229 protein-coding genes, 2 tRNA genes, 1 pseudogene and 1 riboswitch (1 of these 233 cut by a window edge) are annotated in these 219,505 nt (G+C 65.3%); of the genes and pseudogenes, 100 read left to right on the top strand and 132 right to left on the bottom strand.

All coding sequences use genetic code 11. The annotated features are described in order from the left end of the window. The coding region (locus tag J5M67_RS09225; protein WP_207885003.1) for a DMT family transporter at positions 1–455 on the bottom strand (455 nt) is incomplete at its 3' end. 82 nt (positions 456–537) lie between these two features. Here J5M67_RS09225 and J5M67_RS09230 point away from each other — a divergent pair. Further along, positions 538–1,452: a LysR substrate-binding domain-containing protein gene (locus J5M67_RS09230; protein ID WP_207885004.1), complete on the top strand. Its 915-nt coding sequence runs from the start codon at positions 538–540 to the stop codon at positions 1,450–1,452. A gap of 4 nt (positions 1,453–1,456) precedes the next feature. Here J5M67_RS09230 and J5M67_RS09235 read toward each other — a convergent pair whose 3' ends face one another. Further along, complete coding sequence (locus J5M67_RS09235; protein WP_368735927.1) at positions 1,457–2,155, bottom strand: MerR family transcriptional regulator; 699 nt, start codon at positions 2,153–2,155, stop codon at positions 1,457–1,459. A 392-nt stretch (positions 2,156–2,547) separates the two neighbouring features. Here J5M67_RS09235 and J5M67_RS09240 point away from each other — a divergent pair, with 392 nt between their 5' ends. From J5M67_RS09240 to J5M67_RS09255, 4 genes are all read left to right on the top strand, one after another. Further along, a complete protein-coding gene (locus tag J5M67_RS09240) occupies positions 2,548–3,432 on the top strand; it encodes a M24 family metallopeptidase (protein WP_207885005.1) in 885 nt (294 codons plus the stop codon). Next, positions 3,429–5,201: an SDR family oxidoreductase gene (locus tag J5M67_RS09245; protein WP_207885006.1), complete on the top strand. Its 1,773-nt coding sequence runs from the start codon at positions 3,429–3,431 to the stop codon at positions 5,199–5,201. Before J5M67_RS09240 ends, J5M67_RS09245 begins: the two co-directional genes overlap by 4 nt. A 9-nt stretch (positions 5,202–5,210) precedes the next feature. Then, positions 5,211–6,101 carry a metal-dependent hydrolase gene (locus J5M67_RS09250; RefSeq protein WP_207885007.1) on the top strand — a complete coding sequence of 297 codons (891 nt, stop codon included), beginning with the start codon at positions 5,211–5,213 and terminating at the stop codon, positions 6,099–6,101. 91 nt (positions 6,102–6,192) lie between these two features. After that, a complete protein-coding gene (locus J5M67_RS09255; protein ID WP_207885008.1) occupies positions 6,193–7,539 on the top strand; it encodes an FAD-binding oxidoreductase in 1,347 nt (448 codons plus the stop codon). A gap of 142 nt (positions 7,540–7,681) precedes the next feature. Here J5M67_RS09255 and rmuC read toward each other — a convergent pair whose 3' ends face one another. From rmuC to J5M67_RS09275, 4 genes are all read right to left on the bottom strand, one after another. Next, complete coding sequence (rmuC, locus tag J5M67_RS09260; RefSeq protein ID WP_207885275.1) at positions 7,682–9,046, bottom strand: DNA recombination protein RmuC; 1,365 nt, start codon at positions 9,044–9,046, stop codon at positions 7,682–7,684. Between the two features lie 589 nt (positions 9,047–9,635). Then, positions 9,636–9,845 carry a hypothetical protein gene (locus J5M67_RS09265; protein WP_207885009.1) on the bottom strand — a complete coding sequence of 70 codons (210 nt, stop codon included), beginning with the start codon at positions 9,843–9,845 and terminating at the stop codon, positions 9,636–9,638. Between the two features lie 76 nt (positions 9,846–9,921). Beyond that, a complete protein-coding gene (locus J5M67_RS09270; protein ID WP_207885010.1) occupies positions 9,922–10,692 on the bottom strand; it encodes an RES family NAD+ phosphorylase in 771 nt (256 codons plus the stop codon). Beyond that, on the bottom strand, positions 10,693–11,061 hold the full coding sequence (locus J5M67_RS09275; RefSeq protein WP_207885011.1) for an antitoxin Xre/MbcA/ParS toxin-binding domain-containing protein: 369 nt from the start codon (positions 11,059–11,061) through the stop codon (positions 10,693–10,695). It lies immediately after the preceding gene. A 140-nt stretch (positions 11,062–11,201) separates the two neighbouring features. Between J5M67_RS09275 and J5M67_RS09280 the strand changes: the two genes are divergently transcribed. The 3 genes from J5M67_RS09280 to J5M67_RS09290 all read left to right on the top strand — a co-directional run bounded on the left by J5M67_RS09280 (position 11,202) and on the right by J5M67_RS09290 (position 12,640). Next, the gene (locus J5M67_RS09280) at positions 11,202–11,684 is read left to right on the top strand and encodes a transcription elongation factor GreAB (protein WP_207885012.1); all 483 of its coding nucleotides are present in this window, start codon (positions 11,202–11,204) and stop codon (positions 11,682–11,684) included. 136 nt (positions 11,685–11,820) lie between these two features. Next, complete coding sequence (locus J5M67_RS09285) at positions 11,821–12,165, top strand: carboxymuconolactone decarboxylase family protein (protein ID WP_207885013.1); 345 nt, start codon at positions 11,821–11,823, stop codon at positions 12,163–12,165. A 100-nt stretch (positions 12,166–12,265) separates the two neighbouring features. Then, entirely contained in the window at positions 12,266–12,640 is a 375-nt protein-coding gene (locus J5M67_RS09290) for a hypothetical protein (protein ID WP_207885014.1), read from the top strand. 86 nt (positions 12,641–12,726) lie between these two features. On the opposite strand, the gene J5M67_RS09295 is transcribed toward J5M67_RS09290, so the two are convergent. The 5 genes from J5M67_RS09295 to dapA all read right to left on the bottom strand — a co-directional run bounded on the left by J5M67_RS09295 (position 12,727) and on the right by dapA (position 16,433). Further along, positions 12,727–12,816, bottom strand: a tRNA-Ser gene (locus J5M67_RS09295). A 93-nt stretch (positions 12,817–12,909) separates the two neighbouring features. After that, positions 12,910–13,620, bottom strand: a complete 711-nt coding sequence (gene purC, locus J5M67_RS09300; protein WP_038803299.1) for a phosphoribosylaminoimidazolesuccinocarboxamide synthase — start codon at positions 13,618–13,620, stop codon at positions 12,910–12,912. A 30-nt stretch (positions 13,621–13,650) separates the two neighbouring features. Beyond that, complete coding sequence (locus tag J5M67_RS09305) at positions 13,651–14,409, bottom strand: MBL fold metallo-hydrolase (RefSeq protein ID WP_207885015.1); 759 nt, start codon at positions 14,407–14,409, stop codon at positions 13,651–13,653. After that, complete coding sequence (bamC, locus tag J5M67_RS09310) at positions 14,348–15,541, bottom strand: outer membrane protein assembly factor BamC (RefSeq protein ID WP_207885016.1); 1,194 nt, start codon at positions 15,539–15,541, stop codon at positions 14,348–14,350. The genes J5M67_RS09305 and bamC overlap by 62 nt, the downstream gene beginning before the upstream one ends. Before the next feature lie 13 nt (positions 15,542–15,554). Further along, on the bottom strand, positions 15,555–16,433 hold the full coding sequence (gene dapA, locus J5M67_RS09315) for a 4-hydroxy-tetrahydrodipicolinate synthase (protein WP_207885017.1): 879 nt from the start codon (positions 16,431–16,433) through the stop codon (positions 15,555–15,557). Positions 16,434–16,605: 172 nt separating this feature from the next. Between dapA and J5M67_RS09320 the strand changes: the two genes are divergently transcribed. Both J5M67_RS09320 and J5M67_RS09325 read left to right on the top strand, forming a co-directional pair. Beyond that, positions 16,606–17,163, top strand: coding sequence for a glycine cleavage system protein R (locus J5M67_RS09320; RefSeq protein ID WP_207885018.1), 558 nt, complete (start codon positions 16,606–16,608; stop codon positions 17,161–17,163). Positions 17,164–17,175: 12 nt separating this feature from the next. Beyond that, entirely contained in the window at positions 17,176–17,649 is a 474-nt protein-coding gene (locus tag J5M67_RS09325) for a peroxiredoxin (protein WP_207885019.1), read from the top strand. A 53-nt stretch (positions 17,650–17,702) separates the two neighbouring features. On the opposite strand, the gene J5M67_RS09330 is transcribed toward J5M67_RS09325, so the two are convergent. Next, the gene (locus tag J5M67_RS09330; protein ID WP_207885020.1) at positions 17,703–18,782 is read right to left on the bottom strand and encodes an AI-2E family transporter; all 1,080 of its coding nucleotides are present in this window, start codon (positions 18,780–18,782) and stop codon (positions 17,703–17,705) included. Positions 18,783–18,835: 53 nt separating this feature from the next. Next, positions 18,836–19,087 carry a sulfurtransferase TusA family protein gene (locus tag J5M67_RS09335; RefSeq protein WP_207885021.1) on the bottom strand — a complete coding sequence of 84 codons (252 nt, stop codon included), beginning with the start codon at positions 19,085–19,087 and terminating at the stop codon, positions 18,836–18,838. 226 nt (positions 19,088–19,313) lie between these two features. Here J5M67_RS09335 and J5M67_RS09340 point away from each other — a divergent pair, with 226 nt between their 5' ends. Next, positions 19,314–20,750, top strand: coding sequence for a M48 family metalloprotease (locus J5M67_RS09340; protein ID WP_207885022.1), 1,437 nt, complete (start codon positions 19,314–19,316; stop codon positions 20,748–20,750). Positions 20,751–20,901: 151 nt separating this feature from the next. Here the strand turns inward: J5M67_RS09340 and nadA are convergent, their stop codons facing one another. From nadA to J5M67_RS09425, 17 genes are all read right to left on the bottom strand, one after another. Beyond that, positions 20,902–21,960 carry a quinolinate synthase NadA gene (gene nadA / locus J5M67_RS09345; RefSeq protein ID WP_207885023.1) on the bottom strand — a complete coding sequence of 353 codons (1,059 nt, stop codon included), beginning with the start codon at positions 21,958–21,960 and terminating at the stop codon, positions 20,902–20,904. 158 nt (positions 21,961–22,118) lie between these two features. Next, a tRNA-Lys gene (locus J5M67_RS09350) sits at positions 22,119–22,194 on the bottom strand. 59 nt (positions 22,195–22,253) lie between these two features. Then, positions 22,254–22,928, bottom strand: coding sequence for a 7-cyano-7-deazaguanine synthase QueC (queC, locus tag J5M67_RS09355; protein WP_207885276.1), 675 nt, complete (start codon positions 22,926–22,928; stop codon positions 22,254–22,256). Between the two features lie 37 nt (positions 22,929–22,965). Continuing rightward, positions 22,966–23,613, bottom strand: a complete 648-nt coding sequence (queE, locus tag J5M67_RS09360) for a 7-carboxy-7-deazaguanine synthase QueE (RefSeq protein WP_207885024.1) — start codon at positions 23,611–23,613, stop codon at positions 22,966–22,968. A 198-nt stretch (positions 23,614–23,811) separates the two neighbouring features. Continuing rightward, positions 23,812–24,666, bottom strand: coding sequence for a tol-pal system protein YbgF (gene ybgF, locus J5M67_RS09365; RefSeq protein ID WP_207885025.1), 855 nt, complete (start codon positions 24,664–24,666; stop codon positions 23,812–23,814). Positions 24,667–24,672: 6 nt separating this feature from the next. Next, entirely contained in the window at positions 24,673–25,179 is a 507-nt protein-coding gene (gene pal / locus J5M67_RS09370; RefSeq protein WP_017522099.1) for a peptidoglycan-associated lipoprotein Pal, read from the bottom strand. Between the two features lie 52 nt (positions 25,180–25,231). Then, positions 25,232–26,530 (bottom strand): Tol-Pal system beta propeller repeat protein TolB, encoded by a 1,299-nt coding sequence (tolB, locus tag J5M67_RS09375; RefSeq protein ID WP_207885026.1) that lies wholly within the window; start codon positions 26,528–26,530, stop codon positions 25,232–25,234. Continuing rightward, positions 26,527–27,594 carry a cell envelope integrity protein TolA gene (gene tolA / locus J5M67_RS09380; protein WP_207885027.1) on the bottom strand — a complete coding sequence of 356 codons (1,068 nt, stop codon included), beginning with the start codon at positions 27,592–27,594 and terminating at the stop codon, positions 26,527–26,529. Before tolA ends, tolB begins: the two co-directional genes overlap by 4 nt. Beyond that, entirely contained in the window at positions 27,591–28,055 is a 465-nt protein-coding gene (tolR, locus tag J5M67_RS09385; protein WP_207885028.1) for a protein TolR, read from the bottom strand. Before tolR ends, tolA begins: the two co-directional genes overlap by 4 nt. Positions 28,056–28,079: 24 nt before the next feature. Continuing rightward, entirely contained in the window at positions 28,080–28,775 is a 696-nt protein-coding gene (gene tolQ / locus J5M67_RS09390) for a protein TolQ (protein ID WP_207885029.1), read from the bottom strand. Position 28,776: 1 nt separating this feature from the next. Then, positions 28,777–29,223 carry a tol-pal system-associated acyl-CoA thioesterase gene (ybgC, locus tag J5M67_RS09395; RefSeq protein WP_152221570.1) on the bottom strand — a complete coding sequence of 149 codons (447 nt, stop codon included), beginning with the start codon at positions 29,221–29,223 and terminating at the stop codon, positions 28,777–28,779. Positions 29,224–29,275: 52 nt separating this feature from the next. Further along, positions 29,276–30,334, bottom strand: coding sequence for a Holliday junction branch migration DNA helicase RuvB (gene ruvB, locus J5M67_RS09400; protein ID WP_207885030.1), 1,059 nt, complete (start codon positions 30,332–30,334; stop codon positions 29,276–29,278). A 10-nt stretch (positions 30,335–30,344) separates the two neighbouring features. Beyond that, the gene (ruvA, locus tag J5M67_RS09405; RefSeq protein ID WP_184589721.1) at positions 30,345–30,950 is read right to left on the bottom strand and encodes a Holliday junction branch migration protein RuvA; all 606 of its coding nucleotides are present in this window, start codon (positions 30,948–30,950) and stop codon (positions 30,345–30,347) included. Between the two features lie 31 nt (positions 30,951–30,981). Continuing rightward, positions 30,982–31,506: a crossover junction endodeoxyribonuclease RuvC gene (gene ruvC, locus J5M67_RS09410; RefSeq protein ID WP_207885031.1), complete on the bottom strand. Its 525-nt coding sequence runs from the start codon at positions 31,504–31,506 to the stop codon at positions 30,982–30,984. A 114-nt stretch (positions 31,507–31,620) separates the two neighbouring features. After that, positions 31,621–32,367 carry a YebC/PmpR family DNA-binding transcriptional regulator gene (locus J5M67_RS09415; RefSeq protein WP_207885032.1) on the bottom strand — a complete coding sequence of 249 codons (747 nt, stop codon included), beginning with the start codon at positions 32,365–32,367 and terminating at the stop codon, positions 31,621–31,623. Between the two features lie 73 nt (positions 32,368–32,440). After that, positions 32,441–34,219 carry an aspartate--tRNA ligase gene (gene aspS, locus J5M67_RS09420; protein WP_207885033.1) on the bottom strand — a complete coding sequence of 593 codons (1,779 nt, stop codon included), beginning with the start codon at positions 34,217–34,219 and terminating at the stop codon, positions 32,441–32,443. A 43-nt stretch (positions 34,220–34,262) separates the two neighbouring features. Beyond that, positions 34,263–34,532: an FmdB family zinc ribbon protein gene (locus tag J5M67_RS09425; RefSeq protein WP_207885034.1), complete on the bottom strand. Its 270-nt coding sequence runs from the start codon at positions 34,530–34,532 to the stop codon at positions 34,263–34,265. A 545-nt stretch (positions 34,533–35,077) separates the two neighbouring features. Between J5M67_RS09425 and J5M67_RS29745 the strand changes: the two are divergent. Further along, a pseudogene (locus J5M67_RS29745) lies at positions 35,078–35,389 on the top strand (cold shock domain-containing protein membrane protein); the annotation flags it as partial. A 54-nt stretch (positions 35,390–35,443) separates the two neighbouring features. Then, positions 35,444–35,674 (top strand): cold-shock protein, encoded by a 231-nt coding sequence (locus J5M67_RS09430; RefSeq protein WP_207885277.1) that lies wholly within the window; start codon positions 35,444–35,446, stop codon positions 35,672–35,674. 79 nt (positions 35,675–35,753) lie between these two features. Here the strand turns inward: J5M67_RS09430 and J5M67_RS09435 are convergent, their stop codons facing one another. Continuing rightward, positions 35,754–35,960, bottom strand: a complete 207-nt coding sequence (locus J5M67_RS09435) for a SlyX family protein (protein WP_207885035.1) — start codon at positions 35,958–35,960, stop codon at positions 35,754–35,756. A 5-nt stretch (positions 35,961–35,965) separates the two neighbouring features. Further along, the gene (locus tag J5M67_RS09440) at positions 35,966–36,391 is read right to left on the bottom strand and encodes an HIT domain-containing protein (protein ID WP_207885036.1); all 426 of its coding nucleotides are present in this window, start codon (positions 36,389–36,391) and stop codon (positions 35,966–35,968) included. Positions 36,392–37,113: 722 nt separating this feature from the next. Here J5M67_RS09440 and J5M67_RS09445 point away from each other — a divergent pair. Then, positions 37,114–38,439: an OprD family porin gene (locus J5M67_RS09445; RefSeq protein WP_207885037.1), complete on the top strand. Its 1,326-nt coding sequence runs from the start codon at positions 37,114–37,116 to the stop codon at positions 38,437–38,439. Between the two features lie 83 nt (positions 38,440–38,522). Here the strand turns inward: J5M67_RS09445 and J5M67_RS09450 are convergent, their stop codons facing one another. Further along, entirely contained in the window at positions 38,523–38,885 is a 363-nt protein-coding gene (locus tag J5M67_RS09450) for a PaaI family thioesterase (protein ID WP_207885278.1), read from the bottom strand. A 156-nt stretch (positions 38,886–39,041) separates the two neighbouring features. On the opposite strand from J5M67_RS09450, the gene J5M67_RS09455 reads away from it, so the two are divergent. Both J5M67_RS09455 and J5M67_RS09460 read left to right on the top strand, forming a co-directional pair. Further along, complete coding sequence (locus tag J5M67_RS09455; RefSeq protein ID WP_207885039.1) at positions 39,042–40,757, top strand: proline--tRNA ligase; 1,716 nt, start codon at positions 39,042–39,044, stop codon at positions 40,755–40,757. A gap of 8 nt (positions 40,758–40,765) precedes the next feature. Continuing rightward, positions 40,766–41,725, top strand: a complete 960-nt coding sequence (locus tag J5M67_RS09460; protein WP_207885040.1) for a hypothetical protein — start codon at positions 40,766–40,768, stop codon at positions 41,723–41,725. A gap of 249 nt (positions 41,726–41,974) precedes the next feature. On the opposite strand, the gene J5M67_RS09465 is transcribed toward J5M67_RS09460, so the two are convergent. Together J5M67_RS09465 and J5M67_RS09470 are read right to left on the bottom strand one after the other, a co-directional pair. Then, positions 41,975–42,250 carry an acylphosphatase gene (locus tag J5M67_RS09465; protein WP_207885042.1) on the bottom strand — a complete coding sequence of 92 codons (276 nt, stop codon included), beginning with the start codon at positions 42,248–42,250 and terminating at the stop codon, positions 41,975–41,977. Beyond that, entirely contained in the window at positions 42,250–42,720 is a 471-nt protein-coding gene (locus J5M67_RS09470) for a TlpA disulfide reductase family protein (protein WP_207885043.1), read from the bottom strand. The genes J5M67_RS09465 and J5M67_RS09470 overlap by 1 nt, the downstream gene beginning before the upstream one ends. A gap of 30 nt (positions 42,721–42,750) precedes the next feature. Between J5M67_RS09470 and J5M67_RS09475 the strand changes: the two genes are divergently transcribed. Both J5M67_RS09475 and J5M67_RS09480 read left to right on the top strand, forming a co-directional pair. Next, positions 42,751–44,160 (top strand): PilZ domain-containing protein, encoded by a 1,410-nt coding sequence (locus J5M67_RS09475; protein ID WP_207885044.1) that lies wholly within the window; start codon positions 42,751–42,753, stop codon positions 44,158–44,160. 184 nt (positions 44,161–44,344) lie between these two features. Next, positions 44,345–44,740: a hypothetical protein gene (locus J5M67_RS09480; RefSeq protein ID WP_207885045.1), complete on the top strand. Its 396-nt coding sequence runs from the start codon at positions 44,345–44,347 to the stop codon at positions 44,738–44,740. Here the strand turns inward: J5M67_RS09480 and J5M67_RS09485 are convergent, their stop codons facing one another. Together J5M67_RS09485 and J5M67_RS09490 are read right to left on the bottom strand one after the other, a co-directional pair. Beyond that, positions 44,741–44,944 carry a hypothetical protein gene (locus J5M67_RS09485; protein WP_243434607.1) on the bottom strand — a complete coding sequence of 68 codons (204 nt, stop codon included), beginning with the start codon at positions 44,942–44,944 and terminating at the stop codon, positions 44,741–44,743. 157 nt (positions 44,945–45,101) lie between these two features. Then, complete coding sequence (locus J5M67_RS09490; RefSeq protein WP_207885050.1) at positions 45,102–46,331, bottom strand: YihY family inner membrane protein; 1,230 nt, start codon at positions 46,329–46,331, stop codon at positions 45,102–45,104. Positions 46,332–46,455: 124 nt separating this feature from the next. Here J5M67_RS09490 and arsC point away from each other — a divergent pair, with 124 nt between their 5' ends. The 3 genes from arsC to J5M67_RS09505 are packed head-to-tail and all read left to right on the top strand — an operon-like array spanning position 46,456 to position 47,852. After that, positions 46,456–46,809, top strand: a complete 354-nt coding sequence (gene arsC, locus J5M67_RS09495) for an arsenate reductase (glutaredoxin) (RefSeq protein ID WP_207885051.1) — start codon at positions 46,456–46,458, stop codon at positions 46,807–46,809. Next, positions 46,806–47,402 (top strand): NAD(P)H:quinone oxidoreductase, encoded by a 597-nt coding sequence (wrbA, locus tag J5M67_RS09500; protein ID WP_207885052.1) that lies wholly within the window; start codon positions 46,806–46,808, stop codon positions 47,400–47,402. Before arsC ends, wrbA begins: the two co-directional genes overlap by 4 nt. Beyond that, a complete protein-coding gene (locus J5M67_RS09505; RefSeq protein WP_207885053.1) occupies positions 47,403–47,852 on the top strand; it encodes a DUF2069 domain-containing protein in 450 nt (149 codons plus the stop codon). 24 nt (positions 47,853–47,876) lie between these two features. Here the strand turns inward: J5M67_RS09505 and hda are convergent, their stop codons facing one another. Together hda and J5M67_RS09515 are read right to left on the bottom strand one after the other, a co-directional pair. Next, positions 47,877–48,581: a DnaA regulatory inactivator Hda gene (hda, locus tag J5M67_RS09510; protein WP_152221526.1), complete on the bottom strand. Its 705-nt coding sequence runs from the start codon at positions 48,579–48,581 to the stop codon at positions 47,877–47,879. 156 nt (positions 48,582–48,737) lie between these two features. Continuing rightward, a complete protein-coding gene (locus tag J5M67_RS09515) occupies positions 48,738–49,778 on the bottom strand; it encodes a DUF2066 domain-containing protein (protein ID WP_207885054.1) in 1,041 nt (346 codons plus the stop codon). Positions 49,779–49,987: 209 nt separating this feature from the next. Here J5M67_RS09515 and purM point away from each other — a divergent pair, with 209 nt between their 5' ends. From purM to J5M67_RS09530, 3 genes are read left to right on the top strand one after another with little or no spacing between them, the layout of a single operon-like run. Continuing rightward, positions 49,988–51,049 carry a phosphoribosylformylglycinamidine cyclo-ligase gene (purM, locus tag J5M67_RS09520; RefSeq protein WP_207885055.1) on the top strand — a complete coding sequence of 354 codons (1,062 nt, stop codon included), beginning with the start codon at positions 49,988–49,990 and terminating at the stop codon, positions 51,047–51,049. After that, positions 51,049–51,699 (top strand): phosphoribosylglycinamide formyltransferase, encoded by a 651-nt coding sequence (gene purN, locus J5M67_RS09525; protein WP_207885056.1) that lies wholly within the window; start codon positions 51,049–51,051, stop codon positions 51,697–51,699. The genes purM and purN overlap by 1 nt, the downstream gene beginning before the upstream one ends. A 10-nt stretch (positions 51,700–51,709) precedes the next feature. Then, the gene (locus tag J5M67_RS09530) at positions 51,710–52,426 is read left to right on the top strand and encodes a DUF3108 domain-containing protein (RefSeq protein ID WP_207885057.1); all 717 of its coding nucleotides are present in this window, start codon (positions 51,710–51,712) and stop codon (positions 52,424–52,426) included. 199 nt (positions 52,427–52,625) lie between these two features. Here J5M67_RS09530 and J5M67_RS09535 read toward each other — a convergent pair whose 3' ends face one another. The 5 genes from J5M67_RS09535 to J5M67_RS09550 all read right to left on the bottom strand — a co-directional run bounded on the left by J5M67_RS09535 (position 52,626) and on the right by J5M67_RS09550 (position 56,131). Then, positions 52,626–53,558: a DUF2167 domain-containing protein gene (locus J5M67_RS09535; RefSeq protein WP_207885058.1), complete on the bottom strand. Its 933-nt coding sequence runs from the start codon at positions 53,556–53,558 to the stop codon at positions 52,626–52,628. A gap of 163 nt (positions 53,559–53,721) precedes the next feature. Further along, positions 53,722–54,279, bottom strand: a complete 558-nt coding sequence (locus tag J5M67_RS09540; protein ID WP_207885059.1) for a glutathione peroxidase — start codon at positions 54,277–54,279, stop codon at positions 53,722–53,724. Between the two features lie 48 nt (positions 54,280–54,327). Next, entirely contained in the window at positions 54,328–54,450 is a 123-nt protein-coding gene (locus tag J5M67_RS29750; protein ID WP_279381561.1) for a hypothetical protein, read from the bottom strand. Next, positions 54,447–55,649: an MFS transporter gene (locus J5M67_RS09545; protein ID WP_207885060.1), complete on the bottom strand. Its 1,203-nt coding sequence runs from the start codon at positions 55,647–55,649 to the stop codon at positions 54,447–54,449. The genes J5M67_RS29750 and J5M67_RS09545 overlap by 4 nt, the downstream gene beginning before the upstream one ends. Positions 55,650–55,714: 65 nt before the next feature. Further along, a complete protein-coding gene (locus J5M67_RS09550; protein ID WP_207885061.1) occupies positions 55,715–56,131 on the bottom strand; it encodes a MarR family winged helix-turn-helix transcriptional regulator in 417 nt (138 codons plus the stop codon). 175 nt (positions 56,132–56,306) lie between these two features. On the opposite strand from J5M67_RS09550, the gene J5M67_RS09555 reads away from it, so the two are divergent. After that, positions 56,307–58,127 carry an acyl-CoA dehydrogenase C-terminal domain-containing protein gene (locus J5M67_RS09555; protein WP_207885062.1) on the top strand — a complete coding sequence of 607 codons (1,821 nt, stop codon included), beginning with the start codon at positions 56,307–56,309 and terminating at the stop codon, positions 58,125–58,127. Between the two features lie 129 nt (positions 58,128–58,256). On the opposite strand, the gene J5M67_RS09560 is transcribed toward J5M67_RS09555, so the two are convergent. From J5M67_RS09560 to btuB, 11 genes are all read right to left on the bottom strand, one after another. Then, positions 58,257–59,066: an adenosylcobinamide-GDP ribazoletransferase gene (locus tag J5M67_RS09560; RefSeq protein ID WP_207885063.1), complete on the bottom strand. Its 810-nt coding sequence runs from the start codon at positions 59,064–59,066 to the stop codon at positions 58,257–58,259. Then, positions 59,063–59,653, bottom strand: a complete 591-nt coding sequence (gene cobC / locus J5M67_RS09565) for an alpha-ribazole phosphatase family protein (RefSeq protein ID WP_207885064.1) — start codon at positions 59,651–59,653, stop codon at positions 59,063–59,065. The genes J5M67_RS09560 and cobC overlap by 4 nt, the downstream gene beginning before the upstream one ends. After that, positions 59,650–60,705 carry a nicotinate-nucleotide--dimethylbenzimidazole phosphoribosyltransferase gene (cobT, locus tag J5M67_RS09570; RefSeq protein ID WP_207885065.1) on the bottom strand — a complete coding sequence of 352 codons (1,056 nt, stop codon included), beginning with the start codon at positions 60,703–60,705 and terminating at the stop codon, positions 59,650–59,652. The genes cobC and cobT overlap by 4 nt, the downstream gene beginning before the upstream one ends. Further along, a complete protein-coding gene (cobU, locus tag J5M67_RS09575; RefSeq protein ID WP_207885066.1) occupies positions 60,702–61,223 on the bottom strand; it encodes a bifunctional adenosylcobinamide kinase/adenosylcobinamide-phosphate guanylyltransferase in 522 nt (173 codons plus the stop codon). The genes cobT and cobU overlap by 4 nt, the downstream gene beginning before the upstream one ends. A 187-nt stretch (positions 61,224–61,410) precedes the next feature. Next, positions 61,411–62,862 (bottom strand): cobyric acid synthase, encoded by a 1,452-nt coding sequence (locus J5M67_RS09580; RefSeq protein WP_207885067.1) that lies wholly within the window; start codon positions 62,860–62,862, stop codon positions 61,411–61,413. Next, positions 62,859–63,860: a threonine-phosphate decarboxylase CobD gene (cobD, locus tag J5M67_RS09585; protein ID WP_207885068.1), complete on the bottom strand. Its 1,002-nt coding sequence runs from the start codon at positions 63,858–63,860 to the stop codon at positions 62,859–62,861. The genes J5M67_RS09580 and cobD overlap by 4 nt, the downstream gene beginning before the upstream one ends. Continuing rightward, entirely contained in the window at positions 63,861–64,790 is a 930-nt protein-coding gene (cbiB, locus tag J5M67_RS09590; protein WP_207885069.1) for an adenosylcobinamide-phosphate synthase CbiB, read from the bottom strand. It abuts the gene before it with no gap. After that, positions 64,787–65,437: a 5,6-dimethylbenzimidazole synthase gene (gene bluB, locus J5M67_RS09595; protein ID WP_207885070.1), complete on the bottom strand. Its 651-nt coding sequence runs from the start codon at positions 65,435–65,437 to the stop codon at positions 64,787–64,789. Before bluB ends, cbiB begins: the two co-directional genes overlap by 4 nt. Next, positions 65,434–66,726, bottom strand: a complete 1,293-nt coding sequence (locus J5M67_RS09600; protein ID WP_207885071.1) for a cobyrinate a,c-diamide synthase — start codon at positions 66,724–66,726, stop codon at positions 65,434–65,436. The genes bluB and J5M67_RS09600 overlap by 4 nt, the downstream gene beginning before the upstream one ends. 274 nt (positions 66,727–67,000) lie before the next feature. Next, the gene (cobO, locus tag J5M67_RS09605; RefSeq protein WP_207885072.1) at positions 67,001–67,612 is read right to left on the bottom strand and encodes a cob(I)yrinic acid a,c-diamide adenosyltransferase; all 612 of its coding nucleotides are present in this window, start codon (positions 67,610–67,612) and stop codon (positions 67,001–67,003) included. A gap of 14 nt (positions 67,613–67,626) precedes the next feature. Then, positions 67,627–69,471, bottom strand: a complete 1,845-nt coding sequence (gene btuB / locus J5M67_RS09610) for a TonB-dependent vitamin B12 receptor (RefSeq protein ID WP_207885073.1) — start codon at positions 69,469–69,471, stop codon at positions 67,627–67,629. A gap of 113 nt (positions 69,472–69,584) precedes the next feature. Next, positions 69,585–69,811: riboswitch (cobalamin riboswitch) on the bottom strand. 130 nt (positions 69,812–69,941) lie between these two features. On the opposite strand from btuB, the gene J5M67_RS09615 reads away from it, so the two are divergent. Genes J5M67_RS09615 through J5M67_RS09630 form a run of 4 tightly spaced genes read left to right on the top strand, consistent with a single transcriptional unit; the run spans position 69,942 to position 73,443 of the window. After that, complete coding sequence (locus J5M67_RS09615) at positions 69,942–71,087, top strand: MlaE family lipid ABC transporter permease subunit (protein WP_207885074.1); 1,146 nt, start codon at positions 69,942–69,944, stop codon at positions 71,085–71,087. After that, entirely contained in the window at positions 71,081–71,869 is a 789-nt protein-coding gene (locus tag J5M67_RS09620) for an ABC transporter ATP-binding protein (RefSeq protein ID WP_207885279.1), read from the top strand. Before J5M67_RS09615 ends, J5M67_RS09620 begins: the two co-directional genes overlap by 7 nt. After that, positions 71,870–72,808, top strand: coding sequence for an MlaD family protein (locus tag J5M67_RS09625; RefSeq protein WP_207885075.1), 939 nt, complete (start codon positions 71,870–71,872; stop codon positions 72,806–72,808). Continuing rightward, entirely contained in the window at positions 72,805–73,443 is a 639-nt protein-coding gene (locus J5M67_RS09630) for an ABC-type transport auxiliary lipoprotein family protein (RefSeq protein WP_207885076.1), read from the top strand. The genes J5M67_RS09625 and J5M67_RS09630 overlap by 4 nt, the downstream gene beginning before the upstream one ends. A gap of 62 nt (positions 73,444–73,505) precedes the next feature. Here the strand turns inward: J5M67_RS09630 and J5M67_RS09635 are convergent, their stop codons facing one another. The 7 genes from J5M67_RS09635 to hflK (J5M67_RS09665) all read right to left on the bottom strand — a co-directional run bounded on the left by J5M67_RS09635 (position 73,506) and on the right by hflK (J5M67_RS09665) (position 80,840). Then, positions 73,506–73,760 (bottom strand): hypothetical protein, encoded by a 255-nt coding sequence (locus J5M67_RS09635; RefSeq protein WP_207885077.1) that lies wholly within the window; start codon positions 73,758–73,760, stop codon positions 73,506–73,508. Between the two features lie 189 nt (positions 73,761–73,949). Further along, complete coding sequence (locus J5M67_RS09640) at positions 73,950–74,156, bottom strand: hypothetical protein (protein WP_207885078.1); 207 nt, start codon at positions 74,154–74,156, stop codon at positions 73,950–73,952. 64 nt (positions 74,157–74,220) lie between these two features. Further along, the gene (locus J5M67_RS09645) at positions 74,221–76,185 is read right to left on the bottom strand and encodes a heavy metal translocating P-type ATPase (RefSeq protein WP_207885079.1); all 1,965 of its coding nucleotides are present in this window, start codon (positions 76,183–76,185) and stop codon (positions 74,221–74,223) included. 21 nt (positions 76,186–76,206) lie between these two features. After that, positions 76,207–76,659: a hypothetical protein gene (locus J5M67_RS09650; protein ID WP_243434599.1), complete on the bottom strand. Its 453-nt coding sequence runs from the start codon at positions 76,657–76,659 to the stop codon at positions 76,207–76,209. 133 nt (positions 76,660–76,792) lie between these two features. Next, on the bottom strand, positions 76,793–77,833 hold the full coding sequence (gene hflK, locus J5M67_RS09655) for a protease modulator HflK (RefSeq protein ID WP_207885080.1): 1,041 nt from the start codon (positions 77,831–77,833) through the stop codon (positions 76,793–76,795). Beyond that, complete coding sequence (gene hflC, locus J5M67_RS09660; RefSeq protein ID WP_207885081.1) at positions 77,830–78,882, bottom strand: protease modulator HflC; 1,053 nt, start codon at positions 78,880–78,882, stop codon at positions 77,830–77,832. The genes hflK (J5M67_RS09655) and hflC overlap by 4 nt, the downstream gene beginning before the upstream one ends. Continuing rightward, positions 78,879–80,840: a protease modulator HflK gene (gene hflK, locus J5M67_RS09665; RefSeq protein WP_207885082.1), complete on the bottom strand. Its 1,962-nt coding sequence runs from the start codon at positions 80,838–80,840 to the stop codon at positions 78,879–78,881. The genes hflC and hflK (J5M67_RS09665) overlap by 4 nt, the downstream gene beginning before the upstream one ends. Positions 80,841–81,081: 241 nt before the next feature. Here hflK (J5M67_RS09665) and J5M67_RS09670 point away from each other — a divergent pair, with 241 nt between their 5' ends. The 5 genes from J5M67_RS09670 to J5M67_RS09690 all read left to right on the top strand — a co-directional run bounded on the left by J5M67_RS09670 (position 81,082) and on the right by J5M67_RS09690 (position 85,265). Next, positions 81,082–82,083, top strand: a complete 1,002-nt coding sequence (locus J5M67_RS09670) for a D-cysteine desulfhydrase (protein ID WP_207885083.1) — start codon at positions 81,082–81,084, stop codon at positions 82,081–82,083. Between the two features lie 117 nt (positions 82,084–82,200). Continuing rightward, entirely contained in the window at positions 82,201–83,001 is an 801-nt protein-coding gene (tcyJ, locus tag J5M67_RS09675) for a cystine ABC transporter substrate-binding protein (protein WP_207885084.1), read from the top strand. Beyond that, positions 83,001–83,675 carry a cystine ABC transporter permease gene (tcyL, locus tag J5M67_RS09680; RefSeq protein WP_207885281.1) on the top strand — a complete coding sequence of 225 codons (675 nt, stop codon included), beginning with the start codon at positions 83,001–83,003 and terminating at the stop codon, positions 83,673–83,675. The genes tcyJ and tcyL overlap by 1 nt, the downstream gene beginning before the upstream one ends. After that, positions 83,672–84,427: an L-cystine ABC transporter ATP-binding protein TcyN gene (gene tcyN / locus J5M67_RS09685; RefSeq protein WP_207885085.1), complete on the top strand. Its 756-nt coding sequence runs from the start codon at positions 83,672–83,674 to the stop codon at positions 84,425–84,427. The genes tcyL and tcyN overlap by 4 nt, the downstream gene beginning before the upstream one ends. A gap of 139 nt (positions 84,428–84,566) precedes the next feature. Further along, positions 84,567–85,265: a pirin family protein gene (locus J5M67_RS09690; RefSeq protein ID WP_207885086.1), complete on the top strand. Its 699-nt coding sequence runs from the start codon at positions 84,567–84,569 to the stop codon at positions 85,263–85,265. A gap of 63 nt (positions 85,266–85,328) precedes the next feature. On the opposite strand, the gene J5M67_RS09695 is transcribed toward J5M67_RS09690, so the two are convergent. Together J5M67_RS09695 and J5M67_RS09700 are read right to left on the bottom strand one after the other, a co-directional pair. Next, entirely contained in the window at positions 85,329–85,748 is a 420-nt protein-coding gene (locus J5M67_RS09695; protein WP_207885087.1) for a divergent PAP2 family protein, read from the bottom strand. After that, positions 85,745–86,632, bottom strand: coding sequence for a decaprenyl-phosphate phosphoribosyltransferase (locus J5M67_RS09700; protein ID WP_207885088.1), 888 nt, complete (start codon positions 86,630–86,632; stop codon positions 85,745–85,747). Before J5M67_RS09700 ends, J5M67_RS09695 begins: the two co-directional genes overlap by 4 nt. A 35-nt stretch (positions 86,633–86,667) precedes the next feature. Here J5M67_RS09700 and J5M67_RS09705 point away from each other — a divergent pair, with 35 nt between their 5' ends. The 3 genes from J5M67_RS09705 to J5M67_RS09715 are packed head-to-tail and all read left to right on the top strand — an operon-like array spanning position 86,668 to position 89,118. Beyond that, positions 86,668–87,069 carry a GtrA family protein gene (locus tag J5M67_RS09705; protein ID WP_207885089.1) on the top strand — a complete coding sequence of 134 codons (402 nt, stop codon included), beginning with the start codon at positions 86,668–86,670 and terminating at the stop codon, positions 87,067–87,069. Then, complete coding sequence (locus J5M67_RS09710) at positions 87,066–88,367, top strand: FAD-binding oxidoreductase (RefSeq protein ID WP_207885090.1); 1,302 nt, start codon at positions 87,066–87,068, stop codon at positions 88,365–88,367. The genes J5M67_RS09705 and J5M67_RS09710 overlap by 4 nt, the downstream gene beginning before the upstream one ends. 1 nt (position 88,368) lies before the next feature. Then, positions 88,369–89,118, top strand: coding sequence for an SDR family NAD(P)-dependent oxidoreductase (locus tag J5M67_RS09715; RefSeq protein ID WP_207885091.1), 750 nt, complete (start codon positions 88,369–88,371; stop codon positions 89,116–89,118). A 39-nt stretch (positions 89,119–89,157) separates the two neighbouring features. Here J5M67_RS09715 and J5M67_RS09720 read toward each other — a convergent pair whose 3' ends face one another. The 6 genes from J5M67_RS09720 to ttcA form a co-directional block, all read right to left on the bottom strand. Beyond that, complete coding sequence (locus J5M67_RS09720; protein WP_207885092.1) at positions 89,158–89,820, bottom strand: class I SAM-dependent methyltransferase; 663 nt, start codon at positions 89,818–89,820, stop codon at positions 89,158–89,160. An 18-nt stretch (positions 89,821–89,838) separates the two neighbouring features. Then, positions 89,839–90,369, bottom strand: a complete 531-nt coding sequence (locus tag J5M67_RS09725) for a C40 family peptidase (RefSeq protein WP_207885093.1) — start codon at positions 90,367–90,369, stop codon at positions 89,839–89,841. Positions 90,370–90,450: 81 nt separating this feature from the next. Beyond that, positions 90,451–91,080: a C40 family peptidase gene (locus tag J5M67_RS09730; protein ID WP_207885094.1), complete on the bottom strand. Its 630-nt coding sequence runs from the start codon at positions 91,078–91,080 to the stop codon at positions 90,451–90,453. Between the two features lie 69 nt (positions 91,081–91,149). Beyond that, entirely contained in the window at positions 91,150–91,914 is a 765-nt protein-coding gene (locus J5M67_RS09735) for an NAD-dependent deacylase (protein WP_207885095.1), read from the bottom strand. 28 nt (positions 91,915–91,942) lie between these two features. Next, entirely contained in the window at positions 91,943–92,614 is a 672-nt protein-coding gene (locus tag J5M67_RS09740; RefSeq protein WP_207885096.1) for a DNA-3-methyladenine glycosylase I, read from the bottom strand. A gap of 20 nt (positions 92,615–92,634) precedes the next feature. Then, on the bottom strand, positions 92,635–93,462 hold the full coding sequence (gene ttcA / locus J5M67_RS09745) for a tRNA 2-thiocytidine(32) synthetase TtcA (RefSeq protein WP_017522174.1): 828 nt from the start codon (positions 93,460–93,462) through the stop codon (positions 92,635–92,637). Positions 93,463–93,563: 101 nt separating this feature from the next. On the opposite strand from ttcA, the gene J5M67_RS09750 reads away from it, so the two are divergent. The 3 genes from J5M67_RS09750 to J5M67_RS09760 all read left to right on the top strand — a co-directional run bounded on the left by J5M67_RS09750 (position 93,564) and on the right by J5M67_RS09760 (position 95,584). Continuing rightward, complete coding sequence (locus J5M67_RS09750) at positions 93,564–94,160, top strand: DNA-J related domain-containing protein (protein WP_207885097.1); 597 nt, start codon at positions 93,564–93,566, stop codon at positions 94,158–94,160. 160 nt (positions 94,161–94,320) lie between these two features. Next, positions 94,321–94,917 carry a Yip1 family protein gene (locus J5M67_RS09755; protein WP_207885098.1) on the top strand — a complete coding sequence of 199 codons (597 nt, stop codon included), beginning with the start codon at positions 94,321–94,323 and terminating at the stop codon, positions 94,915–94,917. Positions 94,918–95,086: 169 nt separating this feature from the next. Continuing rightward, positions 95,087–95,584: a SprT family zinc-dependent metalloprotease gene (locus J5M67_RS09760; RefSeq protein ID WP_207885099.1), complete on the top strand. Its 498-nt coding sequence runs from the start codon at positions 95,087–95,089 to the stop codon at positions 95,582–95,584. A gap of 6 nt (positions 95,585–95,590) precedes the next feature. Here J5M67_RS09760 and J5M67_RS09765 read toward each other — a convergent pair whose 3' ends face one another. Both J5M67_RS09765 and J5M67_RS09770 read right to left on the bottom strand, forming a co-directional pair. Further along, on the bottom strand, positions 95,591–96,772 hold the full coding sequence (locus J5M67_RS09765; RefSeq protein ID WP_207885100.1) for a CaiB/BaiF CoA-transferase family protein: 1,182 nt from the start codon (positions 96,770–96,772) through the stop codon (positions 95,591–95,593). A 42-nt stretch (positions 96,773–96,814) separates the two neighbouring features. Beyond that, entirely contained in the window at positions 96,815–97,954 is a 1,140-nt protein-coding gene (locus J5M67_RS09770; RefSeq protein ID WP_207885101.1) for an acyl-CoA dehydrogenase family protein, read from the bottom strand. Positions 97,955–98,099: 145 nt separating this feature from the next. Between J5M67_RS09770 and J5M67_RS09775 the strand changes: the two genes are divergently transcribed. After that, complete coding sequence (locus J5M67_RS09775) at positions 98,100–98,564, top strand: GNAT family N-acetyltransferase (protein ID WP_207885102.1); 465 nt, start codon at positions 98,100–98,102, stop codon at positions 98,562–98,564. Positions 98,565–98,758: 194 nt separating this feature from the next. Here J5M67_RS09775 and J5M67_RS09780 read toward each other — a convergent pair whose 3' ends face one another. Next, entirely contained in the window at positions 98,759–100,075 is a 1,317-nt protein-coding gene (locus tag J5M67_RS09780; protein ID WP_207885103.1) for an OprO/OprP family phosphate-selective porin, read from the bottom strand. 298 nt (positions 100,076–100,373) lie between these two features. Here J5M67_RS09780 and J5M67_RS09785 point away from each other — a divergent pair, with 298 nt between their 5' ends. Then, positions 100,374–101,288, top strand: a complete 915-nt coding sequence (locus J5M67_RS09785; protein ID WP_207885104.1) for a VTT domain-containing protein — start codon at positions 100,374–100,376, stop codon at positions 101,286–101,288. Between the two features lie 209 nt (positions 101,289–101,497). Here the strand turns inward: J5M67_RS09785 and J5M67_RS09790 are convergent, their stop codons facing one another. Genes J5M67_RS09790 through J5M67_RS09800 form a run of 3 tightly spaced genes read right to left on the bottom strand, consistent with a single transcriptional unit; the run spans position 101,498 to position 103,463 of the window. Then, positions 101,498–101,737: a zf-HC2 domain-containing protein gene (locus tag J5M67_RS09790; RefSeq protein ID WP_207885105.1), complete on the bottom strand. Its 240-nt coding sequence runs from the start codon at positions 101,735–101,737 to the stop codon at positions 101,498–101,500. After that, positions 101,731–102,345, bottom strand: coding sequence for an RNA polymerase sigma factor (locus J5M67_RS09795; RefSeq protein ID WP_207885282.1), 615 nt, complete (start codon positions 102,343–102,345; stop codon positions 101,731–101,733). Before J5M67_RS09795 ends, J5M67_RS09790 begins: the two co-directional genes overlap by 7 nt. Then, positions 102,342–103,463 (bottom strand): beta-ketoacyl-ACP synthase III, encoded by a 1,122-nt coding sequence (locus J5M67_RS09800; protein WP_207885106.1) that lies wholly within the window; start codon positions 103,461–103,463, stop codon positions 102,342–102,344. The genes J5M67_RS09795 and J5M67_RS09800 overlap by 4 nt, the downstream gene beginning before the upstream one ends. 399 nt (positions 103,464–103,862) lie before the next feature. Here J5M67_RS09800 and J5M67_RS09805 point away from each other — a divergent pair, with 399 nt between their 5' ends. Then, entirely contained in the window at positions 103,863–104,375 is a 513-nt protein-coding gene (locus J5M67_RS09805) for an ankyrin repeat domain-containing protein (protein WP_207885107.1), read from the top strand. A 5-nt stretch (positions 104,376–104,380) separates the two neighbouring features. On the opposite strand, the gene J5M67_RS09810 is transcribed toward J5M67_RS09805, so the two are convergent. After that, complete coding sequence (locus J5M67_RS09810; protein ID WP_207885108.1) at positions 104,381–105,445, bottom strand: GGDEF domain-containing protein; 1,065 nt, start codon at positions 105,443–105,445, stop codon at positions 104,381–104,383. 169 nt (positions 105,446–105,614) lie between these two features. On the opposite strand from J5M67_RS09810, the gene J5M67_RS09815 reads away from it, so the two are divergent. Next, the gene (locus J5M67_RS09815; protein ID WP_207885109.1) at positions 105,615–106,034 is read left to right on the top strand and encodes a 3-isopropylmalate dehydratase; all 420 of its coding nucleotides are present in this window, start codon (positions 105,615–105,617) and stop codon (positions 106,032–106,034) included. Positions 106,035–106,055: 21 nt separating this feature from the next. Here the strand turns inward: J5M67_RS09815 and J5M67_RS09820 are convergent, their stop codons facing one another. Beyond that, positions 106,056–106,493 carry an HIT family protein gene (locus tag J5M67_RS09820; RefSeq protein WP_207885110.1) on the bottom strand — a complete coding sequence of 146 codons (438 nt, stop codon included), beginning with the start codon at positions 106,491–106,493 and terminating at the stop codon, positions 106,056–106,058. Positions 106,494–106,613: 120 nt separating this feature from the next. Here J5M67_RS09820 and J5M67_RS09825 point away from each other — a divergent pair, with 120 nt between their 5' ends. Further along, positions 106,614–107,318, top strand: coding sequence for a glutathione binding-like protein (locus J5M67_RS09825; RefSeq protein WP_207885111.1), 705 nt, complete (start codon positions 106,614–106,616; stop codon positions 107,316–107,318). 105 nt (positions 107,319–107,423) lie between these two features. On the opposite strand, the gene hrpA is transcribed toward J5M67_RS09825, so the two are convergent. Both hrpA and fadD1 read right to left on the bottom strand, forming a co-directional pair. Then, complete coding sequence (gene hrpA / locus J5M67_RS09830; RefSeq protein WP_207885112.1) at positions 107,424–111,440, bottom strand: ATP-dependent RNA helicase HrpA; 4,017 nt, start codon at positions 111,438–111,440, stop codon at positions 107,424–107,426. A gap of 197 nt (positions 111,441–111,637) precedes the next feature. After that, the gene (gene fadD1 / locus J5M67_RS09835) at positions 111,638–113,323 is read right to left on the bottom strand and encodes a long-chain-fatty-acid--CoA ligase FadD1 (RefSeq protein ID WP_207885113.1); all 1,686 of its coding nucleotides are present in this window, start codon (positions 113,321–113,323) and stop codon (positions 111,638–111,640) included. Positions 113,324–113,781: 458 nt separating this feature from the next. On the opposite strand from fadD1, the gene J5M67_RS09840 reads away from it, so the two are divergent. Next, a complete protein-coding gene (locus J5M67_RS09840; RefSeq protein ID WP_207885114.1) occupies positions 113,782–114,018 on the top strand; it encodes a YdcH family protein in 237 nt (78 codons plus the stop codon). A 76-nt stretch (positions 114,019–114,094) separates the two neighbouring features. Here J5M67_RS09840 and fadD2 read toward each other — a convergent pair whose 3' ends face one another. Beyond that, positions 114,095–115,783 carry a long-chain-fatty-acid--CoA ligase FadD2 gene (gene fadD2 / locus J5M67_RS09845; RefSeq protein WP_207885115.1) on the bottom strand — a complete coding sequence of 563 codons (1,689 nt, stop codon included), beginning with the start codon at positions 115,781–115,783 and terminating at the stop codon, positions 114,095–114,097. 336 nt (positions 115,784–116,119) lie between these two features. Here fadD2 and J5M67_RS09850 point away from each other — a divergent pair, with 336 nt between their 5' ends. The 3 genes from J5M67_RS09850 (at position 116,120) to J5M67_RS09860 (ending at position 118,925) form a co-directional block, all read left to right on the top strand. Further along, entirely contained in the window at positions 116,120–117,073 is a 954-nt protein-coding gene (locus tag J5M67_RS09850; protein WP_207885116.1) for an alpha/beta hydrolase, read from the top strand. Further along, entirely contained in the window at positions 117,070–117,540 is a 471-nt protein-coding gene (locus tag J5M67_RS09855) for a MaoC family dehydratase (RefSeq protein ID WP_207885117.1), read from the top strand. The genes J5M67_RS09850 and J5M67_RS09855 overlap by 4 nt, the downstream gene beginning before the upstream one ends. A 209-nt stretch (positions 117,541–117,749) precedes the next feature. Further along, the gene (locus tag J5M67_RS09860; protein WP_207885118.1) at positions 117,750–118,925 is read left to right on the top strand and encodes an MFS transporter; all 1,176 of its coding nucleotides are present in this window, start codon (positions 117,750–117,752) and stop codon (positions 118,923–118,925) included. Here J5M67_RS09860 and J5M67_RS09865 read toward each other — a convergent pair. The 7 genes from J5M67_RS09865 to J5M67_RS09890 form a co-directional block, all read right to left on the bottom strand. Continuing rightward, a complete protein-coding gene (locus tag J5M67_RS09865) occupies positions 118,909–119,763 on the bottom strand; it encodes an HlyD family secretion protein (protein WP_207885119.1) in 855 nt (284 codons plus the stop codon). The two genes, J5M67_RS09860 and J5M67_RS09865, sit on opposite strands and share 17 nt — an antisense overlap. A 13-nt stretch (positions 119,764–119,776) precedes the next feature. Continuing rightward, a complete protein-coding gene (locus J5M67_RS09870; RefSeq protein WP_207885120.1) occupies positions 119,777–119,986 on the bottom strand; it encodes a DUF1656 domain-containing protein in 210 nt (69 codons plus the stop codon). Next, entirely contained in the window at positions 119,973–121,961 is a 1,989-nt protein-coding gene (locus tag J5M67_RS09875; protein WP_207885121.1) for an FUSC family protein, read from the bottom strand. Before J5M67_RS09875 ends, J5M67_RS09870 begins: the two co-directional genes overlap by 14 nt. Positions 121,962–122,143: 182 nt before the next feature. Further along, entirely contained in the window at positions 122,144–122,254 is a 111-nt protein-coding gene (gene ccoM / locus J5M67_RS29755) for a cytochrome c oxidase subunit CcoM (RefSeq protein ID WP_279381559.1), read from the bottom strand. Positions 122,255–122,470: 216 nt separating this feature from the next. Next, positions 122,471–122,632, bottom strand: coding sequence for a hypothetical protein (locus J5M67_RS09880; RefSeq protein WP_207885122.1), 162 nt, complete (start codon positions 122,630–122,632; stop codon positions 122,471–122,473). Then, on the bottom strand, positions 122,629–123,228 hold the full coding sequence (locus J5M67_RS09885) for an alpha-ketoglutarate-dependent dioxygenase AlkB (RefSeq protein WP_207885123.1): 600 nt from the start codon (positions 123,226–123,228) through the stop codon (positions 122,629–122,631). Before J5M67_RS09885 ends, J5M67_RS09880 begins: the two co-directional genes overlap by 4 nt. A gap of 50 nt (positions 123,229–123,278) precedes the next feature. Next, on the bottom strand, positions 123,279–123,581 hold the full coding sequence (locus J5M67_RS09890; RefSeq protein WP_207885124.1) for an aspartate-semialdehyde dehydrogenase: 303 nt from the start codon (positions 123,579–123,581) through the stop codon (positions 123,279–123,281). 222 nt (positions 123,582–123,803) lie between these two features. Here J5M67_RS09890 and rapA point away from each other — a divergent pair, with 222 nt between their 5' ends. Further along, entirely contained in the window at positions 123,804–126,656 is a 2,853-nt protein-coding gene (gene rapA / locus J5M67_RS09895) for an RNA polymerase-associated protein RapA (protein ID WP_207885125.1), read from the top strand. 327 nt (positions 126,657–126,983) lie between these two features. Beyond that, complete coding sequence (locus tag J5M67_RS09900) at positions 126,984–127,436, top strand: universal stress protein (RefSeq protein ID WP_207885126.1); 453 nt, start codon at positions 126,984–126,986, stop codon at positions 127,434–127,436. A 69-nt stretch (positions 127,437–127,505) separates the two neighbouring features. Here the strand turns inward: J5M67_RS09900 and J5M67_RS09905 are convergent, their stop codons facing one another. Next, complete coding sequence (locus tag J5M67_RS09905; protein ID WP_207885127.1) at positions 127,506–129,164, bottom strand: phosphoethanolamine transferase; 1,659 nt, start codon at positions 129,162–129,164, stop codon at positions 127,506–127,508. Positions 129,165–129,461: 297 nt separating this feature from the next. Between J5M67_RS09905 and J5M67_RS09910 the strand changes: the two genes are divergently transcribed. Beyond that, positions 129,462–131,624: a bifunctional diguanylate cyclase/phosphodiesterase gene (locus J5M67_RS09910; RefSeq protein WP_207885128.1), complete on the top strand. Its 2,163-nt coding sequence runs from the start codon at positions 129,462–129,464 to the stop codon at positions 131,622–131,624. Here J5M67_RS09910 and J5M67_RS09915 read toward each other — a convergent pair. Further along, positions 131,607–132,395 carry a hydroxypyruvate isomerase family protein gene (locus J5M67_RS09915; protein WP_207885129.1) on the bottom strand — a complete coding sequence of 263 codons (789 nt, stop codon included), beginning with the start codon at positions 132,393–132,395 and terminating at the stop codon, positions 131,607–131,609. The genes J5M67_RS09910 and J5M67_RS09915 overlap by 18 nt on opposite strands. Continuing rightward, positions 132,392–133,288 (bottom strand): NAD(P)-dependent oxidoreductase, encoded by an 897-nt coding sequence (locus J5M67_RS09920; protein ID WP_207885130.1) that lies wholly within the window; start codon positions 133,286–133,288, stop codon positions 132,392–132,394. The genes J5M67_RS09915 and J5M67_RS09920 overlap by 4 nt, the downstream gene beginning before the upstream one ends. Before the next feature lie 301 nt (positions 133,289–133,589). On the opposite strand from J5M67_RS09920, the gene J5M67_RS09925 reads away from it, so the two are divergent. Genes J5M67_RS09925 through phnE form a run of 4 tightly spaced genes read left to right on the top strand, consistent with a single transcriptional unit; the run spans position 133,590 to position 136,853 of the window. Then, a complete protein-coding gene (locus J5M67_RS09925; protein WP_207885131.1) occupies positions 133,590–134,447 on the top strand; it encodes a putative selenate ABC transporter substrate-binding protein in 858 nt (285 codons plus the stop codon). Beyond that, complete coding sequence (locus J5M67_RS09930) at positions 134,444–135,250, top strand: phosphonate ABC transporter ATP-binding protein (RefSeq protein WP_207885132.1); 807 nt, start codon at positions 134,444–134,446, stop codon at positions 135,248–135,250. The genes J5M67_RS09925 and J5M67_RS09930 overlap by 4 nt, the downstream gene beginning before the upstream one ends. Continuing rightward, a complete protein-coding gene (locus tag J5M67_RS09935; protein ID WP_207885133.1) occupies positions 135,244–136,086 on the top strand; it encodes an ABC transporter permease in 843 nt (280 codons plus the stop codon). The genes J5M67_RS09930 and J5M67_RS09935 overlap by 7 nt, the downstream gene beginning before the upstream one ends. Next, complete coding sequence (gene phnE / locus J5M67_RS09940) at positions 136,083–136,853, top strand: phosphonate ABC transporter, permease protein PhnE (RefSeq protein ID WP_207885134.1); 771 nt, start codon at positions 136,083–136,085, stop codon at positions 136,851–136,853. The genes J5M67_RS09935 and phnE overlap by 4 nt, the downstream gene beginning before the upstream one ends. A gap of 164 nt (positions 136,854–137,017) precedes the next feature. Here the strand turns inward: phnE and J5M67_RS09945 are convergent, their stop codons facing one another. Then, entirely contained in the window at positions 137,018–137,389 is a 372-nt protein-coding gene (locus J5M67_RS09945) for a DUF5064 family protein (RefSeq protein ID WP_207885135.1), read from the bottom strand. A 66-nt stretch (positions 137,390–137,455) separates the two neighbouring features. Beyond that, entirely contained in the window at positions 137,456–137,773 is a 318-nt protein-coding gene (locus J5M67_RS09950; RefSeq protein ID WP_207885136.1) for a DUF2288 domain-containing protein, read from the bottom strand. Between the two features lie 307 nt (positions 137,774–138,080). Here J5M67_RS09950 and J5M67_RS09955 point away from each other — a divergent pair, with 307 nt between their 5' ends. From J5M67_RS09955 to J5M67_RS09975, 5 genes are all read left to right on the top strand, one after another. Then, on the top strand, positions 138,081–139,202 hold the full coding sequence (locus tag J5M67_RS09955) for a branched-chain amino acid ABC transporter substrate-binding protein (RefSeq protein ID WP_207885137.1): 1,122 nt from the start codon (positions 138,081–138,083) through the stop codon (positions 139,200–139,202). A 116-nt stretch (positions 139,203–139,318) separates the two neighbouring features. Next, positions 139,319–140,242, top strand: coding sequence for a high-affinity branched-chain amino acid ABC transporter permease LivH (livH, locus tag J5M67_RS09960; RefSeq protein ID WP_207885138.1), 924 nt, complete (start codon positions 139,319–139,321; stop codon positions 140,240–140,242). After that, a complete protein-coding gene (locus J5M67_RS09965; RefSeq protein WP_207885139.1) occupies positions 140,239–141,495 on the top strand; it encodes a high-affinity branched-chain amino acid ABC transporter permease LivM in 1,257 nt (418 codons plus the stop codon). The genes livH and J5M67_RS09965 overlap by 4 nt, the downstream gene beginning before the upstream one ends. Further along, a complete protein-coding gene (livG, locus tag J5M67_RS09970) occupies positions 141,492–142,259 on the top strand; it encodes a high-affinity branched-chain amino acid ABC transporter ATP-binding protein LivG (RefSeq protein WP_207885140.1) in 768 nt (255 codons plus the stop codon). The genes J5M67_RS09965 and livG overlap by 4 nt, the downstream gene beginning before the upstream one ends. A gap of 3 nt (positions 142,260–142,262) precedes the next feature. Then, positions 142,263–142,964, top strand: coding sequence for an ATP-binding cassette domain-containing protein (locus J5M67_RS09975; RefSeq protein WP_207885141.1), 702 nt, complete (start codon positions 142,263–142,265; stop codon positions 142,962–142,964). A 142-nt stretch (positions 142,965–143,106) separates the two neighbouring features. Here the strand turns inward: J5M67_RS09975 and J5M67_RS09980 are convergent, their stop codons facing one another. Together J5M67_RS09980 and J5M67_RS09985 are read right to left on the bottom strand one after the other, a co-directional pair. Then, positions 143,107–143,781: a GntR family transcriptional regulator gene (locus tag J5M67_RS09980; RefSeq protein WP_207885142.1), complete on the bottom strand. Its 675-nt coding sequence runs from the start codon at positions 143,779–143,781 to the stop codon at positions 143,107–143,109. A gap of 82 nt (positions 143,782–143,863) precedes the next feature. Then, a complete protein-coding gene (locus J5M67_RS09985) occupies positions 143,864–144,598 on the bottom strand; it encodes an SDR family NAD(P)-dependent oxidoreductase (protein ID WP_207885143.1) in 735 nt (244 codons plus the stop codon). Positions 144,599–144,902: 304 nt separating this feature from the next. On the opposite strand from J5M67_RS09985, the gene J5M67_RS09990 reads away from it, so the two are divergent. The 3 genes from J5M67_RS09990 (at position 144,903) to J5M67_RS10000 (ending at position 148,431) form a co-directional block, all read left to right on the top strand. Then, positions 144,903–145,934: an ABC transporter substrate-binding protein gene (locus J5M67_RS09990; RefSeq protein WP_207885144.1), complete on the top strand. Its 1,032-nt coding sequence runs from the start codon at positions 144,903–144,905 to the stop codon at positions 145,932–145,934. A 95-nt stretch (positions 145,935–146,029) separates the two neighbouring features. Then, positions 146,030–147,112 (top strand): phosphotransferase, encoded by a 1,083-nt coding sequence (locus tag J5M67_RS09995; RefSeq protein WP_207885145.1) that lies wholly within the window; start codon positions 146,030–146,032, stop codon positions 147,110–147,112. Next, positions 147,109–148,431, top strand: a complete 1,323-nt coding sequence (locus tag J5M67_RS10000; protein ID WP_207885146.1) for an aspartate aminotransferase family protein — start codon at positions 147,109–147,111, stop codon at positions 148,429–148,431. Before J5M67_RS09995 ends, J5M67_RS10000 begins: the two co-directional genes overlap by 4 nt. 80 nt (positions 148,432–148,511) lie before the next feature. Here the strand turns inward: J5M67_RS10000 and J5M67_RS10005 are convergent, their stop codons facing one another. The 3 genes from J5M67_RS10005 to J5M67_RS10015 form a co-directional block, all read right to left on the bottom strand. Continuing rightward, entirely contained in the window at positions 148,512–148,970 is a 459-nt protein-coding gene (locus tag J5M67_RS10005; RefSeq protein WP_207885147.1) for a sn-glycerol-3-phosphate transporter, read from the bottom strand. Between the two features lie 14 nt (positions 148,971–148,984). Continuing rightward, positions 148,985–149,452 carry a glycine zipper 2TM domain-containing protein gene (locus J5M67_RS10010; protein ID WP_207885148.1) on the bottom strand — a complete coding sequence of 156 codons (468 nt, stop codon included), beginning with the start codon at positions 149,450–149,452 and terminating at the stop codon, positions 148,985–148,987. 125 nt (positions 149,453–149,577) lie between these two features. Beyond that, positions 149,578–150,507 carry a LysR family transcriptional regulator gene (locus J5M67_RS10015; RefSeq protein ID WP_207885149.1) on the bottom strand — a complete coding sequence of 310 codons (930 nt, stop codon included), beginning with the start codon at positions 150,505–150,507 and terminating at the stop codon, positions 149,578–149,580. A gap of 93 nt (positions 150,508–150,600) precedes the next feature. Here J5M67_RS10015 and J5M67_RS10020 point away from each other — a divergent pair, with 93 nt between their 5' ends. Next, entirely contained in the window at positions 150,601–151,200 is a 600-nt protein-coding gene (locus J5M67_RS10020; protein ID WP_207885150.1) for a short chain dehydrogenase, read from the top strand. A 172-nt stretch (positions 151,201–151,372) separates the two neighbouring features. Here J5M67_RS10020 and J5M67_RS10025 read toward each other — a convergent pair whose 3' ends face one another. Next, complete coding sequence (locus J5M67_RS10025) at positions 151,373–151,771, bottom strand: DUF488 domain-containing protein (protein ID WP_207885151.1); 399 nt, start codon at positions 151,769–151,771, stop codon at positions 151,373–151,375. Positions 151,772–151,857: 86 nt separating this feature from the next. Here J5M67_RS10025 and J5M67_RS10030 point away from each other — a divergent pair, with 86 nt between their 5' ends. After that, a complete protein-coding gene (locus J5M67_RS10030) occupies positions 151,858–152,526 on the top strand; it encodes a COG3650 family protein (protein WP_207885152.1) in 669 nt (222 codons plus the stop codon). A gap of 149 nt (positions 152,527–152,675) precedes the next feature. On the opposite strand, the gene J5M67_RS10035 is transcribed toward J5M67_RS10030, so the two are convergent. The 10 genes from J5M67_RS10035 to J5M67_RS10080 all read right to left on the bottom strand — a co-directional run bounded on the left by J5M67_RS10035 (position 152,676) and on the right by J5M67_RS10080 (position 162,332). Next, positions 152,676–153,365, bottom strand: coding sequence for an aspartate/glutamate racemase family protein (locus J5M67_RS10035; RefSeq protein WP_207885153.1), 690 nt, complete (start codon positions 153,363–153,365; stop codon positions 152,676–152,678). A gap of 4 nt (positions 153,366–153,369) precedes the next feature. Continuing rightward, a complete protein-coding gene (locus J5M67_RS10040) occupies positions 153,370–154,470 on the bottom strand; it encodes a PLP-dependent cysteine synthase family protein (RefSeq protein WP_207885154.1) in 1,101 nt (366 codons plus the stop codon). A 27-nt stretch (positions 154,471–154,497) separates the two neighbouring features. Then, entirely contained in the window at positions 154,498–155,403 is a 906-nt protein-coding gene (locus J5M67_RS10045; protein ID WP_207885155.1) for a DMT family transporter, read from the bottom strand. Positions 155,404–155,892: 489 nt separating this feature from the next. Next, complete coding sequence (locus J5M67_RS10050; RefSeq protein WP_207885156.1) at positions 155,893–156,222, bottom strand: Na+/H+ antiporter subunit G; 330 nt, start codon at positions 156,220–156,222, stop codon at positions 155,893–155,895. After that, positions 156,219–156,488, bottom strand: coding sequence for a K+/H+ antiporter subunit F (locus tag J5M67_RS10055; RefSeq protein WP_207885157.1), 270 nt, complete (start codon positions 156,486–156,488; stop codon positions 156,219–156,221). The genes J5M67_RS10050 and J5M67_RS10055 overlap by 4 nt, the downstream gene beginning before the upstream one ends. After that, on the bottom strand, positions 156,473–156,973 hold the full coding sequence (locus J5M67_RS10060) for a Na+/H+ antiporter subunit E (protein WP_207885158.1): 501 nt from the start codon (positions 156,971–156,973) through the stop codon (positions 156,473–156,475). Before J5M67_RS10060 ends, J5M67_RS10055 begins: the two co-directional genes overlap by 16 nt. Next, entirely contained in the window at positions 156,970–158,466 is a 1,497-nt protein-coding gene (locus J5M67_RS10065; protein ID WP_207885159.1) for a monovalent cation/H+ antiporter subunit D, read from the bottom strand. Before J5M67_RS10065 ends, J5M67_RS10060 begins: the two co-directional genes overlap by 4 nt. Further along, entirely contained in the window at positions 158,463–158,795 is a 333-nt protein-coding gene (locus J5M67_RS10070) for a Na+/H+ antiporter subunit C (RefSeq protein WP_207885160.1), read from the bottom strand. Before J5M67_RS10070 ends, J5M67_RS10065 begins: the two co-directional genes overlap by 4 nt. Next, positions 158,795–161,611, bottom strand: coding sequence for a monovalent cation/H+ antiporter subunit A (locus tag J5M67_RS10075; RefSeq protein ID WP_207885161.1), 2,817 nt, complete (start codon positions 161,609–161,611; stop codon positions 158,795–158,797). The genes J5M67_RS10070 and J5M67_RS10075 overlap by 1 nt, the downstream gene beginning before the upstream one ends. A 256-nt stretch (positions 161,612–161,867) precedes the next feature. Then, complete coding sequence (locus J5M67_RS10080; protein WP_207885162.1) at positions 161,868–162,332, bottom strand: glycine zipper 2TM domain-containing protein; 465 nt, start codon at positions 162,330–162,332, stop codon at positions 161,868–161,870. Between the two features lie 194 nt (positions 162,333–162,526). Between J5M67_RS10080 and J5M67_RS10085 the strand changes: the two genes are divergently transcribed. Beyond that, on the top strand, positions 162,527–162,763 hold the full coding sequence (locus J5M67_RS10085; protein ID WP_207885163.1) for a hypothetical protein: 237 nt from the start codon (positions 162,527–162,529) through the stop codon (positions 162,761–162,763). Here J5M67_RS10085 and J5M67_RS10090 read toward each other — a convergent pair. From J5M67_RS10090 to dinG, 6 genes are all read right to left on the bottom strand, one after another. Continuing rightward, on the bottom strand, positions 162,748–163,887 hold the full coding sequence (locus J5M67_RS10090) for a glycerate kinase (RefSeq protein WP_207885164.1): 1,140 nt from the start codon (positions 163,885–163,887) through the stop codon (positions 162,748–162,750). The two genes, J5M67_RS10085 and J5M67_RS10090, sit on opposite strands and share 16 nt — an antisense overlap. Positions 163,888–164,007: 120 nt before the next feature. After that, a complete protein-coding gene (gene pdxH, locus J5M67_RS10095) occupies positions 164,008–164,655 on the bottom strand; it encodes a pyridoxamine 5'-phosphate oxidase (RefSeq protein ID WP_207885165.1) in 648 nt (215 codons plus the stop codon). Between the two features lie 108 nt (positions 164,656–164,763). Further along, positions 164,764–165,534 carry an OmpA family protein gene (locus tag J5M67_RS10100; protein ID WP_207885166.1) on the bottom strand — a complete coding sequence of 257 codons (771 nt, stop codon included), beginning with the start codon at positions 165,532–165,534 and terminating at the stop codon, positions 164,764–164,766. 229 nt (positions 165,535–165,763) lie between these two features. Further along, positions 165,764–166,909, bottom strand: a complete 1,146-nt coding sequence (locus tag J5M67_RS10105; RefSeq protein ID WP_207885167.1) for a serine hydrolase domain-containing protein — start codon at positions 166,907–166,909, stop codon at positions 165,764–165,766. Between the two features lie 112 nt (positions 166,910–167,021). Then, positions 167,022–169,298, bottom strand: a complete 2,277-nt coding sequence (locus tag J5M67_RS10110) for a beta-galactosidase (protein WP_207885168.1) — start codon at positions 169,296–169,298, stop codon at positions 167,022–167,024. A gap of 82 nt (positions 169,299–169,380) precedes the next feature. Further along, positions 169,381–171,525 (bottom strand): ATP-dependent DNA helicase DinG, encoded by a 2,145-nt coding sequence (gene dinG, locus J5M67_RS10115; RefSeq protein ID WP_207885169.1) that lies wholly within the window; start codon positions 171,523–171,525, stop codon positions 169,381–169,383. 122 nt (positions 171,526–171,647) lie between these two features. Between dinG and J5M67_RS10120 the strand changes: the two genes are divergently transcribed. Beyond that, a complete protein-coding gene (locus tag J5M67_RS10120) occupies positions 171,648–172,112 on the top strand; it encodes a CopD family protein (RefSeq protein WP_045209867.1) in 465 nt (154 codons plus the stop codon). Between the two features lie 68 nt (positions 172,113–172,180). Here the strand turns inward: J5M67_RS10120 and J5M67_RS10125 are convergent, their stop codons facing one another. The 3 genes from J5M67_RS10125 to J5M67_RS10135 form a co-directional block, all read right to left on the bottom strand. After that, the gene (locus J5M67_RS10125; protein ID WP_207885170.1) at positions 172,181–172,945 is read right to left on the bottom strand and encodes a collagen-like protein; all 765 of its coding nucleotides are present in this window, start codon (positions 172,943–172,945) and stop codon (positions 172,181–172,183) included. After that, positions 172,938–173,225 carry a DUF1145 domain-containing protein gene (locus J5M67_RS10130; RefSeq protein ID WP_207885171.1) on the bottom strand — a complete coding sequence of 96 codons (288 nt, stop codon included), beginning with the start codon at positions 173,223–173,225 and terminating at the stop codon, positions 172,938–172,940. The genes J5M67_RS10125 and J5M67_RS10130 overlap by 8 nt, the downstream gene beginning before the upstream one ends. A gap of 120 nt (positions 173,226–173,345) precedes the next feature. Then, complete coding sequence (locus tag J5M67_RS10135; RefSeq protein ID WP_207885172.1) at positions 173,346–173,978, bottom strand: OmpA family protein; 633 nt, start codon at positions 173,976–173,978, stop codon at positions 173,346–173,348. Positions 173,979–174,119: 141 nt separating this feature from the next. Between J5M67_RS10135 and J5M67_RS10140 the strand changes: the two genes are divergently transcribed. From J5M67_RS10140 to J5M67_RS10160, 5 genes are all read left to right on the top strand, one after another. Then, on the top strand, positions 174,120–174,608 hold the full coding sequence (locus J5M67_RS10140) for a DUF6231 family protein (protein ID WP_207885173.1): 489 nt from the start codon (positions 174,120–174,122) through the stop codon (positions 174,606–174,608). A gap of 618 nt (positions 174,609–175,226) precedes the next feature. Then, entirely contained in the window at positions 175,227–176,723 is a 1,497-nt protein-coding gene (locus tag J5M67_RS10145) for an amino acid permease (protein ID WP_207885174.1), read from the top strand. Between the two features lie 180 nt (positions 176,724–176,903). Beyond that, a complete protein-coding gene (locus tag J5M67_RS10150) occupies positions 176,904–177,365 on the top strand; it encodes an Lrp/AsnC family transcriptional regulator (protein ID WP_207885175.1) in 462 nt (153 codons plus the stop codon). A 339-nt stretch (positions 177,366–177,704) separates the two neighbouring features. Beyond that, positions 177,705–178,178 carry a YchJ family protein gene (locus J5M67_RS10155; RefSeq protein WP_207885176.1) on the top strand — a complete coding sequence of 158 codons (474 nt, stop codon included), beginning with the start codon at positions 177,705–177,707 and terminating at the stop codon, positions 178,176–178,178. A 166-nt stretch (positions 178,179–178,344) separates the two neighbouring features. Further along, positions 178,345–178,971: a trimeric intracellular cation channel family protein gene (locus J5M67_RS10160; RefSeq protein WP_152221280.1), complete on the top strand. Its 627-nt coding sequence runs from the start codon at positions 178,345–178,347 to the stop codon at positions 178,969–178,971. On the opposite strand, the gene J5M67_RS10165 is transcribed toward J5M67_RS10160, so the two are convergent. Continuing rightward, on the bottom strand, positions 178,972–179,520 hold the full coding sequence (locus tag J5M67_RS10165) for a hypothetical protein (RefSeq protein WP_207885177.1): 549 nt from the start codon (positions 179,518–179,520) through the stop codon (positions 178,972–178,974). It lies immediately after the preceding gene. A 123-nt stretch (positions 179,521–179,643) separates the two neighbouring features. On the opposite strand from J5M67_RS10165, the gene J5M67_RS10170 reads away from it, so the two are divergent. The 7 genes from J5M67_RS10170 to J5M67_RS10200 all read left to right on the top strand — a co-directional run bounded on the left by J5M67_RS10170 (position 179,644) and on the right by J5M67_RS10200 (position 186,477). Continuing rightward, positions 179,644–180,129 (top strand): LEA type 2 family protein, encoded by a 486-nt coding sequence (locus J5M67_RS10170; RefSeq protein WP_207885178.1) that lies wholly within the window; start codon positions 179,644–179,646, stop codon positions 180,127–180,129. 8 nt (positions 180,130–180,137) lie between these two features. Next, positions 180,138–180,338: an SEC-C metal-binding domain-containing protein gene (locus tag J5M67_RS10175; protein ID WP_207885179.1), complete on the top strand. Its 201-nt coding sequence runs from the start codon at positions 180,138–180,140 to the stop codon at positions 180,336–180,338. Between the two features lie 168 nt (positions 180,339–180,506). Further along, positions 180,507–183,047 (top strand): penicillin acylase family protein, encoded by a 2,541-nt coding sequence (locus tag J5M67_RS10180; protein WP_207885180.1) that lies wholly within the window; start codon positions 180,507–180,509, stop codon positions 183,045–183,047. Positions 183,048–183,382: 335 nt separating this feature from the next. Next, positions 183,383–184,162, top strand: coding sequence for an ABC transporter substrate-binding protein (locus tag J5M67_RS10185; protein ID WP_207885181.1), 780 nt, complete (start codon positions 183,383–183,385; stop codon positions 184,160–184,162). 79 nt (positions 184,163–184,241) lie between these two features. Next, positions 184,242–184,955 carry an ABC transporter permease gene (locus J5M67_RS10190; protein ID WP_207885182.1) on the top strand — a complete coding sequence of 238 codons (714 nt, stop codon included), beginning with the start codon at positions 184,242–184,244 and terminating at the stop codon, positions 184,953–184,955. Continuing rightward, positions 184,952–185,665, top strand: coding sequence for an ABC transporter permease (locus J5M67_RS10195; RefSeq protein ID WP_207885183.1), 714 nt, complete (start codon positions 184,952–184,954; stop codon positions 185,663–185,665). The genes J5M67_RS10190 and J5M67_RS10195 overlap by 4 nt, the downstream gene beginning before the upstream one ends. A gap of 47 nt (positions 185,666–185,712) precedes the next feature. After that, entirely contained in the window at positions 185,713–186,477 is a 765-nt protein-coding gene (locus J5M67_RS10200; RefSeq protein ID WP_207885184.1) for an ABC transporter ATP-binding protein, read from the top strand. A 386-nt stretch (positions 186,478–186,863) separates the two neighbouring features. Here the strand turns inward: J5M67_RS10200 and dcd are convergent, their stop codons facing one another. Together dcd and apbC are read right to left on the bottom strand one after the other, a co-directional pair. Beyond that, positions 186,864–187,430, bottom strand: a complete 567-nt coding sequence (dcd, locus tag J5M67_RS10205; protein ID WP_207885185.1) for a dCTP deaminase — start codon at positions 187,428–187,430, stop codon at positions 186,864–186,866. Positions 187,431–187,539: 109 nt separating this feature from the next. Further along, positions 187,540–188,634 carry an iron-sulfur cluster carrier protein ApbC gene (apbC, locus tag J5M67_RS10210; protein ID WP_207885186.1) on the bottom strand — a complete coding sequence of 365 codons (1,095 nt, stop codon included), beginning with the start codon at positions 188,632–188,634 and terminating at the stop codon, positions 187,540–187,542. 185 nt (positions 188,635–188,819) lie between these two features. Between apbC and metG the strand changes: the two genes are divergently transcribed. After that, positions 188,820–190,853: a methionine--tRNA ligase gene (gene metG / locus J5M67_RS10215; protein ID WP_207885187.1), complete on the top strand. Its 2,034-nt coding sequence runs from the start codon at positions 188,820–188,822 to the stop codon at positions 190,851–190,853. 90 nt (positions 190,854–190,943) lie between these two features. Here the strand turns inward: metG and J5M67_RS10220 are convergent, their stop codons facing one another. Further along, positions 190,944–191,462: a hypothetical protein gene (locus J5M67_RS10220; RefSeq protein WP_207885188.1), complete on the bottom strand. Its 519-nt coding sequence runs from the start codon at positions 191,460–191,462 to the stop codon at positions 190,944–190,946. A gap of 148 nt (positions 191,463–191,610) precedes the next feature. Between J5M67_RS10220 and J5M67_RS10225 the strand changes: the two genes are divergently transcribed. The 10 genes from J5M67_RS10225 to J5M67_RS10270 all read left to right on the top strand — a co-directional run bounded on the left by J5M67_RS10225 (position 191,611) and on the right by J5M67_RS10270 (position 198,982). After that, on the top strand, positions 191,611–191,856 hold the full coding sequence (locus J5M67_RS10225; protein ID WP_207885189.1) for a type II toxin-antitoxin system CcdA family antitoxin: 246 nt from the start codon (positions 191,611–191,613) through the stop codon (positions 191,854–191,856). After that, complete coding sequence (locus tag J5M67_RS10230) at positions 191,856–192,167, top strand: CcdB family protein (RefSeq protein ID WP_207885190.1); 312 nt, start codon at positions 191,856–191,858, stop codon at positions 192,165–192,167. The genes J5M67_RS10225 and J5M67_RS10230 overlap by 1 nt, the downstream gene beginning before the upstream one ends. A 43-nt stretch (positions 192,168–192,210) precedes the next feature. After that, entirely contained in the window at positions 192,211–192,795 is a 585-nt protein-coding gene (gene rsxA / locus J5M67_RS10235; protein WP_207885191.1) for an electron transport complex subunit RsxA, read from the top strand. After that, positions 192,792–193,358, top strand: a complete 567-nt coding sequence (gene rsxB / locus J5M67_RS10240; RefSeq protein WP_207885192.1) for an electron transport complex subunit RsxB — start codon at positions 192,792–192,794, stop codon at positions 193,356–193,358. The genes rsxA and rsxB overlap by 4 nt, the downstream gene beginning before the upstream one ends. Further along, on the top strand, positions 193,355–195,670 hold the full coding sequence (gene rsxC, locus J5M67_RS10245; RefSeq protein WP_207885193.1) for an electron transport complex subunit RsxC: 2,316 nt from the start codon (positions 193,355–193,357) through the stop codon (positions 195,668–195,670). Before rsxB ends, rsxC begins: the two co-directional genes overlap by 4 nt. Next, positions 195,667–196,704 carry an RnfABCDGE type electron transport complex subunit D gene (locus J5M67_RS10250; protein ID WP_207885194.1) on the top strand — a complete coding sequence of 346 codons (1,038 nt, stop codon included), beginning with the start codon at positions 195,667–195,669 and terminating at the stop codon, positions 196,702–196,704. The genes rsxC and J5M67_RS10250 overlap by 4 nt, the downstream gene beginning before the upstream one ends. Further along, a complete protein-coding gene (gene rsxG / locus J5M67_RS10255) occupies positions 196,704–197,348 on the top strand; it encodes an electron transport complex subunit RsxG (protein ID WP_207885195.1) in 645 nt (214 codons plus the stop codon). Before J5M67_RS10250 ends, rsxG begins: the two co-directional genes overlap by 1 nt. Further along, a complete protein-coding gene (locus tag J5M67_RS10260) occupies positions 197,341–198,057 on the top strand; it encodes an electron transport complex subunit E (protein ID WP_207885196.1) in 717 nt (238 codons plus the stop codon). Before rsxG ends, J5M67_RS10260 begins: the two co-directional genes overlap by 8 nt. Beyond that, complete coding sequence (nth, locus tag J5M67_RS10265; RefSeq protein ID WP_207885197.1) at positions 198,054–198,692, top strand: endonuclease III; 639 nt, start codon at positions 198,054–198,056, stop codon at positions 198,690–198,692. Before J5M67_RS10260 ends, nth begins: the two co-directional genes overlap by 4 nt. A gap of 107 nt (positions 198,693–198,799) precedes the next feature. Beyond that, the gene (locus tag J5M67_RS10270) at positions 198,800–198,982 is read left to right on the top strand and encodes a PA3496 family putative envelope integrity protein (RefSeq protein ID WP_207885198.1); all 183 of its coding nucleotides are present in this window, start codon (positions 198,800–198,802) and stop codon (positions 198,980–198,982) included. A 109-nt stretch (positions 198,983–199,091) separates the two neighbouring features. On the opposite strand, the gene ppnN is transcribed toward J5M67_RS10270, so the two are convergent. The 4 genes from ppnN to J5M67_RS10290 form a co-directional block, all read right to left on the bottom strand. Continuing rightward, complete coding sequence (gene ppnN, locus J5M67_RS10275; RefSeq protein WP_207885199.1) at positions 199,092–200,483, bottom strand: nucleotide 5'-monophosphate nucleosidase PpnN; 1,392 nt, start codon at positions 200,481–200,483, stop codon at positions 199,092–199,094. 296 nt (positions 200,484–200,779) lie between these two features. Then, on the bottom strand, positions 200,780–201,172 hold the full coding sequence (gene gloA / locus J5M67_RS10280) for a lactoylglutathione lyase (RefSeq protein ID WP_207885200.1): 393 nt from the start codon (positions 201,170–201,172) through the stop codon (positions 200,780–200,782). A gap of 94 nt (positions 201,173–201,266) precedes the next feature. Next, positions 201,267–202,484, bottom strand: coding sequence for an argininosuccinate synthase (locus tag J5M67_RS10285; protein WP_207885283.1), 1,218 nt, complete (start codon positions 202,482–202,484; stop codon positions 201,267–201,269). 133 nt (positions 202,485–202,617) lie between these two features. After that, the gene (locus tag J5M67_RS10290; RefSeq protein ID WP_207885201.1) at positions 202,618–203,625 is read right to left on the bottom strand and encodes an OmpA family protein; all 1,008 of its coding nucleotides are present in this window, start codon (positions 203,623–203,625) and stop codon (positions 202,618–202,620) included. 139 nt (positions 203,626–203,764) lie between these two features. On the opposite strand from J5M67_RS10290, the gene pyrC reads away from it, so the two are divergent. Together pyrC and rnt are read left to right on the top strand one after the other, a co-directional pair. Then, positions 203,765–204,811, top strand: a complete 1,047-nt coding sequence (gene pyrC, locus J5M67_RS10295; protein ID WP_207885202.1) for a dihydroorotase — start codon at positions 203,765–203,767, stop codon at positions 204,809–204,811. Beyond that, positions 204,808–205,488 carry a ribonuclease T gene (rnt, locus tag J5M67_RS10300; protein ID WP_207885203.1) on the top strand — a complete coding sequence of 227 codons (681 nt, stop codon included), beginning with the start codon at positions 204,808–204,810 and terminating at the stop codon, positions 205,486–205,488. The genes pyrC and rnt overlap by 4 nt, the downstream gene beginning before the upstream one ends. A gap of 443 nt (positions 205,489–205,931) precedes the next feature. Here rnt and J5M67_RS10305 read toward each other — a convergent pair whose 3' ends face one another. Beyond that, complete coding sequence (locus J5M67_RS10305) at positions 205,932–206,534, bottom strand: peroxiredoxin (protein WP_207885204.1); 603 nt, start codon at positions 206,532–206,534, stop codon at positions 205,932–205,934. A 278-nt stretch (positions 206,535–206,812) separates the two neighbouring features. Between J5M67_RS10305 and J5M67_RS10310 the strand changes: the two genes are divergently transcribed. Together J5M67_RS10310 and bfrB are read left to right on the top strand one after the other, a co-directional pair. Continuing rightward, the gene (locus J5M67_RS10310; RefSeq protein ID WP_207885205.1) at positions 206,813–207,028 is read left to right on the top strand and encodes a bacterioferritin-associated ferredoxin; all 216 of its coding nucleotides are present in this window, start codon (positions 206,813–206,815) and stop codon (positions 207,026–207,028) included. A gap of 220 nt (positions 207,029–207,248) precedes the next feature. After that, on the top strand, positions 207,249–207,725 hold the full coding sequence (gene bfrB / locus J5M67_RS10315) for a bacterioferritin BfrB (RefSeq protein WP_207885206.1): 477 nt from the start codon (positions 207,249–207,251) through the stop codon (positions 207,723–207,725). A gap of 48 nt (positions 207,726–207,773) precedes the next feature. Here the strand turns inward: bfrB and J5M67_RS10320 are convergent, their stop codons facing one another. The 3 genes from J5M67_RS10320 to J5M67_RS10330 form a co-directional block, all read right to left on the bottom strand. Next, the gene (locus J5M67_RS10320; RefSeq protein ID WP_207885207.1) at positions 207,774–208,937 is read right to left on the bottom strand and encodes an MFS transporter; all 1,164 of its coding nucleotides are present in this window, start codon (positions 208,935–208,937) and stop codon (positions 207,774–207,776) included. A 60-nt stretch (positions 208,938–208,997) separates the two neighbouring features. Further along, positions 208,998–209,324 (bottom strand): Grx4 family monothiol glutaredoxin, encoded by a 327-nt coding sequence (gene grxD, locus J5M67_RS10325; protein ID WP_207885208.1) that lies wholly within the window; start codon positions 209,322–209,324, stop codon positions 208,998–209,000. Between the two features lie 131 nt (positions 209,325–209,455). Then, complete coding sequence (locus J5M67_RS10330) at positions 209,456–211,549, bottom strand: molybdopterin oxidoreductase family protein (RefSeq protein ID WP_207885209.1); 2,094 nt, start codon at positions 211,547–211,549, stop codon at positions 209,456–209,458. A gap of 315 nt (positions 211,550–211,864) precedes the next feature. Between J5M67_RS10330 and argF the strand changes: the two genes are divergently transcribed. Beyond that, positions 211,865–212,782, top strand: coding sequence for an ornithine carbamoyltransferase (gene argF / locus J5M67_RS10335; RefSeq protein WP_207885210.1), 918 nt, complete (start codon positions 211,865–211,867; stop codon positions 212,780–212,782). Positions 212,783–212,913: 131 nt separating this feature from the next. Continuing rightward, the gene (locus tag J5M67_RS10340; RefSeq protein ID WP_207885211.1) at positions 212,914–213,999 is read left to right on the top strand and encodes an ABC transporter ATP-binding protein; all 1,086 of its coding nucleotides are present in this window, start codon (positions 212,914–212,916) and stop codon (positions 213,997–213,999) included. Positions 214,000–214,002: 3 nt separating this feature from the next. Here J5M67_RS10340 and J5M67_RS10345 read toward each other — a convergent pair whose 3' ends face one another. Both J5M67_RS10345 and ybaK read right to left on the bottom strand, forming a co-directional pair. Further along, positions 214,003–214,785: a PhzF family phenazine biosynthesis protein gene (locus tag J5M67_RS10345; RefSeq protein WP_207885212.1), complete on the bottom strand. Its 783-nt coding sequence runs from the start codon at positions 214,783–214,785 to the stop codon at positions 214,003–214,005. Positions 214,786–214,893: 108 nt separating this feature from the next. Further along, positions 214,894–215,364 carry a Cys-tRNA(Pro) deacylase gene (gene ybaK, locus J5M67_RS10350; protein ID WP_207885213.1) on the bottom strand — a complete coding sequence of 157 codons (471 nt, stop codon included), beginning with the start codon at positions 215,362–215,364 and terminating at the stop codon, positions 214,894–214,896. Between the two features lie 172 nt (positions 215,365–215,536). Between ybaK and glpK the strand changes: the two genes are divergently transcribed. The 3 genes from glpK to glpD form a co-directional block, all read left to right on the top strand. After that, a complete protein-coding gene (gene glpK, locus J5M67_RS10355; RefSeq protein ID WP_207885214.1) occupies positions 215,537–217,051 on the top strand; it encodes a glycerol kinase GlpK in 1,515 nt (504 codons plus the stop codon). Positions 217,052–217,275: 224 nt separating this feature from the next. Further along, positions 217,276–218,031, top strand: coding sequence for a DeoR/GlpR family transcriptional regulator (locus tag J5M67_RS10360; protein WP_152221201.1), 756 nt, complete (start codon positions 217,276–217,278; stop codon positions 218,029–218,031). Between the two features lie 150 nt (positions 218,032–218,181). Beyond that, positions 218,182–219,505, top strand: partial view of a glycerol-3-phosphate dehydrogenase gene (gene glpD / locus J5M67_RS10365; protein WP_207885215.1) — the 5' portion only. 218 nt of this gene lie beyond the right edge of the window; only the first 1,324 of its 1,542 coding nucleotides appear in the window; the start codon lies at positions 218,182–218,184; the stop codon falls past the right edge of the window.

The following is a 219,505-nucleotide window of genomic DNA, read 5'->3' on the forward strand; positions in this document are numbered from 1 at the left end:
GCCACCCGCCCCCGCCACTGCAACAACACCACCCCGGCAATGATCAGCCCGACGGCCAGCAGGCCCTCGGGCGACAGCCGCCGCACCGGGAAACCGGCCCAGCCGAACTGGTCGCACAGCGCCGACATCAGCATCTGCCCCGCCACCACGCAGGCCAGGAAGGTCGCCGCGCCCAACTGCGGCGCCAGCATCACCGCCACCGTCAGGTAAGCCGCCCCGAAGATGCCGCCCAGCCAGCCCCACCAGGGCGTGGCGGCAATGCCGGTGGCCGCAGGTAGCGGCACGCGGAAAACCAGCAGCGCGACGATCACCGCCGCGAGACTTACGCCCAGCGACGTCAGGCTGGCACTCAACGGATGCCCCAGTTGGCGGCCGAGCAGCGAGTTGCTGCCAGCCTGCAGGGCGACCAGCGCGCCTACACCGATGGCAGGCAGTAGAAGCAGCAGTTTCGACATCGACTTTCCTCCGTTTCTTGTCGACGCCTGCAGCTTCTGCTATCCATCCGGCGCATGGAAATGAATGATCGGTACACGGGAAATGCATCCAGTTCATGACTTGCGCCGCATCGACCTCAATCTGCTGGTGATCCTCGACGCCCTGCTGGACGAGCGTCACGTCTCCCGCGCGGCCGAGCGGCTGGCCATGACCCAGCCGGCGGTGAGCCACGCGCTGGGCCGCCTGCGTGACCTGCTGGACGACCCGCTGCTGGTGCGCGCCGGCAACCAGATGCAACTGACCCGCCGCGCCTTCGAACTGGCAGGACCGCTGCGGGAAATCCTCGGCGGCGTACGTCGGCTGGTACTGGGCGATGACTTCGACCCGGCCAGCGCCGAGCTGGAGCTGCGCCTGGGCATGTCCGACTACGGCGCGTGGGTGGTGTTGCCGGCGCTGTTGCCGATCCTGCGCCGCGAGGCACCGGGCCTTCACCTGGACGTGCGCCAGGCCTCGCGCCTGGGCATGGCCGAACAGGTGGCCCGCGGCGAGCTGGACGGCGCCCTCGGTGTCTTCCCGATGCTGCCCGAGGGGCTGCGCGTGCAGCGCTTGTTCGAGGAGCGCTTCGTCTGCCTCTGCGCCATCGAGACCCTCGCAGGGCGCCAACGGATGGAGCTGGACGATTACCTCGCTGCGCCGCACCTGCGCGTCGCGCTGCAGCAGAGCCCGGCGGAAGAGATCGACAGCCATCTGGAAAAGCTCGGTCGCCGCCGTCGGGTAGCCGCCACCGTGCCGCACTTCAGCGTTGCGCCGGGGCTGCTGGCGGGCACCGACATGGTCCTCACCATCGCCGAGCGCATGCTGCCGGACGACCTTGCGGCCCATGGGCTGGCGAGCTTCGACCCGCCGATGCAACTGGCGCGCTTCGACTTTGTGCAGATCTGGTCCGAAACCAGCGAGGAAGAACCCGCGCGGCGCTGGCTGCGCGGCAAGCTGGCCCAGGCGACGGGCAGGACCTGAGCCGTTACTCCGGCGTTTCCAGCCGCCGCAGGATTTCCCCGACGCGCTCGCCGAGCATCTCATTGGCCGAACGCTTCAGGCCGCGTGCCAACTCCACCAGCACCACCTGCTCGGCCACCGGGCGCAGGCGCTGGAAGACTTCGGCGAGGCGCTCCAGATCGGCCGCGCCGGGCAGCAGGTCGGCGCCGGGCTTGTCCACCAGATGGGTGACCACCAGCCGCACGATGCCGGCGGCCAGGTGTTCGGTGTCGGTCCGCAGCACCGCCAGATGATCCAGCAGCGCGGCCAGCGGAATGCCGGCGCGGTACAGCTCGACGCCGGCGTTGAACAGGCGCGGGCTGGGAATGCTGATCCGTTCGCCGTCGAAGGCCAGCAGGCCCTGTTCCAGCGCCTGGTCGATCACGGCGTCATTCAGCTCGTCGCCGAACAACGCCTGCAGGTCGCTGAACTCGATGTTGCCGGCTGTCTCCAGGTTCCACGGCCCGACGATGGCTTCGTCGAGGCCGAGTACGTGGTCCAGGTCGTGGCCATGCTCCCAGCTCTCCAGCAGTTCCTTGATGTTGGCGATGTTGTAGCCGCGCTCCAGCAGGCGATTGATCAGCCGCAGGCGGCGCAGGTGGCTGGCGAAGTACACCCCGGCGCGGCCGCGACGCTCGGGCGGCGGCAGCAGGCCGCGGTCCTGGTAGGCGCGCAGGTTGCGCACGGTGCTGCCGGCCTCGCGGGCCAGTTCGTCCACCGTGTACTCGCGCTCGTCGTCCGGCGCCGAGGGGGCATCGTCCGGACGCTGGAGCAGGCGCTGCAGCAGGTTCAGGGGTGTGCTCATGGGCCGGATGATAGCCAGCGACGCGCCCCAGGAACAATCCAAAGGACTAATCCCCAAGTGATACGCCGTACAGCCCGGCGGCCCAACCAAAGACGGGAAGTGCAACCCCGCGTTTTCCCCCTCCCATCCACAACCCGCGCCGCCAGCGGCTCCGTGCCCCGGTAACACTCAGGGCCCGTCGCGCACGGCATGGCGCAACGCCCGCCGATGGGTCAGCATCGATCGTGACATCGACCGATGTAAAGATAACAACAACCAGCCTGGAGAAAGTCATGTCCCAAGGCGCCTGGGTGCCCACTCCCGAAGACCTGCGGCATTTCCGCGAGATTCAGCAACTGGCCTACCGCTGCTGCGAAACCATTGCCGGCGAACTGCGCCCGGGCATCAGCGAGCGCGAGACCGCCGCCCTGATGAAGACCTGGCTGCTCGATCATGGCGTGCGCGACTGGTTCCACCAGCCCTTCGCCTGGTTCGGCCCGCGCACCGCGTTCAAGGGCTTCGACGGCCTGCGCCACCTGGGCGGCTTCAACCTGGCCTTCTACCCCGGCAAGCAGCGCCTGGAAGAAGGCATGCCCTTCATCCTCGATTGCGCGCCGACCCTGGGCGCCTACACCGCCGACGTCGGCTACTCCGGCGCGCTGGGCCACAACCTGCTGGTGGAGCGCCTGATGGACGACCTGCTGGCGCACCGCAACCTGATCGTCGAGCAGGTACGCCAGCGTCTGCCGCTGGCCGAGGTCAGCCAGTCCGTGGACCGGCTCTGCCAGCGCCAGGGCACCTTGCCCCGGCACAAGGCCTACCCCTTCGAAGTGCTGGCCCACCGCGTTGAAAAACTCGGCGCACGCAACAGTGGCCCGTCGGTGGCCCGCTTCGGCGTGCGCAACATCGCCACGCTGATGAAGAACGCCCTGATCACCGGCCGCCGCGAAGGCTGGTCGCCGCTGTGGTCGAGCAACGACCGCTCGCAGCATGCGCCGACACCCGGCCTCTGGGCGGTCGAGCCGCACCTGGGGCTGCGTGGTGTGGGCGCCAAGTTCGAGGAATTGCTGGTGGTCACCGAGGACGATGCCTACTGGCTGGACGACGACCTGCCCCACGTGCGCCGCTGGATCGCCCGCGGCCTGATCAGCGCCCCGGCGCGGCGGGAGGTGGCATGAACGCGATGCTGGAGAACCCGCTGCCGACGCCCGAACGCCTGGAGGTGCAGTCCGGCAACGTGCGCCTGGCGGTCTGGCGCTGGGGCGAGGCGCACCTGCCGATGGTGCTGTTCGTCCACGGCTACCCGGACAACCACGAAGTCTGGCTGCCGCTGATCCGCCGCCTGGCCGGACGCTTCCAGCTGGTGGCCTACGATGTGCGCGGCGCGGGCGAATCGGACAAGCCGCGCAAGACCCGCGACTATCGCCTGGAGCTGCTCAGCCAGGACCTCAAGGCCGTACTCGATGCGGTCAGCCCGCAACGCGCGGTGCATCTGGTGGCCCATGACTGGGGCTCGATCCAGACCTGGGAGAGCGTCACCGATCCGCAACTGCGCGCGCGCATCGCCTCCTACACCAGCGTCTCCGGCCCGTGCCTGGACCACGTCGGCTTCTGGATGCGCGACCGCCTGCGCCGCAGGACGCCGCGCGCGCTGCTGCAGATGCTCAGCCAGTTGCTGCACTCCTGGTACATCTACTACTTCCACCTGCCGCTGCTGCCGTCGCTGTCCTGGCGCTTCGGCGCGGCGAAGCTGTGGCCGCAGTACCTGCGCAAGGTCGAGGGTATCCGCAACCCGGCGCGCAACCCGCACCAGGCCAGCGACGGCGAGCACGGCGTAAAGCTCTACCGGGCCAATTTCATCACCTCGATCTTCAAGCCGCGCAAGCGCCACACCGAGGTGCCGGTGCAACTCATCGTGCCGACCCGCGACCGCTACGTCGGCCAGCAACTGTTCCAGCAACTCTCACTGTGGGCGCCGCGCCTGTGGCGCCGCGACGTCACCGCCGGGCACTGGCAACTGCTGGCTGAACCGACGCAGCTGGGTAACTGGATCAGCGAATTCGTCAGCCACATCGAGGGCGGCGAAGCCACACCGGAACTGCAGCGCGCCGCGCTGAAACCCGGCGCCGGCCCCTTCGCCGGCAAGCTGGTGGTGGTCACCGGCGCGGGCGGCGGCATCGGCCGCTCGACCCTGCTGAGCTTCGCCGAACGCGGCGCCAGTGTGTTGGCCGCGGACATCGACCCGGCCGCCGCCGAACGCAGTGCCGAACTGGCCCGTGCGGTCGGCGCCAGCGCCTACAGCTACTGCGTGGACGTGGGCGACAGCGCGGCCATGGAACGCTTCGCCCTCTGGGTGAAGAGCAGCCTCGGGGTGCCCGACGTGGTGATCAGCAATGCCGGCATCGGCCTGGCCGGGCCGATGCTCAAGACCACCCCGCAGGAGTGGGAGCGCCTGCTGCGCATCAACCTGTGGAGCGTGATCGACGGCTGCCGGCTGTTCGGCAGGCAGATGGTGGAGAGCGGCAAACCGGGGCACCTGCTCAACGTCGCCTCCGGTGTGGCCTTCGCGCCCTCGCGCAATTACCCGGCCTACGCCACCAGCAAGGCGGCGGTGCTGATGCTCAGCGAATGCCTGCGCGCCGAACTAGCGGGCAATGGCATCGGCGTCAGCGCGGCGTGTCCGGGCTTCGTCGATACCGGCATCGTCCAGTCCACCCGCTTCGCCGGACTCGATGACGAACAACAGGCGAAACATCGCGCCAGGGTGCAGCGCTTCTACCGTCGGCGCCGGCTCAGCCCGGACACCGTCGGCGAGCGCATCGCCCGCGCGGTGGAACGCAACCAGCCGGTGGTGAAGGTCGGCAGCGAAGTACACCTGGGCGCCCTGCAATGGCGCTTCATGCCCTGGCTGTCACGCCTGTTCGCCCGCCTCAACCTGACTGCCTGAGGGATTTCCATGAACGACCATCACCACAAGCTGGTGCAACGCAAGGTGCAGTTCGACTACAGCGACTCGCCGCTGCACTGGATTCCCGGCGAGCCCGAGGCATCGCACGTGGTCAACGTCATCCACATGATGCTGCCGGCCGGCGAGCTGTGGTTCTGCCGGCTGTACAACAAGGCGCTGCCCTTCGTGAAGGAAGGCAACCTGCGCGACGACGTGCAAGGCTTCATCCGCCAGGAAGCGATGCACGCCCGCGCCCACAGCGGTGCGCTGGAGCGCTACCTGAGCCACCACGGCATCGACTCGACGCGCTACCTGAAGGTCATGGACTACCTGTTCGAACAGTTGCTCAGCGACACGCCGCTGGGCCTCACCCTGTTCAACCGTACCACCTGGCTCAGGCGCTGGTGGATCGGCCAACGCTGCGCAATCGTCGCGGCGGTGGAGCATTTCACCTGCGTGCTCGGCAAATGGATTCTCGAAGCGGACGCGCTGGACCGCGCCAAGGCCGACCCGGTGCTGCTGGACCTGTTCCGCTGGCACGGCGCCGAAGAGGTGGAGCACCGCAACGTCGCCCACGACCTGCACGTGCACCTGGGCGGCAGCTTCGTCAGCCGCCAGTTATGGATGTTCGTGGTGTGGCCGCTGATCATCTACCTGTTCGCCTTCGGCACCCGCACCCTGTCGCGGCAGGACCCGAGCATCGCCAAGCCACGCTCCTTCGCCGCCATCTGGCGCGATGGTTCGCGCAACGGCGTGCTGCCGAAGATCAGCTCGGTGGCCACCAGCTTCCTGCGCTACTTCAAGCCCTGGTACCACCCGGACCACGAGGCCAACACCCAGGAGGCGCTGGACTACCTGGCCCGCTCGCCGGCCGCCAGCCGGGCCGCGCGCGCCTCGTAAGAGCTCCTGCCCGCGTGCCCGCGCAGTGGTCGCGCGGCGCACGCCAATCGCATACTGCGGCATCCGTCACTCGATACAGGGATGCCGCCGTATGCCGATGGGAACCTACCCGCTTCACCCCGCCCTCTCCTCCCGCGTGGAGCACCTGCCGGAACAGGTCGACGTGGTCATCGCCGGCAGCGGCATCATGGGTTGCGCCACCGCCTGGTACCTCGCCGGCCAGGGCATGAGCGTGCTGGTGCTGGACAAGGCCGGCATCGCCAGCCAGCAATCCACCCGCGCCTGGGGCTTCGTCCGCCAGCAGGCGCGCGATCCGGCGGAAGTGCCGCTGATGATGGAGGCCATCCCGCTGTGGGAGCGTCTGGAAGCCGAGCTGCAACTGCCGCTGGAATGGCGCCAGGGCGGCTGCCTGTATCTCGCCGAGACTCCGGAACAACAGCACAAGTACGAGGACTGGCTGAAGGTAGCCGCCAACTTCGGCCTCGGCACCCGCCTGCTCAGTCGCACCGAAGTCGCCAGGTTGATGCCATCGCTGGCCGATCCCGCGCTCGGCGCCCTGTACACCGCCAACGACGGCCAGGCCGAGCCACGCCGGGTCGCGCCCGGCTATGCGCTACGCGCCATCGAACGCGGCGCGCTGTTCGTCGAAGGCTGCGGCGTCACCGGCATCGACCGCGCCGCTGGCGCCGTCTGCGGCGTGCAGACCGAGCGCGGTTACGTGAAGACCAAACACCTGCTTATCTCGGCAGGTGCCAGCAGTTGGCGTCTGGTGCAAAGCCTCGGCCTGGAGCTGCCGCAACAGGCCGTACGCTGCACCGTCTCGCGCACCAGCCCCGGCCCGGACGTTGGCGCACAGAGTTTTATCGGCCACGGGATAGGCTTCCGCCAACGCCCTGACGGCAGCCTCAACCTGGCCGACGAAACCCAGGCCGATATCGACCTAAGCCTCGACTACCTGCGCGGCGCCAGGCATTACCTGCCGCATCTGCCGGCCAACCGTGCAAGCTTCTCCTTCAAGCTCAACGGTGCCCTTTTCCACGACCTGCGCCAGCGCTTGCCCGGTTCGGAGCGCAGCGTGAACGGTCCGGTACTCGGTGAGCGCGATCCGCAGGTGAAGGTGAACACCTCCCGCGTGTTCGCTGCACAGAAAAATCTGGCCAAGGCTTTCCCGGCCCTGCGCGACGTGAAGGTGGTGGAGAGCTGGGCAGGTCTGATCGACGTACTGCCCGACGGCATCCCGGTGCTCGACGCCCCGGCGGAAGTACCTGGGCTGTTGGTCGCCACCGGGTTCTGCGGGCATGGCTTTGCGATGGGCCCCATCGTCGGCCGGCTGATGAGCGAATGGATTCTGAAGGGGGAGCCGGGGATGGATCTGCATGCCTTCCGGCTACGGCGCTTTGCCGACGGGACGGCGGGCAAGCCCTACTCGTTATTCTGAAGGATTGTTCTTTGTAGGAACGAGGGGGACGCCTAGTTCTTGCTCGCGAACCGCAACCGCTCCGAAACTCACCGTAGGAGCGCGCCATGCGCGCGATCGCGGGCATGGCCCGCTCCTACAGGGGGATGGGTGTTCAGCCGCGCTACTCGCCCTCTTCTACCACCGGCGAATCATCGCTCAATGCCCGCTCCAGCCAATCCGTCGGCAGGCTCTTGCTCGCCCGCGCGCCGAGCAACTTCACCTGCTCCGCCCGGCTGATCAGGTTGCCGCGCCCCTCGCTGAGCTTGTTGCGCGCCGCGGCATAGGCCTTGTCCAGCTGCTGCAGGCGGGTGCCCATCTCGTCCAGGTCCTGCACGAAGAGCACGAACTTGTCGTACAGCGCACCGGCGCGCTCGGCAATCTCGCGGGCGTTCTGGTTCTGCCGCTCCTGGCGCCACAGGCTGTCGATCACCCTCAAGGTCGCCAGCAGGGTGGTCGGGCTGACGATCACGATATTGCGCTCGAAGGCCTCCTGAAACAGGTTCGGCTCGGCCTGCAGTGCCGCCGAGAAGGCCGCTTCGATCGGCATGAACAGCAATACGAAGTCGAGGCTGTGAAGGCCTTCCAGGCGGCGGTAATCCTTATCGGAAAGCCCTTTCACATGGTTGCGCAGGGACAACACGTGCGCCTTCAGCGCCTGCTGGCGGATCACCTCGTCCTCGGCGGCAATGAACTGCTGGTAGGCGGTCAGGCTGACCTTGGCGTCCACCACCACCTGCTTGTCGCCGGGCAGGCGGATCAGCACGTCGGGCTGGAAGCGCTCGCCGTCCGGCGCACGCAGGCTGACCTGGGTCTCGTACTCGCGGCCCTTCTCCAGGCCGGCGTGTTCCAGCACCCGTTCCAGCACCAGCTCGCCCCAATTGCCCTGGGTCTTCTGGCCCTTCAGCGCGCGGGTCAGGTTGGTGGCTTCCTCGCCCAGGCGCAGGTTGAGCTGCTGCAGGCGCTCCAGTTCCTTGGTCAGCGAGAAGCGCTCGCGGGCCTCGGCCTGGTAGCTCTCCTCGACGCGTTTCTCGAACGACTGGATGCGCTCCTTCAGCGGGTCGAGCAACTGCCCCAGGCGCTGCTGGCTGGACTCGGCGAAGCGCTGTTCGCGCTCGTCGAAGATCTTCCCGGCCAACTCGGCGAACTGCGCACGCAGCTCATCCCGCGCCGATTGCAGGTCGCCCAGGCGCTGCTGGTGGTTCTCCTGCTGCTCGCGAAGCTCGGCGGACAAAGCCGCGTGCTCGGCGGACAGACGCCGCAGCTCGGCTTCCTTGTCCGCGCGCTCGGCCTGCCAGTCCTGCTCGGCAGCGCCCAGGCGCTCACGCTCCTGCTTGCCCAGCTCGACCTCGCGGCGCAATGCGGCGGATTCGGCGGACAATTCGCCATGCCTGCTGCTCAGGCGCTGGAAGGCCTCGCGATCCGCCTCGGCCTGGGCCGACAAGCCGTCCTGCGCGAGCTGCGCATTGGCCAGGCGCTCGCGCAGCAGGGTCGCCTCCTGCTCCGCTGCGACACGCTGCGACTGCAGGCGCCAGGCCAGCGCCGCCAGGGGCAACAGGCCGGCGAGCGCACCCAGCAACAAGGCGGAGAGATCGAGGGGCATGCGGGACTCCGGGTGTGACAAACAATCGCGCAATACTAACAGCGGCCACCCGGAGACGCCCCGTCACCTGTAAAGGCCCTGGAACAAGGGCTCCTGAGCAAGCGCTCGGGACAATCCACAGAAGCTGTGGATAACTTGGTGGAAAACGTGATGAAAAAGGGCCCCACCCCCAGTCAGACGTGGGCGCGTGACAGATTGGCGATTTTTTCACCAACTGAAATTTTCCTTATTTTTCAATAAGTTAAAAAACGCAAGAGAAACAAGCAAGTGGCTAAATGCAATATTGCAGGGGCTTGACAGCGCGCATCGGCGTTGTGCACAAGTGCGCACCAGGGTGCAGCCGACCGCCCCGTTCGAGGGCAGCGGAAAGGAGGGGGTGGAGCGGAAAGCGAACGGCAATCGAATCAGCCAGGCGATGCCCGTGCCGACATCCGGATCGTCCGGAGAGAGTTTGCTGGGTTGAGGATCAGCCGTCTCATGCCCACTCCACGCGCCGGGCACGCCGCCGCTCGGAACGCACGACAGTGGGCGGATTGGGCAACGGAGCCAGCTGCCGCTCGGCAGCGCAGGCCCGCGCGAACGCACGCTCTGCCGCACCGCGGCTATCGCAATCGAGGAAGAACTGATTCAGGTAGACCCGCCAGCGACGACTGTCGCTGGGGTGGATGGCTATCCGTATATCCATGGTGAGGCACTCCCTGCGTGACCATCCCGCACCTTACACCGATGCCCGCGACCTCATGCCGCGGCACGACAAACGGTCAGGCCGGATACGGCAGGTGCCCATCCACCAGAAACTGCGTGCGCGGGAACAGGCGCGGCGTGTCCGGCACCTGGGCGTGCTTGAAGGCCACGTACTCCGCCGTCGTTTCGCACAGCCAGGGCATCAGGTTGCGCGGACGCTTCTCGGCGAAGGCCGACGGCGCGAACAGCGCCACGTTCACCCCACCGTGCGGGCAGCGTGCAGAGCGGTACTCGAACGCCTCGACCCCGGCCTCGCGCATCGCACTGCCCAGGCCCTGGGCAACGCGGTAGTCCGACGGATCGCGCAGCGCCGCTTCGTACTCGCGGAACGGCGGCAACTGCAGGCGCACGCCGCGCTGCACCTGGAAACGCGCCTCGAAGGACGAGTGCTCGGAAAGAATCCGCCCACTCGGTGGCGGCGTGGCCATCCCCTCCCACAGCACGAAGCGGTAGAAGGCCGACTCCGCCATGGCCGTGTCGAGCTTCAAGGCCGCATAGAACAGGCTCGGCTCATGCCGCCGACCGAAACGCGAGCCCCAGCGCAACGGTGGATAACGGAACGGCGTCTTCAATAGATAGTGCAGATGCTCGGCGGGCGGCGGCACGCGCGGCTTGCTGGTTTCCAGTAGCTCCTCCAGCAGCGCCTGCTCGGCCAGGGTGTCCACCAATTGCAACGTGGCCACCTGGCCCTGACTCTCCACCAGACGCACCAGGCGCCCGTGGATGGGGCTGACGACCGACTCGGCCTCATGTTCGGCCCAGATGCGGGCGCCCGTCTTGAAGGACATTCAGACCTTGCCCCGGATGGCGTCCAGGTACTCGACCACCGCCACCAGCCCCTGCACCTGCTCCATCAGCTGCAGCGGCACACCGCTCAGGTGACGGTTCTCGGTACGCAGGAAGTGGCGCATATCTTCGAGATTGCCGCCGAACAGGGCGAACAGGGCGCGATAAACCCGCACCAGCAGCAGCGCCAGCTCGCCGGTCTTGCTGTCCACCCGCAGGCCGCCTTGCTTCCAGCGGCTGACGGCGCTACGTTCCACCCCGACGATCGCCGCCAGCTCCTGCTGGGTCATCGCCAGATGTTCGCGAGCCGTGAGTACCGCCTTGGCCAGTACGGCATCGGCTGCTGGGCTTTCGCGTAACAGGGCGCTCATGGCGATCTCCTCATCGTGAACTTTCAGCAAATATACCACTGAATGCTGATAAAACACGAACCAGACGATTCCTCTCAGCCCCTGTCGCCCCACGGCGGCAAAGCCCGCAGAATACACAGCCCGACCGACGACACCCCGTGATGAACAAGCAGCAGGTCTACCAACAGATTCTCGCCAGGCTCGCGCAAGACCTGGAAATCGCCGTACGCGCCGCCAGGACAGCTCACGAAACGGCTACCCACGAAGAAAACATTGCTGAAAACAAATACGACACCCTCGGCCTCGAAGCGGCCTACCTCGCCGCCGGCCAGTCGCGCCGTGTCGAGGAGATCCGCCAAGCGCTGTCACTGTTCGAGAACCTGCAGCTGCGCGACTTCGACGAGCAATCCGGCATCCAGACCAGCGCCCTGGTGGAACTGGTCAACGACAGAGGCCAGCAGCGCTGGGTCTTCCTCGGCCCCGATGCCGCCGGCCTGAAGGTGCAGCACGAGGGCCGCGAGATCCTCGTCATCACCAGCCGCGCACCGCTGGGCAGCGCCCTGCTCCACCGCGTGCCCGGCGACGAACTGGAGATCGGCCAGGGCAATGCCCGCCAGCGCTACGAAATCCTCGACGCCTATTGAGCAAACGTCCTGCCCGGCTGCGGTCGAGCGCATCGATTAAAAATCCGAGCGGAACAGACAATACCCAGCCGACCGGCTGACGCAGACTAAGCTTCAAGGCCAACCCCATCCCTCCCTGGCCTCAAGGAGAAGCACCATGCTGTTCAACTGGTCCGAATACGTCCCCGCCGTGAAAAAAGCCTTCGGCGCCCTGGGCAAGAAACACCCGAAAATGATCGCAGCCTACCAGGCCCTCGACGCGGCGGCCGCCGACGGTGACGCCCTGGATGCCAAGACCCGCGAGCTGATCTCCATGGCCGTGGCCATCACCACCCGCTGCGACGGCTGCATCGGCGTCCACGCCGAGGCCGCACGCCGGGCCGGCGCCACCGAAGCCGAAGTCGCCCAGGCCCTGGCCACCGCCATTGCCATGAACGCCGGCGCCGCCTACGTCTACTCCCTGCGCGCCATGGAAGCCTTCGAGTCTTCCGCGCAGAAATAAGCTCGCGCCCGCGACGCTGCCATGGCGTCGCGGGCTCGCCTCTTTCCTGATCGGCAGCGATGGAGTATCAGTGGGTTCCGCCCACCCACCGCCAGCCCCCATGCCCCATACACCCACTCACCTCAGCGCCTGGAAACTCATCCTCAGCATCGCCGCCGGCATGTGGCTCGGCTGCATGGCCGTGGCCGCCACCGGCTGGCTGATCTATCGCGCGTATCCTCCCCTCCTGGCCAGCCATCCCGCCCCACCACCAGCGACACCTTCCGCGACTGCTCCCACTCCACGCAGCAGTGAAGAGATGTTCCAGCAGTACCAGCAACGCCAGCAGGCCGTGCAGGAACAGCAGAATCGCGAGGTCGAGAAAGCCGAACAGGACAAGCGCTTCAACAGCGCGCCGTGCCAGTTCTGGCGGCAGCAGTATCAGGCGGAGCCTACAGAGCGGAATCGGGAGAAGATGGATGGGTATTGCGGGTGATTGAGGAGACAGGCGAGGAATATCGATGCCAGAAAAGACAAAACCCCTGAAACGCTAGGCATTTCAGGGGTTCTGGCCATATGTAATGGCGGAGAGATAGGGATTTGAACCCTAGGAGCCATTGCTGACTCAACGGATTTCGAATCCGTCCCGTTCGACCACTCCGGCATCTCTCCGTGCGGCGCGCATGATACCAGCTTGAAGTCCGAAGGCGAAGCCCTGTTTTGGATTTTTTTGCGTGGTATCAGGCGCTTGCGTGAATTCGCCTATTAGAGCGGTACGCCAAGACGGTGAGCGACTTCCTCGTAGGCCTCGATCACATCGCCAAGGCCCTGGCGGAAGCGGTCCTTGTCCATCTTCTTGCGGGTCTCCTTGTCCCACAGGCGGCAGCCGTCCGGGCTGAATTCGTCGCCCAGGACGATCTTGCCGTGGAACAGGCCGAACTCGAGCTTGAAGTCCACCAGCAGCAGGCCGGCGTCGTCGAACAGCTTGCTCAGCACTTCGTTGACCTTGAAGGAGTAAGCCTTCATTTCGGCCAGCTGCTCCAGGGTCGCCCAGCCGAAGGCCTGGACGTGGGATTCGTTGATGAAGGGGTCGCCCAGGGCGTCGTTCTTCAGGAACAGTTCGAAGGTCGGCGGGGTGAGCTGCAGGCCCTCTTCCACGCCCAGGCGGCGCACCAGGCTGCCGGCGGCATAGTTACGCACGACGCACTCGACCGGGATCATGGCGAGCTTCTTGACCAGCACTTCGTTGTCCGACAGCAGGGCGTCGAACTGGGTCGGAATGCCGGCAGCTTCGAGCTTCTGCATGATGAAGGCGTTGAACTTGTTGTTCACCATGCCTTTGCGGTCGAGCTGTTCGATGCGCTTGCCGTCGAACGCCGAGGTGTCGTTGCGGAACAGCAGGACGAGGCGGTCGGCGTCATCGGTGGTGTAAACCGACTTGGCCTTGCCGCGATACAGTTCTTCGCGTTTTTCCATGATGGGCTCCGCTTGCTTGAATGGGTGGGCTCAGGCGATGGTGCGCCAGTCGAGTCCCGAATGCTGATCGGCCACCTGCAGCCAGTCCGGGTCGCACCCTAAGGTGTCGACGAAGCTTTGCCGGGCCAGCTGCGGCGAGTTGTTCTTTTCGCTGAGATGCGCCAGCACCAGGTGCTGCAGGCTTTCCCAGCCCAGCTGGGCCACGAGTTCCGCGGCCTGCCGGTTGTTCAAATGTCCCCACTGGCCGCCAACGCGGGCTTTGAGTGGGTAGGGATACGGACCGCGGGCCAGCATGTCGGTATCGTGGTTTGCCTCGATGATCAACGCATCGAGCCCACGATAGCACTCCAGCACCTGCGCCGTGGCGGCCCCCAGATCGGTGAGCTGGCCAAAGCGCTTCCGGCCATCGGAAAACACGTACTGCAGGGGCTCCCGCGCATCGTGGGAGACGCTCACCGCAGTGACTTCCAGGTCTTTCAGTACCAGGCGGTCGCCGCCCTTGAGCAGCCCCGCCGGTGTCACCGGCTTGCGCATTCCCTGCAGGGTGCCGGCGCTGAGGTACACGGGTATTCGATGGTGCCGGGCCAGCAGTTCGACGCCGTTTATGTGATCGGAGTGCTCGTGCGTGACAAGGACCGCATCCAGCTGCCCGGGCTCTACGCCCAGGCGCGCCAGACGGCGGATGGTTTCACGCAGCGGGAAGCCGCAATCGATCAGTATCCGGGTGTCAGAACTGCTCACCAAGGCCGAATTGCCCCGGCTTCCGCTCCCCAGGACCGCGAAGTGCATTCCGCATACTCTCCTGGAGTTTTTCCAGCACGCCCTGCGCCACGTCAGCCGGCGCGGAGGTGTTGATGTCTTTGTCGACGGTGATCTGCACCGTGTTGTTCACGCTGGTCAGGCGAAGCTGGTAGCGCTGCGCCTTGGCGTCTTCCTCTTCCTTGGTCTTCTCGCCGCCGCCGAACAGGCTGCGGAAGAAGCCAGGCTTGTCTTCGTCCTTCTTCTTCGCGCCTTCGGCGATGTTGACGTAGTACACGCCCAGGCTGCGGTTGAGGTCGTCGACGCGGATATCGGCGCGATCCAGCGCGCGGCCGACGCTGACCCAGGCGCGGTCGAAGTCGGAGCTCACGGTGAGTACCGGGTTGCCGCTGCCGTCCTTGCTCAGCTCGGCAGTACCGGGCGTGTCGTATTCGGAGTGCGCGGCGAGCAGGGAAACGGAGCCGCCCTTCTCGGCGCTGGTGGCCATGCTGGCGAGCATTTCGTCGAGCAGCGCGGCGTCCAGGCTCGGCACCATCGGCTTGGCCGGCCAGTCGGCGCTGGCGGTGCTGCCGGCCGGGCGGGTTTCGCTCAGTACGTAGACTTCACTGGTGTTGGTTTCCACGCCCGGCTCGATGCGCACACGCACACGCGCCTCGCTGTCGGGCTCGACGCCGGAGACACGGCTGCTCAGGCGGCGCGCCAGGGGCGCGGAGAGCTGCGAGAGCGGCTGCCAGTTGGTGCTGAACTCGCCGGTCTGCGGACGCTCGTTGGCGATGGAGAAGCCGTTGTCCTGGAAGAACTGGTGGGCGACCGGCCAGACTTCGGCCGGCGGACGCTGGGCGATCAGCCAGCGCGAGTCGCCGCTCTTCTGCAGGCTGAAGTCGCTGACTTCTGCGCCGGCACCGGCCAGGGGCTGCGGACGCGGCACCTCGAACTCACCTTCCTTCTCGGTGCTGGTGGCGACGTTCATCGGAATCGGCAGCAGCGGGTCGAGCGGCTTGCTCTGCAGGCCTTCGGGCACTTTCATCGGCGCGGTTTCGCGGGCGTTGAGGTAATCATCGCCACGGTCGCGGAAGTAGCCATCCGGGCCCCACAGCCAGCCGCAGCCGGAGGTGTTGCCGATGACCAGGGCGAGCGCAGTCAGTCCTGCCAGTCGCTTCATGCGGGAAAGCTCCTTAAGCCAGCACGCCGGTCTGGCGCATGGCCTGACGCAGCGGTTCGTGGCAACGCGGGCTGAGCCAGGTCAGGGGCAGGCGGATACCTTCGGGGATCAGACCCATTTCGTGCAGGGCGAACTTCACCGGAATCGGGTTGGACTCGATGAACAGGGCCTTGTGCAGCGGCATCAGGCGGTCGTTGATGGCACGGGCGGCGGCGGCATCGCCACGCATGGCGGCGGCGCACAGGTCGCTCATGGCGCGCGGAGCGACGTTGGCGGTCACCGAGATGTTGCCCTTGCCGCCCATCAGCATCAGTTCGACGGCGGTGGCGTCGTCACCGGAGTAGACGAGGAAGTCCTTGCCGACGCGATCCAGCACTTCCTTGCCGCGCTGCAGGTCACCGGTGGCTTCCTTGATACCGACGATGTTCGGCACCTTGGCCAGGCGCTCGACGGTCTCCGGCAGCATGTCGCAGGCGGTACGGCCCGGCACGTTGTAGAGGATCTGCGGGATGGCCACGGCTTCGGCGATGTGGCGGAAGTGCTGGTACAGGCCTTCCTGGGTCGGCTTGTTGTAGTACGGGGTCACCAGCAGGCAAGCGTCGGCGCCGCCGCTCTTGGCGGCCTCGGTCAGCTCGACCGCTTCGCGGGTGGAGTTGGCGCCGGTACCGGCGATCACCGGAATGCGGCCATTGACCTGGTCGACCACGCGACGGATCACGTCCAGGTGTTCGCTCACGTCGAGCGTGGCGGACTCACCCGTGGTGCCGACCGCAACGATGGCGTTGGTGCCTTCCTGCAGGTGGAAGTCCACCAGCTTCGCGAGGCTGTCCCAATCCAGTCGACCCTGAGCATCGAAGGGGGTGACCAGCGCCACCATACTGCCCGCAATCATGCAACCGCTCCTGCCGGAAAAAGAAAGCCGTAATGGTACTGTCGCCACTGGCCATGCACAAGGTGACAGCAGTGTCCCGCGTGCGCTCAGACATTCCCCTCATCGGCTCTTTTCGCTACCCTTTCCCCTTTGTCGATGCGGCCCGCTTGGCCGCCATTCCCAGGAAAGCTGCATGTCCACCTCTCACCCTCGTGAACAATTTCTCCTGATCAGTGCGCTGGGCCCGAACCCGATGGAGCTGACCAGCGTGCTGTGCCGCACCTGCGTCGATAACCGTTGCTCGGTGATCAGCAGCCGCCTGACCCGCCACGGCGAGTTCAGCGCGCTGGTCCTGCAGGTCGCCGGCAGCTGGGACGCGCTGGCCCGCCTGGAAGGCGGCCTGCCGGCGCTGGCCAAGCGCCACGGCTTCACCCTCAGCGTCACCCGCAGCAATGTCCACGTTACCCGCGCCCAGGCCCTGCCCTACGTGGCCTATGTCAGCGCCGTGTACCGTCCGGACATCCTCAATGAGCTGTGCCAGTTCTTCATCGATCACAACATCGAGCTGGAGAACCTCACCTGCGACACCTACCAGGCGCCGCACACCAACACCAGCATGCTCAATGCCACCATTACCGTGACCCTGCCGGCCGGCACCCAGATCAGCTGGCTGCGCGACCAGTTCCTGGACTTCGCCGACGCCCTGAACCTGGACGCGCTGATCGAGCCCTGGCGCCCGCAGCACCCCTAAGGAGAGAGGCCCATGGCCGTTGAACTGAACAAAGCCGTCGCCGACTTCCAGGCGCCCGCCACCAGCGGTGTCGAATTCCGCCTGTCGGAACTCAAGGGCAAGCAGGTCGTCCTGTACTTCTACCCCAAGGACAGCACCCCCGGCTGCACCACCGAGGGCCAGGGCTTCCGTGACAAGATCGATGACTTCGCCAAGGCCAACACGCTGGTCTTCGGCGTATCCCGCGATGGCATCAAGTCCCACGAGAACTTCAAGGCCAAGCAGTGCTTCCCCTTCGAGCTGATCAGCGACAAGGACGAAGCCGTTTGCCAGTTGTTCGACGTGATCAAGCTGAAGAAGCTCTATGGCAAGGAATACATGGGTGTGGACCGCAGCACCTTCCTGATCGACGCCAAGGGCGTACTGCGCCAGGAATGGCGCGGCGTGAAGGTGCCCGGTCACGTCGACGCGGTGCTCGAAGCCGCCCAGGCGCTGAACAAGGCCTGAGTTGCCGAGCGCATCATGAAAAAGGCCGCTGTTTCAGCGGCCTTTTTTGTTCGTCACATCAGCGGGCTGACTTGCCGCTCCGGCTCCGGCTGCTTCGGCCAGGCATCCAGCACCGCCTTCACTAGGGTTGCCAGCGGAATGGCAAAGAACACGCCCCAGAAACCCCACAATCCGCCGAACAGCAGCACCGCACAGATGATCGCCACCGGGTGCAGGTTGACCGCTTCGGAGAACAGCAGCGGCACCAGCACGTTGCCATCCAGCGCCTGGATGATCGCGTGGGCGACCATCAGGTAGATGAACTGGTCGCTCCAGCCCCACTGGAACAGCGCGATCAGCGCCACCGGCACGGTCACCACCACCGCGCCGATGTAGGGCACCACCACCGACAGGCCGACCAGCAGGGCGAGCAACGCCGCATAGTTCAGCCCCAGCACCGCGAAGGCGATGTAGGTCGCCACACCGGTGATGAAGATCTCGATCACCTTGCCACGGATGTAGTTGGCGATCTGCTGGTTCATCTCGTTCCACACCTGCTTCATCAACCCCCGCTCGCGCGGCAGGTAGCGGCGGAACCAGAGGTAGAAGCGGCGGCGGTCCTTGAGGAAGAAGAATACCAGGATCGGTACCAGCACCAGGTAGATCATGACGTTGACCAGCACCGGCAACCCGGATAGCGAGAAGGTCAGCGCCCACTGACCCAGTTGGCCAAGTTCGCTGCGCGCCGCCTCGACAGTGCGCAACACCTGCTCCTCGGTGATCATGTCGGGGTAGCGTTCGGGCAGCATCAGCAACGTGGCCTGCCATTCGCCAAGCATCCGCGGCAGTTCGTTGAGCAGGGTGAACAGCTGCTTCCAGACCAGCGGAACCAGCACCAGCAGGAACACCGCGAGCAGCCCGAGGAACAGCGAATAGACCAGCCAGACGGCGAACAGGTGCGGCAATCGGACGCGCTCCAGCACGCCCACCAGGCCCTGGATCAGGAAGGCGATCACCATCGCCGCCAGCACCGGCGCGAGCATGCCGCCAAAGGCCAGGATGACGCTGAAGCCCAGTACCAGAATGACCGCCAGCACTATCGCCTCCTCGTCGGAGAAATAGCGCTGCATCCAGTCCTGCAAAACCTTGAGCATGAACAGACCTGCGAAACGAAAGGGGTAACGCCCCGGCTATCCGGAAACGATGGCTACTTCTTGCGCAGCCAGTAGCGATAGACGCCTGCTTCGACCTCTTCATGCAGCAAGGAGTGCCCGGCGAGGTCGGCAAAAGCGCGGAAGTCCCGCTGCGACCCGGCGTCGGTGGCAATCACCTTGAGCACCGCTCCGCTGGGAAGGCGATTCAGCTCGAGCTTGGCCTTGAGCAGGGGCAACGGACAATTGAGACCGCTGGCATCCAGCTCCGCGTCACAGTCGGGGATGGGCGGTGTGGAATCAGACATCGAAACGAACTCCGGCAATGGCGCTCAAGAATACCGAAAGCATTGGAAAAGTAACCAGGCCGGCGACACCGGTCGCCCCGCCTGGAGCTGTCAGCCTCGCGGCTGCGCGCGCGGACAGTGCGGAAAACCCCGAGTTCGATTTGCGCAGCAGTCGCGCCTGGGAACCTAGGCATTGGCAACAGCGTGCGGCTAAAGTAGAGCCTTTCTCGGAACGAGCCTCTTGTACATGAAAGTACTGCGCCCTGCCCTGCTCACCATCGCCTGTGCTCTCGCAGCACCCGCGATGTCGGACGATCTGCCATCCCTGGGCGACGCCAGCTCGTCCATCGTATCCCCGGAGCAGGAGTTCCAGCTCGGCCGCGCCTGGCTGAGCATGCTGCGCAGCCAGGTCGATACGCTCAACGACCCGCAACTCAAGGACTACGTCGAATCCACCGTGTACCGCCTGGCCGAATCCAGCGAACTGCAGGATCACCGCCTGGCATTCATCCTCATCCGCGACAAGCAGATCAACGCCTTCGCCGCCCCCGGCGGTGTCGTGGGCGTCAACGGCGGCCTGTTCCTCTATGCCCAGAGCGAAGGTGAGTACATCGCTGTACTGGCCCACGAACTGGGTCACCTGAGTCAACGCCACTTCGCCCGCGGCATCGAGGCCCAGCAACGCATGCAGTTGCCGGTGATGGCGGCCATGCTGGCCGGTATCGTCGCGGCCGCGGCCGGTGCCGGCGATGCCGGTATCGCCGCCATCGCCTCGACCCAGGCAGCGGCGATCCAGAACCAGCTGCGCTTCTCCCGGCAGAACGAACAGGAAGCCGACCGGGTCGGCGTGACCACCATGGTCCGTGCCGGCTATGACCCGCGCTCCATGCCCAACATGTTCGAGCGCCTCGCCCGTCAGTATCGCTACGAGGGCAAGCCGCCAGAATTCCTGCTGACCCACCCGGTCACCGACTCGCGTATCGCCGACACTCGCAACCGTGCCGAGCAATACCCCAAGGGCGGCAAGGAAGACACCCTGCGCTACGAACTGATGCGCGCCCGTGTCCAGCAGATGTTCGAGGACACTCCGGGCATGGCCAGCAAGCAGTTCCGCGCGGAGCTCGATGAAGACCCGAAGAACGATGCCGCGCGCTATGGCCTGGCCCTTTCGCAGACCCGGATCGGCCAGCTCAACGAAGCACGCAGCGGCCTCCAGCAACTGCTGGCCAAGGCGCCCAACGACATCAGCTACAACCTGGCGATGGTCGACGTGGACATCACCGCCAACAAGCTGCCTGACGCCCAGGCCCGGGTTCAGAAGATGCTCGGCCAATACCCGGACAGCTACCCGCTGATCCAGGCCCAGGCTGACCTGATGATGAAGACCAACCGCGCCGCCGACGCTGAGAAGGTCCTGTTCAAGCTGTCGCAGAAGCGGCCGCTGGACCCGGATGTCTGGAGCCGACTGGCCGATGCCTGCACCCTCAGCGGCAACGCGATCGGTGTGTACCAGGCTCGCGCGGAGTTCTACGCGCTGACCGGCGACTACAAGCACGCGATCGAGCAACTGGACTTCGCCAAGCGCCGCGCGGGGGGCAACTTCACCCTGGCCGCGCGCCTGGATGCCCGCCAGCAGGAGTTCCGCGATCAGGAGCAGCTGCTGAAGCAGATGATGGGCCGATAAATTTTTAGGAGCGAGCTTGCTCGCGAACGGCTCACCGGCAGCGCAGGAGCTGGGCAGGTTCTCGAGCAAGCTCGCTCCTACGAAAATCACATCGGTAGAAACGAAAAAGGCCCGGCATCAAGCCGGGCCTTTTCCATTTCAGCGCACTGGATCAGGCGTTGCCCGCCACCTTCAGCCTGGCGGCCTGGGTGAAATCGAGCATGCGCTTGAGCGGCTTGATGGCCTTGGGGATCAGCGCCGGGTCGACGAAGATTTCGCCACTGCCCTCCTTCAGGCAGGCCAGAGTGCGCTCCAGGGTGTTCATGGCCATCCACGGGCAATGCGCACAGCTGCGGCACGCCGCGCCGTTACCGGCGGTAGGGGCTTCGATGAATTCCTTGTCCGGGCACAGCTGCTGCATCTTGTAGAAGATGCCGCGGTCGGTGGCGACGATGAAGCGCTTGTTCGGCATCGTCTGCGCCGCCTTGATCAGCTGGCTGGTGGAGCCCACCGCATCGGCCAGTTCGACCACGGCTTCCGGCGACTCCGGGTGCACCAGGATCGCGGCGTCCGGATAGACCGCCTTGAGATCTTCCAGCTGCTTGGCTTTGAACTCTTCGTGGACGATGCACGCGCCGTCCCAGAGCAGCATGTCCGCACCGGTTTCGCGCTGGATGTAGCGCCCCAGGTGCTGGTCCGGCGCCCAGAGGATCGGCTCGCCGTTGTCCATCAGGTGCTCGACGATTTCCACCGCGCAGCTGGAGGTCACCACCCAGTCCGCACGCGCCTTTACCGCCGCCGAGGTGTTCGCATAGACCACCACGGTGCGTTCCGGATGCTGGTCGCAGAACGCCGAGAACTCATCCACCGGACAACCCAGGTCCAGCGAGCAGGTCGCTTCCAGTGTGGGCATCAGCACGCGCTTTTCCGGGTTGAGGATCTTCGCGGTTTCACCCATGAAACGAACACCGGCCACCACCACGGTCTGCGCCGGATGCTGGTTGCCGAAGCGGGCCATTTCCAGCGAATCGGACACACAGCCGCCGGTTTCCTCGGCCAGCGCCTGGATCACCGGGTCGCAATAGTAATGCGCGACCAGCACGGCGTTCTGAGCTTTCAGCTCGGCAGCGATGGCCGCACGGTACTCGGCCTCTTCCTGCGCGCTCAGCACCCGCGGCTGCTTGGCAGCGAGGTGTGCCTGAACCAGCAGGCGTTCGGAAATCTGGGACATCGTGTGGAAACCTCTACAGGCGCGGTTCTGATTATGCCGACGATTTTATCACCACCGCCCTGCGGACGACGCGCTGTCGGCGGCCGCACGGCGGACTTTTTCCGGCGCATAGCAAAAGCCCCGTGACCTTTCGATCACGGGGCTTTTGCAGGATATGCTGGTGGGTCGTGTAGGATTCGAACCTACGACCAATTGGTTAAAAGCCAACTGCTCTACCGACTGAGCTAACGACCCGGCGTGGTGCGTATAATACTGATTTCTAACGTAAAAACAACACCCCGAGAAAACTTTTTTCAGAAATATCGCGTCGGGTCGGAAATCCCGGCCGCGCGGAAGCCGTCAGCACGCAGCCTACAGCTGTCGCACTTGCCGCACGCGCGCCCGTCATCGTCCGCCTGATAGCAGGAAACGGTCAGGCTGTAGTCCACGCCCTGGGCCATGCCCGCCTGGACGATCTGCGCCTTGGAAAGGAACTGCAGCGGCGCCTGGATGTGGAATCCTTCGCCCTCCACACCGGCCTTGGTGGCGAGGTTGGCCATGCGCTCGAACGCCTCGACGAACTCCGGCCGGCAATCCGGGTAGCCGGAGTAATCCACGGCGTTCACGCCGATGAAGATGTCCCGCGCACCCAGCACCTCTGCCCAGCCCAGGGCCAGCGAGAGGAACACGGTATTGCGCGCTGGCACGTAGGTCACCGGGATACCTTCGCTAGGCGCTTCCGGCACATCGATGCTGCTGTCGGTCAGGGCCGAACCGCCAATGCCGTTCAGGTTCAGGCCGATCACCTTGTGCTCGATGACGCCCAGTTGGCGCGCCACACGCTCGGCCGCCTGAAGTTCGGCGCGATGGCGCTGGCCATAGTCGAAGCTCATGGTGTAGCAGTCGTAGCCTTCTGCCTTGGCCAGTGCGACCACGGTGGCGGAGTCCAGGCCACCGGAGAGCAGGATCACGGCTTTCTTGTCGCTCATGGTTTTCTCAACGCTCATAAATCAGGTCCCTCCGCGCTCAGTGGCCCGGCTCGTCGTTCCAGAGAATCTTGTGCAGCTGCAGTTGTAGGCGCACCGGCAGGTTGTCGCTGACGATCCAGTCGGCCAGCGCCCGCGCTTCTACCTGACGATGACTGGGCGAGAACAGCACCTCGCCGGCGCGCTCTTCCAGGCGGTACTCGATCAGCTTGGAGACCGCCCAGTCGTAATCCTCGCGGGAACAGATGACGAACTTGACCTGGTCGTTGGGCGTCAGCTCCCCGATATTCTCGTAGCGGTTGCGCGCCACTTCACCTGAGCCCGGAGTCTTCAGGTCCAGCACACGACTGACGCGGCGATCGGCGGCAGAGATATCCAGCGCGCCGCTGGTTTCCAGCGACACGTCGTAGCCGGCGTCACAGAGACGCTGCAGCAGCGGGATGCAGTTGGGCTGGGCCAAAGGTTCGCCACCGGTGACGCAGACATAGCGAGGCATGTAGGCGGCGACGCGTTCGAGGATGGCGTCGAGGGACTGGACTTCGCCGCCGCTGAAAGCGTAGGCGGTATCGCAGTACTGGCAGCGCAGGGGACAGCCGGTCAGGCGTACGAACACTGTCGGCAAGCCGGCGGTGCGCGTTTCCCCCTGCAACGAGTAGAAAATCTCGGTGATTCGCAGAGTCTGTTGCATATCAGCCACGGGCGTGACGGCGATACAGGCCATCCGCCTCCGTTGCGTTGGAGTCAGGAGCGCGACGAGCACGCTCGGCATAAACGGGGCACCGTAGACATCAGCCGAGCTGAAACCACTGGCATTTCCCGAGGGGTGGGAATTCTAACGAAAAAGCCCGCGACAAGCGCGGGCTTTTCGGAAGCTTCAGACAGAACCTTACTTGAGGTTCTTCAGGTCACGCTGGGCCAGTTGTGCAGCGGAGCTACCCGGGTATTGGGCAATCACCTGTTGCAGGATGCCACGAGCCTTGTCGGCGTTGCCCAGGCGGCGCTCTACGTCGGCGAGCTTGTACAGCGAATCGGGCACCTTGGCACTGCTCGGGTAGGCCTGGCTGACGCGGGCGAAGGCCTGGCCGGCGCCCTGCAGGTCGCCCTTAGCGAGGTTCACTTCACCCAGCCAGTATTGCGCGTTGCCAGCGTACTGGCTGTTCGGGTATTTGCGCAGGAAGGCGCCGAAGGCCTGGCTGGCCTTGTCGAAGTCCTTGGCCTTGATCAGGTCGAAGGCGGCGTCGTAGTAAAGCTTTTCTTTTGCCGGGTCACCCGGCTCGTTGCTGGCAGCGGCAGCAGGCGGCTGCTGTTGTGCAGCAGCGGCTGCGCCGGCACCTGCGGCAGCGCCGGCACCGACGCCGGCAGCGGAGGAATTCTGTTGAGCAGCACCGGCAGCACCGGCACCCGCGCCGCTGGAGATGCGGCTGTCGAGGTCCTGGTAACGCTCCAGGTTTTCCTGCTTCATCTGTTGGATCTGGTTCTGCTGCTCTTCGAGCATGCCGCGCAGACGGGACATTTCGTCCTGCATCTGCTGCAGCTGCATGAACAGCTGAGCCTGTCCGGAGACGGGCTGACTAGTCATCCCGCCTCCGGCATAGGCGCCCTCAGCGCCTGCGGTGCCATACCCCGAGGGCGGCTGGCTGGCGTAACCGCCACCATTGCCGTCCTGTACCGGAACCGCGGCCGCCGCCATCAGGGGCAGGCCGCATACGATCAAGGTCAGAAAACGCAGGCGCATCGGCATCACGTCTTACTTCTTCAGCTCAACGCGACGGTTCTGGGCCCAGGACTGCTCGTCGTGGCCAGTGGCAACCGGACGCTCTTTACCGTAGGAAACCAGTTCCAGCTGAGCCGGGGAAACGCCCTGCAGTACCAGGTAGCGCTGAACGGCCTTGGCACGACGCTCGCCCAGGGCCATGTTGTATTCGCGGGTACCGCGCTCGTCAGTGTGGCCTTCCAGGACTACGCGCTGGCCGGAACCTTTCAGGTCCTTGGCGTGTACGTCCAGGGCACGCATGGCTTCCGGCTTCAGGTCGGAGCTGTCGTACTCGAAGTAGAAGGTGGTGATAGCGCGCAGAGCGGCTTCGTCGCTCAGGGAGCCGTCAACGGCACCGCTGTTGGCGCCGTAGCCAGCGTTCGGGTCAACGCCGCCATTGGCGCCTTCACCAGTAGCATCGCCTTTCTTGGACGAACAGCCGACGGCAACAGCCATGGCGAGGGCGATAACGGCAAACTTGCCGAATTTCAGCATTTCCATCATGTAACTCCTAATGAACCCCAGTGTATAAGTTTGAAACAGTTGGCAACCGTCAGTTCAGGTAAGGGGACCAGGAAGGCTCGCGCACATCGCCTTGAGCGGTGGGAATTGGCAACCGAACGCGTCCATTGATGCTGACGAGCATCAGCACGCCCCGGTCCTGCTGGCGGGTGGCGTATATTAGCATCGTGCCATTGGGCGCAACAGTGGGCGAGTCGTCCAGCGTGGTGTTGGAGAGCACGCGCAGATTGCCGCGCTGAAGGTCCTGGGCCGCGATCTGGAAGTTGGTGAAACCGTCCTGGCGGTGAACCATTACCAGGGTTTTCTCATCCGCGGAAAGTTTCGGGTTGGCGTTGTAGTTGCCAATGAAAGTCACACGGTCGGTGGCGCCGGAGTTCACGTTCATCTTGTAGATCTGCGGCTTGCCGCCACGGTCCGACGTGAAGTACAGGGTCGAGCCATCGGCACCCCAGAAGGGTTCGGTGTCGATCGCCTGGTTGTTGGTCAGGCGACGCAGCTGGCGGCTGCCCAGGTCCATCACGTAGATCTCCGGGTTGCCATCGCGCGACAGCACGAAGGCCAGGCGGTTGCCGTCCGGCGAGAAGGCCGGGGCACCGTTGAGGCCCTCGAAGTTGGAGATCTGCTCGCGGCGACCGGTGTCGACGTACTGCATGAAGATGCGCGGACGCTTCTGCTCGAAGGAGACATAGGCGATACGGCGGCCATCGGGCGAGAAACGCGGCGACAGGATCGGCTCGCGGGACTGCAGCAGGGTCACCGGGCGTGCGCCGTCATAGTCGGAACGCTGCAGGGTGTAGCGGGTGTTGTCCACGGAGAAGCGCTCGGCAGTCACGTAGAGCAGCTTGGTGGAGAACGCGCCCTTGATGCCGGTGAGCTTCTCGAAGGACTGGTCGGCAATGTAGTGCGACATGTCGCGCAGCTGGTCAGTGGTGCCGCCCACGCTGCCGGTCAGGACCTGCTGCTGGGTGGCCACGTTGAGCAGGGCATACTGGATCTGCAGACGACCGCCGGCCGGCACGATGCTGCCGACCAGGACGTACTGCGCGCCAAGGGCCTGCCAGTCGCGGTAGATCACTTCGCTGGCCTGGGCCGGCTGGCTGATCATGTTCTGGCGCGGGATCGGCTCGAAGTAACCGGAGTTGCGCAGGTCGTTGCCGATGATGCTGGACATGTCCTCGGGCAGGACGTTGCCGCCTTGCCAGCCGAACGGAACCACGGCAATCGGGACGGCCGAATCGCGACCGCTGGAAATCACCAGCGGGTCGGCGGCCTGCGCCGCGCCAGCCACCAGGGCCAGGGCGAACAGCGCGAAGCGAATCAGGGTACTCACAGACTTAAATCCTCCGGTTTGAAGACCATACGACGCTGACGATACAGGCTATCGAAAGTGGCACGATCCAATTTTTGCAGATCGGGAACTCGCCCTACATTTCGGACCGCGGCCACGGCCGAGTCATCGAAAGGTTTGTCACCGCTGGAGCGGGTCACGCTCACATTGGTGATGGTCCCGTCCGGCAGCATCTGAATCAGCACTTCTACGCTCATTCCGTTACGAGCCGAAGGTGGGCGGTTCCACTGCTGACTGACCAGGCTCACGATCAGGTCATCGTAGTTGCCCGCCACCTCGTTACCTTGCTCGTCAGCCAAGGCCTGTTGTCGCTGCGTATCGTCCGACAGCAACTCGGCCAGCGCCTGGGCCTTCTTGTCTTCCTGCGCCTTGCGGGCCGCAGCCGCAGCCGCCTTCTTCCTGGCCTCCGCCACCGCGGCGGCCTTCTTCTTGGCCTCTTCGGCAGCGGCCTTCTTCTTCGCGTCCTCGGCAGCCTTTTTCTTGGCCTCTTCCGCCGCTTTCTTCTTGGCCTCGTCAGCCGCCTGTTTCTTGGCTTCTTCCTCGGCCTTCTTCTTGGCGATATCAGCCTGCTGCTTCTCGGCAGCCGCCTTCGCCTCAGCCTCTTTCTTGGCCGCGGCGGCATCGGCGGCCTTCTTGGCCTCCTCCGCCTTCTTGGCTTCGGCCTCTTTCTTGGCCTCTGCCTCTTTGGCTTCTTTCTTCGCCTCAGCCGCCTTTTGAGCTACCTCGGCCTTCTTTTGTTCCTCGGCCTTGGCTTCGGCGATGGCCTGCTGCTCGGCTTTCTTCTGCTCGAGCTGCTCCTGCTCGTACTGCTTCGCCGAAGTCTTCTTGGCTTCGCCGGCAATCTTCTGGTTGGTCTGCTGGGTCGCCTGGCTCTTGGATTTCAGCTGGTACAGGGTGGCCTGAACGATCGGCCGCGAAGGCGGCAGTTCAGGCGTCATGGCCCAGCTGACGAAGAGCATGGCGAAGATCAGGACGTGCAGAGCTACGGCCAGAACGATCGGCCAGAAGTAGCTTTCCGAAGGAGAGCGCTCGAGCTGGTGCATCAAGTCCCCGGCGCCTCGGTAATCAGACCGACGTTGCCAACCCCGGCTTTCTGCAGGCCGCCCATGACGGCCATGACCGAACCATAGTCGACTGCCTTGTCGCCGCGGACGAAGACCTGGACTTTCTTACCCTGGCGACCATTCTCGGCCAGGATGCCGGTGGCGGCACTAACCAGTTGGTCGAGGGAGACGGCAGTCTGGCTGCCCTTGCCCTGGTCCGGATTGACCTCGGAACCCATGTTCCAGTAGTAGGTCTTGTCGGCCTTGATGGAGATAGTGAGGACACGCGAATCGTTGTCCTGCGGCAGCGCCTCACTGGAAACCTTGGGCAGGTCGACCTTGACCCCCTGGTTGAGCATCGGCGCGGTCACCATGAAAATGACAAGCAGCACCAACATCACGTCGATGTAGGGCACCACGTTCATTTCGGCGACCGGCTTGCGCTTGTGACGAACCCTTGCCATATCGGCTTACCTCTTACGTCGTCTTCAGTCGTCGCTGGTGTGCACTTTGCGGTGCAGGATGGCCTGGAACTCGTCGGCGAAGGTGTAGTAGCGGCCAATGAGCATTTCCGAGCGAGCGGAGAAGCGGTTGTAGGCGATGACCGCGGGGATGGCCGCGAACAGGCCGATGGCGGTGGCGATCAGCGCTTCGGCGATACCCGGCGCCACGGTGGCGAGGGTAGCCTGCTGTACGGCGGCGAGGCCACGGAAGGAGTTCATGATGCCCCACACGGTGCCGAACAGACCGATGTACGGGCTGGTGGAACCGACGGTGGCGAGGAACGGAAGACTGGTTTCCAGCTTCTCTTCCTCACGGGAAATGGCGACGCGCATGGCGCGGGCGACACCTTCCATCACCGCATCCGGATCGACGCCGGCCTGCTGACGCAGACGGGAGAATTCCTTGAAACCGGCACGGAAGATCTGCTCGACGCCCGAATCCGGGTCGGGGTTGCTGCCAGCCTGGCGGTAGAGCTTGGACAGGTCGATGCCCGACCAGAAGCGCTCTTCGAAGGTTTCCAGTGCCTTCTTGGCCGAGCGCATCATGTTGCTACGCTGGAAAATCATGATCCACGAAGTGACCGAGGCGGCCACCAGGGTCAGCATGACCAGCTGCACCACGATGCTGGCGTTACTGATCAAGCTCCACATCGAGGTATGATCGACGACGTTCGGTTCCACGTTAATCTCCTGCTGAAAGGGTGTCCGGACTGCCGGCAAATGCCGCGCGCAACACATCTGGGATAGCGCGGGGCTTCAGGTTGTCCGCCCGCACGCACGCCACCAGGAATCGCCCCTCGCAGAGCAAGGTCGAATCCGACGCCCGCCGAACCTGTTGACGAAACTTCAGGCTCGCGCGGTTCAACTCCTCGACCTCGGCGCTGACGAGCAGCTCGTCATCCAGGCGGGCCGGCGCGTGATAGCGCGCTTCTGCCGAATGAACGACGAAAAGCAGGTTCTCTCCCGCCAGCTGCGACTGGGCAAAGCCCAGGTCACGCAGCCGCTCGGTACGAGCCCGCTCCATGAACTTGAGGTAGTTGACGTAGTAGACGATGCCGCCGGCATCGGTGTCTTCGTAATAGACCCGAAACCGCTGCTGGAACGGCTGATCCCCGTGTTGCGCGCGCATACTTTAGAACCAAGTAGAGGCTTTGCCAATCGGCAATCGCCCGCAAATGCTATTAATTACCATCTTCAGGGGCGAACAGATCCGGTGTCGCCCCCTCCCCCATCCGCTTCGGCACATTCAGGCCGAAATGCAGGTATGCATGCCGGGTCACTACACGTCCCCGGGGTGTGCGCATGATATAGCCTTGCTGGATCAGATAGGGCTCCAGCACGTCTTCAATCGTGTGTCTTTCTTCGCTGATCGCCGCCGCCAGGTTGTCGATGCCCACCGGACCACCGTCGAACTTGTCGATCATGGTCAACAGCAGGCGGCGATCCTGATGATCGAAGCCACGCTCGTCAACATCCAGCAGGTTCAGCGCCTTGTCGGCGATGTCGCTGCTGATGTGCCCGGTGCCACGCACCTCGGCGAAGTCCCGCACCCGGCGCAGCAGGCGGTTGGCGATCCGCGGCGTACCGCGTGCGCGACGGGCGATCTCATAGGCACCCGCAGGCTCGATCTCGAGACCGAGAATCCCTGCCGAGCGTGCGACGATGCTGGACAGGTCGTCCACACCGTAGAACTCGAGGCGTTGGACGATGCCGAAGCGGTCGCGCAACGGGTTGGTCAACATGCCGGCGCGAGTGGTCGCACCGACCAGGGTGAACGGCGGCAGGTCGAGCTTGATGGAACGCGCCGCCGGGCCTTCGCCGATCATGATGTCCAGCTGGAAGTCTTCCATGGCCGGGTACAGCACTTCTTCGACGATGGGCGACAGGCGATGGATCTCGTCGACGAACAGCACGTCGTTGGGCTCGAGATTGGTGAGAATTGCCGCCAGGTCGCCGGGGCGCTCCAGCACCGGGCCGGAAGTGCTCTTGATCGAAACCCCCATCTCCTGGGCGATGATGTTCGCCAGGGTAGTCTTGCCCAGGCCGGGCGGGCCGAAGATCAGCGTGTGATCGAGGGCTTCCTGACGCCCGCGGGCCGCCTGGATGAACAGCTCCATCTGCTCGCGCACCACCGGCTGGCCGACATAGTCCGCCAGCTTGAGCGGGCGGATAGCACGGTCGAACTGCTCTTCGCGGTCGCGACTGGAAGCTGAGGAAATCAGGCGATCGGCTTCGATCATCAATGTCTACCTAGACCATGCCTTTCAATGAGCGGCGGATGAGTTCTTCGCTGGACAAACCTTCTTCCTGTACGGCGGCCACGGCGCGGCTCGCTTCCTGAGGCTTGAAGCCCAGGGCAATCAGCGCGCTGACGGCATCGGATTCGGCGCTTGAGACTGCGGCGACCAACTTGGGTTCCACCACCAGCGGTGCGATCGAGGGAATATTTTCCCAGGCCTTGAAACGATCCTTGAGCTCGACCAGCAGGCGCTCGGCGGTCTTCTTGCCCACTCCCGGAATCTTCACCAGGGTGGAAGTATCCTGCGCCTGGACGCAGCGTACCAGTTCGTCGACTTCCAGACCCGACATCAGTGCAAGGGCAAGTTTCGGCCCCACCCCGTTGAGGCGAATCAGCTCGCGGAACAGCTCACGCTCGCGCTTCTCGGCGAAGCCGTAGAGCAGATGAGCATCCTCACGCACCACCAGGTGCGTATGCAGCGTCACCGGCTCGCCCAGGCTCGGCAGGCGATACAGCGTGGTCATCGGCACTTCGAGTTCGTAGCCCACCCCGTTCACGTCGACGATCAGGTGCGGCGGCTGTTTCTCCGCCAGGGTACCGCGCAGGCGTCCAATCACAGATAAGTGTCCTTAATCTCTAGCTTCAGAATCACAGGCGCAGACGGCCGCCACGACGACGGGCGCCTACCAGGCCATGCGGTACCAGGCTCTGCCGGGTGTGCGCATGGCACAGGGCGATGGCCAGGGCGTCGGAGGCGTCGATCTGCGGTTTCTGCGTAAGCTTCAGCAGATGCATGACCATCATCTGGACCTGCTGCTTGTCCGCGCCGCCAGTACCGGCAATGGCCTGCTTGACCTGGCTGGCGGTGTACTCGGCGATCTGCAGCCCCTCTTCCGCCGCCGCAACGATGGCTGCGCCGCGCGCCTGCCCCAGCTTCAGCGCCGAGTCGGCGTTGCGCGCCATGAACACCTGCTCGATGCCCATCATGGTCGGCTGGTAGGTCTGGATGACCTCGCGCACTCCGCGAAAGACGATCTGCAGGCGCTCGAACAGCTCGCCGTTGCCGGTACGGATGCAGCCCGACGCCACGTATTCGCAGCCGCGGCCGGTGTCGCGCACCACGCCGAAGCCGGTAATCCGTGAGCCTGGGTCGATGCCGAGAATCAGGGTCATGTCCGTCCGATCAAACCTTGTCCGTAACGCGGACTTCAAAACAAAAACCGGAAGCGGGAGGCGCCGCTGACGACCACTCCCGCTTCCGGCTTCAGAACATCGCCGGCGGTGGGATCAGCCCAGCTGGGCCATCACCTCGTCCGGAATGTCCGCATTGGAGTAGACGTTCTGCACGTCATCCAGGTCTTCGAGCATGTCGATCAGCTTGAGGACCTTCTGCGCGGTCTCCAGGTCCAGGGTCGCAGTGGTCGACGGGATCATGGTGATCTCGGCTTCCTCGCCCTTGAAGCCGGCTTCGGTCAGCGCTTCGTTGACCGAGATGAAGTCGGCGAAGGTGGTGAAGACGTCGATGGAACCATCGTCGTTGACCACCACGTCGTCGGCACCGGCTTCCAGCGCGGCATCCATCAGGGCTTCTTCGTTCACGCCCGGCGCATAGCTGATCTGGCCCTTGCGCTCGAACATGTAGGCCACCGAACCATCGGTACCCAGGTTGCCGCCGCACTTGCTGAAGGCATGGCGCACTTCAGCCGCGGTGCGGTTGCGGTTGTCGGTCATGGCTTCAACGATGATCGCCACGCCGCTGGGCGCGTAACCTTCGTAGGTCAGCTCGGCCATGTTGTCCGCTTCGCTGGAACCCACGCCGCGCTGAATGGCGCGATCGATGGTGTCACGGGTCATGTTCGCGGTCAGCGCCTTGTCCACGGCCAGGCGCAGACGCGGGTTGTCCGCCGGCACCCCGCCTCCCTGCTTGGCGGCAACGGTCAGCTCACGAATGAGCTTGGTGAATATCTTGCCCTTCTTGGCGTCCTGACGTTCCTTGCGGTGCTTGATGTTGGCCCATTTGGAATGACCAGCCATAACTCACTCCGTATCGCATGTTTGCTTCGCAGGCGGCGCCCGGTTGACGGGCGCCGCTGCAATCTGAATCGACTTACTCAGCGGCCTTCTGCTGCTCGCGCAGGCGGATGTGCAGCTCGCGCAGCGCCTTACCGTCCACGGTGCCCGGAGCCTGGGTCATGACGTCGCCGGCGCTCTGGGTTTTCGGGAAGGCGATGACTTCGCGGATCGAAGCCGCGCCGGTCATCAGCATGACCAGACGGTCCAGGCCGAAGGCCAGGCCACCGTGCGGCGGTGCGCCGTACTTGAGGGCATCGAGGAGGAAGCCGAACTTCTCTTCCTGCTCCGCATCATCGATGCCCAGCACGCGGAAGACCGCCTGCTGCATGGCCTTGTCGTGGATACGGATGGAACCGCCGCCCAGCTCGGTGCCGTTGAGCACCATGTCGTAGGCACGGGACAGTTTGCCGGCCGGGTTAGCCTCCAGCTCTTCCGGGGTGCACTTGGGCGCGGTGAACGGGTGGTGCAGCGAGGTCAGGCTGCCGTCATCGTTCTCTTCGAACATCGGGAAGTCCACGACCCACATCGGCGCCCACTCCTTGGTGAGCAGGTTGAGGTCATGGCCGACCTTGATGCGCAGCGCACCCAGGGCATCGCAAACGATCTTGGCCTTGTCGGCGCCGAAGAACACGATGTCGCCGTCGACTGCGCCGACGCGATCGAGGATCACATTCAGGTTCGGCTCGGCGATGTTCTTCACGATCGGCGACTGCAGACCTTCCACGCCCTTGGCGCGTTCGTTGACCTTGATGTAGGCCAGGCCCTTGGCGCCGTAGATGCCGACGAACTTGGTATAGTCGTCGATCTGCTTGCGCGGCATGCTCGCACCGCCCGGAACGCGCAGGGCTGCAACGCGGCCCTTCGGATCGTTGGCCGGGCCGGAGAAGACCTTGAACTCGACGTCCTTCAGCTGATCGGCCACGTCGACCAGTTCCAGCGGGATACGCAGGTCAGGCTTGTCCGAACCGTAGCGGCGCATGGCCTCTTCGAACGGCATGTGCGGGAATTCGTCGAACTCGACGTTCAGCACTTCCTTGAACAGCTGGCGCACCATCTTCTCGGTGATCTCGATGATGTCGCTTTCTTCGAGGAAGCTGGTCTCGATGTCGATCTGGGTGAATTCCGGCTGGCGGTCGGCACGCAGGTCTTCGTCGCGGAAGCACTTGGCGATCTGGTAGTAACGGTCGAAGCCGGCGACCATCAGCAGTTGCTTGAACAGCTGGGGCGACTGCGGCAGGGCGAAGAAGTGGCCCGGGTAGGTGCGGCTCGGCACCAGGTAGTCACGCGCGCCTTCCGGAGTCGGGCGGCCGAGGATCGGGGTTTCCACGTCGAGGAAGCCATTGTCGTCCAGGTAGCGGCGGATGCTGCTGGTGATGCGCGCGCGCAGCTTCAGCTTGGCGGCCATCTCCGGGCGACGCAGGTCGATGAAGCGGTAGCGCAGGCGGGTTTCCTCGCCCACATCGGAGTATTCGTCCAGCGGGAACGGTGGGGTCTCGGCCTGGTTCAGCACTTCCAGCTCGTGGCCCAGGACCTCGATGGCGCCGGAAGCCATGTTGGCGTTGCGTGCGCCTTCGGGGCGCAGGCGCACCTTGCCGGTGATCTTCACCACATATTCGCTACGCACGCGGTCGGCCTTGGCGAAGGTCTCGACGCGATCCGGGTCGAACACCACCTGGGCCAGACCTTCACGGTCACGCACGTCGAGGAAGATCACCCCGCCGTGGTCGCGGCGACGGTGTACCCAACCGCAAAGAGTGACTACCTGGCCGTCCAGGCTCTCGTTCAACTGGCCGCAATAGTGGCTGCGCATCATGGTGTGTTTCGCTTCTCGAAAGTCTTGAATTCTAGGGAACCGCTCATTCGCTGGCGGAGCAGCCGCCACCACCGCAACCGGTGGCCGGACAGGCCGCTGGGGCATCGCCGGAGGCCAGGTTCTTCTTCGCCCCGGTCTTGAAGTCGGTCTCGTACCAACCGCTGCCGCCCAGGCGGAAGCCCGGAGCCGACAACATCTTCTTCAATACGGGAGCCTTGCAGGCCGGACAATCGACCAACGGCGCATCGCTGATCTTCTGCAGCGATTCCAGCTGATGCGCGCAGGACTGGCACTGGTACTCGTAAATCGGCATGGGGCACCTTGACTGATCACACTGCCACGGGCCCGCGTCCCGCGGCAAAGACGCGGATTATAGCCTGAAAAATCCGCAGGTTGCAGCCAGGTACCGGCAGCCGCCGCCAGGGCGCACGGATTCGCCGAACAGTATCCTGCCGCCATCGCCAAAGGCCAGTCACGACTACTAGCGCAGGGGCAGAGGCAGGAGTCCATGGTCCGTACCGCCCGCAATCTTTCCCCTGGCGATCAAGGCCAACGACGCCCCACCCCACCGCCGACCTGCTCACCCAGCGTATTCAGGCTCACGACAAGTCCACCCGGATGCTCAGCAGCCCGCTCGATGACTGATCCTCCTTATAGATAGAAGGAAGCCCATCCGCAGGCGGACCTTGCTCCTCCCGGAATGACCTAAGCGGTTGATTTGTGAAGGCAAGTGGTTTGCTGTTAAATAACCGCCGTGCGTACACGCATAGGCCGCCCGGCACGCTTTCATTTTCTTATCTGGCGTCGCATCAAGGGACGGCTGCTTCTTCGTTACCCGCTCAAGGTGAATCCGTAGCCATGTTGAAAGTCGTCCATCTCCTGACGGGCGTCGCAGCACTCTTGCTGTCGTTCGTCCCCAGTCTGCGCAACGATGCCCTGCCCTACCTACAACAAAGCGATGCCATCTACCTTGCCCTGCTCGGCCTGACCAGCCTGCTGCTCGCTCCCGGCAGCAACCTCAAGCAGCCCGCCGCACTGCAAAGCCTGTCGACTGCCCTGATGGTTCTGGCCGTCGTGCTGCAAATGCTGATCCTGCTCGCTCCACTGCCTTTCATCGGCGAGCAGCCGGCCATCCTGCTGCCACTGCTGAGCCTGGCCGCCGCGGTCATCCTGCAGTGGGCCGCCAGCCTGAGCAAACCCGGGGCTTCTACGCCCACCGCGCCGATCACCGACGAGAACCGCGAAACCGGCACCGTGAAGTGGTTCAACACCTCCAAGGGCTTCGGCTTCATTTCCCGCGACACCGGGGAAGACATCTTCGTGCACTTCCGCGCTATCCGCGGCGAAGGCCACCGCATCCTGATCGAAGGACAGCGAGTGGAGTTCTCCGTCGTCCAGCGTGACAAGGGACTGCAGGCCGAGGATGTGATCGCGGCCCTGCCCAACCGTCGCTGAACGCTGCAACAGAACCGCTGAAGGCTCCAATAAAAAGCCCGCCGATTGGCGGGCTTTTTATTGGCTCGGCTCTCCAGCCTCAGTAATGCGGTGGCGGCGCCTCATCCTCCGCGACACCCACCTGCCCCTGCAAATCCTCCAGACGCTTGATCAACGCCTGCATCTGCAGTCGCAGCCGCTCGATCACCCGTTCCTGCTCATAGACCACGTCGCTCAAGGTCTGCAGCGCATCATCCTGGAACGCCAACCGACTCTCCAGGTCGGCAACCCGATCTTCCAGCTCCATCACACTCACTCCTGCGCGAAACGGAACTCATCGCCCAGCGCCATGCGCAGCTTTTCGCGCAGGCGAGCGAGCTCCTCGACATTGTAAGGCACCGCCGGATGACGCCCCCAGACAGGCCCCGGCCAGGCGGCGTCGCTGCGACGGCGAACGATCACATGCACGTGCAGCTGACTGACGACGTTACCGAGATTGGCAACGTTCATCTTGTCGGCACAAAAGGTGTCCTTGAGGGTCTCGGCCAGCTGCGTGGCCTCCCTCCAGAGTTGCTGCTGATCATCGGGATCGAGCTGGAACAACTCACTGACATCCTCACGACGGGGCACCAGGATGAACCACGGATACTGCGAGTCATTCATCAGCAGCAGACTGCTCAATGGAAAATCCCCCACCGCGACGGTGTCCTGCTTGAGGCGGGAATCCAGGACGAACATAACGACCTCTCCTGTTCGACGAACGCATTGATAAGACTAGCCCCGCCAGGGGCCGAAGGGCGCGAAGGATACTAGAGCGCCCCGCCAGCGAATACGCCCGCCGCACCTGCATGGCGCGAAACGTTGCCCGGCAGGCCCCAGCACCGTGCAGAGCGCAAATGCGACAGATTCCGACAACAGGCCGCCGGAAGGGAACCGCCAGCCAATAGCACTGAAAAGCCTCGAAAAATCGTTAAACCAACGATCACGACACAATTCTGAAAACGACTCCACCGCATGCTGTTTATTGCAAATCGGCCAAGGAAGCCGTGAAATGCGTCATCGCGTCGCAAGCCCGGCGACGCACGGCAATCGGCGGGGCAATTGTGCACGCTTGTTGCTAGCCGAAGGACAAGGGGCAAGGACATCGACGCCGCGCCAAGCCAAAGGCAGCGCGACGAAGGGAACCCGAAAGTGGTCAATGGAGAACGAACCACGTTGGCTGACGCAATCCAGAACATGCTGCGAATCGGGGGGAGCAATCTCTTTTTGCAACATGGAATCTACCTGAATGCGACATGTTGCATGCAGGTTTGCGACAGCCCTGTAAAGTTTTCGCGTGTTTATTTAGGCAACTATCGCCAAGAGAACACGCGTGCTATAAGTTAGCGCCGACAAAAAGAATGAGCCGTCACCGCGGCACTGTGATGGCAGATAATTTCAAAACCAAAGGAGCAATCACAATGAAAGTGATGAAGTGGAGCGCCATCGCCCTGGCGGTATCTGCAGGCACCACGCAACTGGCAATGGCCGAGCCCTTCGTAGGCAATCAGGCTGACGCCAAAGGCTTTGTCGAAGACAGCAGCCTGAACTTCCTGGTTCGCAACTACTACTTCAATCGCAACAAGACTGATGGTGCTCGCGACGCCCGCGACTGGACCCAGGGCTTCTGGGCCAACTACAACTCCGGCTTCACTCAGGGCGTTGTTGGCTTCGGCGTTGATGCCTTCGGCTACCTGGGCCTGAAACTCGACGGCGGCAGCGGCTACGGCGGCACCGGCAACCTGCCGGTTCATTCCGATGGCGAGAAAGCCGACGACTTCGGCAAAGCCGGCGGCGCCGTCAAGGTCCGCATCTCCAAGACCGAGCTGAAAGCCGGTGACATGCAGCCCACCGCCCCGGTATTCGCCGTAGGCGGCACCCGCCTGCTGCCGCAAACCGCCAGCGGTATCGCGCTGATGAGCAGCGAAATCGACGGCCTGGATCTGGAAGGCGGTCACTACTACTCCGGTACCGGCCAGGACACCACCAACCGTGACGGCGAAATCTGGTCGCAATACGGTGGCGTTACCGCCAACTCCGCTGACTTCGTCGGTGGCAAGTACCAGTTCAACGACCAGTTCAGCGCACAGCTGTACGGCGCCCAGGTCGAAGACCTGTGGGACCAGTACTACGTCAACCTGAACTACACCCTGCCGATCGCCGACGACCAGTCCCTGGGCTTCGACGTCAACTACTACAACACCCGCGACTCGGGCTCGTCCAAGCTGGGTGACATTAGCAACAACACCTACTCGCTGGCCGCCGCCTACTCCTTCCTGCAGGCGCACACCCTGACCCTGGCCTTCCAGAAGGTGAACGGCAACACTCCGTTCGACTACATCGGCATCGGCGACAACAACGCTGGCGGCGACTCGATCTTCCTCGCCAACTCCATCCAGTACTCCGACTTCAACGGTCCGGGTGAAAAATCCTGGCAGGCTCGCTACGACCTGAACATGAAAGAGTACGGCGTACCTGGCCTGACCTTCATGACCCGTTACGTTCACGGTGACGACATCGACGGCACCAAGATCGACCCGACCAGCCCGTACGCTGCCTATGGCTATGGCGAAGACGGCAAGCACCACGAAACCAACGTCGAGGCCAAGTACGTAGTACAGGCCGGTCCGGCGAAGGATCTGTCCTTCCGTGCTCGTCAGTCCTGGCACCGCGCCAATACCGATCAGGCCGAAGGCGATATCGACGAGTTCCGTCTGATCATCGACTACCCGCTGTCCGTTCTGTAATACAGAGCGAACCGCAGGTAATGAAAAGCCCGGCTTCGGCCGGGCTTTTTCTTGCAACTTGCAAACAACTTCGAACGAACTTGTTACATCGGCAGTACATAGGTGCCGGTTACATGGGCAACCAACTCCTCCTGATTGCTCACGGAATAGACAGACACTTCACATACCACTTGACGACGCCCCAACTTTAATATCTTTGCCTCCGCCAGAAGATCTTCCGGCTTCGGCTTGCTGAGAAAGTTGATATTAAGGTTGGAAGTAACCGCCATCTCGACGTTGTCCAGCTGAGCCAGAATCACCGCATACATCGCCGCATCCGCCAGCGCCATGATGGTCGGCCCGGAAACCGTTCCGCCGGGGCGAACCAGCTTGCCGTGGAAGGGAATCCGCGCGAACGCACTACGCCCCTCCAGCGCATCGATACGAAAATCCATGTCATCGGCCATGGGCAATCCAGCCCGGATGAACGCCTGCACCTGCGCTGCACTGAGTCGACTCACCTTGCTCCTCCGTCTCTGCCCGCCGCGCCCTGTACGCAGCCAGACCTGCACCGTACAATGCCCAGCCTATATCCCTCTTCGCAACCGACATAACGGCCAAAGATGCGTACCAGTCAGTACCTGCTTTCCACTCTGAAAGAAACCCCTTCCGATGCGGTCGTCATCAGCCATCAGCTGATGCTGCGCGCCGGCATGATCCGCAAGCTGGCGTCCGGTCTGTACACCTGGCTGCCAATGGGTCTGCGGGTACTGCGCAAGGTCGAGGCCATCGTTCGCGAGGAAATGAACGCCGCCGGCGCCCTGGAAGTGCTGATGCCCGCCATCCAGCCCGCCGAACTGTGGCAGGAGTCCGGTCGCTGGCAGCAGTACGGCCCCGAGCTGCTGCGCGTCAAGGACCGCCATGACCGCGACTTCTGCGTCGGCCCGACCCACGAGGAAGTCATCACCGATCTGGCGCGCAATGAGCTGAACAGCTACAAGCAGCTGCCGATCAACATGTACCAGATCCAGACCAAGTTCCGTGACGAGATCCGTCCGCGCTTCGGACTGATGCGTGGCCGCGAGTTCATCATGAAGGACGCCTACTCCTTCCACACCAGCCAGGAGTCCCTGCAGGCGACCTACGACGTCATGTACGACGCGTACAGCAAGATCTTCACCCGCCTGGGCCTGGACTTCCGCGCCGTACAGGCCGACAACGGCTCCATCGGCGGCAGCGGCTCCCACGAGTTCCACGTGCTGGCCGGCTCCGGTGAGGACGACATCGTCTTCGGCGAATCCACGGACTACGCCGCCAACATCGAGAAGGCCGAGGCCCTGCCCCGTGAAACCGCTCGCGGCGCCGCTACCGAGGAACTGCGCCTGGTCGACACTCCCGAGACCAAGACCATCGCCGACCTGGTCGAGAAGTTCGGCGCACCGATCGAGAAGACCATCAAGACCCTGGTCGTGCATGCTGCCGAGGAAGGCAAGCTGATCGCCCTGGTCGTTCGTGGCGACCACGAACTCAACGAGATCAAGGCCGGCAACCACCCGCTGGTAGCCAGCCCCCTGCAGATGGCCAGCGAAGCGGACATCAAGGCCGCCATCGGCGCCGCTCCCGGCTCCCTCGGCCCGCTGAACCTCGCTCTGCCCTGCATCATCGACCGCTCCGTGGCCCTGATGAGCGACTTCGTCGCCGGTGCCAACGTCGACGACAAGCACTACTTCGGCGTGAACTGGGAACGCGACCTGCCGGTACCGGAAATCGCCGACCTGCGTAACGTCGTCGAGGGCGACCCGAGTCCGGACGGCCAGGGCACCCTGGTGATCCGCCGCGGTATCGAAGTCGGCCACATCTTCCAGCTCGGCACCAAGTACAGCGAAGCCATGAAGCTCTCCGTACTGGGCGAGAGCGGCAAGCCGGTCACCCTGATCATGGGCTGCTACGGCATCGGCGTATCCCGCGTGGTCGCCGCCGCCATCGAGCAGAACTACGACGAGCGCGGCATTCTCTGGCCGGCCGCCCTGGCGCCCTTCCAGATCGCCATCGTGCCGATGAAGTACGAGAACGAGGCCGTGCGCGCGGCTGCCGACAAGCTCTATGCGGACCTCACCGCCGCCGGCTTCGAAGTGCTGCTGGACGACCGCGACAAGAAGACCAGCCCCGGCGTGAAGTTCGCCGACATGGAGCTGATCGGCATCCCGCACCGCATCGTGGTCAGCGAGCGCGGCCTGGAAGAAGGCGCCCTGGAATACAAGGGTCGCCGTGACGCCGAGTCGCAGCCTGTTGCCCTGTCCGACCTGCAAGCCTTCATCACGGCCAAGATCCGCAACTGAGCAGAACGATGTTCCCCCGAAGTACCTCCAGCCTCGCGGCTGCCGCCTTGTGCGGCAGCCTCCTGCTGAGCGGCTGCGCCAACCAGCTGTCGCAACGCAGCGAGCATGAAGAACGCGTCGAGCGCAAACTGCTCGATCACAGCCTGCAGATCGACGTGGGCACGCCGGGCACCCTGGAACTGCCGCAGCGCCGTATTCGCGTGCAGGAACAGAAGACCTTCGAAGTCACCGAGTTCGAGGTCACCCGGCGCTATGACCGCTATACGCCCTACCAGGGCTGGCGCAAGGTGTACGAGATGCCGCTGGGCGTCGTCGCCTTCGTTGGCGGTATTGGCGCCAACGTGGTCAACGTGTTCGCCCTCGGCAACCTGCCGGAAAGCGTCACCCGAGGCTGGATTCGCTACGGCATCGACGGCATGAATCCGTTCATGAACGTGCAGTCCAACGGCCGCGCCGAACAGAACCTGGCAAGCATCGAAGAACAGCAGCGCGACAAGCGCACGGAATACTCGAGCCTGCCATGGTCGGAGCGCCCGGTGATCGTCACCGTCGGCAAGAACTCCCAGGAACTGCTGACCGACCGCCATGGCGTACTGCGCCTGAACCTGCTGGACGGCCCCTTCAGCGACGAAGAAGTGAGCCGCATCGGCCGCCTGCAATTCAGCGTGCAGGACCCGTCGGACGACACCCGCGCCGATGCCAGCCTGCTGGTCAGCCGTTCGCTGCGCGGCAAGCTGCAGGAAGCCCACCGGCTGATCTACGACGACCTGGAAGCGGATGATGTGCACCACTGGGTGCACCGTGTGAAGCGACTTTCCGACCTCGGCCTGGAAGAAGAAGCCAGTGAGCTGGAACAGAGCCTGATCGAGCTGACCCGCAACGATCCGGAGCTGCAGAAGGAGTTTCTCCACAGCCTGATGACCGACGCCGGTCGCCTGGCCGCCGATCCCGGCGCCGCCAGCAACTGACTCAGAGCCTATTTACGATCGCGCACGCTGGCGCAGAACAAGGCGCAACGACCAACGGGAGTAACAGCCGCAGGCTGGCCCGAAGGGTGAGCGCCAGCGAATCAAATAGGCGAGGACGCGGAGGGTAAATAAGCAGTACTCGCTGCGCTCGCCCCTGCGGGGCCGCGCTAAAGTGCGTTAGCCGCAAGCGGCTTCCTCGCCTGCTTTTAACGCAGTTATGCCGACGCACAGCCGATCGTAATGAGGCTCTCAGCGGCGCACGATGAAGCCGGTGATTCCCTGAGGCGTCATCGGCTCCAGCTCCACCGCCGTCACCTTCGCCTTCGCCGGCCCGCGAGCCAGCCACTTCTCCAGCTCGCGCACGGCGCCCTCCTCGCCTTCGAGCAGCACCTCCACCCGACCGTCGTCCAGATTGCGTGCCCAGCCATCGATATCGAGGCGCTCGGCCTGTTCCTGGGTGCTCTGGCGGAAGTACACGCCCTGCACCTTGCCACTCACATAGCCATGCAGACAGATTCTGGCCATCAGCGCTTCTCCTCCCGCAATGCAGTCAGGCGCGCCTGCAGGCCGGCGGCGGTCTGCTCGCCAAGCAACTGCTCGCGCAACTTGCCTTCAGGGTCGACGATATAGGTTACAGGCAGCGCTTCGCTGTGCGGCAGGCTGTAGCGCGGCGCGGGGTCGTCAGCCAGCACGGTGTACTGCACATCCAGAGCCTGTGCAGCCTTCGCCAGGTCGGCGTCGCGCAGCCCGTCGAAGTTCACACCCAACACCCGGAATCCGTGCGTCTTGCCCTCCTCCGCGAGCCTGTTCAGCTCGGGAATTTCCTTGCGGCACGGCGCGCACCATTCGGCCCAATAATTAATGACTAGCCACTGGCCATCCATGCTCGCAGCAGTTACTTTCTGCCCATGCTGATCGATGCCATAGTCCGCCGAACAACCGGCCAGGAGCAGGCCGGCGACCAGTCCCATCAGATTACGGAGCCGCACTCCCATGCCTTCAGTCCTCGTGTATGCGGGGTGTTCATGACGCTCGACGCCTTGCGTCTGGAGGTGCCGGATATCCTTGAAGAGGATTCCGATGCAGTAAGCAATCTGGTAGCTGTGCTTCAGGAGTCCCGACGTCTTTCCCTGCAGGAAGGACTGCAGAAGGCCCTTGGCTCGCTGTTTCGCCTCAATCGATGTGCGCTGACCTTACTGGAAAGGCAACGCACCCTGCAAAGCCTCACCGAAGAATATCGCCACTATTCGCAGTGGGTTCGCCACGAAAAGGCCCCTCCGCAGCTCTTCGTGCACTTCTGCACAGAACTGGCGGCTGGCTTCAAGCGTCTTTCGCTGCAAATCCTGCATGGCCGCAAGCCGTCCCGGCCGCACATGGCCTGGAGCCTTTACATGGCTCAGCACTTTCTGGCCCAGGCGCTGCTGCGTCACTACCAGCAATACCAGCAGCCGCCCGCCGCGCTCTGGCGCGACTGCCACCTGCTGTACTGGATCGGCGAACAGCAGGAGTGTCTCGACGAGCCGGTGGCCGCCGCCTTCGACCCCATTCCCGCCGGCACGCTGCGCGGCCTCTACCAGCAGATACTGCTGCTCGCCCTGAGCAACCCCTTCCACCTGACCGAAGGCGAAGCCCCACAACTGTTCAGCGCCCTTGCGCCCCTCGCCGCCCTCGGGCGGCTGCAGCCCTGGGACGTCGAGGAGCAGGAGGGGTATCTGGTCGACCTGGGCGCCGACGTGCCCTGCATCAGCGCCGAGCAGATCGCGGATACGCCACCTGAACAGCTGCGCCGCCTGGAACTGGGCGCCTTGCTGATTGCCCTGGACGACCCCGCTCCCTTGCGTCACGCCGACCAGGGCGCCCTGCTGGAGCGCGTCCGCCATCACTGGCTGGGGCACCACCCGCGTCGCCACGAGCGCACGGAGCAGACCGGTACCTGCCAGCTGATCGTTGGCCTTGGCGCCATCCAGCAGCACCTGCTCAACCCCAACGCCCAGGGCGGCTACGAAGCCGGGATACTCGATGTCAGCGCCGGCGGCACCCGTATCCGCTGCGCCGGCAATCGCGCCAACCAGTTCCCGGTCGGCCAGTTGCTGCTGATCCTCAACAACAACGGCACACCGACCCTGGCCATCGTGCGCTGGCGGCACATCAACAGCGACGGACTGCACCTGGGCCTGCGCTATCTGAAAGGCCTTCCCCGTCCTGTCTGGTTGCGCCGCACACCTGATGCCCAGCGTCACCCCGGCGTGCTGCAGAGCACCCCGGAGCCCGGCAATGGCTGGTACCACGGGCTGTGGCTGCCCCACGGGCAGTTCGTGGAAGGTGAGAACCTCTGGTTGCAACTGGCCAGCTTTGACAACCAGACGATCCTGCCGCTGCCACCTACCAACCTGAACACGCCCCTCGTCTCCCGGCATCCGCTACGGCTTGCCTGAAAGCTGAATTGCGAGACAAGTCACAGCCAAGATCGGCAGTACGCCCGGTTTGTCGGAAATTGCCCACTTATAATTCGGAACGTTCGTCCGAACCGACTAGACGCCCATCATCCAGCCGCTTCTCGTCAGCCCCAGCATGCGGCAGGCGCCACGTACGCCGCCCACTCTCGACAGGATCGTCCCGATGCAGCCCAACGACCAGCTCGTCAGCAAGGTTCCCAGCCACATCGTCAGCAACGCGCGCTCCGCAAGCTCGGCCAGCGGTAGTCGCCTGAGCGACTACAACGTCGCCGCCTGGTTGCACCTGCCTGGAGTAGCGGAGTTGCCGGTGACGCTGGTGGTCACCTATCGGGATGGCGAACAGGCTCGGGAAGTGGCCGTTGACCACGGCACGGTGAATGCGCAAAGCCGCATCCTGCTGTCGGGCATCGCCCGCCTGCCGTTCCGCCAGCGAATCGAGGATATGCAGGTGAGATTGCGCACCGCCGTCGGCCTGTCGCGCCTGGTGGTCGAGGAGATTTTCATACAAGCCGTCGAGCAGCAGGAAAGCGCCGTCAGACCGATGGCCACAAGTCTCTGATCAACCCAACTGCCGTACCTGGGTGACAACTTCGGGCTCGGGCTCGGTCTGCGGCGGCATGCCCTTCAGCGCATCCTGCACGGTGGGCAACAACGACTCCGGCCAACTGCTGAACTGCAGACCAGTAATTCTATTCAGCCTCTCCAGCGCGCTTTGCGGATCACGCTGATGCAGGTGTACTACTTTTTTCTGGTCGTCGTTCATGGATTCGCTGGCCTTGAAGGAACTTCTACAGGACATCATTGTCCTGTCAGACTTTTAGCCAGAACCGTGCCAATTCACACACAGCCTTGATTGGCGCGTCTCACATCAAGCAAGAAACTTCCGACGCATCAGAATCGCCCGAAACTGACGTTTTACGTCACTCAGAATGTGACGGCTTCAACCATTCTGCGAGGCTTGCGCCGAAAAGCGCCTGCCGTTCCTCCTGATAGTGTTTCAGGGTTTCCCGCAAGGCGGGGTACCACGGCTCGTCCAGCTCCGCCGGCAAGGCATCGAGGCACGGCAGCGGCCAGGGGCTACGGTTGAGCAGGTGATGCAGGCGGTAGCTGCCCAGGTCGCGGCACAGCACCCAGGAGGCACTGGTCGCGCCCACGCGGCAAACCAGCTGCTCTCGCTCCAGAAAGTCGAGAATCTCCTCCCACTCGTCTTCCGGCAACAGCCATCCCGAGCGGTGCAGGTGCTCCAGACGGGTCGGCAAGCCATGGCGCTGGCGATCGAAGAACACCCGCAGCACCCCGAGGATCACCAGCAGGCGCGGCAGCGCGCGGCGGCGCCACAGGCGCGTCGAGGACAGGTTGCAGACCAGCTCCGCGCCGAACAGCACGATCAGCCACGACAGATAGATCCACAACAGGAACAGCGGCACCGTGGCGAAGGCGCCATAGATCAGCTTGTAACCGGGGAACAGGCTGACATACAGACCGAATAGCGACTTGGCCGCCTCGAAGAGGATGGCGGTGAACACGCCGCCGGCCAGGGCATGCAGGAACGGCACCCGCGCATTGGGTACCGCCGCGTAGATCAGTGTGAAAGCTGCCACGCTGAACAGCAGCGGCATGAACTTCAGCAGCGTCGCCGCGCCCGGCAGGGCGTGGGGGCCGGAGAGCAGGGACAGCGAGGTAATGTACGTCGATACGGCGAAGCCCGTGCCCAGCAGCAGCGGTCCCAGGCTGAGAATCGCCCAGTACAGCAGGAAGCGGGCAACGCCACGGCGCGGCTGGCGTACCCGCCAGATAGCGTTGAAGGCTCTCTCGATGGTCACCAGCATGGTGAACGCGGTGACCGCCAGGAACGCCACGCCCAGCCACGTCAGGTGCCGCGCCTGCACGGTGAAGTTGCGCAGGTAGGCCTCCACCGCCTCGCCCGTGGAGGGCACGAAGTTGCGGAACACGAACAACTGGATGCGCTCACCCATGCCTTCGAAGGCCGGCACGGCGGAGAGCATGGCGAAGGTCACGGTCATCATCGGGACGACGGCGAACAACGTGGTATAGGTCAGGGCCGCCGCGCTGTTGGGCGCCTTGTCGGCGAGGAAGCGCTGGACCAGATAACGGCCGAATTCGACCAGGCCCTGCAAGCGTTCGCGCATGAATTGTCCTTTGGCTGCACAGAAAAACCGTCCTCATGGATCGCGCCGCACGACAGCGGTTCAGTCCGATCCGGGGAGGCGGTTAGAATAGCCGCCACTCCATCGGCCTTGCGAGTCCCGGCACATGAGCCAGATTTCACTGTTCCACAACCCCCGCTGCTCGAAATCCCGCGGCGCCCTCGAACTGCTGGAAGAACGCGGCATCCAGCCGGAGGTCATCCGCTACCTGGAAACCCCGCCCAGCGCGGCCGAGCTCAAGGCCCTGCTGGGCAAGCTCGGCATCGACGCGCGCCAGCTGCTGCGCACCGGCGAGGACGAGTACAAGACCCTCGATCTGGCCAACCCGGCGCTCAGCGATGAGCAACTGATCGCGGCGATGGCCAGCCATCCCAAGCTGATCGAGCGACCGATCCTCATCGTCGGCGACAAGGCGGTGATCGGCCGTCCGCCGGAGAAGGTGCTGGAGATCCTGCCTTGAGCACGCCCTACATCCTGGTCCTGTACTACAGCCGCCACGGCGCCACCGCTGAGATGGCCCGGCAGATCGCCCGCGGCGTCGAGCAAGGCGGACTGGAGGCGCGCGTGCGCACCGTGCCGGCGGTTTCCACCGAATGCGAAGCCGTGGCCCCGGACATCCCCGCCGAAGGTGCGCTCTACGCCACCCTCGACGACCTGAAGGGCTGCGCCGGCCTGGCCCTGGGCAGCCCGACGCGCTTCGGCAACATGGCCGCGCCGCTCAAGTACTTCCTCGACGGCACCAGCAGCCTCTGGCTGACCGGCGGGCTGGTCGGCAAGCCGGCGGCGGTCTTCACTTCCACCGCCAGCCTCCACGGCGGCCAGGAAACCACGCAGCTGTCGATGCTGCTGCCGTTGCTGCACCACGGCATGATCGTCACCGGCATCCCCTACAGCGAGCCGGCGCTGCTGGAAACCCGCGGCGGCGGCACGCCCTACGGCGCCAGCCACTTCGCCGGAGCGGACGGCAAGCGCAGCCTCGATGAACACGAAATCACCCTGTGCCGCGCGCTGGGCAAGCGCCTGGCCGAAGTTGCACGCAAACTGGAGAGCTGAATGGCCCGCAAGAACAAACCGCTGCCGCCCATGGAATGGCTCAAGCCCCGGCTGGCCGCCAGCCGGGCCATCGCCCTCGGCAGCTTCATCGGCCTGATTCTGCTCATCGTCATCTGGGACGTGCTGTTCGCCGACGCCCATGGCGCCGCCCATTGGGTACCCTGGGTCGTCCTGGCGTTCAAGCTGCTGCCGCTGCTGGTGGTGGCGCCGGGCATCCTGATCGGCAGCGCGCGCGGCCATGCCTGGGCGTGCTACGTGATCAACCTGTACTTCATCCTGGGCGTGCTCAACGCCTTCGATCCCAACCACGCCATTTTCGGCTGGGCGGAAATCATCCTCAGCGTGTCGCTGTTCTGTTCCGCACTGGTGTACACGCGCTGGCGCTTCCAGTACGACCGCAAGCGCGCTGGCGAAGGCGAAGAGCCGAAGCAGGAAGCGACGAGCGCCTGATCTGCCGCGAGGGAAGCCTGGGCCTTACCAGCCCATGGTTTCCTTCAGGAAGGGAATGGTCAGCTTGCGCTGGGCCTGCAGCGAGGCCTTGTCCAGCTCGTCCAGCAGGTCGAAGAGGAACTGCATGCTGCGCGCACCGCGGGTGAGGATGAAGCGCCCCACTTCGTCGGTCAGGTGCAGGCCACGGCGCGAAGCGCGCAGCTGCAGGGCACGGAGCTTCTCGTCGTCGGTCAGCGGATGCAGCTGGAAGATCAGCGAGAGGGTCAGGCGGGATTTCAGGTCCGGCAGCTTCACCGGCAGCTCGCGCGGCGACACCGAGGCCGACAGCAGCAGCTTGCGGCCGGAATCGCGCAGGCGGTTGAACAGGTGGAACAGCCCCTCTTCCCACTCCCGTTTGCCGGCCAGCGCATCGAGGTCGTCGAGGCACACCAGCTCGCGCTGTTCGAGGTTGTCGAAGATTTCCGGGCCGTACGGCACCAGGTCCGCCATCGGCAGGTAGACGGACGGCTCGCCCAGCTGTTCGGAACGGATGCAGGCGGCCTGCAACAGATGGCTGCGACCCACGCCTTCGGCGCCCCAGAGATAGATCAGGCTCTCCGTCCAGCCCGCTTCCGGTTCGCACAGACGCTCGACATAGCCCAGCGCCGCCGCATTGGCGCCGGGATAATAGTTGGCGAACGTTGCGTCATCACGCAGGCGTACGCTTAAGGGGAGCTGCATAGGAGTCATGCGGGCCGGGCGTTTCTTCAATCGCGTGGGTGGGCCGTGGTGACTGAAAGTTTATCCAAATCAGAAGGATAACGCAGCTATTCAGTGCGGATCAGAGCGGCCGGGGCCTGGGAACGGGACTTTGTCCACGCCCGGGCCCCGTCTCGACGGGCAAGGTTACCAGTGGAAGCGCAGGACGTTCGCCCGCGGCACGGCGGGATTCGGCACGGGCTGCCCGTTGGCATCCACCGCCGGCTGGGCCGGTTCGGCGGGCGATTCCTGCAGACGGGCCAGGGCCAGTTGTGCGCGCAGTTGCTCGGGGCTGGCGGTCACGTTGTAGACCAGCTTGCCGCCCTGCACCAACACCAGCTTGGCGCCCATGGGCTCCAGCAGGCGCGACACCTCGGCATAGCGCGCCAGGTCAGCACCTTCGATCTGCAGCACCTGTGCGGTGGCCGAGCCGGCTGAACCGACGAAGCGCTGCGACAAGCGCTGGGAAACACCCAGCATCACCGCATCGGCCAGCGCATCGGGGGTATCACCCTGGGCCTGGCCCTGTTCGCGGCTGTCGCCCATCCACACGCGCCAGGTGGCGGTCCACTTGCCGTCGGCTTCCTTGGCGTCCACCGCCAGCAGGGCATCGGCGCCGTAGCGCTCGGAGGCGGATTTCAGCGCATCGGGCTGGGCGGCATTGAGATTTTCAGCGGTGCCGACCTGCTGCTCGCCGAGGTCGGCCATCGGCAGGCGCAGCGGCAGGCCGCGGCGCTGGGCGGCACGGTTCAGCGGCGCGGCGGCCTCCTGGCTGTCACCCACCAGGCTGCTGCCGTTGGCCCCCTCGTTCAGCCACCAGGCCAGCACGGACGGACGGCTGGCACCCCAGACCTGCAGACCGGCCTGGCGCAGCGCGTTGTCGGTGGCGGTCGGGTCGAAGTCGACCACCAGCGCCATGGGCGGGCCGTTTTCGTAACCGTACTGGCTGATCAACTGCTGCGGGTCCTTGAAGTAACCGGCCATTGCCGGGCTTTGCAGGCCACGGCTGTCGCCGGTCAGGCGCTGTACCAGGGTCTGCAGGGCACGGGTCAGGCCGGCGTTGCGTTCGTCCGGCTGCTGGGAGGCGACCGGCTCGTGGACCTGGTAAAGGTTGCCCAGCGTTTCAGCGAAGGTCGGCAGACTGAGCAGCGACAGGCAGAGGATCAACAAGCGGGCAGTCAGGCGCATGGCGGGCTCTCGCGGAAGAATCGGGACGCCGCATCGTGCGAGGCGGCAAAGAAGGCCTATACCTTAAACAGCCGTCCAGCCAGCGGCAACAGCGCGAGATGGCCGCTGCCGGGCAAGCCTGATAAAATCCCGCGCCTCCCGCGCAGGCTGAGCGCGCCGATGGCGTGCTCTGGCCGCAAGACGAATCACCCCTCTATAGGCCTGGATTTATGAGCAACAAGCAACCCTCGTTGAGCTACAAGGACGCCGGTGTGGACATCGACGCCGGCGAAGCCCTGGTCGAACGCATCAAAGGCGTCGCCAAGCGCACCGCGCGTCCGGAAGTGATGGGCGGCCTGGGTGGCTTCGGCGCTCTGTGCGAAATCCCGGCCGGCTACAAGCAGCCCGTGCTGGTCTCCGGCACCGACGGCGTCGGCACCAAGCTGCGCCTGGCGCTGAACCTGAACAAGCACGACAGCATCGGCCAGGACCTGGTCGCCATGTGCGTGAACGACCTGGTCGTGTGCGGCGCCGAGCCGCTGTTCTTCCTCGACTACTACGCCACCGGCAAGCTCAACGTCGACGTGGCCGCCACCGTGGTCACCGGCATCGGCGCCGGCTGCGAACTGGCCGGCTGCTCCCTGGTCGGTGGTGAAACCGCCGAAATGCCGGGCATGTACGAAGGCGAAGACTACGACCTGGCCGGCTTCTGCGTCGGCGTGGTGGAAAAATCGGAAATCATCGACGGCTCGAAAGTGGTCGCCGGCGACGCCCTGATCGCCCTGCCCTCCTCCGGCCCGCACTCCAACGGCTACTCGCTGATCCGCAAGATCATCGAAGTCTCCGGCGCCGACATCGAAGCCACCCAACTGGACGGCAAGCCCCTGGCCGACCTGCTGATGGCCCCGACCCGCATCTACGTGAAGCCGCTGCTGCAGCTGATCAAGCAGACCGGCGCGGTCAAGGCCATGGCCCACATCACCGGCGGCGGCCTGCTGGACAACATCCCGCGCGTACTGCCGGACAACGCCCAGGCCGTGATCGACGTGGCCAGCTGGCAGCGCCCGGCGGTCTTCGACTGGCTGCAGGAAAAAGGCAACGTCGACGAGACCGAGATGCACCGCGTGCTGAACTGCGGCGTGGGCATGGTCATCTGCGTGGCCCAGGACCAGGTCGAAGCGTCGCTCAAGGCCCTGCGTGACGCCGGCGAGCAGCCGTGGGTCATCGGCAGCATCGACGCCTGTGCCGCCGACGCCGAGCGCGTGGTCCTGAACAACCTGAAAGGCCACTGATGTCCACACCTTGCAATGTCGTGGTGCTGATTTCCGGCTCCGGCAGCAACCTGCAAGCCCTGATCGACAGCCTCGCCGACGCCCCGTCGTCGGCGGTGATCCGCGCGGTGGTATCCAACCGCGCGGACGCCTACGGCCTTGAGCGCGCGCGCAAGGCCGGCATCGAGACCTGCGTCCTCGACCACAAGGCCTATGCCGATCGTGAAAGCTTCGATGCCGCGCTGGTCCAGGCCATCGACGGCTTCAGCCCCGACCTGGTGCTGCTCGCCGGCTTCATGCGCATCCTCAGCCCCGGCTTCGTGCGCCACTACCACGGCCGCCTGTTGAACATCCATCCGTCCCTGCTGCCCAAGTACAAGGGCCTGCACACGCACCAGCGCGCGCTGGAAGCCGGCGACGCGGAACATGGCTGCAGCGTGCACTTCGTCACGGAGGAACTTGATGGAGGTCCTCTGGTCGTACAGGCGGCAATACCGGTACAGTCTGTCGACACGCCGGAGACGCTGGCGCAGCGCGTTCACTTGCAGGAGCACGTGATCTACCCGCTGGCCATGCACTGGTTCGCCGAAGGCCGTTTGCGCCTGGGCGAGCAAGGCGCCACGCTGGATGGGGAGCCTCTCCCCGCCTCCGGCTATTCGTACCGAACCTAGGAGATTCGTGATGCGTAGAGCCCTGCTGTTCCTGATGGCAGTACTGACCCTGCCGGCACAGGCTTTCGAGCTGAAGCCGTTCGAGGCCAGCTACACCGCCGACTGGAAACAGATGCCGATCAGCGGGACCGCCTCCCGCAGCCTCAAGCAAGGCGACGGCGGTCGCTGGGAACTGGATTTCAAGGCGTCGATGCTGCTCGCCAGCCTCACCGAAAGCAGCACCTTCAAAGTCGAAAATGACGTCTACATGCCCCTGACCTACCGTTGGGCGCGTGAAGGTCTGGGCAAGAACAAGCAGACCGAGCTCGATTTCGATTGGGCCGAGAAGCAGGTGCTGGGCAGCGACCGCGGCGACCAGGTGCGCCAGCCGCTGAACAAGGGCCAGCTGGACAAGTCCACCTACCAGCTCGCGCTGCAGCACGACGTTGCCGTCGGCAAGAAGGCCATGAGCTACCAGGTGATCGAGGGTACCGAGACCGATACCTACGATTTCCGCGTGCTCGGCGAGGAAAAGGTCCGCACCCAGGCCGGCCTGATCACCGCCATCAAGGTAGAGCGCGTGCGCGACCCCACCAAGAGCAACCGCAAGACCATCCTCTGGTTCGCCAAGGATTGGGACTTCCTGCTCGTGCGCCTGTATCAGCAGGAGTCCGACGGCAAGGAGTACCAGATCATGCTCAAGGACGGCACCGTGGGCGGCAAGACCGTCCAGGGCGAAAAGGGCTGATCCTTCAGCGCAACGAAAAAGCCGGGCAACTGCCCGGCTTTTTTATTGCCTGTTCACTGCGGCGCAAGGCCCTTTGTAGGAGCGAGCTTGCTCGCGAACACTGTTCCCGGCTGCATCAGAGTCAAACGGTTCGCGAGCAAGCTCGCTCCTACCAAAAGCAAAAAAGCCGGGCGATGCCCGGCCTTTTCATGCCCGCGAATCAGCCTTCGTTCGACGGCTTGCGCTTGAAGCGGCGGGCGATCCAGCCGATGGCCAGTGCCGGGACGATCCACAGCTTCTTCAGCAGGATCAGCGCGGTGGCGAACAGCCCGGCCTTGGCGGCGACCTTGCCGGCGATCAGCGCGCCCAGGCCATAGGCGGCGACCTTGTCCATGCTCGGGTTGAAGTCCACGTAGCGGCTACCCGGATTGAACTCGGTCATCGCCAGCACCTTGCCGACGTTCTGCTCGATCTCCGGCAACTGCTCCATGCCGGCGACGAAGTTCAGCACCAGCACGCCTTTGCGGCCGAGCACGCGGATGTTGTAGTTCAGCGTGTGCTCCTTGCTGTCGCCGAACTTCAGCTCCTTGGCCCAGTAGAGCTTCTTCTCCGCGGCGTCATAGTGCGGCGGTGCGGCCCAGCCGATCAGCTGGATCGCCTCGAAACCCTGCTTCTCGCGCTCCGGGTTGGCCTCGCGCAGGTCGTCCTGCATCTCCTTGAGCATCTCGGCGTAGTCGATCTTCCCGGCGTCCTCGTCGGAGACGTAGCCACTCTCCTCGTACTGCACGGTCACCGCCCAGGCGGCGGGCTCGAAAGGCGACACGCCAGCGGGCATCAGCATGCCCAGCGGCGGCTCGGAGCTCGGCGGGTTACCCCAGGCTTCGAGCACGCGCTCAGAATCCTTGCCGTCGAGGAAGACGAAGTTTTCCGGCAGGTCGAAGGTGGCGAGGTTGTCGCCGACCACCACCTTGCCCTTCTGGAAGTGCAGGCTGGCGACGAAGGTCTCGGGGGACATCTCCTCGTCCGACCCGGCGGCCTGTGCGGCGGCGGGCGCTGGGGCCTCGCTCTGGTTGGACGTGGCGGGGGCGGCGAACGCCGGAGCGGCGACGGCCTGGGCGAGCAATGCAACGAGGAAGAGGGCTTTACCATCCATAGGGAAATCTCCTGAATCAATCCATGATCCGGTGACCGCCTGACGCGGTCCGGGGAGTGAAGTGTGGCACCTCGCCACAACTTATGTAACAGGAAATTTCTCCACAGCCGGCGCAGGCACAAAAAAGCCGGGCATAGGCCCGGCTTTCCGACACCCCCACGGCTCATGGCTGGCTGGCGATAGCCTTCTCGATCGCTGCCTGCAGCTCGGGATCGTCCGGTTTGGTCAGGCTGGAAAATTCCGCCACGACCTTGCCCTGGCGATCCACCACGTATTTGAAGAAGTTCCAGCGCGGCGCCTGGTCGGCCTGCTGGGCAAGATCCTTGAACAGCGGGATGGCGTCGTCGCCACGGACATGCTGCACCGAGGTCATGTTGAAGGTCACGCCGTAATTGCCATAGCAGATCTTCGCAGTCTCGGCGGCGTCGGCGTCTTCCTGCTTGAAGTCGTCGGAGGGCACGCCCAGCACTTCCAGACCCTGGCCCTTGTACTTCTGGTAGACGGCCTCGAGGCCCTTGAACTGCGGGGTGAAGCCGCAGTGGCTGGCGGTGTTCACCACCACCAGCGGCTTGCCGGCGTACAGCTCGCACAGGTCGAGCACATCCTTGGAGCGCAGCTTGGGCAACTCGCCCTGGGTCTTGAGCAGCGCCGGGCAGTCGGCGGCTTGCGCGGCCAGCGGCAGCAGGAGGGACAGGGCGAGCAGGGAAAGACGGGCAGACATGGCGGTGATCCTCGAATTATTCCGCCACGCTACGCTGCGCGGCGGGGCTCAGCAACTGCCCATCCCCAGCTGCATCAGCGCCAGCCCGCCACGCTGCCAGCCCCACCAGGCAAGGCCGGCCAGCGCCAGGCTGATACCCAGCGCCAACACGATCGCCAGAGGACGCCTCACGCCGCCCCCAGCACCGCCCGCTCGACCGGGCGTTCGCGCACCGGCCAGTTGAGCAGGCCAGCGAGCAGGCTGAGAAGAATGGAAATCTGCCAGACCAGATCGTAGTTGCCGGTGTGGTCGTACACGTAACCACCCAGCCAACCGCCGAGGAAGGCACCGATCTGGTGGAACAGGAAGGTGATGCCGCCAAGCATCGACAGGTTGCGCACACCGAACAGCGTGGCCACGGTGCCGTTGGTGAGCGGCACAGTAGAGAGCCACAGCAGGCCCATGGCGATGCCGAAGGCGTAGGCCGTCCATACCGTCAGCGGCGCCCAGAGGAAGGCGACGATCACCACGCCACGCAGCAGGTACAGGCCGGTAAGCAGCTTGGGCTTGCTCATCCGCCCGCCGAGCCAGCCGGCGATGTAGGTGCCGAACACATTGAACAGCCCCACCAGCGCCAGCACCGTGGTGCCGACAGTGGCCGGCAGATGGCGGTCCACCAGGTAGGCCGGCAGGTGCACGCCAATGAACACCACCTGGAAGCCGCAGACGAAGAAACCCAGCGACAGCAGCCAGAACCCGGAATGCCCGGCCGCCTCGCGCAGCGCCTCGCCGAGGGTCTGCTCGTGGCCCTGCACGGGCAGCGGCTTGTCGCGCATCAGCGCTGCCAGCGGGACGATGAAGGCCACCAGCAGCCCCAGCGCAAGCAGCGCGGCGGACCAGCCCAGCCAACTGATCAGTCCGAGGGTGCCCGGCAGCATGGCGAACTGGCCGAAGGAGCCGGCCGCCGCCGAGATGCCCATGGCCATGCTGCGGCGCTCCAGTGGCACCGCGCGGCCGACTGCGCCGAGGATCACCGAGAACGACGTGCCCGAAAGGCCGATACCGATCAGCAGGCCGGCGCTCAGCGACAGGCTGAAGGCCGAGTCGGAATACCCCATCAGCACCAGGCCGATGGCGTAGAGAATGCCGCCCACCAGCACTGTGCGCATGGCGCCGAAGCGGTCGGCGATGGCCCCGGTGAAGGGCTGGGCGATGCCCCAGATGAGGTTCTGCAGGGCGATGGCGAAGGCGAAGGTTTCGCGCCCCCAGCCGAACTCGGCGCTCATCGGCGCCAGGAACAGGCCGAAACCATGGCGGATGCCCAGGGACAGGGCCAGGATCAGGGCGCCGGACAGGAGTATCCAGAACCCTGTGCGCGATAGCTTCGACATCGTTTGCTCCTACACGGGTATATACCCGCTTTTAATCGTTGATCCAGATTGCACGCCGGCCGCCGCTAGCACTCCAACTCGGCCAACTCATCCAGCAAGGCTTCCAGCTGACGGCGCTTGTCCTCGCCCAGGTGCGCCGCCACATCCCGCTGCGCCGCATCCCAGGCCTCGCGGCCCAGTTCGATGCGCGCCAGCCCTTCCGGGGTCAGCACCACGATACGGTTGCGCTGGTCTTCACCCTCGGCCAGGCGCACCAGCCCCTCGGCTTCCAGCGGCTTGAGGTTGCGTCCGAGGGTACTGCGGTCCAGCCCCATGGCTTCGGCCAGATCGGAAATGCTCGGCTGCTCCAGACGCGACAGGTGCCGCAACAGGGAAAATTGCGGCGTGGTCAGCCCGATACCCTTCAGGGCATCGTCATAGACACGGGTGACCGCACGGGCGGAGCGGCGCAGCTTGGTACAGAGGCATTGGGTCGTCAGCATGGATACGTGTATATACCCGCAATTGACGCTGCGTCAACGCCCGTCGCGACCGATTGTCCCATCTGCCAGATCGCCACGTTGGCACAGCCAAGGGCATCGCACGGAGCCAGCCGTATAACTTTGGCCATCCAGCCCCGCGCATTCGACGGGGCGCATCCCGCTCCGAGGTCCCCCGATGCCCGTCTACAAAGCTCCGCTGCGCGACACCCGCTTCCTGCTCAACGAAGTCTTCGACTTTCCGACTCACTACCAGAACCTGGTCAACGGCGGCGAAGCAACGCCGGACATGGTCGACGCCATCCTTGGCGAATGCGCCAAGCTCTGCGAGGAAGTGATCGCCCCGCTCTACCACAGCGGCGACGAGGAAGGCTGCCACCTGGAGAACGGCGAAGTGCGTACGCCCAAGGGCTTCAAGGAAGCCTACGACGCCTACGTCGCTGGCGGCTGGCAGGGCCTGTCGCATCCCGTGGAGTACGGCGGCCAGGGCCTGCCGATGAGCCTGGGCGCGCTCAAGCAGGAGATGCTGGGCACCGCCAACTGGCCGTTCTCCATGTATCCGGGCCTGTCGCTGGGCGCGATGAACACCGTGATGCAGCACGGCACCGAGGAGCAGAAACGTACCTACCTCACCCCGCTCACCGAAGGCCGCTGGGGCGGCACCATGTGCCTGACCGAGCCGCAGTGCGGCACCGACCTGGGCCAGGTGAAGACCCGCGCCGAAGCCAACGCCGACGGCAGCTACGCGATCACCGGCACCAAGATATTCATCTCCTCCGGCGAGCACGACCTCACCGAGAACATCGTGCACATCGTCCTCGCGCGCCTGCCCGATGCACCGAAAGGCACGCGCGGTATCTCGCTGTTCATCGTGCCGAAGTTTCTGCCAGGTGAAAGCGGCAGCCTCGGCCCGCGCAACGGCGTGACCTGCGGCGCACTGGAAAAGAAGATGGGCATCAAGGCCTCGGCCACCTGCGTGATGAACTTCGACGGCGCCACCGGCTACCTGATCGGCGAGCCGAACAAGGGCCTGGAGTGCATGTTCACCTTCATGAACAGCGCGCGCATAGGCACCGCCATCCAGGGCGTAGCCACCGCAGAACTGGCTTACCAGGGCGCGCTCGCCTATGCCCGTGAGCGCCGCTCGATGCGCGCCCTTTCCGGCACCAAGGAACCGGGCGAGATCGCCGACAGCCTGATGCACCACGGCGACGTGCGCCGCATGCTGCTGACCCAGAAGGCCGTGGCCGAGGGCGGCCGCGCGCTGATCTACCTGGCCACCCAGTACGCCGACAAGATGATCCAGGGCCTGTTGACCAACGACAACGCCGAGTACGACCGCTGGGACGACAAGCTCGGCTTCCTCACCCCGATCCTCAAGGGCTGCCTCACCGAACTGGGCCTGGAGAGCGCCAACCTCGGCATGCAGGTGTTCGGCGGCCACGGCTACATCAAGGAACACGGCATGGAGCAGATCGTCCGCGACGCACGGATCGCCACGCTCTACGAGGGCACCACCGGCATCCAGGCGCTGGACCTGCTCGGCCGCAAGGTGCTGCTGATGACCCAGGGCAAGGCCGTGCGCGACTTCACCCGGCAGGTGGCAAAGTTCGCCGTCGCACTGCTCAAGCAGGAGCCGGCCATGCGCGGCCGCGCGCTCATCCTGCTCAAGCTCTGCGCGCAGTGGAACCTGCTGACGCTGCGCATCGCCCTCACCGCCCGCAAGCAGCGCGACCTGGTGAGCACCGCCAGCCACGACTACCTGATGTTCTCCGGCTACGCCGCGCTGGCGTATTCCTGGGCGCTGCAGGAAGCCGCGGCGCGCAAGCGCCTGCGCCAGGGCGGCAGCGAGTCGAGCGACTTCTACAAGGCCAAGATCGCCACCAGTGACTTCTACTTCGCCCGTCTGTTGCCTCGCGCCAAAGGGCATGCGGCGGCGATGGCCAAGCCGGTGCGGTCGATCATGGGGTTGAAGACGGAGCATTTCGCCTTCGATTGATGGCGGCGATGCCCCTGTAGGAGCGAGCTTGCTCGCGAACGAGTTTCCCGGCCGCATCGGAGCCATGCGGTTCGCGAGCAAGCTCGCTCCTACACGTTCAGCCCACCCATGCTCCGACAACAGCTCTACTCAGACCGCCAGCGCCACCAGCACCGCGCATTCGACCAGCTCCACCATCGCGCCTGCGGTGTCGCCGGTGGTGCCGCCCAGGCGGGCGATGAAGCGGCGGCGCAGCCAGACGAAGGCCACCAGCGTCACCGCCACCGCGAGCATGCCAGGCAGCCCCGCCAGCATCATCAACGCGGCATTGCCCACCAGCATCCAGGGCATCGCCCGGCGCGGCAGGTGATCGGCCAGCGCCTGTCCCAGGCCGCCAGGGCGGGCGTAACCGGTATTGAAGAACAGCAAGGGCAAGGCACAACGCCCGAGCCAGGGCGCCAGCAACAGCGCCCAATACTGGTGATTGCCGAGCACCGCCGTGATCGCGGCGAACTTCAGCAGCAGCAGCACCACCAGCGTCACCACGGCCACCGGTCCGCAGCGCGGATCCTTCATGATCGCCAGGGTGCGCTCGCGATCCCCCAGCCCACCCACCCAGGCATCCGCCGTGTCGGCCAGTCCGTCCAGGTGCAGTCCGCCGCTGATCAGCACCCACAACGCCAGCAGCAGCGCCGCCTGCAACAACAAGTGCACGTTGACCAGCAACTCGCCCACGCCCATCAACAGCCCGCCGATCAGCAACCCCACCAGTGGATAGAACAATGTCGCCCGGCCGAACTGCTCCGACGTCGGCATCTGCTTGAAGTGGACCGGCAGGCGGGTGAGGAATTGCAGCGCCACCAGCGGCAGGCACCAGTCGCTGGGCTGGCCGGCAGGCAAGGTCGCTTGTGCGTCGCCCGACGGCGGCACGGGCTCCTCTCGTTCGGGTTGTTCGCTCATCGCTGTTCCGCCTGCTGGATTCGCCAGCCGTCGCCCTCACGCGTCACCGCCAGCGACAGGCACTGGCCGTGCTCGACCACCACCTCCAGCAAACGCCGGGCCGGCAAGCCGCCAGCCAGGGCGCCCAGCAGGCGCATCACGCCGCCGTGGGTCACCACCAGCAGGGAGGCACCGGCGTGGTCGCGGTACAACCGCTCCAGCGCCCGGAACACGCGGGACTCGAAGTCACCCAGCGGCTCACCATCCGGCGGCGGGAAGGCGTAGGGGTCGGACCAGAAACGCCCCAGCGCCTCGGCATCGCTTTCCATCAGCTTAGCTGGCGAAAGGCCTTCCCATTGGCCGAAATCCAGCTCGCGCAGGTCGGCGTCGAGGCTCAGCGGAAGGCCGTGACGGCCCGCCAGATCCTCGGCGAAGGCCGCGCAACGCTGCAGCGGCGAACTGACCACCGCCGACCAGCGGCACGCCTCGCCGGCCGTCGCACGCATCTGCGCCCAGCCGGTCTCGGTCAGCGCATCGTCCAGGCGCCCGCGAAAACCACCGCCTTGCTCGGTCTCGCCATGGCGCAGCAGGTCCAGGCGCAGCGTCATGCCGGGCGGTCCGATACCGCCGCCTCGGCGAAGGTGGCCATGCCGTCATGCAGCCGGCAGGCCTGGCGCAGCAGCGGCACCGCCAGCGCCGCACCGCTGCCCTCGCCCAGGCGCAGGCCGAGGTCCAGCAGCGGTTGCGCATCCAACGCGGCGAGCACCCGGTTGTGCCCCGGCTCCGCGCCGGCATGGGCGAACAGCAGCCAGTCGCGGCAACCGGGGTTCAGGTGCGTGGCGCAGAGCGCGGCGGTGCTGCAGATGAAGCCGTCCACCAGCGCCGGAATGCCCTTCTGCGCGCAGGCCAGGTAGGCGCCGACCAGCGCGGCGATCTCGAAACCACCCAGGCGGCACAGCGCCTCGAAGGGGTCATCGCAGTGGGGACGATGCAGCGCCAGCGCACGATCGATCACCTCGACCTTGCGCGCCACACCCTGGGCGTCCAGCCCGGTGCCGGGACCGACCAGCGCCTGTGCCGGCTCGCCCAGCAACGCGCAGGCCAGCGCGGCAGCCGCGCTGGTATTGCCGATGCCCATCTCGCCGCCGATGAACAGTTCAGTGCCGGCCTGCTGCGCACGGCGCACCGCCTCGCGCCCGGTTTCCAGGGCGATCAGGCACTGCGCGGCGGACATTGCCGGCTCCCTGGTGAAGTTCGCGGTGCCGGCACCGACCATCACATGCAACACGCCCGGCAGCGGCTCCAGCGGCGTCGCCGTACCAAGGTCGATGACCTCCAGACGCGCATCGAGATCGCGGGCCAGCACACTGATCGCCGCGCCGCCGCGCACGAAATTGCGCAGCATCTCCACGGTCACAGCCTGCGGATAGGCCGACACGCCTTCCGCCACCACGCCGTGATCACCGGCGAACAGGGCGATCCAGACGTGATCCAGCGTCGGCCGCTCGCGACCCTGCAGACCGGCCAGGCGGATGGTTTCCTCCTCCAGCCGGCCCAGCGCGCCGCGCGGCTTGGTCAGCTGGTCCTGGCGCGCGGCGGCCTTGTCCTGCGCCACGCGGTCGACCGGTTGAGTGCCTTGAAGCCACCATTGCAAACTCATAACGCATCCCCCTTGAGCACCATGGGCAGGCCGGCGACAGTGAATACCACGCGCTCGCTGACCTCGGCCAGCGACTGGTGCAACCAGCCGGCCTCATCGACATAACGGCGGCTGAGCTCGCCCAGCGGCACCACACCCAGACCGGTTTCATTGCTCACCAGGATGATCCGCCCCGGCAGGCGCGGCAGCACCTCAAGCAGCGCATCGATCTCGCCGCGCAGGCGCCAGCCGTCTTCATGGATCAGCAGATTGGTGACCCACAGTGTCAGGCAATCTACCAGCACGCAGCGCTCGGGGGCGGCCAGGCGCTCCAGCGTATCGGCCAGGGCCAGCGGCTCTTCCACCAGCCCCCACTGTGCGGGACGGCGCTCGCGGTGCTGGAGGATGCGCGCGGACATCTCGCCATCGCCGGCCTGGGCGGTGGCAACGTAGGTAACCGGCAAGCCGCTTTCCAGCGCCAGGCGCTCGGCCAGGCGGCTCTTGCCCGAACGGGCGCCGCCGAGGATCAGTTCAAGCATGACAAATCTCCACTGCTGCTGGATTCCCGCATTCGCGGGAATGACGAGGGTGGATCAGGCGTCATCCCCGCGAACGCGGGGAACCAGAAATATCTGCATAGCCTCGTAGGGCGCATAACGCCCCAGGCGTTATCCGCCGAAACCACGGCGCGACGAAACGGCGGATAACCGTGAGCGGTTATCCGCCCTACAGTCCGCACAGCGCCCTCAGCTTTTCGGTATCCAGATGCGCCTCGACCTGATCGGCCAGGCGTTCGATGTCCCGCTCGCGCAGCGCGTGGTAGTCGATGCTCCGCACCTCGCGCAGCCCCGCCCAGCGCAGCAGCGCCGAGCAGGCGGCCGGGGACTCGAACAGACCGTGCAGGTAGGTGCCCATCACCTGGCCGTCCGCACTCAGGGCGCCATCGACGCGGCCATCGCTCAGGCGTACGGCGGGATGTTCCAGCGCAGGGCCATCAGTGACGCCGGCATGAATCTCGTACCCGGCCACCTCGGCATCTTCCAGCGCCAGTCGGCCGCTGACATTGCGCAGCTGCTTCTCCAGCTCCAGCACGGTGCGGAAATCGAGCAAGCCGAGGCCGTCACTCTCCCCCGCCGCCCCCTCCAGCCCGTGGGGATCGGCCAAGGTGCGACCGAGCATCTGCAGGCCACCACAGATGCCCAGCAGCTTGCCGCCATAGCGCAGATGGCGCCGGATCGCCGACTCCCAGCCCTGCTCGCGGAGGAAGGCGAGATCGGCGCGCACGCTCTTGGAGCCCGGCAGGATGATCAGGTCGGTCGGCGGCAATGGCTGCCCCGGCCCGACGAAGCTCAGCTCCACCTGCGGGTGCAGGCGCAGCGGGTCAAAATCGGTGTGGTTGCTGATGCGTGGCAGCACCGGCACCGACACGCGCAGGCGCTCACCGGTCTTGGCCGACTGGCGTACATCGATGGCGTCCTCGGCTTCCAGGTGGAAATCCATCAGGTACGGCAGCACGCCCAGCACCGGGACGCCGGTGCGCTCCTCCAGCCAGTCGAGGCCGCCCTGCAGCAGGGCGATGTCACCGCGGAAACGGTTGATCACGAAACCCTTCACCCGCGCCCGTTCGGACTCGGAGAGCAGCTCCAGGGTGCCGACCAGGTGGGCGAACACGCCGCCCCGGTCGATATCGGCGATCAGGATCACCGGGCAGTCCACCGCCTCGGCGAAGCCCATGTTGGCGATGTCGTTGGCGCGCAGGTTGATCTCCGCCGGCGAGCCCGCCCCTTCAACCATCACCACCGGATACTGCGCGGCCAGGCGAGCATGGGACTCCAGCACCGCCTGCATCGCCACCCGCTTGTAGTCGTGATACGCGGCGGCGTTCATGCTGGTCACCGCGCGGCCATGGATGATCACCTGGGCGCCGACATCGCTGTTGGGCTTGAGCAGCACCGGGTTCATGTCGGTGTGCGGCGGCAGTCCGCAGGCCTGAGCCTGCACCGCCTGGGCGCGGCCGATCTCGCCGCCGTCGGCGGTCACCGCGCTGTTGAGCGCCATGTTCTGCGGTTTGAACGGCGCCACCGCCACACCCTGGCGGCGCAGCCAGCGGCACAGCGCGGTCACCAGGGTGCTCTTGCCGGCGTCGGAGGTCGTGCCTTGCACCATCAAGGTGGTCATCGCAGGCTCTCCATCTGGTTGAAGGTGCGCAACCCCTGTTCCAGGCGCTGCCAGCCATCTTCATCCGGCGGCAGGCCGAAGCGCAGGCTGGCGGGCGTTTCGAACAGGCGCACGAGAATTCCCTGGCGCGCCAGGTGATCACGCAGCGCGTGGCTCTGCATGGACACCGTCCACTGGAACAGCGACGTGCCGCCCTGGGGCGCGAAACCGTGCTCGCCAAGCAGCCCCGCCAGACGCCGACTGGCTTCGGCCAGGTCGCGGCGGCGCTCGATATGCTCGTGGAAGTTCCCCAGCACCGCCTGCGCCACCCAGCGCGTCGGGCCGCTCACCGACCAGGGGCCGAGCAATTGCGCCAGGCGCGCCAACAGGCCCGGCTCGGCAAAGGCGAAACCCAGTCGCGCACCGGCCAGCCCGAAGAACTTGCCGAACGACCGCAACACCACCAGCCCTGGCCGGCTGGCGCAGCTGGCGACCAGGCTCTGCTCCGGGGTGCAGTCCATGAAGGCTTCGTCCACCACCAACCAGCCGCCGCGCGCCTGCAGCCGTGCATGCCACTCCAGCAGCACCCCGGGCTCGATGCGCCGGCCGGTGGGATTGTTCGGGTTGACCACCACCAGTACGTCGAAGTGCTCCAACTGGTGCGCCACATCGTGATCGCCGACTTCCCGCAGGTCATGCCCAGCGCTGCGCCAGGCCTCGGCGTGCTCCGCGTAACAGGGCGAGAGCACGCCGACCCTGCCCGCCGGCCGCAGCTTCGGCAGCAGCTGGATGGCGGCCTGGCTGCCGGACAGCGGCAGCAGTTGCTCGGCGCCGTAATAGCGGCGGGCGGCGGCCTCCAGGCCGTCGTCGTCCTCGGGTAAACGCATCCAGGCGTTGGCCGGAATTTCCGGCAGGTTCCACGGCCAGGGCGAGATGCCGGTGGACAGGTCCAGCCACTCCGCCAGCGGGATGCCGTACTGCTGCGCCGCCCGGCGCAACCGGCCACCATGTTCGAGCATTCAGAGCACTCCCAGAATCAGGATCACCGCCAACCACAGCAGCACGCCCTGGCGCACCAGCGCCAGCGCACGCCAGATATCCGCCGCGATCGGCGCCGGGCCTTCGCCCAGTTGCGGACGTTCATGCAGCTCACCGTGATAACGGGCGGCGCCGCCCAGCGCGACGCCCAGCGTTCCGGCGCCTGCAGCCATCACCGGGCCGGCGTTGGGGCTGTCCCACTGCGGCGCCTGGGTGCGCCAGCAGCGCAGGGCCAGGCGGGTGTGGCCGAGCAGCGCGTAGGTCAGCGCCACCAGCCGCGCGGGGATGTAGTTGAGCAGGTCGTCGATCTTCGCCGCCGCCCAGCCGAAGCGCTCGAAGCGCACATTGCGATAGCCCCACATGGCATCGAGGGTATTGCTCAGGCGATACAGCACCACGCCCGGCGCGCCGGCCACGGCGAACCAGAACAACGCGGCGAATACCGCGTCGCTGCCGTTCTCCAGCACCGACTCGGTGGCGGCGCGGGCCACGGCGGTCTCGTCCAGCGCGGAGGTCTCGCGGCTGACCATGTAGCCCACGCGCAGGCGTGCTTCATTCAGATCGCCGGCTCGCAAGGCCAGCGCCACCGGCTCGGCATGTTCGCCCAGGCTGCGCAGGCCCAGCGCGGCATAGAGCGCGAGCACCTGCACGATCCAGCCGACATAAGGCAGCAGGCTGAGCAGCAGCGCGATCAGCGTCAGGGGAATGACGGCGAGCACCCAGGCAGTGACGCCATGGCTGCGCCAGCCCAGGCCCGGCGTGTCGGTCGCCGCATCAGTGCGCGCGCGATTGAATCGGCGTTCCAGGCGATCAGCCAAGCGCCCGAAGGCCACCAGCGGATGCCAGCGTTTGGGCTCGCCCATCAGCGCGTCCAGCGCCACCCCGAGCACGGTCAGTAGCGCCAGGTTCATGGCTGCTCTCCCCAATGATTCTCGAATACCAGCTCGGTGAGTGGGCGCGGCTGGCGCCAGCCTTCCAGGGCCAGCATGGGCGCCGGATAGAATTCGGCGACCGGCCCCAGGCAGATCACCGCCACCGCCTCGGCGCCGGCTGGCAAGCCGAGCAGCTCGCCCAGCGCAGTCGGGTCGAACAGCGACACCCAGCCCATCCCCAGCCCTTCCGCGCGAGAGGCCAGCCAGAGGTTCTGGATCGCGCAGGACAGCGAGGCCAGATCCATCTGGGGCAGGGTGCGGCGGCCGAACACGTGAGCCTCGCGGCCGTCCATCAGGGCGGCCACCAGCAGCTCGGCGCAATCGAGCACGCCCTCCACCTTCAGCCGCATGAATTCACCGGAACGCTCGCCCAGCGCCTCGGCGGTCCGCACACGCTCCTCGTCCACCAGGCGGTGGATCGACCGGCGCAGTTCCGGCTGGGTGACGCGGATGAAGCGCCAGGGCTGCATCAGGCCGACGCTGGGCGCCTGGTGCGCGGCTTCCAGTAGGCGGGCGAGCAGCTCGGGCGCCACCTCGCCGCCGCAGAAGTGGCGCATGTCGCGGCGCTCGGCGATGGCGCGGTAGAGCGCGGCGCGCTCCTCGGGGGTATAGGCGTGGTCGGTCATGGTCGGAACAGCGCCACTGCGGCATCCGGGTCGGACGGCAGATAGAAGTGAATGTAGGACGCGGTCAAACGGCCACGGCGGAACACCGCCTCGGCCACCGGTTTGTCGTTCGGGCAGACGCCACGGGCCAGCGGCGCTTCGGCGCTGTCCAGCAGCGAATGGTGGAAGGTGTGTCCACGCAAGGTGCCTTCGGGCAGCGTCACGGCCTGCAGCGCCAGGGCCGCCAGGCGTTTCTGCATGCGCGCCTCGCCAGGCAGCAGGCCGAGCAGTTCGACGCGCTCGCCTGCCACGTCGGTCAGCGCGTCGAGCAGGTAGAGCATGCCGCCGCACTCAGCGAGGATCGGTTTACCGGCTTCGTGATGGGCGCGGATCGCGTGGGCCATGGCCTGGTTTTCTGCCAGCGCCCGCAGATGCAACTCCGGATAACCGCCGGGCAGGTAGAGGCTGTCCACCTCCGGCAGCGCCACATCGCGCAGCGGCGAGAAGAACACCAGCTCGGCGCCCAGCTCGCGCAGCAGGTCGAGGTTGGCCTGGTAGAGGAAGGCAAAGGCATTGTCCCGCGCCACGCCGATGCGCACACCATCGAGGCGGCCTTGCGCCGCGCGCGGTTCGGGCGAAGCGAAGCTCACCGGCAGCGGCAGCTCGGTACTGGCGCTGGCGGCCAGGGCATCGGCGGCGGCGTCCAGGCGGGCGTCGAGGTCGGCCAGCTCATCGGCCTGCACCAGCCCCAGGTGGCGGCTGGGCAACTCGACTTCGGTGTCGCGCGGCAACGCGCCGTACCAGCGAATCCACTCCGGCAGGCTGTCTCGCACCAGGTCGCGATGGCGCTGGCTGCCGATGCGGTTGGCGAGCACGCCGGAGAACGGCAGGTCCGGCTGGTAGGTGGCCATGCCGACCGCCAGCGCGCCGAAGGTCTGGGCCATGGACTGGCCGTTGATGACCGCCATCACCGGTACGCCGAAACGCCGTGCGAGATCGGCGGCCGAAGGCGAGCCATCGAACAGGCCCATCACGCCCTCGATCAGGATCAGGTCGGCCTCCTCGGCGGCCTCCCAGAGCAGCCGGCGGCTTTCGTCCTCACCCACCATCCACAGGTCCAGCTGGTAGACCGGCGCGCCGCTGGCGCGGGCCAGGATCATCGGGTCGAGGAAATCCGGGCCGCACTTGAACACCCGCACCTTGCGCCCGAGGCGCGTGTGCAGGCGCGCCAGGGCGGCGGTCACGGTGGTCTTGCCCTGGCCGGAGGCGGGCGCGGCGATCAGGAGTGCGGGGCAGTGGCGGAGTTGCATCAATGGGACTCCATCAGTGAGGCAAAGAGCGCCCTCACCCCAGCCCTCTCCCTGAGGGAGAGGGAGCCGTTCGGCGTGTCATCAAAGTATGGCGCTCGCCGGCCAGCACTTTGGACGGACGACACGGCAGCACAGTGGTTGATCAACTCAAACCGTTGATGCATGAAGCACCCAACTGCCCCCTCTCCCCTTGGGAGACGACTGCATGGATGCAGGAGGTAGGGCGACGCAGGATGCCCAAGCCGAGGGCTGGGGTGAGGGCCAGCCACGAACATCAGAACTCCACCCCTTTCTGCGCCTTGATACCCGCCTTGAAGGCGTGCTTCACCAGGCCCATCTCGGTCACGGTATCGGCCGCCTCGACCATCGCCGGCAGCACGCCGCGCCCAGTGGCGACCACATGCTGCATCGACGGGCGGCCCGCGATATCGGCGAGCACGGTCTCCAGCTCCAGGTAGCCGTGCTTGAGGGCGATGTTCACCTCGTCCAGCACCACCAGGCCGACCTGCGTATCGCTCAGCAACTGGCGGGCGACCTCCCAGGCCTCGCGAGCCTTGGCGATGTCGCGCTGACGGTCCTGGGTCTCCCAGGTGAAGCCCTCGCCCATCACGTGGTAGCTGACTTCCTCGGGGAAGCGCCGGAAGAAGGCTTCCTCACCGGTGGTGGCGGCGCCCTTGATGAACTGCACCACGCCTACTTTCATGCCATGGCCCAGGGCTCGGGCGACCATGCCGAAGGCCGAGCTGCTCTTGCCCTTGCCGTTGCCGCTGTTGACCAGGAACACGCCACGTTCGCCCTGGGCCTGGGCGATCTTCTCGTCGATTACGGATTTCTTGCGCTGCATGCGCGAACGGTGGCGTTCGTCCTTTTCCGGGGATTCGCTCATCGGTCTCTCTCCTCTCAAAGGGCCTGGTAGCGCACGCCGAAGAGTACGGCGCGGCCGGGCTGCTGATAGCCCAGGGTGGTCTGGTAGTCGGCGTCGAACAGGTTGCTCAGGCGAGCTTGCAGGCGCCATTCCGGGTTCAGTTGGTATTCGCCGCGCAGGTCCAGCGTAGCGAAACCGCCCAGGCGATTGCGGTTGGCCAGGTCGTCGTAGCGATGGCCCTCGGCATGCAGGCTGGCGCCCAGGCTCAGCGCGTCGAAGCGCCGGTCGAGGTCCAGGTTGAACAATTGCCGGGCACGGCGCGGCAGGTCGTTGCCACGGCTGCCGCTGGCACGGCTTTCCGGGTCGAGCAGGCTGGCGTTGGCGTTCCACACCCAGTCGTGCCACTGGCTGCCCAATTGCAATTCGATGCCGCGTATGCGCGCCTGGTCGATGTTGTCCGGAGCGCGCAAAGCCGAGTCGTAGGCGATCAGGTCGTCGATCATGGTGCGGTACAGGTTCACCGCCCAATGCCCCAAATCGTGGCGACCATCCACGCCAACTTCCAGGCTGCGCGAGGTTTCCGCGTCCAGGTCGGGGTTGCCGTAGCCGGGGTAATAGAGTTCGTTGAAGGTCGGCGCCTTGAAGGCCGTGCCGTAGCTGGCGAAAGCGCGCACGGCGTCGGTCAGCGCATAGCCCCAGGCGAGGTTGCCGGTGTTGCGGCTGCCGAACTGCTGGTTGTCGTCGTGGCGCAGGCTCAGTTGCCAGTCATGGCGCCCTACGCTGCCCAGATACTGGGCGAAGGTGCCGCGGTTGTCGCGGGAGGTCACCGCGTAGTCGGTGGAGCTGCTCAGCTCGTCCTGCTGCCAGTCGTAGCCCAGCGTCAGGGTCTGGCCTGGGGCGAGGTCCAGGTCGTTCTGCCAGGACGCGGTGTCGCGGCGGCTGTCGAAGCGCGAGTAGAAGGCGCCGTCCTGATAGGCATCGGAGTCGTCCTCGCTGCGCCCGGCGGACAGGCTCACTTGCCAGGGCTCCAGTGGGGCGAAACGCGCACGGCCGCCGATCACCCGCTGCACGCCATCGTTGTAGGCATCGAAGCCCTGGGTGCGGCGGCTGTTCACCGTGTCGAAGTCGTTGTGGAAGTCGGTCTGCAACAGGCTGCCGTCCAGCTCCAGGCCGCTGTCGAAGCGGTAGCCCGCACGCAGGGAGCCCGAGAGATTGCGGTAACCGTCGCTGTCCGGCTCGTGGCCGCTGGCGCCGTTGGCCTTGGCATCGATGCCGGCGGTGCCGAGGCTCGACACACCGAGGGCGAACCAGCCGCGCCCATTGCCGGCCGAGGCCCCGGCGCTGCCTTCGTAGGTGCTCTGGCTGCCCGCGCCAGCGTAGGCCCAGGGCTTGAAGCCTTGCTCCAGCGCCTGGCGGGTGAAGATCTGGATCACCCCGCCGATGGCCTCGGAGCCATACAGACTGGAACGCGGCCCGCGCACCACTTCGATGCGCTCGACCAGCTCCACCGGCAAATCCTGCAGCGACGCGCCGCCGGAGGACACCGAGCCAACCTTGACGCCATCGATCAGCACCAGCACATGGTCGGACTCGCTACCGCGCAGATAGAGATTGGTGGCTTTGCCGGGGCCGCCGTTGCTGCTCAGGGAGATGCCCGGCAGGCGCCGCAAAAGGTCGGGTACCGACTGAGACTGGGCGCGTTCGATATCGGCACGGTCCAGGACGCTCACCGAGGCGAGGCTCTGCCCGGCAGGTTGTTCGGTGCGGGTGGCCGTCACCAGCTGGTCGTCGAGCGCCAGCGGCGTTTCGCCGGCCGCCAGGCCGATACAGGAGAAGCCGCCCAGCGCCAGCGCCGTCGGCCAATAGAGGTAATGCTTCACGTGAACTCACTCCGCCGCTCTCACCCGCGCGGCTCTGACCCGAAAGGGCAGGCGGAGGACGGGAACGCCCCGGCAGCACAGGCCGGCCGGAGTGATCGACAGCGCCTCCCGCGATGCCATGGCGTGCAGCAGGCCGGTCTCCGGGCTTGCGAGTGGGGCCGTGACAGGCTCCGGAAACCGCGCCTTCCCATGCCGATGGCACAGTGGCGAAATGCGGCTCGATGCTCGCTTACCGTTGCGGGGGCAGCGCCGGAATGGCCGAACCGCGAGGTCCGAATTCACCGGCTTCCCTGTTTCACCCCCGACTCACGCCGGGGGCACCTGAAGCAGGCGCGCAGCTTAGAGGCTCGCGGCCTGGGGCGTCAATTGAGCAGACTGTCGCGGCCGTCGCCAAGGCCCGACCCAGAGCGCCCAAAAGGAGAAACACAAGTCCAGTGGAGGCACGGCAGAAACTCGCTAGAATGCGAGACATGACGACGACTGCACAGCCCGGCCAGCTCCAGCTCGATCCCCAATCCAGCCCATCGCTGATGCGCGTCAGCGGCGACTGGACGCTGGCGCACTTCAGTAGCCTGGAATCCCAGGTCGCCAACGTACGCCACGGCGGCCAACCCGCCGAGCTGGACTTCAGCGACCTGGGCGCCCTGGATACCGCCGGTGCGGCGCTGCTCGCCGACGTCATCGGCGGCGCGCGCATGGGCCAGCTCGAACAGATCACCCACAACCTGCCCGCCGAGCGCCTGGCGCTGCTGCGCGCCGTGGGCGGCGCCATCACCCAGTGCCGGCTGGACGAACGCAAGCCGCCGCCGGGCAATGCCATCGTCGACATCCTCGAACGCATCGGCATCGCCACCATCGCCGTGCGCGGCCATGTGGTCGGCATGCTCGGCTTCATCGGCCTGACCCTGCAGACCCTGGCGCGCACGCTGCTGCGCCCGCGCCGCTGGCGCCTCACCTCGCTGGCCGCGCACATGGAGCAGACCGGCCTGGACGCCGTGCCCATCGTCGCCCTGCTCACCTTCATGGTCGGCGCGGTGGTGGCCTTTCTCGGCGCCACGGTGCTGAAGAAATTCGGCGCGGCGATCTACACCGTCGACCTGGTCGGCTTCGCCTTCCTCCGTGAGTTCGGCGTGCTGCTCACCGCCATCCTCCTCGCCGGCCGCACCGCCAGTGCCTTCACCGCGCAGATCGGCTCGATGAAGGCCAACCAGGAGATCGACGCGATCCAGGCCCAGGGCATGGACCCGGTCGAGCTGCTGGTGCTGCCACGGGTACTCGCCCTGCTGTTCACCCTGCCGCTGCTGACCTTCCTGGCGATGATGTCCGGGATCTTCGGCGGCGGCGTAGTCTGCGCCCTGAGCCTGGACATCTCGCCGCGCATGTTCCTCTACATGCTGCAGAACGACATCGCCGTGCAGCACTTCCTGGTCGGCATCGTCAAAGCCCCGGTGTTCGCCTTCCTCATCGCCGTGATCGGCTGCCTGGAAGGCTTCCGCGTCAGCGGCAGCGCACAGTCGGTGGGCGAACACACCACCTCCAGCGTGGTCCAGTCGATCTTCGTGGTGATCCTGCTGGATGCGGTGTTCGCCCTGTTCTTCATGGAGATGGGCTGGTGAGCGAACCGATCATCGTCGTCCGCGACCTGGCCAACCGCTTCGACAGCCATGCCGTGCACGAGCACCTCGACCTCGACGTGATGAAGGGCGAGATCCTCGGCGTGGTCGGCGGCTCGGGCACCGGCAAGTCCGTGCTGTTGCGCAGCATCATCGGCCTGCGCCAGCCCAGCGAAGGCAGCGTGGAAGTCTTCGGCCAGAACCTGCTGGAGCTGCCGCCGCCGAAACGTTCGAAGCTGGAACGCCGCTTCGGCGTGCTGTTCCAGAACGGCGCGCTGTTCTCCTCGCTGACCGTCAGCGAGAACATCTGCCTGCCGCTGATCGAGCACGCGGGCCTGTCCCGCGGCGATGCCGAGTTCATGGCCAAGGTGAAGATATCGCTGGCCGGCCTGCCGCCGGACGCCGGCGCCAAGTACCCGGCCGAGCTCTCCGGTGGCATGGTCAAGCGCGCCGCCCTGGCCCGCGCCCTGGCGCTGGATCCGGACATCCTGTTCCTCGACGAACCCACCGCCGGCCTCGACCCCATTGGCGCGGCGGCCTTCGACCAACTCATCCTGACCCTGCGCGACGCCTTCGGCCTCACCGTGTTCCTGGTCACCCACGACCTGGACACCCTCTACACCATCTGCGACCGAGTCGCCGTGCTCTCGCAGAAGCGCGTGCTGGTGGTGGGGCCGCTGGAACAGGTAGCCGAGACCAACGACGCCTGGGTGCAGGACTACTTCCACGGCCCCCGGGGCCGCGCCGCGCTGCAGGCCACCGAGCACCTGCGGGAGGAAAGCTGAATGGAAACCCGTGCCCATCACGTGCTGATCGGCCTGTTCACCCTGCTCGTCTCGATTGGCGCGCTGCTATTCGCCCTGTGGCTGGCGCAGTCGAGCAACGACCAGAAGTTCAAGTACTACGACGTGATCTTCAACGAGGCGGTGAGCGGCCTCTCCGAAGGCGGCTCCGTGCAGTACAGCGGCATCCGCGTGGGCGACGTGGTGTCCCTGCGCCTGGACCCGAACGACCCGAGCAAGGTCAGTGCGCGGATCCGCGTCTACGAAAGCACGCCGATCCGCGAAGACACCCGCGCCAAGCTGGCACTCACCGGCGTCACCGGCCAGGCCATCATCCAGCTCTCCAGCACCGCCCAGAACAGCCCGCCACTGGTGAGCAAGGACGGCAGCATCCCGGTGATCAAGACCATCCCTTCGCCATTGGCCAAGTTCCTGGCCAATGGCGGAGACATTGCCGAAAACATCAACAACCTGCTCACCAACACAAGCCGCCTGTTCTCCCAGGAAAACGTCGACCACATCAGCCGAACCCTCGATCACATCGACCAGGCCACCAGCGTGATCGCCGAGCAGCGCGACGACATCCGCCAGACCGTCAAGCAGCTGGCCGCCGCCAGCGAGCAGGCACGCATCACCCTGGCCAACGCCAGCGCGCTGCTCGAACGCGCCAACCAGACTCTCGGCAGCCGTGGCCCGGCCATCCTCGACGACACCCAGAAGACCCTGGCCGCCCTGCGCGCCAGCAGCGAGCGGGTCGAGCAATTGCTCAACAACAACTACGACTCGGTGAACGGCGGCCTCAATGGACTGGGCGAAATCGGCCCGGCGGTGCGCGAGCTGCGCTCCACCCTGGAGGACCTGCGCGGCGTCACCCGCCGCCTGCAGGAAAACCCCGCCGGCTACCTGCTCGGCCGCGAACGCAACAAGGAGTTCCAGCCATGACCGCCCTTCCCCGCCTGCTCGGCGCCGCCGTCCTGCTCGGACTGCTCAGCGCCTGCTCGATCCTCCCGGAAGCGGAAACCCCGGACTTCTACCTGTTGCCAGCGGCCCAGCAGCCGACACACAGCAGCGCGACAGTGGACTGGTCGCTGCGGGTCAGCGCGCCCAGCGCGAGCCTCGCGCTGGACAGCAACCGCATCGCGGTGATCCCCCAAGGCAACCAGATCAGCAGCTACCAAGGGGCACGCTGGGCCAACCGCGCCCCCGGACTGCTGCGCGACCGCCTGCTCGACGCCTTCACCGCCAACGGCAGCATCCGCGCCCTGAGCAGCGACGAATCCAGCCTGCAGGCCGACCTCGACCTCACCGGCGAACTGCGCGCCTTCCAGAGCGAGTACCAGGGCGGCAAACCGGTGGTGCACATCCGCTACGAAGCGCGTCTGGTGCGCACCCTCGGTCAGCGCATCGTTGCCTCGCGCAGCTTCGAAGTGCGCCAGCCGGTGGACGGCAAACAGGTCGCGGAAGTGGTCAGCGCCTTCGGCAAAGCCAGCGACCAGCTCGCCGCGCAGGTGGTGGAGTGGACGTTGCAGCAGGGGCAGGCGCAGAAGATCGCGCAGCCAGCCAAGCCCGGCCAATGATCCCGGGCCCGAGCTAGCGGGCCTTCATCACAGGTTTCGCCTACCGGGAGCAGGCCGCGCCTTCACTTGTGGCAATGGTAGGGGCTCTCGCCCTCCAGCTCCTGGTCGTTATCCACGTCGTGGATCGTCACGATGGCCTTGGGGTACACCGAGCAAAGGGAATTGCGCACGGTGTAGATGCCGCTGCCGTGGGCGAGGAACTTGCCCTTGCCCAGGGCATTGCCCGCTTCGTCGTGGGCGCTGAGTTCGTAGTTGCCGGTCATGGTGATGCAGCCACCCAGGGCCAGCAGGGACAGTACGGGGAGCAGGTATTTCATGGCATCTCCTTGCTACGCGATGCGCCTGTGGGTGGCGCGTCCGTCATTCCCTGACGGTTTCGCGAAAGCGGGCTGGTGATTCGAACGACCGCCGGTGGCTGGCGGTGGGGATTCGACCCAGATTCAGCGACGCAGTTCAGCCAGCGGACCCTCCGATGTTGTCGGAGAGTCCAAAAGCTGAATGCCGTCTCAGCGCTTGCCCATCGAGCGGCGAGAACCGCGCGGATGCGGCGGGCGGTATTCCGCCTTGTCGTGCGCCTTGCGGTGCTGATAAGCAGTGCTCGCCTGCTTCTGTGCCGCCAGGGCAGCCTTGGCGAGCTCAGTCAGGGACAGGGTGGTGGAGTCTTGAGCGTTTTCCGCGCTGTCGTCGCGGGGCGGCTGCTGAGAGGAAGTCATGGGTAAAAGGTTCTGCAAGAGATTGGAACGGCACACATGATAGCCGATCTCACCGGCCTGCGGCTCATGCCGGTACCTCGGCAAGACGAGCGCCCGGCTGGCCGAGGGCTTCGTCGAAACGCAGCAGGCGCCCGGCATTGCCCAATACCAGCAGGGTGCTGAGGTTGTGCAGGATGGCCGCGATCATTGCGCCGGCGGCGCCCAGCAGGCCGAAAGCGGCGGCGGCGACGATGGCCAGGGTCCAGCCCAGGCCGATCAGCACGTTGACCTGCAGGGTGCTGCGGCACTGACGACTCAGGCGCACGCAGGTCCCCAATCGACGAAGATCGCTGCCGATCAACACGATATCCGCCGAAGCCAGGGCGATATCCGCCCCACCGGCGCCCATCGCCACACCGACCACGCCGGCCTTGAGCGCCAGCGAATCGTTGATGCCATCGCCCACCACCAGCGGGCGGAAGCCCTTGCGGATTTCCTCGTTGACCCGGGTGAGCTTGTCTTCCGGCAGCGCCTGGGCCACCACGCTGTCGATGCCCACTTCGCGGGCCAGCGAATCGGCCACGCTCTGGCGGTCTCCGGTGAGCAGCAGTTGCCGGCCGATCCCCAAATCCCGAAGGTCGGCCACGGCGTGAGTAGCCTCCGGGCGCACGCTGTCGGCCAGCAGCAGCCAGGCGCGGAAACGACCGCCCAGGGACAGCCCGGCAATCGGACCGTCGTGGTCCGGCACCGCCGGTGTCGAGATTCCCAGGCGAGCGAACAGCTCCGGTCGGCCGAGGGCGGCCTCGCCCTGCTCCGTCTTGGCAACCACACCTAGGCCTTGCCGCTCGTGGATATCGGCCAGCGGGTGATGCGCATCGTGCGGCGCCAGCGAAGCCAGTGCACGGCTGACCGGGTGGCTGCTGGCGGCGCCCAGGCTGGCGGCCAGCCGCTCGATGTCATCGCGACGTTCACCGGCCTCCGGACGTACTGCCTGCAGGCGCAGCGCGCCGTAGGTCAGGGTGCCGGTCTTGTCGATCACCAGCGAGGTCAGGTCGGCCAGTTCCTCAAGGAAGGCCGAACTGCGAATCAGGATGCCGTGGCGGGCGGCGACGGCGATGCCCGCAATGGCGGTGGCCGGCGCCGACAGCACCAGCGCGCAGGGGCAGGCGGCGACCAGCACGGCGAGCATGGCCTGCGGGTCGTTGGTGATGAACCAGGTGACGGCGGCGATCAGCAGCACCAGCACCATGTAGCGCCCGGCGTAGCGCTCCAGCAGACGGGTGATGGGCGGCTTGGACTGTTCGGCGCGCTGCATCAGGGCGATGACCTTGCCGAGGGTGGAAGCATCGCCGGTACGGGTCACTTCGATGCGCAGCAGGCCGTCGAGGTTGATCGCGCCGCCGTAGACCTCCATGCCGACGCCCGCTTCCAGCGGCACCGACTCGCCGGTGATCGGCGCGGTATCCAGGCTGGCCTGGCCTTCCAGCACACGGCCGTCGGCGGGCACGCGGTCGCCGGCGCGGACTTCCACCTGGTCGCCGGCGCGGAGTTCGCCGTTGTCCACTTCGCGAACGCTGCCATCGGCGGCGATCAGCCGGGCCTGGCTGCGGGTCAGGCGACCCAGCGCCTCGATGGCCTCCTGCGAGCCGATCACGCTGCGTTCCTCCAGCACGTGGCCGAAGATCATGATGATCGGCAACAGCGCGGCGGTCATCAGGTCGCCGGTGGCCCAGGCGCCCAGCATGGCCAGGGCGATGAGCTGATCGGTGATGCCGTGCAGACTGGGATACCGCAGGCTGTACCAGCCCGAGCGCAGCACGGGCACCGCCACCAGCAGCGAGGCAACGCCCAGGAGCATCTGCGCCACGCCCTCCTGCTGCGGGGCGAACCAGCGCCAGAGCAGGCCCAGCACCAGCAGCCCGAGGGCGATCATCGCCAGGCTGAGCTGGCGCGCCGCGCTGCGCTGCTCGTCGCGGGTGAGCATTCCACCGGTAAGGTGGCCATGGGAGTGGCCGTGGTGCGCATGGCCGTGATGGTGGTGAACGCTCATACCGCGAAGGTGCCTGCTTTATTAGTTGAGGGGTGGGAACAGGGTTCCCGGCCGGGTCGCGTACTCGTTGGCTTCCGCTTCGGTCAGTACCCAGATCTGATTGATCTGCTTGTCGAGGCCGGGTTTGACGGCGACGACCTTGCCCTTGAGCAGCGGCATCATTCCATTCACGACGAAGTGGTTGTTCTCGTCGCGGATGCGCACGGACGCCGCCACCGGATAGGTGATGTTCTTGCGGTACAGCCCAAGGGTGAGGATCTGCTTGAGCAGGCTGGGCCGGGGGCGTTTCAGTGTGATCATCGGGAACTGCGCGTAGTCGACGAACGCCAGCATCATGCCCGGCGGCAGGACCCGGTCGGCCTGCGCCGGAAGGCTGCAGCCCAGCACCAGCGCCAGCGCGCCCAGGCACTGCAGGGCCAAGCGCCGCAGCGAGCGTCGGGTTCTATCGATGGTGTGAAGTCCGGCTGATGTCATTGGATGTCCCGCCCCTGGTGTTCCTGGTTGTCGTTATCCGCCCGGACGAAGATGCCGGGCTTGTGTTGCGAGCGTAGCGGTTCGCCACGAGGCTGTCCGCACATTGATTCACAGCCTCCGGCGATAAGCCTGCTCACGGCTGCGGGCCTTCCAGGATCAGGTGTCCGGAATCACGCGGATCGACAGTGGTCACCGAGCCGGCGCGGGACAGGATGCCCGGCACGCGCTCGCGGTAGAGACGCAGCAGCAGCCCGGGGTCGGCATGCTGTTGCTGGGTTTGCGCCAGGCTGGTGATGGTGGCGGTATCCGCCTGGGAGCGGGCCAGGCGCTCGCTGGCCTGGGCATGGGCGACCTGCAAGGTACGGTCGGCGGCCTGGTTGGCGGCCTGGAGCTGGCGAGCGGCGTCGTTCTGTGCCGCGGCCACACCCTGCTCCGCCTGCTGGCTGGCGGTCAGCACGGCATTGAAGGCGCTCACCGCCTCGCGCGGCAAGGAGGACTGCACGTCCACCCGTTCGATCTCGATACCCAGGCCATTGCCAGCCGACACCAGCGCGGCCAGGCTGCGATTGATGCCCTGCTGCAGGTCGCCCCGCAGCCGTTCGCGGCGTTCGGCGACGCTGCTGTCGGCGCCGATCAGCTCGGGGCGGGCGACCAGGATGGTGTCCAGGTCGCGGGAGGCGCACACCGCCACGGCGTTGCGCGCCACCAGGCGATCCAGCGCCGGCAGCACGTGATCGCCCTGGAGCACGAAGTCATAAGGCGAGGTGACCTTGTAGAACACCCGCACATCCAGCTGCACAACGCCGGCATCGCCGGTGAGCAGGTAGCCGGAGCCGGCGGTGGCATCGTTGGCCAGGCTGCCGTCCAGATCGGACTTCTGCGCCAGCCCCGAACGCAGCAATGTCTCCACCCGGCGTTCGATCACCCGGTCGGCGGACGGCAGGATCACCACCTGCTCGAACGGACGCGGCCAGGCCAGCAGCAAACCGGCGTTCTGGATACGTTCCAGCGCCCCCATGCGCAGGACCACGGCACGGCTTTCCGGGCCGATCTGGCGGACGTTGGACAGCGCCCAGCCGAGCGCCGCCAGCAGGGTCACGCCGTACAGCGCCAGGAACGCCAGGCGCCCGGCCTGCAGCCAGGGGCTTGCGCCCTCCTCCCGCCGCTCGGTCATTGCGCGTTGCCCGGTTTGACGGACGGCTGCGTCGGCGGGCCATCCACCAGCACCTTGAAGGGAGCCGCATCGGTGCGCAGCACCAGGCGCGTGCCGGAATTGACCAGGGTGCCGAGCGTGTCCAGCGAACGCAGCATGTTGTACAGCTCCGGCGAGCCGCTGTAGGCCTTGCCGTAGATGTCCGCCGCCTGCACCCGCGACTGGGCCTCGATGTCGGCGGCCTTCACCGTGGCGTCGGCCTGCAGGATGCGCGCGTCGCGCTCGGCGGCGGAGCGGATCTCGGCGGCCTTGCGCTTGCCCTCGGCGGTGCGCTGGGTGGCGATGGTCTCGCGCTCGGCGCGCATGCGGTCGACCGTGGCGCCGAGGGTGACCTTGGGCAGCGTCAGCCGTTCGACGCCCACCTGGACCACCCGCACGCCGTAGGTGTCGAGCAACTGGCGGTCGATCTGCTCGCGCAGGCGCTGTTCGAAGTCGGCGATGCGCACCTTGCCGGCATCGGTGTTCACCAGATCGGAGAGATCGAAGCCGCTGGCGGTGGTCTCCAGCGCGGAGCCGACGAAGGTGCGAATCTGCCGGGCCGCTTCATCGGGCTGGTTCTGCACCGCGCGCATGAAGCGCTGGATGCTGTCCGGGTCGGGCTTCACCTGCCAGGCGACATAGGCCTGCACGATGATCCGCAGGCCATCGCGGGTGCCGACGTCCTGCAGGCCGCTGGAGGTGGTGCGCAGGCGCAGGTCGACTGGCACGGCCGCCTCGAAGGGAATCGGCAGGCGCCAGGCGAGACCGGGGTCGAGCAGGACGCGAGCCGGATTGCCGAAGCGGGTGATCACCGTCGCCTCGCCGGAGCGCACCTGCACCAGGCAGGCGGTCGCGGCGGCGAACAGCACCAGCAGGCTGGCCAGCGCGGTACGGCGCCAGGGGAAGCGCGCCGGCCCCTCGTCATGGTGATGCTCATGATGGTGGCCGTGATCATGGTCATGCCCATGATCGTGGTCGTGGTCGTGGTCGTGGTCGTGCGGGTGATCGCCGTGGACGTGGGTCGGACTCAAGGTGCGATCTCCTGGGTACGGTTGGCGGGCTTGCCGCGCTGCGGATCGACCGGCGCGCCGAAGCTGCGCAGATCGAGGGTCGGCGCCTGGTCCGCGTTCAGGCGGTGGTCGATGACCAGGCTGCGGGCGCCGGCCAGGCCCTGGCCCAGCTGGCTGAAATACTGTTCGAGCAGGAAGGCCTGCCCGGCACGCTGCCAGGCGGAGCGTTCGGCGCCGAAGCGCAGATCGACCGCCTGGGCCTGGGCGAGGGTTTCCCGGGCATCGGCGGAGGCCTTGTCGGTCGCGGCGCTGGCGGCCTGCCGGGCGGCGTTGGTCTGTTCGGCGGCCTTGCCCTGTTCGCGGGCGATCAATGCCTGCGCGGTGATCTGCGCCGCCTGTACGCCGTGGTAGGCATTGGCTGCGCCGGCCGGCGGATGGATCGCCTCGACCACGGTGGCGAGGATTTCCACGCCGCTGTCGAGGCGGTCGAGGTCGGCCTGTACGGCCTTGCCGATGTCCCGCGCCAGCGCTTCGCGCTCTGCGCCCAGCACACCGTCGAGAGTGCGCGCGGCGAAGTCGTGGACCAGCACGCGATTGGCGGTGCTGCTGATCAGCGCCGGCACATCGGTGCTGTTATAGGTCGCCGCCAGAGCGGCCTTGTCGCTCAAGCCGATGCGATAGACGAAGCGCACATCCATGTTGACGATCTGGAAGCTCTGCTGGCCGCCGGCTTCGCTGGCGATCACTTGCGAGTTCTCGCTGACATGGGACGCATCCCACAGGCGGTTGGCCGCCTCCGGCGCGGGGCCTTCGGCATCCACCAGCAGGTCCGCCCGGGCGGAATCGCCGGAGGTCGCCAGTTCATGGATCACCCCGTTCTCCACCGGCAGCACGCGTCCAAATGGCCACGGCAGCCCGACGTGCAGCCCCGGCGGATAGACCGCCACGGGCTTGCCGAAACGTTCGTAGACACCCCGCCCGTTCATCGCGATCTCGCTGACGCCGGTGAGCAACCAGCCCACCAGCAGCATCAAGCCCACCACGGGCAGGAAGGCGCGGCGTATGAAGCCGAAGGCCCAGACCTGGCGCAGGTCGATGCCGAAGCGCTGCTGCAGTTCGCTCTGCAGGAATTGCAGCGGACGCGGCGGCCAGCGCAATTGCGCGGCGACCAGGCTTTGACCAACCAGCCGGGGCTCCTCGCGCGGACGCTGGGGGCTGAAGACCGAAAGCAGCGCGCGCAGGATCAGCTCCACCGCCAGCAACGCCGGCAGCAGCCCAACCAGTACCACGATCCGGCTCGGCCACAGACTCTCGCCATTGGAGAACAGCAGGCCGGGCAAGGACAGCAACTGCACGGCGATGACCGCACGCACCATCGGCGACAGCGCGCGAGCTTCGGGCCACTCTTCCTGGCTCGCGGCATTCAGGTGTCGCTCCGCCACCAGCAGGCCGAACGCCGACAAGGTCAGCAGGCCGGTGACTATCCAGCCAGCCTGTCCAAGGGCAACAGCGGGGGTCGCAAGGTTCCATCCGGCCTTGACGATCAACAGGGCGACCAGCGCCAGGCCCGCCAACCAGATGGCGCCGACACCGATGCGCTGCGCCAGGCGCCGGCTCGAACCACTGATGCGCTCGAGCAGACGGTCGTAGGCACTGAGCTGGGCAAGATCGACCGGTGCTTCAGGCGCCGGGGCATACTCCGTCGTCCCGATTGCTGCCGCGCGCCAGTGGGCCACGCGCCACGCCGATTGGCTCACCGCCGCCAGCAACAGCAGGGCGGCGGCGTTGTTGCACAGCAGTGGCAGCCAGAGCGAGTCGGCGGTGAACAGGCCAATGAAGATCGCCGCCAGGAACAGCAGCGCGGCGAGGCCCCCCGCGAGCCAGGCCAGCAGCTTCAGGCGACGCGACTGGTACGCCGAACGCTGGAAACGCGGCAACCCTTCCAGGCTGCGGTCCTCGATGTCCAGGTCGACTCTCATGAATGCTCCAACGATTGAACGGATCGCCCACCTCTTTCGAGCGAAAGCGGCGCGCCGGCGAGCCTGAGCTTAGAAGATTAAGGCTCTATGAAGCCGGCGATTATATTCCTGTAACCTTATAACAAAACATGTGAAGAGCTCGTGATGCCGACACCTGCCGCAACGCCTCATTAAGTCCATTGCCGCGCGCTCCCGGGCGCTCTATCGTGGCGTCCTCATCCCGCTGAACCGAGACGCCTCCATGAACTCCCTGCGCGAATCGCTCGCCCGCTTCCCCCGACTCGAACTGGCCGGCGGCCCGACACCGCTGGAGAAGCTGGAGCGGCTTTCCGCACACGTCGGCCGCGATATCCATGTGAAGCGCGACGACACCACGCCTTTCGCCCTGGGCGGCAACAAGGTGCGCAAGCTCGAATTCCTCGCCGCGGATGCGCTGCGCGCCGGCGCCGACACCCTGGTGACGGCCGGAGCGATCCAGTCCAACCACGTACGCCAGACCGCAGCGGTCGCGGCCAGGCTGGGCCTGCGCTGCGTGGCACTGCTGGAAAACCCCATCGGCACCGCCGACCACAACTACCTGAGCAACGGCAACCGCCTGCTGCTCGACCTGTTCGGCACCGAGGTCGAACTGGTACCCAATCTGGACAACGCCGACGAACTGCTGCAGCAGACCGGCGAACGCCTGCTGCGTGAAGGCCGCAAGCCCTACCTGGTGCCCATCGGCGGCTCCAACGCCCTCGGCGCGCTGGGCTATGTGCGCGCCGGACTGGAACTGGCCGATCAGATTCGCCAGAGCGGCCAGCGTTTCGCCGCCGTGGTGCTAGCTTCCGGCAGCGCCGGCACCCATGCCGGATTGGCCGTGGCGCTGGCCGATGCCCTGCCGGAACTGCCGGTCATCGGCGTGACCGTTTCGCGCACCGACGCTGCACAGCGGCCCAAGGTGGAGGGGCTGATCCAGCGCACGCTGGAACTGCTCGGCCAGGACGTGGCCAAGGCGCCGAAGGTGGAACTCTGGGATGAGTACTTCGCCCCGCGTTACGGCGAGCCCAATGCCGGCACACTGGATGCGGTGCGCCTGCTGGCCAGCCACGAAGGGCTGCTGCTCGACCCGGTCTATACAGGAAAGGCCATGGCCGGACTGCTCGATGGCGTCGCCCGCCAGCGCTTCGCCGGGCAGGAGCCGCTGCTGTTCCTGCACACCGGAGGCTCACCGGCGCTGTTCGCCTATTATCCGGCGGCCTGATCCTAGACAAATAAAACTAAGCATGTAATTTTTTATTATTTTATAGAATAACAACTACAACCCTATAGTCGCCACGCGTTGACTAACCTGCTTAAAACACCAAAAACGGGGCTCACCATGACCTTCACTGCACTGCGCCGTCACTTCCTGTTTGCCAGCCTGACCCTCACCCTTGGCGCCAGCCTGTTCGGCCAGGCCCAGGCCGCCGAAGACCAACTCGCCCAGATCAAGTCCAAGGGCGAAGTCCGCGTTGGCCTGGAAGGGACCTACCCACCCTTCAGCTTCCAGGACGAGAGCGGCAAGCTCGCCGGCTTCGAAGTGGACTTCTCCGACCTGATCGCCAAGGAACTGGGCGTCAAGGCCAAGCTGCAGCCGACCAAGTGGGACGGCATCCTTGCCGCACTGGAATCCAAGCGCCTGGACCTGGTGATCAACCAGGTGACCATCTCCGAGGAGCGCAAGAAGAAGTACGACTTCTCCGAGCCCTACACCGTTTCCGGTATCCAGGCCCTGGTGCGCAAGGGTGACGAAAGCAAGTACGACACCCCCGAGAAGCTCGCCGGGGTGAAAGTCGGCGTCGGCCTGGGCACCAACTACGAACAGTGGCTCAAGGAGCATGTCCCGCAAGCCGACGTGCGTACCTACGAGGACGATCCGACCAAGTTCCAGGACCTGCGCAATGGCCGCATCGACGTGATCCTGGTGGACCGCCTGGCCGCCTTCGACATGGTCAACAAGACCAATGGCGCCATGGCCCTGACCGGTGCGCCCTTCGCTCGCCAGGAAGCCGGCATCGCCCTGCGCAAGGGCAACCCGGAGCTGCTCGCGGCGCTGAACAAGGCCATCGACAAGCTGCGTGCCGACGGCACCCTGAAAAAGCTGTCGGAAAAGTGGTTCAAGGCTGACGTGACTCAATGATCGACGCAAGCCTGCAGCTTGTGCTGGATTCCGCGCCCTTTCTGCTCAAGGGCGCGGTATACACGGTAGGCCTCAGTGTCGGCGGCATGTTCTTCGGGCTGCTGCTGGGATTCGTACTGGCGCTGATGCGGCTATATGGCGGTAAACCGCTGAGCTGGCTGTCACGCATCTACGTGTCGTTCTTCCGTGGCACTCCGTTACTGGTACAACTCTTCATCATTTATTACAGCCTGCCGCAACTTATCGGCGTGGAGCTCGACCCCATCCCAGCCGCCTTGATCGGCTTCTCCCTGAACATGGGGGCTTACACCTGCGAGATTCTGCGCGCAGCCATTGGCTCAATCGACCGAGGCCAGTGGGAAGCCGCGTCCAGCATCGGCATGACCCGAGCCCAGACCCTGCGTCGCGTGGTGCTGCCACAGGCGGCCAGAACCGCACTGCCGCCACTGGGCAACAGCTTCATATCCCTGGTCAAGGACACCGCCATGGCGGCCACGATTCAGGTGCCGGAGCTGTTCCGTCAGGCACAATTGGTCACTGCACGCACGTTTGAGGTCTCGACCATGTACCTCAGTGCTGCACTGATCTACTGGGTGCTCGCCACCATCTTGTCGCACTTCCAGAATCGCCTGGAAGAACGGGCAAACCGCCATGACCGGGAGCACGAGGCATGATCGAAGTACGCCAGCTGACCAAGCAGTTCCGCGGCCAGGAGGTGCTCAAGGGCATCGACCTGACCGTCGAGCCCGGCGAAGTGGTTGCGATCATCGGCCCCAGCGGCTCCGGCAAGACCACCCTGCTGCGCTGTCTCAACCTGCTGGAGGTGCCCAACGGCGGCACCATCCAGGTCGGCGAGATCCGCATCGACGCCTCGCGTCCGCTCAGCGGCCAGCAGGGGCTGATCCGCAAGCTGCGCCAGCATGTGGGCTTCGTGTTCCAGAACTTCAACCTGTTCCCGCACCGCACGGCGCTGGAGAACGTGATCGAAGGCCCGGTGATCGTGAAGAAGGAGCCGCGCGCCCAGGCCATCGAGCGCGCCCGCCAGTTGCTGGCCAAGGTCGGGCTGGCCGGCAAGGAGGACTCGTATCCCAAGCGTCTCTCCGGCGGCCAGCAACAACGTGTCGCCATCGCACGGGCGCTGGCGATGCAGCCGGACGTGATCCTGTTCGACGAGCCGACCTCGGCGCTCGACCCCGAACTGGTCGGCGAGGTGCTGGCGACCATCCGTGGCCTGGCGCAGGAAAAGCGCACCATGGTCATCGTCACCCACGAGATGAGCTTCGCCCGCGACGTGGCGAACCGGGCGATCTTCATCGACAAGGGCGTGATCGTCGAACAGGGCGACGCCAAGGCGCTCTTCGCCAATCCACGGGAAGAGCGGACTCGGCAGTTCCTCAGCAAATTCCTCACCCAGGGCGGGTCCTGACCCCCCGCAAATAAATCGACAGAATCGATTTATTTGCTCGGATATTTGCGCTTTTATATCGATCGATTGCGAGAGAACATAGCCCCCATGAACCGCACGAGCCGGTGATCCCGCCGGCCGTGCCCATGAGGACTTCGCCATGATCGAACGCAGACCCTTCCAGCAACTCGGCGGTGCCAACCACGGCTGGCTCAATGCCAAGCACCACTTCTCCTTCGCCGAGTACTACGACCCCGAGCGTATGGACTGGGGCAACCTCCGCGTCTGGAACGATGACGAAATCGCCGCCGGCACCGGCTTCCCGCCGCACCCGCACCGCGAGATGGAAATCATCACCTACGTCCGCCAGGGCGCGATCACCCACCAGGACAGCCTGGGCAACAAGGGCCGTACCGAAGCCGGCGACGTACAGGTCATGAGCGCCGGGACCGGCATCGTGCACTCCGAGTACAACCTCGAGAAGGATGTGACCAAGATCTTCCAGATCTGGATCATCCCCTCGGTACGCGGCGGCACGCCGTCCTGGGGCGCCAAACCCTTCCCGAAGGGCGACCGCGCCGGGCGCTTCGTCACCCTGGCCAGCGGCTATGAGAACGACGCCGACGCCCTGCGCATCCGCGCCGAGGGCCGCCTGGTCGCCGCGACCATCAAGGCCGGCCAGAGCGCCGAGTACGAGCTCGGCGACGGTCGCCGCGCCTACCTGGTACCGGCGACCGGCAAGGTGGAAGTCAACGGCGTGACACTGGAGGCCCGCGACGGTGCTGCGATCTCCGATGAAGCAGTGGTCAAGGTGACCGCCCTGGATGACAGTGAAGTCATCCTGGTCGACATCGCCTGACGGCACGCGGTAGAAACGAAAAAGGCACGCCAGGTGGCGTGCCTTTTTCATTATGGGGGTGAATCAGAGCCCCAGAGCACTCACTGCCGCGGCAACCAGAATACCCACCACAATGCCCGCTGCAATCTCGATGCGAGTGTGCCCCATGCGCTCTCGCAGCAACTGATGATCCGCACAGGCTACAGCAAGCCGATTGATCGCCACAGCATGCCTTCCAACCTGCCGACGCAGGCTATTGGCATCGAGCATCACGATGAACGCCAAGGTCAGGGCAACACCGAATGCTGGTTGGTCCATGCCCTGCTTGAAAGCGATCAGGGCCGCCATGCTGCTGACGATCGCGCTGTGATTGCTTGGCAGGCCACCATAGCCGATCAGGCCGAATGCCGGCTTTCCGGCCTTGATGCTGTTGATGGCAAACTTGCTGCAACCGGCGACGAGCCACGCCAGCAGCGGAGTCAGCAAATAGGCATAGGTGCTCATGCCGGCATCCCCGGCCAGAGCGCCCACATGCAAACGCCACCCCAGACGACCACTGTCAACAGAAGCTGCCAGTCGGCCAGCAGCGCATCGGTGGGCGACTCGCCGCCTTCCAGCGCCTCAACCACGTACCAGTAGCGGAACAGGCCGAACAGCACCAGCGGAACGGTGATGACCAGATCCGGCTTCGCCGACATCACGAACATGCTGTAGAACAGCAACGCCCCCGTTGCGGAGATTTCCGCATAACGATCCACCAGGGCGAGCGAATACTTGCCCAATACTTCACGGGCGCCGGCGCCGCTCCTGCTCAGCTCCTGGCGACGCTTCACCGCCGCCAGGTAGAGTGCCAGACAGAGCGTCGTCACGAACATCCAGGAGGAAACGGGAACACTCAAGGCCACGGCGCCGGCGTAAACCCGCAGGACAAAGCCGATGGCGATAGTGAAGATATCGACTACGGGCTGGTGCTTGAGGACGAAGGTGTAGGCGAGATTCAACACCATATAGGCCAGGATCACACCGATGACCTTGGGCAACAGGAATCCGCCCACGACCAGGACGCAATACAGGGCAACCAGCAACGACAGTGCTGCGGACACCGAGACCGCACCGCTGGCGAGCGGTCGCGATTTCGACTTGACCGGATGCAACCGATCGCGCTCGATGTCACGCCAGTCGTTGATGATGTATGTCGCCGACGATGCGACACAGAACAACAACACAGCCTGAAGCGCATGACTAATGGCGTAGAAGTTGAGAAACTCCCCGGAAAAGATCAGGGGTGCAAGAACGAACCCGTTCTTCACCCACTGTCTGGGACGCAACAACTTGATCAGGCCTTGCACCTGCCCCGTACCGCACTCCCCCACCAGTGATTCCTGCATGCGCTTTTCCTGATTATTCTCTTAGAAGAATCTTGATGAAACTGGCACTTATCTACGCAATTCTTGCATTAATCGCTACCGTAGCAAACATAGGATCACAGGACCTGGTCGTCAGGAACTACGCCGGCCCCTACTCGATCACTCTTTCAATCATCATCGGAACAGGCGTTGGCCTGCTGCTGAAATACGCTCTCGACAAGCGCTATATCTTTCGCTTCAAGGCCCGAAACGCAGTTCATGACGGACAGACATTCGTCCTTTACACCCTCATGGGACTGGCCACGACCGTCATCTTCTGGGGCTTCGAATTCGCCTTCCAGCACATCTTCCAGACCGACGGCATGCGCTATCTCGGCGGGGTGATCGGCCTGGCGATCGGCTACCTCACCAAATACCACCTGGACAAGCGCTATGTGTTCCGCACGGAGGCCGCATGAGGCGCGTCAACTCCTGGGGACGGCTCGAGGCTCCTCTGCATGAGGTCATCCCACTTTCCGCTCCCGAGCGTGTAGCGCAGACCCTTGAAGGCAGCAGACTACCCGGCCTGGCCCACGGCATGGGACGGAGCTACGGGGACAGTTGTCTCAACGCCGATGGCACCCTGTGGCTGACAACAGCAATGGATCACCTGATCCGGTTCGATGAGCAATCCGGTCGACTGACCTGCGAAGCTGGAGTCCTGCTGCGGGACATTCAGCGCCTCACGGTCCCACGCGGCTGGATACTGCCCGTCACTCCCGGAACTCAGCTGGTGACGGTAGGCGGAGCCATCGCCAATGACGTGCATGGCAAGAATCATCACATCCTCGGCTCGTTTGGCGATCATGTTCAGCGCATCCGACTCGTACGTACCGACGGCACGACACTCGACTGTGGACCACAGACTGAACCGGACTGGTTCCGCGCCACCGTAGGGGGGCTGGGCCTGACAGGAGTGATAGTCGAAGCCGAGCTGCAATTGCGGCGGGTAGCCGGCCCCTGGCTGGATACCGAGACGCTTCCCTATGGGAACCTGAATGAGTTCTTCGCCCTTGCCGACAGTTCGGAGGCTGGCTGGGAGCAGACAGTGTCCTGGATCGACTGCCTGTCGAAAGGCGGCAGCCGCGGCATATTCATGCGAGCCAATCCGGCCGCCAGCGGACTGCGGGAAGAACCGCGCGGACGCAAGCTGGGCATGCCTTTCGTCCCGCCGATATCCCTGGTCAACAGCTTGTCGCTGCGCCCGTTCAACACCGCCTATTACCATCTCAACCTGCGCAAGGCCGGCAAGGGAATCGCGCACTACGAACCGTTCTCTTACCCACTCGACAACATCCTCGACTGGAATCGCATGTACGGTCCGCGCGGCTTCTATCAATACCAGAGCGTCGTTCCGCGATCTGCCGGCCAGGAAGCGGTGCAAGCCATGCTGGATGCCATCGCGGCGTCAGGAGAGGGCTCGTTCCTTGCCGTGCTCAAGACCTTCGGTGAGCGACACTCGCTGGGAATGCTGAGCTTTCCGCAGCCCGGCGTCACCCTGGCGCTCGACTTCCCGAATCGTGGGGCGCGTACCCTGCGCCTGCTGGAAAGGCTCGACGCAATAGTCCGCGAGACGCATGGGCGCCTTTATCCCGCCAAGGATGCACGCATGCCGCGCGACCTCTTCGAGTCCGGCTATCCACTGCTGAATGAATTCTTACCCTACCGCGACCCCGGCATCAGCTCGGGGCTGTCCCGCCGCCTGCTAGGAAGCTGAAGTGAACAGGAAACGCATCATCATCGTTGGAGCGACCTCCTCCATTGCTGAACACTGCGCGCGTCTCTGGGCCCAGGGCCAGGAGGTCGATATGACCCTGGTCGGCCGCGACCTGCAGCGTCTGCAGCGCATCGCCACGGATCTGCAGGTTCGCAGCCCGAACAGCGAGATCAATTGCTCGACTGCCGACTTCATCGACCCGCAGAGCATTCAGCGGCAGGTCGATGAATGGCTGGTCAACAGCCCTGCGGACATCGTCCTGATTGCCCATGGCTCCCTTCCGGATCAGGCCACCTGCCAGGACAACCTGCAGGAGGCTCAGCAGGCGCTGGAAATCAACGGCCTCTCCCCCGTGCTGTTCTCCGAAGCCTTCGCCACACACATGCAACGAAGCAACCGCGGCACTTTGATCATCATCGGTTCGGTAGCCGGTGATCGCGGGCGCAAGTCCAACTATGTGTATGGTGCCGCCAAAGGTCTGGTCAACCGATACGCGCAAGGGCTGCAGCATCGCCTTGCCGGCAGCAACGTGAAGGTGATGCTGGTGAAGCCGGGCCCCACCGATACGCCAATGACCGCGCACCTGAAAAGCGAAGGCGCTCGCCTCGCTCCGGTGGAAGATGTTGCCAACGAGATCGTCCAAGCCGCCAGCAAGGGCGTTGCGACGCTCTACACGCCCCGCAAGTGGCAACTGATCATGTGGGTCATCCGACACATGCCTGCGGTGGTCTTCAACAAACTGAACATCTGATCGGATGCGCCCCGCACCAGCGGGGCTCATCGCTCGGACTTAACGCTTGCGGCAGAGACTCATGCCGTCACCGATCGGCACCAGCGAATAGTCGATCCTGAGGTCTTCCTTCAGAGCCCGGTTGAGCTGCTGGATGGCGCGCGTGTCGTCGCTCTCCGGCTCAACCTCCAGCACCCGCCCGCTCCACAACACATTGTCGAAGACCACCAGCCCGCCACTGCGCAGCAGCTTCAGGGCATATTCGAAATAGGTGGGATAGCGCGCCTTGTCGGCATCGATGAAGACCAGATCGAACGCTCCGTCCTCACCGCCGGCCATCAGGCTCTCCAGGGTGGACAGCGCCGGCCCCAGGCGCAGCTCGATGCGGCTGTCGACGCCCGCCTCTTGCCAATAGGAACGTGCAGTCTCGTTGTAGTCGCCAGGCAGGTCGCAGCACAGCAGGTGCCCGTCAGCGGGAAGCGCCTCGGCCATGCACAGTGCGCTATAGCCGGTAAAGGTACCCACTTCGAGCAGACGCCGGGCACCGATCAACTTCACCAGCAACGCGAGGAATTGCCCCTGCTCCGGGGCAACCTGCCAGCGCGACATGGGCAATGCGGCGGTCTCCTCGCGCAGGCGGGCCTTGATGGGCGAGTCGCGCAGGGAAACATCGAGCAGGTACTGGTAGAGGGAATCGTCCAGATTCAGTGTGCGCGTGGTCATGGCCCCTCCCGGACAAGATCAGGGATGCAGGGCGAGACTCTGCACGGCCAGGACGCGCTTGGCTTCGAGGAAGGCTTTCTGCCAATAGGCGCTGTCGAGGCTGTCCAGGCGTACGGTCCCGCCCGTCCTGGGCGCATGCACGAAGCGCCCTTCTCCGACATAGATACCCGCATGACTCACGCCACGTCCACCGCTGGTAGCGAAGAACACCAGGTCGCCGCTCTGCAGCGATTCGCGACCGATGCTGGGCGCGCGCAGGGTGATCATCTCGCGGGTGGAGCGCGGCAGTTGCAGACCGGTGGCATCGCGGTAGACGTAGCCGATCAGGCCGCTGCAATCGAAACCGCCATCGGGCGTGTTGCCACCCCAGCGATACGGCGTGCCAACCAGGCCAATGGCACGGATCAGGACATCATCGGCAGCTTGCGAATTGTAGGCAGGGAGCGAAGGCGCGTTCACCACGGGCGGAGGCGACGGCGGAGTGCGACTGGCGCAGGCGGCCAGGGAGGCGAGAAGAGCGAAGAGAATGACGCGCTGTGGAGCGAGCATGTGATGGCATCCCTGCTAAGGAATGCCATCACTTTGCACCGACAGTGGCTTGAACGCAATACTTAAAGTAATACTTTAAGTTTAGCGAGTCACCGTCTTGGGCTCGTAACCCGGCTCGAGCACGCGCTTGGCTTCCATGTAGCTCAGGCGCCAGTAGCTCTCGTCCAGGCTGTCCACCCGCACACCACCGCCACGGCGGCTGGCGGAGTGGATGAACTGACCATCACCGATATAGATACCGGCATGGCTCACCCGACCGCGGCCACGATTGTTGAAGAAGATCAGGTCGCCCGGCTGCAGGTCTTCTTTCGAGACCAGCGGGACGTCCATGGTGATCAACTCACGCGTGGAGCGCGGAAGGTTGATGCCTGCTTCCTCGCGGAACAGATAGCCCACGAAGCCGCTGCAATCGAAACCAGTTCGTTCCGACTTTCCACCGAAGCGATACGGAGTACCGATCAGCGAGAACGCGCGATCCAGGATGTCGGATACGTGCGTGGTCGAACTGCCGTTATAGTTTTTGGCCCCCTCGTCCTGCGACTCATCCGCCTGCGTGACCTTATTCTGGTCAATCTGGAGAAAAGCGGCTCGGCTGGTCGGCGCTACGGCTGCCTGGCTTTGCTGCGATTCCGGCGAATGGCTGGCACAAGCTGCCAGCAACAGAACGAAACTCATGGGCACGAGGGGTGCGAAGCGTTTAAGCATGGGCACGACCGTGTCTCATTAGTTCCATTTAATAGCGGGCTAATTTGCCCGCTCAATCGGCTCAATGCAAGTTTTTTATCGCGGAATGTGACTCAGCAGGCGCGGCATAATGTCTAAGGCTCGACCCACCATTCTTTCTTCGACCACTGAACTCAGGTCAGTCAGGCCCGGATTCACCTCGGCGGTGAAGCCTCCCGCCTCCCGTGTGCGCAGCACCGGCTCGATGATGTAGGGGAAGCTCGCAGTGGTTCCCACCAGCAGTACGGCATCGAATCCCTTGCGCAATTGCGCGTAGAGCGTGTCGATCGCAGCCTCCGGCAGCATCTCCTCGAACAGCACCACCGGCGGGCGCAGCACGCCTGCGCAGCGCGCGCATTTCGGCGGCAGCGGGCCGTCCAGATGCCCGGCCAACTCGGCGCACTCCAATCCGCACGACTGGCAGTACAACGGCGCCAACTCGCCATGAATCTCGATCAGCCGCTCAGGGGGCGAGCCGGCACGACGGTGGAATCCATCGATGTTCTGCGTCAGCACCCAGCACTCAGGCTTGAGCCGTTGCAGTTCGGCGATAGCGCCGTGGCCGGCGTTGGGCTGCGCGCTCAGGCAGGCCTTGCCCAGTTCCGCCAGGTACTTCCAGCACAGCGCCGGGTTGTCACGCAGCATCGGTCCGGAAAGCGCCGCCTCGATGGGCAGTCCTTCTGCCGTCCGGCCGTTGTAGAGGCCGCCGAGCCCCCGGTAGGTGGGCATGCCGGAATCGGCGGAGAGCCCGGCGCCGGTGATCACCAGGATGCGTTCGGCGCGGGCCAGTGCTGCGCCGGTGCGTTCGATGGCCGATTCCATGCGCCCTCCTCCGCGGCCGGGCCGCGCGTCAGTGGTTGACCGTGTAAGACAGCATCATCGAGATATGGCACAGCGGCCGGCCACTTTGTTCCTGCCACGCATTGAACGCAGCCTGCACCCGTGCGAGGTCTTTCTGGCTGGTCGGCGTCTTGTCGACGATTTCCTGGGCCTTGAGCGCGGCGACCACGTCGTCGCTGAGGACGAAGGTGTCCTTGCCGGCCATGCGCAGGAAACGCGGCGCGGACATGCCGCCCAACTGGTTGCCGCGCTTGGCCAGCATCTTCCACAGGCCGACGATGTCGCTGGACGGCCAATCCGCCAGAAGCTTGCCGAAGCTGCCGTATTCGCGGGCGATATCCAGGATGAACTGGGCATTGCGCGGCACGCTCTTGAGCTTGCCCAGGAGACGGATGAGCCGGGTGTCCTGCATCAGGTTTTCCAGGCGCTCGCCGCCCATCAGCACGACCTTCTCCGGATCGAAGCCGAAGAAGACTTCCTCGAAAGCCGGCCATTTGGCGTCCACCAGGCTGTGCTTGAGGCCCGCGCGGAAGATGCGCAGGCTGATCAGCGACAGGTAGCGATCATCGCTGACCGCCGCCAGCTCGGCCGCGGACTTGGCTTGAGGCAGACGGGCTTCCAGCGCCTCGACCGAGCCAAAGCGATTCAGACAATACTCGTACAGCCACGGGTAATCGCGCATCGGGCATCCTTGCGAAGGTCTTACAGGTTCATCACATCGAGGAAGCGAGGGGTGGCAGTCTCGTCGATGCGCAGGCTGTTGAAGTCGAACAGGTTGCGGTCAGCCAGTTGCGACGGCACCACGTTCTGCAGCGCGCGGAACATGATTTCGGTGCGGCCCGGCGACTTGCGCTCCCAGTCCAGCAGCATTTCCTTGACCACCTGGCGCTGCAGGTTTTCCTGCGAGCCGCACAGGTTGCACGGGATGATCGGGAATTCCTTGAGCACCGAGTAGGCTTCGATGTCCTTCTCGTTGCAGTACGCCAGCGGTCGGATCACCACGTTGCGGCCGTCGTCGGACAGCAGCTTGGGCGGCATGGCCTTGAGGGTGCCGCCGTAGAACATATTAAGGAAGAAGGTTTCCAGGATGTCGTCGCGGTGATGCCCGAGCGCCATCTTGGTCGCGCCGATCTCGTCGGCGTAGGTGTAGAGGGTCCCACGGCGCAGGCGCGAGCACAGCGAGCAGGTGGTCTTGCCCTCCGGGATCTTCTCCTTCACCACCGAGTAGGTGTCCTTCTCGATGATGTGGTACTGCACGCCGATGGACTCCAGATAGGCCGGCAGCACGTGCTCGGGGAAGCCGGGCTGCTTCTGGTCCATGTTCACCGCGACGATCTCGAACTGGATCGGCGCCACCTTCTGCAGGTACAGCAGGATGTCCAGCAGGGTGTAGCTGTCCTTGCCGCCGGACAGGCAGACCATCACCTTGTCGCCGTCCTCGATCATGTTGAAGTCGGTGACCGCTTCGCCAACCTGGCGGCGCAGGCGTTTCTGCAGTTTGTTCTGGTTGACCGAAAGGGTGCTGGCCATGGTGCTCTGGAATCCGAAGGGCAAGACGAAAAGCCGGTCATTTTACGCGCAAAGCGACCCATACCCCAGCCCCCTGATCGGCTCGCTGCTAATCTGACGGCATGACCCCCGATCTCGACTACAGCCTCGACCTCGCCGACCAGCTCCTTGAACTGCTGCGCGAAGCGCCTGACGGACTCTCCGAATTCCAGCTGATCCAGCAGTTGAAGGCGCGGCACTCCACGCATGTTCCGAACCTTCCACTGATCGACAAGCTGGTGCTGTTCCGCACCCATTTCCTGGTGTTCAACACGCTGTACCGCCTGCGCGACCGGCTGTGGGCGGAGAACGCCGCGCATCTGGAGATCGGCCCGCTGCAGATCCGCCTCTCGCCTTATATAAGCGGCGTACAGGCGCTTGGCGAACAGGATGCCCTGCGCGCCTATTACCTCGATGAAAAACACTTGAAGGAAACCACCGAGCGCGACGTGGAGAAGCTGCTGGAAAGCTTCTGGACGCGCATGCAGGGCAACGAGGAAAAGGCCGCCGCGCTGGCCCTCTTCGAGCTGGAAGACGGCCCGGTGGACTATGCCTTGATCAAGCTGCGCTACCGCCAACTGGTCAGCCAGCACCATCCGGACCGGGGCGGCAGTACCACGCGACTGCAATCGATCAACAAGGCGATGGAAATTCTGGAGCGCTATTACAGCCGCCCGTGAAACTTCCATTTGCTCTAAACCCACGGACGACGAGGCCTTTAGCCCTCCCTATACTGCGACTTAAGGTCGCATAGGTCGGCCGAGCACCGGATGACGCTGGCTACGCGTCTCCGGCGCTTCGCTGGGGGGCGACCTTCTATAAGAAGAGGAGAATGCTGACATGATCCATCATGTGTGGGGGCTCTTCACCCATCCCGATCAGGAATGGCAGGAAATCCGTGGCGAGGAAGAATCCATCAGCCACATGTACCTGACCCACGTCCTGATCCTCGCTGCCATCCCGGTCATTTCCGCCTACATCGGCACCACGCAGGTCGGCTGGGTATTGGGCAATGCAGGACCGGTCAAGCTCACGGCCGCCAGTGCGATGCAGCTGACCATCATGACCTATATCGCCATGCTCGCCGGCGTCGCCGTGATGGGCGCCTTCATCCACTGGATGGCACGGACCTATGACGCCGCGCCCTCGATGACCCAATGCGTAGTCTTCGCCGCGTACACCGCTACCCCGCTGTTCATCGGCGGATTGGCGGCGCTCTATCCTCACCTGTGGCTGGGCATGATCATCGGCACCGCCGCGATCTGCTACACCGTCTACCTGCTCTACGTCGGCATCCCGACCTTCATGAACATTCCCAAGGATGAAGGTTTCCTGTTCTCCAGCTCGGTGCTGGCGGTGGGACTGGTGGTGCTGGTGGCGATGATCGCCCTGTCGGTGATCCTCTGGGGCAGCGGCGTTGGCCCGGAGTACACCTGATCCTGACCACGAAATGAACGACCGGGCCCCAGTGGCCCGGTTTTCTTTTGCGCGCTTGCCTGAAACTCGCCGGGCTTGCCTGAACCTGCACCCCGGACGAGCGGCCGCGAGAAATGCTCCGCCCGCGCTCCGACTGCGGCATAATCTGCCCCCGTCGGAGAACCACTGTATGCCTGAACAGCTCAACGCTCGCGTCGAAGCCTGCTACCAGCAGGCCGAAGCCTTCTTCCAGCGGCGCTTTCCGCGCCCGGAAGTGAGCTTCCGGCTACGCGGCCAGAAGGCCGGCGTCGCCCACCTCGATGAGAACCTGCTGCGCTTCAACCCGCAGCTATACCGGGAAAACCGCGACCATTTCCTGCAACAGACCGTGGCCCACGAAGTGGCCCACCTGATCGCCCACCAGATGTTCGGCCCGCGCATCCGCCCCCACGGCGAGGAATGGCAACTGATCATGCGCGGCATCTACGGCCTGCCGCCGGATCGCTGCCACACCTACGAGATCAAGCGCCGCCGCGCCACCCGCTACCTGTATCGCTGCCACTGCGGCGAGGGCAACGAATTCCCCTTCTCCGCCCAGCGCCACAACCTGGTCGCCCAGGGCCGCCGCTATTACTGCCGGCGCTGCCGCGCGACGCTGATCTTCACCGGCGAAACCCGCCGCGAGTGATGCCGCTCAGGCGATGACTTTCGCCGCCTTCAGCGCCTCGACCTGCTCGGCCGAGTAGCCCAGCTCCGCCATCACCTCGACCGTGTGCGCGCCCAATGCGACACCGATATGGCGCGGCTCGGGCAGGCCGGCGGAGAAGTGGATCGGACAGGCGATCTGCCGCTGCTCGCCACCCTTGCCATTAGGAACGCCGGTAACCACGCCGCGTTCGCGCAGTTGTGGATGCTCGACCGCCTCGGACAACGACAGCATCGGCTCGACGCAGGCGTCCAGCACGGCAAAGCGTTCCTGCCACTCGCTGAAATCGTGCTTCTCGAACTCGATGGCGATCTCACGCTTGAGCGCCCGCTGGTCCTCCGGTTTGGGCGACAGCCCGCGTGCGGCCAGCTCCGGGCGGCCGATGGCGGCACAGAACTGCTGCATGAATTGCGGCTCCAGGCTGCCCACCGAAAACCAGCGGCCATCGCGGGTGCGGTAGTAGTCGTAGAAGCTGCCGCCGTTGAGTGCGAGGCCTTCCATTTCCGGCTCCACCCCTGCCGCGAGATACCCCGCGCCCGCCATGCCATGCAGACTGAACGCGCAGTCGGTCATGCTCACGTCGACCTGCTGCCCCTCTCCCGTCTGCTGGCGGTGGATAACCGCGGCCAGCAAACCCATCACGCCATGCAGCGACCCGCCGCCGATGTCCGCCAACTGCACGCCCAGCGGCAGCGGGCCGGTGTCGCGGCGGCCGGTGTAGCTGGCGACGCCGGCCAGGGCCAGGTAGTTGATGTCGTGCCCGGCGCGATCACGGAAGGGGCCGGTCTGGCCATAGCCGGTAATCGACACGTAGATCAGCTTCGGGTTGATCGCCCTGAGCGCCTCGTAGCCCACGCCCAGCTTGTCCATCACACCGGGGCGGAACTGCTCCAGCACGATGTCGTATTCCCGCACCAGCTGCTTCACCACCTCCACCGCCTGGGGCTGCTTGAGGTCAAGGCCGATGGAACGCTTGTTGCGGTTGAGGTAGGCATGGCTGGCGGAGGTGCCGTCCGCGTGCGGCGGCAGCACACGCACCAGGTCCATGCGCGTGGGCGACTCCACCCGCAGCACCTGGGCACCCATGTCGGCCAGCAGCAGCGAGGCGAACGGCCCCGGCAGCAGGGTGGAGAAATCGAGGATCTTCAGTGAGGCGAGCGGGCCGTTCATGGGCACTCCTGTTTCGCTCAATCGATGCGTGGGCGCCGCGCCTCAGAGCTTCATGCCGCGGCTGATGATCTCTTTCATGATTTCCGAAGTACCGGCGAAGATGCGCTGAATACGCGCGTTCGCATACATCTTGCAGATCGGATACTCCCACATGTAACCCCAGCCGCCGTGCAGTTGCACGCCCTCATCGACCACCTTGCACAGCAGCTCGGTGGTGAACAGCTTGGCCTCGGCGGCCACTTCGGGGGTGAGCTTCTTCTGGTTGTGGTCCATCACGCAGCGGTCGGTGAAGACCTGTGCCACGTCGATCTGCGTGCGCATCTCGGCGAGCTTGAAGCGGGTGTTCTGGAAGTGCGCGACCGGACGGTCGAAGGCCTTGCGCTCCTTCACATAGTCGATGGTCGCGTTCAGCGCCGCCTCGGCACCAGCCACCGCGCCGCAGGCGTTGGTCAGGCGCTCCTGGGCGAGCATGTTCATCAGGTAGAAGAAGCCGCCCTTGGCGTCGCCCAGCAGGTTTTCCTTCGGCACTTTGACGTTGTTGAAGAACAGCTCGGCGGTGTCCTGGCTCTTCATGCCCAGCTTCTTCAGGTTGCGCCCGCGCTCGAAGCCTTCCATGCCGCGCTCGACCACGAACAGGCCCATGGCATGCTTGTTCGAAGGGTCGGTCTTGGCCGCGACTATCACCAGGTCTGCCAGCAGCCCGTTGGAGATGAACACCTTGGAGCCGTTGAGGACGAAATGATCGCCCTTGTCCACCGCCGTGGTACGCATGCCGGCCAGGTCGGAACCGGCCGATGGCTCGGTCATCGCCACCGCCAGGATGCTCTCGCCACGGATGATCCCCGGCAGCCAGCGGGCCTTCTGCTCGGCGTTGCCGTACTCGGCAATGTAGGGACCGCACAGCGCCGAGTGCAGCGGGATCATGAAGCCCGGCTCGTTGATAGCGGCCAGTTCCTCACACATGATCTGTTCGTAGCGGAAATCCTTCAGCGCGGTTCCGCCGTACTCCTCCTCCGCCCAGGGCAACAGGAAGCCCATCTCCCCCGCCTTGCGCCAGACGCTGCGGTCCACCACACCGGCCTCCTCCCATTCTTCCTGGTGGGGCACCACTTCCTTGTCGAGGAAGGATCGGAACGCATCGCGGAACAGGTTGTGCTCGGTCTCGAAGTGATTGCGCAGCATGGTCGACTCCCGGTGGGTTGAGTGCCCGCAGGGTAGGTGCTGGCCGCGCGCGGCCTCAATGACGCGAGCGCTCAGGGTCGATTGACGCAATCGGCCAGGGAATGCGAGGGTGAAACCTCCGATAGCCGCAGCGGAGAGCGCCCGCATGCAGATTCGCCCTTTCCAGCCGGAGGACATCCCACTCTACGAAAGCTGGTTCGACGACCCGCTGCTTGACGCACAACTGGGCCCGATGGATCGGTACTGGCTGGAACAGGTGCTCGCCGATGCGGACAAGGCTCAATACAGCATCCTGCGTGGCGGCCTGCTGGTCGCGGTGGTGGGGGTTTGCCTGCCCACCCCGGCGCGTCCGTACTACTTCGTCACCGACCTCGCCGTGCGTCCGGCATTACGCGGCTCAGGCATCGGGCGCGCGGTAATGACGCTGGTGATGAGCCGGCCGGAACTGCAGGGCAGTCCCCTGTGGCGGGCCAGCGTGAAGCCGGACAACCCGGCGGCGCTGGCATTCCTCCTCAAGCTGGGCTGGACGCGGCTGGAAATGGGCAATCCGTTCGATGAGCTGCTTGAGTTCGAATTCTGCCGACGGCCAGCGGGGCCTTTGCTCCGCTGATCCAGCAAGGGCGTAGGAGCGGACTCCGTCCGCGATGATTTCACCTTCTACGTGAGGCGAGCCAATCGCGGATAAATCCGCTCCTACAACAGCCGGCGGTTTGGCGTTCATACGGAAGCAACTTCCTGGTCCCATAAAAAAACCCCCGCCGAGGCGGGGGTTCACACAAAGGAGTCAACGGTACTGCGTAGTGCTTAGAACACGTATTGCAGACGGGTCACGACGCCGTTGCCGTCATCGTCGCCGTTGGCGTTGCGGATGCCGTCGGTGGTGACGTGAACGTAGTCGAGGGAGACCTTCACCGCTTCGTTGGCGTACCAGTTCACACCGACAGTGTTGGTGCTGGCCTTGGTGTCGCCCACGTCGCGGGTAGCGGTAGCCACGACCACGTTCGGGTCGTCGACCTTGATGTGGTCGTAACGGTAGAAGACTTCCCAGGCACCGAGCTGCTTGTCAGCCGGCTTGATGGTGTCGAACTTGGCGCCATCGAGCTTGTATCCGCGGGATTCGCCGGTGATGGTGTACGCCAGTTGGCCGTAGTAACCGTCAGCCTTGATGTCCTGGTAGGCATTGGCATCGGCTTTCAGCTTGCGGTCGACGTATTCGGCCTGAGCGGAGAACGGGCCGAAGGCGTAGGCCAGTTCAGCACCCCAGGTGGAGTCGTCCTTGTAGGAACCGGCAGGGCTCAGGGTAGCGCCGCCGAAGGTCGCGCGGTTGCCGTTGTCGCCGGCGTCGTTACCGCCGTTGGTGGCCACGCCACGCATGCCCAGACGCGGACGGATGCGGGAGTCGAAGGCGGTGTCGTTCAGGTCGCGGTAGGCGTAGTCCAGACCGACGTGCAGGACATTGCCGTCGGTGTTCATCGGAGCGAACACGCCACGGAAGTTGAACTGCTTGACGCTGTCGCCGTCGGTGTCGTCGGCGTCCTTGGCGAACACGCCGGCATCGACGTAGGCCATGTTGGCAATCACGCCGCCCACCTGAGCACCCATACCGTCCTGGTGGGTGTTGATCCAGTCAGCAATTTCGTAGGCGGAAGTACGCTCGGTGGCGGTAACCCACTTGGAGCTGGTGGCTTTTTCCAGGCCGAAGTCGGGGTCGAAACGACCGAACTTCAGAGTGACCGGAGCGAAGCCGATGTAGCTGAAGGAAGCTTCGTCGAAGTAACCGTTGTCAGCGTTACCCGAGTTGTGGGACATGTCATAGTTGATCTGGTATTTCCAGTCGCGGTACATGGTGCCGCCCAGTTCCAGGTAGGCACGACGGAAGTACGCGGCGTCAGCCTCGTTGCCGTTCTTGGTGTAGAAACCATCGAAACGGCTGTAATCCGCTTGCAGACGGCCACCCAGCTTGAAGCTGAACTCTTTGTCGGTGGTGCCGACCTCAAGGCCGCCCTTGGTCTTGATAACGATATCGGCGCCATCGGTGGTGACTGTGCCTGCGAAAGCCTGGGCGGAAACGGCCAGTGCCAGGGCAGTGGCGGCGTAACCGGCGAAGTGCTTACGGATCATCGAAGATTCCCCTTAATGGTATTTAGCGTTGAACACGCCGAGTGCCTGGCTGCTGCGCGGCCCCCAAGGTCACGCACAGGCCGTCTGGCGGCCCCCGTTTGTGTTGCTGGGAATCTTGGCGAGGGGTTATTTCAGATCAGTTGCTCGTAGATAAAACTTTTATTACAAAGGAACTTTTGATTTCTTTGAGTCATATAGCTCCTAACTCTTGTCCGACCAGGCTGCGGACGCTTTCCGGCAGCCACTTTGGCGGTATGCTTTCTCCTTCATCTGAAAGACCTTGCCTTCAGGCGTCCCCATGCACGAACTGCAACCCCTGATCCAGCAGCACGGCCTTTCCCTGCTGTTCCTCAACGTCCTGCTGGAACAGCTCGGCCTGCCGATTCCCGCCTACCCGGCCCTGATCGTCGCTGGCGCCCTGGCCCTGCAAGGCAGCGGCGTGCCGCTGGGCGAAGCGCTGGCAGTGGCGGTCATCGCCTGCCTGATCGCGGACTGCATCTGGTACTTCGCCGGCCGGCACTACGGCGGCTTCATGCTGCGCAGTGTGTGCAAGGTCTCGCTGTCACCGGACAGCTGCATCCGCCAGAGCCAGAGCCTGTATCTGCGCATTGGCCCACGCGCGCTGCTGATCTCGCGCTTTCTCCCCGGCGCCAGCGCGCTGACCACCACCATGGCCGGCATGACCGGCACCCGTCTGCCTCGCTTCCTCGGTTATGACTGCGCCGGGGCCGCGCTCTGGGCCGGTTCGGCGTTGATGATTGGCAGCATCTTCAGCGATGCGGTGGATTACGTGCTCGGCTGGCTCAGCCAATACGCCAGCCTCGGCGCCGCGCTGCTGTTCGGCGCCTTCGCCCTGTTCATCGCCTGGAAGCTCTGGCAGCGCTACAGCCTGCTGCGGCGCACCTCGCGGATTCCGCGCATCAGCGTCGACGAGCTGCGCGCCCGCCTGAACGCCGAACAACCGCCGCTGATCCTCGACGTGCGCGCGCAGTTCGACAGCGAAGCGATCCCCGGCTCCATTCCCTTCGGGCTCGACGCGCCGCTGGACCAGTTGAGTGGCAGCCTGGAGGGCAAGGATGTGGTGATCTACTGCGCCTGCCCCCACGAACTCTCCGCCGCCATGCTCGCCGAACGGCTGCAGGCGTCCGGGCATCCGCGCGCATGGGCGCTGTCGGGTGGGTTGGATGCATGGCATGCGCAGGGACCGGATTGATCCGCGAAGCGATCGGTAGCCGTCCGCGATAGTCGGAGTGCCGGGAGGGTTCACGGATAAGATCCGCTCCTGCGGGAGCCATCGCTGCGAAACGCCCGTCGATCCCGCCCTTGCAGGAGCGAGCTTGCTCGCGAATCAGGGTTTCCGGCGACTCCAGCGTCAAGCGGGTTCGCGAGCAAGCTCGCTCCTACGAAGAGCCTTGCGCGGGCTCAGCGTCGCGAATGGTCCCGGCGCAGTTCCGCAAGGTGCGCGGCGAGCAGCTCGGTGTCCGCGCTGGTCTTCTCCGGCAGCGCACGCAGGGTCGCCTGGGCCAACCTCATCTGCCGCAGGTAGCGCCGGCAGTTGCGGCACAGCAGCAGGTGCCGCCGTAGCGCCAGCTTCTCGCGAAAGCCCAGTTGTTCGTCCAGCAGGTCGCTGGAGCGTGCCACCAGTTCCTTGCAGGTCAGCATTCCCCGGTCTCCTCGAAGTACTCCAGCGTGGCGAACACCTTCAGCCGCGCACGATGCAGCAGCACCCTGACATTGGAGAGCGAAACGTCCAGAAGATTACAGATCTCGTCCAGCTCCAGTCCCTGCCGTTCGCGCAGCAGCAGGACACTGCGCTGCAGCTCGGACAGGCTGGCGAGGGTATTTTCCAGGCATTCGCGCAGTTCATCCTCGGCCAGCAGGGCTTCCGGGGAATCTTCGTGCCAGGCCAACGGTGCCGGGCTCCAGTGACCGTCGGCGGCGAAACGGGCGTCGTCGATGCTGCCGTGGGGTGCGGGCAGATCGTCCAGCGAGATATCGCGGCGAACCTTGCGCAGTCGGGATTTGGCGGTATTGGCAGTGATGGTCAGCAACCAGGTCTTGAGGCTGGAACGGCCCTGGAAGCCATCGAGATTGCGCACGGCAGCAAGCCAGGCATCCTGCACCACTTCGTCGGCCTGGGCACCGCCGACGATGGCGATGGCAACGGCACGCATCGCACCCTGGTAGGCGGCTACCAGGGTGCGGAAAGCCTGCTGGTCACCGGCCAGCAGGCGCGACAACAGTTCGCTGTCGTCTGTGGGCACGATCAGCGCTTGCGCAGGATCACGCTGCCGATGGAGTAGCCGGCGCCGAAGGAGCTCAATACGCCGATGGAGCCGGCGGGCAGGTCGTCCTGGTACTTGTGCAGGGCAATCACCGAACCGGCCGAGCTGGTGTTGGCGTAGGTGTCGAGGATTACCGGCGCCTCGTGGGCCTCGGCGTCGCGGCCGAGCAGCTTGCGGGTGATCAGCAGGTTCATGTTCAGGTTGGCCTGGTGCAACCAGAAGCGCTTCACGTCGCTGACCGGGATGTCGTTCTGCGCCAGGTGCTCGCCGATCAGCTCGGCCACCATCGGGCAGACGTCCTTGAACACCTTGCGGCCTTCCTGCACGAACAGCTTGTCGCGCGTGCCGATGCCCTCTTCCGCGGCGCGGTTGAGGAAGCCGAAGTTGTTGCGGATGTTGTTGGAGAACTGGGTCAGCAGCTTGGTGCTCACCACGTCGAACTGGTGCTTGGAGGTGGCCTGGTCGGCGCGCTCGACGATTACCGCAGTGGCGGCATCACCGAAGATGAAGTGGCTGTCGCGGTCGCGGAAGTTCAGGTGGCCGGTGCAGATTTCCGGGTTGACCATCAGGATGGCGCGGGCCTGGCCGAGCTGCACGCTGTTCACCGCGGCCTGCAGGCCGAAGGTGGCCGAGGAGCAGGCGACGTTCATGTCGAAGCCGAAACCCTGGATGCCGAGGGCCGCCTGCACTTCGATGGCCACCGCCGGGTAGGCGCGCTGCAGGTTGGAACAGGCGACGATCACGCCGTCGATGTCTTCCGCAGTACGGCCGGCGCGCTGCAGGGCCTCCCTGGCGGCGTGTACGGCCATTTCACAGAGGATGCCCCAGTCTTCGTTGGAGCGCTCCGGAATGCGCGGAGCCATGCGATGGGGATCGAGGATGCCTTCCTTGTTCACCACGAAGCGGCTCTTGATGCCGGAAGCTTTCTCGATGAAGGCGGAGCTGGATTCGGCCAGCGGCTCCATCTCGCCCTTGGCGATCGCCTCGGCGTGTTCTTCGTTGTGAATGCGGACGTAGCTGTTGAAGGATTCCACCAGTTCATCGTTGGAAATGCTGAACGGCGGGGTATACAGGCCTGTTCCGCTGATCACGACTTTATGCACGGTCAATCCTCTTCTGTATCGGGCCGCCGGACCAGGCGGCAAGGTTAGGCATCAAGGTGCCCGCACGCAGGCCGGCACTGGATAGTCTGGGTCCGCGAGACGGCGCGGATACCGGAAAATGTAGCAAAGCAGTCTGCCATCCCCGTCTGCAGGCGGCATCTTCCGCCGCCCGGCGGTTCGCAGTGGTACCTTGGTACAACCACGGGGGTGCTGATTATGCTGCAATTTTCGGCAAAAAGTCGCCGGAAAAGCGTGGTTATTCCGCCACTTTCCGTAATAAAGCCTCGTACTGCATGGCGCGTCGATTGAATTTCTGCAAGGGCCTCATAGTCACCGCTGGCGCGCCACAGCCGGCGACGGCTCGTATGCTTCACGCCATTGCCCAGGGAAACTGAAAGGATGAGTGACATGCCCCGCCCGGAAATGGACGAACAGACCGTGGAATTCGCCAACCAGGTGATCGATCTGGCCCGCCAGGGCGATACCGAGCGCCTTGCCGAGCTGCTGCGACAGGGCCTGCCGGCCAATCTACGCAACCACAAGGGCGACAGCCTGCTCATGCTGGCCAGCTACTACGGCCATCACGCCACGGTGCAGGCGCTACTGGAGCACGGCGCCGACCCGGACCTGCGCAACAATGCCGGGCAGACGCCGCTGGCCGGCGCCGCCTTCAAGGGCGATCTGCAGATGGTGCGCCTGTTGCTGGGCAACGGTGCCGACGTCGAGGGCGCCTCGCCCGACGGCAAGACCGCCCTGATGATGGCAGCGATGTTCAATCGTCCGGAGATCGTCAGTTGCCTCCTGGAACACGGCGCCGACCCTGCGGCCCAGGATGCCAGCGGCCTGACGCCCCTGGCCGCCGCGCGGATGATGAACGCCGCCGATACCCTTGCCCTGCTCTCCGCTGCCTGAGCCGCTCAGACCGGGTCGCTGTGGACCAGTCGATTGCGCCCTTCCGCCTTGCCCCGATACAGGCGGCGGTCGGTGCAGCGGTAGAGTTCGTCGGCATCCAGGCCGTCGGTGGGCCACTCCGCCAGACCGAAGGTGGCGGACAACGGAATCTGCTGGCCGGAATACTCCAGCGGTCGCCGGGCGACTTCCTCGCATAACGCTTCCACCAGCGGCTGGGCGTCGAAGCGGTCGGTGAACGGCAGCAGGATTCCGAACTCCTCCCCGCCCAGGCGGCCGATCAGGTCGGTGGCGCGCAAGCGATGGCGCAAGCACCTGCACAGGTGCTGCAGGGCCTTGTCGCCCGCATCGTGTCCCCACTGGTCGTTGATCAGCTTGAAGTGATCGACGTCCAGCACCACCAGCACCAGCCGCGCGTCGTAACGGGCCGACTCCTGGATACAGCGATGCAGCGCGCGCTGGAAGCTCTTGCGGCTGGCCACTCCGGTCAGCGCATCGGTGAGCGCCAGGTGCCGCAACTGCTTATAGGCCTCGGCGCGCCGCCCCTCGTAGAGGTGCATGAAGGCGAGCACCAGCACGCCGCAGAAGATGCCGTTGCCGATGTCGATCAGCCCCGGCGCATCCAGGCGCAGGTGGTTCACGTAGAGGTACATCAGGGTCGCCAGCAGCATGAACGGCACGCTCAGCAGGAAGCCGCGCCACTGGCCCAGCAGCAGGTAGGCCATGACCGGCATCAGGTAGACCCAGACGAACGCCGTGGCCGAGGCCTTGGGCATGACGATGATATAGAGGATGAAGCAGAAGGTCGGGAGCAGGTAGGCGAAGATCCACGGCACCAGGCGGCGCACCCGCTTGAGCCGGTGCGAGGCCCACAACAGCACACCACAGGCTGCCGCCTCGGCGCCGGCCAGCCAGTAGTTGCCGGCCAGGCTCTGGAGGATGCAGAACACCCCCAGGGTCGCTCCGGTGCAGGCGAAGATCAGCCGCATCAACAGGCGGTGATCGGCCTCTTCCAGCCCTGTCGGCCCGGTGCTGGGTTCGTACAGTTGTTCGGGATCGCTGTTGCGGTACATCAGCCTGGCTCCTTGGCTTGGCCGTCAGCGGGTCGACCGCCCCAAAAAGACTACTCCAATTTCCTACAGTGAGTAGCCATCCGACCGATTCATTCTGTACGCCGGCCGATTCACGGCAGGATCAGCCGCTCTGGGCTAGCCTTCGCTGCATCATCCGTGGAGGAAATCTATGCGTTCGATCCTTGCCGTCCTGCCGTTGCTGGTGCTGTCCGGTTGTGCCTCGTACCAGGGCGATGAAGTCCATCCCGTTCCTTCCGATCGCCTGCTGGCCTATCAGCAAGCGGGCAAGGACAGCGTCCAGGTCGACGTGACCCGCGATGAGGGGTACCTGGGTGGTGGCTGCTACGTCGCCGTCACCATCGATCACGAAGTAGCCGCGCGCATCGGCAAGGGCGAGTCGGCCAGCTTCCAGGTGCCGGCGGGCAAGCATGTGGTCGGCATCATCGGCGACAAGGACGGCGAAGGCCTCTGCAGCAAGGCCATGCTGCGCCGCGAACTGCTGGTGCCGTTGGAACCGGGCGGCAACAACGCCTTCCGCATCGTCAGCGACAACCGCACCGGTTTCGATATCAAGCCGGCGGTCGAGTAAGCCCGACCGCCCGGGTACGCCTCAGCCGTTCAGGCGAGCCACGAGGCGCGCCTGCAGCTTCTCCAGTTCTCCCGCGTCGGCCCTGTTCGCCGCGTGGATCCCCAGGCCCTCGCCGGCATAGCGCGGAACGATGTGCATGTGGATGTGGAACACCGTCTGCCCCGCCGGCGCGCCGTTGAACTGGGCGACCTGTACGCCATCGGGGTTGAGCTCCGCGACGATGACGCCGGTCAGGCGCTGCACCACGCGCATCACCTTGGCCAGCGCATCGGGGTCGACTTCGAGGATATTGCGCGCCGGGGAGTTCTTCGGAATCACCAGGGTATGGCCGTAGGACTGCGGGAACAGGTCGAGGAAGGCGAGCACGTCGTCGTCCTCGTACAGCTTGTAGCAGGGAGCTTCGCCACGAATGATCTGGGCGAAGATGTTCTGCGGATCGTAGGTGCCTTGCAGGCTCATGGTGGGCTCCATCTCCAGTGACTATGGGGCCGCACCATACCGGTTTGTCGCGCGCGGGTCATGACCGGCGACGCGCAGCGGTCTATCCTGAGGCCTTTCGCTCAACAGATCGGAGTTTGCATGTCGGATCTTTCCGCGTTCCCCATCACCCGCAAATGGCCCGCCGAACACCCTGACCGCCTGCAGCTGTACTCGCTGCCCACGCCCAACGGCGTGAAGGTGTCGATCATGCTGGAAGAGCTGGGTCTGCCCTACGAGCCGCACCTGGTCAGCTTCGAGCGCAACGACCAGATGTCCCCGGAATTCCTCTCGCTGAACCCGAACAACAAGATCCCCGCGATCATCGACCCCAACGGTCCGGACGGTAAGCCGCTGGCGCTGTTCGAGTCCGGCGCGATCCTGGTCTATCTCGCCGACAAGACCGACTCGCTGGTGGTCCCCGGCACCAGCGGCCGCTACGAGACTCTGCAGTGGGTGATGTTCCAGATGGGCGGGATCGGCCCGATGTTCGGCCAGGTGGGCTTCTTCAACAAGTTCGCCGGCAAGGACTACGAGGACAAGCGCCCGCTGCAGCGCTACGTGGACGAGGCCAAACGCCTGCTGGCCGTGCTCGACCAGCGCCTGGAAGGCCGCGACTGGATCATGGGCGAGCGCTACACCATCGCCGACATCGCCACCTTCCCGTGGATTCGCAACCTGGTCGGTTTCTACGAGGCGGGAGAGTTGGTGGGCTTTGAGAACTTCCACAATGTGAAGCGCGTGCTGGAGCGATTCCTCGCACGGCCGGCGGTGCAGCGTGGGCTGAATATCCCGAAGCGGGATTGAGGATTCACACCCTGTAGGAGCTAGCTTGCTCGCGAATAGATTCCCCGGCAACTCAGGAGCTGGGCGGGTTCGCGAGCAAGCTCGCTCCTACAAGATCAATCGCGGTCAGGCCTCGACCTGGCTCCACTGCTTCGACAGGCGCTTGTCCGACACCGGCACCTTGGTCCCCAGTTGCTGGGCGAACAGCGAGACGCGGTACTCCTCCAGCATCCAGCGGTACAGCGCCAGCTCAGGGTCGCGCTTGCCTTCCTGGGTGTGCTTGGCCAGGCGCGCCGAATACTGTTCCCAGTAGCCGGCCATCTCGCCGCTCCACACGCGGTCGCGCTGGACCTGCCCGGCAACCTTGTCCAGGCGCTGCTCGACCGCCTTAAGGTAGCGCGGGTATTCCTTCAGCCATTCCAGCGGCGTGTCGCGCACGAAGCCGGGGTAGACCAGCTTGGCCAACTGCCCCTTCACGTCGTTCAGCGGCACGGTCATGGCGAGGTCGACCTTGCCCTTGAAGCGCTTCTGCAGGCCATGCCAGAGCTTGAGGATTTCCAGGGTCAGGCGGGCGATGCGCTCGGCGTGCTCGGTCCAGGCGCCGCGTTTCTTCTCGGCCAGTGACGCAAGCCCGGCGCCATGGCGCGGCAGGTTGTTCTCGCCGTCGAGAATGGCGCTGTCCAGGCTGGCCAGCAGGATGTCTTCCACCAGTGCCTCGACGCGGCCCAGCTCGCGGTAGAGCAGGCCCATGTCGGTCTGCCCCGGCAGCTTGCCGCGCAGGAACTTCGCCGGCTCGGCCAGCTGTTGCAGCAGCAGGCGCTGCAGGGCCCGGCGGTGCTGGTAGTCGGCTTCGGCCTGGGTCGGGAAGCGGTTCTCCTTCACCACACCGGCCTCTTCCACCAACGCCGGGTAGACCGTCATCGACAGCCCGGCGACCTTCTGCTGGACCTTCTCCGCCACTTCGCCAAAGCCCTTGGCTTCCACCGGTTTCTGCGGCTTGTCCGCCTGCGGGATCGCCAGCGCGGCCTGGCTGGCCTCGGCGAAGCGCGCAGTGAGCTCGGCCAGGTCGCGGCCTTCGCCGAGGAACTTGCCACGGGCGTCGACCACTTCGATGTTCATCCGCAGGTGGCTTTCCACCTGGATCTCGGCGTCCGCCCAGGCCTCTTCCGGGACGCGGCTGCCGGTCATGCGCTGCAGCTCGCGACCGAGGGATTCGGACAGCGCGCCCTCGGCGAAGACCATCTTGCCCAGCGCGGCGCGGACGAAATCCGGCACCGGCACGAAGTTCTTGCGGATCGCCTTGGGCAGGCTGCGCACCAGCTCGATGCACTTGGCCTCCAGCAGACCCGGCACCAGCCACTCCAGGCGCTCAGCGGGCAATTGCGGCAGTAGCGGCGCGGGTACGCGCACAGTCACGCCGTCGCGCACGTGGCCCGGCTCGAAGTGATAGGTGAGCGGCAGCTGCAGGTCACCCAGGCGCAGGCGGTCCGGGTAGAGGCCGGCGGTGACTTCGCTGGCATCGCGGGCGAGGACGTCTTCCTCGCGCATGATCAGCAGGTCCGGCTGCTGCTTGTGCTCGCGCTCGTACCATTTCTCGAAGCTGGCGGACTGGTAGATATCCGCCGGCAGGCGCGCGTCGTAGTAGCCGAACAGGGTTTCCTCGTCGGCGAGGATGTCGCGCCGGCGCGCCTTGGCTTCCAGCTCGTCGAGCTTTTCCAGCAGCTGACGGTTGGCCGCCAGGCACCTGGCGCGGCTGTTGATCTCGCCACGCACCAGCGCCTCGCGGATGAACATCTCGCGGGACACCGGCGCGTCGATCGGGCCGTAATGCACGGCGCGGCGGCCAACGATGATCAGGCCGTAGAGGGTGATCTGCTCGTAGGCCACCACCTGGCCACGGCGTTTTTCCCAGTGCGGTTCCAGGTAATTTTTCTTCACCAGGTGCCCGGCCAGCGGCTCCAGCCAGTCCGGCTCGATCTTGGCGACCATGCGGGCGAACAGCTTGGTGGTCTCCACCAGCTCGGCGGCCATGATCCACTGCGGCTTCTTGCGGCCGATCACGCTGGAAGGGTGAATCCAGAAGCGTCGCTGGCGCGCGCCGAGGTAGTCGCCCTCCTCCGCCTTCTGGCCGATCTGGCTGAGCAGGCCGGAGAGAATCGCCTTGTGCACGGCGGCGTAGTCGATGTCGCGGGCCTTAGGCTCATCCGCTTTGGCGACTGGCTGGCGACCACGATTGTCGTGTGGCTTGGCCTGTTCGCGGGCAGGCTCGCTCTTGCGCGAACTGCCCTCGCCTTTGCTGAAGGGCAGCTGAAGCTCGCGGCAGATCAAGGTCAGCTGGCGGTGCGCGTCCCTCCACTCGCGAAGACGCAAATAGTTCAGGAAGTTCTTCCGGCACCAGTTGCGCAGCGGGTTGGAGCCCAGCGCCTGGCGCTGCTCCTCGAAGCCGCGCCAGAGGTTGATCAGCGCGGCGAAGTCCGAGTCCGGGTCCTTCCACTGCGCGTGGGCCTGATCGGCGGCCTGCTGGCGGTCCATCGGCCGCTCGCGCGGGTCCTGCACGGACAGCGCGCTGGCCACGGTGAGCACTTCCGGCAGGCTGCCCAGTTGCGCCGCTTCCAGCAGCATGCGGCCCAGGCGCGGGTCGATGGGCAGGCGCGCCAGCTGGCGGCCCAGCGGCGTCAGCTGGCCCTCGCGGTTCACCGCCGAGAGTTCCTGCAGCAAGGTGAAGCCGTCGTTGATCGCCTTGCCGTCCGGCGGCTCGATGAAGGGGAAGGCCTCGATGTCGCCCAGGCGCAGGTGGAGCATCTGCAGGATCACCGCCGCGAGGTTGGTGCGCAGGATTTCCGGATCGGTGAAGGCCGGGCGGCCGTTGAAATCTTCCTCGCTGTACAGACGCACGCAGATGCCCGGCTCGACCCGGCCGCAACGGCCCTTGCGCTGGTTGGCGCTGGCTTGCGAGATGGCCTCGATGGGCAGGCGCTGGACCTTGGCGCGGTAGCTGTAGCGGCTGATGCGCGCGGTGCCGCTGTCAATCACGTAGCGGATGCCCGGTACGGTCAGCGAGGTTTCCGCGACGTTGGTGGCGAGCACGATCTTGCGTCCCGGCATGGGCGCGAAGATCTTCTGCTGCTCGGCTGGCGTCAGGCGCGCATAAAGCGGCAGCACCTCGGTATGGCGCAGGTTGGCCTTGCGCAGCATGTCGGCGGCGTCGCGGATTTCGCGCTCACCGGGGAGGAACACCAGCACGTCGCCGGGGCGCTTGCCGACTTCGCGCTCGTGGGCGGCGATCTCGTCCAGCGCACGGAGGATGCCCTGGTCCACGGAGAGGTCGTCGAACAGCGCTTCGCCGTCCTCGTCCACTTCCGCCGCCAGCGGGTGATACCAGGTTTCCACCGGGTAGGTACGCCCCGAGACTTCGACAATCGGCGCATCGCCGAAATGTTTCGAGAACCGCTCCAGGTCGATGGTCGCCGAGGTGATGATCAGCTTGAGGTCAGGCCGGCGCGGCAACAGCGTCTTGAGGAAGCCGAGCAGGAAGTCGATGTTCAGGCTGCGCTCGTGGGCTTCGTCGACGATGATCGTGTCGTAGCGTTCCAGATAGCGGTCGTGCTGGGTCTCGGCCAACAGGATGCCGTCGGTCATCAGCTTGATCAGGGTGCTGTCGTCGCTCTGGTCCTCGAAGCGCACCTGGTAGCCAACCAGCGAGCCCAGTGGCGTGCCGATCTCTTCGGCGACGCGGGTGGCGACGCTGCGCGCGGCCAGACGGCGCGGCTGGGTGTGGCCGATCAGACCGTGGGTGCCGCGCCCCAGCTCCAGGCAGATCTTCGGCAACTGGGTAGTCTTGCCCGAGCCGGTTTCGCCGGCGATCACCACCACCTGGCTCTTTTCCAGCGCGGCTTTGATCTCGTCGCGTTTGGCGGCGATCGGCAGACTGTCGTCGTAGCGAATCTTCGGAATGCTCGCGCGGCGCGCCTCGACCTTGGCGCAGGACGCCTGGAAGCGCTCGGCCCACTGGGCCAGCTTGGCGTCGTCGGGATGCTTGCGCAGTTCGTGGAGCTGCCGGCGCAGGCGATGGCGGTCGCGGATCATCGCGTGATCCATGCGTTGCAGGAGCTGTTCGGGAGTCGGCGTACTGTCTGTGGTCATCGGCTTCGCGGGCATCAGGCGGGAGCGGCGCGAGCAGGTGCGGAGCCGGTCCCTGGAATGGGCTGTCATGGCGACAATCCGCGAATTGTCGCAAAAGACCGGCAAGGGCCGCCACGCCGATTGCTTGGCGGCCCTACACGCCTGCGCATCCAGGCATAAAAAAACCCGCCTTGCGGCGGGTTTCTTCAACGATCAGCTCAGGCCTTGGCCTTCTTGAGTTCCTGGTCGCGCAGTTCGCGGCGCAGGATCTTGCCGACGTTGGTGGTCGGCAGGCTGTCGCGGAACTCCACGGACTTGGGACGCTTGTAGCCGGTGAGGTTGTCGTGCATGTGCTGCATGACCTGCTCCTTGGTCAGGGTGACGCCCGGCTTGGACACCACGAAGACCTTGATCGACTCGCCGGACTTCTCGTCCGGGATGCCGATGGCGGCGCACTGCAGCACGCCCGGCAGGGTGGCGAGCACGTCTTCCAGTTCGTTGGGGTACACGTTGAAGCCCGACACCAGGATCATGTCCTTCTTGCGGTCGACGATACGCATGTAGCCGTCGTCCTGGATGATCGCAATGTCACCGGTACGCAGCCACCCATCCTTGTCGAGGATCTCGTCGGTGGCTTCCTGGCGCTGCCAGTAGCCCTTCATCACCTGCGGGCCCTTCACGCACAGCTCGCCACGCTCGCCCAGCGGCAGGTCCTGGCCGTCATCGCTGATGACCTTGCACAGGGTGGACGGAACCGGGATGCCGATGGTGCCGATCTGGATGTTCTGGAACGGGTTCACCGACACCACCGGGCTGGTCTCGGTCATGCCGTAGCCTTCGCAGATGGCGCAGCCGGTGACGTCCTTCCAGCGCTCGGCGCTGGCCTGCTGCAGGGCCATGCCGCCGGACAGGGTCAGCTTCAGCGCGGAGAAGTCCAGCTTGCGGAAGCCCTCGTTGTTGCACAGGCCGACGAACAGGGTGTTCAGGCCGACGAAGCCGGTGAACTTCCACTGCGACAGTTCCTTGACCATGCTCGACAGGTCGCGCGGGTTGGTCACCAGGATGTTGTGGTTGCCGGTGAGCATCATCGCCATGCAATGGAAGGTGAAGGCGTAGATGTGATACAGCGGCAGCGGCGCAATGAGGATCTCGCAGCCCTCGTTGAGGTTGGCGCCCATCAGTGCCTTGCACTGCAGCATGTTGGCGACCAGGTTGCGGTGGGTCAGCATCGCGCCCTTGGCAACGCCCGTGGTGCCGCCGGTGTACTGCAGCACAGCCACGTCGTCGCTCCTGGGCGAGACTTCCGCCACCGCCTTGCCACGGCCCTTGGCCAGGGCGTCGGTCAGCTTCTGCGCATTGGGCAGGTTGTAGGCCGGCACCATCTTCTTGATGTGCTTGACCGCGAAGTTGACGATGAAGCGCTTGAGCGGCGGCAGCATGTCACCCACTTCGGTGACGATGACGTTGCGGATGCCGGTTTTCGGCAGCACTTCCTCGGCCAGGTGGGCCATGTTCGCCAGGCACACCAGCGCCTTGGCGCCGGAGTCGTTGAACTGGTGCTCCATCTCCCGCGCGGTGTACAGCGGGTTGGTGTTGACCACGATGAGGCCGGCACGCATGGCGCCGAACACCACGACCGGGTACTGGAGCACGTTGGGCAGTTGAACGGCGATGCGGTCGCCGGGCTTGAGATCGGTGTTCTGTTGCAGATAGGCCGCGAAGTCCCCGGAGAGCTTGTACATCTCGCCGTAGGTCAGGGTCTTGCCCAGGTTGCTGAAGGCAGGCTTGTTTGCAAAGCGTTGGCAGGACTCTTTGAGTACCGCGAGGATGTTCGGGTACTGGTCAGCGTTGATCTCGGCAGCGATCCCCACTGGGTATTTGTCCTTCCAGAAATTGTCGGTCATGGAAGCCCACTCCTAAGCAACAGCTCATCTTTACCGCAGTGCGGTTCGTTGTTGTGTTTATGTCGCTTTCCCTGGAGGCAGGGAGCGAAAAGCGGGCCGAGATTAGCAGCTTTGAGAAACAGCGACCAGCACCAAACACAGCCTTGCCAGTCAGAAAAATGACCAGAAGCAGCTATTTCGGTCACCCTTCTCCCGCTCGTCGGAAAAGCCCGTGCCAGAAGGGCTGCAGCCTTGTTGGATTGTCTGACAAAGTCGATTTCAGGGAAATGAAACCGGAAAAAAGGATGGGACTGGCGATCAGACTGCCCCCCGTTGCAGGGGGGAATATTCGGAGTCGGATCAGGCGATTTCGCGCAGGTCCATACGCCCCGATCGTCGCGGAGACTTCAGTGATCTACCTCAACACTATCGGGGTCCGGATCCCGCAAAGTGCTTTTGCACTCTCCTGGAGAACCCTCATGTTTCCCGAATTCCGTGAAAAGATTACTCGCCTCAAAGCCGAGGACCCGCACTTTGCAAAGCTCTTCCATAGCCACAACGATCTCGACCAGCAGATCAAGAACATGGAAGCCGGCATCACCCCCGCAACCCACGACGCCATCGAGGCGCTGAAGAAGCAGAAGCTCCAGCTCAAGGACGATCTCTACGAGATCCTGCGCAAGAAGGACGGCTGCTGTGGCGGCTGTGGTGGTTGACCGGCTCTGGCCGACAACCCGCCATAAAAAAAGGGGGCTGATTCTGGATCAGCCCCCTTTTTCATTCACGCTCGCCTCAAGCCGTTTCGCGCAGCTCCCGTCGCAAAATCTTGCCCACCGGCGTCATCGGCAGGGCGTCCTTGATGACGATCTGCTTGGGCACCTTGTAACCGGTGAAATTCTCCTTGCAGTAGGCCTTGAGCTCTTCCACCGTCACCCCGCCCTCGCGCGGTACGACGAACAGCTTCACCGCCTCGCCGGACTTCTCGTCCGGCACGCCGACCGCCGCGCAGTTGGCGACTTTCGGGTGGGCCATGACCACGTCTTCGATCTCGTTCGGGTAGACGTTGAAGCCGGAAACAATGATCAGGTCCTTCTTGCGGTCGACGATGCGTACGAAGCCGTCCGGGTCGATCACCGCGATGTCGCCGGTACGCAGCCAGCCTTCGGCGTCCAGCACCTCGGCGGTGGCTTCCGGACGCTGCCAGTAGCCCTTCATCACCTGCGGGCCCTTCACGCACAGCTCACCGCGCTCGCCCAGGCCGACATCATTGCCGTCGTCGTCGATGACCTTCAGCGCGGTGCCTGCCACCGGGATGCCGACCGTGCCCAGGCGCGCCTTGTCGCCGTACGGGTTGGTAGTCACCACCGGTGAGGTTTCGGTGAGGCCGTAGCCCTCCACCACCGAACATCCGGTCAAGGCCTTCCAGCGCTCGGCGGTGGCGGTGACCAGCGCGGTGCCGCCGGAGTTGGTGACCTTGAGATTGGAGAAGTCCAGTTCCTTGAATTCCGGACGGTCCATCAGGGCGACGAACAGGGTGTTGAGTCCCAGCAGCGCGGAGAAGCGCCACTGTTTCAGCTCCTTGATGAAGCCGGGGATGTCGCGCGGGTTGGTGATCAGCACGTTGTGGTTGCCGTTGACCATCATGCACATGCAATTCGCAGTGAAGGCATAGATGTGGTACAGCGGCAGCGGCGCAATCATCACCTCGTTGCCGACCTGCATCAGCGGCTTGCCGTCCGGGCCGTGCTGCTGCAGGCAGGCATGCACCTGCTGCATGTTCGCCACCAGGTTGCCGTGGGTGAGCATGGCGCCCTTGGCCACGCCAGTGGTGCCACCGGTGTACTGCAGCACCGCGATGTCTTCCAGGCCGACCTTGACCGGCTGCAGGCCGTGGCCACGGCCCTGGCGCAGGGCATCCTTGAAGGAGACGGCCTGGGGCAGGCTGTACTCCGGCACCATCTTCTTCACATGCTTGACCACGGTATTGACCAGCATGCCCTTGAGCGTCGGCAGCAGGTCGCCCATGCGCGCCTCGATCAGGTATTCGATGCCGGTATCGGGCAGCACTTCCTGCACCAGCTTGCCGAACAGGTTCACATAGACCAGCGCGCGGGCGCCGGAATCCTTGAACTGGTGGCGCATCTCGCGGGCGGTGTAGAGCGGGTTGGTGTTGACCACGATGAGGCCGGCGCGCAGGGCGCCGAACACGGCAATGGGGTATTGCAGGATGTTGGGCATCTGCACGGCGATGCGGTCGCCGGGCTTCAGGTCGGTGTTCTTCTGCAGGTACGCGCCGAAGGCGGCGGACAGGCGGTCCAGCTCGGCGTAGGTCAGGGTCACACCCAGGTTGCTGAACGCCGGACGGTCGGCGAACTTCTTGCAGGAGCGTTCGAAGACTTCCACCACGGACTTGTAGGCCGTCAGATCGATGTCGCTGGGCACCCCGGCCGGGCGTTTGTCGTTCCAGAAATCAGGTTGCATTTATTCTTATCCTCATACCTGAGCGAAACAAAACCGCCGTTGCGGTCATTTGACGGAAGCTAGCAGTTCCCCCGGTCAGCGCAAAGACTCCCGCAAGCGTCATTGACTGCGTGAATCTCACGCCACCGCCGCCTTGCCAGGCGCAATGGCCCCAACGCCTGGCGTCGCGGGAAGCCTAGGCCAGCCGACGCAATCCATACAGGAAATGTCTGCCCGCGGAGCTGCGCAAAAATCGCCTGGGCAGATGCGCGCTGCGCTGTACACTGCGCAGCGTCGGCGATGATCGCCGTGTCTCCTCTGCGCTCGATAATTCGTACAACAGATCGGGAAGGATCCATGCCCTACGCTGCCTACTGGCTGACCGCCAGCGACGAGACACCGTTGTACGCCCGCCACTGGGCACCGGAAGGCCCGTCCCGCGGCGCCCTGATGCTGTCCCACGGCATGGCCGAACACGCCGGCCGCTACGAACGCCTGGGCCTTGCGCTGAGCGCCGCCGGTTATCACCTCTACGCCATCGACCAGCGCGGCCACGGCCGCACCGCCGAACATGGCGAGCTCGGCCATTACGCCGACCATGGCGGCTGGGGCAAGGTGATCGGCGACCTGCATACCCTGAACCGGCACATCCGCGAGGAACACCCGGATCTGCCCATCGTCCTGCTCGGCCACAGCATGGGCAGCTACATCGGCAGCGCCTACCTGATGCAGCACAGCGCCAGCCTGAAGGCGGCGGTACTGTCCGGCTCCAACTACCAGCCGGTGGCGCTGTACCGGAGCGCCCGCGCCATCGCCCGCTTCGAGCGCTGGCGGCAGGGTCCGCTGGGGCGCAGCGCGCTGATCGACTTCCTCTCGTTCGGCTCCTTCAACAAGGCCTTCAAGCCGAACCGTACCGCCTTCGACTGGCTCAGCCGCGATCCCGTCGAGGTCGACAAGTACGTCGCCGACCCGCTCTGCGGCTTCCGCTGCAGCAACCAGCTGTGGCTGGACCTGCTCGGCGGCCTGACCGATATCACCCCGCTGGAGCACCTGTCGCGCATCCGCAGCGACCTGCCGGTGCTGGTGATCGGCGGCGAACGCGACCCGGTCAGCCAGGGCAAGCGTTTGCGCGATCTCGCCCAGACGATGACCCGGGCCGGGGTTCGCGACGTCCAACTGAAGATTTATCCCGACGCCCGTCACGAGCTGTTCAACGAGAGCAACCGCGACGAGGTCACCCGCAACCTGATCGACTGGCTGGGCGCGCACTGCCCCGTCCGCCAGTCCGAGCCCCTCGAGGAGCCCCTATGACTTCCGTGCAAAACGTCCCCTACGAAGAACTCGAAGTCGGCCAGAAGGCCAACTTCCAGAGCAGCGTCACCGAGCGCGACATCCAGCTGTTCGCCGAGGTCTCCGGTGACCGCAACCCGGTGCACCTGGATGCCGAATACGCCGCCACTACTCAATTCAAGGAACGCATCGCCCACGGCATGCTCAGCGGCGCGCTGATCAGTGCAGCGATCGCCACCACCCTGCCCGGCCCGGGCACCATCTACCTCGGCCAGAACCTGACCTTCACCCGCCCGGTGAAGCTCGGCGACGAACTGACGGTGGAGCTGGAAGTGCTGGAAAAGCTGCCAAAGAACCGCGTGCGCATCAGCACCACCGTGCTCAACCAGGACGGCAAGGCCGTGGTCAAAGGCGAGGCCGAGGTCATGGCACCGACCGAGAAGCTCAACATCGAGCTGCCTGCACTGCCGCCGATCACCGTCGGCTGAGAACCTATTCAACGTCTGCCTGCACTTGCTCATGCTGTGCTCGGCAAGACCTTGAACAGGTTCTGACGCGCATTCCGGGGTCGGCCATCCGGCCCCGGAAACTTGTATACAGTTTCCGTCTCAACTACCCTGCCCCTTCGTCAGTTCAATCAACTGGGATAACCGAAGGCCCTCCGCCCGAAACCCCATCACCGGGAATCGGAGCCGCCATGGACCTTCGACTGCTGTTGCTATCCCTCTGCACCTTCGCCGCCGGCGTTGCCGAGGCCATCCTCACCGGCATCCTGCCCTCGCTGGCCGCCGACCTTCATGTCTCGCTCAGCCTCGCCGGCCAGCTCACAACCCTGTTCTCCCTGAGCTTCGCCATTGCCGCGCCGCTGCTCGGCTGGTTGACCCGTGGTATCGAGTGCCGCCGCCTGCTGGTGATGACCCTGCTGGTGTTCGCCATATTCAATGCCGGCGCGGCACTGAGCCCCGGCTACATCCCGCTGCTGCTGATGCGCATCGGCATGGCCGCCTGTTGCGGACTGCTGATCATGCAGGCCAGCCTGCTGGCGGTGGAACTGGCGCCGCCGGCCCAGCGCGGGCGCGCCATCGGCCTGATCTTCATGGGCATCAGCGGCTCGCTGGTATTCGGCGTGCCGGCCGGCGTACTGGTGAACGAATGGTTCGGCTGGCGCTGGATCTTCGCCGCCATCGCCCTGTACTCCCTGCCGCTGGCAGTCCTGCTGCGCCTCGCCCTGCCCCGCCGAACCCTCGGCAGCCCGGCCAATGGCGCGGCGTACCGTCGCCAGCTGCGCAGCCCGGCGCTGAACCTGGCGCAGCTGGTGTCGATCCTCCTGCTGGGCGGGCACTTCACCCTGTTCGCCTACATCACGCCCTGGTTCCAGCAGGTGGCGGGCATCACCGACAGTCAGGGCATTGCCCTGACCCTGCTGCTGATCGGCCTGGCCGCCATCGGCGGCGGCTACCTGGGAGGCTGGCTGAGCGACCGCCTCGGCCATCGCCGTGCATTGATCGTGGTGCCGGTGCTGTTCGCCGCGGCGATGCTGGCAATCCCGCTGAGCCTCGGGCATCCATGGATGCTGCTCTGCGCCCTGATGGTCTGGAGCACCATCAGCTGGATGATCTCGCCGGCGGTACAGAGCTATCTGCTGGCCAGCGACCCGGCCAGCGGCAGCGCCGGGGTGGCGCTGAACACCTCGGCCATGCACCTGGGCGTGGCCCTCGGCGCAGCGCTGGGCGGTGCGGTGATCAGCCTGGCCGGCATCGCCTGGACGCCCTGGGTCGGCATCGGCCTGGTGGCGACATCGGTCATCTGCGCAGCACTGTCCTGCTGGCTGCAGCGCGAGCGCGACGAAGCCGCGCTCACTGCCTTACGGTAACGCTGGCGGTCATCCCGGCGCTCAAGTGCACGCCGTCAGGCACCTTGTCCAGGCGGATGCGCACCGGGATGCGCTGGGCCAGGCGCACCCAGTTGAAGGTCGGTTCGACGTTGGCCAGCAACTGGCTGTCAGGAATCGCGTTGCGGTCGGTAATGCCACTGCTGATGCTTTCCACCGTGCCATCGATGGCGACGTCGCCACTCATCAGCACCACCCGCGCCGGTTGGCCGATGCGGATGCCGGGCAACTTGGTTTCCTCGAAGTAGGCGGTGACGTAGAAGGACTTCTGGTCCACCAGTGCCATCATCGCCTGGCCCGCCTGTGCGTAGTTGCCCTGGGCCAGGCGCAGGTTGGTCACCTGGCCGTCGCGCGGGGCGCGCATCTCGCTGCGGGTCAGGTTCAGCTCGGCCAGACGCAGCTGGGCCAGTGCCTGGTCATACTCGCTCTTGGCGATGGCCGCGTTGATCTGCGCGGTTTCCTTGTCTTCGGCGCTGATTGCCGCGATGCCCAGGCGGTTGCGCCGCGAGGCCTCGCTCTGGCGCAGCAGGTACTGCTGGTGGCGGGTTTCGGCAAGTGCCTTGGCCTGTTCGAGGTTGGCGGCGTAGCGCTCGCGGTCGATGCGCATGATCAGGTCACCGGCCTTCACCTGCTGGTTGTCCTGCACCGCCAGGTCGGTGACCCAGCCGGACACGTCCGGGGCGATCACCACCACGTCGGCGCGCACCCGCGCATCGCGGGTCCAGGGCGAGAGCATGTAATAACGCCACAGCCAGGTGCCGGCCAGTACGGCGGCGGCGACCAGGATCAGGGTGATGGCTACGCGAAGGAATCCGCGCATTCAACTTCTCCTTTCAAGGGGCTGCGCTCAGCGCCCAGGTGACACCGCAGAGAATCAGCACGAACAGCGAGCAATCGAACAACGCCTCGTGCCAGATCAGGCGGCCGAAGGGCGTGGCCTGCAGCAGCAGGCGCAACACCACGGTCAGGCCCAGGGCCAGCACCGCGTAGATGAACAACGGACTGAGGTAGACACCGCCCCAGCCGACCTCATGCAGCCCCATGCTGGTCCTCCAGTCGGCACCACTGCCGCCAAGTGTGGCGCAATTGCGCCAGGGCGGCGCGGGCCAGACGATTGGGCTCGCTCTCGCCGTGCAGGTCGCGAGCCAGGGCATCCTCCAGCGGCTCGCAGAGCGACTCCAGGCGCTGCTCCCGACCGCCGCCCGGCCCCTGCTCCAGCACGCTGGCGAGCGCGCCGAGGAACTGGTCGCGCGCCTTGCGCAACGCGCCGTGGGCGTTATTGAGGCAGGCGCGCATATGGATCAGCTCGTTGCCCAGGTCCAGCGCCAGCAGGCCATCGTGCCAGCGCCGCTGCTCCTCCTCCGGCAGCAGAGTGTAGTGCCGGGCAAGGCGGATCAGGCGGTCGGCCATGCGCCCGCCGAACCAGTTCTCCGCTTCATCAATCGGGCGTCGGGTCAGGCGCCCGAGATCATCGCAGGTGGCCCGGATCAGGCGCCGGTTGAGCCAGTCCGCCGGCAGGGTGAGCAAGCGGAACACCACCACCGCGAAGCCCACGCCGATGACCACGCCCTGGGCGGCATTGAGCAGGGATGCCAGGTCATAGCGCATCACATTGCTCGGTGCCACCAGGGTGATGAAGTGGATCGCAAAGGAGGTGGCGGTGCCGGCCAGCGCCGGCGTCGCCATGGCCAGCAGGGCGAAGAACAGCGGAACCCCGAGCGCCATGCACAACAATGGGAAGCCGTTCCATTGCGGCAGCAGCCATTGGGTGACCACCGCCGCGGCGGGTACCGCATAGAGGATGCCGCGCAGGAATCCCAGACCGATGGCGACGGCGTTGTCACGGTTGGCGAACAGGCTGCAGATCACCGCCGCCAGCAGCATCCCCCCGGTGGCGGCAGGCCAGGCAGTGGCCATCCAGAAGGCCGACATGCCGAGCAAGGCAACGGCGCTACGCAGCCCGTAGAACAGCGCCATCAACCAGTCACGGTGCCAGGACAGCGTGCCGGTCACCCGCTCGTCCACCGCCCCCGAGGCCACCGACCGCATGGTGCGTTCGGCCTCCACCGCCTTGCGCAGCAGGAGCGCGCAGCGGGTCAGGCAGTAGCGCAGGTCATTGGACTGGGTGTCGTCGGTGCCCGCGGCCTCCAGCCGATCGCCCAAGGACTTCATCGACTCGACCTGGGGGGCCTGCAGCACCGCCTGCAATTCATCGATCCACGGCTGCAGCCGCGCCTTGTCGCCCTCGTCCAGCACGCTGCGTTGGCGGGCCACGCCGCGCGCGGTGCGCAGCAGGCTGAGCAGGTCGCGGGAGAGGATGCGCAGGGCCCGCGAACGCATGCGCCCGCGATAGCCCTCGAACCAGGCGTGGTCGCGCTGCACGTCCACCTCGACGATCTTGCCTAGCGCCTGCAGCAGGCCCTTGATCTCCCGCGCGTCGGCATCGATCTCGCTGCGCGCCGCCTGCATTCCGGTAAGCCAGGTGGCCCGCGCCTGCTTGTCCAGGTTGGCCTCGACCCGACGCGGCCAGAGAATCGCGCTCACCGCCGACGCGCAGAGGATGCCCAGGCAGATTTCGGTGGAGCGCGCCACCGCCTGATCGAAGACATCCAGTGGATGGCTGATCGCAGGCAGCCCGATGATCGCCACCGTGTAGCCGGAGAGTACGAAGGCGTAGGAGACGTGATTGCGCAATGTGGTCGAAGCGGCGGTACACAGGCCAAGCCACACCGACACGGCCAGCAGGAACAGCCAGGGCGTCTGGGCGAACAGCGCCATGATCACTACCGACATGGCGGTACCGGCGAGCGTACCGATCAGTCGGAACAGCCCCTTGGCCACCACCATGCCCGACAGCGGCTGCGAAACGATGAACACCGTCATCAGTGCCCACTGCGGCTGGGCGAGGTCGAAACGGAAGGCGCACCAGAGCGCCAGGCCGCCGGCCAGGAGGGTCTTGATCGCGAACTTCAGCGCCAGCGTATCCGGCGCGAGGAATGCCTGTAGCGTTGGTCGCACGCGGTCTCTCGAAAGGCTCCGGAATCTATCGCTTAAAGATAGTCGGCTACGGGGATGGCAACATCGTTGCCGAACATATTATTAGCCTGCTAATTATATGTCATCCCGACTTTCGGGCAGGCAAAAAAACGGGCGACCTAAGTCGCCCGAAGTGCCTTGCGTGCTCTGTGTATCCGTAAGGATCAGCTCTTCTTGTGGCTGTCCTTCCAGATGAAAATTCCGATCCCACCGAAGAAAACGACCATGAGGCCTACGGTAACGATGCCTGCGAGAACCACTTCGTCGATGAACATGATGCTGGCCTCCTGTTTGCCGACATCGTCTGGGGATGTGTGCAGATTACCGGCAGCCGGGCGGGACAAATTGACCTGGATCAATGGTCGACAAGGCGCTTTCCGGCGAGGGCCGGAGCACTGACGCAGGTCAACTTAGAGAGGGGATGGGGTGCGGCGGGAAGCCGCGCAGGGCGGCACTTTTGCGGGAAAGAGAGCAGTCGGCGGCAGGAAAAATCAGCGCTTCTTCGGCTTGCTCTTGCCTTTCTTGCGCGCCTTGCCCAGCGGCAGCGCGTTCTCGAAGGCCTGGCGCACGTCCTGCAGACGCTTTTCATGCACGTCGTGGATGCGCTTGTCGCGCTCGGAGGCGAAGTCGATCAGTTTGTCGTCGTTGCTCATGGCAGGGCATGCACCAGGCGGAAAGTCAGATTCAGGCGCGGCGCGACCGCAAGGCGCGTCTTGGCGACCTGATGTTGCCAATAATGCTGCGTAGCGCCGGACATGACCAGCAGCGAACCGCCGGATAGCTCGATGGAATGTTCGATTGTATTGCGGCCCTTGCGCCGCAGGTCGAAACGCCGCGAGCCGCCGAGGTTCAGCGAGGCCACCACCGGATTGCGTCCCAGTTCCGGCTCGTCGTCGCTGTGCCAGCCCATGGAGTCCTGGCCGTCGCGGTAGTAGTTGAGCAGCACACCATTGAAGCGCTGCCCGGCTTCCGCCTCGACCCGCGCACGAATCTCCGCCAGCAGCGGCGTCCAGGGCAACGGCGCGTGGGTCAGGCCGGAATAGGTATAGAACGCCTCGGGATCGCCGTACCAATTGACCAGGCGCGGCACCGGATAGTCGCGCCCGTGCAGGTGCACGCTGGGCTGTTCCCAGGGCGTCTCGGCGACCAGTTGCTCGAACCACTGCACCGCCACCTGCGGCGGACACCAGTCGGACAACAGGCGCAGTTCGGCATCGGGCAACAGGATGGGGGCGTCGTCGAACAGCATTCGGGGCTCGGTGTAATCGGGTAGTGCTCCAGCTTACTCCGAGCCGACCGTCAGATCTCGATATCGATCCAGCGGCCCTTGCTCTGGGCGTCCTGCGGGTCGCCGAGCTCCTCGATCTGCTCCAATTCCTCCAGGGCTTCCCCCTCCGGCGTGCCGTCGCTGACCGGGCGGCGCTTGCGGCGGCGCTGGTACTCTTCCTGCAGCACCGTTTCGTCCGGACGGCGCTCCAGGCCCACGCCGGCATTGCCCGCACTGGACGCAGGCGGGCTCACCGGGGCGACATCCGGTCGCGACTTGGGCACGTCCTGCTGCGCAGTGACCGGCGTAACGCTATGGGGAATGGGCAGCAACATGTGGAAAGGTCCTGTCGGAACTCCTCTGGTCAGGCTATCGGCCGGCCCGCCGCAGACTTGAATCCGGCTCGCTACACTTTCGTCATTTGCGGCAACTCCAGCGGGAGCCTCGACGCCCAGCGCCCTCCTCCCGGCAGGCCCGACCCTCCGGACGACCGGAACCGTCATCGGCCATCGCTGAATGCCGCGCGTTCCGGTACCATAGCCGGCTTTTTTTGGGAGGTGTCCATGGCGCAGTATCAACCCGGTCAACGCTGGATCAGCGACAGTGAAGCGGAACTTGGGCTGGGAACCATCCTGGCGCTCGACGGACGCCTGCTCACGGTGCTCTATCCGGCCACCGGTGATACCCGCCAGTACGCCGAGCGCAACGCACCGCTGACCCGCGTGCGCTTCGCCCCGGGCGACGAGATCACCCATTTCGAAGGCTGGAAGATGACCGTCCGCGAAGTGGACGAGATCGACGGCCTGCTGATCTACCACGGCATCACCGCGCAGAACGACCAGCGCACCGTGCCGGAGACCCAGCTGTCGAACTTCATCCAGTTCCGCCTTGCCAGCGACCGCCTGTTCGCCGGGCAGATCGACCCGATGTCCTGGTTCGGCCTGCGCTACCACACCCTGGAACACCGCACCCGTCTGCTGCAATCCTCCCTCTGGGGCCTGGGCGGCGCCCGCGCGCAACCCATCGCCCACCAGCTGCACATCGCCCGCGAAGTTGCCGACCGTATGGCACCGCGCGTCCTGCTGGCTGACGAAGTGGGTCTGGGCAAGACCATCGAAGCAGGCCTGGTGATCCACCGCCAGCTGCTCTCCGGCCGCGCCAGCCGCGTGCTGATCCTGGTGCCGGAAAACCTGCAGCACCAGTGGCTGGTGGAAATGCGCCGGCGCTTCAACCTGGAAGTCGCCCTGTTCGACCGTGAGCGTTTCGTCGAGAGCGATGCCAGCAACCCCTTCGAAGACACCCAGCTGGCCCTGGTGGCGCTGGAGTGGCTGCGCGAGGACGAGCGCGCCCAGGACGCCGCCTTCGCCGCCGGTTGGGACCTGCTGGTCGTCGACGAAGCCCACCACCTCGTGTGGCACCCGGAACAGGCGAGCCCCGAATACCAGTTGGTGGAGCAACTCTCGCAAGTCATCCCCGGCGTATTGCTGCTCACCGCGACCCCGGAACAACTGGGCCTGGACAGCCACTTCGCCCGTCTGCGCCTGCTCGACCCGGACCGCTTCCACGACCTGGAAGCCTTCCGCGCGGAAAGCAGCCAGTACCGCCCGGTCGCCGAGGCGGTGCAGGAGCTGATCGACCATGGACGTCTCTCCCCCGCCGCCCGCGAGGCCATCCACGGCTTCCTCGGCAGCGAGGGCGACGACCTGCTGGCCAGCGTCGAGGGCGGTAATGAAGACGCCCGCGCCCGCCTGGTGCGCGAGCTGCTCGACCGCCACGGCACCGGCCGCGTGCTGTTCCGCAACACCCGCGCCGCCGTGCAAGGCTTCCCCGAGCGCCAGCTGCATCCGTACGCGCTGACCAACCCGGTGGAATACATGGAGCTGCCGATCGGCGAGCATCCGGACCTGTACCCGGAAGTCAGCTTCCAGGCCCAGGCCGAGGACGGCGACGAGAACACCCGCTGGTGGCGCTTCGACCCGCGCGTCGACTGGCTGATCGACACCCTGAAGATGCTCAAGCAGTACAAGGTGCTGGTGATCTGCGCCCACGCCGAGACCGCGCTGGACCTGGAAGACGCCCTGCGCCTGAAGTCCGGCATCCCGGCCACGGTGTTCCACGAAGGCATGAGCATCCTCGAACGCGACCGCGCCGCCGCCTACTTCGCCGACGAAGAGTTCGGCGCCCAGGTGCTGATCTGCTCGGAAATCGGTAGCGAAGGCCGCAACTTCCAGTTCGCCCACCACCTAGTGCTGTTCGACCTGCCGGCCCACCCGGACCAGCTGGAACAGCGCATCGGCCGCCTCGACCGGATCGGCCAGAAGCACACCATCCAGATCCACGTGCCGCACCTGGAGAACAGCCCGCAGGAACGCCTGTTCCAGTGGTACCACCAGGCACTGAACGCCTTCCTCAACACCTGCCCCACCGGCAACGCCCTGCAGCACCGCTTCGGCCCGCGCCTGGTGGAACTGCTCGATGGCGGCGACGACGACGCCTTCGCTGCCCTGCTCGCCGAAGGCAAGGCCGCCCGCGAGGCGCTGGAAGCCGAGATGCACAGCGGTCGCGACCGCCTGCTGGAACTGAACTCCGGCGGCAGCGGTGAAGGCGAGGCGCTGGTGGAGGAGATCGAGGAACAGGACGACCAGTTCGCCCTGCCGATCTACATGGAGCGCCTGTTCGACACCTACGGCATCCACAGCGAGGATCACTCGGAGAACGCGCTGATCCTGCGCCCGAGCGAGAAGATGCTCGACGCCAGCTTCCCGCTGGGTGACGACGAAGGCGTGACCATCACCTACGACCGAGCCCAGGCCCTGGCCCGCGAGGACATGCAGTTCCTCACCTGGGAACATCCCATGGTGCAGGGCGGCATGGACCTGGTGCTGTCCGGCTCGCTGGGCAACACCTCGGTGGCACTGATCAAGAACAAGGCGCTCAAGCCCGGCACCGTGCTGCTGGAGCTGCTGTTCGTCAGCGAGGCCGTGGCGCCGCGCAAGCTGCAGCTCGGCCGCTTCCTGCCTCCGGTGGCGCTGCGCTGCCTGATGGATGCCAACGGCAACGACCTGTCCGCCCGCGTGTCCTTCGAAACCCTCAACGACCAGCTGGAAAGCGTGCCGCGCGCCAGCGCCAACAAGTTCGTGCAGGCCCAGCGCGACGTGCTCGCCAAGCAGTTCGCACTGGCCGAGACCAAGATCGCCCCGCGCCATGCGGAGCGTGTGGAAGCGGCCCGCCAGCAACTGACCGCCACCCTGGACGAGGAGCTGGCACGCCTGACCGCGCTCAAGGCCGTCAACCCCAGCGTGCGTGACAGCGAGCTGGACGCCCTGCGCAAGCAGCGCGACGACAGCCTGGCGATGCTGGACAAGGCCTCGCTGCGCCTGGAGGCGATCCGCGTGCTGGTGGCGGGCTGATCCTGATACCGAGCAAAGCGCAATGAAGAAGCCGCCACGGGGCAACCTGTGGCGGCTTTTTTCATGGGCGCCGTTGCTCCCGGCTGCGTAGGAGCGGACTCCGTCCGCGATGTCGCATCGGCGGCTCCACGGGCAAGGCCGGCGCGTGACTGACACGATCGCGGACAGAGTCCGCTCCTACGCCCAGGCAGACAGCCGATCTGTGGAACAAGCCGCTCTATTCCCGGAATTTTCAGACACACCGACTACCATTGACGCTGCGCAAGGGAATCTCGCCCTCGGAGGGATAGAGTTTTCTTACCAAGCCCACTGATTGAGGAACACATCATGTACGAGCGCATTCTGGTAGCGGTGGACGGCAGTCCGGTTTCCGACCGCGCCCTGGTCGAGGCGGCCAAGCTGGCCAAGCTGAGCGGCGGCGAGCTGCGTGTCATCACCATCGTCGACAGCCCCCTGCGGCACCTGCCCGACTACGCCGTGTACTACAACCCCGAGCCGCTGCGCGAAGCCGCGCTGAAGGCTGCCGATGACATCCTGGCCAAGGCCAGGGAGCAGGTCGTCGATTTCCCGGTCAAAGCGGTGTTCGAGCGGGTCTGCCAGGAACGCGCCAGCGAGGAGATCGCCGAACGTATCGAAATCGAGGCCGACGCCTCCAAGGCTGACGTGATTGTCATGGGCACCCATGGCCGCCGAGGCGTGCGTCGCCTGATGCTGGGCAGCGTGGCCGAAGGCCTGATCCGCGTCAGCAACCGCCCGGTGCTGCTGGTACGCGACAAGTAACTCCAGCGCCGAAAAACGCAAAGGCCCTGCGGTGTATGCCGCAGGGCCTTTCTTTTTGCTGCCGCCCTCTTACTGGGCGGCCGTCATGTTGCGTCGGCAGGAATGGAAGATGTCCAGGTCCGGCTGGTAGAGACTGGTGCGTACGTCGTACAGGCCGAGCACCGAGTGGAACAGGTTGTCGTGGCTCAGTTCATCGGCCTTGGCCTTGGTTTCCAGGCAGCCGCGATCGATGCCCAGGTCACCCAATGCACCATTGCCGAACCACATCACCATCGGCACGTGAGTCTGCGCCTTCGGCGCGATGGCGTAGGGCGCCGCGTGCAGATAGACGCCATTCTCGCCCAGCGATTCGCCGTGGTCGGAAACGTAGAGCATCGAGGTGTCGAAGCGGCCTTCATTGCGCTTGAGCAACTCAACCACCTTGGACAGGAAGAAGTCGGTGTAGAGGATGGTGTTGTCGTAGACGTTCACCAGCTCCTCGCTGCTGCAACTGCCCAGCTGGTTGGTGTGGCACACCGGCTTGAAGCGTTCCAGGCTCTTCGGATAGCGGTCGTAGTACTCCGGACCGTGGCTGCCGTCGGCGTGCAGGACGATGATGGCGTTGTCTTTCAGGCCGTCGATGTAGGCCTGCAGGTCCTGCAGCAGGGCTTCGTCCAGGCAGTTCTTGCCGTCGCAGAAGGGGCCGGGCTGGGTCTTGGGGATGTCGCGGTTCGGCACGCGCAGGCAGGTGCCCTTGCAGTCGCTGTTATTGTCCAGCCAGAGCACTGACACACCCACCCGCTGCAGTACGTCGAGCAGCCCCTGGTAGGTCTTGCCCTTCTTGTCGCTGTAGTCCTCGCGGGGGAACTTGGAGAACATGCAGGGCACCGACACCGCAGTAGAGGTACCGCAGGAGCTGACATTGGCGAAGTTGATGATATCGAGCTTGGCCAGCTCCGGGTTGGTCTCGCGGGCATAGCCGTTGAGGGAGAAGTGGTCGGCGCGGGCGGTTTCACCGACCACGAAGATCATCAGCGACTTCTTGCCGTCGGCGCGCACACGCTGTGTCGCCACGGCGTCCTCGCCGATCGGCTGCACCACCAGGTTTTCCTTGATGCCCAGGCGCTGCTTGGCGTACTTGCTCACCGCGTAGATGTAGTTGGTCGGGTTGATGAAGTGGGTCAGCTTGTCTTCCTGGCGGAACACCGGCGCATAGGTGGAATAGAAGCTGCCCACGGAAACCGCCACCACCGCCACGCAAGCGACGATCACCAGGACCTTGTTGAGCAGGCCGCGGAAGAACGGGCGATAAGTCACCGGGGTCCGCCAGATGATGGCCGCCGGCAGAACGCCCAGCACCAGCAGGTAGCCGACCATCCGCGCACTGAACAGGGCCGCGGCTTCGCCGGGGTTGGTCTCGAACACGTTCTGCACCATCACCGTGTCGATGACCACGCCATAGGTGTTCATGAAGTAGGCCGCGCCGGCGGAGACCAGCGCCACCAGGGTCAGCGCCGGCTTGAGCAGCGGACGGAACGACACCAGCGTCAGCAACAGGGTGAAGGCCGCCCAGAGGAAGAAGGCGAACGAGAGGAAGAAGCCGGCACCTTTCACACCTTCCAGCGGCACCAGGTTGTTCAGCGCCTTCCAGGTCGCGACGTTGTAGAAGAGCACCAGGGCCAGGGAAAACAGCAGGACCAGCCGCGTGGAACTGATCTGCGGGATGAGGTGGCGTTTACCCTCAGCCATCGAGTGCACTCCTTGAACTGCAAAAGTCGGATTGGAAACGTGAATGGGAAGGCCTGCCGGCCAGCGGCGGTACTTTAGCGGCAAGTTGGTCAAAAGTGTGTCAATTCGAAGACGTCATCCGGCACATCGGAAGCCGGATGCCCATTCGGTCTGGCACGACCGTACGTCGGAGGCACTTCGCCACTCCGTCGGAAACGCAGATCCCGGCTTGCAGGGCAATGACCACCCCCTAGACTGACATCAAAGTGATATCTCCCCCGTGCCTCGACCACATCCCGACATCTGGAGCTCCCGGCTATGGAATGGCAGAAGGACGCCGTACCCGACGCTGTGCTGTTGGAGTGCACCCACAACCCCGGTCTGGTGCTGCTATCCATCCTCATCGCCTGTGCCGCCAGCTACGTCGCGCTGAGCATCGCCGGCCTGATGCTCCGTTCGCCCCGGCAGGCATGGCGCTGGCAGTGGGTAGGCGGCATCTGCCTGGGCAGCGGCATCTGGTCGATGCACTTCGTCGCCATGCTCGCCTTCCGCCCCGCCGTGCCGGTGCACTTCAGCAGCGGCCTGACCCTGCTGTCACTGCTCATCGCCATCGGCACCTCGGTCGTCGCGATGCGCCTGCTGATCCGCGCCGGGCTCAGCCCGCAGCAACACCTGCTGGCCGCCTGTTGCATCGGCGCAAGCATCGCCGGCATGCACTACACCGGGATGGCAGCCATCCAGGCGCCGCCGATGCAGCATTACGACCCGTCGCTGGTGGCGCTGTCGGTACTGATAGCGATCCTGGTGGCCTATGTCGCGCTGGTGCTCACCCCGGTCCTCAACCGGCAGCCTGCGGATCGCCAGTGGCTCTACCAGCTCCTCGCCAGCCTGCTGCTCGGCAGCGCCATTGCCGGCATGCATTTCACCGGCATGGCGGCGCTGACCCTGACGCTGCCCAGTTGGGTGGTGCCGGTTGCCGACGCCGCCCAGGGCAACGCCATCCAGCTCGGCGTGATGGTCGGACTGCTGGCCCTGGCGGTGGTACTCGCCGGGCTCTGGGCCGCCTGGATCGACGAGAGCCTGGCAAGCAAGGAAAGCGAACTGAACCGGGTCAACACCCTGCTCAGCCAGCTCGACCACGCCAATGCCTCCCTGCAGCAACTGGCGCGCGTCGACGGCCTGACCGGCCTGCACAACCGCACGGCGCTGAACGAGGAGTTCGCCCTGCGCCTGGAGCGCAACCGCAAGAAGGGCCAGGGCATGGCGGTGATCCTGCTGGACCTGGACCACTTCAAGCGGGTCAACGACTCCCTCGGCCACGCCGCTGGCGACGAACTGCTGTGCATCGTTTCCGGGCGCATTCGCAGCGCCCTGCGCGGCTCCGACCTGCTGGCCCGCTTCGGCGGCGACGAGTTCTGCATCCTTGCCGACCTGGGCGAGGATCACGAAGCGCGCATCCTCTCCCAGCGCCTGATGCAACGCATGAAGGAGCCCATCACCACCGCCGGGCGCAGCCTGGTGATGACCCTGAGCGTCGGCATCAGCCTGTTTCCCAATGACGGCGACCAGGCAGAGGAGCTGCTCAAGCACGCCGACCTGGCCCTGTACCAATCCAAGGGCAACGGTCGCAACGCCACCCACTTCTTCAGCCCGCACCTGAAGACCAAGGCCACCCAGGAGCTGCAGCTGGAAGAGGAACTGCGCAAGGCGCTGTGGGACGACGAGCTGGTGCTCTATTACCAGCCGATCCTGCGCATCGGCAACGGCGGGGTGGAGCAACTGGAGGCGCTGGTGCGCTGGAAGCATCCGGTCCACGGCCTGCTGTCGCCGGACCGTTTCATCAACCTGGCGATCGCCAACGGCCTGATCGGCGCGCTGGATGCCTGGGTGCTCCGCCAGGCCTGCCAGGATCTGCGCCGCCTGCATGACCTGGGCTTTACCGAACTGCGGGTAGCGGTGAACTGCTGTGCCAGCAACCTGGGCCGCGCCAGCCTGGTGGAAGAAGTGCAACGCACCCTGGACGAGGCCGGTCTGCCGGCCCGCTACCTGGAGCTGGAGGTCACCGAAAATGCGGTGGTGGCCAACATCGACCAGGCCATTCCACTGCTCAATCGCCTGCGGGAACTGGGCGTGAGCCTGTCGATAGACGACTTCGGCACCGGCTATTCGTCGCTGTCGTACCTGCGCCAGCTACCGCTGGATGCCCTGAAGGTGGACCGCTCCTTCATTTGCGACGTGCCCCAGTCCCAGCGTGACGGCGAGATCGCCCAGGCGATCATCGCCATGGCGCAGAAACTGCACCTGAAGGTGATCGCCGAAGGTGTCGAGCACCCGCAGCAGCTGGCCTTCCTGCGCGAAAACAACTGCGAACTGGCGCAGGGCTACCTGTTCAGCCGCCCCCTGCCCCTCTCCGCGCTGGTGGAGTTCCTCGACGCCTACCACGAAGGCAGCGAGTCGACGCTGTTACGCAATCAGGCCTGAACGCCAGCGCGGCAGCCAGCGCAGCGAGTCGGCGGTGGTGCCGGTCGGTCGGTATTCCGCCCCCAGCCAGCCCTCGTAGCCGACGTCATCGAGCACCTGCAGCGGCACTTCGAAGTCCATCTCGCCGGAGCCCGGCTCGCCGCGCTCGGGGTAGTCGGCGAACTGCACGTGGCCGATCTGGCCCATCAGCGCATAGATGCAATCCACCAGTTCCAGGCCCATGCGCGCCATGTGGTAGAGGTCCAGCTGGGCGCGCAGGTTTTCCCGGGCCACGCGCTCGAGCATGTCCTGCAGGTGTTCCGGGGTATTGAGCAGGAAGTCCTTCATGTCGTGGCAATTGATGGCTTCCATCAGCACGTCGGTGCCACTGCCGGCGAAGGCGTCGCAGGTGGCGCGCAGGCGCTCGGCCAGGGTCTGCAGGGCGACCTCGCGCTCCAGGCCCTCGACCAGACGGCCAGCCAGTACGTTCACGTGCTGCGGCTTGACGACACGCGCGTACTCCAGCGCCTGGGCCAGCGCCGCGTCGAACTCCGCCGCACGCGCAGGCACCGCGGCGATACCCGGGCCGCCCTGCATCAGGTCGCCGGCGGGCAGGTTGATCAGCACCAGCGGCAGGCCGGCGTCATCCAGTGCGGCCTTCAGTTGCTCGGCCGGGACGTCGTAGGGGAACTGGATTTCCACGCCATCGAAGCCGGCCTTGGCGGCAGCGTCGATACGCTGCAGCAACGGGACTTCGGTGAACAGCAGGGACAGGTTGGCGCAGAGTTTCATTCAGGTAATTCCTTCGACTGGCGGTATTGCTCGACCAGGGTAGCCGGGTCGCGTTCGAGATTGCCCTGGCTGCCGTGCAGGCGCATCAGTTGCGCGGCGAGGCCGCTCATGGGCGTGGCCGAGCCTTCCTCGCGGGAAAGCTTCACGGCCGTGTCCAGGTCCTTGAGCAGCGTGCGCACATGCCACTTCACCGGTTCGAAGCGGCTCTCGGCCATCTGCGGGGCAAGGATCTGCAGGGGTTTGGAATCGGCGAAGCCACCGGCCAGCGCCGGGGCGATCAGGCTGGCATCGACGCCGGACTTTTCCGCCAACGCCACCACCTCGGCGATCACCAGCGCGTTGCAGGCGACAATCATCTGGTTGCACACCTTGGTCACCTGCCCGGCGCCGACATCCCCCATGCGCGTCAGGCGTTGGCCGAGGTTGGCCAGGATCGGCCGTACGCGCTCGATATCCTCGACACAGCCGCCGGCCATGATCGCCAGGGTGCCGGCCTCGGCGCCCGGCGTGCCGCCGGACACCGGGGCGTCGATCCAGCGCATGCCCGTACGCGCTTCCAGCTCGGCGGCCATTTCGCGGGTGGCGGCTGGCTCCAGGCTGGAGAAGTCCACCAGCACCTGCCCGGCGCGGGCGCTCTCGACGATGCCGTCGGCACCGAACACCACCTCGCGCACGGCGGCGGTATCGGCCAGGCAGAGCATCACCACCTCGGCATCGGCGCACAGCTGTGCCGGAGTCTCCACGGCGCGGGCGCCCTCCCCGGCGAGCAGTTCGCGCTTGCCGGCGGAACGGTTCCACACGGTCAGCGGGTAGCCGGCGGCGAGCAGTCGACGGGACATGGGCACGCCCATCAGGCCGAGGCCGGCGAAAGCAATGGAAGGCAGGGCAGACATCTGTAACTCCTGTGAGGCAAAATAGCGGGCACGGGGGCGGCCATCTTAACCCCCGCGAAGGCAAAGAGCCTGCTGAGGATCTCGCGAGCTAGCGCAGAACAAGGCGAGAAGGGACGAGGAGCGGAGCGTAAATGAGCATCCGAGGCCATTCTCAACGCCGTTCTGCCGACGCGCAGCAGATCATCAGCCGGCTCGAAGGCCGAGCCTGCCGGCAGTGCGTGCTCCCTGGGTCGGGGAATACGCGGGCAGACAGCCGCTAAACTTCCCAGGCTTTTTCCGCTATTGAACCGGAGACTGCTCCATGCTGAAACGCACCCTGGCGCTCGCCGCCTGCTTTGCGCTGTCCTTTGCTGCGTCCGTTACCCATGCCGAAGCCCTGAAAGAGCTGAAGGTCTCGGCCATTCCCGATGAAGCCCCCACCGAACTGCTGCGCAAGTTCAAGCCGCTGGGCGCCTACCTGGAGGAGCAACTGGGCATGCCCGTTAAGTTCATCCCGGTATCCGACTATGCCGGCGTGGTCGAGGCCCTGGCCTCCGATCGCCTGGACATGGCCTGGCTGGGCGGTTTCACCTTCGTCCAGGCGCGCCTGAAGACCGGCAATGCCATCCCGCTGGTACAGCGCGAGCAGGACCAGCAGTTCACCAGCAAATTCATCACCGCCGACCCGAACGTGAAGTCGATCCAGGACCTGAAGGGCAAGACCTTCGCCTTCGGCTCCGTGTCCTCCACCTCCGGCAGCCTGATGCCGCGCTACTTCATGCAGAAGGACGGCGTGGTGCCCGAGCAGTTCTTCTCCCGCGTGGCCTACTCCGGCGCCCACGACGCTACCGTCGCCTGGGTCCAGGCCGGCAAGGTCGACGCCGGCGTGCTGAACGCCTCGGTGTGGCAGAAGCTGGTGGACAGCGGCAAGGTCGACACCAACAAGGTGAAGGTCTTCGCCACCACCCCGACCTACTACGACTACAACTGGACCGTACGCGGCAACCTCGACCCCGCGCTGGCGGAGAAGATCAAGAAGGCCTTCCTGGCCCTCGACCCGAACAACCCGCGCGACAAGGAAATCCTCGACCTGCAGGCGGCCAGCCGCTTCATCGAGACCAAGCCTGAGAACTACAAGGGCATCGAGGAGTCGGCTCGCGCCGCCGGCCTCCTGAAGTGACCCTGAAACTGACCGGCGTGGAGCACGTCCACGCCAACGGCCAGCGTTCGCTCGCCGGCATCGACCTTGCGGTCGAAGCCGGCGAACGGGTGGCGATCATCGGTCCTTCGGGCGCCGGCAAGACCACCCTGCTGCGCATCCTGGCCACCGCCCTGAAACCCTCGGCGGGCAGCTATGAACTGCTCGGCGCCCAGCCCTGGGCGCTGAGTGGCGCCGCGCGCCAGCGCCTGCGCGCACGCATTGCGCTGGTGCACCAGGCCCCTCCGCTGCCGCCGCGCCAGCGGGTGGTCACCGCCGTACTCGCCGGCCGCCTCGGCCAGTGGTCGCTGGGCAGGAGCCTGGCCAGCCTGCTCTATCCCCTCGACAGCGCCGGCGCCCGCGCCGAGCTGCAACGCCTGGACCTCTCCGACAAGCTGTTCGAACGCTGCGACCAGCTTTCCGGTGGCCAACTGCAACGAGTCGGCATCGCCCGGGCGCTGTACCAGCAGGCCGAAGTGCTGCTGGCGGACGAACCCGTCTCGGCCATGGACCCGGTGCTCGCCGGCCATACCCTCGGCGTGCTCAGCCGCGAAGCGCAGAGCCGCGGCGTGACGCTGCTGGCCAGTCTGCATGCGGTGGACCTGGCGCTGGAGCACTTCCCGCGCATCGTCGGCATCCGCGATGGCCGCATCGCCTTCGACAAGCCGGCGGAACAAGTCACTCCGGACGACCTGCGCGCCCTCTACGCCAACGAGCAACTCGGCCAGCAGGCCGACTCCCCGCCAGCGGGCAAACCTGTGGTGGTGCAGATTCCGCGATGCTGAAGCCTGCGCTCTCGAAGAGCCCGCCCCGCGACCCCGCCGCGCTGCCACGCCTGCTGCTCACCCTGCTCGCCCTGGCCCTGTTATGGCCGGGCCTGCGCCTCTCCGAGCTGGATATCAGCGGCCTGTTCAGCGGCGACAATGCGCGGACCATGGCCAATTTTCTTGGCGGTTTCTGGCCGCCGGCCCATGACGACGAATTCCTCGGCCTGCTCGGCCGCGCCACCCTGGAAACCCTGGCCATCGCCACCGCCGGCATGGCGCTGGCCTGGCTGATCGCCTTCCCCGCCGCGCTGCTGGCGACCCGTGCGCTATCGATCTCCGCCCTGCCCCGCGGCGGCTTGCCGGCCTGGTGGGCGCGCGCCTTGCGCTGGCCGGTGCGTGGCCTGCTGATCCTGCTGCGCAGCGTGCCGGAAATCGTCTGGGCGCTGCTGTTCGTCCGCGCCGTGGGCCTGGGACCGACCGCCGGCGTGCTGGCCATCGCCATCACCTACGGCGGCATGCTCGGCAAGGTCTACGCGGAAATCTTCGAATCGGTGGACCCGCGTCCGACCCGCGCGGTGCTGCTCGGCGGCGGCTCGCGCCTGCAGGCCTTCGCCTACGGCGTGCTGCCCTCGGCGGCGCCGGAACTGATTTCCTACACCGTCTACCGCTGGGAGTGCGCGATCCGTGCCTCGGTGGTGATGGGCTTCGTCGGCGCCGGTGGCCTCGGCCAGCAGATCGACCTGTCGCTGCGCATGTTCGCCGGCGGCGAGGTGGCGAGCATCCTGCTGACCTTCCTGCTGCTGGTGCTCGGCGCCGACCTGCTCAGCCGCTTCCTGCGCGGGAGGCTCGAATGAGCGGGCTGTTGCGCAGCCTGGCCTGGCTGCTGGTCGTCCTGGCCGCGGTGATCGCCTCCTTCGCCTACCTGCAGATGGACACCGGCGGGCTCTTCAGCGCCAAGGGCCTTGGCCAGATGCTCGCCTATGCGCGCGACTTCCTGCCCCCGGACCTTTCCGCCGCGCACCTGCAGGCCATTGGCCGGGGCGCACTGGAAACCCTGGCCATGTCGGCCATCGGCACCCTCCTCGCGGCACTGCTCGGCGTGCTGCTGGCACTGCCGGCGGCCGGGCGTTTCGGCCGTGTCGCCCAGAGCCTGTCGCGGCTGCTGCTCAATGCCCTGCGCGCGGTACCGGAACTGGTGTGGGGTGCGCTGATGGTGCTGGCCGCAGGACTGGGACCGAACGCCGGCACCCTGGCCCTGGCGCTGCATACCGGCGGGGTGCTCGGCCGACTGTTCGCCGAGGCGCTGGAAAACACCCCGAGCGCTCCCGCCGAGGCCGTGCGCCTGGCCGGTGGCGGGCGCGTCGCCGCCTTCGCCTACGGCACCCTGCCGGCGGTCTGGCCGCAACTGGTGGCCTACGTGCTGTACCGCTGGGAGAACAACATCCGCATGGCCAGCGTGCTCGGCTTCGTCGGCGCCGGTGGCCTGGGGCAGATGCTCTACTTCAGCCTGAGCCTGTTCCAGCAGGCCCAGGCGGCAACGGTGATTCTCGCCATGCTGTTGCTGGTGCTGGGCGTCGATACCCTGAGCGCCTGGGCACGGCAGCGCTGGGTGAGTCATTGAGATTCACCTTGTAGGAGCGAGCTTGCTCGCGAACCAGGCGTCAGCCCACTCGGTGTCAGGCGGTTCGCGAGCAAGCTCGCTCCTACAAACAGCTCTTACGAGCATCGGAAACAGCACGCAACAAAAAGCCCGGCACATGGCCGGGCTTTTTCATTCGCAGCGTATCAGTCGGACTCGCCGTGGCGAATGACGTCCTCGAGGTCTACCGGGTCGCCGTAGTGGGTGCCGAGCTTCTGGCGGATGTCCTCGAACATCGCGTCATACTCCTTGTGATTGCGCACCACGGCGCCAAAGCGCGGGTGCAGGCCATGCTTCTGGGCAATGCGGGTGGCATCGCTGGCAAAGTTGAAGGCCTGCTCCTTGGGCATGTCCCATTCTTCGCTGAAAGCATTCCGGTCGATTTCGCCTTTCATGGTGAAGTGCACGTAAGTGCCCTTCTCCGCATCCCTGCGCACTTCGTAGTAGATGTGAGCGTCAATTTCCTGCTGGTCCAGCCCCGGCATGGCCTGGAGGTGCAGATGGCCCGGTTCGAACATGGCGAATCTCCTTCTATGGAATCCGCACAGTCTAGCGCGCCTTTGTGAATTGGAAATCGTTCTGTGTCAGTGCAGGACGTCTTTTCGAATTCTTTCTTGAACCAATACCCAGGGCGCAATTACCACCGCCCAGAGCTCCGGGTCACGGGCGAGGAAATCCTCCGCCTGGATTTCGTCGACCTTGCCAAGCTCGCCGCTGGCAAGCCAGGCGGCGACCTTCACCTTGTCGTCCTCGGCAACGCCCACCGCGACCTCCACCAGATCGGCGGAACCCGCAACCTTGAGCAGGTTGCCACGGGCGAAGAACGGCGCGAGCTCCTGCCAGGAAATCTTCGCGGTTTCGCCAAGCAACTTGGCATAGAGGGTGCTAGCTTGTTCAGTCATGGATCTCACCTGGTAAACGATCGGCGCCATGATAGCGCCGAGGCCGCGCCAGGCAAGGTTCGGACGGCGCTTTCCGGATGACGGAACCCTCAGGGAAAAATCGGAGAGACGCCGTTTTTCTGTACGTTTGTGTCAAGGTTGCGACATGCGCTCGGCCAGCCCGCCGCCCCCCGCTTTTCAAGCGGTAAAGCGGCACTCTACACTGTACCGGTACAGTTGCCGGTGGGCTTGTCCGGGGCAATCCCGGTTCTGCAGCCTTCGGCTACCAGGACTACAAAAACGAATAACACAAGAAGAGTGGAGCACTATGAAAAAGGGTACTCAGCGTCTTTCCCAGCTGTTCACCGCCATGGCACTCGCCGGCGTTGCCAGCTACTCCATGGCCGCCGACACCATCAAGATCGCTCTGGCCGGCCCGGTGACCGGCGCCGTCGCCCAGTATGGGGAGATGCAGTTCGTTGGCGCGAAAATGGCCATTGAGCAGATCAACAAGGCGGGCGGCGTAGACGGCAAGCAACTGGAAGGCGTGGTCTACGACGACGCGTGCGATCCGAAACAAGCCGTGGCCGTTGCCAACAAAGTCGTCAACGACGGCATCAAGTTCGTGGTTGGCCACCTCTGCTCCAGCTCCACTCAGCCGGCATCCGACATCTACGAAGACGAAGGCGTGATCATGATCACCCCGGCGTCCACCAGCCCGGACATCACCTCCCGCGGCTACAAGCTGATCTTCCGCACCATCGGCCTGGACAGCCTGCAGGGCCCGACCGCCGGCAAGTTCATCGCCGAGCACATCAAGCCCAAGTCCGTGGCCGTGATCCACGACAAGCAGCAGTACGGCGAAGGCATCGCCACTGCCGTGAAGAAGACCCTGGAAGCCGACGGCATCAAGGTTCCGCTGTTCGAAGGCATCAACGCCGGCGACAAGGACTTCTCTGCGATGATCGCCAAGCTCAAGCAGGCCAAGGTGGACTTCGTCTACTACGGCGGCTACCACCCGGAACTGGGCCTGCTCCTGCGCCAGGCTTCCGAGAAGGGCCTGAAAGTCGGCTTCATGGGTCCGGAAGGCGTCGGCAACAAGGAAATCTCCGCTATCGCCGGCCCGGCTTCCGAAGGCCTGTACGTGACCCTGCCGAAATCCTTCGACCAGGATCCGAAGAACAAGGGCCTGGTTGACGCGTTCAAGGCCAAGAACGAAGACCCGAGCGGTCCGTTCGTGTTCCCGGCTTACGCCGCTGTCGAAGTCATCGCCGAAGGCATCAAGAAAGCCGGCAGCGAGGAAACCGACAAGGTAGCCGCGGCTCTGCGCGCCAACACCTTCGCGACCCCGACCGGTGACCTGGCCTTCGACGAGAAGGGCGACCTGAAGAACTTCAACTTCGTGGTCTACCAGTGGCACAAGGACGGCACCAAGACCGAAGCCAAGTAAGCCGCTGGCCGACACCCAGAGCCCACTGCACCCGCAGTGGGCTTTGTTTATCCGAGTATTCCGGGGGTCCGTCGCGCCACAAGCGCCGCTTCACGCGACGCCCGAGGAGTTAGGTAATGCCTGATCTCTATCACTATCTGCAACAGCTGATCAACGGCCTCACCGTCGGCAGCACCTATGCCCTGATCGCCATCGGCTACACCATGGTCTACGGCATCATCGGCATGATCAACTTCGCCCATGGCGAGGTGTACATGATTGGCTCGTACGTAGCCTTCATCGTGATCACGGGGCTGGCGATGATGGGAATCGTAAGTCTTCCTGTCGTCATCATCTGCACCTTCGCCGCCAGCATCATCGTCACCAGTGCGTACGGCTACGGTATCGAACGAATCGCCTACCGCCCGCTGCGCGGAAGCAACCGACTGATTCCGCTGATCTCCGCGATCGGCATGTCGATCTTCCTGCAGAACGAGGTCCTGCTCGCCCAGGACTCCAAGGACAAGGCCATCCCCAACCTGCTGCCGGGCAACTTCATCATCGGCCCGGACGAAATGAGCGGCGTGACCATCTCGTACATGCAGGTGCTGATCTTCATCATCACCCTGCTGACCATGTACGGCCTGTCCATGTTCATCTCCCGTTCCCGCCTGGGCCGCGCCTGCCGCGCCTGTGCCGAGGACCTGAAGATGGCCAACCTGCTGGGCATCAACACCAACAACATCATCGCCCTGACCTTTGTCATCGGCGCCACCCTGGCCGCCGTGGCCGCGGTGCTGCTGGGTCTGCAGTATGGCGTGATCAACCCGCACATCGGCTTCCTGGCCGGCATCAAGGCGTTCACCGCCGCGGTGCTGGGCGGCATCGGCAGCATTCCGGGCGCCATGCTCGGCGGGCTGGTGCTCGGCGTTGCCGAAGCCTTTGGCGCCGACGTGTTCGGTGACCAGTACAAGGACGTGGTGGCGTTCACCCTGCTGGTGCTCGTCCTGCTCTTCCGCCCCACCGGCATCCTCGGCCGCCCGGAGGTGGAAAAGGTATGAGCCAGAAACTCAAGACCGCATTCTTCAGTGCCCTGCTGGTGATGGCCGTCGCCTACCCGGTACTCGGCGTGAAGCTCAGCGTGATCGGCATCGGCCTGCAGCTGGAAGGCGTCAGCCCCACCACGCTGTGGGTCATTGCCGCGTGTGCCGTGGCGATGTTCGTCTGGCAACTGGTGCGCGACAAATTCCATTTCGTGACCAGCACCCGCCAGTTCCTGTCCCGGCCGCACACCAAGCTCGCCGAACGCCTGACCCACTCCTCGGTGCAGCGCAAGATCATCCTCGGCCTGATCGTCATCGCCCTCGCCTGGCCGTTCTTCGGCTCGCGCGGCGCGGTGGACATCGCTACGCTGATCCTGATCTACGTGCTGCTGGGCCTCGGCCTGAACATCGTGGTGGGCCTGGCCGGCCTGCTCGACCTGGGTTACGTCGGCTTCTACGCCGTGGGCGCCTACAGCTACGCGCTGCTCTCGCACTACTACGGGCTGGGCTTCTGGACCTGCCTGCCGATCGCCGGCCTGATGGCAGCCTTCTTCGGCTTCATCCTCGGCTTCCCGGTGCTGCGCTTGCGCGGCGACTACCTGGCGATCGTGACCCTGGGCTTCGGCGAGATCATCCGCATCCTGCTGCGTAACCTGACCTGGCTGACCGGCGGCCCCAACGGCATCAGCAACATCGAGAAGCCGAGCCTGTTCGGCCTCTCCTTCGAGCGCCGCGCCCCCGAGGGGATGCAGACCTTCCACGAGTTCTTCGGCATCGCCTACAACTCGAACTACAAGGTCGTGTTCCTCTACCTGGTCGCACTGCTGCTGGTGCTGCTGGTGCTGTTCGTGATCAACCGCCTGCTGCGCATGCCCCTGGGTCGTGCCTGGGAAGCCCTGCGCGAAGACGAGATCGCCTGCCGCGCCCTCGGCCTGAACCCGACCATCATCAAGCTCTCCGCCTTCACCCTCGGTGCCTGCTTCGCCGGTTTCGCCGGCAGCTTCTTCGCCGCGCGCCAGGGCCTGGTGACGCCGGAATCCTTCACCTTCATCGAGTCGGCGACCATCCTCGCCATCGTCGTGCTGGGTGGCCTGGGTTCGCAGCTAGGCGTGATCCTCGCTGCCGTAGTGATGATCCTGCTGCCCGAACTCATGCGCGAGTTCAGCGAGTACCGCATGCTGATGTTCGGCGCCATCATGGTGCTGATGATGATCTGGCGTCCGCAGGGCCTGCTGCCCATGCAGCGTCCGCATCTGGAGTTGCGCAAATGAGCCAGACCATTCTTGAAGTAAGCGGCCTGACCATGCGCTTCGGCGGCCTGCTGGCCGTCAACGGGGTGGCCCTGAACGTTAAGGAAAAGCAGGTGGTCTCGATGATCGGCCCGAACGGCGCCGGCAAGACCACCGTGTTCAACTGCCTGACCGGTTTCTACCAGCCCACTGGCGGTCAGATCCTCCTGCGTGGCGAAGCCGTGCAGGACCTGCCCGGCCACAAGATCGCCCACAAAGGCGTGGTGCGGACTTTCCAGAACGTTCGCCTGTTCAAGGAAATGACCGCGGTGGAGAACCTGCTGGTCGCCCAGCACCGCCACCTCAACACCAACTTCTTCGCCGGCCTGCTGAAACTGCCGTCCTTCCGCCGCAGCGAGGCGGAGGCGCTGGACTACGCCGCGCACTGGCTGGAGATCGTCAACCTCAAGGAAGTCGCCAACCGTCCGGCGGGCACCCTCGCCTACGGCCAGCAGCGTCGCCTGGAGATCGCCCGCTGCATGATGACCCGTCCGCAGCTGTTGATGCTGGACGAACCGGCGGCCGGCCTGAACCCGCGGGAAACCGAGGACCTGAAGGCACTGATTGCCATGCTGCGCTCCGAGCACGGCGTCACCGTCCTGCTCATCGAGCACGACATGAAGCTGGTGATGAGCATTTCCGACCATATCTACGTGATCAACCAGGGCACGCCCCTGGCCGACGGCACCCCGGAAGAAATCCGCGGCAACCCGGATGTGATCAAAGCCTATCTGGGGGAGGCCTGAGTCATGCTGAAGTTCGACAAGGTTTCCACCTTCTACGGCAAGATCCAGGCGCTGCACGAGGTCAGCATGGAAGTCCAGCAGGGTGAGATCGTCACCCTGATCGGCGCCAACGGGGCCGGCAAGTCGACCCTGCTGATGACCCTGTGCGGCTCGCCGCGCGCCTCCTCGGGCAGCATCACCTACCTGGGCGAGGAACTGGTCGGCAAGGAATCCTCCGTGATCATGCGCAAGAGCATCGCCGTCGTGCCGGAAGGCCGTCGTGTGTTCGCCCGCCTGACCGTGGAAGAGAACCTGGCCATGGGCGGTTTCTTCACCAACAAGGACGACTACCAGGAGCAGATGGACAAGGTCCTGTCGCTCTTCCCGCGCCTGAAGGAACGCTTCAACCAACGCGGCGGCACCATGTCCGGCGGTGAACAGCAGATGCTCGCCATCGGCCGCGCGCTGATGAGCAAGCCCAAGCTGCTGCTGCTCGACGAGCCGTCCCTGGGCCTTGCGCCGATCATCATCCAGCAGATCTTCGACATCGTCGAACAGCTGCGCCAGGAAGGCGTGACCGTCTTCCTCGTCGAGCAGAACGCCAACCAGGCGCTGAAGCTCGCCGACCGTGGCTACGTGCTGGAGAACGGTCGCATCGTCATGCAGGACTCCGGCGCCAACCTGCTGGTGAACCCCAAGGTGCGCGACGCGTACCTGGGCGGCTGACGTCCCGCGCTGCAACGAAAAACGGCCCTTCGGGGCCGTTTTTTATTGGTTCGCGCCGTGCGGCTCTTGGTAGGAGCGAGCTTGCTCGCGAACAAGCTCGCCGGTGAGTTCTGCGTGCGAGCAAGCTCGCTCCTACAACGCCTCAGTTCTGCGCCTCGGACTGGGCAATGAACTCCAGCATCTTCTCACTGCCATCGACCAGGTCGGCGTGAATGGCCGCGCGCGCGGCGGCGCCGTCGCCTTCGCGCAGCGCCCGCAGCACTTCCCAGTGGTGCTCCACCGCCATGCGCTCGTTGAAGTCGGCGTAGGCCTGGGCGATCAGCGGGCCGGTGCGCATCCACAGGCTGTCGAGGAAGGCGCGCAGCAGCGGCATCCCGGCGATGTCGGCCAGGGCGAAGTGGAACGCCTGGTTGAGCTTGAGCGCCTGGACCATGTCCTCGGCGTGGATCGCATCGAGGTTCGCGCGGATGTTGGCTTCCAGCTCATCCAGTTGCTCGACGCCGGCCCTGGCGGCGGCCGTCTCCGCGGCCAGCCCTTCGAGGGCGATGCGGATGCTGCGGATCTCCAGGTACTGCTCGCGGGTAAGCAGCGGCACGCGGATGTCGCGCGGCGTCTTGAGCACCAGCGCCTGTTCCTTGGCCAGTTGCAGGATCGCATCGCGCACCGGGGTCACGCTGGTGCCCAGCTGCTGCGCCAGGTCGCGGATGCGCAGGCGATCGTCCGGCTTGAAGCGGCCGGTGATCAGCGCCTCGCGCAGCAGTGCGTAGACGCCGCTGCCCAGGTAGGAATGGTTCAGCCCTTCGATCGGGTAGTTCATCGTTTTCTCATCGCCGTCTCGTCACATGGCGCGGCATGCAGGCGTGCATGATGCAGATCGAACGCGCCCGATACCAGCCGGATCAGACATGCTGGCCGCCATTGACGTGGATTTCCGCGCCATTCACGTAAGACGCGCCGCTGGTACAGAGGAAGTGGATCAGCGAAGCGACCTCCTCCGGCTTGCCCAGGCGGTGCAAGGGAATGTCGCGCTCGACGATCAGCTCGGTGCCCGAGGAGAGGATCGCGGTGTCGATCTCCCCGGGCGCAATGGCATTGACCCGCACGCCATGCGGGCCGAAGTCGTGGGCCATCTCGCGGGTGAGCGCCGCCAGCGCCGCCTTGGAGCAGGCGTAGGCGACACCGGCGAAGGGATGCACCCGGGACCCGGCAATGGAGGTGACGTTGATCACCGAGCCCTTGGCCGCCTTCAGCTCGTCGAACAATCCGCGCGCCAGCAGGGCCGTGGAGAACAGGTTGACGTTGAACACCTTGAGCCAGGTGGCGTAGTCGCTCTCCAGCACACCCAGGCGCTCCCCTTCCGGCCCTTTCGGCGAGATGCCGGCATTGTTCACCAGCGCATGCAGCTGGCCGCCGAGCTTCTCGCGGATCTGCGGCAGGCTCGCCTGCACGCTGTCGATGTCCTCAAGGTCCAGGTGGATGTGGTTGATCAGCCCTTCGGCCCAGGGGCATTCGGCACTCCAGTCCTGGCGCGAGGCGGTGAACACGCGCCAGCCGGCGGCGTTGAAGTGCTTGACTGTGGCATGGCCGATGCCTCGGCTGGCACCGGTGAGCAGCAAGGTCCTGGTCTGGTTCATGGTGCATCCCCCTGCACAAGGCAATTGTCCGTGGTGGCATGGCGTGCATCGCTGTGCGCGATGAAGCAAATAAAAACATGATGCATCATGTTTTGGAAGATGTTTAAATCCCTCCCCGCGTCATCCGATTCCGAACAACAAGAAGAAACTGGAGGACATCCCATGCTCGACCGCACCTGTACCGCGCGCTCCTCACCCTGAGCCAACGGGCGACCGGCCGGCCTCCCAGCTCGGGCCGTCCCAGCCCTCTCTTGAAGCTGCCCTCTTTTCGATGGGCCGGATTGGCCCGACCAGGAGTAATCGCATGTTCAAGAAAGCTGCAGCACTGATGTTGCTCGCCGGCGGCGCCGCCGGCCAGCTCCACGCCGAAACCCTCACCGTGGTGTCCTTCGGCGGCGACAACAAGGTGGCCCAGGAAAAGGCCTTCTACAAACCCTTCGAGCAGCAGGCCAAAGTCACCGTGCAGGGCGCCGAGTACAACGGCGAAATGGCCAAGATCAAGGTCATGGCCGACACCGGCCAGACCAGCTGGGACGTGGTCGAGGTGGAATCTCCGGAACTGATGCGCGGTTGCAGCGAAGGCCTGTTCGAGCAGCTCGACTGGTCGAAGCTGGGCAAGCGCGAGGACTTCCTCGACGCCGCCGTGAGCGACTGCGGCGTGGGCATCTTCATCTGGTCCACGGTGCTCACCTACGACGCCAAAAAGCTTGCCAGTGCACCGACCAGCTGGGCCGATTTCTGGGACGTGAAGAAGTACCCGGGCAAGCGCGGCCTGCGCCGTGGCGCCAAGTTCACCCTGGAATTCGCCCTGGAAGCCGACGGCGTGAAACAGGCCGACCTGTACAAGGTGCTGGGCACGAAAGAGGGCGTCGACCGCGCCTTCAAGAAGCTCGACGAACTCAAGCCCTACATCCAGTGGTGGGAAGCCGGCGCGCAACCGCTGCAATGGCTGGCCGCCGGCGACGTGGTGATGACCAGCGCCTACAACGGCCGCGTCGCCACCGCGCAGAAGGAAGGCCGCGACTTCGCCATCCAGTGGAACGGCAGCATCTACGACCTGGACCACTGGGCCATCGTCAAGGGCAGCCCGAAGAAGGAGCTCTCCGAACAGTTCATCGCCCTGGCCAACAAGCCCGAGCACCAGAAAGTGTTCGCCGAGAACATCCCCTACGGCCCGACCAACAAGAACACCATTCCGCTGATCGATCCGGCCATCGCCGGCAAGCTGCCCACCGCGCCGCAGAACCTGGAAAACGCGCGCGCCATGGACACCGAGTTCTGGATCGACCACGGCGAGGAACTGGAACAACGCTTCAACGCCTGGGCGAGCAAGTAACCGCAACAGTACCGCCCGACCTTGCGTCGGGCGGTGCTCCGCGACTCGCCGGGCCGCTGCACGATTGACCTGCTGGACCCGCTGGAGAAGTACCCGTGCCCCTCAACACCGCCCCCGTTCAAGACCACCTGCTGGAAGCGGCCCCCGCCCAGGTGAGCGACGCCCAGGCCGCCGCCATCGCCGAGGAGTATTTCGGCCAGCGCGGCACCCTGAACCGCCTCGCCGGCGAACGAGACCTGAACTTCCACATCAGCCACGGCCACGGCGACGACCGCCTGCTGAAACTCTCCCACCCGCTGGAAGACCCGCAGGTGGTGGACTTCCAGACCCGCGCCCTGCTGCGCGTCGAGGCCGCCGATCCGAGCCTGCCGGTGCAGCGTGTCTACCCCTCGCTGAACGGCGAATACCAGATTCCGGTGGTCATCGACGGCCAGCCGATGCTCGCCCGCCTGTTCTCCTTCGTCGACGGCCTGCCGCTGCACCGCGTGCCGCAACGCAGCCGCGTCCTGCGCGAAGGCCTCGGCGATGCCCTGGCCCGCCTGGGCATCGCCCTCGACGGCTTCGAGCATCCGGCCTCCGGCCACGAACTGCTGTGGGACATGAAGCACGCCTCGCGCCTGCGCCGCCTGCTGACCTACATCGAAGACCGCGAGCAGCGCGCGCTGGTCGAACGCTTCCTCGACAGCTTCGAGCGCCACGCCCTGCCCCGCCAGGCCAGCCTGCGCGCCCAAGTGATCCACAACGACCTGAACCCGCACAACGTGATCGTCGATGCCGCGCACCCCGACCAACTGCGCAACATCCTCGACTTCGGCGACATGGTCCACGCGCCGCTGATCAACGACCTCGGCGTCGCCGCCGCCTACCAGGTGGGCGCGCCGGACGCACCGCTGGCCACCGCCTGCGAGATGATCGCCGCCTACCATCGCCGCCGCCCGCTGCTGGAAGCCGAGCAGGAAATCCTCGCAGACCTGATCGCCACCCGCCTGATCATGACCCTGAGCATCACCGCCTGGCGCGCCAGCCTGCACCCCGAGAACCGCGACTACATCCTGCGCAACGCCCATCACGCCTGGCAGAGCCTGCAAGGCCTGGCCCGCCTGAGCCGGGAACAGGCGCAGGAGCAGATCTTCGCCGCCTGCCAGGTCTCCGTTAACCACGAGGAGCCGCTTCAATGACCATGCCCAACGGATTCAGTCCGGCCGACGCCGACCGCCTGAGCGACGAGGAACGTCGCCTGATCGAGCGCCGCGAGCGCCTGCTCGGCCCGGCCTACCGGCTGTTCTATGAACGCCCGCTGCACACCGTGCGTGGCGAAGGGGTCTGGCTCTACGACAAACAGGGCAATCGCTACCTCGACGCTTACAACAACGTCGCCTCCATCGGTCACTGCCACCCCCGCGTGGTGCAGGCGATCGCCAGCCAGGCGGCAGTGCTGAACACCCACACCCGCTACCTGCAGGAAGGCATCCTCGACTATGCCGAGGACCTGCTCTCCACCTTCCCCGCCGGCCTCGACCAGGTGATGTTCACCTGCACCGGCAGCGAGGCCAACGACCTCGCCCTGCGCATCGCCCGCCACTACACCGGCGGCACCGGGGTGATCATCACCCGCTTCGCCTACCACGGCGTCACCGGCGATATCTCCGAACTCTCGCCGGCCCTGGGCAGCGGCATCACCCTGCCGGCTCACGCGCGCACCGTGCGTGCGCCGGACGCCTATCGACTGGGCGCGGAGAACGTCGCCAAGACCCTGGCCGATGACGTACGCGCCGCCATCGCCGATCTGCGCGCCCATGGCATCAAGCCCGCCGCGCTGCTGCTCGACGGCATCTTCGCCAGCGATGGCGTGCTGCCCGTCCCCGCCGGCTTCCTCGCCGAAGCGGTGAAAGTCGCCCAGGACGAAGGCCTGCTCTACATCGCCGACGAAGTGCAAAGCGGCTTCGCCCGCACCGGCGACGCCATGTGGGGTTTCCAGCGCCACGGCGTGCAGCCGGACCTGGTCACCCTCGGCAAACCCATGGGCAATGGCCAGCCCATCGCCGGCGTGGTGGCGCGGGCGGACATCCTCGAAAGCTTCGGGCGCAACGTGCGCTACTTCAACACCTTCGGCGGCAACCCGGTGTCCTGCGCGGCGGCCCAGGCGGTGCTCGATGTGATCCGCGACGAGAAGCTGCAGGAGCGCTCCCAGCGCATCGGCGGCTTCATGCTGGAAGGCATCCGCCGACTGGCCGACCGGCATGAGCTGATCGGCGACGTGCGCGGCGCGGGGCTGTTCCTCGGCGTCGAACTGGTGGCCGAGCGCGCCGGGAAGACCCCGGCCGCCAGCCAGACCCGCCGGGTGGTCAACGCCATGCGCGAGCGCGGCGTGCTGATCAGCGCCGCCGGCCCGATGGAGAACATCCTGAAGATTCGCCCGTTGCTGGCCTTCGAGCAGGAACACGCCGAACTGTTCATCGACTGCCTGGACAAGGCGTTGCAGGACGTGGCCGGCTGAGTCGACGGCGCAAGCAGAAACGGGCGTGGCCTGCGGAGATTACCCGTCGCAGGCCAAGCCCGTTTTCAGCTCGGTGATCGTCAGAAACCTACGCCGACATTGACCATCGCGGCGGAATTCCCCAGCACCACCAACTCGGTGCCGACCGGCCCCATACGTGCGCCGAAGGAGGGAATGATCGCCGGCGCCACGCCGTAGTGGTTCAGCGGAATCTTGTCGCGGTACTTGCCGTGATAGCCCTGCAGTGCGCCACCGGTGACCTTGGCGTAGAACGGCGTGCCTTCCCAGTCGAAGCGTTTGCCGGCGTACAGGTAGTTGGAACGCTGGCTGAAGGAGTTACGGAAGGTCGCGCCACCGAACACCATGCCGTCGGCGCGATTGCGCTCCAGGCCAATCAGGTCCTGGTGGTTGTTGTGGTCCGGATCGTGGTCCCAGTGGGTTGTGTAGACGCTGGTCTGCAAGTACCAGAAATCCCCATCCCCAGCCTGGGCAGCGGCACAGCCGAGCATCAGCAGCAGCGCGATCGACAGGCGGCGCATGGCATGTCCCCCGCTCAGATGGCGACTCGGCTGGCGCCATTGACCGTCAGGATGCGTACGCGATCACCCACACGGAACTGCTGGGCCGGGTCCGCCGCCTGGACATAGGCGCGGGTAGCGCCGCTGTCCTCACGCACCACGATCTCCACGCCCTGGGAGCGGGTGACGCCCTCCTCCACCGCCGAACCCGCCGCACCGCCCGCCACCCCGCCGAGGATGGTGGTGATGGTCTTGCCGCGTCCGCCGCCGATGGAGCTGCCAGCGATACCACCGACAGCGGCGCCCGCCAGGGTACCGATTGGCGTCTTGGTGCCTTCGATCTGTACCAGACGCAGGGATTCGATAGTGCCCATGCGCACGTTCTGTACCGCGCGGGCGTCATCGCGGGAATAGGACGAGCCCGACAGATTGGAGGCGCAACCGGTCAGGGCCAGGGTGGCACTGGTGAAGAGCGCGGTCAGCAACAGCATGGAGCGGTTCATGATGGCTACCTCGAGAGGCGTTCAAAAAGGATGGGGCAAAGCCTACGGCCGCCACCCTGAACTCCCCCTGAACCCTCTCTGAACCAATGCTGAACGAACCTGAACGAACCTGAACGAAATGTCCTTCAGCCTTCCAGGGCGACCAACTGCCGCCGGCTCTGCTCGAACCAGCGCAGCAGGTAGTCGGCCAACAGCTGCGTGCGGCGAGGCAAGCGCCCTTGGTACGGATGGATGAGGTACACCGGCTGGGTACGGGTCTGGTACTCGCGCAACAACCAGACCAGGCTGCCGTCGGCCAATTCCTGCTGAATCATGTAGGACGGCAACCGGCTGATACCCGCGCCGGCCAAGGCCGCCTTCTTCAACAGGGTGTAGTGATTGCTCGCCATCAGGCCGCTGACCTCCACGCGGAACAGTTCGTGATGGCGCTGGTAGAGCCAGGTGCCGCTGTCCTGGTAGTGGGTGTTCTGCAGGCAGGAATGCCCGGCCAGCTCCGCCGGCGACTGCGGCACCCCGTGGCGCGCCAGGTAGTCCGGCGTGGCGCAGGTCAGCTCCTGCAGCGCGAACAGCGGCCGGGCCACCACGCGCTCGTCTACCGCCAGGCTGCCGGAGCGGATAGCCAGGTCGAAGCCGTCCGCCACCAGGTCACGCAGGGCGTTGGACAGGTCCAGCTCCAGGCGGATGTCGGGATACTCGCGGGAGAACTCCATCAACCAGGCATCGAAGAAGGTCTCCCCCAGGGAAACCGGCAAGCTCAGGCGCACCGTGCCCCGCGCCTCGTCCTGCAATGCCAGTACCGCCTGCCGCGCACGCGCCGCCTGGGCATTGAGCGCCTGGGCCTCGGGCAGCAGCGCCGCCCCCGCGGCGGTCAACGACAAGCGCCGCGTGGTGCGGTGCAGCAGGGTTGTACCCAACGCCTGCTCCAGCGCGGAGATGCGTTTGGACAGCTGCCCCTTGCTGCAGCCCAGACGCTCCGCCGCGCGGGTGAAGCTGCCGCACTCGAGCAATATGGCAAACGCGGACAGGTCTTCCAGGTCGCTGGCGATTGTTTCCATATGAAAACCAAAGGTTGTCGATTAACTGGATTATCACAACAAGCAGCCACTTTACTCTGAAGCCGTCTTCCACCAAATCCCTTCGGAGCCTCCATGAAAATCATCCTGATCGGTGCCAGCGGTACCCTCGGCCAGGCCGTCGCCAACGAACTGGGGCAGCGTCATGAAATCATCCGCGTCGGCCGCAACAGTGGAGACTTGCGCGTGGACATCACCGACAGCGCCTCGATCCGCGACCTGTTCCAACAGACCGGTGGTTTCGACGCCCTGGTCAGCGCCGCCGGCAAGGTGCACTTCGGCGCGCTTGCAGAAATGGGCGAGGCGGAAATGGCGATCGGCCTGAAGGACAAACTGATGGGCCAGGTGAACCTGGTGCTGATCGGCAGCCAGTACGCCAACGACGGCGCCTCGTTCACGCTCACCACCGGCATCCTCAGCGAACAGCCCATCGTGCTGGGCAGCTCGGCCAGCCTGGTGAATGGCGCGGTGGAAGGCTTCGTGCGCAGCGCCGCCCTGGAACTGCCGCGCAGCCAGCGGATCAACGCGGTGAGCCCGAACGTGCTGGTGGAATCGATGGAGGGCTATGCACCGTTCTTCCGTGGCTTCAAGCCGGTCCCCGCCGCCGATGCGGCCCTGGGTTTCGCCCGCAGCGTGGAAGGCGCGCAGACCGGGCAGGTGTACAAGATCTGGTGACGGAGCATCTGCGTAGGGCGCATAACCTGGAACAGGTTATCCGCCGGGACATTCGCGGCGGATAACGCTGGTGCGCTATTCGTCCTGCGATTTCGACGTAAACCTGTAGGAGCGCGCCATGCGCGCGATCGCGGGCATGGCCCGCTCCTACAATGATCGGCGCAACACGCAGCTACTCGGTCTTGCCCGCGTAACAGACCGGCGAGCTGCCCTCCCCCTGCTTCTCCAGCTCATCCTCAAGGAACTCCGCCAGCACCCGCGCATTGTTGTGCTCCTCGTCCTTGGCCCCATAGAGCAGGGTCAGCGTGCCCTTGCGCGCCAGGTCGAGCAGCCCCATCCAGTGTTCCGGGTGGGCGTTCAGCTCGCTGTGGTAGGCCTTGCGGAACTCCTCGAACAGACTCGGATCATGATGGAAGCGCCGGCGCAGTTCGTTGGACGGCGAGGCGTCCTTGGCCCACAGCGCCATGTGCAGGTCCTCCTTGCGAATCCCGCGCGGCCACAGGCGGTCCACCAGCACCCGCTGGCCATCGTCCCCGGCCGCCGGCTCGTAAGCACGCTTGCAACGAATCATCCGATTTCCTCCCGGAGCCTGGCATTGCCCTTGAGATAGCCGGCTTCGCTGGGTAACGTGGGCCCACTTTCGAGGGAGCCCGTTCCATGCGATCCAGCCGTTTCATTCTGTTCAGCCTGCTGCCCCTGTTCGCCGCCTGCCAGGTGTGGACGCCAAACAAGACCGATCTTAACGCCTCTACCCGTCTGCAAGGCGAACTCAGCCAGCAGGATGGCAAGCTGATGTTCCGCGGCTGCACCGAGCAGCGCCGCTTCAGCGTCGAGGACAGCGCCAGTACCGGCCTGCCCCGCGACGCCAAGAGCCTGTTCGAGGACGGCGCCAGGACGCTGTTCGTCGACCTGCGCGGCAACTTCAGCGGCAGCACCGCCGCCGGAACCGACGGCAAGCTGGAAGTGACCAAGGTCCTGCGCCTGCAGAACGAAGGCCCCGGCTGCGACGACCCGAACTTCAAGCGCAGCATCGTCCGCGCCCACGGCAACGAACCGGGCTGGAGCGTGCTGGTCAACAACCAGGGGCTGCTGCTCGAACAGCCCGGCAAGGAGTCGCTGGTGGTGCCCTACATCGCCGAGGACCTGCCCAATGGCAGCACCAGTTACTCCAGTGAAGCCAACGGCGAGAAGCTGGAACTGTGGGTCGCCCCGGCCCGCTGCCAGGACGGCATGAGCGGCGCGCTGAGCAATCTGTCCGCCGAGCTGCGCGTCAACAATCAGGTCATGCGCGGTTGCGCCTATCCGGGCGGCGCCAGCAACGACTGACTGCCGGGGCAAATTCCGCCGGGCGCTCCGCGCGTCCATTCAACGTAGGAGCGGACTCCGTCCGCGATAGCCCCCATCGCGCCGGATGCCATCGCGGACGAAGTCCGCTCCTACGTAACCTGCAGCCTCGGAAGATCGGCTCTTCCGACTCAGAGCGCCCGTTCGGCCGCCTGTCGGGCGTGGATGGCAGTGGTATCGAACAGCGGCACCGAGGCATCCTGCGGGCCGACCAGCAGGGAAATCTCGGTGCAGCCGAGGATCACCGCCTGCGCACCGCGTGCGACCAACGAGGCGATGATGCGCCGGTAAGCATCGCGCGACTCGTCGCGAATCTGCCCCAGGCACAGCTCCTCGTAGATGATCCGGTGCACCACCTGGCGCTCCTCATCCGAGGGCGTGAGCACCTGCAGGTCGTACTTCTCCTGCAGTCGATCCTTGTAGAACGCCTGCTCCATGGTGAAGCGGGTGCCGAGCAGACCGACCCTCGTCACCCCCGCCGCGCGGATCGCCTCAGCGGTCGGGTCGGCAATGTGCAGCAGCGGGATGTCCACCGCCGCCTCGATGGCCGGAGCCACCTTGTGCATGGTGTTGGTGCAGAGCACCAGGAAGTCCGCACCGGCCGCCCGCAGCGAGCGCGCCGCCTCGGCCAGCAGGCGCCCGGCGGCGTCCCAGTCGCCGGCGTGCTGCAGCCGCTCGATCTCGTGGAAGTCCACGCTGTACAGCACGATCTTCGCCGAGTGCAGGCCGCCCAGGCGCTCCTTGATGGTCTGGTTGATCTGCCGGTAGTAGGGAATGGTCGACTCCCAGCTCATGCCGCCAATCAGGCCGATGGTCTTCATCGCCTCACTCCAGCCCGCAGTGAGGGACGCCGCCCGGCAGCGCCGCACCGTGCTCGACGCACTGGCGCAACGCTTCGATCAGCGGATCGAGGTCAAAGCCCTGGGACAGCAGCCACAACGGGTTGTAATAGGTGGTTTCGTAGCGCTCGCCGCTGTCGCAGAGGATCGCCACGATCGAACCACTCTCGCCACGTTCGACCATCTGCCGCGCCACCAGCAGCGCGCCGATCAGGTTGGTTCCGCTGGAGCCGCCAACATGCCGGCCCAGGCGCTGGGCAAGGTAATGCATGGCCGCCAGCGAAAGGTCATCCGGCACCTGGCAGCAAGCATCGATCACCGCCGGCAGGAAGGACGCCTCCACGCGCGGCCGGCCAATGCCCTCGATGCGCGAGCCGTAGCTCAGGGTCAGGTCGCGGTTGCCGGTGCGGTAGGACTCGAAGAACACCGAGCGCTCGGCATCGGCACAGAGCACGCGGGTCTCGTGGCGACGGTAGCGGGCGAAGCGGCCCAGTGTCGCCAGGGTACCGCCGGTGCCCGGACTGGAGACCAGCCAGGACGGCTCGGGGAAGCGCTCGTGGCGCATCTGCTGGAAGATCGACTCGGCGATGTTGTTGTTCGCCCGCCAGTCGGTGGCGCGCTCGGCGTAGGTGAACTGGTCCATGAAATGTCCGCCGGTTTCCCGCGCCAGGCGCTCGGACTCGGCGTAGATCTGCGTCGGGTCCTCCACCAGGTGGGCCTGGCCGCCATAGAAGGCGATCTGCGCGATCTTCTCCTTCGAGGTGCTGGCCGGTACCACGGCAATGAACGGCAGGCGAAGCAGACGGGCGAAGTAGGCTTCGGAGATCGCCGTGGAGCCGCTGGACGCCTCGATCACCGGCGCGCCGGGGCGCAGCCAGCCATTGCACAGGGCGTAGAGGAACAGCGAGCGTGCCAGGCGGTGCTTGAGGCTGCCGGTGGGATGGCTGGACTCGTCCTTGAAATACAGGTCGATCCCCGGCATGCCGGGCATCTCCAGAGGAATCAGGTGGGTATCGGCGCTGCGCTGGAAATCTGCCTCGATGATGCGGATCGCCTCGCGGGTCCAGTTACGGTCTTGGGCGGACATGCTGTTTCCTCGTCGAATGGCGGAAGATCAGTCCAGCACGCCGGCGGGCGGCGTGGGCGGCGCGCTGCGCCACTGGCTGAAGGCGACCCCGATGAACACCAGCCCTGCTGCCAGCGCCTGCTGGCCGCTGAGCACCTCGCCCAGGAACACGGCGGCGAAGATCAGGGTGAATGCCGGAATCAGGTTGATGAAGCCGGTCGCCTGGCTCGCCGGCAGGCGGCTGACGCCGAAGTTGTACAGGCCGTAGGCGCCGACGGTGACCACGCTGCCCAGGTAGATCAGCGCGAACCAGCCGGTCGGGCCGGGCGCGGTCGGCACCCCGGAACCGACCAGCGCCAGCGGCAGGAAGAACAGCGAACCGATGAAGGCTTGCATGGCTGTCAGGATGAAGGGCGAGTAGCGCGCCGACAGGTGCTTGAGCAGCAAGGTGTAGCCGGTGGCGCAGAGCATCGCCAGCAGCTCGTAGAAGTTGCCGAGCAGCGGCTGCGGCGCATGGCCGTCCGACTCGCTGGCCAGGGTCAGCCAGAGCGCGCCGAGCACCGCCAGGGCGAAGCCCAGCCAGGTGTTACGGGCGATCTTCTCGTGCAGCAGGAAGAACGCCCCCACCGCCACCAGCAAGGGCAGCAGCGCCGTGATCATGCCGGCCTGGGCAGCGCTGGTGTGCTGCAACGCCAGGGACTCGAAGATGAAGTACAGGCAGGGCTCGCAGGCGGCGAGCCCGAGCAGCCATTGCCAGTCGCCGGGCTGGTAGTCGATTCGTCCGCGCCAGCGCCAGGCGGCCAGGAAGATCAGGCTGCCAAGGGCCATACGGGCGAAGATCACCCACATCGCCGGCATTTCCTGGAAAGCGAATTTCAGGGCGATGAAGGAACTGCCCCAGAGCGCCATGGCCAATACCAGGCACGCGAGGGCGAACGGCCGGGATTGCTGCACGGGACGCTCCAGTCAAAAGGTGCCTGGAGTATAGGAGGCGCCCGGGGCGGGCCGACAGGTACAGAACGCAGGGGAAACTGTATGGGCGGGTCGCTCCTACGAAGAGCCAGCCCCCACCGATCCGACTTTGGCTGTGCCTCTTAAGACTTCCAGAGAAATATCCGCACACTCCGACTGCCCCGTTCAACGAGGGTATTTTTCGCCTAAGCGAAAAACCGGATGTCCGGGGCAAGACTTTTGCCTTCTTTGGGGCGTTGCCAAAGAAGGTCGCCCGAGGGGGCGAAACAAGAAGCCGGGGGCGTACGCCGAAGCGGCGCGGGAACACCCAAGTCAGAGCAGTCAAACAGGATAAACATTCGAGCACGAACAGTGCGCCGGTCCTGCCGCCGGATCGCGGGCATGGCCCGCTCCTACAATGGCGTGCAGCCTCCGGTGTTCCCTGGTGGGATCAGATTCCGCCGTGGGGGATTTCGCGGACAAGGTCCAAAATCACTCCCAAGACTTACCCTTGGTCCCCCGCTCCACCGGCACGCGTTGCTGCATCGCCGCCTTGGCCAGCAGGTGCGCGCTGATCGGCGCGGTGATGAAGAGGAACGCGGTGATCAGCAGCTCGTGCAGGCTGACGCCCTCGCCACGGGTGCTGAAGTACAGCATCGAGGCGAGGATCACCCCGCCAACACCCAGGGTCGAGGCCTTGGTCGGCGCATGCAGGCGGGTATAGAAATCCGGCAGCCGATACAGGCCGATAGCACCGAGCAATGCAAACAGGCTACCGGCTAGCAACAGCAGGCAGACCAGCGCTTCGATCAGGACACTCATTCGATGATGTCTCCGCGCAGCAGGAACTTGCACAGGGCCACGGTGCTGACAAAGCCCATCACCGCGATCAGCAGCGCCGCCTCGAAGTACAGACCGCTGCCCTTCCAGATACCGAACAGCACGATCAGCGCGATGGCCTCGATGGACAGGGTATCCAGCGCGAGGATGCGGTCCGCCGTCGACGGCCCGCGAATCAGCCGCGCCACCGTGAGCAGCAACGCCGCACCGAGCAACGCCAGGCAGATCGGGATCACGATGCCGAGCATTCGAACACCTCCTTGAGCGGCGCTTCGTAGCGGGCCTTGATGTCCGCCGCCAGGGCCTGCGGGTCCGGCACGTCGAGGCCATGGACCAGCAGCGTGCGGCGGTCCTCGCTGAGATCGGCGGACACGGTGCCCGGCGTCAGGGTGATCACGCTGGCGAGAAGGGTGATCGCCAGGTCGTCGGTCAGTTCCAGGGGAATTTCCACGAAGCCCGGCTGCAGCCTGGACTTCGGCCCCAGCACCAGTTTCGCCACCTGCAGGTTGGCCACGACTATGTCGTAGAGCACCAGGCCGATGAAGCGCAGCAGCAGGCCCGGCCGCTGGATACGCGGCGCAGCCAGCAGCAGGTTGCGGCACAGCAACGGGATCGCCAGGCCGAGGAACGCGCCGAGCAGCCAGTGGCCGAGGGAGAAATCGTTGACCAGCAACAGCCAGCTCAGCAGCAGTACGCCGCTGAGCAACGGGTGCGGAAGGATGCGCCGGATCATGCGCCACCTCCCAGCAGGATCGCCTGGCGATAGAGCCCGGCGTCGAGCAACTGCACCGCCGTGGCCTGGGCATAAGTGAGCAGCGGCCGCGCGGCGACCACCATCAGCGGCGCGCTCGCCAGCAGGCCGAAGGTTGCCAGCAGCTTCACCGGCTCGCGCTCGGCGCTGCCCAGCACGGTGTGCCCGGTGCGCCAGAACAGGGTGCTGCCGGCACGGCTCAGGGCGACGATGGTCACCAGTCCGCTGACCAGCACCACGCTCCACAGCGCAATGGCCTCGCTGCCACCGCTCACCGAGCGCAGCAGCATCAGCTTGCCGAGGAAGCCCGACAACGGAGGCAGCCCGGCAACCGCGATGGCGCCGAAGAAGAACGCGCCACCGAGCAGGTGCGGTTGCAGCAGCGCCGGGCCTTGCACCAGGCGGCCGCCTTTGTCGCCACGCTGGCGGGCGATCAGGTCGGCCAGCAGGAACAGGCCACCGGCCACCCAGATGCTGTGCAACAGGTAGTAGAGCGCGGCGGACAGCGCCTCCGGCGTGCCCAGGGCGACGGCCGCCAGCAGCGTGCCAGCGGAGACGACGACCAGATACGACAGCAGGCCTTGCAGCGTGGTCGCCGCCAGCGCGCCCAGCGCCCCGGCGACTATCCCCGCCAGCGCCAGCGGCCACAGCCAGGCTTGCGCAAGGTTCGCCAGCTCGCCGGCCTCGGCACCGAAGATCAGCGTGTAGACCCGCAGGATCGAATAGATGCCGACCTTGGTCATGATCGAGAACAGTGCCGCCACCGGCGCGCTGGCCTCCGCATAAGCGCGAGGCAGCCAGAAATACAGCGGCAGCAGCGCGGCCTTCAGGCCGAACACCACCAGCAGCAACAGCGCCGCCGCACGCACCAGCGGCGCCTGTTCGGTGCTCAGCTGGGCCACCCGCTCGGCCATGTGCGCCATGTTCAGGGTGCCGGTGATGCCGTAGAGCGTGCCCACCGCGATGAGGAAGAACGCCGAGCCGACGAGGTTGAGTACCACGTAATGCACGCCCGCGCGCACCCGCCCTGCCCCGCCGCCATGCAGCAGCAGCGCGTAGGAGGCGATCAGCAGGATCTCGAAGAACACGAAGAGGTTGAACAGGTCGCCGGTGAGGAAGGCCCCGTTCAGGCCGAGCAGTTGGAACTGGAACAGCGCGTGGAAGCGCTTGCCGCGCCGGTCATCGCCGCGCACCGCGTAGATCAACGACAGGCTGGCGAGCAGTGCGGTCGCGGCGATCAGCAGCGCGCTGAGGCGGTCCAGTACCAGGATGATGCCGAACGGCGGCTGCCAGTTGCCCAGCGCGTAGAACTGCACCACGCCGCTGTCGGCCTGTTGCAGCAGCACGGCGGAAAGCGGCAGCAGTGCCAGGGTGGCGAGCAGCGACAGGCCGCGCTGCAGGCGCTCGCCCACGAGCAGCAGCGCGCAACCGGCAAACAGCGGCAGCAGGACCGGAAGAATCAGCCAGTGGTTCATTGGCCTTCCTCCCCGTTGCCACCGTCCACATGGTCGCCGCCGGTTTCCGCCAGCCCACGCAGGGCCAGCACGATGACGAAGGCCGTCATGGCGAAACCGATGACGATGGCGGTCAGCACCAGCGCCTGGGGAATCGGGTCGCCGGCATTGGCGACCTGGCCGATTACCGCCGGGTCACCGGCCAGCCGGCCCATGGCGAAGAGGAACAGGTTGACCGCGTAGGACAGCAGGGTCAGCCCCAGTACCACCGGGAAGGTGCGTGCGCGCAACAGCAGGTAGACACCGCTGGCGGTCAGCAGGCCGAGGGCGATGGCGAACAGCGCTTCCATCAGTGCGCCTCCTTGGACAACAGCGGCTCTCTTGGCTCTAACGAGGGGGGCGGTGCAGTGACCGAACCGAGGCCCGAGAGGATCAACAGCGTCGCGCCGACCACGGTGAAGTACACGCCCAGGTCGAAGAGCATGGCGGTGGCCAGCTCGATGTCGCCCACCAGCGGAATGTGGAAGTGACCGAAAGCCGAGGTGAGGAACGGGAAGCCGAAGAACCAGGCGCCCAGGCCGGTCAGCCCGGCGATCAGCACGCCGAGGCCGGCAAGGCGGCTGTAGTCCAGCGGCAGGCGCGTGCTCACCCAGCGGCTGCCGCAGGCGATGTACTGGAGGATCAGCGCCACCGAGGTGATCAACCCGGCAATGAAGCCGCCGCCCGGCAGGTTGTGCCCGCGCAGGAAGATGAACACCGAGACCAGCAGCGCCAGCGGCAGCAACAGGCGCGACAGCGTGGCGAGGATCGGCGGGAAGCGGTCCTTCGCCCAGGCGCGGCCCTCGTCGTCAGTCTCGCGGCGCAGCAGGCGCAGGCCGTCGAGCAGCGCGAAGATGCCGACCGCGGCAATCGCCAGCACGGTGATCTCGCCGAGGGTATCGAAGCCGCGGAAGTCCACCAGGATCACGTTCACCACGTTGTGCCCGCCGCCACCGGAGACGCTGTTCTCCAGGTAATAGCCGGCGATGCTGTCGTAGGGACGGGTGAGCACGGCGTAGGTCAGCAGCGTGACCATCACGCCGGCGCCGATGGCGATCACGAAATCGCGCAGGCGGCGCAGGCTGCTGGAGGTTTTCGGCGTGCGCGCCGGCAGGTAGTACAGCGCCAGCATCAGCAGGACCATGGTCACCACTTCCACCGATAGTTGCGTGAGCGCGAGGTCCGGCGCGGCGAAGCGGGCGAAGGCCAGCGCCACCAACAGGCCGGCGATGCTGAGGATCACCAGCGCGGTCAGGCGCTGGCGATGGAACCAGACGGTAAGCGGCCCGGCGATGGCCAGCAGGACCAGGCCCAGCGCGGTGATGCCGTCCAGCGGCGTCTGCGCACGCTCACCTTCGATGGCGGGCAAGGGCGCGAGACCGGCGAACACCACCACCACGGCGGCCAGCACCAGCAGCATGGCGTAGCGCTGCAGCGAGCCGTTCTCCAGGTAGCCGGTCACGCGCGAGGCGAAACGCACCACGCGCTGAACCTGCTGCTCGAACACCAGCTTGGCGTCCATCGCCGGCAGCCCGCCGTACCAGTCGAACAGCGGCTTGCGCAATACGTAGAGCAGCACGCCGCCGGCGGTGGCGGCGAAGCTCATCGCCAGTGGCGCGTTGAAGCCGTGCCAGATCGCCAGGCTGTATTCCGGCAGCGCGCCGTTCAGGCTCGAGGCGGCGGCGCCGGCCAGCAGTGGGCCGACGATAACGCCCGGCATGATGCCCACCAGCAGGCAGATCAGCACGAGGACTTCCACCGGCACCTTCATGTAACGCGGCGGCTCGTGGGGATGCGGGTTGGGCAGGTTGATCGGCTCGCCGTTGAAGAACACGTCGTGGATGAAGCGCACCGAGTAGCTCACCGAGAACAGTGCGCCCAGGGTCGCCAGTGCCGGGATCACCCAGTTGAAACTGCCCATCATGTTCTGCGCCAGGGTCTCGCCGAAGAACATCTCCTTGCTGAGGAAGCCATTGAGCAGCGGCACGCCGGCCATGGATGCCGATGCCACCATCGCCAGCACGGCGGTGTGCGGCATGTACTTCCACATGCCGTTGATGCGGCGCATGTCGCGGCTGCCGGTCTCGTGGTCGATGATCCCGGCGGCCATGAATAGCGAGGCCTTGAAGGTGGCATGGTTGATGATGTGGAAGATCGCCGCGACGTTGGCCATGGGCGAATCCAGGCCGAACAGCAGGGTGATCAGGCCCAGGTGGCTGATGGTCGAGTAGGCCAGCAGGCCCTTGAGGTCGTTCTGGAACAGCGCCATGAAGGCGCCCATCAGCAGGGTGGCCAGGCCGGTCAGGCTGACCAGGTAGAACCACAGGTCATTGCCCGACAGCAGCGGGTACAGGCGCGCCAGCAGGAACACGCCGGCCTTCACCATGGTCGCCGAATGCAGGTAGGCCGACACCGGCGTCGGCGCCGCCATCGCATGGGGCAGCCAGAAGTGGAAGGGGAACTGCGCGGACTTGGTGAACACGCCCAGCAGCACCAGGCAAAGTGCCAGCGGGAACAGCGGGCTGGCCTGCAGCACCTCGCGGGCGCCGAGCACCGTGGAAAGCTCGAAGCTGCCGACCACGTGACCGATCAGCAGGATGCCGGCGAGCAACGCCAGCCCGCCGCCGCCGGTGACCGCCAGGGACATGCGCGCGCCCTTGCGCGCGTCCGAGCGATGGCCCCAGAAGCCGATCAGCAGGAACGACGACAGGCTGGTCAGCTCCCAGAACACCAGCATCAGCAGGAGGTTTTCGCTCAGCACCACGCCAAGCATGGCGCCCATGAACAGCAGCAGGAAGGCGAAGAAGCGCCCTGCGGGCTCCTTCTCCGACAGGTAGTAGCGGGCATAGAGAATGACCAGCAGGCCGATGCCGAGAATCAGCAGTGCGAATAGGAAGCCCAGACCGTCCAGGCGCAGGCTGAGGTTCAGGCCCAGTTCCGGCAGCCACTCCACGCGCTGTACCTGGGGAGCGGCGCCCAGTACCGAGCGCTGGCCCATCAGCAGGATCAGCCCGGCGAGCGGCACCAGGCCGGTGGCGGCGGCGCAGGCGGTGCGCCCGAAACGCTCGGCCAGCAGCGGCAGCAATACCCCGAAGAAAGGCAGCGCAATGATCAGCGCCAACGTCATGACCCACTCCTTTTCACCGCCGAACGGCAACCCAGCAAACCACCCCGTGCCCGAGCGGCCGGTGTAGGAAAACGACGATTATCCATATCTATCGATTTCACGTCATGGATTGAATTATTACGAAAATGAATGTTTCAACCGCGCCCGCCGTGCGCTGCGGCGAAATTTCCGATCCCCCAAACGATAGCGCGCGACAGTCGAGATGACTGTCGCGCGCTGGGTTTCGCTGGCTGCCGCTGAGGGCAACCGGTACCGGTCAGTGGCTGACGCGGCTGGTGCCGTTGACGGTCAGGATGCGTACGCGCTCACCAACACGGAACACGGCACCTTCGTCGACTTCCTGGACGTAGGCGCGGGTGCTGCCGTCGTCTTCGCGAACGGTGATTTCCACACCCTGGGTACGGGTCAGGCCTTCTTCGGTGGCCGCACCGAGCAGGCCGCCGGCCACGGCGCCGATGATGGCGGTGACATAGCTACCCTTGCCACCGCCGATGGAGCTGCCGCCGATACCGCCAACGGCGGCGCCGGCAACCGAGCCGATCGGGGTCTTGGTGCCCTCGATCTTCACCGGACGCAAGGCCTGGATGGTACCCATGCGAACGTTCTGCACGGTACGTGCCTCTTCGCGGGTGTAGGTGTCGCCAGTCAGGCTGGACTGGCAACCACCGAGGGTCAGGGCCAGTGCAGCGAACGTCACGGCGAACAGGGCAGATTTACGCATGTATGAAACCTCCGGATAGGGCTACGAATATTAGACTCCGACGACAGCCCTCCTGTCACGCCAGGGCTTGCAACAATCTCGTTCGGTTCAGCTTTCGTACAGTCTGTGCCAAGACCCGCGAAAATGCCTGTTTCCGCCAGGCTTTATGTGGGTTGATGGTTCGGCTAGGGTAGGCGCCCGAACGAGGAGTGCCCATGGATTACTTCATTATCGTCGTCACCACCGCGGCCGGTCTGTACTTCCACTGGTGGATCTACTGGCGCATCCGCCGCTGGATGGACCGCGACCTGGCACTGTCGCTGGCGGGCGACGATCCGGCCAAGCGCAGCTATCTGCTGGAGCGCCTGCAAGAGGCCAAGCGCCAGCGCGTCAAGCGCCGCGACCTGCCGCAGTGGCTGCAGCAAGCCGCCGACGATTACCGCGCCGCCTGAGCCAGCGACCAGAATCGCGCCAGCGCCTCGGCGCGACTCTCCAACTCCGTTGCGGCCTGCGCACAGGCCTGGGCCAGACTCATCGGCCCCGGCACCAGGCTGAAGGCCGCCTCGATTCCTTCCCCGCGCAACTCGGCCAAGCCCTCGCCCAGGCTGCCGGCCAGCGCAACCACCGGCACCCCGGCGCGACGCGCCAGCCGCGCCACTCCGACGGGCGTCTTGCCATGCAGGCTCTGGCCATCCAGGCGGCCTTCGCCGGTAATCACCAGCCCGGCTCCCTGCAGCGCCTGCTCCAGTCCCGACAACTCGGCAACCAGTTCTATGCCCGGACGGAATCGCGCCTTGAGGAAGGCCCGGCTGGCAAAGCCCAGGCCCCCTGCCGCTCCGACACCGGGGAACAGGCTGTGATCCTCGCCCAGTGCGCGCGCGGCGACTTCGGCGAAATGCCGTAGCGCCGCATCGAGCTCCTCGACCTGCGCAGGGCTTGCGCCCTTCTGCGGCCCGAATACCGCAGAGGCACCATGCGGCCCGCACAGGGGATTGTTCACATCGGCCGCGACTTCGATCTCCACCTGCCGCAGACGCGGATCGAGGCCGGACAGGTCGATCTCCATTAAGGTGCCCAACACCGCACCACCGGCACCGAGCTCGGCGCCCTGTGCGTCGTGGAATCGCGCGCCCAGCGCCTGCAGCAAGCCCAGCCCGGCATCGTTGGTAGCGCTGCCACCCAGCCCGAGGATGATCTTGCGCGCGCCGGCGTCGAGCGCCTCGCGCATCAGCTCTCCGGTGCCGCGACTGGTGGTACGGGTCGCATCACGCTTGCGCTCCGGCACCCAGTGCAGGCCGCTGGCGGCGGCCATTTCGATCACCGCGGTGCCGTCGTCCAGCCATCCCCAGTGAGCCGTCACCGGCTGCCCGAGGGGGCCGCAGACCCGGCATTCGCGCCGTTCGCCTGGCTTGGCGGCGAGCACGGCATCCACGGTGCCCTCCCCGCCATCCGCCATCGGCCGCAGCAGCATCTCGTCGGCCGGTCGCGCACGCAGCCAGCCACGGGCGATGGCCTGGGCGACCTCGGGTGCGGAAAGGCTTTCCTTGAAGGAATCCGGGGCGATGGCGACTTTCATGCAGGCAGGTCCGTTGTGCGAAGGGATGCAGGCATCCTACACCGCGGCACGGACTTTCACGGCCCCGTAGGAAATGGCAATCAAGGTGTACGACCGCAAACAGTCAAACGCCGCAGCGGGTCAGGGCGCGAGACGCTCGCGGACCCAGGCGCCGTTCTCGACGCGGAAATTGAGGCGATCGTGCAGGCGGCTCGGGCGGCCCTGCCAGAACTCGATGCGGCTCGGCACCAGGCGATAACCCCCCCAGAACTCCGGACAGGTTGGCGCGGAATCGGCGAAGCGTCGTTCGGTTTCCGCGAGCAATTGCTCCAGCTCGCCGCGTCCGTCGATCACCCGGCTCTGCGGCGAGGCCCAGGCGCCGAGCCGGCTGCCCAGCGGGCGCACCCGGTAATAGGCGGCGGACTCTTCCACGGACACCTTCTCGACCTGGCCCTCGATACGCACCTGGCGCTCCAGCGCCGGCCAGAAGAAGGTCATGGCCGCGCGCGGGTTCTCGCCCAGCTGCTGCCCCTTGGCGCTTTGGTAGTTGCTGAAGAAGGTGAAGCCGCGCTCATCCAGGCCCTTGAGCAGGAGCACGCGACAATGCGGCTGGCCCTGGGCGTCCACGGTGGCGAGCATCATCGCGTTGGGTTCGACTGGCAGTTGCTCGGTCTTCACGGCCTCCTCGAACCACTGGTGGAACAGGCTGAAGGGCTCGTCGGGAGCCTGGGACTCGTTCAGTCCGTCACGGGTGTATTCGCGGCGCATATCGGCCAGGGTCTGAGCCATCGGAATTCTCCTAGGAACGAAGGCCCCAAGCATATCCAGAGTTGCGCCTTCGCGCTTGATCCACGACAAGCGACATTCCGTCCGGAATGCCGCTTTCGCGAGGTGGGATCAGTTCTTCTGCGCCAGCGCCAGCAGGCTGCTGCGCTGGGTCACCAGCACTTCGACGCGGCGGTTCTGCGCGCGGCCTTCGGCGCTGCCGTTGTCGGCGCGCGGCAGGCTCGAACCGACGCCCTTCAGGCGCAGGCGATCAGCACCCAGGCCGCTGAGGCGGAAGATCGACGACACCGCCTGGGCACGTTGCAGGCTGACCTTGTCGTTGAGCGCCTTGTCGCCCGAACTGTCGCTGTGGCCCAGCACCAGCACGCCGCTCTCCGGGTCGTTCTGCAGCATCTTCGCCACGTTGCCCAGCGGGCCGAGGGTGATGGGCAGCAGCAGTTCCGGGCGCTTGGGGTTGAAGGAACTGTCCACCGGCGCGATCAGCACCAGCGCATTCTCGCGACGTTCGATGGTGAACTTGCTGCCGGCCACCGCCGTGCGCAGGGCCTGCTCATGCTGGTCGAGCCACTCCTTGCTGACCTGGTCCTGCAGTTTCGCGCCGGTGTCCCCGGCAGTCTGTCCAGTACCCGCAGCGAACGGCCACCACCAGTGGCCGCCAGGCTGCTTGCTACCTGCATCGGCCACCTTGGGCGCCTCGACGGCTTTTTTCTCTATCGCCGGAGCGGCAACAGTCGCCTCGCTCTCGGCACCGAAGGGCCACCAGTGATGGCTGCTGCCTGCAGCGGGCGCAGCAGCGCTGCTCTCCTTGTCCTTGGCCTGGAATTGACTGCAAGCCGAGAGGCCGATGCAGAGGGCGAGCGTGGAGATCTTCAGCACTTTCATGGGAGCGGTACCATCGGTTGGAACACGAAGGAAGGCTGGAGCGCGGCACGCAGGCGGCAGCGCCCTGACTTCAACAATCAGATTAGAAGTTGATCATAACTTACTCAGTTGGCACGAGATTTTAATCGCCAACTGACGAGCGGTGCATGTCCGCACAAGTGAGGAGTCCCTCACGAATGCGGACGCTCCTTCGAAGGCGCAGCGGGAGGAAGGTTCCTCCCGCCCGTCGCTACAGGCACTCGCCGACGATGCGCGCCAGACGCTGTGCGCGCGGGTCCATCAGCACGTAGGGGCCGAGGGTGTTGGTGACGAAGCCGAAGGCCAGCTCCCGCTCGGGGTCGGCGAAACCGATGGAGCCGCCCGCCCCCGGATGACCGAAGGCACGCGGGCCGAGGCCATAGGTGGCGTTGGCCACATCCGGCTGGTCAAGCATGGTGCCCAGGCCGAAGCGGGTGCAAGTCAACAGAGTTCGATCCTCCCCGACGGCATGCTCGCGGGTGAGCTCGGCCAGCAGTGCTTCGTCCAGCAACGTCCCGCGCAGAAGCCCACTGTAGAAACCGGCCAGCGAGCGGGCATTGCCATGACCGTTGGCCGCCGGCTGCGACATGCGTCTCCACTCGGGCTTGTTGGTGCTGGTCAGCACCGACGGCGGATTGGTGAAGGCGCGAGTGGAGAGCGCCATCGTCTCGGTCATCATGATCTTGAGCAGGCGCTGGGCAGCGGCATCCCCCAGGTTGCCCTTGGCGCGGGCGATATGCGCCACCCGGTGGAACTCGGCGTCATCCAGGCCGATGTGGAAGTCCAGCCCCAGCGGTTCGGCCGTGCGCGCGACGATGGCGGAGCCCGGCTCGCGGCCATCGACACGGCGGATCACTTCGCCCACCAGCCAGCCGTAGGTGATGGGTGCATAACCGTGCTCGGCGCCCGGCGTCCACCAGGGTGTCTCGGCCGCCAGCGCGGCGGTCATGGTCGACCAGTCGTAGAGCGCTTCCGGCGCCAGCGCCTCACGGATCGCCGGCAGGCCGGCACGGTGGCAGAGCAGTTGGCGCACGGTGATGGCCTGCTTGCCCGCCTGGGCGAACTCCGGCCAGTAGCGCGCCACCGGGGCGTCGAGTTCCAGCTTGCCCTCCCCGACCAGCTGCAGGGCGGCGACCGCGGCAAAAGTCTTGGTGCAGGAGAACAGATTGAGCAGCGTATCGGCCTGCCAGTCCTGGCCCGGCTCCTTGCCCGCGCTGCCCGCCCACAGATCGACCAGCGTCTGCCCGCCGACCTGGATGCACAGCGCCGCACCGCGCTCCTGCGGGTCCTCGAACAGGGCGCTGAAGGCGTCGGCAACGGCGGTGAAGCGGTGGTCGCAATGGCCATGCAGGGTCATCGGAATCTCCAGTGGGCGGGACAAGAACGAAGGGGCGGAGGCGCTATTCTTCCAGCGCTCCCCGCCCCTGTGAACCCCGCTAAAGACGGGTATCGGCCCTACGAATGCCCAGTCATTGACTGTCGGCCTGCTCCTCTTCGGCGCCGCCGTCGTTCACCGGAACCGGCTTGGGCTCCGGTGCGGCTTTCGCCGCCGAGCGGGCCTGCTCGTCGATGGCCTTGAGCGCCTGCTGGTTGGCCTTGCGCACCGCGTCGACGAAGCCGGTGAAGGGCAGATCGGTGATGCCGACCAGGCCGATATGGCCGTTCTCGCCATCGAGCAGGCGGCCGGTCACCGGCTGGTCGAGGTACTGGAACCAGTGCGCGCCGACGACATTCGGGGCCTTCACCGCCTCGGCGAGGAAACGCTGGTAGGCCTCGCCACGCTGCTGCTCGTTGTACACCTCGGCCACGCCGCCCCAGAACGGCCCACGGTCGCGGGAGCCGAAGTGGAACTCGGTGATCAGCACCGGCTTGTCCAGGCTGTTCAGGTAGGCCGCGTCATACCCCTGGTGCGGCAGCGGCACGTAGAGGTTGAAGCTCAGCAGGTCGCAGTACTGTGCGCAGGACGCCAGCGCCTCCGGCGTGCTGACGGCGAAACGCGGGCCCAGCAGCAGATGGTTCGGCGCGTGCCACTGCAGCGCGTCCTTGAGGGTCTTGAAGTACTGGTCGGCATACAGGCGCAGGAAGGCACTGTAGTCCTGGGCAATGGCCAGGTGCGCCTCGCTCGGCAGCGGCGCCTGGAAGCCCGGCGCGTCCAGATCCTCCCAGGCGGCAATGGGAATGCCCCAGGCCTCGGCGAGCGCCTCGTGCTCCTTGTACTTGTCCTTCAGCTGCTTGATGAAGGCGCGCTTGGCCGGGCTGTCGGTCGACAGCTTCAGCGCGCCGAAGGCCAGCGCGTAATGGGACTGCGCATCGTCGCCGCGACCGGCCCAGGCCAGCTCGTTGTCGGCGTAGTAACCGAGCAGCCAGGCGTCCTCGCGGTGGTCGCGGGCGGCGATGGCGATGGCGCGCTCGGCGGCCATCGCGAAGCGCGGATCGAAGGGGTCGGGCATGGCGCCCCACCAGTCGTAGCCGGTGCTGACCGTGGCGTAATCGCCGCTGATCGACAGCGGCACGCTGTACGGCATCCGCGGCTCCGCGGCGAAGGCCGGATCACTCCAGTCGCCCAGGGAGTTGAAGCCCCAGGCGCCGAGGCGCTGCAGGGTACGTTCGCGCCAGGCGGCCGCGGCGGCATCACCGGTCAGGCCACCATTGGCGCGGAAGCGGTTGGCGGCATAGAAGTCATACCAGCGGCCATTACCGAAGGCACGCCCTTGCTGGGCGCCGACACCGCTGCGATCGTCGCTCTGGCCGTAGAAGGCAGCCAGCGGGTCGCCCTCCTTGGGCAGGCTGGCGAACATGTATTCGCGGCCTTCGACGTAGGTCTGGCTGCTGTCGGCGTTCACCGCATTGACACCCAGCGACCAGAAGGAATGGCCCTCGGGGGTGACCAGCCACCAGCGGCCGTTGCGCTTTTCGGTACGGAAGAAGCCGGTGCCTTCGAAGGCCGGACCGTCCAGCAGGCCACCAAAGGCATCGCGCCCGGCCGCCGGTTGCCATTTCTTCAGTTGCTCGCCCTCGGCCTTCCAGGCGTTGGCGAGCTGCTCGGAACTCTTCACCTTCTCCGGCCAGTCGCCACGACTGGCCTGGCCGAAACCGTCGACGATGCCGGTATAGGCCTTGCGCCACTGGTCACCGTCGGCATAAGTGCCGAAGCGGCCGAGCAGGATGTCCTGGGCCGCCTTGGGTGCATTCAGGTAGAGCTTCACCGCGCCAACCTGGCTGCGGTTCAGCTCGCCGGTCACCTTGCTGGCCAGCAGCAGGCGCTGGCCATCCAGGGTGACGGGCATGGGCACACCGGCGCGCATCCCGAAGTCTTCCGGCGCGGTGGCCCGCAAGGGGATCAGCAGCGTCTGCGCAGGCCCCGGCGGCAGCGCGATGCTGGCGTGCAGGCCCGGCGCGCCGCCGACACCTTCGATCGCCACTTCCAGAGTGATGGCCCAGTCCATGGCGTTCTGGATGCGCAGGCTTACGCTGTCGGCCTGGGACCAGTCCCAGCTGCCGCTTGACGGTGCCAGGCTCAGGGTCGGCTGCGGCGCCGGACTGAAGTTCACCCGACGCAGGATTTCACCTTCGGGGGTGGCCTCGGCAGTCGAACTGGGCAGGTCGGCATTCTGCGTGGTGATCGAGACCACAGCCATGGGCTTGACGAAATTGAACAGGGTTTCATTGCCACCGGCCGCCCAGGCCGGGGCGCTGGCGATCGCCAGACTGAGCAGCAATGGCAGGTGCCAACGCATCGATGTCATCTGTACTTGTCCTGGATACACGCCCGCCGGCTGGCGGGCGCACGTTTGACAGCAAGTGCGGGAATACGCTCCCGCACACGACTCAGGCGATTTCGCGGCGGAACGGGGGCAGTGCGTTAAGAATGGCCTTGCCGTAACGCTGCGTCACCACGCGGCGGTCGAGCAGCGTGATGGTGCCGCGATCCTGCTCGGTACGCAGCAGGCGGCCGCAGGCCTGGACCAGGCGAAGCGAAGCGTCGGGCACGGCGATTTCCATGAAGGGATTGCCGCCGCGCGCTTCGATCCATTCCGACAGCGCCGCTTCCACCGGGTCGTCCGGCACCGCGAAGGGAATCTTGGCGATCACCACGTGTTCACAGTAGGCACCCGGCAGGTCCACGCCCTCGGCGAAGCTGGCCAGGCCGAACAGCACGCTCGGCTCGCCGTCGTCGACCCGGGAGCGGTGCTTGTTCAGGGTTTCCTGCTTGGACAGGTTGCCCTGGATCAGCACGCGCTTGCGCCAGTCGCGGTCCAGGCCGTCGAAGACTTCCTGCATCTGCTTGCGCGAGGCGAAAAGAATCAGCGACCCGCGCGAGCCTTCGACCATCGCCGGCAACTCGCGGATGATCGCAGCGGTATGGGCGGCGGCATCACGCGGGTCGGCCTTGAGGTCCGGCACACGCAGCACGCCGGCATCGGCGTGGTGGAACGGGCTCGGCACCACGGCGGTGACCGCCGAACGCGGCAGGCCGGCGCGCATCCGGTAGCGGTCGAAGGTGCCCAGCGCGGTGAGGGTCGCGGAGGTCACCAGCACGCCGTAGGCCACGTTCCACAGATTGCGGCGCAGGGTCTCGGCGGCGAGGATCGGGCTGGCGTTGGCCTCGATATCGTAGAAGGTGCCGCTCTCGGCGAGGGTCAGCCAGCGCGCCATGGGCGGGCTGTCTTCCGGGTCCTCGCTGGTAAAGGCGGTCCACAACTCCCAGTTGCCCTGGGCGCGCGACAGCAGGCTGCCGAACAGCGGATACCACTCTTCGGCCTGGTAGCTGGCGATGCCGATGCTGCCCTCCCCGTCCATCGCCTCTTTCAGCAACTCGGTGAGACGAGTGAAGACATCGGTGAGCTTGGAGAAGCCCTTCTTCAACTCGATGCCCATCTCGCGAATGTGCTCGGGGATCACCCCACCCTCGAAGCGATGGCGCGGTCGCTCGCGGCCTTCCATGTCCTCGCCGGCGCGGAAATCGCCGATCTCCTCGCAGGCGGTGAACATGAACTGCTGGTGGGTGCGCAGCTCGCGGGCCAGCTCCGGCACCTGTTCGATCAGGCGCCCGAGGTCGCCCGGCAGCGGGTTCTGCGCCAGCAGCTTGGTCAGGTTCTTCTCCACCTGGCCCAGCCAGTCGGCGGTGGCGCGCAGGCGGGTGAAGTGGGCGAAATGGCCGATGGCCTTGTCCGGCAGGTGGTGGCCTTCGTCGAACACGTAAATGGTGTCGCGCGGGTCCGGCAGGATGGCACCGCCGCCCAGGGCCAGGTCGGCCAGCACCAGGTCATGGTTGGTGACGATCACGTCGACCTTGGTCATGCCTTCGCGCGCCTTGTAGAAGGCGCACTGCTGGAAGTTCGGGCAATGACGGTTGGTGCACTGGCTGTGGTCGGTGGTGACCTGCGCCCACTGTGCATCCTCGATGGCCTCGGGCCAGGAGTCGCGGTCGCCGTCCCAGCGGTTGCCCGCCAGGCGTTCGATCATCTGGTTGAACAGCTTGCTGGAGGTCTCGTCCACGTCGATGCGGAAGCCTTCCTCCTCGAACAGCTGGGCGGTGGCGCTCTGCGCCTGGCCTTCCTGCAGCAGGTGGTCGAGCTTGGACAGGCACATGTAGCGCCCGCGCCCCTTGGCCAGGGCGAAGCTGAACGACAGGCCGGAGTTGCGCAGCAGGTCGGGCAGGTCCTTGTGGACGATCTGCTCCTGCAGGGCGACGGTGGCGGTGGCGACGACCAGGCGCTTGCCGGCGGCCTTGGCGCAGGCGATGGCGGCCAGACTATAGGCGACGGTCTTGCCGGTGCCGGTGCCTGCTTCCACGGCGACCACGGCGGCATCGCCCAGGCGATGGCCTTCCTCGTCGCTGGCAATGGTCCCCAGGACCTTGGCGACTTCGGCGATCATCAGGCGCTGGCCGTAGCGCGGCTTGAGTTCCTTGGCCTCGAGGAAGCGCGAGTAGGCGCCCTGGATCGTGGCCTTGAGTTCGGTGCTGAGCATGGACTTCCCGGGCCCCGGACAGGCCTTTGCAGACACATCCGGATGCTGGATAAATTTTCAGTGGTTCGAATCGGCGGCTATGATAGCGCGCCTGACTTCAATCGCCAGCGGAGATCGTCCGAATGACACCCTTTGCCTTCGTCTATGCCCTGCACGTCCTGGCCGCCCTGGTCTGGGTCGGCGGCATGTTCTTCGCCTGGATGGTGCTGCGCCCGGCCGCCGTCGCCGCGCTGGAAGCCCCGCCCCGGCTGAAGCTATGGCTGGAAGTGTTCCCGCGCTTTTTCCGCTGGGTGTGGGCGGCGGTGATCCTGCTGCCGGTGACCGGCGTGGGCATGCTGCACCTGAGCTTCAACGGCATGGCCGGCGCGCCGCGCTACGTGCAGGTGATGATGGGACTGTACGTGGCGATGCTCGCGCTGTTCCTGCGCATCCAGGCCCTGCAACTGCCGGAGCTGCGCCGCGCGGTGGGCGCCGAGGACTGGCCGGCCGGCGGCGCCGCGCTGGGCAAGATCCGCAAGACCGTGGGCCTGAACCTGCTGATCGGCATGGCACTGGTGGCCTTCGTCGCCGCGCGCCCACACTGGTAAAGCCCGCACCGCCCAAAACAAGAAAGCCCGCCCGATTGCCGGGCGGGCCTCTGTTCAAGGGGGATGGATCAGAAGCGCTGCACTTCCAGGCGACCTTCGCCGCCCTTGGGCCCCTCAACTCCGCCCTTGCCTTCCGAGCCCGGTCCCTCGCCGGCCACGGAGTAGAACCAGCAACCCTTCTCGCTACTGCGCGGGCCGGCCTTGCCAGGCTTGCCGCCGGCCCCGCCGGCACCGCCTTCGAGCCGCACCTTCACCCGCTTGACGTCGAACTGTTCCGGCACCTCCAGACGCACCACGCCGCCGGCCGCACCGGAACGACCATCGGCACCATTCTGCCCGTCGCCGGCGGGCCTGCCGCTGCCCCACAGGCACCCGGAGGTCTGCGCGCTGCCGCCGTCCAGGCCGTCATAACCCGGCGCACCGACACCGCCGCGAACATCGATCAGCAGGTTCGCCACCTGCACGTCCTGCAGACGCAGCACAAGGTTACGGCCAGCGCTGGCCGGCTTCTCGAAACTGCCTGAACTGCCTTGGGCGGCGATCACGCTGCCATCGGCCAGGTTGCCGTGCCGGACCTCGATCTGCAGCGTATCGCCGCCGGGAAACACGCCCAGGCGCGCATTCTTCGCCAGGTCCAGTTCGCCGATCTTCAGTACCTTCACCTGCGATGGGATCAGCAGCGCGCCTTCCGCGCCAACGCTGATGCGATCCAGGCTCAGGCTGTCGCCCTTAACCGGCAGACGCAGCACGGTGTTGGGCTGGACCGAAACGTTTCCGGCAGCCGAGCACACCAGCGGCGCGAACAGCGCCAGTCCCAGCAACGACTTACGCATGGGTATCTCCTTCTACTTTTGCGGATGCCGGCTGCGGCAGGGTGGCGAAATGGAACACGCCGAACAGCAGTATCTGCAGACGATCCATCCCCGGATGAGGACGGCCGTTCAGGCGACTGCGCAGTGCCACGACCTCGATGATGTGGATCAGCAAAATCAGCGCACCGGCTCCATTGAGCAGCGTACTGAAGGGATGTGCGAAGGGCTGGATCAGATTGGCCAGCACCGCCAGCCAGAACAACAGGGCAATCAACTTGCCCAGGCCCAACAACGCTTTCATCAAATGCCCCCGTTTCTTCTTTGCCGGGAACATACCCTGCCGCCCGAAGCGATGCCAGTGGCAGGCCACTATGACAAAGGGGGCCAGATGGCCCCCTTTGCATACTCCGTCACGCCTGGATCATTGACGCGTGATCTTGATTTCCACGCGACGGTTCTCGGCGCGGCCTTCCTTGGTCTTGTTGTCGGCGACCGGCTGGCTCTCGCCGTAGCCTTCGACCGACTTGATGCTGCTGGCCGGAACGCCCTGGTCCACCAGATAGTTCGCCACCGCATGAGCACGGCGTTCGGACAGTTTCTGGTTGTAGGCGTCGCTGCCGACGCTGTCGGTATGACCGGCGATATTCAGCTCGGTGGTCGCTGCCTCGCCTTTCAGGCGGCCGGCGATTTCGTTGAGCTTGTCCTTGTCCTGCGCATCGACCTTCGACGAATCGAAGGCGAAGTGCAGATCGCGCACGACGATGGTCTCTTCCTTGGGCAACGGAGCCGGAGCGGGCTCCGGAGCCGGAGCGGGCGGCGGGACCTCCGCCACTTGTTCTTCAGCACCATGCACCCAGCAATAGGATGCCCCCAGTACACCACCAATCAAGGCACCCCAACCGGCCCAGGTGCTGTTTTCAATGGCACCCAGACCAGCGCCGCCGACACCGCCTACCACGGCGCACGTCGGCCAATCGGACTTCTGCAACCCTGCGCAGCCGGTAAGCAACGTGCTGACCAGCAGCAGGGGTAAAGCGGTCCTTGTAATGCTCATAAATTCATCTCTCCTCTAATGATCGGGTCTTGACCGACACTTACGGAGTAAAGACGGCACTCACAGAATGCGCCAGCACTAGGCCACGAGGGTGTCACACGCTAGTCTTCGCCCATTCATCCTCGCCTTCGACGAAACCCCATGATTTCGACACGCACACCGCAACAAGCCCTTGCCGCCCTGCTCGACCGCTATGCACCGCAGCGCCTGCTGCTGGTGGGCGCCAGCCAGATTCCCGCGGTGGATGCATTCTGCGCGGCGCATCCGGATTGCGAACTGTTTCACGCTCCCGCCGGCAGCCTGCCGGCGGACATCGCCGCGCACCGCTACGACCTGGCGCTGCTCGCCGACTGCCTGGAACACCTGCCGCGGCGCGAGGCGCAGCAACTGGTGGGGGGTATCCGCAATCTCAACAGCAGCAAGGTCGCCGTGCTGGTCGACCTCGACGCTGCGCAGGCGCAGGACACCGATTTCTATGCGCTGGCCATGCAGGCCAGCGAACGCTTCCAGCGCGATTCGCAGGTGCTCACCCTGTTCACCTACGATCTGCACGAATACAAGCAGGTACCGGACTGGCTCAACGCCAAGTTCTGGGCCAACCCAGAGAATTTCGGGAAGTACTGGTGGTAAACCCATGAACATCAAGGGCTTACCTCACATTGACCGACCTCAACGCCATGCCCGAACAGGGCCAGGCGTCACCTGCCTGTAGCCAACACTGTCACTAGCTCCGGCAAAGACTTTCGGTCTGGCACTTCCGCCGCTCAGGAATCTACTACCTGAGAGCCGCCCTCGGGCCGCTCCTCGCGTAGCTTCACGCTCTCCCTCCGCTCCACCAAAAGGCCGACCGCAGTGCCGTTCTCCAAGGTCATCTTCGGAGTAACACGGACTGCTCATGGCACCTCGTGATGGGCCTCATTGTGGTGCTTGGAGATGGCTATGCGACCAGGGGAGCCTCGTCATTATGATCAACACCATCATCAAAATGACGAAAATCGCATCAAAACGCTGCATATTGCGTCTTCTTTATGAACCCCACCAATTTTAGAATTCATTAGGTGAGCCCAATTTGATGGCGTACTCCATGCCAGCGGTCGCCTAATAGCTCATTGCCTTACATGCACCCGCCGCCCTCCCGGCGCAGGCGGAATTATAATAAATCCAATAATGACTTTTAATAATGACCACACCAAATTCAAGTATTCAACCAAAACCCGATCCTGACTACCTGAAGCAGGAGACGGGAAAATGAGCAAACCCAAAAACACCCTGAAACGAACACTATCAACACGCCACCTGAATATGATCGCCATAGGTGGCTCAATTGGCACGGGGCTATTTGTAGCAACAGGCGCTTCTATTGCCAGTTCGGGTCCCGGGGGAACCCTCCTGGCGTACGCATTGATCGGGGTAATGGTTTACTTCCTGATGACCAGTCTTGGCGAAATGGCCGCGTACATGCCTGTCGCCGGCTCATTCAGCACTTACGGAAGCAAATTTGTTGAGAGCGGTTTCGGATTTGCACTAGGCTGGAACTATTGGTTCAACTGGGCCGTGACTATCGCCGCCGAACTTGTAGCCGCTCAGCTAGTTATGAAGTTCTGGTTCCCAGACACCCCTGGAATTTATTGGAGCGGCGCTTTCCTGGCAATAATATTCTTGCTGAATTTCGTATCAGTACGCTGCTTTGGTGAAAGCGAATTCTGGTTCGCACTGATTAAAGTCTTAGTGGTAATCGTATTCATCATTATAGGATTAGCCACTATTTTTGGATTGATGCACGGAATAGAATCACCTGGATTTAAAAACTTCACAACTGGCGACGCACCGTTCGCAGGCGGCTTCCAAGCCCTGGTTGGCGTTGTAATGATTGCCGGCTTCTCGTTTCAAGGCACGGAAATCGTAGGCGTTGCCGCAGCAGAATCCCAAAACCCCAGCAAGAACGTACCTATTGCTGTTCGCCAAGTATTCTGGCGCATCACGTTATTCTATATTCTTGCAATCTTCGTGATTGGAGCACTGATTCCGTACACTGATCCAAGTCTATTACGCAACGAAACGACGGACATTAGCGTCTCCCCATTCACCTTGCTTTTCGAACGTGCCGGTTTTGCATCAGCGGCTGCGCTAATGAACGCCGTCATCCTAACCGCCATTCTCTCGGCAGGTAACTCAGGAATGTATGCATCTACCCGCATGCTCCATAGTCTTGCCGAGCAGGGTAAAGCGCCCAAGATTTTCGCTAAAATCTCGCGCAATGGGGTGCCGCGCAATGCACTTTATGCAACCACATTGATCGGCGCACTGTGCTTCCTGACGTCCGTATTTGGCGATAAATTCATATACAATGCACTACTCAACACTTCGGGCATGTGCGGATTCATTGCATGGCTGGGGATTGCCGTCTCTCATTATCGCTTTCGAAAAGGCTTCCTTGCTCAAGGAGGACGCTTGGAAGAACTGCCTTATCGAGCCACTCTCTTCCCATTTGGCCCGCTGTTTGCCTTTAGCCTCTGCATGATAATTGTTCTTGGCCAGAACTATAGCGCATTCACCGGCGAGCATATCGACTGGAGCGGTCTCGTAGCCACCTACATTAGTCTGCCACTATTCCTTGCAGTCTGGCTTGGTTATCGAATCAAGCACGGCACTCGACTGGTAAATTATAATGAAATGGATGTAGAGGGAAATCGGGTAGACGACCCCCTACCCTTACAAGCACATCTACAGCTAAGCCATCGCTAGACTGCCAAGCGCTAATACTGACGAAAACCTGGGCGCTGTGTTACGTGATCACAGCAGCGCCCAGACAGTAATTCAACATCCGCGGCACAGCACACTAATATTTTCATATATTCAAGAATCAAACGTAACCGGCAAAAACAATACATATTTGTGTATTTTCAAACATAAGACTGACCGCCCATGTCCGAATTGCGTCCGGCCACCCTTGATGAGATTGACCTTCAACTCATTGCAGCCCTGAAGATAAACGCCCGTGAAACCGTGGCTGTCCTTGCCCGAACTCTAGGCATCGCCCGCACAACTGTTAACTCGCGACTATCCAAACTTGAAAGTGCCAAAATCATCACTGGATATGGAGTTCGCCTGGGACAGCAATTGCTTGATGGTGGTTTGCAAGCTTACGTTGGGATCACCGTACACTCGCGATCAGGAAAGGATGTCGTAAAGCGACTAAGTGCAATGTCAGAGGTAGAACAACTGTGTGCTGTTAGCGGCGAGTTCGACTATGTTGCCTGGTTACGCTCAAACTCGCCTGAGTGTCTTGATAAAATTTTAGATCAAATTGGAAGTCTAGAAGGCGTTGCAAAGACCACCACGTCCATTATCCTCAGCAGTAAAATTGATCGCGGGCATCCTCTTTGATCTGTTTCTTCGGAATTGTAAATAGCTTTACAAAACCGCCTCCTTACCAATAAAACTGCTTCTGGCCATATTTCGCAAACCAGCTCCATCGACACTCCTGGTTACAGCGCTCCCATCGCGAAGATCGCCAAAGCGATTTCGAAAGCTCACACGGGCTGAGTTCCCTCGCACGGCCCTACGGGTCCCTTGAGCTCCTCGCGAACCGTCACCAATGGTGTAACCTTCGTGTCACCAGAACACTTTGAGGACCGCCATGAAGCCCGCTACGCTTGGCCTGCAGCCACCTACGTCCCGGTTCTGGGCCAAACCGGAAAACTTCGGAAAGTACTGGCGGTGACCATGACCGAACCGACCTGTCCCTGCGGCAGCGGCCGTCCGCTGCCCGAGTGCTGCGGACGCTTCCATGCAGGCATAGCGGCGCCTACCGCCGAAGCCCTGATGCGTTCGCGCTACAGCGCCTATGCGCTGGGCCTGGTGGACTACCTGCAGGACACCACCCTGCCCGCCCAGCAGCAGGGCCTGGACCTGGACGCCATCCGCGCCTGGAGCCTGGGCAGCACCTGGCTGGGCCTGGAGGTGGAGAGCCACGAGGTGCTCGGTGGCCAGCCGGAACATGCGCGGGTCACCTTCGTCGCCCGCTGGCACGACAGCAACGGCGAACACAGCCACCGCGAATGCTCGGGGTTCGTCCAGCGCGAAGGCCGCTGGTACTTCCTCGATCCGACCGTGCCGATGAAGCTGGGGCGCAACGATCCCTGCCCCTGCGGCGCCGGCGGCAAGCTGAAAAAGTGCTGCGGCCCCTGGATAGAGTGACGAGGCCAGGGACGACTGGCCATTCGTGGTTGTGCGTCCAAGGCTCCGGACCCGACTAAGGTGTGAAGGCGCCCCACTTGGGGCCGGCAGGCGTCTCGGCTAGAATCCGCGCCTTTTTCGGGGCGGCGGTCCTTCGCCGCACCGATTCCCCCAGTCGGACCTCGCCATGCTGCTCACCGTTCTCTACATCATCGCCATCACCGCCGAAGCCATGACCGGCGCATTGTCCGCCGGCCGCCGCAGCATGGACCTGTTCGGCGTGGTGCTGGTGGCCTGCGTCACCGCCCTGGGTGGCGGCTCGGTGCGCGACATGCTGCTGGGCCACTACCCGCTGACCTGGGTGCGCCATCCGGAATACCTGGCGCTCACCGCCGCCGCTGCGCTGGTCACCGTGTTCATCGCTCCGCTGATGCGCCACCTGCGCTCGCTGTTCCTGGCGCTGGACGCCGTGGGCCTGGTGGCCTTCACCCTGATCGGCTGCCAGGTCAGCCTGGAGATGGGTCACAGCCTGCTGATCGCCGCGGTCAGCGGGGTCATCACCGGGGTCTTCGGCGGCATCCTGCGGGATATCTTCTGCAACGACGTGCCGCTGATCTTCCGCCGCGAGCTGTACGCCAGCGTCTCCTTCGCCAGCGCCTGGTGCTACCTGATCTGCCTGCAGATCGACCTGCCCAAGGAGCAGGCCATGCTGATCACCCTGTTCGCCGGCTTCCTGTTCCGCATGCTGGCGATCCGTTTCCGCTGGGAAATGCCCAAGTTCGTCTACAAGGACGACCCGCAGCAGGGCGACTGATCAGTCCGCCAGCTTCAGGTGGCTGGTGTCCGGCGTGGGGCCTGCGGGCGCGGCCTTGGCCTGGCCCATGTCGCTGCCGACCGGCGCCAGGCTGAACTGGCTGAGGTCCACGCTCGGCGCTTGGGCGTCGGGCTTGTCATCCTGCAGATCGGCGCCCACCGGCGCGAGGCCGAAGTCCAGCGCCTCGACATCGGCGAAGGCGGCCATGTAGCCGTCACGTGGCGCAACCTGCAGGCGCCCCGGAACCGCCGTCGCGCCGGCCTGGGCTTGTTCGGGATCGGCGGCCGGCGGCGGCGCCAGCTCGATCTCCTCGATCGGCGCATCCATGTCCACCACCTCGACGATGGCACCGGCGCGCTCGATCACGCTGCGGTACTTCTCCGCCGCCGCCTCATCCAGGTTGTTCTTGATCACCATGCGCCGGCCGGAGAACAGCAGTTCGATACGCTGCGCATCGGCCTGGAACAGCCTGGCCAGGTTGGCCTTCACGCTGTCGAGCTGGGCGCCCGGTACGGTCCGGCCCGAAAAGGCGATCTCATAGCGGCTCATCGTCACTCTCCTGTGTTAACCCGCCGGTTACATTCGACCAGTATGGTGCAGCTTTTTTTAACGTAACAACAACTTGCAGCCGAGCAGGTGCTTGGTACACTGGGGGCGCCTTAGGGGATAGACATGAATTATCAGGCGCAAATGATAAGAATTCTCAGCCTGTTCTGGCTGTTCAGCCTCGTGTCAGGTTGCAGTTGGATCGCGGGCGATTTCCAGCAACCCGACGTGAAGCTGCAGAAGGTCGACGTCGTCAAGGCCCGCTTGCTGGAGCAGGAATTCGTCCTGCACTTCCGCATCGACAATCCGAACGACTTCAGCCTTCCAGTCCGCGGCCTGGCCTACAAGGTCAAGCTCAATGATGTCGACCTGGCCGAAGGCGAGTCGAATAACTGGTTCACAGTCCCCGCCAACGGTCATGAAACCTTCGAGGTACCGGTAACCACCAACCTCTGGCGGCACATGAAGTACATCGTCAAGCTGCTGGAAAATCCCGACAAGCCGATCCACTACAGCCTCACCGGCGAAGTGAAAACCGGTCTGCTGTTCGGCCAGAGCGTGCACATCGCCCGCAATGGCGAGATAATTCCCGGCGATTTCATCCCCGAGTGAGCGTCACCATGAGCCAGGAACCCCACGTACACGGTCCGAACTGCAACCACGACCATGATCATGACCACCACCATGACCACGGCCACGTGCACGGTCCGCACTGCAACCACAGCCACGAGCCGGTGCGCAACCCGCTCAAGGATGTCGGTCGCAACGACCCTTGCCCCTGTGGCAGCGGCAACAAGTTCAAGAAGTGCCACGGCGCCTGACAACGACGCCGAGCACCCCGTAGAAGGCCCGCCCAGCGCGGGCCTTCTGCTGTCCGCCCCACGTGTTTGCCGACGGCCGAAAATCCCGCCGTGCGTGGCTTGCGCGGCTCTTCCCGGCTCACTAACGTAGCGCCTTTCCCGCGATCCCTTGTGCAGGAGCACACCTTCATGGCCCCGCGAGCCTTCCGCCGGCTTCCCAGCTTCGGCCTTGCCGCCACCCTCAGCGCCGCCGTCAGCCTCGCCGGCTGCCAGAACTGGCTGAACGACCACTATGCCGACAGCCTGACACCGACCTCCGGCGTGCAGCCGATCAAGGGCCTGGCGGACAACGTGTCGATCCGCCGCAACAGCCTGGGGATGCCGCTGATCGAGAGCAGCAGCTTCCACGATGCGCTGTTCACCCTGGGCTACGTGCACGCCAGCGACCGTATCAGCCAGATGGTCGGCCTGCGCCTGATGGCCCAGGGGCGCCTGTCGGAAATGGTCGGCCCCGGTGCGCTGGAGACCGACCGCTTCATGCGCACGGTGAACCTGAAGAAGGCCGCTGACGCCCTCTATGCCGGCTCCTCGCCGCGCCTCAAGCGCTTCTTCGAAACCTACGCGCGCGGCGTCAACGCCTACCTGTTCCGCTACCGCGACAAGCTGCCGATGGACCTGGCCGAGTCCGGCTATCACCCCGAGTACTGGAAGCCGGAAGACTCCGCGCTGGTCTTCAGCCTGCTGAACTTCGGCCTGGCAGTGAACCTGCAGGAAGAGATCGCCTCCCTGGTCATCGCGCAGAAAGTCGGCGCCGACAAGCTGCCCTGGCTGACGCCGATCTACCCGGATGAGGCGCTGCCCTTCGACGAGGCCGAGAAGCTCAAGGGCCTGCGCCTGGAAGGGAAGATCGCCGGCCTCGACGCGCTCGACCGCGCCGCCGGCCAGGTCGCCGCGCTGCAGATGATGGGCGTCGCCGCCTCCAACAACTGGGCCATAGCCCCGCAGCGCAGCCGCAGCGGCAAGAGCCTCCTGGCCAACGACACCCACCTGCCGCTGTCCATGCCCTCGGTGTGGAACTACGTGCAGATCCGTTCGCCGAAATTCAGCGCCGCCGGCGTTTCCATTGCCGGCGTGCCGGGCGTGGTGGCCGGCTTCAACGGCAAGCTGGCCTGGGGCATGACCATGGTCATGGGCGACAACCAGGACCTGTTCCTGGAACAGGTGAAGCGCCAGGGCAGCAAGCTCTATTACCTCGCGGACGGCCAGTGGAAGCCGGCGGTCGAGCGCAACGAGACCTTCTTCATCAAGGGCCAGAGTCCGGTGCGCGAAGTCATCTACGAGACCCGCCACGGCCCGCTGCTCAACAGCGCGCTGGGCGAGCGCAAGCACGACCTGCAGCCGCTGCCGCTGACCAGCGGCTACGGCATCGCCTACCAGAGCATCCAGGGCGAGACCGACCGCACCCTCGACGCCTTCTTCGACCTGTCCCGCGCCAAGAGCGTCGAGCAGGCGTTCGACGCCACCCGCGACGTCCGTGCGATGGCGCTGAACATCCTGTTCGCCGATGAGAAACACATCGGCTGGCAGGTCACCGGGCGCTTCCCCAACCGCAAGGAAGGCCGCGGCCTGCTGCCCTCCCCCGGCTGGGACGGCCGCTACGACTGGGACGGCTACGCCGATCCGATCCTGCACCCGTCCGACCAGGACCCGGCGCAGGGCTGGCTGGGCACCGCCAACCACCGCACCGTGCAGCCCGGCTACGGCGCACAGCTGTCCAGCTCCTGGTACTACCCGGAGCGTTACGAGCGCATCGCGCAACTGGCCGGCGCCAGCAAGAGTCACGATTACCGCAGCATGATCGCCATGCAGTACGACCAGACCACGCCCTTCGCCGGCAAGCTGCAATCCATGCTCGACGCACCTGGCATGACGCAGCCGCTGAAGAAAGCCATCGACGCCCTGCCCGCCGACCAGCGCGCCCGCGCCCGCGAAGCGCTGGACCGGATCATGGCGTTCGACGGCAAGCTCTCAGCCACCTCGGGCGACGCTGCGCTGTACGAAGCCTTCCTGCAGGAAAGCACCAAGCAGATATTCCTCGACGAACTCGGCCCGGAAGACAGCCCGTCCTGGAAAGCCTTCGTGGAGAACGCCAACCTGTCCTACTCGGCTCAGGCCGACCACCTGCTGGGGCGCGACGACAGTCCGTTCTGGGACGACACCCGCACTCCGCAGAAGGAAGACAAGCCGGCAATCCTTGCCCGCAGCCTGGCCGCCGCCACCGCCTTCTGCGAGCAGAAGCTGGGCAGCGACCGCCGCGCCTGGCAGTGGGGCAAGCTGCACACCTACGAGTGGGTCAGCGACAGCACCAAGATGGCGCCCAACCTGAGCGCCAGCGAGCGGGCCAGCATCGGCGCGATCAAGGGCTACCTGGACCGCGGCCCCTACCCGGCCGGCGGCGACCACACCACGCTGAACGTCTCGGCCTACCACTGGGGCCAGGACTTCGACACCTGGCTGATCCCGGCCATGCGCATCGTCGTCGACTTCGGCCAGAGCGAGCCGATGATGGGCGTCAACAGCAGCGGCCAGTCCGGCAACCCGGCCAGCCCGCACTACGCCGACGGCATCGACGCCTGGCTGAAGGGCAACTACATGAGCTTCCCCTTCCAGTCGCAGAACCTGGACAAGGTCTACGGTACGAAGCGCCTGACGCTGGTGCCGGGCAAGTGATCGACTGAGAAATTTTTCCGGGGCCGGGAACTTGTGTCCCGCCCCGGAATCAGAACAGTCGACTTACTCCATGATCATTTTCAGGCACCTTCGGGTGCCTTTCTTTTTTCTGCCGCGCACCATCCCGTTACCCGACGCCTCACTCCCGCGCCCCAACCGGGTGCGCACGCCGGAGTTGCCGCTGCTATACCTTTTGCAGGACCGCGTCCGTCATCCTTTTCCTGTCGCTGGCGTCCGCCGCTCCGTGCCTGGTTCGAAAATTGCTGTCCTTGCGCTGTTGCACAGGTGTTCCCGTTATTTCCACCTGCTTGACCAACCTCTAAGGATTCCCTTCGATGAAAAAAGCCTGGTTGACACTCTCCGCCCTGGTCCTGATGGCCAGCGCCGGCGCCCTGCAAGCCAAGGAGTGGAAAGAAATCCGCTTCGCCACCGACCCTTCCTATGCCCCCTTCGAGTCCAAGGCCCCGGACGGTAGTCTGGTCGGCTTCGACATCGACCTGGGCAACGCCATCTGCGAGCACCTGAAGGTCAAGTGCGTGTGGATGCCCAACGACTTCGACGGGATGATTCCGGGCCTGAAAGCACGCAAGTTTGACGGCGTGATCTCCTCGATGACCGTCACCGAAGCGCGCAAGAAGGAAATCGACTTCACCGAGAAACTCTTCACCGGCCCTTCGGCGATGATCAGCAAGAAAGGTTCGGGGCTCGAAGCCACCGCCGACTCGCTCAAGGGCAAGACCGTGGGCGTCGAGCAGGGCACCATCCAGGAAACCTTCGCCAAGACCAAGCTGGAGCCGGCCGGGGTCAACGTGCAGAGCTACCAGAACCAGGATCAGGTCTACTCCGACCTGGTGTCCGGCCGCCTGGACGCCTCGCTGCAGGACCTGCTGCAGGCCGAGCAGGGCTTCCTCAAGACCGACCAGGGCAAGGGCTTCGAGATCAGCAAGCCGGTGCATGACCCGCTGATGCCGGCGGACATCGCCATCGGCGTGCGCAAGGGCAACAACGAACTGCGCGAGATGCTCAACAAGGGCATCAAGGCCATCCACGCCGACGGCACCTACGACAAGCTGCAGAAGAAATACTTCGGCGACCTCGACATCTACAACGACTGATCGGCCCTGAGCGCGCCCGCCCCCGCCGACCGGGGCGGGCCCGTCACGGCAGCGGCGGCATCACGGGAGCGCTCAGCGCATGCTCCAGGCATTCCTCGAAAGCATCAGCCTCAAGGGCTACGGGGCCATCCTGCTGGACGGCACCTGGATGACCATCAAGTTGTCGATCTGCTCACTGCTGCTGTCCGTCCTGCTCGGCCTGATCGGTGCCAGCGCCAAGCTCTCCGGCTCCAGACTCCTGCGCTTGCCGGCGACCCTCTACACCACGCTGATCCGCGGCGTCCCCGACCTGGTGCTGATGCTGCTGATCTTCTACAGCCTGCAAACCTGGCTGGCCGACCTCACCGACTACATGGAATGGGAATACATCGAGATCGACCCGTTCAGTGCCGGGGTGATCACCCTGGGTTTCATCTACGGCGCCTACTTCACCGAAACCTTCCGCGGCGCCATCCTCGCGGTGCCGCGCGGCCAGCTGGAAGCGGCCAGCGCCTATGGCCTGAGCCGGGCGCAGCGCTTCCGCTTCGTACTCTTCCCGCAGCTGATGCGCTTCGCCCTGCCGGGGCTGGGCAACAACTGGATGGTGCTGATCAAGTCCACCGCGCTGGTCTCCATCATCGGCCTGTCCGACGTGGTCCGCGCCGCGCAGGATGCCGGCAAGAGCAGCTACCGGCTGTTCTTCTTCCTGATCGTGGCCGCGCTGATCTACCTGGTCTTCACCACCCTCTCCAACTTCGTGCTCAACGCCCTTGAGCGCCGTTATGCCATCGGCGTGCGCGAGGCCCTGCGATGATCGAATTGCTGCAGCAGTACGGCAAAGCCTTCCTCTGGACCGACGGCTACCACATCACCGGCCTGGCCATGACTCTCTGGCTGCTGGTGGTCTCCATCGCCTTCGGCTTCACCGTCGCCATTCCCCTGTCCATCGCCCGCGTCTCGCGCAAGCCGCTGGTGCGCTGGCCGGTGCAGTTCTACACCTACATATTCCGCGGCACGCCGCTGTATATCCAGTTGCTGGTCTGCTACACCGGCATCTACAGCCTGGCGGCGGTCCGCGAGCAACCGATACTCGACGCCTTCTTCCGCAACGGCCTGAACTGCACCCTGCTGGCCTTCGCCCTGAACACCTGCGCCTACACCACGGAAATCTTCGCCGGCGCCATCCGCAACATCGCCCACGGCGAAGTCGAGGCCGCGCACGCCTACGGCCTGAGCGGCTGGCGGCTGTACCGCTACGTGATCATGCCCTCGGCGCTGCGCCGCGCGCTGCCGTACTACAGCAACGAAGTGATCCTCATGCTGCACTCCACCACCGTGGCCTTCACCGCCACCGTGCCGGACCTGATGAAGATTGCCCGCGACGCCAACGCCGCGACCTTCCTGTCCTTCCAGTCCTTCGGCATCGCCGCGATGCTCTACCTGGTGACTTCCTTCACCCTGGTCGGGCTGTTCCGCCTGGCCGAGCGACGCTGGCTGGCCTTCCTCGGCCCCAGCCATGGCTGATCGCACCCTGCCCTACGCCACTCCCGTCACGCATTCCTGAGGCCCGCATGACCACATTGAAGATCGAGTCCCTGCACAAGCGCTACGGCGACAACGAGGTACTCAAGGGCGTATCCCTGGAGACCAGGACCGGCGACGTGGTGAGCATGATCGGCGCCAGCGGCTCGGGCAAAAGCACCTTCCTGCGCTGCATCAACTTCCTCGAACAGCCCGACGAGGGCCGGATGATCCTCGACGGCGAGGAAGTGAAGATGCTGCCGGGTCCCGGCGGCATGCGCGTCGCCGACCCGGCGCAACTGCAGCGCATCCGCACGCGCCTGGCGATGGTGTTCCAGCACTTCAACCTGTGGAGCCACATGACGGTGCTGGAGAACGTCACCCTGGCGCCGCGCCGGGTGCTGGGCGTGGAACGCGCGGAAGCCGAGGACCGCGCCCGCAGCTACCTGAGCAAGGTCGGCCTGCCGGCGCAGGTGATCGACAAGTACCCGGCTTTCCTTTCCGGCGGCCAGCAGCAGCGCGTGGCCATCGCCCGTGCGCTGGCGATGGAGCCGGAAATCATGCTGTTCGACGAGCCCACCTCGGCGCTCGACCCGGAGTTGGTCGGCGAGGTGCTCAAAGTCATCAAGGCGCTGGCCGAGGAAGGCCGCACCATGATCCTGGTCACCCACGAAATGGCCTTCGCCCGCGAGGTATCCAGCCAGGTGCTGTTCCTCCACCAGGGCCGCGTCGAGGAACAGGGCCCGCCGCAGGAAGTGCTGGGCAAGCCGAAGAGCGAGCGGCTGCGGCAGTTCCTCAGTGGCAACCTGAAATAGGCTCCACCCTATCGTAGGAGCAACTGCCTTCTTGGAAACCCATGCCAGTGCATGCCCTCACCCCAGCCATCTCCCGGAAGGAGAGGGGGCAGATCGTGCCGGCTGATGTCGTGGTTTCATCCTGCACCGCACGGTCCCCTCTCCCGCTTGCGGGAGAGGGTTAGGGTGAGGGACTCTTGATTTTGTAGGAGCGGACTCTGCCCGCGATCAGCCCAACGCTGGCGCCACCGGGTGCTCCAATCGCGGACAGAGCCCGCTCCTACGGGCATCTCCCTGCTGGGCCTGGTGCGTGCACTTCTCATGCGAAGCCATTTGGCTTACTCGGAGCGAATCACAGGCAATAAAAAACCGGGCCAATGCCCGGTTTTTCGTTCATAGCGGAAGGATCAGGCCTTCGGCAGGGTCACGCCCATCTGGCCCTGGTACTTGCCGCCACGATCCTTGTACGACACTTCGCACGCCTCGTCCGACTGCAGGAACAGCATCTGCGCCACGCCTTCGTGGGCGTAGATCTTCGCCGGCAGGTTGGTGGTGTTGGAGAATTCCAGGGTCACGTGGCCTTCCCACTCGGGCTCCAGCGGGGTCACGTTGACGATGATGCCGCAGCGCGCGTAGGTGCTCTTGCCCAGGCAGATGGTCAGCACGTCGCGCGGGATGCGGAAGTACTCGACGGTGCGGGCCAGGGCGAAGGAGTTCGGCGGGATGATGCAGACGTCGCTGTTGATGTCCACGAAGCTCTTCTCGTCGAAGTTCTTCGGATCGACCACGGCCGAGTGGATGTTGGTGAACACCTTGAATTCGGCGGCGCAGCGCACGTCGTAGCCGTAGCTGGAGACACCGTAGGAGATGACCCGGCTGTCGTCTGCACCACGGATCTGGCGCTCGACGAACGGCTCGATCATGCCGTGCTCCAGAGCCATGCGGCGAATCCACTTGTCCGATTTGATGCTCATGGCGGGCGTCCCGTAGCTGCTGAAAAAAGAAACGCGAATCTTACCGGCAGGCGCGCCGCCCGGCAAAGGGGCGCGCCGGGCGGTGGGTTGTCGCTCCCGAAAACGCCGGTCAGTCGTCGCTGATCGAGATGCTCGGCATGTCCGGCGCGGCCTTCTCGCTCAGGGCGATGCGGGCGCCGACGCAGCGGGCCATTTCCTGGTAGATCATCGCCAGCTGGCTTTCCGGGTCGGCGATCACCGTGGGCTTGCCACCGTCGGCCTGCATGCGGATGGCCATGGACAGCGGCAGCGACGCCAGCAACTCGACGCCATACTGCGCCGCCAGCTTCTCGCCGCCGCCTTCGCCGAACAGGTGCTCGGCATGGCCGCAGTTGGAGCAGATGTGCACGGCCATGTTCTCGACCACGCCCAGCACCGGGATGTTGACCTTGCGGAACATCTCCACGCCCTTCTTCGCGTCGAGCAGGGCAAGGTCCTGCGGGGTGGTGACGATCACCGAGCCGGCCACCGGGACTTTCTGCGCCAGGGTCAGCTGGATGTCGCCGGTACCCGGCGGCATGTCGATGACCAGGTAGTCCAGGTCGTTCCAGGCAGTCTGGGTGATCAGCTGGATCAGCGCACCGGAGACCATCGGCCCGCGCCACACGACCGGAGTGTTGTCGTCGGTGAGGAAGGCCATGGACATGACTTCCACGCCATGGGACTCCAGCGGGATGAACCACTTCTGGTCGCGGATCTTCGGCCGAGTGCCCTCGGGAATGCCGAACATGATGCCCTGGCTCGGGCCGTAGATGTCGGCGTCGAGGATGCCGACCTTGGCGCCTTCGCGGGCCAGCGCCAGCGCGAGGTTGGCGGCGGTGGTGGACTTGCCCACGCCGCCCTTGCCGGAGGCCACGGCGATGATGTTCTTCACGTTGCTCATGCCCGGCACCTGGGCCTGGGCCTTGTGCGCGGCGATGTGGGTTTCCACCTTCACCTGCGCCGAATCGACGCCGTCCAGGGACTCCAGGGCCAGTTGCACGGTCTGCGCCAGGCCGTTCTTGAACAGGCCCGCCGCGTAGCCCAGCTCCAGGGTCAGCGCGATGCGCCCGCCCTGGATGTCCAGCTCGCGCAGGTAGCCGGCGTCCAGCAGATTCTGGCCGGTGTGGGGGTCGTTGATCTGGCGGAGAACGCTCTCCACCGTGGCACGGGTAACGGAGCTCATGGGTACTCCCGATGAAAGACTGAGCAGAATAGGCGGGCATATTACGCCTCTCGTGGCGCCCTTGCTCGCGATCATCGGTCGCATGAACGCCTCGGGCTTACTCCCAGGCGGCACACGGGTGAAAAATCAGCCACGTCCCTATATAGTTGCCGACTTCCCTCGTTTTTCCGTCACGGCCGATCATCATGTCCGAAGCCCGCAAGATTCTCGTCACCAGCGCCCTGCCCTACGCCAACGGCTCGATCCACCTGGGTCACATGCTGGAGTACATCCAGACCGACATCTGGGTGCGCTTCCAGAAGATGCGTGGCAACCAGGCGGTGTACGTGTGCGCGGACGACGCCCACGGCTCGGCCATCATGCTGCGCGCCGAGCGCGAAGGCATCACCTCCGAGCAGCTGATCGACGGCGTGCGCGCCGAGCACATGGCCGACTTCGCCGACTTCCTGGTGGACTTCGACAACTACCACTCGACCCACTCGGAAGAGAACCGCGAGCTGTCCTCGGCCATCTACGTCAAGCTGCGCGAAGCCGGCCACATCGCCACCCGCCCGGTGACCCAGTACTTCGACCCGGAAAAGCAGATGTTCCTGGCCGACCGCTTCATCAAGGGCACCTGCCCCAAGTGCGGCACCGCCGACCAGTACGGCGACAACTGCGAAGCCTGCGGCGCGACCTATTCGCCCACCGAGCTGAAGGACCCGAAGTCGGCCATCTCCGGCGCCACCCCGGTGCTCAAGGAATCGCTGCACTACTTCTTCAAGCTGCCTGACTTCCAGGCCATGCTGCAGGAATGGACCCGCAGCGGCACCCTGCAGGATTCGGTGGCCAACAAGATCGCCGAATGGCTGGATTCCGGCCTGCAGGAGTGGGACATCTCCCGCGATGCGCCCTACTTCGGCTTCGAGATTCCCGACGCACCGGGCAAGTACTTCTACGTCTGGCTGGACGCGCCGATCGGCTACATGGCCAGCTTCAAGAACCTCTGCGCACGTCGCCCGGAGCTGGACTTCGACGCCTACTGGCAGCAGGGCTCCGACGCCGAGCTGTACCACTTCATCGGCAAGGACATCGTCAACTTCCACGCGCTGTTCTGGCCCGCCATGCTCGAAGGCGCCGGCTACCGCAAGCCGACCGCAGTGAACGTGCACGGCTACCTGACCGTCAACGGCCAGAAGATGTCCAAGTCGCGCGGCACCTTCGTCAAGGCGCGCACCTACCTGGACCACCTGGACCCGGAATACCTGCGCTACTACTACGCCTCCAAGCTGGGCCGTGGCGTGGACGACCTCGACCTGAACCTCGAAGACTTCGTGCAGAAGGTCAACTCCGACCTGGTCGGCAAGGTGGTCAACATCGCCAGCCGTTGCGCCGGCTTCATCCACAAGGGCAACAACGGCCTGCTGGTGGACGCCAACCCGGCACCGGAGCTGGTCGAAGCCTTCCACAGCGCCGCACCGAGCATCGCCGCCGCTTATGAAGCCCGCGACTTCGGCCGCGCCATGCGCGAGATCATGGCCCTGGCCGACCAGGCCAACGCCTGGATCGCCGACAAGGCCCCGTGGTCGCTGAACAAGCAGGAAGGCAAGCAGGACGAAGTGCAGGCCATTTGCGCCCTGGGCGTGAACCTGTTCCGCCAGCTGGTGATCTTCCTCAAGCCCGTGCTGCCGAAGCTGGCCGAAGCCGCCGAAGCCTTCCTCAACGTCGCCCCGCTGAAGTGGGCCGACCACGAGCAACTGCTGGCCAACCACCCGCTGAACCCGTTCAACCCGCTGATGACCCGTATCGAGCCCGCGAAAATCGAAGCCATGATCGAAGCCTCCAAGGAAGACCTCGCCGCCGCCAACCAGCCCAAGGGCAATGGCGAACTGACCAAGGACCCGCTGGCCGCGGAGATCAACTTCGACGCCTTCGCCGCCGTCGACCTGCGCATCGCGCTGATCGAGAAGTGCGAGTTCGTCGAGGGCGCCGACAAGCTGCTGCGCCTGTCCCTGGACATCGGCGACGAGAAGCGCAATGTGTTCTCCGGCATCAAGAGCGCCTACCCGGACCCGAGCAAGCTCGAAGGCCGCCTGACCCTGTACGTGGCCAACCTGGCCCCGCGCAAGATGAAGTTCGGCATCTCCGAAGGCATGGTCCTGGCCGCCGGCCCCGGAGGTGAAGAGATCTACCTGCTCAGCCCCGACAGCGGCGCCAAGCCGGGCCAGCGCGTCAAGTAACGCCAGAGCCTCCATGAAAACGCCGGCAAATTGCCGGCGTTTTCGTATACGACAGCATCACAGGGGGCGGCTCAACGCCGCCGGTATGGCCTACTGAGCGTCTTCGCAGTCCCCGTCTCCGCCGCCCATGTGCTCGAAGCCTTCCAGATAGAGGCAGGAGCTGTCCTCGGCACAGTCCTGCAGCGAAGCGTTGCTCAGGTTTTCCCGCGAGGTGGGTTCCTCCAGGTTCACCTCCGGGAAGATATCCGCCACCTCATCCGCGGTCATGATCCTGTCGAAGGTGACGTTGACCGATTGCAGGCGACCGTACTCCCAGTCCAGGTCCACCGCCGTGATGCTCGGATTGAGCTGGCGCACCAGCGCTTCGGGCAACTGCGGGCCGGCGTAGCTGAGGTCCGTGTCATGGCAGGCGTCGCCCCAGTTGCTCAGCGTCTTGCTGGTCGCGCAGCTGAATTGCGCATCGACATGACCGGTGCGCTGCTCCAGTTGGCAGGCGAAGTCGGCGACGCTCATGCGTGGCCAACTGACCAGGTCGGAGGTGGTGAAGGGAGCGGCCGCAACGAGGCCGCTGGAGAGCAACAGGCAGAGGGCGATGAAGCGTCTGGGCATGCGGACTTCCGTAAGAGGCGCCAACAGGATTCGGCAACCGCAGATATTCCCCCCGCCGGCCCCGGCACCGCAACCGGTTTGCGGAGCATGGCGATTGCTCCTCCAACCCCATGCGCATAATCTATGCGCATCCGCCGTGGAGGTGCCCATGCACACGACCTACGATCCTCAAGCCCCGAAGAAAGCCACCAACCTGAGCCTCAACAGCGACCTGCTGAAACAGGCCCGCGAGCTGGACGTGAACCTCTCGGCGGTGCTGGAGGAAGCACTGGCCGATGTGGTCAAGGAACGCCTGAGCCAACGCTGGCTGGAACAGAACCGCGCGGCGATCGAAGCCTACAATCAACATGTCGAGGAAGCCGGCGTGTTCAGCGATGGCCTGCGGAGCTTCTGATGAAGCAGTTCGACCTGTACCGCAATGCCAACCCGCGCACCCAGGCGGAGATTCCGCTGCTGCTGGACGTGCAGAGCGACCTGCTGGCCTCGCTGAATACGCGCATGGTGATCCCGCTGAGCCGTGGCAAAGGGCTGGCCGGCATCAACCGGCTGATGCCGGAAGTCACGGTCGGCGATGAGACGCTCCTGCTGCTCACCCCGCAGATGGCCGGCATCGCCCGCCGCGAACTGGGCGAGCCGGTGGGCAGCCTGGCACACCACAGCAAAGACATCATCGCCGCCATCGACCTGCTGATCAGCGGAATCTGAGCATGAACCACCGCCGCCTACGCCGGACCACCGGAGCCTTGTCATGACCGAACTCGCCCTGATCCTGGTCAGCGCCATCCTGGTCAACAACTTCGTGCTGGTGCAGTTCCTCGGCCTGTGCCCCTTCATGGGCGTGTCGCGCAAGATCGAGACCGCCATCGGACTGTCCCTGGCCACCACCTTCGTCCTCACCCTCGCCTCGGTGTGCAGCTACATCCTGCAACGCTACGTGCTGCAGCCGCTGGACCTGGAATTCCTGCGCACCATCGGCTTCATCCTGGTGATCGCCGTGGTGGTGCAGTTCACCGAGCTGCTGGTGAAGAAGAGCAGTCCGCTGCTGTACCGCGTGCTGGGTATCTTCCTGCCGCTGATCACCACCAACTGCATCGTCCTCGGCGTGGCCCTGCTCAATGCCAACAAGCCGGAGTACGGCTTCCTGCAATCCACCCTGCAGGGCTTCGGCGCCGGCCTGGGCTTTTCCCTGGTGCTGGTGCTGTTCGCCGCCCTGCGCGAGCGCATCGCCATCGCCGATGTGCCCAAGCCGTTCCAGGGTGCCGCCATCGGCATGATCACCGCCGGGCTGATGTCCCTGGCCTTCATGGGCTTCACCGGATTGCTCAAGCCATGAGCGCGGTGCTGCTCGCCGTTGCCGTCGTCGCCCTGCTCTGCCTCGCCAGCGGCGCGCTGCTGGGCTATGCCGCCGTGCGCCTGAAGGTGGAAGGCGACCCGGTGGCCGAACAGATCAATGCCCTGCTGCCACAGACCCAGTGCGGCCAGTGCGGCTACGCCGGCTGCAAACCCTACGCCCAGGCCATCGCCGACGGTGACGCGATCAACAAGTGCCCGCCCGGCGGCGCCGCCACCATCGCTGCCCTCGCCGACCTGCTGGACGTCGAGCCGCAACCGCTGGACGCCGCCGCGGAAACCCCGCCGCGCGTGGCCTATATCCGCGAGGCCGAGTGCATCGGCTGCACCAAATGCATCCGCGCCTGCCCGGTGGACGCCATCGTCGGCGCGGCCAAGCTGATGCATACAGTGATCGTCGACGAATGCACCGGCTGCGACCTGTGCCTGGAACCCTGCCCGGTGGACTGCATCGAGATGCGCGAACTGCCGGTGCGCGTCACCGACTGGAAATGGCCGCTGCCGGACACCCGGCTGATCGCCAGCGACCGGGAGCGGGCAGCATGACGGTACAGGTCTGGAGCTTCCCCGGCGGCATCCATCCGCCGGAGAACAAGCAGCAGTCCACGGCAATGCCGATCCAGCAGCCGCCGCTGCCGCGCCGGCTGGTGCTGCCGTTGCAGCAACACATCGGCGAGCCCGCCCTGCCTTGCGTCGAAGTCGGCCAGCGGGTGCTCAAGGGGCAACGCATCGCCGAGCCGGGCAGCGCCATCAGCGCCGCGCTGCACGCGCCGACGTCCGGCACCGTGGTGGCGCTGGGCGAACAACCCTACCCCCACGCCTCCGGGCTGACGGCGCCAGCCATCGTCATCGACAGCGACGGCCAGGAGGAATGGGCAACACTCGATGCCTGTTCCGACTACGCATCCCGCTCCGCGGTCGAACTGCTGGAACGCATCCGTCACGCCGGCATTGCCGGGCTCGGCGGCGCCGGCTTCCCCACCGCTGCCAAGCTGGCCACCCGCCCGCAGGACGACCTGCACACCCTGGTCATCAACGGCGCCGAGTGCGAGCCCTACATCAGCGCCGACGACCTGCTGATGCGCGAACGCGCAGCGGAGCTGGTGCAGGGCATCGACATCCTCTTGCACATCCTGCAGCCGGAGCAGGTGCTGATCGGCATCGAGGACAACAAACCCGAGGCGCTGGCTGCCGTACAGGCCGCGCTTGGTGAACGGAACATCACGCTGCGGGCAATCCCGACCAGATACCCCTCCGGTGGCGAGCGCCAACTGATCCAGATTCTCACCGGCCGCGAAGTGCCCGCCGGCGGGCTGCCGGCGGATATCGGCATGCTCTGCGTGAATGTCGGCACCGCCGTGGCCGTGGCCGATGCCGTGCTGCGCGGACGGCCGCTGATCTCGCGCATTACCACCCTGACCGGCGCCGCGCTGGAGCGCCCGTGCAACGTCGAGGCGCTGCTCGGCACCCCGGTGGGCGAGCTGCTGGATTTCGCCGGCCTCGACCGCTCGAAGCTGGAGCGCCTGATCCTCGGCGGACCGCTGATGGGCGTCAGCCTGCCGTCGTTGGACGTGCCGCTGATCAAGACCGGCAACTGCCTGCTGGCCGCCAGCCGCGAGGAACTGCCGCCCGCACCGCCGGCCATGCCCTGCATCCGTTGCGGCGACTGCGCGCAGGTCTGCCCTGCCAGCCTGCTGCCGCAGCAGCTGCACTACTTCGCCCTCGGCGCGGAGCACGAGCAGTTGCAGGCGCATAACCTGTTCGACTGCATCGAGTGCGGCGCCTGCGCCTACGTCTGTCCGTCGAGCATCCCGCTGGTGCAGTACTACCGCGCGGCCAAGGCCGATATCCGTGAGCTGCAGCAACGCCAGCTGAAGGCCGAACAATCGCGCCTGCGCTTCGAGCAGCGCCAGGACCGCCTGCGCCGCGAGGACGAACAGCGCGCCGCCGAACGCCTGGCCCGCCAGGAGCGCGCCGCGCGCGTACAGGAAGATGAGGCCAGTCCCGAGCCGCCCGCCCCCGCCGCACAATCCATCATCGAGCGGGTGAAGTCCGAGAAGGCCGTGGGCAATGCGCCCGACCAGCTCAAGCGGCTGAAGATCGAGGCCAGCATGGCCCAGGTCGCGCTGAAGAAGGCCGAGAAGCAGTTGGCCGCCCACGACACCGAACAACTGCGCGCCCAGGTCGCCGAACTGCGCAGCGCCGCCGAGCAGGCCAAGGCTGCACTGGCTGCCGCTGAAGCAAGTGCGGCACCGGCCCCCGCTCCGGCAGCGGTCGATAACGAAGCCGCGCTGAAGAAAGCCAAGATCGACGCCGCCATGGCCCGGGCGCAGCTGAAGAAATCCGAGAAGGCCTTCGGCGAGTCGCCCACGGACGAACAGCGCGCCACCCTCACTTCCCTGCGCGAGGACGTCGAACGCATCGAGCATCGCCTGGGCGAGCTGCAATCCGCCGCCGCACCGGCCCCACAAGCCGGCGAGCCCACTAATGGCGTACTCGCCTTGCGCCAGGCCAAGCAGCATTACGTGGCCCAGCGCGATGCCCTGCGCAGTGCCGAGCGCGACGGCGCCTCGGACGAGGAACTGGCCTCGGTGCGCCAGACACTGGCCGCCGCCGAACAGGCCCTGCATGCTGCCGAAGACGCCAGCGGCAAGGCGCCGCCGGAACTGGTACGTACCGACAAGCGCCCGGTCAGCCCTGCCCTGCGCGCCGCCAAGACCGAACTGGCCTACGCCCGCGCCGACCTGAAGAAACTCGAACGCGAAGGCGCCGGCGACGATGCCCTGACCACCGCCCGCGCCCGTCTGCTAGCGGCCGAACGCGCCGTGGCCGATGCCAGCGGTGAGGACCCCCGATGAAGCTGCCCCGAATCACCTCGCCCCACGCCACCGGCAGCAACCGCACGCAGAAGGTCATGCTGACTCTGCTGGCCGCCTGCGCCCCCGGCGCCCTGGTGCTGATCGGCCTGTACGGCGTCGGCACGCTGTTCAACCTGCTCTGGTGCAGCCTGATCGCGCTGGCCACCGAGGCGGCGATGCTCCGGCTGCGCAAGCGCCCGATCGAGTTCTTCCTCCGCGACGGCAGTGCCCTGGTCACCGCCGTGTTGCTCGCCCTCGCCCTGCCACCCTATGCGCCCTGGTGGCTGAGCCTGATCGCCACGGTGTTCGCCCTGGTGTTCGGCAAGCACCTGTATGGCGGCCTGGGGCAGAACCCGTTCAACCCGGCGATGGTCGGCTACGTGGTGGTGCTGGTGTCCTTCCCGCTGCACATGAGCCAGTGGCCGGCGCCGGACAGCGCACCGGGATTCGGCGAAGGGCTGCGGCATATCTTCGGCCTCGCCAGCCAGGCGCCGGACGCCTGGGTCGGCGCCACCGTACTGGACGTGGTACGCAACAACAACAGCCTGACCATGGACGAACTGACGACACAATCCAGCGCCTTCGGCCACCTGGGCGGGCGCGGTGCGGAGCTGGTCAACCTGGCCTTCCTCGCCGGCGGGCTGTTCCTGCTCTGGCGCAAGCTGTTCACCTGGCACGCGCCGGTGGGCATGCTCGGCGCGCTGTTCGTCATGGGCCTGCTGTTCTGGAACGGCTCGGGCTCCGACTCCCACGGCTCGCCGCTACTGCACCTGTTCAGCGGCGCGACCATGCTCGGCGCCTTCTTCATCGTCACCGACCCGGTGTCCGGCGCCACCAGCAACCGTGGCCGCCTGGTGTTCGGCATCGGCGTCGGCGTGCTCACCTACGTGATCCGCGCCTGGGGTGGCTACCCGGACGGCGTGGCCTTCGCCGTGCTACTGATGAACCTCGCCGCGCCGACCATCGACTATTACACCCGCCCGCGCACCTACGGGCACAAGAAGCCTGAGCGCGGCTTCAAGGTGGGGGACTGATGACCCGCTCGATGCTGAAGAACGCCCTGGTGCTCGGCCTGTTCGCCGTGGTTACGGTGGGCGTGGTGGCGCTGGTCCACCAGTTCACCGCGCAGCGTATCGACAACGCCCAGCGCGAGGCGCGCGGCCGCGCCCTGCTGGAACTGCTGCCGGCAGGCAGCTATGACAACCACCCGCTGGACAGCCAGGTCGAAGCCTTCGATCCCAAGCTGCTCGGCCGCAGCGAGCCGGCGCCGACCTTCGTCGCACGCCGCCAGGGCCAGGCCACGGCGGTGATCCTCCAGGCCACCGCACCGGACGGCTACAGCGGCTCCATCCAGTTGCTGGTGGGCGTCACCGCCGAAGGCCGGCTGCTCGGCGTGCGCGTCGTGTCGCACAAGGAAACCCCCGGACTGGGCGACAAGATCGAGTTGGGCAAGAGCGACTGGCTGCACGGCTTCGACGGCCACTCGCTGACCGATCCGGCCGACGCTGGCTGGAAGGTGAAGAAGGACGGCGGACAGTTCGACCAGTTCGCCGGCGCCACCGTCACCCCGCGCGCCGTGGTGAAGGCCACGCACAAGGCGCTGCAATACTTCGACGCGCACAAGGCCGAGCTGCTCGCCCCCGCCGCACAACCGGCCGCAGGAGACCGCCATGAGTGATCCCGGCTACCGCGAGCTGGCCCTGCAGGGCCTGTGGAAGAACAACCCGGGGCTGGTGCAGCTGCTCGGCCTGTGCCCGCTGCTGGGCACCAGCAACTCCATGGTCAACGCCCTCGGCCTCGGCCTTGCGACCATCTTCGTGCTGGCCTGCTCCAACGCGGCGGTGGCGCTGATCCGTGGCTCGGTCACCGAAGCCGTGCGCCTGCCGGCCTTCGTCCTCATCATCGCCGCGCTGACCACCTGCATCGAGCTGCTGATGCAGGCCTGGACCTACGAGCTGTACCAGATCCTCGGCATCTTCATCCCGCTGATCACCACCAACTGCGTGATCCTTGGCCGCGCCGAAGCCTTCGCCTCGCGCCACAGCGTGGCGCGCTCGGCCTTCGACGGGCTGATGATGGGCACTGGATTCGCCCTGGTGCTGCTGGTGGTGGGCACAGTCCGCGAACTGCTCGGCCACGGCACCCTGCTGGCCGGCATGAACCTGCTGTTCGGCCCGGCGGCGGCAACCTGGAAAATCCAGCTGTTCGCCAACTACCCGGGCTTCCTGCTGGCCATCCTGCCGCCGGGTGCCTTCCTGGTGCTGGGCCTGCTGATCGCCCTCAAGAACCGTATCGATGAAAGCCTGGCGGAACGTGCCAAGGCGCAGGCGGGCGACGTACCCGCGACCGAGCGCCAACGTGTCCGCGTGACCGGAGTGATTGAATGAATGCCGCCAAGCGCGCGGAGATTTTCCGCCGACTCAAAGAAGACAATCCCAACCCCGAAACCGAACTGGCCTACAGCACGCCCTTCGAGCTACTGATCGCGGTGCTGCTCTCCGCCCAGGCCACCGACGTGGGGGTGAACAAGGCCACCGCCAAGCTCTACCCGGTGGCCAATACCCCGGAGGCGATCTATGCCCTCGGCGTGGAGGGCCTGTCGGAGTACATCAAGACCATCGGCCTGTACAACAGCAAGGCGAAGAACACCATCGAGACCTGCCGCATCCTCATCGAGAAGCACGGCAGCCAGGTACCGGAGAACCGCGAGGACCTCGAAGCCCTGCCGGGCGTGGGTCGCAAGACCGCCAACGTAGTGCTCAACACCGCTTTCAGACAGCCGGCGATGGCCGTGGACACGCACATCTTCCGCGTCGCCAACCGTACGGGGATAGCGCCGGGCAAGAATGTACTGGAGGTCGAGAGGAAGCTGCTGAAGTTCGTACCCAAGGAATACCTGCTCGATGCCCACCACTGGCTGATCCTGCACGGGCGCTACGTCTGCAAGGCACGCAAGCCGCAGTGCGGCAGTTGCCGGATCGAGGACCTGTGCGAGTACAAGCACAAGACTTCGGACGATTGAGCGTTATGGGAAAATTCCTTCAGCCTGATTGAAAAAATCTTTTTTACGGTCCGGTCCTTTGTCGATATAAGGGGCGCCAACACACCCCGTGTTGTGGAGTGCACCGAATGGCAAACGACAAAGAAGACCTCGAACTCGAGGACGATGTCAGCACAGACGACAGCGATGATGGCGCCGAAGCCGCGGCAGAGGTCGCCAAGACCAACCTGACCAAGCGCCGCATCATCGACAACTACCTCGAAGAGCGTCGCCTGCAGCGTCAGCTGTCCGACTACGATTTCGACCTGTAGCCTGCTCCTGAATGTAATACCCGCATGAAAAAGCCCCGCATCCTGGCGGGGCTTTTTGTTGGTTGCGTAGGAGCGCGCCATGCGCGCGATCGCCATGGCCCGCTCCGGATCACACCGCGACACCCTCGCGCTGCACCACCCGATAGCACGGCTCATACGCCGCGCCGCCCGGCAGCTTCATCCGGTGCTGCTCGACGAAGGCCTGCAGCAGCGCATCCAGCGGCTCCATGATGGCCGCGTCGCCGTGGATCTCGTACGGGCCGAACTCCTCGATCATGCGGATGCCCTTGTCCTTCACGTTGCCGGCGACGATGCCGGAGAAGGCCCGGCGCAGGTTTGCCGCCAGCTCATGGGGCGGCACCTCGCGGCTGAGGTCCAGGCTCGCCATGTTCTCGTGGGTCGGCTCGAACGGCCGCTGGAAACCTTCCTCGATCTTCAGCAGCCAGTTGAAGTGGTAGGCATCGTTGCGCTCGCGGCGGAACTGCTTGACCTGCCGCAGCCCCTCGCTCATTTCCCGCGCGACCTCTACCGGATCGTCGATGACGATCTTGTAGCGCTGCTGCGCCGCTTCACCCAGGGTAGCGCCGACGAAGGCGTGCAACTGCTCGATGTAGGCCGCCGCGCTGCGCGGGCCGGTGAGCACCACCGGGAACGGCATGTCCTGGTTGTCCGGGTGCATCAGGATGCCCAGCAGGTAGAGGAACTCCTCCGCGGTGCCGACGCCGCCGGGGAACACGATGATGCCGTGGCCTACGCGGACGAAGGCCTCCAGGCGCTTTTCGATATCCGGCAGGATCACCAGTTCGTTGACGATGGGGTTTGGCGCCTCGGCGGCGATGATCCCCGGCTCGGTCAGCCCCAGGTAGCGGCCCTTGGTGTTGCGCTGCTTGGCATGGCCGATGGTGGCGCCCTTCATCGGGCCCTTCATCACGCCCGGGCCGCAGCCGGTGCAGACGTCCAGACTGCGCAGGCCCAGTTCGTGGCCGACCTTCTTGGTGTACTTGTATTCATTGGTGCTGATGGAGTGGCCGCCCCAGCACACGACGATCTTCGGTTCCACCCCGGCATGCAGCGCGCGGGCATTGCGTAGCAGGTGGAAGACGTAGTCGGTGATGCCCGCCGAGCTGTCCAGGTCGAAACGCTGGCTGTTCAGTTCGTTCTGGGTGTAGACGATGTCGCGCAGGGCGCTGAACAGCATCTCGCGGGTGCTGGCGATCATCTCGCCATCGACGAAGGCGTCGGCCGGCGCGTTGAACAGTTCCAGGCGCACACCACGCTCCTGCTGGTGGATTTCCAGCTCGAAGTCGCGGTAGGCGTCGAGGATGTGCTTGGCGTTGTCGATCTGCGTGCCGGTGTTGAGGATGGCCAGGGCACACTGGCGGAAGAGTTTGTAGCTGCTGCCCGTGCCTGCTTCGCTGAGCTGGTGCACTTCACGTTGGGAGAGGGTTTCGAGGCTGCCCTTGGGGCTGACCGAAGCATTGTTTACCGGTCTTGGGGACATGCTGTATTCCTTGACTTAGGCTGCCGGACGCAGAGCGCCGGGCACCCGGAAAAATCGGTGCGGCCGTCCATCGGTCGTCATTATCGGAGGGAGCGCAGCGGGGATTCTCCGGCCCGTGCGCGATGCTCCTCTGTCTCTGACAAGCAAATGGCGGAAACTGCTTCCGCAATCGACGCATCCGACGTCGATGCACCTTGAGTATGACCGCTCCGGTGTCTTTCTGATGACAACCGGCAAAGAAAAACCCCGCCGGGCGGGCGGGGTTTCTCCAGAGACATCTCGCGCGAAGCGGAGGATCAGTCCTTGCGCTGCGGCGAGAGCAGCTCGATCTTGTAGCCGTCCGGGTCCTCGACGAAGGCCAGGATGCTGGTGCCGTGCTTCATCGGGCCCGGCTCGCGGGTGATCTTGCCGCCGCGGGAGCGGATGTCCTCGCAGGCCTTGTAGACGTCGGCCACTTCCAGGGCGATGTGGCCGTAGCCGGTGCCCAGTTCGTACTGGTCGACGCCCCAGTTGTAGGTCAGCTCGATGACGCTGTTGTCGTCTTCGTTGCCGTAACCCACGAACGCCAGGGTGAACTGGCCGTCCGGATAATCCTTGCGGCGCAGCAGGGTCATGCCCAGGACTTCGGTGTAGAAGGCGATGGATTTGTCCAGGTCGCCGACGCGCAGCATGGTATGCAGCAGTCTCATCGATTCTTCCTCATCAGGCGCCCCGGATGCGGGGCCTATAAACGCAAACCCCGGCTCGTGGCCGGGGTTTGCTTGTCACGGGGTCACCAGCTTATCAGAACAGCTTGCGGCCCTTGTTCGCGGCGATGCGCATGCGCAGCGCGTTGAGCTTGATGAAGCCCGCGGCATCGGCCTGGTTGTAGGCGCCGCCGTCTTCCTCGAAGGTCGCGATGTTGGCATCGAACAGCGAGTCGTCGGACTTGCGGCCAACCACGATGACGTTGCCCTTGTACAGCTTCAGGCGCACGACGCCGTTCACGTACTCCTGGGAGGCATCAATCATCTGCTGGAGCATCTCGCGCTCCGGGCTCCACCAGTAGCCGGTGTAGATCAGCTTGGCGTAGCGCGGCATCAGCTCGTCCTTCAGGTGAGCGACTTCGCGGTCCAGGGTGATCGACTCGATGGCGCGGTGCGCCTTGAGCATGATGGTGCCGCCGGGGGTCTCGTAGCAGCCGCGGGACTTCATGCCGACATAGCGGTTCTCGACGATGTCGAGACGGCCGATGCCGTTGGCGCCGCCGATGCGGTTCAGCTCGGTCAGCACCTGGGCCGGAGTCATTTCCTTGCCGTCGATGGCGACGATGTCGCCCTTGCGGTAGGTCAGCTCGATGTAGGTCGGCGCGTCAGGGGCCTTCTCCGGGGAGACGGTCCACTTCCACATGTCTTCTTCGTGCTCGGTCCAGGTGTCTTCCAGCACGCCGCCTTCATAGGAGATGTGCAGCAGGTTGGCATCCATGGAGTACGGCGACTTCTTCTTGCCGTGGCGCTCGATCGGGATGTTGTGGGCTTCGGCGTAGTCCATCAGCTTCTCGCGGGACAGCAGGTCCCACTCGCGCCAGGGAGCGATCACCTTCACGCCCGGCTTGAGCGCATAGGCGCCCAGCTCGAAACGCACCTGGTCGTTGCCCTTGCCGGTGGCGCCGTGGGAGATGGCGTCAGCGCCAGTGGCGTTGGCGATCTCGATCAGGCGCTTGGCGATCAGCGGACGCGCGATGGAAGTACCCAGCAGGTACTCGCCTTCGTAGATGGTGTTGGCACGGAACATCGGGTAGACGAAGTCACGGACGAACTCTTCGCGCAGGTCCTCGATGAAGACCTCTTTCACGCCCAGCTGCTTGGCCTTGGCGCGGGCCGGCTCGACCTCCTCGCCCTGACCCAGGTCGGCGGTGAAGGTCACCACTTCACAGTTATAGGTATCCTGCAGCCACTTCAGAATTACGGAGGTATCCAGGCCACCGGAATACGCCAGGACTACCTTCTTCACGTCCGCCATGCCACTCAACTCCACGGGGGTTGTCACGAAAAGGATCGATTCTACTGCTGGCCCAGCATAATTTACAGAGGCGCGACAGCTTTAGATGACAAAGCGACAAATTCTATCGTCGGTGCGACTCGCTGCCGCAGGCTCAGCCCTTGGGCGCCGCCGGCGGCGTGACGGCGTTGGCCGCGGGCGCTGCGGGAGCAGCCGGTGCAGCGGCTTTCGCCGGCGCGCCGGCACTGGGCGCAGGCGCCGTGGGCTCCGAAGCGGCAGGTGCCGCCGGGGCCTCGGCCGGAGCTTCATCGACGACCACCTCGCGGGACAGGTTCACCGTCACCCGGCGATTGCGCGCGCGGTTGGCCTCGGAGTTGTTCTTCACCAGCGGATAGCGCTCGCCATAGAAGCGCACGGTGATCTCCGACTCCGGCACGCCATTGGCCTTGAGGTACTCCATCACCGCGACGGCGCGACGGCGCGAGGTATCGCGGTTGACCAGGCGGTTGCCGCTGTTGTCGGAGTGACCGTCGAGCTCGATGCGGTTCACGCTCGGATCGGCCTTCATGTACTGCAGGATGATGTCCAGCTTGGCGCGAGCCAGTGCGTCGAGTTCGGTACCATTGGGGAAGCCGATCTGGCTCTGCCGCACCTGGTCGAAATTGACCGGCAGCATCTTCGCCGAACAGTCCTGGAACTGTGCGTAGCCGGCCGCGAAACGTGTCGGCAGCAGGCGCACCAGCAAACGCTCGCCGTCCCGGGTGCGGTGCCGTACTTCCGGCGTGCGACCTTCCAGCAGGCCACCGAGCAAGCGCCCGGCCTGTTGCTGGCTGCTGTTGAAGGGCACGTCGCCGTCGCCAACCGGCACCGATCCCAGGTTCACGTCGCCCTGCCCCGGCCGCCACGGTGGCGCCGCCGCCAGCAGCGTTGCCGAACCACGCCCGAGCCAATCCTGCTGCTGCCTGAGACGGAAGGTCGGCTGCTCGCCGGCGCGCCAGACGAATTCGCCCTGGCCGAAACCCGCCACGCTCTGCGTCAGCCGGCACTCGAACTGGTCGCCCGCCACCGTCCATTGGGCGCTTTCCAGGCGCGACTGGAAGGTCAGCCCCCAGGCCGGAAGGCTCGCGCAAAGGACGAGCAGGAGAAGAGATGGCTGGCGCACGGTGCGTTCCACACAATCGGATTCGGGTCTCCGAATCTATCGGTCGGCCACGGCAAAACTTGATAGCGAGTGCCGCCGACGGCCTTTTCCGGTAGCATTTCCCCACTCTTTCCGCTGCAACCGCCTTCCTGGAATCCGCATGTCCGACCGCCTGACACTCCTGCGCCCCGACGACTGGCACATCCACCTGCGCGACGGCGCCGCACTCGCGCAAACCGTCGGCGACGCCGCCCGTACCTTCGGCCGCGCCATCATCATGCCGAACCTGGTTCCGCCGGTGCGCAACGCCGTCGAAGCCGACGCCTATCGCCAGCGCATCCTGGCCGTCCGTCCGGCCGGCAGCCGCTTCGAGCCGCTGATGGTGCTCTACCTCACCGACCGCACCAGCGTCGAAGACGTTCGCGCGGCCAAGGCCTCGGGCTACGTGCACGCCGCCAAGCTGTACCCGGCCGGCGCCACCACCAACTCCGATTCCGGCGTGACCAGCGTCGACAATATCTTCCACGTGCTCGAAGCCATGGCCAAAGTCGGCCTGCCGCTGCTGGTACATGGCGAGGTGACCCGCTCCGAAGTCGACGTGTTCGACCGCGAGAAGCGCTTCATCGACGAGCACCTGACCCGCGTGGTCGAGCGCTTCCCGACGCTGAAAGTAGTCCTCGAACACATCACCACCGGCGATGCCGCCGCCTTCGTCAAGGCCGCACCGGCCAACGTCGGCGCCACCATCACCGCGCATCACCTGCTGTACAACCGCAACCACATGCTGGTTGGCGGCATTCGCCCGCACTTCTATTGCCTGCCGATCCTCAAGCGCAACACCCACCAGGAAGCCCTGCTGGATGCGGCCACCAGCGGCAATCCGAAGTTCTTCCTCGGCACCGACTCCGCGCCCCACGCGCGCCACGCCAAGGAAGCCGCCTGCGGCTGCGCCGGCTGCTACACCGCCTATGCGGCCATCGAGATGTACGCCGAGGCCTTCGAGCAGCGCAATGCGCTGGACAAGCTGGAAGCCTTCGCCAGCTTCCACGGCCCGGACTTCTACGGCCTGCCGCGCAACAGCGACCGCATCACCCTGGTCCGTGACGAATGGGAAGCCCCGGCAGCGCTGCCGTTCGGCGATTTCGAAGTGGTCCCGCTGCGTGCCGGCGAGAAGCTGCGCTGGCGCCTGCTGGAGACCCAGGCATGAGTGACGAGAACGAAATCTTCGAAGAAGAACTCGACGGTTCCTTCCCGCCCGGCCCGCGCCAGCCGATGGCGCGCCGCTTCCGTGGCTACCTGCCGGTGGTCGTGGACGTCGAGACCGGCGGCTTCAACGCCGGCACCGATGCCCTGCTGGAAATCGCCGCCGTCACCATCGGCATGGACGAGAGCGGGTACCTGTTCCCGGAACACACCTACTTCTTCCGTGTGGAGCCCTTCGAAGGTGCCAACATCGAGCAGGCCGCCCTGGAGTTCACCGGCATCAAGTTGGACCATCCGCTGCGCATGGCCGTGCCGGAAGAACAGGCGCTGACCGAGATCTTCCGCGGCGTGCGCAAGTCGCTCAAGTCCAACGGCTGCAAGCGGGCGATCCTGGTCGGCCACAACAGCAGCTTCGACCTGGGCTTCCTCAATGCCGCGGTGAACCGCACCGGCATGAAGCGCAACCCGTTCCACCCCTTCTCCAGCTTCGACACCGCCACCCTCGCCGGCCTCGCCTACGGCCAGACCGTACTGGCCAAGGCCTGCCAGACCGCCGGCATCGAGTTCGACAACCGCGAGGCGCACTCGGCGCGCTACGACACCGAGAAGACCGCCGAGCTGTTCTGCGGCATCGTCAACCGCTGGAAGGAATTCGGCGGCTGGATGGACGACGAGGACTGATCGTCGTCCCCGCCCCATGAAAAAGCCCCGCACTTGCGGGGCTTTTTCTTACCACCTTGCACCGAACTCGCACGTTACCTTGTAGGAGCGAGCTTGCTCGCGAACCGTCGTCCCAATCATCGCGGGGCCCCAGAAGACAAGGTAGGACTCCGTCCGCGATCTGCCTCGCGACGGGGATCATCGCGGACAATGTCCGCTCCTACGAGATCAAGAGCCCCTCACCCTAACCCTCTCCCGCATGCGGGAGAGGGGACCGTCCGGTGCAGGATGAAACCATGACGTCAGCCGGCACGATCTGCCCCCTCTCCCTCTGGGAGAGGGCTGGGGTGAGGGGGCGTGTCGGCACAGACTATCCAGAAGAAGACAGTTGCTCCTCCGAAAGGCAGCTTGAGCGCGCAATAAAAAGCCCCGCCAAAGCGGGGCTCTTTCATGCGCAAGCAGCCTTACAGCTTGCTGGCATTCTCGGCCAGGTAGGCGGCAACGCCTTCCGGCGAGGCGGTCATGCCCTTGTCGCCCTTCTTCCAGTTGGCCGGGCAGACTTCGCCGTGCTCTTCGGTGAACTGCAGGGCATCGACCAGACGCAGCAGCTCGTCCATGTTGCGGCCCAGCGGCAGGTCGTTGACGATCTGCGAGCGCACCACGCCGTTCTGGTCGATCAGGAAGGCACCACGGAACGCGACACCGTCGGCGGACTCGACGTCATAGGCCTTGGCGATTTCGTGGGTGATGTCGGCGGCCAGGGTGTACTTGACCGGGCCGATGCCACCCTTGTCCACCGGGGTGTTACGCCAGGCGTTGTGGGTGAAGTGGGAGTCGATGGACACGCCGATCACTTCGACGTTGCGCGCCTGGAAATCGGGGATGCGGTGGTCCAGGGCGATCAGCTCGGACGGGCAGACGAAGGTGAAGTCCAGCGGGTAGAAGAACACCAGGCCGTACTTGCCCTTGATGGCTTCGGACAGCACGAAGCTGTCGACGATCTCGCCGTTGCCGAGGACGGCCGCTACGTTGAAGTCGGGAGCTTTCTTACCTACGAGTACGCTCATTCCATATCTCCTGGAGGTGAGGACGTGAGGGAGTGCAAGACGCCCTGCCCGGCTCGAAACGCCGGACCAGTGGGCTTTCCACTCCAGTGGGCCGGTCATGATACACCGCGTCTTTCCGGCCCGCCCAGCGCTTTCCCCCACCGCCCGGCAAGGCTAACCCATTGAAGGAAATGACCATTTATCCGGTCATGAAAATGCCTGCCCAGCAAACTTTGACAATCATTCTCATTAAGATTAGTATCGCCTTCAACAACCCCATAGCGATGCGTAGTGCAACCATGTACGTCTGCCTCTGCCAAGGTGTCACCGATACCCACATCCGCGAAGCGATCTACGAAGGCTGCTGCAATTACCGCGAAGTGCGTGAAAGCACCGGTGTCGGCACCCAGTGCGGCAAGTGCGCCTGCCTCGCCAAGCAAGTCGTTCGCGAGACCCTGAGCGAACTGCAGAGCGCGCAGTCGATGAACTACTCCCTCGCCTACGCGGCAGGCTGATCGACGCGACCTGCGCTCAACTCAGCAGAGATTCCGAAGGAAAACCGGGCCATGCCCGGTTTTTTTGTGCCTGAATTTCAGCGTCTTAACGCCGAATTGCGGAATGAAAACATTCGCATTCATATTCCTTTTTATAGCAAATTCAAGTACTTATGTTTGACAGTCGGTTATAAGAGGACCACACTTTCACTCTCTTCCACTCACACGGCAGGAGCCCGGCATGAAAGGCGACAAGAAAGTCATCCAGCACTTGAACAAGGTCCTCGGTAACGAGCTGATCGCCATCAACCAATATTTCCTGCACTCGCGCATGTGGAACGACTGGGGCCTGAAGCGCCTCGGCGCGCACGAGTACCACGAGTCCATCGATGAGATGAAACATGCTGACAAGCTCATCGAACGCATCCTGTTCCTCGAAGGCCTGCCCAACCTGCAGGACCTGGGCAAGCTGCTGATCGGCGAGAACACCCAGGAAATGCTGCAGTGCGACCTGAACCTGGAACTCAAGGCCTGCAAGGACCTGCGCGACGCCATCGTGCATTGCGAAAGCGTGCATGACTACGTGAGCCGCGATCTGCTCAAGGACATCCTCGAATCCGAGGAAGAGCACATCGACTACCTGGAAACCCAGTTGGGCCTGATCCAGAAAGTCGGTCTGGAAAACTACCTGCAGTCGCACATGCACGAAGACGACTGATCAGGCAAAAGGCACCGGCGCTGTTGTGGACGCCGGTGCCCTTCCACTCTAGCCGTTAGCCTTCGGCGGACGGCGCACCAGCGATGCCTTGAACACGAGCCCGCCACACAACAGCACCACCACCAGCAACGACAGACGCAGCCCCAGATGCTCGGCGAGGAAGCCGATCAGCGGCGGCCCCAGCAGCAAGCCCCCATAACCGAACCCCGCCACCGCCGCCACGCCTTTGGACGGCTCGATGCCCGGCCGATTGCCTGCCGCGCCGATCAGGATCGGCACCACCACCGACAGACCGACACCCACCAGGGCGAAGCCGGCGATAGCACTGGCTACCCAGGGGCTGAACAGCGCCAGGAACATGCCCGCGATGGCCAGCAACGCCAGGTTGCGCACCAGCGCCTCGTCGGCAAAGCGCACGCGCAGCCGATCGCCGAACAGCCGGCCCAGCACCATGGTCGCGGAGAACGCCGCAAAGCCCAGCGCCGCCAGGCGCTCGGACGCGCCCATCACCTGGTGCAGCAGCAAGGCGCCCCAGTCGGCCACCGCCCCTTCGGAAACGAACGCGCACGCCGTCAGCAGTCCCAGACCGATCAGCGACGGTGGCGGCAGGCGCCAGCCACGTCGGGCTGGCGCCTCCTCCTCCGTGGGCTCCGGGCGCCCTTCGAACAGATTGCGGGCGAAGAACGGCAGGATCGCCGCCGCGATCACCGCCAGCAGGGTGAAGTGCCACAGCGGCGCCAGGTCGGCGAAGACCGCCGCACCCACCGCGCCGGCCAGGCCGCCCAGGCTGTACATGCCATGCAGGCCGGCAATGCACGGCCGACCGAGGCGCCGCTCCACCTCCACCGCCTGGGTGTTCATCGCCACGTCCAGGGTGGCGAAGGTCAGGCCGACCAGGAGGAAACCCGCCGCCAGCTCCCAGACATTCTGCGCCAGCCCCGGCAGCGGGAAGCTGGCCATCAGCGCCAGCCCCGAGGCGATGGTAATCGCCCGGCTGCCGTAGCGACGCACCAGGGCGCCGGCGAAGAGGAACGCCAGCAATGCACCGAAACCCGCGCCCAGCAGCGCCTGGCCGAGCTCCTGCTCGTCCACGCCGGTCATGTTCTTGAGCGCCGGCACCCGTCCCATCACGCTGCCATGCACCATCCCGCCCATGGCGAAACAGTAGCCGCAGGCCCAGCGCGCGGCGTTCGTCCGTGTGTGTTCGGTCATTTATTTCTTCCCAAAAACAAAGCCCCGCCGAAGCGGGGCTTTGTGCGAAGCACGAAAGACTCAGGCGTCGGCCTTGCCTACGGCGTCCTTGATCAGCGGTTGCAGCTCACCCTTCTCGAACATCTCGGCCAGGATGTCGCTGCCGCCGACCAGCTCGCCGCCGACCCACAGTTGCGGGAAGGTCGGCCAGTTGGCGTACTTGGGCAGGTTGGCGCGGATTTCCGGGTTCTGCAGGATGTCGACGTAGGCGAACTTCTCGCCGCAAGCCATCAGCACCTGTGCGGCGCGGGCCGAGAAACCGCACTGCGGAGCATTCGGCGAGCCCTTCATGTACAGAAGGACGGGGTTGTTGGCGATCTGTTCTTTGATGGTATCGATGATATCCATGAACTTCCTCGGCTGAACTCTCAGATACTGACCCGGCAGCACCACAGGCGGCGTCTGGCCGGCACGGTTAGGCGCATTGTACTGCAAAGCCGAGCACTACGCTCGGCTTTGCAGGGGCATGCGACAGCCTGTCAGGCCACCTCGACCTCCACCGGTACGCCGTTCAGCGCGGTATTGCCGGAAAGCGCATCCAGGTGGCGCTCGTCGGTCAGGTCGTTGGCGCTGGCCCCACCCTGCTCGCGGGCGATGGACAGCTGCACGCCCGGTCGCCCGTGCCCCCAGCCGTGGGGCAGGCTGACCACGCCGGCCATCACCTCGTCGCTGGCCGCCACCTCGATCTCGACGCTGCCGACCCGCGAGCGCACCCGCACCTTCTGCCCATCCACCAGCCCGCGCGCGGCCAGGTCCTGCGGGTGCATGAGCAACTGGTGGCGCGGCTTGCCCTTCACCAGGCGGTGATAGTTGTGCATCCAGGAGTTGTTGCTGCGCACATGGCGACGGCCGATCAACAGCAACTGGTCCGCTGCCGGCGCCTGGGTGTCGGCGAAACGGCGCAGGTCGTTCAGCAGGATTTCCGGTGCGGCCTCGACATTGCAGCTGGAGGTCTTCAGGCGCGCCACGAGGTTCGGCTGCAGCGGGCCGAGGTCCAGCCCGTGGGGATGCTCGCGCAGCTTCCCGAGGTTCAGCTTGTGCTCGCTGGCATCGCCATAGGGGCCGAAGCGCAGGCCCATCTCGATCATCTGCTCCGGCGCCATCGTCGGCTTCAGCTCGCTGCCCATGCGCGTGGCATAGGCCTTGGCCAGGCCGACGAAGATCTCCCAGTCATGCAGCGCGCCCTGCGGCTTGGGCAGCACCGCCTCGTTGAAGCGCGTGACGTTGCGCACCGCGAAGAGATTGAAGGTGGTGTCGTAGTGATCGTGCTCCAGCGGCGCGGTGGGTGGCAGGATCAGGTCGGCGTAACGCGTGGTTTCGTTGATGTACAGGTCGACGCTGAGCATGAACTCCAGGCCGTCCAGCGCCTGCTCCAGGCGCCGGCCATTGGGCGTGGACAGCACCGGATTGCCGGCGACCGTCACCAGGGCGCGCACCTGCCCTTCCCCTTCGGTGAGCATCTCTTCGGCCAGCGCCGCCACCGGCAGTTCGCCGCCATACTCCGGCAGTCCGGACACGCGGCTCTGCCAGCGGTTGAAGGCGCCACCGGAAGTGCTCGCCACCAGGTCCACCGCCGGCGTGGTGCACAGCGTGCCGCCGACCCGGTCGAGATTGCCGGTGAGCAGGTTGATCAGTTGCACCAGCCACTGGCAGAGGCTGCCGAATACCTGGGTGGAAACGCCCATGCGGCCGTAGCAGACGGCCTTGTCGGCGGCGGCGAAATCCCGCGCCAGCTGGCGAATATCCTCAGCCGGCACGCCGCAGCGCGCGGCCATCGCCTCGACCTGGAACGGCTTCAGCGCCTCGCGTACGGAGTCCAGGCCAGCCACCGGCAGATGGCTCTCACGGGTCAGCCCTTCACCGAGCAGCGTGTCGAGGATGCCCAGCAGTAACGCCGCGTCCTCGCCGGGACGAACGAACAGGTGCTGGTCCGCAATCGCTGCCGTCTCGGTGCGGCGCGGATCGATCACGACCAGCTTGCCGCCGCGCGCCTTCACGGCCTTCAGGCGTTTCTCCACATCCGGCACGGTCATGATGCTGCCGTTGGACGCCAGCGGATTGCCGCCCAGGATGAGCATGAAATCGGTGTGGTCGATGTCCGGGATCGGGATCAGCAGGCCATGGCCGAACATCTGCTGGCTGACTAGGTGGTGCGGCAGCTGGTCCACCGAGGTCGCCGAGTAGCGGTTGCGGGTCTTCAGCTGGCCGAGGAAGTAGTTGCTGTGGGTCATCAGCCCGTAGTTGTGCACGCTGGGGTTGCCCTGGTACACGGCCACGGCATCGTTGCCATGGCGTTCGCGGATATCCGCCAGGCGCGCGGCGACCAGCTCGAAGGCCTCGTCCCAGCCGATCGGCTGCCATTCGCTGCCGACCCGCCGCACCGGCTGACGCAGACGGTCCGGGTCGTTCTGGATGTCCTGCAGCGCCACGGCCTTGGGGCACACGTGACCACGGCTGAAACTGTCCTGCGCATCGCCCTTGATCGAGAGGATGCGCGTATCCTCGGTCTCGATGGTCAGGCCGCAGATGGCCTCGCACAGGTGGCACGCACGGTGGTGGAGGGTCTTGCTCATGGCTCGCCTCGTTGTTGTTGTCGCCGGTCGCTCGTGGCGCCGGTCGTGGGGTCGCAGAGCACTATGGAACGCGCCCCGGATAAGCACCACCAGCTTCTGTCGGGTGAATCCCCCGGCATCAGGAACGACCATGGAGAAGGCCCGGCCGACGGGGCCTCCGGGCGAAACTTGCGTATATCCGTCATTTCCTTATAGGATCGCGCCTTCCCCCATTTCCCGCTCCATGCGGTCCCGCCGCAGGTTCAGCCCGTTTTTTCTCACGAAATCCGGTCGGTTCCTCGGCCCGATTCTGAGAATAAGTAGTAGGTACGAACCATGAGCGCACGTCACTTCCTCTCGATGCTGGATTACACGACCGAAGAACTGCTCGGTCTGATCCGCCGCGCCACCGAGCTGAGGGACCTGCGAAACCGAGGCGTACTCTACGAACCGCTGAAGAACCGCGTGCTCGGCATGATCTTCGAGAAGGCCTCGACCCGGACGCGGATTTCCTTCGAAGCCGGCATGATCCAGCTCGGCGGCCAGGCCATCTTCCTCTCCCCGCGCGACACCCAGCTGGGCCGTGGCGAGCCGATCGCCGACGCCGCGCGGGTGATGTCGCGGATGGTCGATGCGGTGATGATCCGCACCTTCGCCCACAGCAACCTGATCGAGTTCGCGGAAAACTCCCGCGTGCCGGTGATCAACGGCCTGTCGGACGATCTGCACCCCTGCCAGTTGCTGGCCGACATGCAGACCTTCCATGAGCATCGCGGCAGCATCGCCGGCAAGACCGTGGCCTGGATCGGCGACGGCAACAACATGTGCAACAGCTACATCGAGGCGGCGATCCGCTTCGACTTCCAGCTCAACGTGGCCTGCCCGGAAGGCTACGAGCCGAACGCCGCGCTGATGGAGCTGGCCGGCGAGCGCGTGAAGATCTTCCGCGCCCCGCGCGAAGCGGTAGCCGGCGCGCACCTGGTGAGCACCGACGTCTGGGCCTCCATGGGCCAGGAAGACGAAGCGGCCGCGCGCCTGCGCCTGTTCCAGCCATATCAGGTAACACGTGCGCTGCTCGATGGCGCCGCGGCGGATGTACTATTCATGCACTGCCTGCCGGCCCACCGTGGCGAAGAGATCAGCGTTGACCTGCTGGACGACGCGCGCTCCGTGGCCTGGGACCAGGCGGAAAACCGTCTCCACGCCCAGAAGGCCCTGCTCGAACTGCTGGTCGAGCACGCCCACTACGCCTGAGAACCTGTCCGTTCGCTGCCCGTTTCGCACGGGCGGCGCTGGAAGCAGGAGCCGGCGTAGACTGCGCTTCCTTCCTGCTTCCGCCCGGCCCGGACTGTGCCCGGCGAAATGCCGAACAGGTTCCAAGCCCGATGCCCCAACCGCTGCTGCTCACCCTCGATAACCTTTCCTGTGGCTATGAACAGCAGCGCGTGGTGCAAGGGGTCAACCTGCACCTGAACGCCGGCGACATCGGTTGCCTGCTCGGCCCCTCGGGCTGCGGCAAGACCACCACCCTGCGCGCCATCGCCGGATTCGAACCGATTCAGAGCGGCCGTATCGAGCTGGCCGGCGAAGTGATTTCCCGCCCGGGCTTCACCCTGTCGCCGGAGAAGCGCCGGATCGGCATGGTGTTCCAGGATTACGCGCTGTTCCCGCACCTGTCGGTGGCGGACAACATCGCCTTCGGCATCCGCAAGCACCCCGAGCGCGAGCGCATCGTCGGCGAACTGCTGGAACTGGTGAAGCTCGACAGTCTTGGCCAGCGCTTCCCCCACGAACTTTCCGGCGGCCAGCAACAACGCGTGGCCCTGGCCCGCGCGCTGGCCCCGCAACCACAATTGCTGCTGCTCGACGAGCCCTTCTCCAACCTCGATGTGGAGCTGCGCCGCCAGCTCAGCCACGAGGTGCGCGACATCCTCAAGGCGCGCGGCACCAGCGCCATCCTGGTCACCCATGATCAGGAAGAAGCCTTCGCCGTCAGCGACCACGTCGGCGTATTCCGCCACGGCCGGCTGGAACAGTGGGATACCCCGTTCAATCTCTACCACGAGCCGCAGACGCCCTTCGTCGCCAGCTTCATCGGCCAGGGCTATTTCATTCGCGGCCAGATGCGTGGCGCCGATGCGGTGCAGACCGAACTGGGCGTGCTGCGCGGCAACCGCGCCTACAGCCTGCCCGACGGTAGCGCGGTGGACGTACTGCTGCGTCCGGACGACCTGGTCCCGGCCGTCGACGGCGCACTGAAGGCGCGGATCGTCGGCAAGTCATTCCTCGGCGCGGCGACCCTCTACCGCCTGCAGCTGCCCACCGGCACCCAGCTGGAATCGATCTTCCCCAGCCATGCCGATCACCAGCCCGGCGATGAGGTGGGCATCAGCGTCGCCGCCGAGCACCTGGTGCTGTTCCCCGCCCAGGGCAGCGTGGAAGCGCAGCAGGTTCTCAGCCGTCAACGCTGACGATCAGATAACCATCCGGCCGCTGGCGATCAGCCGCGCCTGGCCGGCGATGCGCACCCGATCCCCCTCCAGCCGGCACCACAGCTCGCCGCCGCGCGCCGAGCACTGGTAGGCGCTCATCTGCAACTTGTTCAGGCGCTGCGACCAGTAGGGGATCAGGCTGCAATGGGCGGCGCCGGTCACCGGGTCTTCGTTGAGGCCGATGGCCGGGGCGAAGAAGCGCGAGACGAAGTCATGGTCCTCGCCACGCGCGGTGACGATCACCCCCAGATACGGCATGCGCGCCAGCGCCGCGAAATCGGGCGAGCAACTGCGCACCGCGTACTCGGACTCCAGCAGTACCAGCAGGTGCGCCTGGGTATTCAGGGCGTCCACCACCGGCAGGCCCAGCGCCTGCTCAAGCTCCACGGTGCTGCCCGCTTCGCTCGGCGGCTGGGCTGGGAAATCCAGGGCCAGCCGGCCCTCCTCGCGGAACACCCGCAGCGGTCCGGATTGCGAGTTGAACTCCAGGGACTGGCCCGGCTCGCCGAACACCTCGAACAGCACATAGGCGCTGGCCAGGGTCGCATGGCCGCACAGCGGCACCTCGGCGGTCGGGGTAAACCAGCGGATGCGCCAGCCGTCGGCCTCGTTCACCAGAAATGCAGTCTCGGACAGGTTGTGCTCGGCGGCGATCTTCTGCATCAGCTCGTCGGCCAGCCAGGCATCCAGGCGGTAAACCATCGCCGGGTTGCCGGCGAAGGGACGGTCGGTGAACGCATCCACCTGATGGAAGTCGAGTTGCATGGCAGTCTCCTGAAAAGTGATGCCCGAGCATGACAGAAGCCGGCGAACGGCGAACCGTACAGAACGGACCAGACAGTCCCTTGCTTTGACCGTTAAGCCCCCGACCGTTCAGCTTCGGCCGATGGGCGCGAACGTTGCGGACGTCAGCCCGGCCAGGGTCTCGGCGCTCAATTCCACTTCCAGTCCACGACGGCCGGCGCTGACATGGATGGTCGGGAAGCCCTGGGCGGATTCGTCGATGAAGGTGCGCAGGCGCTTCTTCTGCCCCAGCGGGCTGATGCCGCCGACCAGGTAGCCGGTGGCGCGCTGGGCGGCGTTCGGGTCGGCCATGTCGGCCTTCTTCACCCCGGCGGCATGGGCCAGCGCCTTGAGGTCCAGGGTGCCGGCCACCGGCACCACCGCCACCAGCAGCTCGCCCTTCTCGCTGGCGGCCAACAGGGTCTTGAACACCCGGGCCGGGTCGAGGTTGAGCTTCTCGGCGGCCTCCAATCCATAGGACGGCGCCTTGGGGTCGTGCTCGTAGCTCAGCACCTGGTGTTTGGCACGGTTCTTCTTCAGCAGGTCGATGGCGGGGGTCATGGTCGTGCGGGGTTCTCGCAGGCGGCTTTCCAGCGCATAACAGTAAGCCAAGGTGTGGCTCACTGCACGATGTTCGCTTCACCGACGGGGATGAATCCCGTATGTTCACCGCCATTCCCCTCCCGGCCCTGCCGCCGGGACTGCCGAACGGAATCCGCACAAGGCCGCCGCCATGACGAACCTTACGAACAAGAAATACATCGTTGCCCTCGACCAGGGCACCACCAGTTCGCGCGCCATCATCTTCGACCATGACGCCAACGTGGTCAGCGTGGCCCAACGCGAGTTCGCGCAGATCTATCCGCAGCCGGGCTGGGTCGAGCACGACCCCATGGAAATCTGGGCGACCCAGAGTTCGACTCTGGTGGAAGCCCTGGCCCAGGCCAACATCGGTGTCGCCGAGGTGGCCGCCATCGGCATCACCAACCAGCGCGAGACCACCCTGGTGTGGGACAAGGCCACCGGCCGGCCGATCCACAACGCCATCGTCTGGCAGTGCCGGCGCAGCGCGGCGATCTGCGAGCAGCTCAAGCGCGACGGCCTGGAGCAGCACATCCGCGACACCACCGGCCTGGTCATCGACCCGTATTTCTCCGGCACCAAGCTCAAGTGGATCCTCGACAACGTCGACGGCGCGCGCGAGCGTGCACAGCGTGGCGAGCTGCTGTTCGGCACGGTGGACAGCTGGCTGATCTGGAAGCTCACCGAGGGCGAGGTGCATGTCACCGACTACACCAACGCCTCGCGCACCCTGATGTTCGATATCCACAAGCGCGACTGGGACGAGCGCCTGCTCGCCGCGCTGGACGTGCCGCGCACCATGCTGCCGCAGGTGCGTGCATCCTCCGAAATCTACGGCCATGCCAAGGTCGGCGGCCTCGGCGTGCACCGCACGCCCATTGCCGGGATCGCCGGCGACCAGCAGGCCGCGCTGTTCGGCCAGATGTGCGTGGAGCCGGGCCAGGCGAAGAACACCTACGGCACCGGCTGCTTCCTGCTGATGAACACCGGGGCCAAGGCGGTGAAATCCACCCATGGCCTGCTCACCACCATCGCCTGCGGCCCGCGCGGCGAAGTGGCCTACGCGCTGGAGGGCGCGGTGTTCAACGGCGGTTCCACCGTGCAATGGCTGCGCGACGAACTGAAGGTGATCGGCGATGCCCGCGATTCCGAGTACTTCGCCACCAAGGTGAAGGACAGCAACGGCGTCTACCTGGTCCCCGCCTTCACCGGCCTCGGCGCGCCCTACTGGGACCCGTACGCCCGTGGCGCGATGTTCGGCCTGACCCGTGGGGTAAAAGCCGACCACCTGATCCGCGCCACCCTGGAATCCATCGCCTACCAGACCCGCGACGTGCTCGACGCCATGCAGCAGGACGCCGGCGAGCCGCTGCGCGCCCTGCGCGTGGACGGCGGCGCGGTGGCCAACAACTTCCTCATGCAGTTCCAGGCCGACATACTCGGCACCCCGGTGGAACGCCCGCAGATGCGCGAAACCACCGCCCTCGGCGCAGCCTTGCTGGCGGGGCTGGCCTGCGGTTTCTGGGGGAGCCTCGCGGAGCTGAAGAACAAAGCCGTGATCGAGCGGGTATTCCAGCCGGCGTGTGACGAGGCGGAGCGAGCGCGGTTGTATGCCGGGTGGAAGAAAGCCGTGGAGCGCACGCGCGGTTGGGCCGCGGACGACTGAAAGTTGGGTGCCATTTCTACCCTCACCCTAACCCTCTCCCAGAGGGAGAGGGGACTGATCGGTGCAGGCTGACACCGTGGCATCAGCCGGTACGGACGGCTCCCTCTCCCTCCGGGAGAGGGCTGGGGTGAGGGAAAGCCGCCCGCACCGAACTCACCCGGCATGACAGCGCCGCCCCACTGCGGCATCCTTGCCCCTTCGGCCCGTCCACACGAGCACCGCGCATGAACCTGCCACCCCGACAGCAAAGCATCCTCGACCTGGTCCGCGAACGCGGCTACCTGAGCATCGAGGAACTCGCCCAGCAGTTCGCCGTGACCCCGCAGACCATTCGCCGCGACATCAACCAGCTTGCCGAACAGAGCCTGCTGCGCCGCTACCACGGCGGCGCGGCCTGGGATTCGAGCGTCGAGAACACCGCCTACAATACCCGCGCCGACCAGATGCGCGACGAGAAGCAGCGCATCGCCGAAGCGATCGCCGCGCACATCCCGGACAACGCCTCGCTGTTCATCAACATCGGCACCACCACCGAGGCCATCGCCCGCGCCCTGCTCGGCCACAGCCACCTGAAGATCATCACCAACAACCTGCACGTGGCCAGCATCCTCGCCGGCAAGGACGACTTCGAAGTGCTGGTCGCCGGGGGCACCGTGCGCAGCGACGGCGGCGTGGTCGGCCAGGCGGCGGTGGACTTCATCGAGCAGTTCCGCGTCGACTTCGCGGTGGTCGGCATCAGTGGCATCGACGAAGACGGCAGCCTGCTGGACTTCGACTACCAGGAAGTGCGCGTCTCCCGCGCCATCATCGACAACGCCCGGCAGGTGTTCCTCGCCGCCGACTCCAGCAAATTCGGGCGCAACGCCATGGTGCGCCTGGGCCCGATCGCCCTGGTCAACCGCGTGTTCACCGACAGCCCGCCGCCCGCCGCCGTGGCGCGCCTGCTGGCGCAGCACAAGGTCCAGCTCGAACTGGTCTGAGCCGGCGCCCCAGTCGACAGTTTCAATTTCGAAAATCTGACGAACGCTTGCGCGATTTCGCGCCTCGGGGTGGTCATGTTTCGTTCATCGAACTAAGATATTTTCGAAAACGAACATAAACGCGTTCACTTCCACTCCCGAGGCGGCCCCATGAACCCAACCCGCTCGCGCCACGCGCCCCTGGCCGAAGTCTATGACCTGGCTGTCGTCGGCGGCGGCATCAATGGCGTGGGGATCGCGGCGGACGCCGCCGGGCGTGGCCTGTCGGTGTTCCTTTGCGAACAGCATGACCTCGCCAGCCATACCTCCTCCGCCAGCAGCAAGCTGATCCACGGCGGCCTGCGCTACCTCGAACATCACGAATTCCGCCTGGTGCGCGAAGCCCTGGCCGAGCGCGAAGTGCTGCTGGCGAAGGCGCCGCATATCGTCCACCCGCTGCGTTTCGTCCTCCCGCACCGCCCGCACCTGCGCCCGGCCTGGATGATCCGCGCCGGGCTGTTCCTCTACGACCACCTCGGCAAGCGCGAGAAGCTGCCGGGTTCGCGCGGTCTGCGCTTTGGTCCGGAAAGCCCGCTGAAGACCGAGATCACCCGCGGTTTCGAATATTCCGACTGTGCCGTCGACGACGCCCGCCTGGTGGTACTCAACGCCATGAGCGCCCGCGAGCACGGCGCGCACATCCACCCGCGCACCCGCTGCGTCAGCGCACGGCGCAGCAAGGGCCTGTGGCACCTGCACCTGGAACGCAAGGACGGCAGCCTCTATTCGGTCCGCGCCCGTTGCCTGGTCAACGCCGCCGGCCCCTGGGTCGACCGCTTCCTGCGCGAGGAACTGCGCCAGAAACCGCCCTACGGCATCCGCCTGATCCAGGGCAGCCATCTGATCGTGCCGCGCCTGTACGAGGGCGAGCATGCCTACATCCTGCAGAACGAAGACCGCCGCATCGTCTTTGCCATTCCCTACCTGCAGCGCTTCACCCTGATCGGCACCACCGACCGCGAATACCAGGGCGACCCGGCGCAAATCCGCATCAGCGAGGAAGAAACCGATTACCTGTTGAACGTCGTCAATGCCCACTTCAAGCGCCAGCTCGGCCGCGCGGACATCCTGCGCAGCTTCTCCGGAGTACGCCCGCTGTGCGACGACGAATCCGACGATCCTTCCGCCGTCACCCGCGACTACACCCTGGCGCTGGACAACACGCCCGGCGAAGCCCCGCTGCTCTCGGTGTTCGGCGGCAAGCTGACCACCTACCGCAAGCTCGCCGAAGCCGCGCTGGAACAACTGGCGCCCCACTTCGTCGGCGTCATGGGCCCACGCTGGACCGCCAGCGCCCCGCTGCCCGGCGGCGAAGCGATGGTCAGCGTCGAGGACCTCGCCGTGCAGTTGATGGAACACCTGCGCCAGCTCGACCCGGCCCTCGCCCGGCGTTGGGCCAGCACCTACGGCAGCCGCGTGTGGAAACTGCTGGACG

Source organism: Pseudomonas sp. 30_B (assembly GCF_017491605.1).
Lineage (GTDB): Bacteria > Pseudomonadota > Gammaproteobacteria > Pseudomonadales > Pseudomonadaceae > Pseudomonas.

Excerpts from the sequence above, each read along its gene's own strand:
- J5M67_RS09230 (WP_207885004.1), top strand. The coding sequence starts at position 538 with ATGCATCCAGTTCATGACTTGCGCCGCATCGACCTCAATCTGCTGGTG.
- J5M67_RS09240 (WP_207885005.1), top strand. The coding sequence starts at position 2,548 with ATGTCCCAAGGCGCCTGGGTGCCCACTCCCGAAGACCTGCGGCATTTC.
- J5M67_RS09245 (WP_207885006.1), top strand. The coding sequence starts at position 3,429 with ATGAACGCGATGCTGGAGAACCCGCTGCCGACGCCCGAACGCCTGGAG.
- J5M67_RS09250 (WP_207885007.1), top strand. The coding sequence starts at position 5,211 with ATGAACGACCATCACCACAAGCTGGTGCAACGCAAGGTGCAGTTCGAC.
- J5M67_RS09255 (WP_207885008.1), top strand. The coding sequence starts at position 6,193 with ATGCCGATGGGAACCTACCCGCTTCACCCCGCCCTCTCCTCCCGCGTG.
- J5M67_RS09265 (WP_207885009.1), bottom strand. The coding sequence starts at position 9,845 with ATGGATATACGGATAGCCATCCACCCCAGCGACAGTCGTCGCTGGCGG.
- J5M67_RS09270 (WP_207885010.1), bottom strand. The coding sequence starts at position 10,692 with ATGTCCTTCAAGACGGGCGCCCGCATCTGGGCCGAACATGAGGCCGAG.
- J5M67_RS09275 (WP_207885011.1), bottom strand. The coding sequence starts at position 11,061 with ATGAGCGCCCTGTTACGCGAAAGCCCAGCAGCCGATGCCGTACTGGCC.
- J5M67_RS09280 (WP_207885012.1), top strand. The coding sequence starts at position 11,202 with ATGAACAAGCAGCAGGTCTACCAACAGATTCTCGCCAGGCTCGCGCAA.
- J5M67_RS09285 (WP_207885013.1), top strand. The coding sequence starts at position 11,821 with ATGCTGTTCAACTGGTCCGAATACGTCCCCGCCGTGAAAAAAGCCTTC.
- J5M67_RS09290 (WP_207885014.1), top strand. The coding sequence starts at position 12,266 with ATGCCCCATACACCCACTCACCTCAGCGCCTGGAAACTCATCCTCAGC.
- purC (WP_038803299.1), bottom strand. The coding sequence starts at position 13,620 with ATGGAAAAACGCGAAGAACTGTATCGCGGCAAGGCCAAGTCGGTTTAC.
- J5M67_RS09305 (WP_207885015.1), bottom strand. The coding sequence starts at position 14,409 with ATGCACTTCGCGGTCCTGGGGAGCGGAAGCCGGGGCAATTCGGCCTTG.
- bamC (WP_207885016.1), bottom strand. The coding sequence starts at position 15,541 with ATGAAGCGACTGGCAGGACTGACTGCGCTCGCCCTGGTCATCGGCAAC.
- dapA (WP_207885017.1), bottom strand. The coding sequence starts at position 16,433 with ATGATTGCGGGCAGTATGGTGGCGCTGGTCACCCCCTTCGATGCTCAG.
- J5M67_RS09320 (WP_207885018.1), top strand. The coding sequence starts at position 16,606 with ATGTCCACCTCTCACCCTCGTGAACAATTTCTCCTGATCAGTGCGCTG.
- J5M67_RS09325 (WP_207885019.1), top strand. The coding sequence starts at position 17,176 with ATGGCCGTTGAACTGAACAAAGCCGTCGCCGACTTCCAGGCGCCCGCC.
- J5M67_RS09330 (WP_207885020.1), bottom strand. The coding sequence starts at position 18,782 with ATGCTCAAGGTTTTGCAGGACTGGATGCAGCGCTATTTCTCCGACGAG.
- J5M67_RS09335 (WP_207885021.1), bottom strand. The coding sequence starts at position 19,087 with ATGTCTGATTCCACACCGCCCATCCCCGACTGTGACGCGGAGCTGGAT.
- J5M67_RS09340 (WP_207885022.1), top strand. The coding sequence starts at position 19,314 with ATGAAAGTACTGCGCCCTGCCCTGCTCACCATCGCCTGTGCTCTCGCA.
- nadA (WP_207885023.1), bottom strand. The coding sequence starts at position 21,960 with ATGTCCCAGATTTCCGAACGCCTGCTGGTTCAGGCACACCTCGCTGCC.
- queC (WP_207885276.1), bottom strand. The coding sequence starts at position 22,928 with ATGAGCGACAAGAAAGCCGTGATCCTGCTCTCCGGTGGCCTGGACTCC.
- queE (WP_207885024.1), bottom strand. The coding sequence starts at position 23,613 with ATGCAACAGACTCTGCGAATCACCGAGATTTTCTACTCGTTGCAGGGG.
- ybgF (WP_207885025.1), bottom strand. The coding sequence starts at position 24,666 with ATGCCGATGCGCCTGCGTTTTCTGACCTTGATCGTATGCGGCCTGCCC.
- pal (WP_017522099.1), bottom strand. The coding sequence starts at position 25,179 with ATGGAAATGCTGAAATTCGGCAAGTTTGCCGTTATCGCCCTCGCCATG.
- tolR (WP_207885028.1), bottom strand. The coding sequence starts at position 28,055 with ATGGCAAGGGTTCGTCACAAGCGCAAGCCGGTCGCCGAAATGAACGTG.
- ybgC (WP_152221570.1), bottom strand. The coding sequence starts at position 29,223 with ATGCGCGCGCAACACGGGGATCAGCCGTTCCAGCAGCGGTTTCGGGTC.
- ruvB (WP_207885030.1), bottom strand. The coding sequence starts at position 30,334 with ATGATCGAAGCCGATCGCCTGATTTCCTCAGCTTCCAGTCGCGACCGC.
- ruvC (WP_207885031.1), bottom strand. The coding sequence starts at position 31,506 with ATGACCCTGATTCTCGGCATCGACCCAGGCTCACGGATTACCGGCTTC.
- J5M67_RS09415 (WP_207885032.1), bottom strand. The coding sequence starts at position 32,367 with ATGGCTGGTCATTCCAAATGGGCCAACATCAAGCACCGCAAGGAACGT.
- aspS (WP_207885033.1), bottom strand. The coding sequence starts at position 34,219 with ATGATGCGCAGCCACTATTGCGGCCAGTTGAACGAGAGCCTGGACGGC.
- J5M67_RS09425 (WP_207885034.1), bottom strand. The coding sequence starts at position 34,532 with ATGCCGATTTACGAGTACCAGTGCCAGTCCTGCGCGCATCAGCTGGAA.
- J5M67_RS09435 (WP_207885035.1), bottom strand. The coding sequence starts at position 35,960 with ATGGAGCTGGAAGATCGGGTTGCCGACCTGGAGAGTCGGTTGGCGTTC.
- J5M67_RS09440 (WP_207885036.1), bottom strand. The coding sequence starts at position 36,391 with ATGTTCGTCCTGGATTCCCGCCTCAAGCAGGACACCGTCGCGGTGGGG.
- J5M67_RS09445 (WP_207885037.1), top strand. The coding sequence starts at position 37,114 with ATGAAAGTGATGAAGTGGAGCGCCATCGCCCTGGCGGTATCTGCAGGC.
- J5M67_RS09450 (WP_207885278.1), bottom strand. The coding sequence starts at position 38,885 with ATGGCCGATGACATGGATTTTCGTATCGATGCGCTGGAGGGGCGTAGT.
- J5M67_RS09455 (WP_207885039.1), top strand. The coding sequence starts at position 39,042 with ATGCGTACCAGTCAGTACCTGCTTTCCACTCTGAAAGAAACCCCTTCC.
- J5M67_RS09460 (WP_207885040.1), top strand. The coding sequence starts at position 40,766 with ATGTTCCCCCGAAGTACCTCCAGCCTCGCGGCTGCCGCCTTGTGCGGC.
- J5M67_RS09465 (WP_207885042.1), bottom strand. The coding sequence starts at position 42,250 with ATGGCCAGAATCTGTCTGCATGGCTATGTGAGTGGCAAGGTGCAGGGC.
- J5M67_RS09470 (WP_207885043.1), bottom strand. The coding sequence starts at position 42,720 with ATGGGAGTGCGGCTCCGTAATCTGATGGGACTGGTCGCCGGCCTGCTC.
- J5M67_RS09475 (WP_207885044.1), top strand. The coding sequence starts at position 42,751 with ATGACGCTCGACGCCTTGCGTCTGGAGGTGCCGGATATCCTTGAAGAG.
- J5M67_RS09480 (WP_207885045.1), top strand. The coding sequence starts at position 44,345 with ATGCAGCCCAACGACCAGCTCGTCAGCAAGGTTCCCAGCCACATCGTC.
- J5M67_RS09485 (WP_243434607.1), bottom strand. The coding sequence starts at position 44,944 with ATGAACGACGACCAGAAAAAAGTAGTACACCTGCATCAGCGTGATCCG.
- J5M67_RS09490 (WP_207885050.1), bottom strand. The coding sequence starts at position 46,331 with ATGCGCGAACGCTTGCAGGGCCTGGTCGAATTCGGCCGTTATCTGGTC.
- arsC (WP_207885051.1), top strand. The coding sequence starts at position 46,456 with ATGAGCCAGATTTCACTGTTCCACAACCCCCGCTGCTCGAAATCCCGC.
- J5M67_RS09505 (WP_207885053.1), top strand. The coding sequence starts at position 47,403 with ATGGCCCGCAAGAACAAACCGCTGCCGCCCATGGAATGGCTCAAGCCC.
- hda (WP_152221526.1), bottom strand. The coding sequence starts at position 48,581 with ATGACTCCTATGCAGCTCCCCTTAAGCGTACGCCTGCGTGATGACGCA.
- J5M67_RS09515 (WP_207885054.1), bottom strand. The coding sequence starts at position 49,778 with ATGCGCCTGACTGCCCGCTTGTTGATCCTCTGCCTGTCGCTGCTCAGT.
- purM (WP_207885055.1), top strand. The coding sequence starts at position 49,988 with ATGAGCAACAAGCAACCCTCGTTGAGCTACAAGGACGCCGGTGTGGAC.
- purN (WP_207885056.1), top strand. The coding sequence starts at position 51,049 with ATGTCCACACCTTGCAATGTCGTGGTGCTGATTTCCGGCTCCGGCAGC.
- J5M67_RS09530 (WP_207885057.1), top strand. The coding sequence starts at position 51,710 with ATGCGTAGAGCCCTGCTGTTCCTGATGGCAGTACTGACCCTGCCGGCA.
- J5M67_RS09535 (WP_207885058.1), bottom strand. The coding sequence starts at position 53,558 with ATGGATGGTAAAGCCCTCTTCCTCGTTGCATTGCTCGCCCAGGCCGTC.
- J5M67_RS09540 (WP_207885059.1), bottom strand. The coding sequence starts at position 54,279 with ATGTCTGCCCGTCTTTCCCTGCTCGCCCTGTCCCTCCTGCTGCCGCTG.
- J5M67_RS09545 (WP_207885060.1), bottom strand. The coding sequence starts at position 55,649 with ATGTCGAAGCTATCGCGCACAGGGTTCTGGATACTCCTGTCCGGCGCC.
- J5M67_RS09550 (WP_207885061.1), bottom strand. The coding sequence starts at position 56,131 with ATGCTGACGACCCAATGCCTCTGTACCAAGCTGCGCCGCTCCGCCCGT.
- J5M67_RS09555 (WP_207885062.1), top strand. The coding sequence starts at position 56,307 with ATGCCCGTCTACAAAGCTCCGCTGCGCGACACCCGCTTCCTGCTCAAC.
- J5M67_RS09560 (WP_207885063.1), bottom strand. The coding sequence starts at position 59,066 with ATGAGCGAACAACCCGAACGAGAGGAGCCCGTGCCGCCGTCGGGCGAC.
- cobC (WP_207885064.1), bottom strand. The coding sequence starts at position 59,653 with ATGACGCTGCGCCTGGACCTGCTGCGCCATGGCGAGACCGAGCAAGGC.
- cobT (WP_207885065.1), bottom strand. The coding sequence starts at position 60,705 with ATGAGTTTGCAATGGTGGCTTCAAGGCACTCAACCGGTCGACCGCGTG.
- cobU (WP_207885066.1), bottom strand. The coding sequence starts at position 61,223 with ATGCTTGAACTGATCCTCGGCGGCGCCCGTTCGGGCAAGAGCCGCCTG.
- J5M67_RS09580 (WP_207885067.1), bottom strand. The coding sequence starts at position 62,862 with ATGACCACCTTGATGGTGCAAGGCACGACCTCCGACGCCGGCAAGAGC.
- cobD (WP_207885068.1), bottom strand. The coding sequence starts at position 63,860 with ATGCTCGAACATGGTGGCCGGTTGCGCCGGGCGGCGCAGCAGTACGGC.
- cbiB (WP_207885069.1), bottom strand. The coding sequence starts at position 64,790 with ATGAACCTGGCGCTACTGACCGTGCTCGGGGTGGCGCTGGACGCGCTG.
- bluB (WP_207885070.1), bottom strand. The coding sequence starts at position 65,437 with ATGACCGACCACGCCTATACCCCCGAGGAGCGCGCCGCGCTCTACCGC.
- J5M67_RS09600 (WP_207885071.1), bottom strand. The coding sequence starts at position 66,726 with ATGCAACTCCGCCACTGCCCCGCACTCCTGATCGCCGCGCCCGCCTCC.
- cobO (WP_207885072.1), bottom strand. The coding sequence starts at position 67,612 with ATGAGCGAATCCCCGGAAAAGGACGAACGCCACCGTTCGCGCATGCAG.
- J5M67_RS09615 (WP_207885074.1), top strand. The coding sequence starts at position 69,942 with ATGACGACGACTGCACAGCCCGGCCAGCTCCAGCTCGATCCCCAATCC.
- J5M67_RS09625 (WP_207885075.1), top strand. The coding sequence starts at position 71,870 with ATGGAAACCCGTGCCCATCACGTGCTGATCGGCCTGTTCACCCTGCTC.
- J5M67_RS09630 (WP_207885076.1), top strand. The coding sequence starts at position 72,805 with ATGACCGCCCTTCCCCGCCTGCTCGGCGCCGCCGTCCTGCTCGGACTG.
- J5M67_RS09635 (WP_207885077.1), bottom strand. The coding sequence starts at position 73,760 with ATGAAATACCTGCTCCCCGTACTGTCCCTGCTGGCCCTGGGTGGCTGC.
- J5M67_RS09640 (WP_207885078.1), bottom strand. The coding sequence starts at position 74,156 with ATGACTTCCTCTCAGCAGCCGCCCCGCGACGACAGCGCGGAAAACGCT.
- J5M67_RS09645 (WP_207885079.1), bottom strand. The coding sequence starts at position 76,185 with ATGAGCGTTCACCACCATCACGGCCATGCGCACCACGGCCACTCCCAT.
- J5M67_RS09650 (WP_243434599.1), bottom strand. The coding sequence starts at position 76,659 with ATGACATCAGCCGGACTTCACACCATCGATAGAACCCGACGCTCGCTG.
- hflK (WP_207885080.1), bottom strand. The coding sequence starts at position 77,833 with ATGACCGAGCGGCGGGAGGAGGGCGCAAGCCCCTGGCTGCAGGCCGGG.
- hflK (WP_207885082.1), bottom strand. The coding sequence starts at position 80,840 with ATGAGAGTCGACCTGGACATCGAGGACCGCAGCCTGGAAGGGTTGCCG.
- J5M67_RS09670 (WP_207885083.1), top strand. The coding sequence starts at position 81,082 with ATGAACTCCCTGCGCGAATCGCTCGCCCGCTTCCCCCGACTCGAACTG.
- tcyJ (WP_207885084.1), top strand. The coding sequence starts at position 82,201 with ATGACCTTCACTGCACTGCGCCGTCACTTCCTGTTTGCCAGCCTGACC.
- tcyN (WP_207885085.1), top strand. The coding sequence starts at position 83,672 with ATGATCGAAGTACGCCAGCTGACCAAGCAGTTCCGCGGCCAGGAGGTG.
- J5M67_RS09690 (WP_207885086.1), top strand. The coding sequence starts at position 84,567 with ATGATCGAACGCAGACCCTTCCAGCAACTCGGCGGTGCCAACCACGGC.
- J5M67_RS09695 (WP_207885087.1), bottom strand. The coding sequence starts at position 85,748 with ATGAGCACCTATGCCTATTTGCTGACTCCGCTGCTGGCGTGGCTCGTC.
- J5M67_RS09700 (WP_207885088.1), bottom strand. The coding sequence starts at position 86,632 with ATGCAGGAATCACTGGTGGGGGAGTGCGGTACGGGGCAGGTGCAAGGC.
- J5M67_RS09705 (WP_207885089.1), top strand. The coding sequence starts at position 86,668 with ATGAAACTGGCACTTATCTACGCAATTCTTGCATTAATCGCTACCGTA.
- J5M67_RS09710 (WP_207885090.1), top strand. The coding sequence starts at position 87,066 with ATGAGGCGCGTCAACTCCTGGGGACGGCTCGAGGCTCCTCTGCATGAG.
- J5M67_RS09720 (WP_207885092.1), bottom strand. The coding sequence starts at position 89,820 with ATGACCACGCGCACACTGAATCTGGACGATTCCCTCTACCAGTACCTG.
- J5M67_RS09725 (WP_207885093.1), bottom strand. The coding sequence starts at position 90,369 with ATGCTCGCTCCACAGCGCGTCATTCTCTTCGCTCTTCTCGCCTCCCTG.
- J5M67_RS09735 (WP_207885095.1), bottom strand. The coding sequence starts at position 91,914 with ATGGAATCGGCCATCGAACGCACCGGCGCAGCACTGGCCCGCGCCGAA.
- J5M67_RS09740 (WP_207885096.1), bottom strand. The coding sequence starts at position 92,614 with ATGCGCGATTACCCGTGGCTGTACGAGTATTGTCTGAATCGCTTTGGC.
- ttcA (WP_017522174.1), bottom strand. The coding sequence starts at position 93,462 with ATGGCCAGCACCCTTTCGGTCAACCAGAACAAACTGCAGAAACGCCTG.
- J5M67_RS09750 (WP_207885097.1), top strand. The coding sequence starts at position 93,564 with ATGACCCCCGATCTCGACTACAGCCTCGACCTCGCCGACCAGCTCCTT.
- J5M67_RS09755 (WP_207885098.1), top strand. The coding sequence starts at position 94,321 with ATGATCCATCATGTGTGGGGGCTCTTCACCCATCCCGATCAGGAATGG.
- J5M67_RS09760 (WP_207885099.1), top strand. The coding sequence starts at position 95,087 with ATGCCTGAACAGCTCAACGCTCGCGTCGAAGCCTGCTACCAGCAGGCC.
- J5M67_RS09765 (WP_207885100.1), bottom strand. The coding sequence starts at position 96,772 with ATGAACGGCCCGCTCGCCTCACTGAAGATCCTCGATTTCTCCACCCTG.
- J5M67_RS09770 (WP_207885101.1), bottom strand. The coding sequence starts at position 97,954 with ATGCTGCGCAATCACTTCGAGACCGAGCACAACCTGTTCCGCGATGCG.
- J5M67_RS09775 (WP_207885102.1), top strand. The coding sequence starts at position 98,100 with ATGCAGATTCGCCCTTTCCAGCCGGAGGACATCCCACTCTACGAAAGC.
- J5M67_RS09780 (WP_207885103.1), bottom strand. The coding sequence starts at position 100,075 with ATGATCCGTAAGCACTTCGCCGGTTACGCCGCCACTGCCCTGGCACTG.
- J5M67_RS09785 (WP_207885104.1), top strand. The coding sequence starts at position 100,374 with ATGCACGAACTGCAACCCCTGATCCAGCAGCACGGCCTTTCCCTGCTG.
- J5M67_RS09790 (WP_207885105.1), bottom strand. The coding sequence starts at position 101,737 with ATGCTGACCTGCAAGGAACTGGTGGCACGCTCCAGCGACCTGCTGGAC.
- J5M67_RS09805 (WP_207885107.1), top strand. The coding sequence starts at position 103,863 with ATGAGTGACATGCCCCGCCCGGAAATGGACGAACAGACCGTGGAATTC.
- J5M67_RS09810 (WP_207885108.1), bottom strand. The coding sequence starts at position 105,445 with ATGTACCGCAACAGCGATCCCGAACAACTGTACGAACCCAGCACCGGG.
- J5M67_RS09815 (WP_207885109.1), top strand. The coding sequence starts at position 105,615 with ATGCGTTCGATCCTTGCCGTCCTGCCGTTGCTGGTGCTGTCCGGTTGT.
- J5M67_RS09820 (WP_207885110.1), bottom strand. The coding sequence starts at position 106,493 with ATGAGCCTGCAAGGCACCTACGATCCGCAGAACATCTTCGCCCAGATC.
- J5M67_RS09825 (WP_207885111.1), top strand. The coding sequence starts at position 106,614 with ATGTCGGATCTTTCCGCGTTCCCCATCACCCGCAAATGGCCCGCCGAA.
- hrpA (WP_207885112.1), bottom strand. The coding sequence starts at position 111,440 with ATGACCACAGACAGTACGCCGACTCCCGAACAGCTCCTGCAACGCATG.
- fadD1 (WP_207885113.1), bottom strand. The coding sequence starts at position 113,323 with ATGACCGACAATTTCTGGAAGGACAAATACCCAGTGGGGATCGCTGCC.
- J5M67_RS09840 (WP_207885114.1), top strand. The coding sequence starts at position 113,782 with ATGTTTCCCGAATTCCGTGAAAAGATTACTCGCCTCAAAGCCGAGGAC.
- fadD2 (WP_207885115.1), bottom strand. The coding sequence starts at position 115,783 with ATGCAACCTGATTTCTGGAACGACAAACGCCCGGCCGGGGTGCCCAGC.
- J5M67_RS09850 (WP_207885116.1), top strand. The coding sequence starts at position 116,120 with ATGCCCTACGCTGCCTACTGGCTGACCGCCAGCGACGAGACACCGTTG.
- J5M67_RS09855 (WP_207885117.1), top strand. The coding sequence starts at position 117,070 with ATGACTTCCGTGCAAAACGTCCCCTACGAAGAACTCGAAGTCGGCCAG.
- J5M67_RS09860 (WP_207885118.1), top strand. The coding sequence starts at position 117,750 with ATGGACCTTCGACTGCTGTTGCTATCCCTCTGCACCTTCGCCGCCGGC.
- J5M67_RS09865 (WP_207885119.1), bottom strand. The coding sequence starts at position 119,763 with ATGCGCGGATTCCTTCGCGTAGCCATCACCCTGATCCTGGTCGCCGCC.
- J5M67_RS09870 (WP_207885120.1), bottom strand. The coding sequence starts at position 119,986 with ATGGGGCTGCATGAGGTCGGCTGGGGCGGTGTCTACCTCAGTCCGTTG.
- ccoM (WP_279381559.1), bottom strand. The coding sequence starts at position 122,254 with ATGTTCATCGACGAAGTGGTTCTCGCAGGCATCGTTACCGTAGGCCTC.
- J5M67_RS09880 (WP_207885122.1), bottom strand. The coding sequence starts at position 122,632 with ATGAGCAACGACGACAAACTGATCGACTTCGCCTCCGAGCGCGACAAG.
- J5M67_RS09885 (WP_207885123.1), bottom strand. The coding sequence starts at position 123,228 with ATGCTGTTCGACGACGCCCCCATCCTGTTGCCCGATGCCGAACTGCGC.
- J5M67_RS09890 (WP_207885124.1), bottom strand. The coding sequence starts at position 123,581 with ATGTTGCTGCCCATTCCCCATAGCGTTACGCCGGTCACTGCGCAGCAG.
- J5M67_RS09900 (WP_207885126.1), top strand. The coding sequence starts at position 126,984 with ATGTACGAGCGCATTCTGGTAGCGGTGGACGGCAGTCCGGTTTCCGAC.
- J5M67_RS09905 (WP_207885127.1), bottom strand. The coding sequence starts at position 129,164 with ATGGCTGAGGGTAAACGCCACCTCATCCCGCAGATCAGTTCCACGCGG.
- J5M67_RS09910 (WP_207885128.1), top strand. The coding sequence starts at position 129,462 with ATGGAATGGCAGAAGGACGCCGTACCCGACGCTGTGCTGTTGGAGTGC.
- J5M67_RS09915 (WP_207885129.1), bottom strand. The coding sequence starts at position 132,395 with ATGAAACTCTGCGCCAACCTGTCCCTGCTGTTCACCGAAGTCCCGTTG.
- J5M67_RS09920 (WP_207885130.1), bottom strand. The coding sequence starts at position 133,288 with ATGTCTGCCCTGCCTTCCATTGCTTTCGCCGGCCTCGGCCTGATGGGC.
- J5M67_RS09925 (WP_207885131.1), top strand. The coding sequence starts at position 133,590 with ATGCTGAAACGCACCCTGGCGCTCGCCGCCTGCTTTGCGCTGTCCTTT.
- J5M67_RS09935 (WP_207885133.1), top strand. The coding sequence starts at position 135,244 with ATGCTGAAGCCTGCGCTCTCGAAGAGCCCGCCCCGCGACCCCGCCGCG.
- phnE (WP_207885134.1), top strand. The coding sequence starts at position 136,083 with ATGAGCGGGCTGTTGCGCAGCCTGGCCTGGCTGCTGGTCGTCCTGGCC.
- J5M67_RS09945 (WP_207885135.1), bottom strand. The coding sequence starts at position 137,389 with ATGTTCGAACCGGGCCATCTGCACCTCCAGGCCATGCCGGGGCTGGAC.
- J5M67_RS09950 (WP_207885136.1), bottom strand. The coding sequence starts at position 137,773 with ATGACTGAACAAGCTAGCACCCTCTATGCCAAGTTGCTTGGCGAAACC.
- J5M67_RS09955 (WP_207885137.1), top strand. The coding sequence starts at position 138,081 with ATGAAAAAGGGTACTCAGCGTCTTTCCCAGCTGTTCACCGCCATGGCA.
- livH (WP_207885138.1), top strand. The coding sequence starts at position 139,319 with ATGCCTGATCTCTATCACTATCTGCAACAGCTGATCAACGGCCTCACC.
- J5M67_RS09965 (WP_207885139.1), top strand. The coding sequence starts at position 140,239 with ATGAGCCAGAAACTCAAGACCGCATTCTTCAGTGCCCTGCTGGTGATG.
- livG (WP_207885140.1), top strand. The coding sequence starts at position 141,492 with ATGAGCCAGACCATTCTTGAAGTAAGCGGCCTGACCATGCGCTTCGGC.
- J5M67_RS09975 (WP_207885141.1), top strand. The coding sequence starts at position 142,263 with ATGCTGAAGTTCGACAAGGTTTCCACCTTCTACGGCAAGATCCAGGCG.
- J5M67_RS09980 (WP_207885142.1), bottom strand. The coding sequence starts at position 143,781 with ATGAACTACCCGATCGAAGGGCTGAACCATTCCTACCTGGGCAGCGGC.
- J5M67_RS09985 (WP_207885143.1), bottom strand. The coding sequence starts at position 144,598 with ATGAACCAGACCAGGACCTTGCTGCTCACCGGTGCCAGCCGAGGCATC.
- J5M67_RS09990 (WP_207885144.1), top strand. The coding sequence starts at position 144,903 with ATGTTCAAGAAAGCTGCAGCACTGATGTTGCTCGCCGGCGGCGCCGCC.
- J5M67_RS10000 (WP_207885146.1), top strand. The coding sequence starts at position 147,109 with ATGACCATGCCCAACGGATTCAGTCCGGCCGACGCCGACCGCCTGAGC.
- J5M67_RS10005 (WP_207885147.1), bottom strand. The coding sequence starts at position 148,970 with ATGCGCCGCCTGTCGATCGCGCTGCTGCTGATGCTCGGCTGTGCCGCT.
- J5M67_RS10010 (WP_207885148.1), bottom strand. The coding sequence starts at position 149,452 with ATGAACCGCTCCATGCTGTTGCTGACCGCGCTCTTCACCAGTGCCACC.
- J5M67_RS10015 (WP_207885149.1), bottom strand. The coding sequence starts at position 150,507 with ATGGAAACAATCGCCAGCGACCTGGAAGACCTGTCCGCGTTTGCCATA.
- J5M67_RS10020 (WP_207885150.1), top strand. The coding sequence starts at position 150,601 with ATGAAAATCATCCTGATCGGTGCCAGCGGTACCCTCGGCCAGGCCGTC.
- J5M67_RS10025 (WP_207885151.1), bottom strand. The coding sequence starts at position 151,771 with ATGATTCGTTGCAAGCGTGCTTACGAGCCGGCGGCCGGGGACGATGGC.
- J5M67_RS10030 (WP_207885152.1), top strand. The coding sequence starts at position 151,858 with ATGCGATCCAGCCGTTTCATTCTGTTCAGCCTGCTGCCCCTGTTCGCC.
- J5M67_RS10035 (WP_207885153.1), bottom strand. The coding sequence starts at position 153,365 with ATGAAGACCATCGGCCTGATTGGCGGCATGAGCTGGGAGTCGACCATT.
- J5M67_RS10040 (WP_207885154.1), bottom strand. The coding sequence starts at position 154,470 with ATGTCCGCCCAAGACCGTAACTGGACCCGCGAGGCGATCCGCATCATC.
- J5M67_RS10050 (WP_207885156.1), bottom strand. The coding sequence starts at position 156,222 with ATGAGTGTCCTGATCGAAGCGCTGGTCTGCCTGCTGTTGCTAGCCGGT.
- J5M67_RS10055 (WP_207885157.1), bottom strand. The coding sequence starts at position 156,488 with ATGCTCGGCATCGTGATCCCGATCTGCCTGGCGTTGCTCGGTGCGGCG.
- J5M67_RS10060 (WP_207885158.1), bottom strand. The coding sequence starts at position 156,973 with ATGATCCGGCGCATCCTTCCGCACCCGTTGCTCAGCGGCGTACTGCTG.
- J5M67_RS10065 (WP_207885159.1), bottom strand. The coding sequence starts at position 158,466 with ATGAACCACTGGCTGATTCTTCCGGTCCTGCTGCCGCTGTTTGCCGGT.
- J5M67_RS10070 (WP_207885160.1), bottom strand. The coding sequence starts at position 158,795 with ATGGAAGCGCTGTTCGCCATCGCCCTCGGCCTGCTGACCGCCAGCGGT.
- J5M67_RS10075 (WP_207885161.1), bottom strand. The coding sequence starts at position 161,611 with ATGACGTTGGCGCTGATCATTGCGCTGCCTTTCTTCGGGGTATTGCTG.
- J5M67_RS10080 (WP_207885162.1), bottom strand. The coding sequence starts at position 162,332 with ATGCGTAAATCTGCCCTGTTCGCCGTGACGTTCGCTGCACTGGCCCTG.
- J5M67_RS10085 (WP_207885163.1), top strand. The coding sequence starts at position 162,527 with ATGGATTACTTCATTATCGTCGTCACCACCGCGGCCGGTCTGTACTTC.
- J5M67_RS10090 (WP_207885164.1), bottom strand. The coding sequence starts at position 163,887 with ATGAAAGTCGCCATCGCCCCGGATTCCTTCAAGGAAAGCCTTTCCGCA.
- pdxH (WP_207885165.1), bottom strand. The coding sequence starts at position 164,655 with ATGGCTCAGACCCTGGCCGATATGCGCCGCGAATACACCCGTGACGGA.
- J5M67_RS10100 (WP_207885166.1), bottom strand. The coding sequence starts at position 165,534 with ATGAAAGTGCTGAAGATCTCCACGCTCGCCCTCTGCATCGGCCTCTCG.
- J5M67_RS10105 (WP_207885167.1), bottom strand. The coding sequence starts at position 166,909 with ATGACCCTGCATGGCCATTGCGACCACCGCTTCACCGCCGTTGCCGAC.
- J5M67_RS10110 (WP_207885168.1), bottom strand. The coding sequence starts at position 169,298 with ATGACATCGATGCGTTGGCACCTGCCATTGCTGCTCAGTCTGGCGATC.
- dinG (WP_207885169.1), bottom strand. The coding sequence starts at position 171,525 with ATGCTCAGCACCGAACTCAAGGCCACGATCCAGGGCGCCTACTCGCGC.
- J5M67_RS10120 (WP_045209867.1), top strand. The coding sequence starts at position 171,648 with ATGACACCCTTTGCCTTCGTCTATGCCCTGCACGTCCTGGCCGCCCTG.
- J5M67_RS10125 (WP_207885170.1), bottom strand. The coding sequence starts at position 172,945 with ATGCGTAAGTCGTTGCTGGGACTGGCGCTGTTCGCGCCGCTGGTGTGC.
- J5M67_RS10130 (WP_207885171.1), bottom strand. The coding sequence starts at position 173,225 with ATGAAAGCGTTGTTGGGCCTGGGCAAGTTGATTGCCCTGTTGTTCTGG.
- J5M67_RS10135 (WP_207885172.1), bottom strand. The coding sequence starts at position 173,978 with ATGAGCATTACAAGGACCGCTTTACCCCTGCTGCTGGTCAGCACGTTG.
- J5M67_RS10140 (WP_207885173.1), top strand. The coding sequence starts at position 174,120 with ATGATTTCGACACGCACACCGCAACAAGCCCTTGCCGCCCTGCTCGAC.
- J5M67_RS10145 (WP_207885174.1), top strand. The coding sequence starts at position 175,227 with ATGAGCAAACCCAAAAACACCCTGAAACGAACACTATCAACACGCCAC.
- J5M67_RS10150 (WP_207885175.1), top strand. The coding sequence starts at position 176,904 with ATGTCCGAATTGCGTCCGGCCACCCTTGATGAGATTGACCTTCAACTC.
- J5M67_RS10155 (WP_207885176.1), top strand. The coding sequence starts at position 177,705 with ATGACCGAACCGACCTGTCCCTGCGGCAGCGGCCGTCCGCTGCCCGAG.
- J5M67_RS10160 (WP_152221280.1), top strand. The coding sequence starts at position 178,345 with ATGCTGCTCACCGTTCTCTACATCATCGCCATCACCGCCGAAGCCATG.
- J5M67_RS10165 (WP_207885177.1), bottom strand. The coding sequence starts at position 179,520 with ATGAGCCGCTATGAGATCGCCTTTTCGGGCCGGACCGTACCGGGCGCC.
- J5M67_RS10170 (WP_207885178.1), top strand. The coding sequence starts at position 179,644 with ATGAATTATCAGGCGCAAATGATAAGAATTCTCAGCCTGTTCTGGCTG.
- J5M67_RS10175 (WP_207885179.1), top strand. The coding sequence starts at position 180,138 with ATGAGCCAGGAACCCCACGTACACGGTCCGAACTGCAACCACGACCAT.
- J5M67_RS10180 (WP_207885180.1), top strand. The coding sequence starts at position 180,507 with ATGGCCCCGCGAGCCTTCCGCCGGCTTCCCAGCTTCGGCCTTGCCGCC.
- J5M67_RS10185 (WP_207885181.1), top strand. The coding sequence starts at position 183,383 with ATGAAAAAAGCCTGGTTGACACTCTCCGCCCTGGTCCTGATGGCCAGC.
- J5M67_RS10190 (WP_207885182.1), top strand. The coding sequence starts at position 184,242 with ATGCTCCAGGCATTCCTCGAAAGCATCAGCCTCAAGGGCTACGGGGCC.
- J5M67_RS10195 (WP_207885183.1), top strand. The coding sequence starts at position 184,952 with ATGATCGAATTGCTGCAGCAGTACGGCAAAGCCTTCCTCTGGACCGAC.
- J5M67_RS10200 (WP_207885184.1), top strand. The coding sequence starts at position 185,713 with ATGACCACATTGAAGATCGAGTCCCTGCACAAGCGCTACGGCGACAAC.
- dcd (WP_207885185.1), bottom strand. The coding sequence starts at position 187,430 with ATGAGCATCAAATCGGACAAGTGGATTCGCCGCATGGCTCTGGAGCAC.
- apbC (WP_207885186.1), bottom strand. The coding sequence starts at position 188,634 with ATGAGCTCCGTTACCCGTGCCACGGTGGAGAGCGTTCTCCGCCAGATC.
- metG (WP_207885187.1), top strand. The coding sequence starts at position 188,820 with ATGTCCGAAGCCCGCAAGATTCTCGTCACCAGCGCCCTGCCCTACGCC.
- J5M67_RS10220 (WP_207885188.1), bottom strand. The coding sequence starts at position 191,462 with ATGCCCAGACGCTTCATCGCCCTCTGCCTGTTGCTCTCCAGCGGCCTC.
- J5M67_RS10225 (WP_207885189.1), top strand. The coding sequence starts at position 191,611 with ATGCACACGACCTACGATCCTCAAGCCCCGAAGAAAGCCACCAACCTG.
- J5M67_RS10230 (WP_207885190.1), top strand. The coding sequence starts at position 191,856 with ATGAAGCAGTTCGACCTGTACCGCAATGCCAACCCGCGCACCCAGGCG.
- rsxA (WP_207885191.1), top strand. The coding sequence starts at position 192,211 with ATGACCGAACTCGCCCTGATCCTGGTCAGCGCCATCCTGGTCAACAAC.
- rsxB (WP_207885192.1), top strand. The coding sequence starts at position 192,792 with ATGAGCGCGGTGCTGCTCGCCGTTGCCGTCGTCGCCCTGCTCTGCCTC.
- rsxC (WP_207885193.1), top strand. The coding sequence starts at position 193,355 with ATGACGGTACAGGTCTGGAGCTTCCCCGGCGGCATCCATCCGCCGGAG.
- J5M67_RS10250 (WP_207885194.1), top strand. The coding sequence starts at position 195,667 with ATGAAGCTGCCCCGAATCACCTCGCCCCACGCCACCGGCAGCAACCGC.
- rsxG (WP_207885195.1), top strand. The coding sequence starts at position 196,704 with ATGACCCGCTCGATGCTGAAGAACGCCCTGGTGCTCGGCCTGTTCGCC.
- J5M67_RS10260 (WP_207885196.1), top strand. The coding sequence starts at position 197,341 with ATGAGTGATCCCGGCTACCGCGAGCTGGCCCTGCAGGGCCTGTGGAAG.
- nth (WP_207885197.1), top strand. The coding sequence starts at position 198,054 with ATGAATGCCGCCAAGCGCGCGGAGATTTTCCGCCGACTCAAAGAAGAC.
- J5M67_RS10270 (WP_207885198.1), top strand. The coding sequence starts at position 198,800 with ATGGCAAACGACAAAGAAGACCTCGAACTCGAGGACGATGTCAGCACA.
- ppnN (WP_207885199.1), bottom strand. The coding sequence starts at position 200,483 with ATGTCCCCAAGACCGGTAAACAATGCTTCGGTCAGCCCCAAGGGCAGC.
- gloA (WP_207885200.1), bottom strand. The coding sequence starts at position 201,172 with ATGAGACTGCTGCATACCATGCTGCGCGTCGGCGACCTGGACAAATCC.
- J5M67_RS10285 (WP_207885283.1), bottom strand. The coding sequence starts at position 202,484 with ATGGCGGACGTGAAGAAGGTAGTCCTGGCGTATTCCGGTGGCCTGGAT.
- pyrC (WP_207885202.1), top strand. The coding sequence starts at position 203,765 with ATGTCCGACCGCCTGACACTCCTGCGCCCCGACGACTGGCACATCCAC.
- rnt (WP_207885203.1), top strand. The coding sequence starts at position 204,808 with ATGAGTGACGAGAACGAAATCTTCGAAGAAGAACTCGACGGTTCCTTC.
- J5M67_RS10305 (WP_207885204.1), bottom strand. The coding sequence starts at position 206,534 with ATGAGCGTACTCGTAGGTAAGAAAGCTCCCGACTTCAACGTAGCGGCC.
- J5M67_RS10310 (WP_207885205.1), top strand. The coding sequence starts at position 206,813 with ATGTACGTCTGCCTCTGCCAAGGTGTCACCGATACCCACATCCGCGAA.
- bfrB (WP_207885206.1), top strand. The coding sequence starts at position 207,249 with ATGAAAGGCGACAAGAAAGTCATCCAGCACTTGAACAAGGTCCTCGGT.
- J5M67_RS10320 (WP_207885207.1), bottom strand. The coding sequence starts at position 208,937 with ATGACCGAACACACACGGACGAACGCCGCGCGCTGGGCCTGCGGCTAC.
- grxD (WP_207885208.1), bottom strand. The coding sequence starts at position 209,324 with ATGGATATCATCGATACCATCAAAGAACAGATCGCCAACAACCCCGTC.
- J5M67_RS10330 (WP_207885209.1), bottom strand. The coding sequence starts at position 211,549 with ATGAGCAAGACCCTCCACCACCGTGCGTGCCACCTGTGCGAGGCCATC.
- argF (WP_207885210.1), top strand. The coding sequence starts at position 211,865 with ATGAGCGCACGTCACTTCCTCTCGATGCTGGATTACACGACCGAAGAA.
- J5M67_RS10340 (WP_207885211.1), top strand. The coding sequence starts at position 212,914 with ATGCCCCAACCGCTGCTGCTCACCCTCGATAACCTTTCCTGTGGCTAT.
- J5M67_RS10345 (WP_207885212.1), bottom strand. The coding sequence starts at position 214,785 with ATGCAACTCGACTTCCATCAGGTGGATGCGTTCACCGACCGTCCCTTC.
- ybaK (WP_207885213.1), bottom strand. The coding sequence starts at position 215,364 with ATGACCCCCGCCATCGACCTGCTGAAGAAGAACCGTGCCAAACACCAG.
- glpK (WP_207885214.1), top strand. The coding sequence starts at position 215,537 with ATGACGAACCTTACGAACAAGAAATACATCGTTGCCCTCGACCAGGGC.
- J5M67_RS10360 (WP_152221201.1), top strand. The coding sequence starts at position 217,276 with ATGAACCTGCCACCCCGACAGCAAAGCATCCTCGACCTGGTCCGCGAA.